Source organism: Cohnella candidum (assembly GCF_003713065.1).
GTDB classification, from domain to species: domain Bacteria; phylum Bacillota; class Bacilli; order Paenibacillales; family Paenibacillaceae; genus Cohnella; species Cohnella candidum.
This window is the reverse complement of sequence record NZ_CP033433.1, coordinates 3,066,371-3,297,056: the sequence shown is the minus strand read 5'-3', so window position 1 is coordinate 3,297,056 and position 230,686 is coordinate 3,066,371. Positions and strand designations below refer to the sequence as shown.

At 58.0% G+C, this 230,686-nt stretch carries 190 protein-coding genes and 5 tRNA genes (1 of these 195 only partly in view); 159 read left to right on the top strand and 36 right to left on the bottom strand.

Translation table 11 applies throughout. The features are described from left to right. Nucleotides 1-23 precede the first annotated feature (23 nt). Nucleotides 24-1,964 (bottom strand): ABC-F family ATP-binding cassette domain-containing protein, encoded by a 1,941-nt coding sequence (locus EAV92_RS15095; RefSeq protein WP_164472791.1) that lies wholly within the window; start codon nucleotides 1,962-1,964, stop codon nucleotides 24-26. Between the two features lie 201 nt (nucleotides 1,965-2,165). Here EAV92_RS15095 and EAV92_RS15090 point away from each other — a divergent pair, with 201 nt between their 5' ends. The 10 genes from EAV92_RS15090 (at nucleotide 2,166) to EAV92_RS15045 (ending at nucleotide 10,563) form a co-directional block, all read left to right on the top strand. After that, entirely contained in the window at nucleotides 2,166-2,798 is a 633-nt protein-coding gene (locus EAV92_RS15090; protein WP_164472790.1) for a 5-formyltetrahydrofolate cyclo-ligase, read from the top strand. Further along, entirely contained in the window at nucleotides 2,795-3,283 is a 489-nt protein-coding gene (gene moaC / locus EAV92_RS15085) for a cyclic pyranopterin monophosphate synthase MoaC (protein ID WP_123041867.1), read from the top strand. Before EAV92_RS15090 ends, moaC begins: the two co-directional genes overlap by 4 nt. A gap of 50 nt (nucleotides 3,284-3,333) precedes the next feature. Continuing rightward, nucleotides 3,334-3,828, top strand: coding sequence for a MogA/MoaB family molybdenum cofactor biosynthesis protein (locus tag EAV92_RS15080; protein WP_123041866.1), 495 nt, complete (start codon nucleotides 3,334-3,336; stop codon nucleotides 3,826-3,828). Continuing rightward, nucleotides 3,825-4,883 (top strand): molybdopterin-binding protein, encoded by a 1,059-nt coding sequence (locus EAV92_RS15075; protein ID WP_123041865.1) that lies wholly within the window; start codon nucleotides 3,825-3,827, stop codon nucleotides 4,881-4,883. Before EAV92_RS15080 ends, EAV92_RS15075 begins: the two co-directional genes overlap by 4 nt. A gap of 49 nt (nucleotides 4,884-4,932) precedes the next feature. Further along, the gene (tatA, locus tag EAV92_RS15070) at nucleotides 4,933-5,175 is read left to right on the top strand and encodes a twin-arginine translocase TatA/TatE family subunit (protein WP_123041864.1); all 243 of its coding nucleotides are present in this window, start codon (nucleotides 4,933-4,935) and stop codon (nucleotides 5,173-5,175) included. Nucleotides 5,176-5,255: 80 nt separating this feature from the next. Continuing rightward, nucleotides 5,256-6,041 (top strand): twin-arginine translocase subunit TatC, encoded by a 786-nt coding sequence (gene tatC, locus EAV92_RS15065; protein ID WP_123041863.1) that lies wholly within the window; start codon nucleotides 5,256-5,258, stop codon nucleotides 6,039-6,041. Between the two features lie 155 nt (nucleotides 6,042-6,196). Further along, nucleotides 6,197-7,462 (top strand): methyl-accepting chemotaxis protein, encoded by a 1,266-nt coding sequence (locus tag EAV92_RS15060; protein WP_123041862.1) that lies wholly within the window; start codon nucleotides 6,197-6,199, stop codon nucleotides 7,460-7,462. 212 nt (nucleotides 7,463-7,674) lie between these two features. Then, nucleotides 7,675-7,959 (top strand): co-chaperone GroES, encoded by a 285-nt coding sequence (gene groES / locus EAV92_RS15055; RefSeq protein ID WP_123041861.1) that lies wholly within the window; start codon nucleotides 7,675-7,677, stop codon nucleotides 7,957-7,959. A gap of 82 nt (nucleotides 7,960-8,041) precedes the next feature. Beyond that, nucleotides 8,042-9,670, top strand: a complete 1,629-nt coding sequence (gene groL / locus EAV92_RS15050; protein WP_123041860.1) for a chaperonin GroEL — start codon at nucleotides 8,042-8,044, stop codon at nucleotides 9,668-9,670. Between the two features lie 158 nt (nucleotides 9,671-9,828). After that, nucleotides 9,829-10,563 (top strand): MBL fold metallo-hydrolase, encoded by a 735-nt coding sequence (locus tag EAV92_RS15045; RefSeq protein ID WP_164472789.1) that lies wholly within the window; start codon nucleotides 9,829-9,831, stop codon nucleotides 10,561-10,563. Between the two features lie 50 nt (nucleotides 10,564-10,613). Here EAV92_RS15045 and EAV92_RS15040 read toward each other — a convergent pair whose 3' ends face one another. Next, a complete protein-coding gene (locus EAV92_RS15040; protein WP_123041858.1) occupies nucleotides 10,614-12,002 on the bottom strand; it encodes an ADP-ribosylglycohydrolase family protein in 1,389 nt (462 codons plus the stop codon). A 132-nt stretch (nucleotides 12,003-12,134) separates the two neighbouring features. Between EAV92_RS15040 and EAV92_RS15035 the strand changes: the two genes are divergently transcribed. From EAV92_RS15035 to EAV92_RS15020, 4 genes are all read left to right on the top strand, one after another. Then, nucleotides 12,135-12,632 (top strand): GNAT family N-acetyltransferase, encoded by a 498-nt coding sequence (locus EAV92_RS15035; protein ID WP_123041857.1) that lies wholly within the window; start codon nucleotides 12,135-12,137, stop codon nucleotides 12,630-12,632. A 113-nt stretch (nucleotides 12,633-12,745) separates the two neighbouring features. Next, nucleotides 12,746-15,796 carry a hybrid sensor histidine kinase/response regulator gene (locus tag EAV92_RS15030; protein ID WP_123041856.1) on the top strand — a complete coding sequence of 1,017 codons (3,051 nt, stop codon included), beginning with the start codon at nucleotides 12,746-12,748 and terminating at the stop codon, nucleotides 15,794-15,796. Continuing rightward, the gene (locus EAV92_RS15025) at nucleotides 15,793-16,920 is read left to right on the top strand and encodes a response regulator (RefSeq protein WP_123041855.1); all 1,128 of its coding nucleotides are present in this window, start codon (nucleotides 15,793-15,795) and stop codon (nucleotides 16,918-16,920) included. The genes EAV92_RS15030 and EAV92_RS15025 overlap by 4 nt, the downstream gene beginning before the upstream one ends. A 123-nt stretch (nucleotides 16,921-17,043) precedes the next feature. Beyond that, a complete protein-coding gene (locus EAV92_RS15020) occupies nucleotides 17,044-17,406 on the top strand; it encodes a response regulator (protein WP_123041854.1) in 363 nt (120 codons plus the stop codon). A gap of 72 nt (nucleotides 17,407-17,478) precedes the next feature. On the opposite strand, the gene EAV92_RS15015 is transcribed toward EAV92_RS15020, so the two are convergent. Both EAV92_RS15015 and EAV92_RS15010 read right to left on the bottom strand, forming a co-directional pair. Continuing rightward, the gene (locus tag EAV92_RS15015) at nucleotides 17,479-19,209 is read right to left on the bottom strand and encodes a methyl-accepting chemotaxis protein (RefSeq protein WP_123041853.1); all 1,731 of its coding nucleotides are present in this window, start codon (nucleotides 19,207-19,209) and stop codon (nucleotides 17,479-17,481) included. A 217-nt stretch (nucleotides 19,210-19,426) separates the two neighbouring features. Further along, nucleotides 19,427-20,626: a M20 family metallopeptidase gene (locus EAV92_RS15010; RefSeq protein WP_123041852.1), complete on the bottom strand. Its 1,200-nt coding sequence runs from the start codon at nucleotides 20,624-20,626 to the stop codon at nucleotides 19,427-19,429. A gap of 225 nt (nucleotides 20,627-20,851) precedes the next feature. Between EAV92_RS15010 and EAV92_RS15005 the strand changes: the two genes are divergently transcribed. The 5 genes from EAV92_RS15005 (at nucleotide 20,852) to EAV92_RS14985 (ending at nucleotide 26,257) form a co-directional block, all read left to right on the top strand. After that, entirely contained in the window at nucleotides 20,852-21,838 is a 987-nt protein-coding gene (locus tag EAV92_RS15005; protein ID WP_123041851.1) for a Gfo/Idh/MocA family protein, read from the top strand. A 40-nt stretch (nucleotides 21,839-21,878) separates the two neighbouring features. After that, on the top strand, nucleotides 21,879-22,913 hold the full coding sequence (locus EAV92_RS15000) for an AraC family transcriptional regulator (protein ID WP_123041850.1): 1,035 nt from the start codon (nucleotides 21,879-21,881) through the stop codon (nucleotides 22,911-22,913). Further along, complete coding sequence (locus tag EAV92_RS14995; RefSeq protein WP_123041849.1) at nucleotides 22,910-24,001, top strand: Gfo/Idh/MocA family protein; 1,092 nt, start codon at nucleotides 22,910-22,912, stop codon at nucleotides 23,999-24,001. Before EAV92_RS15000 ends, EAV92_RS14995 begins: the two co-directional genes overlap by 4 nt. Before the next feature lie 142 nt (nucleotides 24,002-24,143). After that, nucleotides 24,144-25,040: an AraC family transcriptional regulator gene (locus tag EAV92_RS14990; RefSeq protein ID WP_123041848.1), complete on the top strand. Its 897-nt coding sequence runs from the start codon at nucleotides 24,144-24,146 to the stop codon at nucleotides 25,038-25,040. 437 nt (nucleotides 25,041-25,477) lie between these two features. Continuing rightward, nucleotides 25,478-26,257 carry an SDR family oxidoreductase gene (locus tag EAV92_RS14985; RefSeq protein ID WP_123041847.1) on the top strand — a complete coding sequence of 260 codons (780 nt, stop codon included), beginning with the start codon at nucleotides 25,478-25,480 and terminating at the stop codon, nucleotides 26,255-26,257. 15 nt (nucleotides 26,258-26,272) lie between these two features. On the opposite strand, the gene EAV92_RS14980 is transcribed toward EAV92_RS14985, so the two are convergent. Together EAV92_RS14980 and EAV92_RS14975 are read right to left on the bottom strand one after the other, a co-directional pair. Then, entirely contained in the window at nucleotides 26,273-28,123 is a 1,851-nt protein-coding gene (locus EAV92_RS14980; protein WP_123043750.1) for an ABC-F family ATP-binding cassette domain-containing protein, read from the bottom strand. 391 nt (nucleotides 28,124-28,514) lie between these two features. After that, nucleotides 28,515-28,967: an SRPBCC family protein gene (locus EAV92_RS14975; protein WP_123041846.1), complete on the bottom strand. Its 453-nt coding sequence runs from the start codon at nucleotides 28,965-28,967 to the stop codon at nucleotides 28,515-28,517. A gap of 132 nt (nucleotides 28,968-29,099) precedes the next feature. On the opposite strand from EAV92_RS14975, the gene EAV92_RS14970 reads away from it, so the two are divergent. The 6 genes from EAV92_RS14970 to EAV92_RS14945 all read left to right on the top strand — a co-directional run bounded on the left by EAV92_RS14970 (nucleotide 29,100) and on the right by EAV92_RS14945 (nucleotide 35,126). Beyond that, nucleotides 29,100-29,921, top strand: a complete 822-nt coding sequence (locus EAV92_RS14970; protein ID WP_123041845.1) for a helix-turn-helix domain-containing protein — start codon at nucleotides 29,100-29,102, stop codon at nucleotides 29,919-29,921. Between the two features lie 16 nt (nucleotides 29,922-29,937). Further along, nucleotides 29,938-30,654: a response regulator transcription factor gene (locus tag EAV92_RS14965; protein WP_123041844.1), complete on the top strand. Its 717-nt coding sequence runs from the start codon at nucleotides 29,938-29,940 to the stop codon at nucleotides 30,652-30,654. A gap of 14 nt (nucleotides 30,655-30,668) precedes the next feature. After that, the gene (locus EAV92_RS14960; RefSeq protein WP_123041843.1) at nucleotides 30,669-31,778 is read left to right on the top strand and encodes a sensor histidine kinase; all 1,110 of its coding nucleotides are present in this window, start codon (nucleotides 30,669-30,671) and stop codon (nucleotides 31,776-31,778) included. Between the two features lie 124 nt (nucleotides 31,779-31,902). Then, a complete protein-coding gene (locus EAV92_RS14955; protein ID WP_123041842.1) occupies nucleotides 31,903-32,838 on the top strand; it encodes an ABC transporter ATP-binding protein in 936 nt (311 codons plus the stop codon). Nucleotides 32,839-32,851: 13 nt separating this feature from the next. After that, entirely contained in the window at nucleotides 32,852-33,979 is a 1,128-nt protein-coding gene (locus EAV92_RS14950; RefSeq protein WP_123041841.1) for an ABC transporter permease, read from the top strand. 1 nt (nucleotide 33,980) lies between these two features. After that, nucleotides 33,981-35,126 (top strand): ABC transporter permease, encoded by a 1,146-nt coding sequence (locus EAV92_RS14945; protein WP_123041840.1) that lies wholly within the window; start codon nucleotides 33,981-33,983, stop codon nucleotides 35,124-35,126. 70 nt (nucleotides 35,127-35,196) lie between these two features. Here EAV92_RS14945 and EAV92_RS14940 read toward each other — a convergent pair whose 3' ends face one another. The 3 genes from EAV92_RS14940 to EAV92_RS14930 form a co-directional block, all read right to left on the bottom strand. After that, nucleotides 35,197-35,547 carry a hypothetical protein gene (locus EAV92_RS14940; protein WP_123041839.1) on the bottom strand — a complete coding sequence of 117 codons (351 nt, stop codon included), beginning with the start codon at nucleotides 35,545-35,547 and terminating at the stop codon, nucleotides 35,197-35,199. 72 nt (nucleotides 35,548-35,619) lie between these two features. Beyond that, the gene (locus EAV92_RS14935; protein WP_123041838.1) at nucleotides 35,620-36,366 is read right to left on the bottom strand and encodes a polysaccharide deacetylase family protein; all 747 of its coding nucleotides are present in this window, start codon (nucleotides 36,364-36,366) and stop codon (nucleotides 35,620-35,622) included. Between the two features lie 15 nt (nucleotides 36,367-36,381). Beyond that, nucleotides 36,382-36,570 (bottom strand): hypothetical protein, encoded by a 189-nt coding sequence (locus EAV92_RS14930; protein WP_123041837.1) that lies wholly within the window; start codon nucleotides 36,568-36,570, stop codon nucleotides 36,382-36,384. 90 nt (nucleotides 36,571-36,660) lie between these two features. Between EAV92_RS14930 and EAV92_RS24875 the strand changes: the two genes are divergently transcribed. The 9 genes from EAV92_RS24875 to EAV92_RS14885 all read left to right on the top strand — a co-directional run bounded on the left by EAV92_RS24875 (nucleotide 36,661) and on the right by EAV92_RS14885 (nucleotide 46,040). After that, complete coding sequence (locus EAV92_RS24875) at nucleotides 36,661-37,227, top strand: hypothetical protein (protein ID WP_241158283.1); 567 nt, start codon at nucleotides 36,661-36,663, stop codon at nucleotides 37,225-37,227. A 152-nt stretch (nucleotides 37,228-37,379) separates the two neighbouring features. After that, entirely contained in the window at nucleotides 37,380-38,486 is a 1,107-nt protein-coding gene (locus tag EAV92_RS14920; RefSeq protein ID WP_123041836.1) for a LolA family protein, read from the top strand. A gap of 156 nt (nucleotides 38,487-38,642) precedes the next feature. After that, on the top strand, nucleotides 38,643-39,812 hold the full coding sequence (gene alr / locus EAV92_RS14915) for an alanine racemase (protein ID WP_123041835.1): 1,170 nt from the start codon (nucleotides 38,643-38,645) through the stop codon (nucleotides 39,810-39,812). A 145-nt stretch (nucleotides 39,813-39,957) separates the two neighbouring features. After that, complete coding sequence (locus EAV92_RS14910) at nucleotides 39,958-40,239, top strand: CopG family ribbon-helix-helix protein (RefSeq protein ID WP_123041834.1); 282 nt, start codon at nucleotides 39,958-39,960, stop codon at nucleotides 40,237-40,239. A 3-nt stretch (nucleotides 40,240-40,242) separates the two neighbouring features. Then, nucleotides 40,243-40,593, top strand: coding sequence for a type II toxin-antitoxin system PemK/MazF family toxin (locus EAV92_RS14905; protein WP_123041833.1), 351 nt, complete (start codon nucleotides 40,243-40,245; stop codon nucleotides 40,591-40,593). Nucleotides 40,594-40,782: 189 nt separating this feature from the next. After that, entirely contained in the window at nucleotides 40,783-42,201 is a 1,419-nt protein-coding gene (locus tag EAV92_RS14900) for a flavin-containing monooxygenase (RefSeq protein ID WP_123041832.1), read from the top strand. A 147-nt stretch (nucleotides 42,202-42,348) separates the two neighbouring features. Continuing rightward, on the top strand, nucleotides 42,349-44,535 hold the full coding sequence (locus EAV92_RS14895) for a Tex family protein (RefSeq protein ID WP_123041831.1): 2,187 nt from the start codon (nucleotides 42,349-42,351) through the stop codon (nucleotides 44,533-44,535). Nucleotides 44,536-44,713: 178 nt separating this feature from the next. Beyond that, nucleotides 44,714-45,190, top strand: a complete 477-nt coding sequence (locus EAV92_RS14890; protein ID WP_123041830.1) for an Rrf2 family transcriptional regulator — start codon at nucleotides 44,714-44,716, stop codon at nucleotides 45,188-45,190. A 199-nt stretch (nucleotides 45,191-45,389) separates the two neighbouring features. Continuing rightward, complete coding sequence (locus EAV92_RS14885) at nucleotides 45,390-46,040, top strand: nitroreductase family protein (protein ID WP_123041829.1); 651 nt, start codon at nucleotides 45,390-45,392, stop codon at nucleotides 46,038-46,040. Between the two features lie 72 nt (nucleotides 46,041-46,112). Here EAV92_RS14885 and cmpA read toward each other — a convergent pair whose 3' ends face one another. Together cmpA and EAV92_RS14875 are read right to left on the bottom strand one after the other, a co-directional pair. Then, nucleotides 46,113-46,262, bottom strand: a complete 150-nt coding sequence (gene cmpA, locus EAV92_RS14880; protein WP_123041828.1) for a cortex morphogenetic protein CmpA — start codon at nucleotides 46,260-46,262, stop codon at nucleotides 46,113-46,115. A gap of 98 nt (nucleotides 46,263-46,360) precedes the next feature. After that, entirely contained in the window at nucleotides 46,361-46,717 is a 357-nt protein-coding gene (locus EAV92_RS14875; RefSeq protein ID WP_123041827.1) for a hydrolase/acyltransferase, read from the bottom strand. 101 nt (nucleotides 46,718-46,818) lie between these two features. Between EAV92_RS14875 and EAV92_RS14870 the strand changes: the two genes are divergently transcribed. The 3 genes from EAV92_RS14870 (at nucleotide 46,819) to EAV92_RS14860 (ending at nucleotide 47,586) form a co-directional block, all read left to right on the top strand. Further along, on the top strand, nucleotides 46,819-47,313 hold the full coding sequence (locus tag EAV92_RS14870) for a SprT family protein (protein ID WP_123041826.1): 495 nt from the start codon (nucleotides 46,819-46,821) through the stop codon (nucleotides 47,311-47,313). A gap of 105 nt (nucleotides 47,314-47,418) precedes the next feature. Beyond that, nucleotides 47,419-47,494, top strand: a tRNA-Asn gene (locus EAV92_RS14865). A gap of 3 nt (nucleotides 47,495-47,497) precedes the next feature. Beyond that, nucleotides 47,498-47,586: transfer RNA gene (locus EAV92_RS14860), tRNA-Ser, on the top strand. Nucleotides 47,587-47,658: 72 nt separating this feature from the next. Here EAV92_RS14860 and EAV92_RS14855 read toward each other — a convergent pair. Then, nucleotides 47,659-48,963: an NAD(P)/FAD-dependent oxidoreductase gene (locus tag EAV92_RS14855; protein WP_164472788.1), complete on the bottom strand. Its 1,305-nt coding sequence runs from the start codon at nucleotides 48,961-48,963 to the stop codon at nucleotides 47,659-47,661. 232 nt (nucleotides 48,964-49,195) lie between these two features. Between EAV92_RS14855 and EAV92_RS14850 the strand changes: the two genes are divergently transcribed. From EAV92_RS14850 to EAV92_RS14755, 20 genes are all read left to right on the top strand, one after another. Then, nucleotides 49,196-49,270, top strand: a tRNA-Glu gene (locus EAV92_RS14850). Between the two features lie 3 nt (nucleotides 49,271-49,273). After that, a tRNA-Lys gene (locus tag EAV92_RS14845) sits at nucleotides 49,274-49,349 on the top strand. A gap of 45 nt (nucleotides 49,350-49,394) precedes the next feature. After that, nucleotides 49,395-49,480 (top strand) — tRNA-Leu (locus EAV92_RS14840). Nucleotides 49,481-49,644: 164 nt separating this feature from the next. Next, entirely contained in the window at nucleotides 49,645-50,991 is a 1,347-nt protein-coding gene (locus tag EAV92_RS14835; RefSeq protein ID WP_241158282.1) for an ABC transporter substrate-binding protein, read from the top strand. A gap of 35 nt (nucleotides 50,992-51,026) precedes the next feature. Continuing rightward, the gene (locus tag EAV92_RS14830; RefSeq protein WP_241158281.1) at nucleotides 51,027-52,781 is read left to right on the top strand and encodes a cache domain-containing sensor histidine kinase; all 1,755 of its coding nucleotides are present in this window, start codon (nucleotides 51,027-51,029) and stop codon (nucleotides 52,779-52,781) included. A gap of 4 nt (nucleotides 52,782-52,785) precedes the next feature. Beyond that, entirely contained in the window at nucleotides 52,786-54,405 is a 1,620-nt protein-coding gene (locus tag EAV92_RS14825) for a response regulator transcription factor (protein ID WP_123041823.1), read from the top strand. Between the two features lie 166 nt (nucleotides 54,406-54,571). Beyond that, the gene (locus EAV92_RS14820; protein ID WP_123041822.1) at nucleotides 54,572-56,434 is read left to right on the top strand and encodes a GH32 C-terminal domain-containing protein; all 1,863 of its coding nucleotides are present in this window, start codon (nucleotides 54,572-54,574) and stop codon (nucleotides 56,432-56,434) included. A 120-nt stretch (nucleotides 56,435-56,554) separates the two neighbouring features. Further along, the gene (locus tag EAV92_RS14815; RefSeq protein WP_123041821.1) at nucleotides 56,555-59,410 is read left to right on the top strand and encodes an extracellular solute-binding protein; all 2,856 of its coding nucleotides are present in this window, start codon (nucleotides 56,555-56,557) and stop codon (nucleotides 59,408-59,410) included. Further along, nucleotides 59,407-60,306, top strand: coding sequence for a carbohydrate ABC transporter permease (locus EAV92_RS14810; protein WP_123041820.1), 900 nt, complete (start codon nucleotides 59,407-59,409; stop codon nucleotides 60,304-60,306). Before EAV92_RS14815 ends, EAV92_RS14810 begins: the two co-directional genes overlap by 4 nt. A 22-nt stretch (nucleotides 60,307-60,328) precedes the next feature. Continuing rightward, nucleotides 60,329-61,201 (top strand): carbohydrate ABC transporter permease, encoded by an 873-nt coding sequence (locus EAV92_RS14805; protein ID WP_123041819.1) that lies wholly within the window; start codon nucleotides 60,329-60,331, stop codon nucleotides 61,199-61,201. Nucleotides 61,202-61,212: 11 nt separating this feature from the next. After that, the gene (locus EAV92_RS14800; protein WP_123041818.1) at nucleotides 61,213-63,306 is read left to right on the top strand and encodes a YIP1 family protein; all 2,094 of its coding nucleotides are present in this window, start codon (nucleotides 61,213-61,215) and stop codon (nucleotides 63,304-63,306) included. A gap of 32 nt (nucleotides 63,307-63,338) precedes the next feature. Beyond that, on the top strand, nucleotides 63,339-65,594 hold the full coding sequence (locus EAV92_RS14795) for a DUF5696 domain-containing protein (RefSeq protein ID WP_123041817.1): 2,256 nt from the start codon (nucleotides 63,339-63,341) through the stop codon (nucleotides 65,592-65,594). Nucleotides 65,595-65,604: 10 nt separating this feature from the next. Next, complete coding sequence (locus EAV92_RS14790; RefSeq protein ID WP_123041816.1) at nucleotides 65,605-66,504, top strand: carbohydrate ABC transporter permease; 900 nt, start codon at nucleotides 65,605-65,607, stop codon at nucleotides 66,502-66,504. 19 nt (nucleotides 66,505-66,523) lie between these two features. Further along, nucleotides 66,524-67,483, top strand: coding sequence for a carbohydrate ABC transporter permease (locus tag EAV92_RS14785; RefSeq protein WP_123041815.1), 960 nt, complete (start codon nucleotides 66,524-66,526; stop codon nucleotides 67,481-67,483). A gap of 142 nt (nucleotides 67,484-67,625) precedes the next feature. After that, nucleotides 67,626-69,026 (top strand): ABC transporter substrate-binding protein, encoded by a 1,401-nt coding sequence (locus tag EAV92_RS14780; protein ID WP_123041814.1) that lies wholly within the window; start codon nucleotides 67,626-67,628, stop codon nucleotides 69,024-69,026. 64 nt (nucleotides 69,027-69,090) lie between these two features. Next, nucleotides 69,091-70,542, top strand: a complete 1,452-nt coding sequence (locus tag EAV92_RS14775; RefSeq protein WP_123041813.1) for a glycoside hydrolase family 32 protein — start codon at nucleotides 69,091-69,093, stop codon at nucleotides 70,540-70,542. A gap of 5 nt (nucleotides 70,543-70,547) precedes the next feature. Beyond that, nucleotides 70,548-72,032 carry a glycoside hydrolase family 32 protein gene (locus EAV92_RS14770; protein ID WP_241158280.1) on the top strand — a complete coding sequence of 495 codons (1,485 nt, stop codon included), beginning with the start codon at nucleotides 70,548-70,550 and terminating at the stop codon, nucleotides 72,030-72,032. 44 nt (nucleotides 72,033-72,076) lie between these two features. Then, a complete protein-coding gene (locus tag EAV92_RS14765; protein WP_123041811.1) occupies nucleotides 72,077-75,898 on the top strand; it encodes a GH32 C-terminal domain-containing protein in 3,822 nt (1,273 codons plus the stop codon). Between the two features lie 25 nt (nucleotides 75,899-75,923). Then, nucleotides 75,924-77,030 carry a Gfo/Idh/MocA family protein gene (locus tag EAV92_RS14760; protein WP_164472787.1) on the top strand — a complete coding sequence of 369 codons (1,107 nt, stop codon included), beginning with the start codon at nucleotides 75,924-75,926 and terminating at the stop codon, nucleotides 77,028-77,030. A 26-nt stretch (nucleotides 77,031-77,056) separates the two neighbouring features. Beyond that, a complete protein-coding gene (locus tag EAV92_RS14755; RefSeq protein WP_123043747.1) occupies nucleotides 77,057-77,935 on the top strand; it encodes an ROK family protein in 879 nt (292 codons plus the stop codon). A 57-nt stretch (nucleotides 77,936-77,992) separates the two neighbouring features. On the opposite strand, the gene EAV92_RS14750 is transcribed toward EAV92_RS14755, so the two are convergent. Beyond that, a complete protein-coding gene (locus EAV92_RS14750) occupies nucleotides 77,993-80,041 on the bottom strand; it encodes a methyl-accepting chemotaxis protein (protein ID WP_241158279.1) in 2,049 nt (682 codons plus the stop codon). Between the two features lie 200 nt (nucleotides 80,042-80,241). On the opposite strand from EAV92_RS14750, the gene EAV92_RS14745 reads away from it, so the two are divergent. The 9 genes from EAV92_RS14745 to EAV92_RS14705 all read left to right on the top strand — a co-directional run bounded on the left by EAV92_RS14745 (nucleotide 80,242) and on the right by EAV92_RS14705 (nucleotide 102,916). Further along, nucleotides 80,242-81,963 (top strand): sensor histidine kinase, encoded by a 1,722-nt coding sequence (locus tag EAV92_RS14745; RefSeq protein ID WP_123041809.1) that lies wholly within the window; start codon nucleotides 80,242-80,244, stop codon nucleotides 81,961-81,963. A gap of 2 nt (nucleotides 81,964-81,965) precedes the next feature. After that, nucleotides 81,966-83,546, top strand: a complete 1,581-nt coding sequence (locus EAV92_RS14740; protein ID WP_164472786.1) for a response regulator — start codon at nucleotides 81,966-81,968, stop codon at nucleotides 83,544-83,546. A gap of 242 nt (nucleotides 83,547-83,788) precedes the next feature. Then, nucleotides 83,789-85,312: an ABC transporter substrate-binding protein gene (locus tag EAV92_RS14735; protein ID WP_123041807.1), complete on the top strand. Its 1,524-nt coding sequence runs from the start codon at nucleotides 83,789-83,791 to the stop codon at nucleotides 85,310-85,312. Nucleotides 85,313-85,498: 186 nt separating this feature from the next. Next, nucleotides 85,499-86,278, top strand: coding sequence for an ABC transporter permease (locus tag EAV92_RS14730; RefSeq protein WP_338134376.1), 780 nt, complete (start codon nucleotides 85,499-85,501; stop codon nucleotides 86,276-86,278). A 20-nt stretch (nucleotides 86,279-86,298) separates the two neighbouring features. After that, nucleotides 86,299-87,186 (top strand): carbohydrate ABC transporter permease, encoded by an 888-nt coding sequence (locus EAV92_RS14725; RefSeq protein ID WP_241158278.1) that lies wholly within the window; start codon nucleotides 86,299-86,301, stop codon nucleotides 87,184-87,186. 157 nt (nucleotides 87,187-87,343) lie between these two features. After that, nucleotides 87,344-88,759 carry a carbohydrate-binding protein gene (locus tag EAV92_RS14720; protein ID WP_123041806.1) on the top strand — a complete coding sequence of 472 codons (1,416 nt, stop codon included), beginning with the start codon at nucleotides 87,344-87,346 and terminating at the stop codon, nucleotides 88,757-88,759. Between the two features lie 30 nt (nucleotides 88,760-88,789). After that, entirely contained in the window at nucleotides 88,790-96,583 is a 7,794-nt protein-coding gene (locus EAV92_RS14715; protein WP_123041805.1) for a carbohydrate-binding domain-containing protein, read from the top strand. Between the two features lie 17 nt (nucleotides 96,584-96,600). Next, a complete protein-coding gene (gene bglX, locus EAV92_RS14710) occupies nucleotides 96,601-98,760 on the top strand; it encodes a beta-glucosidase BglX (protein ID WP_123041804.1) in 2,160 nt (719 codons plus the stop codon). 196 nt (nucleotides 98,761-98,956) lie between these two features. Next, nucleotides 98,957-102,916, top strand: coding sequence for a glycosyl hydrolase 53 family protein (locus EAV92_RS14705; protein ID WP_123041803.1), 3,960 nt, complete (start codon nucleotides 98,957-98,959; stop codon nucleotides 102,914-102,916). A gap of 67 nt (nucleotides 102,917-102,983) precedes the next feature. On the opposite strand, the gene EAV92_RS14700 is transcribed toward EAV92_RS14705, so the two are convergent. The 3 genes from EAV92_RS14700 to EAV92_RS14690 all read right to left on the bottom strand — a co-directional run bounded on the left by EAV92_RS14700 (nucleotide 102,984) and on the right by EAV92_RS14690 (nucleotide 107,161). Next, nucleotides 102,984-103,322, bottom strand: coding sequence for a YuzC family spore coat inner layer protein (locus EAV92_RS14700; protein WP_123041802.1), 339 nt, complete (start codon nucleotides 103,320-103,322; stop codon nucleotides 102,984-102,986). Nucleotides 103,323-103,436: 114 nt separating this feature from the next. Beyond that, complete coding sequence (locus tag EAV92_RS14695; protein ID WP_241158277.1) at nucleotides 103,437-105,632, bottom strand: family 78 glycoside hydrolase catalytic domain; 2,196 nt, start codon at nucleotides 105,630-105,632, stop codon at nucleotides 103,437-103,439. Between the two features lie 92 nt (nucleotides 105,633-105,724). Then, entirely contained in the window at nucleotides 105,725-107,161 is a 1,437-nt protein-coding gene (locus EAV92_RS14690; RefSeq protein ID WP_123043742.1) for a DHA2 family efflux MFS transporter permease subunit, read from the bottom strand. Between the two features lie 283 nt (nucleotides 107,162-107,444). On the opposite strand from EAV92_RS14690, the gene EAV92_RS14685 reads away from it, so the two are divergent. From EAV92_RS14685 to EAV92_RS14630, 12 genes are all read left to right on the top strand, one after another. Next, nucleotides 107,445-108,044, top strand: coding sequence for a TetR/AcrR family transcriptional regulator (locus EAV92_RS14685; protein WP_123041801.1), 600 nt, complete (start codon nucleotides 107,445-107,447; stop codon nucleotides 108,042-108,044). 315 nt (nucleotides 108,045-108,359) lie between these two features. Then, a complete protein-coding gene (locus tag EAV92_RS14680; protein ID WP_123043741.1) occupies nucleotides 108,360-112,655 on the top strand; it encodes a glycoside hydrolase family 3 C-terminal domain-containing protein in 4,296 nt (1,431 codons plus the stop codon). Nucleotides 112,656-112,716: 61 nt separating this feature from the next. Further along, nucleotides 112,717-114,375: an S-layer homology domain-containing protein gene (locus EAV92_RS14675; protein ID WP_123041800.1), complete on the top strand. Its 1,659-nt coding sequence runs from the start codon at nucleotides 112,717-112,719 to the stop codon at nucleotides 114,373-114,375. A 186-nt stretch (nucleotides 114,376-114,561) separates the two neighbouring features. After that, a complete protein-coding gene (locus EAV92_RS14670) occupies nucleotides 114,562-117,843 on the top strand; it encodes a glycoside hydrolase family 3 protein (protein WP_123041799.1) in 3,282 nt (1,093 codons plus the stop codon). A gap of 253 nt (nucleotides 117,844-118,096) precedes the next feature. Next, nucleotides 118,097-119,869: a cache domain-containing sensor histidine kinase gene (locus tag EAV92_RS14665; RefSeq protein ID WP_123041798.1), complete on the top strand. Its 1,773-nt coding sequence runs from the start codon at nucleotides 118,097-118,099 to the stop codon at nucleotides 119,867-119,869. Between the two features lie 6 nt (nucleotides 119,870-119,875). Next, entirely contained in the window at nucleotides 119,876-121,354 is a 1,479-nt protein-coding gene (locus EAV92_RS14660; RefSeq protein ID WP_123041797.1) for a response regulator transcription factor, read from the top strand. Then, a complete protein-coding gene (locus EAV92_RS14655) occupies nucleotides 121,351-122,670 on the top strand; it encodes an ABC transporter substrate-binding protein (protein ID WP_123041796.1) in 1,320 nt (439 codons plus the stop codon). The genes EAV92_RS14660 and EAV92_RS14655 overlap by 4 nt, the downstream gene beginning before the upstream one ends. A 165-nt stretch (nucleotides 122,671-122,835) precedes the next feature. After that, nucleotides 122,836-124,197 carry an ABC transporter substrate-binding protein gene (locus EAV92_RS14650; RefSeq protein ID WP_123041795.1) on the top strand — a complete coding sequence of 454 codons (1,362 nt, stop codon included), beginning with the start codon at nucleotides 122,836-122,838 and terminating at the stop codon, nucleotides 124,195-124,197. Between the two features lie 67 nt (nucleotides 124,198-124,264). After that, nucleotides 124,265-125,146, top strand: a complete 882-nt coding sequence (locus EAV92_RS14645) for a carbohydrate ABC transporter permease (protein WP_123041794.1) — start codon at nucleotides 124,265-124,267, stop codon at nucleotides 125,144-125,146. Next, nucleotides 125,143-125,979, top strand: a complete 837-nt coding sequence (locus EAV92_RS14640) for a carbohydrate ABC transporter permease (RefSeq protein WP_123041793.1) — start codon at nucleotides 125,143-125,145, stop codon at nucleotides 125,977-125,979. The genes EAV92_RS14645 and EAV92_RS14640 overlap by 4 nt, the downstream gene beginning before the upstream one ends. 70 nt (nucleotides 125,980-126,049) lie before the next feature. Then, complete coding sequence (locus tag EAV92_RS14635) at nucleotides 126,050-127,351, top strand: ABC transporter substrate-binding protein (protein WP_164472785.1); 1,302 nt, start codon at nucleotides 126,050-126,052, stop codon at nucleotides 127,349-127,351. A 121-nt stretch (nucleotides 127,352-127,472) separates the two neighbouring features. Further along, the gene (locus tag EAV92_RS14630; protein ID WP_123041791.1) at nucleotides 127,473-129,014 is read left to right on the top strand and encodes an alpha-L-rhamnosidase-related protein; all 1,542 of its coding nucleotides are present in this window, start codon (nucleotides 127,473-127,475) and stop codon (nucleotides 129,012-129,014) included. 294 nt (nucleotides 129,015-129,308) lie between these two features. Here EAV92_RS14630 and EAV92_RS14625 read toward each other — a convergent pair whose 3' ends face one another. After that, entirely contained in the window at nucleotides 129,309-130,187 is an 879-nt protein-coding gene (locus tag EAV92_RS14625) for a LysR family transcriptional regulator (RefSeq protein ID WP_123041790.1), read from the bottom strand. Nucleotides 130,188-130,309: 122 nt separating this feature from the next. Between EAV92_RS14625 and zwf the strand changes: the two genes are divergently transcribed. The 3 genes from zwf to fsa are packed head-to-tail and all read left to right on the top strand — an operon-like array spanning nucleotide 130,310 to nucleotide 134,492. Beyond that, nucleotides 130,310-131,806: a glucose-6-phosphate dehydrogenase gene (gene zwf, locus EAV92_RS14620; protein ID WP_123043740.1), complete on the top strand. Its 1,497-nt coding sequence runs from the start codon at nucleotides 130,310-130,312 to the stop codon at nucleotides 131,804-131,806. Further along, nucleotides 131,784-133,778: a transketolase gene (gene tkt, locus EAV92_RS14615; RefSeq protein WP_123041789.1), complete on the top strand. Its 1,995-nt coding sequence runs from the start codon at nucleotides 131,784-131,786 to the stop codon at nucleotides 133,776-133,778. The genes zwf and tkt (EAV92_RS14615) overlap by 23 nt, the downstream gene beginning before the upstream one ends. A 48-nt stretch (nucleotides 133,779-133,826) precedes the next feature. Beyond that, nucleotides 133,827-134,492: a fructose-6-phosphate aldolase gene (gene fsa, locus EAV92_RS14610; protein WP_123041788.1), complete on the top strand. Its 666-nt coding sequence runs from the start codon at nucleotides 133,827-133,829 to the stop codon at nucleotides 134,490-134,492. Nucleotides 134,493-134,560: 68 nt separating this feature from the next. Here the strand turns inward: fsa and arfA are convergent, their stop codons facing one another. After that, entirely contained in the window at nucleotides 134,561-136,072 is a 1,512-nt protein-coding gene (gene arfA, locus EAV92_RS14605) for an arabinosylfuranosidase ArfA (protein WP_123041787.1), read from the bottom strand. Between the two features lie 164 nt (nucleotides 136,073-136,236). On the opposite strand from arfA, the gene EAV92_RS14600 reads away from it, so the two are divergent. The 7 genes from EAV92_RS14600 to EAV92_RS14570 all read left to right on the top strand — a co-directional run bounded on the left by EAV92_RS14600 (nucleotide 136,237) and on the right by EAV92_RS14570 (nucleotide 143,439). Continuing rightward, nucleotides 136,237-137,148, top strand: coding sequence for an ArsR/SmtB family transcription factor (locus EAV92_RS14600; protein WP_123041786.1), 912 nt, complete (start codon nucleotides 136,237-136,239; stop codon nucleotides 137,146-137,148). Nucleotides 137,149-137,197: 49 nt separating this feature from the next. After that, nucleotides 137,198-137,854, top strand: a complete 657-nt coding sequence (locus EAV92_RS14595; RefSeq protein WP_123041785.1) for a bifunctional 4-hydroxy-2-oxoglutarate aldolase/2-dehydro-3-deoxy-phosphogluconate aldolase — start codon at nucleotides 137,198-137,200, stop codon at nucleotides 137,852-137,854. Beyond that, a complete protein-coding gene (locus EAV92_RS14590) occupies nucleotides 137,851-138,846 on the top strand; it encodes a sugar kinase (protein WP_123041784.1) in 996 nt (331 codons plus the stop codon). Before EAV92_RS14595 ends, EAV92_RS14590 begins: the two co-directional genes overlap by 4 nt. A 105-nt stretch (nucleotides 138,847-138,951) precedes the next feature. Continuing rightward, nucleotides 138,952-139,590, top strand: coding sequence for an NADPH-dependent F420 reductase (locus EAV92_RS14585; RefSeq protein WP_123041783.1), 639 nt, complete (start codon nucleotides 138,952-138,954; stop codon nucleotides 139,588-139,590). A gap of 13 nt (nucleotides 139,591-139,603) precedes the next feature. After that, nucleotides 139,604-139,915, top strand: a complete 312-nt coding sequence (locus EAV92_RS14580; RefSeq protein ID WP_123041782.1) for an EthD family reductase — start codon at nucleotides 139,604-139,606, stop codon at nucleotides 139,913-139,915. A 165-nt stretch (nucleotides 139,916-140,080) separates the two neighbouring features. Then, nucleotides 140,081-140,284 carry a copper chaperone CopZ gene (gene copZ / locus EAV92_RS25255; protein ID WP_123041781.1) on the top strand — a complete coding sequence of 68 codons (204 nt, stop codon included), beginning with the start codon at nucleotides 140,081-140,083 and terminating at the stop codon, nucleotides 140,282-140,284. 68 nt (nucleotides 140,285-140,352) lie between these two features. Continuing rightward, nucleotides 140,353-143,439: a heavy metal translocating P-type ATPase gene (locus EAV92_RS14570; protein ID WP_123041780.1), complete on the top strand. Its 3,087-nt coding sequence runs from the start codon at nucleotides 140,353-140,355 to the stop codon at nucleotides 143,437-143,439. Between the two features lie 66 nt (nucleotides 143,440-143,505). On the opposite strand, the gene pepT is transcribed toward EAV92_RS14570, so the two are convergent. Beyond that, a complete protein-coding gene (gene pepT, locus EAV92_RS14565; protein WP_123041779.1) occupies nucleotides 143,506-144,738 on the bottom strand; it encodes a peptidase T in 1,233 nt (410 codons plus the stop codon). Nucleotides 144,739-144,927: 189 nt separating this feature from the next. Between pepT and EAV92_RS14560 the strand changes: the two genes are divergently transcribed. From EAV92_RS14560 to EAV92_RS24570, 7 genes are all read left to right on the top strand, one after another. Further along, entirely contained in the window at nucleotides 144,928-146,463 is a 1,536-nt protein-coding gene (locus EAV92_RS14560; RefSeq protein WP_123041778.1) for a sugar ABC transporter ATP-binding protein, read from the top strand. Next, nucleotides 146,435-147,445: an ABC transporter permease gene (locus EAV92_RS14555; RefSeq protein WP_123041777.1), complete on the top strand. Its 1,011-nt coding sequence runs from the start codon at nucleotides 146,435-146,437 to the stop codon at nucleotides 147,443-147,445. The genes EAV92_RS14560 and EAV92_RS14555 overlap by 29 nt, the downstream gene beginning before the upstream one ends. Beyond that, the gene (gene yjfF, locus EAV92_RS14550; RefSeq protein ID WP_241158276.1) at nucleotides 147,442-148,470 is read left to right on the top strand and encodes a galactofuranose ABC transporter, permease protein YjfF; all 1,029 of its coding nucleotides are present in this window, start codon (nucleotides 147,442-147,444) and stop codon (nucleotides 148,468-148,470) included. The genes EAV92_RS14555 and yjfF overlap by 4 nt, the downstream gene beginning before the upstream one ends. A 71-nt stretch (nucleotides 148,471-148,541) precedes the next feature. Next, the gene (locus EAV92_RS14545) at nucleotides 148,542-149,561 is read left to right on the top strand and encodes an ABC transporter substrate-binding protein (RefSeq protein ID WP_123041776.1); all 1,020 of its coding nucleotides are present in this window, start codon (nucleotides 148,542-148,544) and stop codon (nucleotides 149,559-149,561) included. A gap of 120 nt (nucleotides 149,562-149,681) precedes the next feature. Continuing rightward, a complete protein-coding gene (locus EAV92_RS14540; RefSeq protein WP_206424223.1) occupies nucleotides 149,682-151,490 on the top strand; it encodes a cache domain-containing sensor histidine kinase in 1,809 nt (602 codons plus the stop codon). Next, entirely contained in the window at nucleotides 151,465-152,679 is a 1,215-nt protein-coding gene (locus EAV92_RS14535; RefSeq protein WP_123041775.1) for a response regulator transcription factor, read from the top strand. The genes EAV92_RS14540 and EAV92_RS14535 overlap by 26 nt, the downstream gene beginning before the upstream one ends. Beyond that, the gene (locus tag EAV92_RS24570) at nucleotides 152,676-154,547 is read left to right on the top strand and encodes a substrate-binding domain-containing protein (protein ID WP_164472784.1); all 1,872 of its coding nucleotides are present in this window, start codon (nucleotides 152,676-152,678) and stop codon (nucleotides 154,545-154,547) included. Before EAV92_RS14535 ends, EAV92_RS24570 begins: the two co-directional genes overlap by 4 nt. Here EAV92_RS24570 and EAV92_RS14525 read toward each other — a convergent pair. Continuing rightward, nucleotides 154,544-155,059 (bottom strand): shikimate kinase, encoded by a 516-nt coding sequence (locus EAV92_RS14525; RefSeq protein WP_123041774.1) that lies wholly within the window; start codon nucleotides 155,057-155,059, stop codon nucleotides 154,544-154,546. The two genes, EAV92_RS24570 and EAV92_RS14525, sit on opposite strands and share 4 nt — an antisense overlap. A 92-nt stretch (nucleotides 155,060-155,151) precedes the next feature. Next, nucleotides 155,152-155,310, bottom strand: a complete 159-nt coding sequence (locus EAV92_RS24565; RefSeq protein WP_164472783.1) for a hypothetical protein — start codon at nucleotides 155,308-155,310, stop codon at nucleotides 155,152-155,154. Nucleotides 155,311-155,606: 296 nt separating this feature from the next. Between EAV92_RS24565 and EAV92_RS14520 the strand changes: the two genes are divergently transcribed. The 14 genes from EAV92_RS14520 (at nucleotide 155,607) to EAV92_RS14455 (ending at nucleotide 171,222) form a co-directional block, all read left to right on the top strand. Further along, entirely contained in the window at nucleotides 155,607-156,029 is a 423-nt protein-coding gene (locus EAV92_RS14520) for an NfeD family protein (RefSeq protein WP_241158565.1), read from the top strand. A 5-nt stretch (nucleotides 156,030-156,034) separates the two neighbouring features. After that, nucleotides 156,035-156,973, top strand: coding sequence for an SPFH domain-containing protein (locus tag EAV92_RS14515; protein WP_123041772.1), 939 nt, complete (start codon nucleotides 156,035-156,037; stop codon nucleotides 156,971-156,973). A gap of 582 nt (nucleotides 156,974-157,555) precedes the next feature. After that, nucleotides 157,556-160,099 carry a beta-mannosidase gene (locus EAV92_RS14510; protein ID WP_123041771.1) on the top strand — a complete coding sequence of 848 codons (2,544 nt, stop codon included), beginning with the start codon at nucleotides 157,556-157,558 and terminating at the stop codon, nucleotides 160,097-160,099. Between the two features lie 72 nt (nucleotides 160,100-160,171). Beyond that, nucleotides 160,172-160,927: an alpha/beta hydrolase gene (locus EAV92_RS14505; protein WP_123041770.1), complete on the top strand. Its 756-nt coding sequence runs from the start codon at nucleotides 160,172-160,174 to the stop codon at nucleotides 160,925-160,927. Between the two features lie 149 nt (nucleotides 160,928-161,076). Next, a complete protein-coding gene (locus EAV92_RS14500; RefSeq protein WP_123041769.1) occupies nucleotides 161,077-162,192 on the top strand; it encodes a CpaE/TadZ family protein in 1,116 nt (371 codons plus the stop codon). Next, nucleotides 162,164-163,405 carry a TadA family conjugal transfer-associated ATPase gene (locus tag EAV92_RS14495; RefSeq protein WP_241158275.1) on the top strand — a complete coding sequence of 414 codons (1,242 nt, stop codon included), beginning with the start codon at nucleotides 162,164-162,166 and terminating at the stop codon, nucleotides 163,403-163,405. Before EAV92_RS14500 ends, EAV92_RS14495 begins: the two co-directional genes overlap by 29 nt. Continuing rightward, nucleotides 163,402-164,142, top strand: a complete 741-nt coding sequence (locus tag EAV92_RS14490; protein ID WP_123041767.1) for a type II secretion system F family protein — start codon at nucleotides 163,402-163,404, stop codon at nucleotides 164,140-164,142. The genes EAV92_RS14495 and EAV92_RS14490 overlap by 4 nt, the downstream gene beginning before the upstream one ends. 4 nt (nucleotides 164,143-164,146) lie before the next feature. Then, entirely contained in the window at nucleotides 164,147-164,986 is an 840-nt protein-coding gene (locus EAV92_RS14485) for a type II secretion system F family protein (protein WP_123041766.1), read from the top strand. Nucleotides 164,987-165,007: 21 nt separating this feature from the next. Then, complete coding sequence (locus EAV92_RS14480; protein ID WP_123041765.1) at nucleotides 165,008-165,205, top strand: Flp1 family type IVb pilin; 198 nt, start codon at nucleotides 165,008-165,010, stop codon at nucleotides 165,203-165,205. 18 nt (nucleotides 165,206-165,223) lie between these two features. Beyond that, nucleotides 165,224-165,907, top strand: coding sequence for a hypothetical protein (locus EAV92_RS14475; RefSeq protein ID WP_123041764.1), 684 nt, complete (start codon nucleotides 165,224-165,226; stop codon nucleotides 165,905-165,907). An 83-nt stretch (nucleotides 165,908-165,990) separates the two neighbouring features. Further along, nucleotides 165,991-168,162 carry a hypothetical protein gene (locus EAV92_RS14470; RefSeq protein ID WP_164472782.1) on the top strand — a complete coding sequence of 724 codons (2,172 nt, stop codon included), beginning with the start codon at nucleotides 165,991-165,993 and terminating at the stop codon, nucleotides 168,160-168,162. Next, nucleotides 168,125-169,063, top strand: coding sequence for a hypothetical protein (locus tag EAV92_RS14465; RefSeq protein WP_123041762.1), 939 nt, complete (start codon nucleotides 168,125-168,127; stop codon nucleotides 169,061-169,063). Before EAV92_RS14470 ends, EAV92_RS14465 begins: the two co-directional genes overlap by 38 nt. A 13-nt stretch (nucleotides 169,064-169,076) precedes the next feature. Next, nucleotides 169,077-169,577, top strand: coding sequence for an A24 family peptidase (locus EAV92_RS14460; protein ID WP_123041761.1), 501 nt, complete (start codon nucleotides 169,077-169,079; stop codon nucleotides 169,575-169,577). Between the two features lie 13 nt (nucleotides 169,578-169,590). Continuing rightward, complete coding sequence (locus EAV92_RS14455; RefSeq protein ID WP_123041760.1) at nucleotides 169,591-171,222, top strand: DUF6382 domain-containing protein; 1,632 nt, start codon at nucleotides 169,591-169,593, stop codon at nucleotides 171,220-171,222. 8 nt (nucleotides 171,223-171,230) lie between these two features. On the opposite strand, the gene EAV92_RS14450 is transcribed toward EAV92_RS14455, so the two are convergent. The 3 genes from EAV92_RS14450 to EAV92_RS14440 all read right to left on the bottom strand — a co-directional run bounded on the left by EAV92_RS14450 (nucleotide 171,231) and on the right by EAV92_RS14440 (nucleotide 173,062). After that, nucleotides 171,231-172,145, bottom strand: coding sequence for a TIGR01777 family oxidoreductase (locus EAV92_RS14450; protein ID WP_123041759.1), 915 nt, complete (start codon nucleotides 172,143-172,145; stop codon nucleotides 171,231-171,233). A gap of 18 nt (nucleotides 172,146-172,163) precedes the next feature. Then, the gene (locus EAV92_RS14445) at nucleotides 172,164-172,559 is read right to left on the bottom strand and encodes a hypothetical protein (protein WP_123041758.1); all 396 of its coding nucleotides are present in this window, start codon (nucleotides 172,557-172,559) and stop codon (nucleotides 172,164-172,166) included. 68 nt (nucleotides 172,560-172,627) lie between these two features. Beyond that, a complete protein-coding gene (locus EAV92_RS14440) occupies nucleotides 172,628-173,062 on the bottom strand; it encodes a DUF2621 family protein (protein ID WP_123041757.1) in 435 nt (144 codons plus the stop codon). Between the two features lie 133 nt (nucleotides 173,063-173,195). Between EAV92_RS14440 and EAV92_RS14435 the strand changes: the two genes are divergently transcribed. The 4 genes from EAV92_RS14435 to ppnP all read left to right on the top strand — a co-directional run bounded on the left by EAV92_RS14435 (nucleotide 173,196) and on the right by ppnP (nucleotide 177,703). Next, entirely contained in the window at nucleotides 173,196-174,326 is a 1,131-nt protein-coding gene (locus tag EAV92_RS14435) for a deoxyribonuclease IV (protein WP_123041756.1), read from the top strand. A 40-nt stretch (nucleotides 174,327-174,366) separates the two neighbouring features. Further along, nucleotides 174,367-175,266 carry a formyltetrahydrofolate deformylase gene (gene purU, locus EAV92_RS14430; protein WP_123041755.1) on the top strand — a complete coding sequence of 300 codons (900 nt, stop codon included), beginning with the start codon at nucleotides 174,367-174,369 and terminating at the stop codon, nucleotides 175,264-175,266. A gap of 74 nt (nucleotides 175,267-175,340) precedes the next feature. Further along, a complete protein-coding gene (gene tkt, locus EAV92_RS14425) occupies nucleotides 175,341-177,347 on the top strand; it encodes a transketolase (protein WP_123041754.1) in 2,007 nt (668 codons plus the stop codon). Between the two features lie 32 nt (nucleotides 177,348-177,379). After that, nucleotides 177,380-177,703: a pyrimidine/purine nucleoside phosphorylase gene (gene ppnP / locus EAV92_RS14420; RefSeq protein WP_123041753.1), complete on the top strand. Its 324-nt coding sequence runs from the start codon at nucleotides 177,380-177,382 to the stop codon at nucleotides 177,701-177,703. Between the two features lie 67 nt (nucleotides 177,704-177,770). Here the strand turns inward: ppnP and EAV92_RS14415 are convergent, their stop codons facing one another. Beyond that, nucleotides 177,771-179,045 (bottom strand): NAD(P)-binding domain-containing protein, encoded by a 1,275-nt coding sequence (locus EAV92_RS14415; protein WP_123041752.1) that lies wholly within the window; start codon nucleotides 179,043-179,045, stop codon nucleotides 177,771-177,773. Between the two features lie 69 nt (nucleotides 179,046-179,114). Further along, on the bottom strand, nucleotides 179,115-179,666 hold the full coding sequence (locus EAV92_RS14410) for a CGNR zinc finger domain-containing protein (RefSeq protein WP_123041751.1): 552 nt from the start codon (nucleotides 179,664-179,666) through the stop codon (nucleotides 179,115-179,117). A gap of 156 nt (nucleotides 179,667-179,822) precedes the next feature. Here EAV92_RS14410 and EAV92_RS14405 point away from each other — a divergent pair, with 156 nt between their 5' ends. The 3 genes from EAV92_RS14405 (at nucleotide 179,823) to EAV92_RS14395 (ending at nucleotide 182,505) form a co-directional block, all read left to right on the top strand. Next, nucleotides 179,823-180,314 (top strand): DinB family protein, encoded by a 492-nt coding sequence (locus EAV92_RS14405; protein WP_123041750.1) that lies wholly within the window; start codon nucleotides 179,823-179,825, stop codon nucleotides 180,312-180,314. Between the two features lie 138 nt (nucleotides 180,315-180,452). Next, on the top strand, nucleotides 180,453-181,802 hold the full coding sequence (locus EAV92_RS14400) for a glucose-6-phosphate isomerase (RefSeq protein ID WP_123043736.1): 1,350 nt from the start codon (nucleotides 180,453-180,455) through the stop codon (nucleotides 181,800-181,802). Nucleotides 181,803-181,821: 19 nt separating this feature from the next. After that, entirely contained in the window at nucleotides 181,822-182,505 is a 684-nt protein-coding gene (locus tag EAV92_RS14395) for a TerC family protein (RefSeq protein WP_123041749.1), read from the top strand. Here the strand turns inward: EAV92_RS14395 and EAV92_RS14390 are convergent. Next, nucleotides 182,502-182,762: a YkgJ family cysteine cluster protein gene (locus tag EAV92_RS14390; RefSeq protein ID WP_123041748.1), complete on the bottom strand. Its 261-nt coding sequence runs from the start codon at nucleotides 182,760-182,762 to the stop codon at nucleotides 182,502-182,504. The two genes, EAV92_RS14395 and EAV92_RS14390, sit on opposite strands and share 4 nt — an antisense overlap. Nucleotides 182,763-182,868: 106 nt before the next feature. Here EAV92_RS14390 and EAV92_RS14385 point away from each other — a divergent pair, with 106 nt between their 5' ends. The 7 genes from EAV92_RS14385 to EAV92_RS14355 all read left to right on the top strand — a co-directional run bounded on the left by EAV92_RS14385 (nucleotide 182,869) and on the right by EAV92_RS14355 (nucleotide 189,067). Then, on the top strand, nucleotides 182,869-183,504 hold the full coding sequence (locus EAV92_RS14385) for a YigZ family protein (RefSeq protein WP_123043735.1): 636 nt from the start codon (nucleotides 182,869-182,871) through the stop codon (nucleotides 183,502-183,504). 190 nt (nucleotides 183,505-183,694) lie between these two features. Then, a complete protein-coding gene (gene cysT, locus EAV92_RS14380) occupies nucleotides 183,695-184,501 on the top strand; it encodes a sulfate ABC transporter permease subunit CysT (RefSeq protein WP_420888828.1) in 807 nt (268 codons plus the stop codon). Next, the gene (locus EAV92_RS14375; protein ID WP_123041746.1) at nucleotides 184,498-185,295 is read left to right on the top strand and encodes a sulfate ABC transporter permease subunit; all 798 of its coding nucleotides are present in this window, start codon (nucleotides 184,498-184,500) and stop codon (nucleotides 185,293-185,295) included. The genes cysT and EAV92_RS14375 overlap by 4 nt, the downstream gene beginning before the upstream one ends. Before the next feature lie 30 nt (nucleotides 185,296-185,325). Beyond that, the gene (locus tag EAV92_RS14370; RefSeq protein WP_123041745.1) at nucleotides 185,326-186,390 is read left to right on the top strand and encodes a sulfate/molybdate ABC transporter ATP-binding protein; all 1,065 of its coding nucleotides are present in this window, start codon (nucleotides 185,326-185,328) and stop codon (nucleotides 186,388-186,390) included. Next, on the top strand, nucleotides 186,377-187,429 hold the full coding sequence (locus EAV92_RS14365) for a sulfate ABC transporter substrate-binding protein (protein ID WP_206424222.1): 1,053 nt from the start codon (nucleotides 186,377-186,379) through the stop codon (nucleotides 187,427-187,429). The genes EAV92_RS14370 and EAV92_RS14365 overlap by 14 nt, the downstream gene beginning before the upstream one ends. A 117-nt stretch (nucleotides 187,430-187,546) precedes the next feature. After that, nucleotides 187,547-188,527: a GNAT family N-acetyltransferase gene (locus EAV92_RS14360; RefSeq protein WP_123041743.1), complete on the top strand. Its 981-nt coding sequence runs from the start codon at nucleotides 187,547-187,549 to the stop codon at nucleotides 188,525-188,527. Nucleotides 188,528-188,542: 15 nt separating this feature from the next. Next, the gene (locus EAV92_RS14355) at nucleotides 188,543-189,067 is read left to right on the top strand and encodes a YcxB family protein (protein WP_123041742.1); all 525 of its coding nucleotides are present in this window, start codon (nucleotides 188,543-188,545) and stop codon (nucleotides 189,065-189,067) included. A gap of 69 nt (nucleotides 189,068-189,136) precedes the next feature. Here the strand turns inward: EAV92_RS14355 and EAV92_RS14350 are convergent, their stop codons facing one another. Continuing rightward, nucleotides 189,137-189,940, bottom strand: a complete 804-nt coding sequence (locus EAV92_RS14350; RefSeq protein ID WP_123041741.1) for a Cof-type HAD-IIB family hydrolase — start codon at nucleotides 189,938-189,940, stop codon at nucleotides 189,137-189,139. A 122-nt stretch (nucleotides 189,941-190,062) separates the two neighbouring features. On the opposite strand from EAV92_RS14350, the gene EAV92_RS14345 reads away from it, so the two are divergent. The 6 genes from EAV92_RS14345 (at nucleotide 190,063) to EAV92_RS14320 (ending at nucleotide 196,682) form a co-directional block, all read left to right on the top strand. Next, entirely contained in the window at nucleotides 190,063-191,055 is a 993-nt protein-coding gene (locus tag EAV92_RS14345) for a Gfo/Idh/MocA family protein (RefSeq protein ID WP_241158274.1), read from the top strand. A 90-nt stretch (nucleotides 191,056-191,145) separates the two neighbouring features. Then, nucleotides 191,146-191,358, top strand: a complete 213-nt coding sequence (locus EAV92_RS24560) for a hypothetical protein (protein WP_164472781.1) — start codon at nucleotides 191,146-191,148, stop codon at nucleotides 191,356-191,358. 115 nt (nucleotides 191,359-191,473) lie between these two features. Then, nucleotides 191,474-192,820, top strand: a complete 1,347-nt coding sequence (locus EAV92_RS14335) for a GH1 family beta-glucosidase (RefSeq protein ID WP_123043734.1) — start codon at nucleotides 191,474-191,476, stop codon at nucleotides 192,818-192,820. A 109-nt stretch (nucleotides 192,821-192,929) separates the two neighbouring features. Then, nucleotides 192,930-194,720 (top strand): B12-binding domain-containing radical SAM protein, encoded by a 1,791-nt coding sequence (locus tag EAV92_RS14330; RefSeq protein ID WP_123041738.1) that lies wholly within the window; start codon nucleotides 192,930-192,932, stop codon nucleotides 194,718-194,720. Then, nucleotides 194,717-195,709, top strand: coding sequence for an L-glyceraldehyde 3-phosphate reductase (gene mgrA, locus EAV92_RS14325; protein WP_123041737.1), 993 nt, complete (start codon nucleotides 194,717-194,719; stop codon nucleotides 195,707-195,709). The genes EAV92_RS14330 and mgrA overlap by 4 nt, the downstream gene beginning before the upstream one ends. 13 nt (nucleotides 195,710-195,722) lie before the next feature. Next, complete coding sequence (locus tag EAV92_RS14320) at nucleotides 195,723-196,682, top strand: acetylxylan esterase (RefSeq protein ID WP_123041736.1); 960 nt, start codon at nucleotides 195,723-195,725, stop codon at nucleotides 196,680-196,682. Between the two features lie 80 nt (nucleotides 196,683-196,762). Here EAV92_RS14320 and EAV92_RS14315 read toward each other — a convergent pair whose 3' ends face one another. The 6 genes from EAV92_RS14315 to mnmL are packed head-to-tail and all read right to left on the bottom strand — an operon-like array spanning nucleotide 196,763 to nucleotide 200,718. Further along, nucleotides 196,763-197,287 (bottom strand): MogA/MoaB family molybdenum cofactor biosynthesis protein, encoded by a 525-nt coding sequence (locus EAV92_RS14315; protein WP_123041735.1) that lies wholly within the window; start codon nucleotides 197,285-197,287, stop codon nucleotides 196,763-196,765. Next, nucleotides 197,262-197,756 carry a hypothetical protein gene (locus tag EAV92_RS14310; RefSeq protein ID WP_123041734.1) on the bottom strand — a complete coding sequence of 165 codons (495 nt, stop codon included), beginning with the start codon at nucleotides 197,754-197,756 and terminating at the stop codon, nucleotides 197,262-197,264. The genes EAV92_RS14315 and EAV92_RS14310 overlap by 26 nt, the downstream gene beginning before the upstream one ends. A 28-nt stretch (nucleotides 197,757-197,784) precedes the next feature. Then, the gene (locus EAV92_RS14305) at nucleotides 197,785-198,756 is read right to left on the bottom strand and encodes a type I phosphomannose isomerase catalytic subunit (protein ID WP_123041733.1); all 972 of its coding nucleotides are present in this window, start codon (nucleotides 198,754-198,756) and stop codon (nucleotides 197,785-197,787) included. Nucleotide 198,757: 1 nt separating this feature from the next. Then, a complete protein-coding gene (locus EAV92_RS14300) occupies nucleotides 198,758-199,159 on the bottom strand; it encodes a VOC family protein (RefSeq protein WP_123041732.1) in 402 nt (133 codons plus the stop codon). A gap of 16 nt (nucleotides 199,160-199,175) precedes the next feature. Beyond that, a complete protein-coding gene (gene mnmM / locus EAV92_RS14295) occupies nucleotides 199,176-199,757 on the bottom strand; it encodes a tRNA 5-(aminomethyl)-2-thiouridylate-methyltransferase MnmM (protein WP_123041731.1) in 582 nt (193 codons plus the stop codon). Nucleotides 199,758-199,761: 4 nt separating this feature from the next. Further along, nucleotides 199,762-200,718 carry a tRNA modification radical SAM protein MnmL/YtqA gene (gene mnmL, locus EAV92_RS14290; protein ID WP_123043733.1) on the bottom strand — a complete coding sequence of 319 codons (957 nt, stop codon included), beginning with the start codon at nucleotides 200,716-200,718 and terminating at the stop codon, nucleotides 199,762-199,764. A gap of 265 nt (nucleotides 200,719-200,983) precedes the next feature. Between mnmL and EAV92_RS14285 the strand changes: the two genes are divergently transcribed. The 3 genes from EAV92_RS14285 (at nucleotide 200,984) to trmB (ending at nucleotide 203,202) form a co-directional block, all read left to right on the top strand. Beyond that, complete coding sequence (locus tag EAV92_RS14285; RefSeq protein WP_123043732.1) at nucleotides 200,984-201,169, top strand: hypothetical protein; 186 nt, start codon at nucleotides 200,984-200,986, stop codon at nucleotides 201,167-201,169. A gap of 517 nt (nucleotides 201,170-201,686) precedes the next feature. Then, nucleotides 201,687-202,346, top strand: a complete 660-nt coding sequence (locus tag EAV92_RS14280) for a phosphatase PAP2 family protein (RefSeq protein WP_123041730.1) — start codon at nucleotides 201,687-201,689, stop codon at nucleotides 202,344-202,346. Nucleotides 202,347-202,413: 67 nt separating this feature from the next. Continuing rightward, nucleotides 202,414-203,202, top strand: coding sequence for a tRNA (guanosine(46)-N7)-methyltransferase TrmB (gene trmB / locus EAV92_RS14275; protein WP_123041729.1), 789 nt, complete (start codon nucleotides 202,414-202,416; stop codon nucleotides 203,200-203,202). Between the two features lie 313 nt (nucleotides 203,203-203,515). Here trmB and EAV92_RS14270 read toward each other — a convergent pair whose 3' ends face one another. After that, nucleotides 203,516-204,040, bottom strand: coding sequence for a phosphatase PAP2 family protein (locus EAV92_RS14270; RefSeq protein WP_123041728.1), 525 nt, complete (start codon nucleotides 204,038-204,040; stop codon nucleotides 203,516-203,518). A gap of 183 nt (nucleotides 204,041-204,223) precedes the next feature. On the opposite strand from EAV92_RS14270, the gene EAV92_RS14265 reads away from it, so the two are divergent. The 8 genes from EAV92_RS14265 (at nucleotide 204,224) to EAV92_RS14230 (ending at nucleotide 209,973) form a co-directional block, all read left to right on the top strand. Further along, nucleotides 204,224-205,477 carry a glycosyltransferase family 4 protein gene (locus tag EAV92_RS14265; protein ID WP_123041727.1) on the top strand — a complete coding sequence of 418 codons (1,254 nt, stop codon included), beginning with the start codon at nucleotides 204,224-204,226 and terminating at the stop codon, nucleotides 205,475-205,477. Between the two features lie 238 nt (nucleotides 205,478-205,715). Then, nucleotides 205,716-206,957, top strand: coding sequence for a glycosyltransferase family 2 protein (locus EAV92_RS14260; protein ID WP_123041726.1), 1,242 nt, complete (start codon nucleotides 205,716-205,718; stop codon nucleotides 206,955-206,957). 75 nt (nucleotides 206,958-207,032) lie between these two features. Next, entirely contained in the window at nucleotides 207,033-207,515 is a 483-nt protein-coding gene (locus EAV92_RS14255; RefSeq protein ID WP_123041725.1) for a YdeI/OmpD-associated family protein, read from the top strand. Nucleotides 207,516-207,820: 305 nt separating this feature from the next. Next, on the top strand, nucleotides 207,821-208,318 hold the full coding sequence (infC, locus tag EAV92_RS14250) for a translation initiation factor IF-3 (RefSeq protein WP_123043731.1): 498 nt from the start codon (nucleotides 207,821-207,823) through the stop codon (nucleotides 208,316-208,318). 16 nt (nucleotides 208,319-208,334) lie between these two features. Further along, nucleotides 208,335-208,535 (top strand): 50S ribosomal protein L35, encoded by a 201-nt coding sequence (gene rpmI / locus EAV92_RS14245; RefSeq protein WP_123041724.1) that lies wholly within the window; start codon nucleotides 208,335-208,337, stop codon nucleotides 208,533-208,535. A gap of 36 nt (nucleotides 208,536-208,571) precedes the next feature. Then, nucleotides 208,572-208,931, top strand: a complete 360-nt coding sequence (rplT, locus tag EAV92_RS14240; RefSeq protein ID WP_123041723.1) for a 50S ribosomal protein L20 — start codon at nucleotides 208,572-208,574, stop codon at nucleotides 208,929-208,931. 111 nt (nucleotides 208,932-209,042) lie between these two features. Beyond that, nucleotides 209,043-209,321 (top strand): eL33 family ribosomal protein, encoded by a 279-nt coding sequence (locus EAV92_RS14235; RefSeq protein ID WP_123041722.1) that lies wholly within the window; start codon nucleotides 209,043-209,045, stop codon nucleotides 209,319-209,321. 145 nt (nucleotides 209,322-209,466) lie between these two features. Next, the gene (locus EAV92_RS14230) at nucleotides 209,467-209,973 is read left to right on the top strand and encodes a CBO0543 family protein (RefSeq protein ID WP_123041721.1); all 507 of its coding nucleotides are present in this window, start codon (nucleotides 209,467-209,469) and stop codon (nucleotides 209,971-209,973) included. On the opposite strand, the gene EAV92_RS14225 is transcribed toward EAV92_RS14230, so the two are convergent. Next, nucleotides 209,932-210,441, bottom strand: a complete 510-nt coding sequence (locus EAV92_RS14225) for a GNAT family N-acetyltransferase (protein ID WP_123041720.1) — start codon at nucleotides 210,439-210,441, stop codon at nucleotides 209,932-209,934. The two genes, EAV92_RS14230 and EAV92_RS14225, sit on opposite strands and share 42 nt — an antisense overlap. A 541-nt stretch (nucleotides 210,442-210,982) precedes the next feature. Between EAV92_RS14225 and ilvB the strand changes: the two genes are divergently transcribed. The 19 genes from ilvB to EAV92_RS14130 all read left to right on the top strand — a co-directional run. After that, nucleotides 210,983-212,728: a biosynthetic-type acetolactate synthase large subunit gene (gene ilvB, locus EAV92_RS14220; RefSeq protein ID WP_123041719.1), complete on the top strand. Its 1,746-nt coding sequence runs from the start codon at nucleotides 210,983-210,985 to the stop codon at nucleotides 212,726-212,728. Continuing rightward, nucleotides 212,725-213,207 (top strand): acetolactate synthase small subunit, encoded by a 483-nt coding sequence (gene ilvN / locus EAV92_RS14215; protein ID WP_123041718.1) that lies wholly within the window; start codon nucleotides 212,725-212,727, stop codon nucleotides 213,205-213,207. The genes ilvB and ilvN overlap by 4 nt, the downstream gene beginning before the upstream one ends. 183 nt (nucleotides 213,208-213,390) lie before the next feature. Beyond that, entirely contained in the window at nucleotides 213,391-214,383 is a 993-nt protein-coding gene (gene ilvC, locus EAV92_RS14210; protein ID WP_123041717.1) for a ketol-acid reductoisomerase, read from the top strand. Nucleotides 214,384-214,494: 111 nt separating this feature from the next. Beyond that, nucleotides 214,495-216,045, top strand: a complete 1,551-nt coding sequence (locus EAV92_RS14205) for a 2-isopropylmalate synthase (protein ID WP_123041716.1) — start codon at nucleotides 214,495-214,497, stop codon at nucleotides 216,043-216,045. Between the two features lie 19 nt (nucleotides 216,046-216,064). After that, complete coding sequence (locus EAV92_RS14200; protein WP_123041715.1) at nucleotides 216,065-217,261, top strand: aminotransferase-like domain-containing protein; 1,197 nt, start codon at nucleotides 216,065-216,067, stop codon at nucleotides 217,259-217,261. 60 nt (nucleotides 217,262-217,321) lie between these two features. Continuing rightward, nucleotides 217,322-218,200, top strand: a complete 879-nt coding sequence (locus EAV92_RS14195; RefSeq protein ID WP_123041714.1) for a phosphatidylinositol-specific phospholipase C/glycerophosphodiester phosphodiesterase family protein — start codon at nucleotides 217,322-217,324, stop codon at nucleotides 218,198-218,200. Nucleotides 218,201-218,302: 102 nt separating this feature from the next. After that, nucleotides 218,303-219,190, top strand: a complete 888-nt coding sequence (locus EAV92_RS14190) for a phosphatidylinositol-specific phospholipase C/glycerophosphodiester phosphodiesterase family protein (RefSeq protein ID WP_123041713.1) — start codon at nucleotides 218,303-218,305, stop codon at nucleotides 219,188-219,190. Nucleotides 219,191-219,302: 112 nt separating this feature from the next. Beyond that, nucleotides 219,303-220,382, top strand: a complete 1,080-nt coding sequence (gene leuB, locus EAV92_RS14185) for a 3-isopropylmalate dehydrogenase (protein ID WP_123041712.1) — start codon at nucleotides 219,303-219,305, stop codon at nucleotides 220,380-220,382. A gap of 135 nt (nucleotides 220,383-220,517) precedes the next feature. Beyond that, a complete protein-coding gene (locus tag EAV92_RS14180; RefSeq protein WP_123041711.1) occupies nucleotides 220,518-221,066 on the top strand; it encodes a peroxiredoxin in 549 nt (182 codons plus the stop codon). Between the two features lie 211 nt (nucleotides 221,067-221,277). Beyond that, nucleotides 221,278-221,703: a hypothetical protein gene (locus EAV92_RS14175; RefSeq protein WP_123041710.1), complete on the top strand. Its 426-nt coding sequence runs from the start codon at nucleotides 221,278-221,280 to the stop codon at nucleotides 221,701-221,703. 232 nt (nucleotides 221,704-221,935) lie between these two features. Beyond that, nucleotides 221,936-222,742 (top strand): RNA polymerase sigma-I factor, encoded by an 807-nt coding sequence (sigI, locus tag EAV92_RS14170; RefSeq protein WP_123043730.1) that lies wholly within the window; start codon nucleotides 221,936-221,938, stop codon nucleotides 222,740-222,742. After that, nucleotides 222,739-224,100, top strand: a complete 1,362-nt coding sequence (locus EAV92_RS14165; protein ID WP_123041709.1) for an anti-sigma factor domain-containing protein — start codon at nucleotides 222,739-222,741, stop codon at nucleotides 224,098-224,100. Before sigI ends, EAV92_RS14165 begins: the two co-directional genes overlap by 4 nt. 169 nt (nucleotides 224,101-224,269) lie before the next feature. Next, the gene (locus tag EAV92_RS14160; protein ID WP_123041708.1) at nucleotides 224,270-225,655 is read left to right on the top strand and encodes an ATP-binding protein; all 1,386 of its coding nucleotides are present in this window, start codon (nucleotides 224,270-224,272) and stop codon (nucleotides 225,653-225,655) included. Between the two features lie 38 nt (nucleotides 225,656-225,693). Continuing rightward, nucleotides 225,694-227,229, top strand: a complete 1,536-nt coding sequence (locus EAV92_RS14155; protein WP_123041707.1) for a leucyl aminopeptidase — start codon at nucleotides 225,694-225,696, stop codon at nucleotides 227,227-227,229. A gap of 37 nt (nucleotides 227,230-227,266) precedes the next feature. Then, nucleotides 227,267-228,580: an MFS transporter gene (locus tag EAV92_RS14150; RefSeq protein ID WP_123041706.1), complete on the top strand. Its 1,314-nt coding sequence runs from the start codon at nucleotides 227,267-227,269 to the stop codon at nucleotides 228,578-228,580. Continuing rightward, the gene (locus tag EAV92_RS14145; RefSeq protein ID WP_123041705.1) at nucleotides 228,577-229,164 is read left to right on the top strand and encodes a sulfite oxidase-like oxidoreductase; all 588 of its coding nucleotides are present in this window, start codon (nucleotides 228,577-228,579) and stop codon (nucleotides 229,162-229,164) included. The genes EAV92_RS14150 and EAV92_RS14145 overlap by 4 nt, the downstream gene beginning before the upstream one ends. Before the next feature lie 78 nt (nucleotides 229,165-229,242). Further along, nucleotides 229,243-229,587 carry a YojF family protein gene (locus EAV92_RS14140; protein WP_123041704.1) on the top strand — a complete coding sequence of 115 codons (345 nt, stop codon included), beginning with the start codon at nucleotides 229,243-229,245 and terminating at the stop codon, nucleotides 229,585-229,587. Nucleotides 229,588-229,607: 20 nt separating this feature from the next. Next, nucleotides 229,608-230,264, top strand: a complete 657-nt coding sequence (gene bshB2 / locus EAV92_RS14135; RefSeq protein WP_123041703.1) for a bacillithiol biosynthesis deacetylase BshB2 — start codon at nucleotides 229,608-229,610, stop codon at nucleotides 230,262-230,264. A 116-nt stretch (nucleotides 230,265-230,380) separates the two neighbouring features. After that, nucleotides 230,381-230,686 carry the 5' end (the start) of a TolB-like translocation protein gene (locus tag EAV92_RS14130; RefSeq protein WP_123041702.1) on the top strand. Its footprint extends 1,419 nt past the window's final position, so 306 of the gene's 1,725 nt are visible here — the first part of the coding sequence; its start codon is at nucleotides 230,381-230,383; its stop codon lies off the right edge, out of view.

The following is a 230,686-nucleotide window of genomic DNA, read 5'->3' as shown; positions in this document are numbered from 1 at the left end:
GGATACTTAGGTGGATAAGATTTTCACTCTTCCATGAGCGCTTCCCATGCGGCATACGCCGCTTCCAGCTGCGGACGGAGAGCATCGGCCTGGGTTTGCTTTTCGCGGAGAAGCACGTAATCCGTACTGACCTCCGGCGAAGCCATTTGCTCTTCCAACGCGGCGATTTCCGTCTCCAGTCGGGTAATCTCGGCTTCGGCCTGCTCCCGTTTGCGCGCGCGCGCGCGTTCGTCCCGTTTGGCTTGCTTCTCCGCCTCGTAACCGACGGCAGGGATTGACGCGGAATCGGTAGACGACGAGGAAGCCGCTGACGAGGACGCGTTGTCCGCTTTCGCGCTCCATTCCGCCAGGTCGCGTTTTTTCTGGACCATGTCGTCGTAATTGCCCAGGTAGTTTTCGGTGCCGTCCGGCCGTAGCTCTACGATGCGGTCCGCGATCCGATTGAGGAAATAGCGGTCGTGGGAAACGAAGAAAAGCGTCCCGTCGTACTCTTCCAGCGCGGCCTCAAGCACTTCGCGGCTCATCAGGTCCAGGTGGTTGGTAGGCTCGTCGAGCACGAGAACGTTGGCTTGCTTCAGCATCAGCTTCGATAGCGCGACTCGGGCTTTCTCCCCGCCGCTTAAGGAACCGACCGTCTTGCGGACGTCTTCCCCGCTGAACAGGAAGTTGCCGAGGACCGTGCGGATTTCCGCTTCCGGCTTGTGCGGGTATGCGCTCCACACTTCCTCCAGCACGGTGTTGGAAGGATTCAATTCGCGCTGCTCCTGGTCATAGTAACCGAGAGAGACGCCCGCTCCCCATCTGATCGAACCCGTCCGCAGCTCCAGGCTGCCGACCAGAGCGCGGAGCAGCGTCGTTTTGCCGACGCCGTTGGGGCCGAGGAGAGCGAGGCGCTCTCCTCTTTTTACCTCTATGGAGACATCGCGAAACAGAGGTTCCATGTTCTGGGAAGGAGCCGCGGAAGCGTCGTAAACCTGCAGCACTTCCTTGCCGCTGCGGCGTTCCGTGGTGAATGAGAAGCTCGCTTGACGCAGGGCGCCCGGCTTTTCCAGCCGTTCGATCCGTTCCAGCGCGTTGCGCCGGCTCTGGGCTCGCCGCGTCGTGGAAGCCCGGGCGATGTTCCGCTGCACGAACTCTTCCATTTTCGTGATTTCTTTGCGCTGCTGTTCGTATAGCTTGAGCTTTTGCGTGAAATCAGCCGCTTTCAGTTCCATGAACCGGCTGTAGTTGCCGGTATATCGGGTCGCGTTGTGGCGCTCGATCTCCACGATGGCGTTCACCGTGGCATCGAGGAAATAACGGTCGTGGGAAACGATGACCATCGCGCCGGAGTATGTCCGCAGATATTGCTCCAACCATCCCAGCGTGTCGATGTCCAGGTGGTTGGTGGGTTCGTCGAGCAGCAGGAGATCGGGCTGCACGAGCAGCAGCCGGGCGAGGGCGAGACGCGTCCGTTGTCCGCCGCTCAGGCTCGCCACTTCCGTGTTCGGGTCGAAATCTCCGAAGCCCATGCCGTGCAGCACGCTGCGGATGCGGTTGTTCATCTCGTAGCCGCCGGCCTCGCGGAAACGTTCGGACAGGTCCGAATATTGGGCGAGCAGGCTGGCGTAACGGACGGGATCTTCCTGTTCGCGCGGATCGGCGACGCGGTTTTCCAAACCTTGAAGCTCGCGTTCCTGATCGAGCAGCGGCCCGAAAGCCGAAGTCATTTCTTCTATTAAAGTACGGTGCCCCTGAAGACCCCCGTTTTGGGCCAGATAGCCGATCCGAAGCTCTTTGGCTTTGGAGACCGAGCCGTTGTCCGCTTGGAGTTCGCCGGCCAAAATCCGGAGAAAAGTGGACTTCCCCGCTCCGTTCACGCCGACGAGGCCGATACGGTCGCGCTCGTTTACCTGGATGGAGACGCCCGTAAGCACGGGGACCGTCCCGTAATATTTATGAATGCCGGATGCCTGCAAAAGCAAAGTAAACACCCTCCGAATCAAGGAATCGCCGATTGGCATAGGATTGCAAGACCCAGTTTACCTTAAATCGGGGCGACCGTCCAAGCGGGGATGGCAGGAAGCGGAAGGCTGACGCCGAAGCAATCTTGGCGAGGGGCTGGGTTCAATGGTAAACTTGAACTATATTTTCATGCGTTTTCAAAATCGAAGGCGGGAACCGCGGTGGAAGCGACTTGGGAAGGGAAAACCAAGGCCGATTGGCGCAAGACGATGGCGGCTTCGCGCGACGCCGTGCCGGCGGAAGAGCGGATCCGAATGTCGGAGCGGCTGTGCGGGCATGTGGAACGGGAGATCCTGACGCCGATGCGAAGCCGGCTGGGTCGGCCGCTAACGGTGTGCGTGTACGCCGCTTTCCGCTCGGAGGCGGATCCGCGGCCGCTCATTCGGACGTGCTGGGAGCAGGGGGATACCGTGGCTGCTCCGCGTATCGAAGGCAGCGGCCTGGAATGGCGAATCGTGCGCCGCGAGGAAGACTGGCGGGCCGGCAAGTGGGGCATTCCCGAGCCGGATCCGGCCGCGGCCGAGGAACTTGGCGAGGACCGACCGCCCGATGCGGTGCTGGTGCCGGGGCTCGCGTTCGATCGGCAAGGCGGACGGCTCGGTTACGGCGGCGGTTATTACGATCGGATGTATGCGACCGAAACGGCACGGGGAAACTCGGACATCCGGTGGATCGGATTCGCCATGTCGCCGCAGATCGTCAGTGCGCCTCTGCCGAAAGAGCCGCATGATTTGGTTATGGACGCGGTCGCGACGGACGAAGGCATCTATTGGTTAACGGGGGAGGGGAAATGATGAAGGAATCTCCGGACAAGCTGACGCATTTCAACGAACAGGGCCGGGCGGTCATGGTGGACGTGTCGGACAAGCCGGTGACGGCCAGAACGGCAGCGGCGGAAGCGAAGGTGACGATGGCGCCGGAGACGCTGCGCCGCATACGCGAAGGTTCCGTGGCCAAAGGGGACGTGCTGGCGGTCGCCCAGGTGGCGGGAATCCAGGCGGCGAAGAAGACGTCGGACTGGATTCCGATGTGCCATCCGCTGCCGCTCACGGGCGTGAACATCCGGTTCGAGGATAACGGCAGCGACGAGTTGACCATCACCGCCGAAGTGAAAACGACGGGCAAAACCGGCGTCGAGATGGAGGCTTTGACTGCGGTCTCCGCGACGGCGCTGACCGTTTACGATATGTGCAAGGCGATCCAGAAAGATATGACGATCGGTTCGGTCCGGCTGCTGACCAAAACCGGCGGAAAAAGCGGCGATTACAACGCCGAGTGACGGATAACGCGAAAGTCGCAGCTTCTTACATGGGAGCGGGGGGAAGAGACATGCGCTGGAAGGTCGCGCTTTTGTCGGCAAGCGACAAGGGCTCCAGAGGTGAAAGAGAAGACACGAGCGCCCAGGTCATTCGGGAACTGGTTGAGGAAGAGCTCGGCGGGGACATGATCGATTACCGCGTCGTGCCCGACGAACAGGATGAAATCCGCGCCGCTTTGATCGAGATGGCCGATTACTACCAGGCCGACTTGATTCTGACGACGGGAGGCATCGGGCTCGGCTTCCGCGACGTGACGCCGGAAGCGACGCTGATGGTCGCGGAGAGAATCGTGCCCGGCCTGGCCGAAGCGATGCGTGCCGCCGCGATCGCCAAATCCCGCGCGAACGTGCTGTTTCGGGGAGTTTGCGCGATTCGGGGACGCACGTTGATCCTGAACCTGCCCGGGGAGCCCAAAGGCGTGAACGACCATCTGATGCCGATCATGGATTTGCTTCCGGAAGCGCTGGCGCAGGTGTCGGGCCAGAGGAAGGAGGCTCGGACATGACGCAGCGGGAGCAGGAGTCCGGCTTGCCGGAAGGAACGACCGTCATCGGCTCTTCGGTCTTGAGGGAAGTGAAGGTGGAGGACGCGGTCGGCATGGTTCTCGCCCACGACCTGACGCAGATTTTGCCGGGTACGTTTAAGGGCAGGCTGTTCCGCAAGGGTCACCGGGTTGCGGAGGCCGACATTCCGAAGCTGAAGGATATCGGCAAGGAGCACTTGTACGCCATCGAATTGGCCGAAGGGGATCTGCATGAAGACGATGCTGCGCTCCTCATGGCGAAAGCGCTGGCAGGCGAAAATATCGCGTTCGGCGAACCCCACGAAGGCAAAGTGACGTTAAAGTCCGAAATCGGCGGGCTCGCGGCGATCCCGAAAGAGGTCGTCGACGCCATCAATGCCGTCGGAGAAATCGCGCTTGCCACAGTGGTCAACCATCGCGTCGTCCGGCAAGGCGAAGCTTTGGCCGCTACGCGCGTCATTCCGCTGATCGTGCCGGAGGAGAAGGTTCGGCGGGTCGAGGAGATCGCGGAGGCTTACCGGGCTCGGCACGAGGGAAGGTCGCCGTTGTCCGTGCGGCCGCTCAAACGGATGCGCGCAGGTTTGCTCACGACCGGCAGCGAAGTGTTCTCCGGCCGCATCGAGGACAAATTCGGCCCGGCCGTCGCCGCCAAGCTGGAAGCGCTCGGCTCGGAGCTCGCCGAACAGCGGTTCGCGCCTGACGATCGCCATACAATTGTCAAGGAAATCCGCTATTTCCTCGCCCAAGGGTATGATATGATACTCGTATCGGGCGGCATGTCTGTCGACCCCGACGACCGTACGCCCGGCGCGATTGCTGCGGCCGGAGCGGATATCGTCAGTTACGGGACTCCTATGCTTCCGGGTTCTATGCTTCTCTTCGGTTATTTGGAAGGCGTGCCGATTTTCGGTTTGCCGGGCTGCGTCATGCACGATCCGTACACGTCGTTCGACGTGCTGCTTCCGCGGGTTTTGGCGGGAGACGAGATCGGGCGGCAGGATATCGTAAGCATGGGTTATGGCGGATTGCATCGCTGAGCGGTGGATCGCTGCGTATATCAATTCACGAGAATGGGAGAGAATGCGAATGGGCGGTATCGGCGCATCGGGCCTCATTTTGCTCATCCTGATCGCTTTGCTGTTGTTCGGGCCGAACAAGCTGCCTGAGCTGGGCAGGGCTTTCGGACGTACGCTGAGAGAATTCAAGAAAGGCGCGAACGACCTGATGGACGACAATCAGGAGCGTAACGCGCGCCGCGTGGAAGTGTCTCCGCAGGAGAAGGAACAGCCGGCGACGGAGCCGGCCACGGAGCGGCGCATCCCGGAATAAGCCGGAATCGCGCGAGGGGCGGCTGCATGCGCAGCCGCCTTTGTTCATGATAGAAGACATTGAACCTACAGGAGGTCCCCATGGTGCAACGCCCCGTTTCCGCCGAAGAAGACGGCGGAATGTCGATATGGGACCATATCGGCGAGCTCCGGCGGCGAGTGGTCTACTCGCTGATCGTGTTCGCGGCCGGCATGGTCGGCGGCTTGTTCGGCGCGGAGCCGCTGTTCAACTACCTGGTCGCCGCCGCTCCGACCGAGCATTTGGAGTTGAACGCGTTTTCCCCGTGGGACGCGATCAGCTTATATATGAAGTTCGCGGTGCTCATTTCCTTCATCGTCGCGATCCCGTTCACGTTTTACCAGCTGTGGGCGTTCGTGAAGCCGGCACTGGGCAGAAATGAGCAGCGGGCTACACTGCGCTACATACCGGGCGCGCTCGTCATGTTCCTCATCGGGCTGTCATTCGCTTATTACGTCGTTTTTCCCATGGCCTACTATTTTACCGAACGCGTGACGGAAAACATGGGGCTGAAGCAGACGTACGGACTGACCCAGTACTTTTCGTTCCTGTTCAACCTGTTGATCCCGATTTCGCTTCTCTTCGAGCTGCCGCTCGTGATCATGTTCCTGACGAGAATCGGCATCTTGAACCCGCAGCTGCTTCGTAAAATGCGGCGTTTGGCATGGTTTATCATGTCGGTTATCGGGGTGACGATTACGCCTCCCGACGTGATTTCGGATTTGCTCGTCGCCGTGCCGCTGATTATCCTGTACGAGTTCAGCGTGTTGCTGTCGACGATGGCCTACCGTAAAAGACTCGCGGCTCGGGCGGCCAGGGAAGCCGAATTGGACCGCGAAGAAGATTGATCGCCGGCGAATCCGCCGGCGATTTTTTTCGCCAAACTGAATGCATTTTTCCCAATTCCCGTCAAATTTCGATATTCGGCGGAGAGAATTTATGGTATGCTTGGATACGAAAAGGCTTACATAGGCTGGGTCATTATTCCGGGAGGAGACGAAAGATGCGCAATATGTCACTGCGTCAGAAATTTTTGATCGGATTCGGTTTGAATACGGTTTTGCTGGTCGTCGCTTTCATCTTGATGTTTAAGCATTTGAGCGAAGATTCGGCCTTGATGGTGGGAGTTTCCGTGATATTCGCCGTCATGATCGGTTTTTCCGCGTTCGTTTTCCTGGTGGTCGGACGTAACATCACCGATTCCGTCGGCCATGTTACCTCGACCTTGAAGAACATCGCATCCTCCGGCGGGGATTTGACCAGACGGATCCATGTCCGCGCGACGGACGAAGTGGGGGAACTGGCCGCTTCCGCCAATAGTCTGCTGGACGGCCTGCAGAAAATGATGAAGGAGCTGCGCGACAGCACGGCTGAACTCGCCGCGGCTTCCATTCAACTGAAGCAGGGGGCGGACGAGAACGCCCGCGTCAGCGGCGAAGTGGCGAAGGGGATCGAGAAGGTGGCGTCGGGCTCCGAGACGCAAGTCGCCCAATCGCAGGAAATCACCGCCGTCATGTCGGAGACGCTGGACGGGCTCAACCAAGTCGCGGCTACGACGACGGGAGTTTCCGATTCGGCCCAAACGACGCGCGTACGCGCGGAAGAAGGATCGGAGCTGCTGAGAACCAACTCCGAGGAAATCGCGCAAGTCGAAACCGCGTTCCGCTCATTGCAGGAGACGGTACGCGGCTTGAACCACAAGTCCGAGCAAGTCCGCGAAGTCATCGGCTATATTTCCGAAGTGTCCAACCAAACGAACCTGCTCGCGCTGAACGCGGCGATCGAAGCTGCGCGAGCCGGCGAACACGGCCGCGGTTTCGCCGTCGTTGCCGGAGAGATCCGCAAACTCGCCGACCAAACGCAGCAATCCGCGGTGCAGATCGGCGACACGCTCGAAGCGATGTCCGGCGACATCGAGAAGGTCGCCACGATGTTCGAGCAGAGCGCCAGCCAAGTCTTCACGACCGTTGCCGGCATGAGGCACGCGGAAGAAACGTTCCGGGATATCGTCGGCAGCGTCACGCAGCTGAGCGGCAACATCCTGGAAGTGGCCGCATCCGTCGAACAGATGACGGCGGGAAGCTCGTCGGTCGTTCAATCGATCCAGGACATTTCCCGCATCACCGAGGAAACGGCCTCCTTCACGGAACAAGTATCAGCGATGACGCAGCAGCAGCTTTCCTCCACGGAAGAGATGGCCAGAACCGCGGACAATCTCAGCAACATGGCCGCCCGCCTCAAAGGTTTGGTAGGCAATTTCAAAACCTGATTGAAGTCTTTGTCGATGGGGAAAACTGGCAAATATGCCCGCTCGGAGCAAGACCCGCAGCTGTTGCGGGTCTTTTCTTTTTTTTACCGGAAGGGACTTGAAAACGGGATTCAAAATCAGTATCATAAGAAATGGTTATTAGCACTTAATCGAATTGAGTGCTAACAATCCAAAAACAAACCTTTTACCTGATTCAGAAGGAGGCTATTTTCATGATCAGACCTTTGGGAGACCGCGTACTGGTCGAAGCAACCGCCAAAGAAGAGAAAACCGCCAGCGGTATCGTGCTGCCGGATACGGCGAAAGAAAAGCCGCAAGAAGGCAAAGTCGTAGCGGTAGGAAGCGGAACGGTGAACAAAGACGGACAGCGCGTCGCGCTTGAAGTCAAGGAAGGCGACCGCGTCCTGTTCTCGAAATATGCGGGAACGGAAATCAAGTACGAAGGCAAAGAGTACTTGATTATGAAAGAAAGCGACATCCACGCAATCGTCGGCTGATCGAATCCGGCCGAGCACATAAGGAACGCAATGCCGCAGCAGACGCGGCTTAAAGTTCTCGAAATCAAGGAGGGTACTTACGATGGCGAAAGAAATCAAATTCAGCGAAGACGCGCGCCGCGCGATGCTCCGCGGGGTTGACGCCCTGGCGAACGCAGTGAAAGTGACGCTCGGACCGAAAGGCCGCAACGTCGTACTCGAGAAAAAATTCGGTTCTCCGCTGATCACCAACGACGGCGTGACGATCGCCAAAGAAATCGAGCTTGAAGACGCATTCGAAAACATGGGCGCACAGCTCGTGAAAGAAGTCGCGACCAAGACGAACGACGTAGCCGGCGACGGCACGACGACGGCAACGGTCTTGGCTCAAGCGATGATCCGCGAAGGCCTGAAAAACGTAACGGCGGGCGCTAACCCGATGGTCGTGCGCAAAGGGATCGACAAAGCCGTTAAGGCAGCCGTCGAACAGCTGAAAACGATCTCCAAGCAAGTCGAGGGCCGCAACAACATCGCGCAAGTCGCCGCGATCTCCGCTGCGGACGATGAAGTCGGCCAACTGATCGCCGACGCGATGGAGAAAGTCGGCAAAGACGGCGTCATCACCGTCGAAGAATCCAAAGGGTTCCAAACCGAGCTGGAAGTCGTGGAAGGCATGCAGTTCGACCGCGGCTACCTTTCTCCTTACATGATCACGGACACCGACAAAATGGAAGCCGTGCTCGACAACCCGTACATCCTCATCACCGACAAGAAAATCTCCAACATCCAAGAGATTTTGCCGGTGCTCGAGAAAGTCGTCCAAACGGGCAAGCAGCTGCTGATCATCTCCGAAGACATCGAAGGCGAAGCGCTGGCTACGCTGCTCGTCAACCGTCTCCGCGGCACGTTCACCTGCGTCGGCGTTAAGGCTCCGGGCTTCGGCGACCGCCGCAAAGCGATGCTGCAGGATATCGCGGCTCTCACGGGCGGTACGGTCATCACCGAAGAGCTCGGTCTCGACCTCAAATCGACGACTCCGCAGCAACTCGGCTCGGCCCGCCAAATCCGCGTCAACAAAGAAAACACGATCATCGTCGACGGCGCAGGCAACAAAGCCGACATCGATGCCCGCGTAACGCAAATCAAAGCGCAAATCGAAGATACGACTTCCGACTTCGACCGCGAGAAGCTGCAAGAGCGCCTTGCCAAGCTGGCCGGCGGCGTAGCCGTCATCAAAGTCGGCGCCGCTACCGAAACCGAGCTGAAAGAGCGCAAGCTGCGCATCGAAGACGCTCTGAACGCAACCCGCGCCGCGGTTGAAGAAGGCATCGTTTCCGGCGGCGGAACCGCTCTCGTGAACGTATACCATGCCGTTGCGGCCGTTCAAGCCGAAGGCGACGAGAAAACGGGCGTGAACATCATCCTCCGCTCGCTGGAAGAGCCGATCCGTACGATCGCGGCGAATGCCGGCGAAGAAGGTTCCGTCATCGTTGAGCGCCTGAAAAAAGAATCGATCGGTACCGGCTATAACGCTGCGACCGGCGAATGGGTTAACATGTTCGAAGCCGGCATCATCGATCCGGTAAAAGTAACGCGTTACGCGCTGCAAAACGCGGCTTCCGTAGCGGCTATGTTCCTCACGACCGAAGCGGTCATCGCCGACAAGCCGGAGAAGGATAAAGCGTCTCCGGGCGGCATGCCGGGCGGCATGGGCGGCATGGACATGATGTAAGGCCGGGCAGGCGGCGCGTAAAGCGCCTCCCGCTCTCAAGGGCTTTGCCTGGGATACTCCCCGGCAAAGCCCTTTTTGCTTGTCGAATAAAGGAAAAGTTTGACGAACGGCGAATGAATTATAGGAGGATCGGGTTTACGCAGGGGGATGGCTTTTCGATGGACATGATCATGCTGGGAACCGGCGGAGGCTTTTCGAAAAAATACTACAACAACAATGCGCTTATCAACCTGAACGGGTACCGGCTTCTTATCGATTGCGGGAGCACGGCCCACCGTTCCCTCCACGAGCTCGGCTTGTCATGGGAGAAAGACGTGGACGGCGTAATCGTCACGCATATCCATGCCGACCATGTCGGCGGTCTTGAGGAAATCGCGCTTGACGGCAAATTCAAATACGGCAAGAAAATCGATCTGTTCGCCGCGGAGCAGCTGCTGCCCCTATTATGGGAAAACAGCTTGAAGGGCGGCGTCGGAGATGACGATAACGGCCGGCTGGAAGATTTTTTCCGCGTGACTCCGCTGCCGACTGACAGCGTCTTTCGCATCGGCGGCATGGAAATGTCGTTTCATAGAACGCAGCACGTGCCGGGCAAGCTCAGCTACGGGCTGACGATCGGTCCCCTGTTTTACAGTTCCGATTCGCGTTTCGACGAACGGTTGCTCTTGTCCTTGCCGAGCGATATCCGGTATATTTTGCACGATTGCTCGATGACCTCTTCCGATTTTCACGCGTCGCTCGAAGAGCTGCTCAGCCTGCCCGCGGAGGTCCAGCAGAAAATCTGGCTCATGCACTATACGGACAATCTTCAGGAATACGAGGACGCCGGGCGGCTGGGGAAGCTGAACGTTTTGCGCCAGCATCGTCTCTATCAATGGCCCGCGGAACCATAAAAATAGGAAAGCCGCCATTTCCGACATACCGGAAACGGCGGCTGTTTGTTTTACGCCAGGCGGTGCCGATCGAAAACGAGATACGTGCGCTCAGCCAACTCGCGTATAGATATAGGATGGAAAGCCGGAAGCTCGGCGTACAGCCGATCGTTCAGCGGAGCTTTCCAGGTTTCAGGCAGCCGGTCGGCGCCCCAGACCGCACCCAGGATGGAGCCCACGGTCGCCCCGTTGCAGTCGGTGTCCCAGCCGCATAAGACCGAGGTCGTAACGGCCGTTTCGAAGTCCCCCCGGGAGAAAATCAGGGATGCCGCGACGACCGCCGCGTTATTGTTGGTGTGAACCCCATCGTAATGGCTGAACGCCTGCCATAGACAATCCGCCATGGTGCTCGCGTCCTCCGCGTCCCGCGCGATTTCGACCGCCCGGCGGACATCTATAGCCAACTGGCATTCCGCCGGAATTTCCGACAGGCCGATTTCCACGAGCCGCTCGGGATCGGATTCAACGAATGCCGCCGCCACCATAGCCGCGACGAACATTTCGCCGTAGATTCCGTTGCGGACGTGGGAGAAGGACGCGTCCCGCCAGGCGAGCTCGGCGGCCAGCTCCGGCCTTCCCGCCGCCCCGTATCCCCAGGCATCGGCTCGGATTTGCGCTCCGATCCATTCTCGGTAAGGATTAAGGTGAGTTGCCACCCAAGGCTGCCCCTTCGTTTCCCAATCGTCCGGTTTGCCGGCTCCGGTGAGTGGAGCGAATCTCGCGAAATTGAAATACGCCTGGGTTTCGGCCGTGCATACCTGTCCGTAAGTGAGATACTTATGCCAAAGCTTGCCGATGTCCCACGTACTGAAACCGAAGCCCTTCTCTTCGAGCATGATCAATCCGAGCACCGAGTAGCGCAGATCGTCGTCCGTTTCCATGAAGGAGATGTCCTCCCGGACACTGTGCATGCCCCAAGGAGCCAGCACGAGGCCGTGATCGGCTTCGGCTCTCGAGTGTTTCGGCGTATAGTCCGCGATCGGCCAAGCATCCGCTCCTTCGAACCACAGCCGGACGTTTCGCCAGCCCGGGCTCGATTCGGTCCCATACACGAAAGGGGCGATCTCCAGCGGTTTGCCGAGAGCGCAACCGATACATCGTCCCAGCCAAGCTCCGTGGAATCTGTCCTTCCAAGCTTCTTCGGAAAGTTCGACGATGAGCCTCCGGGGACCGCTGGGACGCAGCGAACGGATGCCCTCCAAATCGGACGGCTGACGAGCCTGCAATTCGGTTGGTACCGGAATTTCATGCAGTTCCCGCCACAAAGCGGTTAATGCGGCTTCATCCGCGTCTTCCATACCGGCCAGGCGCTGCTCCCAGCCATCCAAATCGCAGCCTTCCAGCATCTTCTGCTTCCATTCATCCCGCACCAACTGATGCAGCGGAGCCCAACCCGACATTCCGATCGCCGCCTCCACAGGATTTTTCATCCGAATTATTAAAAAGTTTTGAAATTTTACTCTCTTTCATTATATAATTCAAAAGGAAATCTTTCGCAAGTACCAAATTCATGGGGCAGGGGCACAACATTCATGGCATTCGAAACGGCTGTACAGTTCATTCGCTCGACCTTGGATCTGGCGGCGGAGGAGCTCGAAATCCATAATACGAACCGGTTTTTCAACCGGATTTCCAAAGACAAAGAACAGTTCACGCGGGAAGAGATCGAAGAGGAAATCCGGAATGCCGCCGATTTCGGCGCGGAGAGGTTTCTCATCCGAGACGGGGACCTTAGCGTCGGGGTGATCGAATACTTGATGAAAAACCCGAACGACGGACAAACATGGCTCGGGTTGCTGGTGATCCGCCAAGACTTGCATTCGCGGGGTTACGCAAAAGCGGCGCTTCGGAAATTTTACGGCGTCATGAGAGAGGGCGGCGTCACGCAGTTTCGCATCGGCGTACTCGAAAACAACGACCCCGCTCACGCGTTCTGGACGAGGCAAGGCTTCCGCCGGCTGGACGGCATGAAGCAGGTGGACGGGCGGAACGCCGTCGTATACGAGAAAAGCGTCCCGGAGGCGCACTAAAGGGAATGGCCGCGCGGTTTAACGCCGGCCATTCTCTTCGTGAAGGCAGGAAAGCCCATTCCGCATGTAGAAGAAATTAGAAAGATGTCGAAAAAGGAAAGCGGATTCGGGTTATGCCATTCACGTCAAGAAAATGGAAACTGCTTGCCGTTGTCGCGTGCTTCGCCGTTTTGGCCGGTTTGCGTCTCGGCTGGGGCGGCATCGTGCACCACGGCGACCCCGTCGCGAGGAACGGGGTTCTCGATTTGCGGAGCTGGAGCCCCGGATGGAACGCTTCGCTGCCGCTGAACGGGGAGTGGACGTTTTATCCGGGACGATACGTCCAGCCGGGAGAGACTTCACCGAATGCCGATGCCCGTGCAATCCGTGTCCCGGGACCGTGGGATGGCGTTTTCGGCTCGCCTTACGGATACGGGACCTATAGACTGGAGATCCGACTGCCGGACAATCCGGAGCATGGGGAACGGAAGTATGCCATCCGGGTGTCGATCGTCCGGACCTCGAGCGTTTTGTTCGTCAACGGACAGCGGGTGGGCGGAAGCGGCGTTCCCGGTCTGACGCGCGAGGAGACGACTCCTTTCGTGCGGCCTTACGTCGCGGACTTTGTCATCAACGGAGACCGCGCCGAAGTGCTCATTCAGGCGGCGAATTTCCACTATGGCAGCAAAGGCGGCATTTTCGACAAGATTTCCTTCGGTACCTATGAGGCCATTGAGAGAAAGAATATGCTCCAGATCGGACAGAACGCTTTGCTCATGGGCCTGTTCCTGATCAGCGGCATCTTTTTTCTCATGCTGTTCCTTTTCCGCAGGCATAAACGCGAGCTGCTGTACTTCAGCCTGTTTTTTTGGATGTCGCTGCTCTTCTTTTTGACGCACAACGAAAGGCTGCTGTTCTGGGCGTTCCCGAACATGAATTACCAACTGCAAATCAAGCTGCAGGTCATGCCGACAGCTGTGCTATTCCCGATTCTGTACGCGTTCGTCCGATGGATGTACCCGCAGCACGCCCGTCCCTGGATGACGAAATTCGCGATCGCCGGCATGTTCGTGCTGCTCGCCGTCGATGCGTTCACTCCGGCATCCGTGTCCGCCCGTTCGGAAGGAATCCTGGCCGTTTTCGACATCGTGCTGATCGGCGTGATCGTCTATCTGTTGATGAGAGAATTCGTGAGAAACACGCCGGACTCCGTGTATTCGCTCATTGCGGTGTTCTGTATTCTCATCGAGGGCGTCTTCCAGGGACTTTTCTATTTGGGGGTTGATGCCGTACAGGGATTACCTCCGATCGAGAAAATCGTGTTCGTGCTGGATATGGCGTTCGTAATCGCCAAACGTTTCTTCGCCGAGGTGGGCGAGGTCGAGACGTTGTCCAAACGCCTGCTTGTCGCCGACCGGTTGAAAAACGACTTTCTGGCCAGCACTTCGCATGAAATCCGCTTGCCCCTTCACGGGATGATCAATATCGCGCAGGTCATGATGAACGAGGAAAATTTGGGAGAGAGGGATACGGAACGGTTGTCCTTGCTTCTCGCCACCGGACGCCGTTTGTCGCACTTGCTGAACGACATGCTCGATCTTTCGAAGCTGAACGAAGGCGTTCTGGCACTGGAGTCCCGGCCGATCGACCTCCGCGTGCTGGTCAGCGGGGTGGCGGACGTCATGCGGTATTTGAACGCGGGACGGTCAGTCCGCTTCATCAACCGGGTGGATCCCTCGGTGCTGCCCGCAACGGCGGACGAGCACCGGCTCATGCAGGTGATGTTCCATCTGTTCCATTATGCCGTCAAATGGGGAGCCCGGGGCGACGTCGTCGTTACGGCCGCCATGGCCGGCGAGTCGCGGTTCGTGGAAGTGACGGTCAGCGCTCAAGGCGGCAAAGCGGAGGCGGGCGATGCCGAAGCGACGGCGGCGGATTCCGCGGCGGACTTCAGCCTGGAAATGAGCCGCAAGCTGCTCGGCCTGCACGGAAGCGAGCTCGCGGTCATGGAAATGGGAACGGAGGCGGGCGCCGATCCGGTACTCGCCATGGTGTTCCGCCTTCCCGCCGGCCGGGAAGAGCCGGCGGAGGTTGCGACAGCCGCACTGCCGCAATGGGAGGAGGCGGTCTCCGGGGAGCGGGATCCCGCGGAGGGCGTGTGGCGGCATGCCGTTCCGGACGCGCCTCGCGTGCTGCTGGTCGACGACGATCCCGTCAGCCTGCGCTTCATGTTCGATACGCTCGTGCAGGAGAAACTCGACGTCACGGCCATGACCGACGGCCAGGAGGCGCTGCGTCTTATCGAGACCGAAGGCGGCTGGGATCTGATCGTCCTCGAGGCGATGCTGCCTTACCTGTCCGGTTACGATCTGTGCCGCAAGATTCGGGAACGCCACACGTTTTACGATCTTCCCGTCTTGTTCGTTACCGCCAGCATGCAGCCGGCCTACCTGCTCGTCGGTTTCGACGCGGGAGCGAACGACTATGTCACGAAGCCGTTCAAAGCGCCGGAGTTTCTGGCGAGAACGCGGATTCTGCTGCGCATGAAGCAATCGATCCGGGAGCGGCTGGACATCGAGATGGCGCTCATCCAGGCGCAGATCAAGCCCCATTTCCTATACAACACGCTGAACACGATCGCCAGCCTGAGCGAAATCGATCCGGATCGCACCCGCGACCTGCTCGCGGATTTCGGCAGTTATTTGCAAAGCTCGTTCGATCTAAGGAACCTGGACCGCAAAGTGCCGTTCGATCAGGAGTGGAAACTCGTCCAATCTTATTTGAACATCGAGAAGGCCAGGTTCGGCTCCCGCATTCAGTTGACCGTTTCCTTGCCGGATTCCGTTTCGCTTTCTTTGCCTCCGCTTACGATTCAGCCGATCGTGGAGAACGCGTTGCGGCACGGAGTGCTGAAAAGGGTCGAAGGAGGCAGGGTTCACATCGAGATCAAGGAGGCCGCAGGGTACGTCCGGATTTCCGTCCGGGATAACGGCGTCGGCATCCCGCCGACGAAGAAGGCATCCATTCTCGAGGGAACCTATCGTTCCGGCATCGGGCTGGTGAACGTGGACAGGCGGCTCAAAAACGCATACGGACACGGGCTCTCGATCGAGAGTTTGGAAGGGGAAGGGACGGAAGTAAGCTTCCGGATTCCCTTACCGCAAGGCAGGGAGGAAACCGCATGAGGGTAATCGTCATCGATGACGAACCGTTGGCGCTGGAAAGCATGGTCCGCATGCTGAAGCGCTTGGACGTCGAAGTTGCTGCAGCTTTCCAAAACCCGCTCGAAGCGCTGAAACCGGACCTATGGAGGGACGTGGAAGCGGCCTTCGTCGATATCGACATGCCGGGCATGAACGGCCTGGAGCTGGCATCCCGCCTGCAAACTTACGATTCCGCGTTGGAAGTCGTGTTCGTGACGGCGTACGACCAGTATGCGGTCAAAGCTTTCGATATCGCGGCCGCGGACTATTTGATCAAACCGGTTCGGTCGGTCCGCCTGGAGAAAACGCTGGAGAGGCTCCGCCAAAGCCGCCGCTTGCCCCCGCCGCCGGACATCCAAGAGCGCCTGCCGGTGTTAGGCTTGATGCACGATCTGGGCATCACGGATCCGAAGGGAAAGACCGCCGAAATTCCGTGGAGAACGTCGAAAGCCAAAGAGTTGTTCGCCTATCTGATCCACGAACGGGACAGGGCCGTCTCCAAAGAACAGCTTCAGGATCTGTTGTGGCCGGATTTGGATACGGATAAAGCGATGGCGAACCTGCACACGACCGTTTACCAGATCCGGCAAACGCTGAAAGCGGTCGATATGCCCATCCAAATCGTGTATACCGGCGGCCGCTACCGGATTGAGCCGGCAGGCGTCCGAATCGATATCGACCTCTGGGAGACGGCGCTCGATCAGGCAATGGCCGGTATGGACGAAGGAGGAGTGTACAGGCTGCTGCTCGACGGCTACCGGGGGGATTACCTCCAGGCTGAAGGCTATCTTTGGGCGGAAAACGAACGCGAGCGCTTGAGGATCAAATGGCTTCAGCTCGCTTCGGATCAAGCCGGCCGATTGGAACAGGCCGGTTTGCCGGGAGACGTGATCCGGCTGTACCAGAAGATTCAAGAGAGATTTCCCGTATGGGAAGCCTGCTATCTGGGCCTGATGAGATCCTTCGACAAGCTAGGCAACGCGGCCGAGGTCAAAAATCAGTATGCGAAGCTGCAACGGACGTTGGACGAAGAGCTCGGCATGCAGCCCGAACGCGAGATCGCCGATTGGTACGACCGTTGGACGGCCATGCGGTCTTCCGTGTAAGCCTGCTCGCTCTAGCTATCGTTTTATTCTGTTCAGGAATTGTTCAGTCGGGACGATTACAATGAGGGTGTCCCGGTTCGGCGAACCGAGTGGAAGGGCGTGCGCGCAGGAGGCTTCAGGACGATGGGAAAAATCATGATCGTGGACGATGCGGCGTTTCTGAGGGCGATGTTGAAGGAAATTCTGGTGCAGGGCGGCCATGAAATCATAACCGAGGCCTCGAACGGCGAAGAAGCCGTCGAAAGATATAAAACCTATCGGCCGGACCTGGTCACGATGGACATCACGATGCCGGTCATGGAAGGCGTCGAAGCGCTAAAGCTCATTCGTCAATTCGATCCCGCGGCCAAGGTCGTCATGTGCTCGGCGGTCGGACAGCGCCATCTCATTCTGGACGCCATCCAGTCGGGAGCGAAGGATTTCATCGTCAAGCCGTTCCAGAGCACGCGGGTGCTGGAAGCGATAAATAAAGTGATTATCGACTGATCGATGGTTACCGCCAAGATAAACAAACCGCCTTCCCCACGGGAAGGCGGTTCTTTTCGTATAGACTGTAAATCAAACCTTGAAGGATTTCATGGAGGAATTGAGCTGCACGACGATGCTGCCGAGTCGCTCCGAGGCTTTGGCGATGTTCTCGACGAGCGCGAGCTGCTCCTCGGTCGCCGCCGCGACGTTCTGCGCCTTGCCGGAGATTTCCCGCGCGGCCGACGAGGCTTGCTCCATGCTGGCCAGCACTTCCTCGGAGCTCGCGGACATTTCCTCGGTCACCGACGAGTTGTCCTGGATTTGGGCGGCCACCTGCCGGATCGAGAGCAGGATGGACTGGAAGCCCTTCGCTGCCTCTTCCATGATGGAGGAGCCTTGCTCGGCCTGTTCGATCGTCGTTTTCATATAGGCGGCGGACTTGCCGATTTCTTCTCTCGTTTCGTCGATCAGAGCGGTAATGACGCCCGCCGATTCCAGCGAGCCCGCGGCCAGCTTGCGGATTTCGGCGGCCACGACGGCGAAGCCTTTGCCTTGTTCGCCCGCCCGCGCGGCTTCGATACCGGCGTTGAGCGCCAAAATGTTCGTTTGGTTCGCGATGCCGGTGATCTTCTCTGTGATGCTGCCGATCTTCTCGGATTTGTCGGTCAGGACGGAAATGGTGCGGTCGAGGTTCTCGATGGACGCCGTGATTTGCTCCATCTGGGACATCAGCTTCGTCAACTGCCCGTTGCCGGCTTCCGCCTGCAGCGTCGTCTCGACCGAATGGTCCGAGATCGTCGAAGTGCTTTCGGCGATCCGCTGGACGCCGACCGTCATCTCCGTGATCGCTTTGCTCGATTCTTCCGTGATTTGGGATTGGACCTCGACCTGCTCGGTCACTTCCTGGATGTTGCGGGCCACGTGTTCGCTGGAAGCGGCCGATTCGCGGGCGCCTTGCGCCAGTTCCTCGGAAGCCGACGAGACCGATAAGGCATGCCCTTTGATATCGCCGACGAGCGCCCTGATGTTGCCGGTCATGACGTCGACGGATTGCAGGATGCTGCCCAGCTCGTCTTTCGCGTAGCGGTCCTGCGGCGGCGTGCGCAAATCTCCTTCGGATACGCGCTTCGTGCGGAGCAGAACTTCCCTGACGGTTTTCGTGATCTGCCGGATGATGAGGTAGCCGAGAAGAACCAGCACGATCCATGCGGCGATTAAGATGGAGTAGGTGGAAACGATCGTATTGTCTTTTTCCTTCTTGATTCCGGCGATTTCGCCCGTCGTATATTTATCGATGATGTCGCTGAATTGGTTGATCCCTTCACGGGCCTTCAAGAACTTGGCGTTGAATTCCGCTTCCTTGTCTGAGGGGAATGTGTTTTTCTCGATGTTTTCTTTGGTAGCGAACGCCCACTGGTTGAAATTGAGCACCACTTGCGTGAGCGTTTCCTTGTAAGGGCGGCCGTCCGCCGTTTTGAGCACGTCCTGAAGCTTGTATTCGTTGATGAGGGCGACGGTCTGCTTCAGCCTATCATTCACCTGAGCGACATTTTCTTGATAGTCCTTGAGCAGGGCGTCCTTGTCGCTTCCATTGCCGCCCAGTTCGAGGGCTTGATAGGCTGTAAGCGCCTGATACATGTCCCTGTCGGCGTTCAATACCAGGTCGGAGCTTTTATAAGTCGTGTCGTAGAGAAGTTTCGTCATGCGGTTGATGTTGGAGGAGTTCATTTGGAGCAGGTAAACGGCAGTTGCGGCAAACAAAACGAGAGGAATCAGGAGCATGAGGAACAGCTTCATTCGGACGGACAGACGACTCAGCATGGAAGTTCTCTCCTCGCATGATCACTAGGTATCTATCGGACATTTTACGATAAACGGAATGTAAATGTAAGGAAATCGTTTACAATTTCGCCGATTTTGGTTATTTGCCTAATCGGCGTTGTCATTTTCATCGCTTTTACAATCGAATACGACAAAAAACGGCAAAAATCCCGGCTCCGCCTCGCGGCGGAAACCGGGATTTTCTCGTTTCTTCGGCCTATTCCCTGACGCCGGGCACCGTGCGGTCGAATTCCTCGCGGATGCGAAGAGCGAGATCCGGGTCGGTCAAGACGTCGGCGGCCGTGTAGGCGAGCATCGTGGCGCCGAAGACCATGGCGTCATAGGCACGGCCGGTCTGGGCCGCGTCCCGGAATTCCACGGTGTGGAGGTTATAGGGCTGATCCACGACCTGGATGAACGGATGGATGGCCGGGCAGCGCAGCGAGACGTTCCCCAGATCCAGCGAGCCGTGATCGTTGCCCGTCCGGATCGCTTCCGGCGGGATGCCCGCTTCCTTCAAATTCGCCGTGAATGCCGCGGACAAGGTCTCGTTCGTTCGCAGCTCGTCGTAGGAGTACTCGTAATTGCTGACCGTCAGCTTGCAGCCGGTGGCGAGAGCGGCCGCTTCCGCGCATGCGGTGACTTTGCGGGAGAGCTCGTCCGTGTAAGCGCGGTTCGCCGAACGCGTGTAAAACTGCGCGGCGGCATATTCCGGGATGATGTTCGGCGCTTGCCCGCCGTGCGAGATGATGCCGTGTATGCGGGCATGGTCCGGCGTTTGCTGCCTCAGCGCGTTCACCGAATTGAACAATTGGATGACCGCGTCGAGGGCGTTGATCCCGAGCTCGGGATTCGCGGCGGCATGCGCCGGCTTGCCATGGAACTCGAATTGCAGGGCATCCATGGCCAGCGACGTGCCCGACCGCTCGAAAATATGGTAGGGATGCGCCATCAGCGCGACGTCGCAGCGGTCGAAGAGGCCGGCGGCGGCCATGTCGACTTTGGCGCCTTTCGTTTCCTCGGCTGGCGTGCCGTAGACGCGCAAGGTGCCGCCGGTTTCGTCCAGGACGGCCCGCAGCCCGGCCGCCGCGCCGAGCGCCATCGTGCAGATGAGATGGTGGCCGCAGGCATGGCCGATTTCCGGCAGGGCGTCGTATTCCGCGAGCAGAGCGATGACGGGGCCGGGTTTGGAAGACCGGTATTCGGCGATGAACGCGGTGGACAAACCGAGCGTTCCCCTCTCCACGGAGTAGCCAAGCTTTTCCAGCTCCTCCGTGAGCCGGGTGGAAGCCAGCTTCTCCTCGTGTCCCAGTTCGGGATGGGCGCCGATATAAGCGGCGATTTCTTTCAGGTTAGCGGCTTGGGCCTCGATGGCCTCGCGTATCCGATTTTTTATCGGGTTAGGATTCGGGTTCATGAGCAGGGCTCCTCGTAAAGGGTTGATTTCATCGTATCGCCGGGACGCGGCGGAATCAAGGGGAGTACCCGGCCGATCCTTGTTCGGATCGTAAATGCCGTAAGGTTGAACATAACGGAATGTCGTAATTTTGTAGTCGGCATGTCACCAAATCGCATTATTCACCTTATATATTATATGCTATCTTCATTCCATGTCGTATATTTAAAGTAAAGGGTGAGGAATTTGATCCGGGTAGGCATGATCAGTTATTGGCACGTACACGCGGAAGAGTACACGGAACAGGTGCTGAAGCACGGGGAAACGGAAATCGCCGCCGTATGGGACGAAGAGCCCGCTCGCGGACGCGAGAAAGCCGCGAAATACGGCGTTCCTTTCTATGAATCGCTGGATGACATGCTGAGCCAAGGAAACATCGATGCGGTCGTCGTGGACGCGCCGACGAATATCCATCGCGACGTCATGGTGAAAGCCGCGCAGGCGGGCAAACACATTTTCACCGAGAAGGTCATCGCCGCCACGGACCGCGAGCTGCGCGAAATCCTCGAGGCGATCCGCGAAGCGAACGTCAAGCTGACGGTCTCGCTGCCGCGCCTGAACGCCGGGTATACGCAAGCCGTCGAAAAGCTGATCGAGGACGGAACGCTCGGCAAGCTGACGATGGCGAGGGTTCGTCTTTCCCACAACGGGGCTACGGCCGACTGGCTGCCGCCGCATTTCTATTCCCTGGAGCAGTGCCGCGGAGGCGCGCTCATCGATTTGGGATGCCATCCGATGTACCTGGTCCGCCGCTTCCTCGGCGTGCCGGAGTCGGTCAGCGCTGTTTACGGCTACGTAACCGGCAAGGAAGTGGAGGACAATGCGGTCGCGGTGCTCCAATATCCCGAAGGGGCGGTCGGTATCGTAGAAGCCGGCTTCGTGAACGCGCACTCCCCGTTCAGCATCGAGGTGCACGGCACGGAAGGCACGCTGCTGTTCGGATTCCCGGACGAGAGCCTGCAGGTCCGCAGCAACCGTCTCGGCGACGGCTGGGTCACGGTGCCGCTGCCGGCGAACCGGCCGACGGCTTTCGACCAGTGGGTGGACCATATCCTGCAAGATACCGAAGCGCAAGACAACGTCGGCGTTGCGGCGGATCTGACGCGGCTCATGGAAGCGGCCAACCGTTCGGTTGCCGAAGGCCGGCCGGTGAAACTCGCCGAACTGGCGTAATCTTATAGGCGAGATAGAATCAACGAGGGAGGTGGAAGGGATGAACAGGGGATCGGAGACGTCGCCGGAGGAGAAGGCACGGGGGGAACGCAGGAGCGGACCGGCCCTCTTTCCGTTTGCCCGCATGCTGGGCAAACCCGACGCGCTGGACCGGCTGGACCTCCGGTTCCGCTGGGGGGGCTACGGCTTCCGCGTACTCAGATGCCATCTGGCGGTATTCCAGCCCGGGCAGATCATTGCCTTCCATAAACACTCGGAATATGAATTCCATTTCATCGCGAAGGGCAAAGGCAAGGTGATCCTGGAGGGCCGGCCATTCGATCTTCGCGAGGGACTTTATTATTTGACGGGGCCGGACGTCGTGCACTACCAGGAGTGCGATCCGGAGGATCCGATGCAGGAGCTGTGCCTGCATTGCGAAATCTTGCCGGCCGGTGGTTCCGCCGGCCCGGATCCGGCATTCGGGGATGACGCCGAATGGGAAGAAGCGGCCGCCTGCGTCGAATTGCTGCGGCGGTTCCCTCTTGAACCGCATTGGGATAACTACAACGCGATGAGCATGTTTTTGGAAGCCTATCGCCTCTGGGAAGATCAGGTGCCGGGCTTCCATACGCTGATGAAGGCGGCGATCATCCAAATCCTGCTTCGGGCGGCGCGCCCGTTTGCCCCTAAAAAGGGCTTGCCCGCCATCCCGGTGCGGGATATGGACGACCACCGCTTCCAGCTCGCGTCGCAGTACATCCAGGATAACGAGGGCCTTCCGCTTTCGCTTGACGATGTCGCGCAGCGCGTGAACGTCAGCCCGCGGCAGCTTCAGAGGATTTTCCGCACGGAGGGGCAGACGACGTTCCGGGAATACGTCGAGCACGTCCGTCTGGCGGCCGTCTGCGCGGACTTGGTCGAATCGGACCAATCCGTGGAGGAAATCGCGCTGAAGCACGGCTACGCCAACCCGAATTATCTGTTTCCGGTTTTCAAAGATAAATTCGGCATGACGCCGACCGCCTACCGGCGGACTTACCGTCCTTCCGGCAGAGCGGAACCCTACCCTATTCGAGAGGAAGTTCGACCATGACCAAAAGGCTCGCGATCGGCATTATCGGTACCGGGGGCATTGCCCGCTTCCATGCGGAAGCTTATTTGAAACTGGACTACGTGGACGTCGTCGCCGTAGCGGACGTCGTGCCGGGCCGCGCCCGCCAGTTCGCGGATTCCCTCGGCTTGATCGGAGCGCAGGCTTTCGACAGCCACGAGGAAATGCTGAAGCTGCCGCTCGACGGCGTCAGCATCTGTACGCCGAACGTTTCCCACCACCGCACGAGCGTCGACGCCCTGCGCGCCGGCAAAAACGTGCTGCTGGAAAAGCCGATGTCCGTCACGCTGCAACAAGCGGTAGAGATGGTAGAGGCTTCCCAAGCATCGGACAAAATGCTCACGATCGGGTTCCAGCCCCGTTATGACCCGAACATGAAAAAGCTGCAGGAAATCGTTCAATCCGGACGTCTCGGCAACGTGTATTACGTGGAGACGGGCGGCGGCAGACGCCGGGGCATGCCGGGCGGCACGTTCATCCGCAAGGACTTGGCCGGCGCCGGCGCGATGGCGGACATCGGCTGCTATTCGCTCGACTTGGCCTTGAACACGCTGGGCCACCCGCGGCCGCTGACGGTATCGGCGTTTACGTCGAACCACTTCGGAACGAATAAACTGTACCACCCGGAAGCCGACAAATTCGAGGTTGAAGATTTCGGGATTGCGCTCGTCCGTTTCGAGAACGACCTCGTGCTGCAGTTCAAAATCTCTTGGGCGATGCATATGGACACGCTCGGACCGACGATTTTCCTGGGCAGCGATGCCGGCCTGAAAATCACCTCGGCCGGGACCGGTCCGTGGTCGGGCGTATGGGACGGCAGCATCGGCTCGATGACCCTGTTCCACGACGATTTCGGCGGCCACACCGAGACTCGCGTCCCGCTGATCGAGCATTCCGTGAACCTGTTCCAAGCGAAGGTGCACGATTTCGCCGAGGCGGTCCGCGACGGACGTTTCGCGCCGATTCCGGGTCAGCAGATCCTGATCCAACAGGCGATCATCGACGGCGTCCTCCGTTCGGCGGACCAGCGCCGCGAGGTTTCCGTCGAACTGCCGGCTTCTTTGATCTAAAACGGTCGGCATAACCGAATCCCGTTTCTCCCCTAGGAGGAGCGGGATTTTTTCGCGTCGAAAGGGTTAGGAGCAAAAAAACGTCAAGAACGGCCGGACGGCCCGTGATAGAGTAAGGTCAGAACGAAGGGGAGGACGCCGCATGGGTTATCATCTTCGCATTCAGAAGACGATCGAGTTTATTGAAGGCCATTTGGACGAACCGCTGAAGCTGGCTGAGCTCGCGGAAATCGCCGGCTTTTCGGAGTTCCATTATCACCGGGTGTTCCTCAGCATGGTGGGCGATCCGGTCATGGAATACGTCCGTAAAAGAAGGCTGGCCAGGGCGGCGCGCGAGCTTGCGGATCCGGACCGCAGAATCGTCGACGTCGCGCTCGACCACGGCTTCCAAACCCATGAGACGTTTACCCGCGCGTTCAAGAAAATGTTCGGCATGACGCCGGGGGAATACCGCAAGAGGGATATCCGCACGCCCCCGTATCCGCATGCCAACGTGCTGCAACGCATGTACAATCCTTATTTGGGAGGAATCCGCATGGATTACCGCATCGTGGACAAACCGGCATTCAAATGGATCGGATATGCCTTGGAGACGACGAGCGAAGAAGGGCAGAATCATCGGGACATTCCGGCATTCTGGCAGCACTACATCAGCAACCGTCTGGGGAGCCGAATTCCGAACGCCGCGAACTCCGCCGAGCTTGGCATCTGCACCGACTTCGACATGGAAACGTGCAAGTTCACGTACTTGATCGGAATGGAGGCGGAGCGCTTCGACAACGTCCCGGAGGATCTTGTATGCCGCGAGTTCCCGGGCGTAACGTACGCCGTGTTCACGACGCCCAAGGCGAAGCCGGAGGACTTCCCGAAGACGATCCAAGCCACGTGGGCCTCGATTTTCGGGGAGTGGTTCCCGCATTCGGGCTACGAGCATGCCGGAGCGGCCGAGTTCGAGCTGTACGACGAGCGTTCGAATCCCGAGGTGGATGGATTCCAGCAGATGGACATCTACATTCCCATCAAACGCAAAGGCGAGTAAGGCGAAGGCCGGCCGGAGAAGCTCCGGATCGGCCTTTTTTGTTGCTGCATGGAAGACCTCCGCGATGAGAATTCCTGCAATTGTGCATCTTCTGTCGGCTCAATCTGCTCATTGGAGATGAATTCGTGCAATTTTGCAGGTATTTTGGGTAGTGGCAGGTTCTGCAGCGCCTTCCATCAAGAAATACCTGCATTTTCGCATCAACCGCATCCCAGCCTCATAACAGCTTCAAAAAGATGCACTTTTGCACCCATTTGGAGGAGAGTTGGTGGAGAGGGAGGTTTGTAGCGGGAGTGTCGCTGGAGAGGTGGTTTGCAGCAGGTGAGTCGGATGAGTAATGGTTCGTTCCAGGCGAGTCGGCGTGGGCCGACTTTGTGCCGGGCCACTCCTCCCGGTAAAATAACGTTAGACGCAACAGGAGAAGGAGAGATACATGCATGACAGAACAACGGAAAGTGGCGCTGATCGTCGGGGGGAGCGCGGGGATCGGATATGCGGCCGCGGTGCGGCTGGCGGAGCAAGGCTGCAGGGTGGCGATTGCGTCGCGGCAAGGGCCGAAACTGGAGCGTGCGCTGGCTGGGCTGCGGGAAAAGCATCCGGATGCCGTGGCGATCGCGGCGGATATGACGGACGCGGCATCCAGGGAGCGGATGTTCCGGGAGTTGGACGAAACGTGCGGCCGGCTGGACATCCTCGTCAACAGCGTGCCGGGCGCAGAGCCGGCGTCGTTCCTGGAGCATGACATCTCGCATATCGAAGAAGGGCTGAGCAAGAAGCTCATCCCGTATTTGGATAACATGAAGCAAGCCTCGGAACGGATGAAAGCCCAGCGGTGGGGAAGGATCGTCAACGTCGTCGGCAACATGTGGAAAGAACCCGACCCCACGAAGTACAACTTCGGCCTCGTCAACGCCGCCATCGTGAACGCGAGCAAAGCGGCTTCCTTCCAGCTCGCGTCGTTCGGCATTACGGTCAACGGCGTCCATCCCGGCAACATCCTGTCGGACCGGCTGCACAGCGTCTGGACAAGCGGAGCGAAGCGGCTGGGCATCTCTTATGAGGAAATGGAGAGCCGCGAATCGTCCGCTATTCCTGCCGGCCGGGCGGGAACGCCGGAAGAAACGGCGGCTCTGATCGCTTTCCTCGTCTCCGAGGAAGCGGGATATATTACGGGGCAGCAGATTTCCGTCGACGGCGGGCTGATGAGAAGCATATAAACGGAAAATCGCGGCTCAGGATTTTTTCTGAGCCGCGATTTTTTCCGCCAATTCATTTAATTCGGTCCAACGGTCGAGCAAGGTTTCCAGCTTCGTTTCGAGCTCCGCCTGCCGGGACATCAACTCCTGCAGCCGCGCGGAATCGCTGCTTGCCGCTTCCATATCCGACGCGACCCGAGCCAATTGCTCTTCGGCTTCCGCGATCCAGCCGTCGATCTGCTCGAAATCCTTCTGGTCCTTGTATGACATGCGGAGTTGTCTCTCTCTGCCCTCGCCTGAAGTTGCCCCGGAGCTTCCCGCCGCCGTTCCCCCGCTTTTCTTCGCGGTTTCCGATGCGGTTCCGGAAGTCCCGATCGCTCCGTTTTCCTGGCGTTCCTTAAACTCCCGGTATTCCGTATAGTTGCCTGTATGCTGAACGATTTGCCCTTCGCCTTCGAACGAGAAAATCCGCTCGCAGGTGCGGTCCAGAAAGTAACGGTCGTGCGATACCGTGAAGACGACGCCGGGGAACGAATCGAGATAATCCTCGAGCACCGTCAGCGTCGAGATATCGAGGTCGTTCGTCGGTTCGTCCAGTAACAGAACGTTCGGAGCATCCATCAGTACTTTCAGCAACTGCAGCCGCCGTTTCTCGCCGCCTGAGAGACGCGAAATCTGCGTCCACTGGGTTTCCGGCGGGAAGAGGAAACGTTCCAGCATCTGCCCGGCGGACAGCAGGCTTCCGTCGGCCGTGCGGACCTGCTCGGCGCCTTCCCGGATGAATTCGATCACGCGCTGCGATTCGTCCATTTCCCGATGCTCCTGCGTGAACCAGCCGAGGCGAACGGTCGGTCCAAGCTCGACGCTGCCCTCGTCCGGCTGCAGCGTCCCGGCGATCAGCTTCAGCAGCGTCGACTTGCCGCTGCCGTTGGGGCCGACGATGCCGACGCGGTCCTCCGGCACGGCGACATAACTCAGATCGCGAATCAGCGTCCGGTCTCCGAACCGTTTGGTCACGGATTCGAGTTCCAATATTTTTTTGCCCAGACGGGACGAAGCAACGGAGACATCGAGCTTGCCGGTTACGTTTTTCGGCGCCTGATCCTTGAGCGCTTCAAAGCGGTCGATCCGCGCTTTCTGCTTGGTCGATCGGGCTTGGGCTCCTCTCCGGATCCAAGCGAGCTCGTTACGGAGCAGGTTTTGCCGTTTGGCCTCCGATGCCGCTTCGCGTTCCTCGCGCTCCAGCTTCAGCTCGAGGAAACGGCTGTAATTCGCTTCGTAGAAATAGGCGCGGCCGCGGTCGAGTTCGAGAATCCGGTTACTGACCCGGTCCAGGAAGTAACGGTCGTGGGTGATCATGATCAAGGCGCCGCGGCGTTTCCGAAGGTAGCCTTCGAGCCAGGCTACCGAATCGTTATCGATATGGTTGGTGGGCTCGTCGAGGATGAGCACGTCGGAAGGCCGCAGCAGCGCGGCAGCCATCGCCACTCTTTTGCGCTGGCCTCCCGAGAGGGTGTCCGTGACGACGCCGTAGTCTTGAATGCCGAGCTTGGAGAGCGCGGTTTTGGCTTCCGTCTCGAGATCCCAAAGCTCTTCCGCGTCCGCGTTCCCGCCCGCCGCCGCAAGTACGTGCTCCAAAGCGGTCTCGCCGAGCTGAAATGACGGGTCCTGGTCCAGCATCGAGATGCGCACGCTGGAGCCCGCCGTCACCGCGCCGGAATCGGCAGGCTCCCGGCCCGCGATGACCTTGAGCAAAGTCGATTTGCCGGTGCCGTTGACGCCGATGATGCCGATTTTATCGCCGTCCCCCACGCCGAAGGTGACGTTCTCGAACAGCGTTTTATCTCCATAGGATTTCGTAAGGTTCTCTACCGATAACAAATGCATGACGCACAACCCGTTTCGTTTTCGTAATGGCGTTTCTTTCTCCGGTATCATAACATATTCCGGCTGTTCACGCCTTGAAATGCGGGCAGGCGCGTTCTGCAGAGTTGGCAGCCTCCGTACTCCCATCCGCAGTTCGATTTTGCACACTTAAATGCAGCCGGTCGACGAGCAGGTGCGCTGTAGTTCGATAATGCACACTTAGAGACGCATTTTTGGAAAAGTCCAATCGAAAACCTCCTGTAAGCAGGCTAAATCGAACTGCAGCTTCTAAAATCAACGGATTCACTCAGCAAGAGTGCAAAATCGAACTACAGCTCATATAACCAGCGAAAAGAAAAAGCGGAACCCCAAGGGGGCCCGCTTCTCCGTCCTGCATCCGCATAAAATCGTGTTACCAGCCGAAGTCCAGCGTTTTGCCGGTTTCCGCCAGCGTTTTGATGTTGCTCAGGATCATCGGCCAGCTGCTCGCCGTCGACTCGTAGGAAGGATGGCCTTCCGGCCACCTGTCGTTCACCAGCGTCACCTTCGTACAGCCTCCGACGGTCTCCAGCGTCATCGTGACTCTCGTTTCCAGCTCCGCGTGGTTTTCCCGGTAGGAAGGACCCGGATGCTCGGTGTAGCTCATGCGCAAATACGGCTCATACTCGAGGATGTTGCCGTACACGTGGACCGTCTCCTCGCCGTCATTGCCGGGCCCGACGTATTCATAGAGAGCGCCGATTTCGAAGGTCGAGCGAAGCACGCTGCCGAAAAATATTTGCTTGGTGCCTTCCGGCTCCACGAGAAGCTTCCAGATCGCCTCCGGCGAAGCGCCGACGTACGTCACGTATTGCAAATCTTTCATCATGATTGCCTCCTTGTCATCTCGTAATCCGATTGTCAAAATTACCCCTAACTGCTAGTCTCAATTATAGTCGAGGCATTTCGGAAAGTATTGTAAAAACGCGACAAGGCGTCGAAGAAGAGAGGGATCGCGATGAAGCCGGCCGCGCAAGGCACGAAAGGAATCTTGAACGCGGAAGCGGGCAAACGCAAATTCCGGCTGGAACGTTACGAGCCTTCGGAAGACCTGACATTCGCGATCGAGCTCATTTGGACGGTCGTTTGGGACCTGCGGGGCGAGGAACCGTACGACCAGACGATCCTCTCGTATCCCAGCGTGAATCTGACGTTCGAAGCGGATGCGGACGGCATTTTCGCGGGCGTGTACGGCGTTCCGGAAAACACCTATACCCGCCATCTGCGGGACGAGGGCTGGACCCTGGGGGTAAAGTTTCGGCCGGGCGGTTTTTATCCGTTTTGGCGCAAGCCTGTTTCCGATCTGACCGGGCAGCGGATGGATCTGAAAAGCATGTTCGGCGACGAAGGCGCGGCATTGGCGGAGCAAGTGCTGGCGGACCGGCCGGACACGGCGAAGCAAATCGAGAGGGTTGAGCAATTCCTACGGGAGCGGCTCACGGAACGTGACGAAGAGGTCGGGCGGATCGGGCGGATGGTCGAGGCCGTCATCGCCGACAGGTCCATCGTCAAAGTGGAGGACATGGCCGAGCGGTTCGGCCTCCAGGTACGCTCGCTGCAGCGGTTGTTCAACCGGTATGTGGGCGTCAGCCCCAAGTGGGTCATCCAGCGATACCGGCTTCAAGAGGCGGCGGACTTGATGGAACGCGGGGAAACGCCGGACTGGCCGGCGCTGGCGCAGGAATTGGGCTATTATGACCAGGCCCATTTTATCAAGGATTTCAAATCGGTCATCGGAAAGGCTCCGGAATCTTACATCAAGAATTTGCAGCCGGAGTGAGAGGGAGGCAGTTCCATTGAAAATCAAGGTGCTCATCGCCGACGACAATTCGTTCATCCGGGAAGGCATGAAAATCATCCTGTCCAGCTTCGAGGAATTCGAGGTGGCGGGCACGGCGGAGGACGGGGCGGAGGCGGTGGCCTTCTGCGAGAACCACGAGGTGGACGTCGCCTTGCTGGACGTGCGCATGCCGAACATGAACGGCGTGGAGGCGGCGCGGCTGCTGACCGAACGGACGCGGGTGAAACCGCTGATCCTCACGACTTTCGACGACGATGAGTTTATCCTGGACGCCATCCGTTCCGGCGTCAAAGGATACCTTCTCAAAAATAACGATCCCGAGCGGATCCGGGACGCCATCCGAAGCGTGTACCATGACCATCCCGTGCTGCAGGACGTCGTCCTGGAGAAGCTCAAGTCGAACCTGACCGGCGGGAGCATCCAGCCTGCGGCGGAAGTTTCCCAAACGCCCCTGATTTCAGCATCGACCTCCGCCGAACCGCCGCGCGCCGCGGATAAAATCGACCGCAGCCTGTTCACCGAACGCGAGCTCGACGTGATGGCGCAAATCGCGCGCGGCCTGTCGAACAAGGAAATCTCGAAAAAGCTGTTCCTCTCCGAAGGCACGACGGCGAACTATATCACGTCGATCCTGAACAAAACGGGACTGGAACATCGGACGCAAATCGCCATCTACTATTTGACGGGCGAAGTGCCGACGTCGGACGAATAGGAGACAAACGGGACATGGACGGATGGACGATCGGGAACAAAGCGTCATGGCTCTTCTATGTCATCTCCGCCTCCTTCTATGCGGCTGCGGTACACGATTCCTGGCTGATCCTCGTTTATTTGGTCTATTTAATCCTGAACGTTGCGATTCTCGTGTTCCGCGGGAAGAAAGTCCGTACATCCCTGGAGTGCGTATCCGCTGCTTTCGTCATCGTGTGCGCTTATCGTCTGGATCCGGCCTTCTTCCTGCTCTTGCCGGCCAACGCCGTCATGGCGGCTTCCACTCTCGGGACAGGGAGAATATGGCCGCCGTTCGCCGCGCTGCTGCCGGTTTTCCTCGTTCCCCGTCCGCTGCTTCCGCTTTATTTAGTGAGCGGAGGGCTCAGCTGTCTGATGAATGCGATCGGGCGCTACTATACGGACAAGCTTCGCCGGTTGGAGGAAGACCGTGAGAAAATGCGGGAAGACGTGTTCCGGCTGAATCGTTCGCTTAACGAAAACAAGGAATACATAAGGCAGTCCGAATACACGATCAAGCTCGAAGAACGCAACCGGCTCTCCCAGCAGATCCACGACGATATCGGCCATTCAATGGCGGGGGCGCTGATCCAGATGGAAGCTGCCCGAACGCTGCTTAAGACCGACGGGGACAAAGCCTCCGAGCTGATCGGCAACGCGATCGCGATTTCGAAGGAAGGGCTGGAGAGGATCCGGCTGACGTTGAAGGACATGAAACCGAAGGCGCAGGAAATGGGCATCAACCGGATGCGCCTGTTCGCGGATGAACTGTCGGCCAAGCGGAATCTGCAGGCGACGCTCTCCCACGACGGGGATATCGACGCGGTGACGCCGATTCAGTGGAAGATCATTCAGGAAAACGCGACGGAAGCGGTCACCAATTCCCTGAAATACGGGGACGTGACTGCCATTCATATCGAAATCCAGGTGCTCAACAAATTCGTCAAGTCGGTGGTCTCGGACGACGGGCGCGGGGCGGAGAAAGTGGTAAAAGGGCTCGGCATCGTCGGCATGGAAGAACGGGCGGCTTCGGCCGGCGGCATGGTCATCGTCGACGGTACGAAAGGCTTCAGCGTGACGACGCTGCTCCCCCGCGGCGGAAGATGAGAATCCTCATCCGTACGGAAAGTGAAATTTCTCATATGCGAAGGATGAACTTATGCACTGACATGAGGTCATCCTTTTTTCTTATGATGTAGACATCAACCATTCGCTCATGGGAGTGATCGAGATGAACATATTGGAAATCCGCGGCCTGACCAAGAAATTCGGCGATTTCGCCGCCGTCGATAACATGTCGCTCAGTATCCGGGAAGGAGAAATCTTCGGCTTCCTCGGCGCCAACGGAGCCGGCAAAAGCACGACGATCAACATGATCGCCTCGCTGCTGCGCAGCACGAAGGGCGAGATCGAATTGCTGGGGCGCAGCATCGCGAAGAACCGCAAATTCGCCAAAGCGAACATCGGCATCGTGCCGCAGGACATTGCCATTTATGAAGACATGACCGCGTATGAGAACGTCAGCTTTTTCGCCGGACTGTATGGCCTTCGCGGGGACACGCTGAAGGAGCGCGCCATCGAGGCGCTCGAATTCGTCGGGTTGGGCGACAAGCTGAAGAGCTTCCCGAAAAATTTCTCGGGCGGCATGAAGCGCCGGCTCAACATCGCGTGCGCTATCGCCCACCGGCCGAAGCTCATCATCATGGACGAACCGACGGTCGGGATCGATCCGCAATCGCGCAACTACATTTTGAACTCGGTGAAGAAGCTGAACGAAATGGGCTGCACGATCATTTACACGAGCCACTACATGGAAGAGGTCGAGGAAATCTGCACGCGCGTCGCCATCGTCGACCACGGCAAGGTCATCGCCGACGGGACGAAGGAACAGCTCACGTCCATCATCACCGATACGAAGGATGTCTGGATCGGCGTCAAATCGGGAGAGACCGTGAAGACCGAAGCATTGAAGGAAATTCCGGGCGTCCTGTCCGTCCGGCTGGAGGAGCAGACGCTCAAAATCAATTCCAAATCCGAAACCGGGAGCCTGAACCGGATCATCCAGCAGCTGATCAAGGACCAAGTCGAAATCCGCTCGGTGGAGGAGCAGGCTCCGAACCTGGAGACCGTCTTCCTGACGCTGACCGGCCGAAACCTGAGGGACTAAGGAGGGACACTCGGTGAACATCCTCAATATCGCGATCAAGGAGATTCGATCGAGCTTCCGCGATTTTCGCACCTTCGTGTTCATGCTCGCCTTCCCGATCGTGCTCATTCTCATCCTGGGCACCGCGCTTACCAACGCCTTCGCGGGCAGCGTGCAGGTCGGCGATATCCGGCTGCTGTACGCCAATCAGGCTGCCGATGCCGCGCTGACCGAATATTGGAACGGATTCGCCAAAGCCGTCGAAAGCCAAGGCGTAGAGCTGATTCCGGCCGAAGCGGGAACGGACGGACGCGAAGCCGTGCGGGATGATCAATATACCGCGTATGCCGAAGTCGGCGACAATGGGATCGCGTTCTACGGCAGCAGCAAAAACACGATCGAAAGCAACATCCTGCAGGGCATGCTGACGGTTTTCGCGGACCGGTACAATCTGGCCGCCGCCGCATTGAAGCAGGACCCGGCCGCCGCGCAGGCCATCATCGCCGGTGCCCAAGCGGACGGCGATTTCGTGAAGGAGACATCGGTCGATCCGGACCGGAAACCGGGTTCCATCGATTATTACGCGATGGTCATGACGACGATGTTCGCGCTGTACGCGGCCATTCCGGGCAGCATGCTGTTCCGCGGCGAGGAAGCCCGCAAAACCTGGATCCGCCTGAGTGCGTCTCCGGTCAGCAAGGGAGAGATTTTCGCCGGGAAAATCATCGGCGCCACGTTCATGAACTCGCTATGCATCATCGCCGTTCTGCTGTTCAGTAAGCTGGCGTTCCATGCGGATTGGGGCACTCACTACGGCGTGCTTGTGCTCGTGCTGGTGACGGAGGTACTGCTTGCGGTTTCGATCGGCATGGGCCTGGGATTCCTGTTCAAAGGAGACGCCGGGCGCTCGGTCGTCACGATTTTCATCCAGATCGCGTCCTTCGCGGGCGGAGCTTATTTTCCGATCGGGGATGCGGACGGCAACTTCGTCGACGTTCTGCTGAACCTCAACCCGCTGCGATGGGCGAACACCGCGCTGACGCAGATCATTTACTCGGACGATATGCGCGCCGCTTTGCCGGCCATCGGTTTAAACGTAGGCGTCGCGGCGGCGTTCCTGATCCTGGCGGTTATCCTCATGCGCAGAAGGGAGGCGGCATAACATGCAAGATTTCCTGTGGTTGATGAAGAAGACGTTCCAAACCCTGATTCGGAGGAAAAGCGCGTTGATCGTCATGGCGCTGCCGATCGCCGGGGTACTGCTGTCGATGCTGATTTACGGCAATTCGGGGGGCAGTGATCTTCGCGTCGGCATCGTCAACTTGGACGGCGGCGAAGCGGTGACGGAAGACGCGGCGAAATTCGTGGCTGCTCTGAATAAGGTGAAAGTGACGCAGACCGATGAAGCTTCCCTGCGCAAAGACCTGGCGGCCGGCAAACTCGATGCGGGGATCGTTTTCGGCAAAGGCTTCGCCGACGGAGCCCGTGAAGGTAGTCCGGCAGCGGTCGAAATCGTCTCGGTGAAAGGCGCCCAAGTGACGGCATACATGAAGGCGATGCTGCAAAGCTACGTCAGCAACGTCGCTTCGATCGGCCAAGGGACGAAAGGCGACCCGGAAGCTTTCGACCGAATTTACGCAGAATACGCGAAACATGCGTATACGATGAAAGCGGAGACGCTCGAGGACACGTCCCACCGTAAAGACATTACGTATCAATCGCTGGGCTACCTGATCGCGTTCATGATGTTTTCCGCGGTGAGCATGTCGGAGATGATCCTGAAAGAGAAGGAAAACCGGACGTTCCTTCGCTTGTTGTCCTCGCCGGTGTCGGCCAAAACATATGTGCTGGCCAACGTGGCGGTCAACTTTCTCGTCTTGACCGTGCAAATCATTTTGACGCTGATCTTCATGAAAACCGTGCTTCGGGTCGATTCCGGCATCCCGTTCGGCGAGATGCTCCTGCCGCTGCTGTTGTTCGCGCTGACCGCGATCGGCCTTTCTCTGCTCATCGTTGCGTTCGCCAAGAGCAGCGCGGCGGCAGGTGCCCTGCAGAATCTCATCATTACGCCGACTTGCCTGGTCGCGGGATGTTACATTCCGGCGACGCTCATGCCGGAGTCGCTGCTGAAGGTGTCCCACTTCCTGCCGCAGCACTGGCTGCTGAATGCGGTCGACCGGCTCCAGCACGGCCAAACCTTCGGCAGCCTGTACATGAACTTCTTCATTCTGCTCGCTTTCACGGCGGCGTTTACCGTGATCGCGATTTACCGGTTCGGCCGCAACAACGATACGAGGCTGTTCGTGTAGGAGCATTTTGGCTTCACAAATCAAAGGACGGAAACCGGTTCGGTTTCCGTCCTTCGGCTTGCTGATCCGTTTATTGGATTAAGCCGTCTTCCGTCGTCAGCGTCTGAGCGCTGGCGCCGTTCGCTTGATTCGCCGATTGTCCGCCTTGAATGCTGTTCACCGTATTTTGTACTTGTTGGATCTGCTGTTCGGCGTTTCTGAGCTGCTGCGTGCTTGTTTCTTGTACCTGCTGGGCTTGTTGGCTCAGCGTCTGGGCGGTCTGCGCGGACTCTTGCGCCTGCTGGGCCATCTGCGTGGCTTGGGCGGCCTGCTGGGTGAACTGGGCGGTGACTTGTTGGACCTCTTGGATGACTTGCTGGGCTTGCTGCTGCACGTCCTGCGCTTTCTGTACGTTTTGCTGGGCGTTTTCGTTCGTCGTCATGAGATGGCCTCCGTTCGTGGTGTTGTGGAATTCAACCCGCTTATGTTGAGGTAATCGACGGTCGTTTATGCGTTAAGGGAGCAACGCGCGAAATTGTTCAAGCGTCATATCGCTTGTGATGACATTCCGGGGGAGTGTCAAGCGGCCTCGGCCGATCTCCGCATAGCCGTTTTCCCCGGTTACCGCGTAACGGTATCCGGCAGAACGCACGGCTTCGACGGTCGCTTGATCGTATTTGCCATAGGGATAAGCGAAAGCGATCGAAGGATGGCCGAGCCGGCGCAGAATCGTATCACGGGATTTGATCAACTCATCCGCTTTTTCTTTGGCGCCTAACTTCGTGAGATCCGGATGGGTCACGGTATGAGACTCGGTATCGACGGCTCCGGAAGCTTCCATGATCCGTAACTGTCTCCAGGTTAAATAATTGGGCTTGCCCACGTTCCCGGTAATGGCGAATATGGTGGCCTTCATTCCTGTCCGTTTCAGTATAGGGAAGGCTTTCGTGTAGTTATCTTCATAGCCGTCATCCAGCGTAATGATCACCGGCTTGGAAGGAAGCGCATTGTTTCCGGAGCCATCCGGAAGATCGGTGAAAAACAGCGGATGATAGCCGCGCTCGCGCAAGTACCGCATTTCCTGTTCGAATCGGGCCGGGGAAATCTTGAGCGGATCGTCCTCCGCTTCTTCGGTCACGGAATGATACAGCAAAATGGGAATGGGCGTGTTGAAGGCATTTTGCGGCGTAACGGTCGGAGTGTTTGATGTTATGGCGGATACGAGCAAGAAGACTTGCAGGATCCAGATCGCGGCGTTCATTGCGCTGGAGCCCGATCAGATGTCTTCCGGATACAGGCGGTCGGAGTCTTGAGGCAGGGCATTGGCCGTGCCGGAAGTATCCGCCGGCCGGAAGGCTGCGGGATCGGATTTCAGGTGCAGATCGTTCGCGTTGTTTTCCATGGCCGAGGTGGCCGGCGTATCTTCCGTTTCCGAAGTGATGCGTTGCGCTTCGCTGTCGTTCATGTCCAACCTCCGTCGTGAAGAGATACTGGGATCCGTGCATATTTTGCCTGATCGGTCTTCAAATTAATCAGGAGAACGGGGGGCCAGCGCATGGATCAGACAACTTACGAAATTCAATATAATGAAGGCTATACGGTACGGATGATCTCCGGGAACGAGTCCATGGAACCTTTGGATTTCGATAAGGCGGCATTCCAGGCGGTGCTGGCGGACATCGTCCTCCGGGCGAAAGAGGAGCCGGCCAGCGTCCAGGCGACCGAAGACTTGTGGCAGTGGGCCTGCACGGAGCTGGGATTGGCTCTGCAGAGAACGATCATGGCCGAAGACGGCGTCAGCGACCCGCTCGACACGTTAATCCATACCGCTTTCCGTGTGAAGAGCATGAAGGCTGCCGAAGACGCGGAACAAGAGGAACGGGAGGAACGGGAGGAACCGATCTCGCCGGTGTATCTGCTCGAGCATCTCCTGTCCTATATCCATCAGGACGATCAAATCGAATCGGTCATGTACGTGGCCCGGATGAACGACGGTACGATCACCTCGGGATGGACCGATTTGGCGTATACGGAAGCGATCGGCCTGCTGGAAATCGGAAAATTGCAAGTGGTCAAGGAAATGTGGAGCGAGTGGGAACCCGGCAATAAGGAAAACGAATGAGAATGGCGGTGCCGGGGTAACCCCCGTGGCACCGCCATTTTGATTATTTTCCCCGTCTGCTTGTCAGGCTCGTCATGCTAGTCTGCATAATTGGTCAAGTCCCCTCATAGACATGAACCATGGATTAACCAATGTGATGAGGGGTGGAGCGAATGCGTCGACGGATCCCGTGGATCGTTGTCGCCGTCATGGTGTTGACCGCTATCCTTTCCGGATGCGGGAGCAAAGACGCGACTTCGATCGTCAAGGACCTGGACAAAGTCATGGGCAAAATGGAAAGTTACCAAGCCAGCGGAACGATGACCCTGCACACCGGACAGCAGCCGTTGAACTACAAAGTGGAGGTATGGTATCAGAAGCCGAAGTTTTACCGGATCGCCCTCACGAACGAGAAACGCGACATTACCCAGATTGTCCTGCGCAACGACGACGGCGTGTTCGTGCTCACGCCGAGCTTGAACAAGAGCTATCGCTTCCAAAGCGACTGGCCGGATAACCAAGGCCAAGTTTACCTATACCAGACGCTCGTGCAAAGCATCCAGATGGACAACTCGAGGCAGTTCGCCACGGATAAGGACGCTTATGTCTTCGACGTCATGGCCGGCAACTACCAGAACGGCTCGTTCGCCCGCCAGAAAATCTGGCTGTCCAAAGACGACTATGCACCCAAGCAGGTCCAAGTCACGGACACGAACAACAACCTGATGGTCGAGGTGAATTTCGACAGCTTCGATTTCGGGAAGAAGTTTGACGCGAACGCCTTCGACATGGCCCGGAACATGGGGAAAACTGCAGACGAAAGCGGGCAAGCGAGCGGACAAACGGACGTTCAGCCCTCCGCTTCGCCTTCCGACGAAGGAGCGATGGCTCCGGCAGCGGACGACGCGAAAAATCCGGACGGCCAAGCCGCCGAGGAAACGCTGTCCGTCGTCGAGCCGGATCCGGATGCGCTGCCGCAAGGCGTCAGTCTGAAGGATACGAAAGACGTTCAGCTGGGCGAGGAATCGGGCTTCATGCTCCGCTATACCGGCACGTACGATTTCACGATCACGGAACGAGTTCCGAAAGCGGAAACGGTCATGGGGCAAGAAGGAATGGTGCTGGATCTCGGATTCACGGTGGGCTTGCTGACGGGCGATACGACGAAGACGCTCACGTGGACCTACGGCGGGGTCGAGTATCGGCTCACGACGAACGATCTTCCGCAAGAAGACATGGTGAGGGCGGCCCAATCGATGGTCGACGCCTCGGGTAAATAAAGCCAATGCCGGAGCCGGAGCGGAAACGCCCGGCTCTTCCTGTGTCCGCCTGCCCCGGCAGGAAAACGTTGCATGCCCCGAATCAATTGACACTGCCCCCCTCACCCGGTAACATTACGGTATTGTAGATTGCACCGGAGAGAGGGTGAGCGGAACGTGGACTCCTATTACAGGCCGACCGTAGCCGAGATTTCTTTGGATGCCTTGGGACGAAACATCGCCTCTTTCCGCCGCCGGCTGCCGGCCGGATCGAGGCTGCTGGCATCGGTGAAAGCGAACGCTTACGGGCACGGAGCCGTGGAGACCGCCCGAGAAGCGGCCGCGGCGGGGGCGGACTATTTGGGAGTCGCGTTTCTGGACGAGGCGCTGCAGCTGAGAAGAGCCGGCATTGAGACGCCAATCCTCGTGCTTGGCTTCACGCCGGCCAGCGGCCTCGCGATCGCGCGCGATCAGGGAATTACCGTGAATCTGTATCGCGAAGACATTTTGGAGGCGGCCGCGGCGCTGCCTCCCTCGGACAGGAAATTGAAGGCGCACGTGAAAATCGATTCCGGAATGGGGCGGCTCGGCCTGCTGCCGGGACCGGCGGCGGAATCGTTTCTCGAACGCGCTTTTCGCGTGCCGCAGCTGGAAATAGAGGGCCTCTTCACCCATTTCGCGCGCGCGGACGAATCGGACAAATCCTACACGCAAATGCAGGCGGAAAGATTCGGTCGCGTAGTCGAGTACGTCCGTCGACACGGGCTTCCGATTTCGATCATCCATTCCGGCAATAGCGCGGCGGGCATTGATCTGCCGGGACACGTCGGCCAGATGCTTCGGCTCGGCATCAGCATGTACGGCCTGTATCCGAGCGACGAAGTGGACCGCGGCTCCGTAGAACTGGAACCGGTCATGACGCTGAAGACGGAACTCGTTCACGTCAAAAGGCTGGCCGCCGGGGAAGGCATCAGTTACGGAACCCGTTACTTCACGAGCCGGGAGGAAACCGTCGGCACGCTGCCTTTGGGCTACGCGGACGGCTTCAGCCGGATGCTCGGCGACCAGGCGGAAGTGCTGGTCCGCGGACGCCGGATGCCGGTGGTCGGGCGGATCTGCATGGACCAATGCATGGTGCGGCTGGACGGGGATGCGGAGACGGCGCTGCCGGGCGAGGAAGTCGTGCTCATGGGGCGCCAAGGTGACGCCGTTATCTCGGCCGAGGAAATCGCCGCCAAGCTGGGGACGATTCCTTATGAATGGATTTGCATGGTCGCGAACCGCGTGCCGAGGGTGTACCTCAAGAGCGGTGAAGTCGTGTCGGTGGTTAACCCGCTGCTGGGGTAGTTTGGCAGTGCCTTTTTTTCGCGTTTGGGCAGGAAATCGACCGCTCGTCGCGAATGCTTACGGGAAAGGCCGTATAGAATGAATCTGTGACATGCATACTGGAAAATAGGTTCGGGGCTGGAAAATCTTTGGGGGTGCTCGTTCGGTGGCCAATTACCAACATACGAAACGCATTATGATCAGTTTGCCGGATCATCTGCTGCGCGAAGTCGACTTCGTCGTGGAGAAGGAAAATACCAATCGCAGCGAAGTGATCCGCCAAGCGATGAAACAATACTTGGTGGAGCGCAAGAAACGGATGATTCGCGACGCGATGCAGCGCGGGTATTTGGAAATGGCGAAAATCAACCTGAACATGGCATCCGAAGCTTTCCACGCCGAAGAAGATGCCGAAAGCACGCTCGGGCGCCTCGTTAGCGGGGTGTAGCCCTTGATCGTCAAGCGCGGGGATGTTTTTTACGCCGATTTGTCGCCGGTCGTCGGCTCGGAACAGGGCGGAGTGCGCCCCGTGCTGGTGATCCAGAACGATATCGGCAACCGCTTCAGCCCTACGGTCATCGTGGCGGCCATCACGGCGCAAATCCAGAAAGCGAAGCTTCCGACGCACGTCGAGATCGAAGCGAAGACGCACGGGATGGAGAAGGATTCCGTCATCCTGCTGGAGCAGATCCGCACGATCGACAAGCAGAGGCTGACGGACAAAATCACGCACCTCGAGGACGACACGATGCGCAAAGTGGATGAAGCTTTGCAGATCAGCGTCGGTTTGATCGATTTTTGAATACTTAAATGCGAAGACCGTTCCGGATCGTCCGGAACGGTCTTTTTGGCGTGACCGCTCGTAACGGTGAATAAATTTCGGCCGAAATTTTAGACGCCGTCACAAACTTAGGCCGGCGGCCTTTCCGCGGGCGGGACCGGGAGATAAGATGGAACAAAACGTGAAGCCCCGGGGAAGGCAGGTCATTCCATGAGCATTGAAGCATTGAACGAACGGGTGAAAACCGACCTTGCCTATCTCGCGTTCGGCGGGGCGGACTGGGTGCCGCTCAAGGCTCGCGAGGACGGCCATGTATACGACTGCGTCATCGTCGGCGGAGGGCAATGCGGCCTCGGAGCCGCTTTCGGCTTGCTGCGGGAACGGGTTTCTAATTTGCTTGTGATCGACGAAAACCCGGAAGGCTATGAGGGTCCTTGGGACACCTATGCCCGCATGGTAACGCTGCGGACACCCAAGCATCTTACCTCGGTCGACCTGGGCATTCCCTCGCTGACGTTCCGTTCCTGGTGGGAAGCTCAGTTCGGTCCGGAAGGCTGGGAAGCGGTGACGAAAATCCCCCGAAAGGACTGGATGGACTACTTGCGGTGGTATCGCAAGGTTCTCCGCTTGCCGGTCGTCAACGAGACGAAGCTGAGGCTGATCGAACCTATGGAAGACGGCATCTACCGTTTGCATATCGAAGGGAAGGGCGCGCCGGCGGACCGGCTGCTCACCCGCAAGGTGATTCTGGCTACCGGCATTCAAGGGGGAGGCGAATGGCACGTGCCCGCCATGATTGCCGATCGGCTGCCGCGCAGCCTCTACGCGCATACTTCGGAGGAGATCGATTTCGGGAAACTGAAGGGGAAAAAGGTGGCGGTGCTGGGCGGAGGCGCCTCGGCGTTCGACAACGCCAATTACGCGCTGTCAGAGGGCGTGGCCGAAGCGCACGTTTTCGTCCGCCGGAAGGAGCTGCCGCGCGTCAATCCGATCCGTCAGATGGAATCCTCCGGCATGATCGAGCGGTTCCACAACTTGTCCGACTCCGATAAATACGCCGTCATCTCGCATTTTTTCAAATATAACCAACCGCCGACGAACGATACGTTCGAACGGGCGGCCTCGTGGCCCGGATTCCGCCTTCACTTAGGCTCTCCATGGCTGAGCGTCGATTCGGCGGGCGAACTTGCGGAGGTGACGACGCCTCAAGGGAAGTTCGAATTCGATTTTCTCATCGTCAGCACGGGCCTGCTCACCGAACCTGCCTTGCGGCCGGAACTTCGGCTCGTGGAAGCGGACATCGCCCGCTGGGGCGACCGTTATCAGGCACCGGAAGGGGCGGCGAATCCGGTGCTCGACGCGCATCCCTATTTGTCGCCCGGATTCGCGTTTACCGGGCGCGGAAGTGACGGGTCATCCAACGTGCGGGGGCTGTTCGCGTTTAATTACTCGGCTTTGCTCAGCTGCGGTCTTTCGGCTTCCGCGCTGTCGGGCATGAAGTTCGCGATTCCCAAGCTGGCGGCGGCCGTAGCCGATCAGTTGTTCCTGGACGAGCGAGATCGGATTTTAGGCGGCTTCTTCGCTTACGACGAACCCGAGTTCATCGGCGAATGGCCGAAGAAGGCGTAAGAGCCTGTCTTGATTTCGGGTTACCCGACTTGCATAATAGGGGAAGAAAATTTCCCTGACTTCGGCGAACGCCTCGTGCGTCCGCCGATCAAGGGCTCTCCCGCGGGAGTGCCCTTTTGGCGCGGGTTAAAGGAGAAGAAAATTCACATGACCGAAGCCATAGACGCGGCCGCCGCCAAGGAAGCCGCCGAGCGCACGGTCCGGCAAATCGCCGGGGAACTCGGCTTGTCCGCCGGGCAGGTGCGCACGGTAGCGGCGCTGCTCGACGAAGGAAACACGATCCCGTTCATCGCGCGCTACCGCAAAGAGATGACGGGAGAGCTCGACGAGAACCAGCTCCGCGCCATCGAGGAACGGAGAAATTATTTGAAAGGGCTGGAGGACCGCAAGAACGAGGTCATCCGGCTGATCGGCGAGCAGGACAAGCTTACGCCGGAGCTGGAAACCGCCATCCGCAAAGCCGTCAAGCTGCAAGAGGTCGAAGACCTCTACCGCCCGTACCGTCAGAAGCGCAAGACGCGCGCGAGCGTGGCCAAGGAGCGCGGGCTGGAACCGCTGGCGGAATGGCTGCTGTCCCAGCCGCGGCAAGGCGACCTGCACGCGGAGGCGGCCAAATACGTGGACGAGGGCAAAGGCGTGAACGCTCCTGAGGATGCGATTCAAGGCGCCATGGATATCTTGGCCGAATCGTGGGCCGACGATGCGGACATCCGCCGCTGGGTCCGCAAGTTTACGTGGGATCAAGGCATCTTGCACAGTAAAGCCAAGGATTCGGAAGCCGAATCGGTGTACGAGATGTACTATCAATACAACGAGCCGGTCAAACGGCTGCCCCCGCACCGGGTGCTGGCCATCAACCGCGGCGAGCGGGAGGATGTGCTTGGGGTCTCCATCGACGTCCCCGTAGAACGCGTCGTAGAGGAGCTGCACCGCCGCATCCTTCGCGGCCCGTCCGTGGCGCGTGAAACGCTGGCTGCAGCCGCCGAGGATGCTTATAAGCGGCTCATCGCCCCCTCGATCGAGCGCGAGCTTCGCGGCGAACTGACGGAGAAAGCCGAGGAGCATGCGATCGGCATCTTCTCCGAGAACCTCCGTAACCTGCTGCTGCAGCCTCCGGTCAAAGGCCGGGTCGTGCTGGGCGTAGACCCGGCCTACCGGACCGGCTGTAAGCTCGCAGTCGTCGACGAGACCGGCAAGCTGCTCGAGGTCGCCGTGACGTATCCGACACCCCCGCACAATAAGAAAGCGGAGGCCGAAGCCGTCTTCAAGCGCATCATCAGCCAATACGGCGTGCAACTGATCGTTGTCGGCAACGGGACCGCATCCCGCGAGACGGAACAGTTCGTCGTCGGCGTCATCAAGTCGATACCGGAGCGCAACCTGCAGTACCTTATCGTGAATGAAGCCGGCGCCAGCGTCTACTCCGCGTCCAAGCTGGCTCAGGAAGAATTCCCGGACCTGGACGTCGCCGAACGGAGCGCCGTGTCGATTGCCCGCCGGCTTCAGGATCCGCTGGCCGAGCTGGTGAAAATCGAACCGAAAGCGATCGGGGTCGGCCAGTACCAGCATGACGTCACGCAAAAACGGCTGGACGAAAGCCTCTCCGGCGTCGTCGAGTCGGCGGTCAACCATGTCGGGGTCGACGTGAATACGGCATCTGCTTCATTGCTCTCCTACGTCTCCGGGATCAACGGGACGCTGGCCAAAAACATCGTGAAAGCGCGGGAAGAGCTCGGCAAATTCTCGGACCGCAAACAGCTGCAGAAGGTGCCGCGCCTCGGCGCCAAAACGTTCGAGCAGTGCGTCGGTTTCTTGCGGATTACGGACGGCGCCAACCCGCTGGACCGCACGCCGATCCATCCCGAAACTTACGACGTGGTTAAAAAGCTGCTGCGCGAGCTGGGACTGGACTTGAGCGCGATCGGGACGGAGCCGCTCAAGGAGAAGCTGCGCGGGCTCAAGGCGGAAGAGATGGCGGAACGGCTCGCGGTAGGCGTCCCGACGCTCCGCGACATCGTGGACAGCCTCATGCGTCCCGGACGGGATCCGCGCGATGAGCTGCCTCCGCCGATTTTCCACACCGACGTGCTCGATATCGAGGATCTGAAGCCGGGCATGGAGCTCCAAGGCACCGTGCGCAATGTGGTCGATTTCGGAGCCTTCGTCGATATCGGCATCAAGAACGACGGGCTGGTCCACATCTCCCAGCTCAGCGACAAATTCGTGAAGCACCCGACCGAGGCGGTGGCCGTCGGCGATACGGTAACCGTCTGGGTGCTCAGCACGGACCTTAAAAAAGGCCGCGTCAGCCTGACCATGAAGAAACCGCGGTAACAAGCGCCTGCGAACACCCGAAACCTTCTTGCCAACCTGCCGGCGGCGGTCGATCAGCCGGCTTCGGCTTAGGCTTGGCGGGTTTCGGGTTTCGTGGTACAATGCAGGAAAATCGGTAGGAAACCGGCATCATCAACGTGACCCTGCGAAGGGAACGAAAACATAGAGGAGAAGCGACATGAATCCGGAAAAATGTACCGGGAACCACCATCCGAAGTGGTTCGGCTTGGCGCTGCAGGCACTGGTCATTTTGTCGAAGGAACAAATCCAGACTTGCCCGAGCGGAGAGCTGGCGGAGCACCTTCAGTCCGAAGCGACCCTGCTGAGGCGGATATTAGCCGTCCTCGCTCGCGAGGGAATCCTGGAGACCCGCGAAGGCAGAGACGGCGGATACCGCTTGAAGAGGAATCCGCGCTCGGTGACGCTGGCCGAAGTTTATACCGCCCTGCAAGTCGGCGATCCGCTCTGCTACGGCATCAAGGAGACGACGGGCAGCCATCCTTTCGGGCTCGAGATGAAGGCGGCGTTCCAAGAGCTGACCCAAGAAATGAACCAAAGCCTCAAGGAAGTGCTGAGCCGCTACACGGTGGCGGATTTGGCGGAACGAACCGAAGGCGGAAACGCCACGGTGCCGGCGATTGACATCTTGAATTAACGGCCGTATACTGTAATCAAACAAATTACAGTACGGCCTTTTTTATTGCGTTTAACTGTGTGATTTCTTACTCAGTAAGTTTATGCCGCCTTTAACTGTGCTCTGATTATAACAGTTTGGCGCGGCATGCCCTTAACTGTGCCGGGGAATACTCAGTATATGCGGCAATATCGCCGGGCCGTGCCAGAGGAGGATTCCCATGTCCACAACCGCGACGCCGTCGCAGCAATCGTCCTTTATCGACGTGATCCAAAGCCGTCATTCCGTTCGCCAGTACGACCCGAATTTCGTCCTCTCGAGAGAGGAAATCAAGGAACTGCTGACGCTCGCTTCCCAAGCGCCTTCTTCTTCCAACATGCAGCATTGGCGTTATCTCGTGATCGATTCGCCGGAGCAGAAAGAACGCCTCCTGCCCATTGCCAACAATCAGCATCAGGTCGTGGAGGCGTCCGCCACCATCGCGATTCTGGCGGATACGGAAGGATACCGGAACGCGGAGCGGATCTACGGTCAAGCGGCTGAAGCCGGCTATATGGCGCCAGACCTCGCGAAGTCCTTCGCGGAGCGGACTTATTCGATGTACTCCTCGCTGCCGTACGAAAGGGCGCGCGAGATCGCGGTGGTCGACGCCAGCCTTGCCGCTATGCAATTGATGCTCGTGGCCCGCGCCAAGGGTTACGACACGGTTCCGATGGGAGGTTTCGACCGCGAGAAGTTCATCGAGGCGTTCGGCCTGGGCAAGCGGTATGTCCCGGTCATGCTGATTCCCGTCGGGAAGGCAGCCAAGGCGGGGCATCCTACCGCTCGTCTTCCGATCGAGGAAGTCGTTTTCTGGAACGAAGTGAAGTAAACGAAATAAAGGCCCTGGATCGCCGGAGGAGGCGATCTGGGGCCTTATTTACGATCGGATCTCCATCATCGATCAGGGAATCAGGCTTGCGCCGCCAGCGGAGTCTTTCGATTTCTCCGGCTTGGCGCGGTAATAAAACCAGCAATCGTTGAGTAGACGGATTTGCCGGCGGTCTTTTTTCTGGAACGCTCTCATCAGCTGATTGCTGAGCCACTGCGGCATCGAAATCGTCCTCCTCCCGTCGTTTCCTGTAGTCTTAACATATGGGAGGAAGCGCGCCGTCGTGCAGGTCCGACAAGCGGATTAGACGGCAGCCTTCGTCAGAGCAATCCTTCTTCTTCGTACCATTGTTCCAGTTGGGCTTGGAGCGCCCGGATTTCCGTGAGCAGCGATACGAGCGGATACGCTTGTTCGCGGATGGACGCGAAGGATCGCTCCAGCTCGTTGATATAGGTCAAGCCGCCGATCGGCACGATGGACTCGTCAAGCACTTCCAAGCCCCGGCATTCCGCCACGGCTTTCGGAAGAACGGGCACGTTGTCGGCGGTCAGCTTGGACAATTCCTTATGCAGCCGCAGGTTCAAAGCGCTCAATTGGTAAGCGTGGGAGGCGGGCATTTCCACGAACTGAAGTCCCCCGTCCTCTTGCTGGAACAACACGTAAGACATGTCGGGCATAGCGGCGATTTCTCCTCGTATTTCTTCATTTTGCTACTTGACAGTTTAGCCCAATGAAAGCCTACAATTCAAGTAGTTTCGGGAAGGGGGAGGGAACGGGAATGGAAGACGCCGAGCTGCAAAAATGGGTGGAGAGGGTGTCGATCGCCTTCTTCGGACTCCCCTTCCGCCACCGGGCGACGTTTAACGCCAGGCTGAGAACGACGGGCGGGCGGTATTTCACCAAAAGCCACAACATCGAAATCAGCCCGCATCAGCTGGCGGTTCATGGGGAACAGGAAACGGAAGCGATCATCAAGCACGAGCTGTGCCATTATCATTTGCATCTGCAAGGCAGAGGGTATCAGCATCGGGACGCCGATTTTAAGGAACTGCTCGTCCGCGTCGGCGCCACGCGGCATTGCCGGCCTTTGCCCGGAGCGTCCCGTACTCTCCCCGTCAAGTATCTGCTGGTTTGCCGGGAATGCGGACAGGCTTATCCCCGCAAGCGCAAGACGGATCCTCGCAAGTACGCCTGCGGACGGTGCAGAGGGCGTTTGAAGCTGCTGGCCGCCGAGCCCGGCACGCTGCCGGGGAAGCTCGGGAGCGGGCGTTGATGGGAGCAATTTCGGGAGAATAATTTTGGCAATAAAAAACCTGTCCCGATTGCTTGACTTCACTTTGGGATCATGTTAAATTAATCAATGTCACTTTTGAAATGTTCCCTGATAGCTCAGTTGGTAGAGCACACGACTGTTAATCGTGTTGTCACTGGTTCGAGTCCAGTTCGGGGAGCCATATGGAGAGGTACCCAAGAGGCCGAAGGGGGCGCTTTGCTAAAGCGTTAGGGTGTAACAGCCGCGAGGGTTCGAATCCCTCTCTCTCCGCCAGTTATTTCTTAAACAGTGACGATGAACGAAGAGCCTGTTCGGCCAAGTGCCGACAGGCTCTTTTTGGTTTATTCAAGCAAACATGGACGTAGACGGCTGGGTAGACGAAGACGGCCAGTAAGGCGAGATCGAAGAGCTGCCCGACTGCTGGTTTCGGGACGGGGAGAGCAGGGGCGTCAAGGGATTGTCCCGGCCCAGGATCCGATCCCGGAGCATGGATGCGGCGATCATGCTATATACCGTGCCGTTGCCGCCCACGCCGAGTGCGTGGAAGATGCCCGGCTGCTCGGCATGCTCGCCGATCATGGGCAAATCGTCGGCCGATTCGCCGAACATTCCGCACCAAGCGTGCTCCGCCGTCCAGTCTTGCCGGGGGAAGAGCTCGCGCAGCTGGGCGAGAAGGCCCTCCGTCCGGTCTTGCAGGATTTTGGCGTCGCATCCGGTATCCGGCATCGCCTCGTCCGAGCCGCCCGCGAGGATCCGTCCGTCAGGCGTCGTCCGGAAGTAAAGGTAGGGGCGAGCCGTTTCCCACATCATATAATGTTCCGGCCATTCTTCGGGGATTTGTCCCGGCGGCGTGACCAAAGCATAGGTGCGTTTCAGAATCGGCGCGGAAGAAGCGGCCTGCGTGACGATGCCGGGCAAGTAACCGGTCGCCTTCACCACATGCTCGGCAACGATTTCCCCTTCCGCGCAAAGGACGGTGAATTTGCCGTTCAGGCGTCCGACCTCAAGGACGCCCGTGTTCTCGAACACCTGTACTCCGCGTTTGGCCGCGTACGAGACCAAGGCGTGGGCCATCCGGACCGGATTCATTTCCGCGTCTCCATGGGTGACCAAGCCGCCGGCTTTGACCTTGGCGAATTCACCGCCGACTTTGCTCGGAATTCCCCAGGTGACGGGAAAATCGTGCTTGCGCAGCATGGAGTATTCGCGAATCAGCTTGGCGACGTCATCCTCGCAGGAAGCGCAATACAGGCTGCTGCGGGTATAATAGCCGATGTCTTCCCCGGTGTCCGCGGATAACTGGGCCAACGCCACGACCGCTTTGCGGCATGCCTGGTAGAAGCGTACGGCATCGTTCTCGCCGATCCGGTCGATGAGATCGCTGAGCATGACATCGTTCGCGAATTGCACGAGACCGGTGTTGGCCGCCGTGCTGCCCGAAGCGATATGCTGACCTTCGATTAGAACGGCGGGGACTCCGTGGCGTGCCAAGACGGCCGCGCAGATGGCGCCCGTGATGCCGCCGCCGACGATCGCGACCTCCGTGGAAATCCGTTGCTTTAAAACGGGGTAGGAAGGAGCGGTGGACATCGTTTTCGGCCAATATAAAGTACCGTCGTGCAGATGGCGTGGTTGGCGAGCGTGTGTCATGGCGTTATCCTCCCCCATTTTCGTCTGATAATTACGCTTAACCGCAATGTTTCAGGGCTGAAACGCGGCTGGCAAGAATAGGAAAACAGAGCGTGGGAGCCGTGATTTTGCTGACAGTTATTGGACATAAAAAAAGTATGCCAAAATGCTTGCCTTCGCCTTGGGATTCAGATATAATCAGTCATGTCGTCTGAAACGGGGCACGATGAAAGCCGGAGTCGAAAGCCCGTATGGCCCGTTGGTCAAGGGGTTAAGACACCTCCCTTTCACGGAGGTAACAGGGGTTCGAATCCCCTACGGGTCACCATGCGAGCCATTAGCTCAGTTGGTAGAGCACCTGACTTTTAATCAGGGTGTCGAAGGTTCGAGTCCTTCATGGCTCACCAGTTTTTACTCCGATTTCACTCTGGATCGGACGACAAACCAAATATGCGGTCGTGGCGGAATGGCAGACGCACCAGCTTGAGGGGCTGGCGGGAGCAATCTCGTGGAGGTTCGAGTCCTCTCGACCGCACCATACTTAATATGAAGAAACCCTTGCGCGAAGCAAGGGTTTTTTGTTTGTGCTTCGCTGTTTTCCAATCATTTTTAAACATCGAATGTGAGCAAAGTAGAAGTCCGATCTTCCTGAAGATGATATAATACCTTCACCAATTACAGCGTTGCGAAGGGGCAGGTCATTTGTTCAAGCCAAACGGGTTGAAACTATGCGTTCTGGCGATCGTTTTTCTTTTATCCGCCTGCTACGGAAACGGAACGGACAAGACGGATTCAACAAACCGACCTTCCGACCGCTCGACAATCACTAGCAATGCCAAGATTACGCTAACGTTCTGGAGGAATTCAGGTAACGAATCGGAGAATAAAGCCTACGAAAAATTGGTATCCGCTTACCTGGAAAAACATCCGGAAATCACGATCGACATGACTTTGATTCCTTACGCCGACTACGACACGAAGCTGCGCACGTCGATCGCTTCCGGCAATTTTCCGGACATCATGGCGCTTGACGCCTCCAACGTCGCGTCTTTCGCCCATGCGGGAGCGCTGCTCCCGCTGACTTCCTATATGCGAAAAGACGGCCGGATGGACGATATACCGGCGTCGACGCTGGCTACCTATACGTATAAGAACGAAGTATACATGGCGCCGCTGAACGAATCATCCATCGCTTTGTTCTATAATCGGAAGATGTTCGAAGAGAAAGGAATCCCATTCCCGTCCGCGGACCCGGAGATGCCCTGGACATGGGATCAGGTGCTGGAAGCGGCGCGGAAGCTGACGGATCCGTCGAAAGGCGTGTATGGCATCGATCCGGCTCAAGGCTTCCAGAACGCGGGAGCCACGGCCTATTTCAAGTACCCGATCATTTGGCAATTCGGCGGAGAGGTCATGAGCCCGGACGGCTCCACGGCAAGAGGGTACCTGGATTCCCCGCAAACGAAAAAAGCGCTGCGCTTTTACTCCGACTTGTATAACAAATACAAGGTTTCCGCTCTCGAGTATCCGGCGGATCCCTTTCCCAACGGGTATCTCGGCATGACGATCGAAGGTTCGTGGTCGCTCTCCTATTTTGCGGAGAAATTCCCGGATTTCAAATTGGGAAGGGATTACGACATCGCTCCGCTGCCGAAGGAAACGAGACAGGCGGTCGCGAACGGAAGTTGGGCGCTTGGAATTTCATCCCGAAGCAAGTACGCCGAGGAAGCCTGGAATTTCGTGAATTGGGTGACCGGGCCCGAAGGCCAAGTGATGTATTGTTCCATCACGAACGATATTCCCGCCCGGTATTCCGCAGCTCTGCAATTCCCGGAGTTAAACAAATATCCGAAAAACATTTTCGTCGTCCAGAACCAGAAGTTCGGACGCCCGCGTCCCGTCACGCCGATCTTTCCGCAAATGTCGGAAGCGATCAACAAGGTGTTCGAAGACGTTACGATCGGCAAGAAAGATTTGGACGAGACCGTTGAAACGGCGATCCGGAAAATCGACCGGGACTATGCGCAAATGCTGTCCCAGTCCCAATAGGTGACCTTATGTTCTACTCCTTGCGAAGCCGATTGATGCTGATATTTTCCGTCTTACTCATTGTGCCGTTTACCGCGGGCATCTTTATTCTGAGCAATGAATCGGGCAAGCTGCTTCAACGACAGATCGAGACGTCGACCACCCAGACGATCGACCAGTTCGCATCCCACGTCGCTACGCTGCTGAAGCAGGTGGAAGATATCGGTACCCAGGTCATGAGCAATCGAACGACGCAAGAATGGACCGCCATGCAGTTGAACGCGGATACGACCCAAGCCGATCGCGTGCTGGCCAAGCAAAGAATGCGGGAGTTCTTCTCGTCCTATGCGGTTAACAATTCGAACGGAATCACGATCAGCGCGTTCACGGAAAGAACCGGCGGCTTGTGGACGCAGGACAACAGCTATTTGCTAAGCGAATGGTATTCCCAATACAAACAGAAAAACATCCGTTGGACGAATGCCCACAAAGATCCCGATCAGGCAGACCTGATCATGACCGCCCGGGAAGTAAACAGTTTCCTGCTGCCCCTCGTGAACCTGCAGTCTCTGAGAGAGGTCGGTTTCGTCAAAATCAATTATCCGACGGACGTGCTGAAGGACGCGATCGAGAAAATCCGGTTCGGGGAGACGGGCAGAGTGTTCCTGCTCAGCCTCGAAGGGAAGAGCGTGCTCGGCCAAGATTTCGGAGGAAACCGGGAGATCGTGCAAAGCGGCTTGGCCAGCATTCAAACCCAGTACTCGGAACAGACGAGCGGCATCATCCCGATACAGCGGGAGGGCGTACGGTATTTGGTGTTCTTCCGGAAGCTGCCCGACCAGGACTGGATGATCGTCGGCGAGGTGCCGAAGGTTGAATTGTACCGGCAGATCGGCAACATCCGGCAGACGCTGCTGCTTGTAAGCGCCGCCCTGCTGCTGGTCGTCGTCATCGTCGCTTTCTGGATTTCCTCCGGCATCACGAAACCGCTCAGCGCGATGGCGAGGGCGATGAAGCACGTTGAACGAGGGGAATTCGGCGCGGCCGTCAAAATGATGCCGCGAGTCCGCCGCGGCCATAGCGAAGTCGGCTTCGTCACGCGGGTATTCGAGAGGATGACCGACCGGCTGAGGTATCTCATCGAGACGGAGTTCGAAACGAACATGCGGCGCAAAAACGCCGAGTACAAAGCGCTGCTTCTGCAAATCAACCCGCATTTCTACAATAATACGCTGGAGATCATCAGCGGGCTTGCGGCCATGAAACGGGAGGACCTCGTCATGGACGCGACGGAAGCGCTCGGCAAAATGATGCGGTATTCGCTGAATCTGAACAACGACCTCGTCCGCGTGAAAGAAGAAACGGACTACTTGCGCGACTACCTGTTTATCCTTAAGCTTCGATACGGAGATAAACTGACCGTCACGATGGAAGAGGACCCCGCGGCCGACCGTCTTCGGATCCCGAAATTCATCCTGCAGCCGCTCATCGAGAACGCCGTTAAATACAGTTTGGAAAAGGACGGCGCTGCCGTGGTCTCCGTGACGACCGCCTTGGAAGACGACCGGCTCCGGTTGACGGTTCGCGACAACGGGATCGGAATGTCGGCCGAGTTGGTTCGCGACCTTATGGCGGAGGTCCGCGCAAGCGAATCTGCGAGCATACTGAACAGCGAAGGTTACAGCATAGGGCTGCGAAACGTTCTGTCCCGCTGTAGGCTTTCGTACGGGGATTCCTTGCGGTTCCAATTGGATTCGAAACCGGGCGAGGGAACGGCGATGACGTTGGATCTGCCTATCGTACGGGGGTGACGAAGTGTACAAAGTAATGCTCGTCGATGACGAAGTGGGCGTACGCAACAGCATCAAAGCGAAAATAAATTGGGCGGAAGCGGGGTATCAGATCGTTCTCGAGGCGGCGAACGGGGAAGAGGCGCTTCGTCTGCTGGGCGATTATCCGCTCCCGGATCTCGTCATTTCCGATATCCGGATGCCTCAGATGGACGGCATCTCCTTCATGAAAGCCTGCCATGAGCGTTACCCAAGGCTGAGAACCGTCGTATTGTCCGGGTACTCCGACTTCGAATACTTGAAGTCCGCCATCCAATACGGAGCGAAGGACTACCTGCTGAAGCCGGTCGTCCGCAGCGAGCTGTCGGAGCTGCTGTCCCGGATCGCCAAAGAATTGGACGGCGACCGGCACAGAAGACAGGAAGAGCAAAGGGACCGGATCAGGCGCGACGAGTGGCTTCAAGCAGAGCGGGAACAACTCCTTCTCCAATTGGTGAAGAACGAGTGGCTCAGCATTACCGTGGTGAAAGAACGGCTGGAACAGCTGCAGCTGACCTCTTTGGCGATGGACGGGCTTCATGCTCAGTTCGTGACCGCCGAGATGCGGGTACCGGACGGACGGTTGGAGGGATGGGACGACCGGATGGATTTGCTGGCGCTCTCTTTTCAGATGCTGGGTCGGGAGCTGGCCAATCGTTGGGGGGACATTTACTGTTTCCAGGACGTTAGCCGGCCATCCATGTTATTCTTCCTGCTGCTTCATTCCGAGCGCATAGATAGCAAGGGGCGGGCGGCGCGATTCGTTCACGAGTTTAAAAACGGCGTGAAGCAATATTTGAGGTTGGACTGCGTCCTTGGGATCGGAGAATCCATTCACAGCCTGAAGGAGTTCAAAAACGGTTATGCCTCCAGCATACTGGACTGGAGCCAGAGGACCGTGCGAGGACCGGCCGGAGGCCAGGGGCAACCGGAGTTGACGAACGCTTTTCAACCGGAAGTCGAACGAAAACTGGTGAACGCGATCGAAAGCCTGGATATGAGGGCGTTCTCCAGGCATTTGAAAGATGTATTCGGCGAGGATCGGGATACGCCGATGTTTTCGTTTACTTTTCTGACGCTGCGCATCATTCTGATCCTCCACTCCGTCGCCAAGAAATTCGAAGCGGGAGATTCCTCGCTGCAGCAGTATTTATGGAATTGCCAGATGTCGGTAAATGATTTCGTATCCAGGGAACAGGTGCTGGAGCAGCTCCACCTTATGGCGGAGAAGGTCATGGGCGAGGTGCGGAAAACGAGGTTTTCCGGGGGCCAGAAGCTGGCCGAAGCGATCCGCTTATACGTGGACGAGAACTATTCTTATGAGTTGACCCTCTCGTCCTTGGCGGAGATGTTCCATTTGAACGAAACCTATTTGTCGAGCTTGTTCAAACAGAATGCGGGCTTGACGTTCAGCGACTACGTCACGAATCTGAGATTGACGAAAGCAGAGCAGCTTCTTCGGGAGAACGAGCTCAAGCTGACGGATATCGCCACTTTGGTCGGTTATTCCAGTTCCAGTTATTTCAGCACCTCGTTCAAGAAGCATTACGGCGTCAGTCCCAAAGAATACAGGGACCAGCACGCGACGGGCGAAAGCAAAGCGTAAACGAATAGGGACGTTGCTTACGAAGCCTCCGGGGATCCGGAGGCTTTTTTGTTTTATGCGTGATGCGACCAAATTGGAAGACGATATCCGAACAAAGTGAAATCTTTATCCGCTCCGCTTCCGGTAAACTCGCCGCATGACGACATTTCGACGCGGGGGTTGCGATATGGGAAGCAGACACAAACGAATGAAGATCGGAGCGGTGGCGGCGTCGGCCGTGCTGCTTGCAGCCGCGGGGGCGATTTACTACGGCACCCGCGTCCAAGAGAGCGCAAACGAACCGGCATTGCCGACGGGGTTCGCTTATCGTCCCGATCCGGCCTATTTCACGGAGAAGTTCCGCCCCCAATACCACCTTTCCCCCGAGACGGGCAACATGAGCGATCCGAACGGCATGGTGTATTTCGAAGGGGAGTATCACCAGTTCTATCAGCACAGCGGGCAGTGGGGGCACGCGGTAAGCAAGGATTTGCTGCACTGGGAGCAGCTTCCTCTCGCAATCGCGAAGGACGACCTGGGCGACATCTGGTCCGGCAGCGCCGTCGTCGACCGGAACGATACGACGGGCTTCTTCGGCGGCAAACCGGGTTTGGTCGCGATTTTCACCCATTTCAAAAACGGCGTGCAATCCCAAAGCATCGCCTACAGCGCCGACAAAGGGCGGACATGGACGAAATACGCGGGCAATCCGGTGATCCCGAACCCGAACGTCAAAGATTTCCGCGATCCGAAAGTGTTCTGGCATGAGGCGACGAAATCGTGGGTCATGGTCGTATCCGTGGACCAGAAGGTGTGGTTCTACCGTTCCCCCGATCTGAAAAATTGGACGCGAAGCGGAGAATTCGGGCTGGGACACGGATCCCATGCGGCCGTTTGGGAGTGTCCGGATCTTTTCGAGCTCCCGGTTGAGGGCAGCGGGGAGAAAAAATGGGTGCTTACCGTGAGCATCGGGAACAATTCCGCGACCAAAGGGTCGAAAGCCCAATATTTCATCGGATCGTTCGACGGATCGACCTTCAAGGACGATAACGGGCCAGCCAACGTGTCGTGGACCGACTATGGCAAAGACTTCTACGCGGCGGTCTCGTATTCGGACATTCCGAAGGAAGACGGACGCCGAATATGGCTCGGATGGATGTCGAACTGGCGGTATCCGTTCGCGATGCCGACAGGCGTCTGGAAAGGCAACATGTCGATTCCCCGGGTCCTGAAACTCCGGAAGATCCCGGACCAGGGAATCCGGCTCGTTCAGGAGCCGATCGAAGAGCTGAAAACGTTGCGCGGCAACCCGCGGAAGGTGAAGAAAATGACGCTGTCGCCCGGTCGGAATCCACTGGAAGGGGTCAAGGGAACGAACTACGAGCTGGAGGCGGAGTTCGATGCGGGCAGCGGGCATTCTTTCGGCGCGAAGGTAAGGGCGGGTGAAGGCGGCCAGGAAACGGTCATCCGGTACGATCCGAAGATGAACGTTCTCTTGCTCGACCGCTCCCATTCGGGCGTGACCGATTTCGAAGGGGGGTTCGCCGAAGCGATGGCGGCGCCGCTCGTTCCTAAGGACGGCAAAATCAAGCTGCGGATTTTCGTGGACGAGACGACGGTCGAGGTGTTCGCGAACGACGGGGAGGCCGTGTTGTCCGCGATCGTCTTTCCCGATCCGACCAGCGATGATATCGGGTTGTTCGCGGATGGGGACGTCACGTTAAACCATGCGTCCTATTACCCGATGCGCACCGTCTGGCGAGACGAAGACCCTGACGCCAAGAAACCGCTGCGCATCCTGCTCAGCCGCAGCATTTTACATCTGAAAGCCGGAGAAGAGCAGCCGATCGAGACCGCCGTCGTCCCCTTCCCGGCCGACCAGCGGGTGAACTGGAGCTCCAGCGATCCTTCGGTTGCGGCGGTTGGCGGAAGCGGCGAAACCGGCGAAACCGGCGTTCGGGTCAAAGGGATGAAACCGGGCAAAGCGGAAATGACCGCGACGAGCGAGGACGGGAAGGTTCGCGCTTCGCTCAACGTGTTCGTCGAATGACGATGAATGAAAGCCAAATCAAATTGCAAGCCGAAGCCCAAGCAAAGTGAAATCAGTTCCTCTCCGGAATTGATATAACCGGAAGCGTAGGTTGTTTACGTCGCAATACGGGGGTTGCCAGTGAAGAAGAAATGGATATGGATTTGGACATCGGCAAGCCTGCTCGCCGCGCTTCTCATCCTCTGCGCAACGGTCGCGTTCTCTTTCCGCGAAAAGCCGGCTGCGGCGGCTGCCGAATACGCGGCGGAAAATGCGGCGATGCCGAAGGACGGAATCGTGGCCGGCGCCGCGGAGATTTCCTCCGTCGACAACGCTGCCCCTGTCCTGCTGCCGGAAGGGGAAGGCCGCCGGGGCGTACTGGAATGGAAAGAAGGACAAACGGTCCAGTGGAACGTCGACGTGCCGGAAGATTCCGAGTATGAGCTCTCTTTCGGATACTTCCCGCTCGAAGGCACGGGGCAGGATCTTGAATTCGGCCTCGCCGTCGACGGAAAGGAACTCTCGGAGCGGCAGGTGCCGTTCCGCCTGAATCGCGCGTGGAAAGACGAGCCGGGACCGCTTCGGCGCAACAACGGCAACGATCTGAGACCTAAGCAATCGGAAGCCGGCGTTTGGCTGGAATCGAAAGTGCGAAGCGCGGAGGATTTAAGCGATTCCGATCTCCGGATGAAACTGTCGAAAGGACGACACGTCATACGGCTCACCGGTATTCGGGAATCCGCGCTGCTGGATTACTTGCTGCTGAAGAAACCGGTCGACCCGGCGCCGTATGCGGAATATAAGGCCGCCTTGAAACCGGCGGTGCAAACCGTCCGGGCGAAGGAGACCGTGGCGAGCATCGAAGCCGAACATGCGTACCTGAAATCGGATTCGGGGCTCTTCCCGACCGTCGACCGTACGAGTCCTCTCACCACGCCTTACCATCCGACTAAAATCCGCATAAACACGATCGGCGCGGCGAACTGGGATATCGCCGGGCAATGGATATCATGGAAATTCGAAATCCCGGAGGACGGCGCGTACAAGATCGGCGTGCGCTACCGCCAGAACAAGCTGAAAGGCGCGTTCTCGACCCGAAAAGTGTATGTCGACGGAGAGGTCCCGTTTAAAGAACTGAGCGAAGTCCGCTTTCCGAACCGTTCGGGTTGGAACATCAAGGAGCTGGGTGACGACACCGGGGAGCCGTTTCTCGTTTACCTGACCAAGGGGACCCACGAGCTGAAGATGGAAGTGACGCTCGGAGAGATGGCGCCGTTTCTGCAGGCGGTACAGGACATCGTTTACAAGCTGAACGACCAGTACCGGAAAATCATCATGATCACGGGCGTGAAGCCCGATCCCTACCGGGACTACGACCTCCAGAAAAGCATCCCGGGTCTGTTGCCGGCACTCGAATCGCTGAGGGACGAAATGAAAACCCGATCCGATCAGCTCACGGAAATGAACGGCCAGATGAACCAAGGCTCCCGCGCGCTGTTGCAGCTGTCTCGCCAGCTGGACGGGTTCATCGACCGGCCGGATTCGATCCCGAAGAAGCTGGAGACCTACATCAACGACGTTGCCGGCCTGTCGGACTGGATCATCAACGCCCGCTACCAGCCTCTTGAGGTGGACCGTATTTACGTGGCCGGCGCGAAGGCCGAGCGGCCGAGGGCGGAAGCGAACTTCACGGATAAGCTCGTGCACGAAATCCGTTCCTTCGCGGGGTCCTTTTTCGAAAATTACGACAGTCTCGGGACGGAAGAGAAAGCCGGCGGCAAAACGATCGAGGTGTGGGTGGGAGCCGGACGCGACCAAGCGTACGTAGTGAAACGGTTGATCGACGAAGCCTTCACGCCCGCCACCGGCATTCAGGTGAAAGTCAATCTGGTCCGCAACGCGTTGGTCGTCGGGGTGATGGCCGGCAAAGGGCCTGACGTCAACCTGTTCACCCGCCGGGGTGAAGCGATGGATTTGGCGATCCGTGGAGCGTTAAGCCCGCTCGATACGCTGACGGGTTTCGAGGACATGAAGAAACAATACATGCCCTCGGCGTTCGAGCCTTACCGATTCGAGGGCCATACTTACGCGGTGCCGGACGAGCAGGAATTTTTCATGATGTTTTATCGTGAAGACATTTTGAAGGATCTCGGATTGGAGCCGCCGCGAACTTGGGACGACGTGATGAAAATCGCTCCGGTGCTGCAGAACAACAATCTCCAGATCGGGCTGCCTTATGAGAATCTCGACGCGGGCCAGTTGAAAGACCGGGGCATCGGCACGTTGAACTTGTTCCCGTCGCTGCTCATGCAGAACGGAATCAACCTATACAGCGACGCCCATGATCGGACCCGGCTCGACGAACCGAAGGCAGCCGAAGCGTTCAAGACTTGGACGGATTTCTACAAGCTTTATGATTATCCGCTGTATAAGAGCGACTATTACCGTTTCCGGACCGGTCAGATGCCTGTCGTCATCGCCTCCTACAAGCTGTACAACCAGCTGTCCGTTGCCGCTCCGGAAATCGCGGGCAATTGGAAAATGGTGCCGATTCCGGGCATCAAACAGCCGGACGGTTCCGTCAACCGAACGTCGGCGGCGACAGGAACATCGGCGATCATTCTGAAAAGCGCGAAGGACCAGGCGTCGGCCTGGACGTTCATGCAGTGGTGGAACTCGGCGGACATCCAGAGCCGGTACGCGAAGGAGCTGGAGAACGAAACGGGGCGGATCGGCCGCAAGCTGCCCGCCAACCTGGAGGCGTTCCGGCGGAGCAAATGGGGGACGGAAGAACAGAGGACGCTTCTGGAACAGTGGAAGGAAGTTCGGGAAGTGCCTGAGCTGCCGGGCAGCTACTATACGACCCGCAGCCTCGACAACGCATTCCGCGGCGTCGTGTTCGAATGGAAGAATCCCCGCGAGAGCTTGAACTACTGGAATAAGCAAATCAACGAAGAGATCGAGCGCAAGCGGATCGAGTTTGGGGTGAAACGATGATCAGAGCCATGAAACTGGCCGTCAAGAAGCACAAGGAAAGTTACTTGCTGATGACTCCGTATATGCTGTTTTTCCTTGCATTCACGATTTTGCCGGTCATCATCTGCATCGTTCTCGGCTTCACCTACTTCAGCATGGTAGATGCGCCGCGGTTCATCGGATGGCACAACTACGTCCGTATGTTCCTCGATGACGACGTGTTCATCATCGCCGTTAAAAACACGCTGCTGTTCGCCTTCGTTACCGGACCGATCGGGTACCTGATCAGCTTCCTGGTCGCGTGGATGATCAACGACATGCCGCGGACGCTGAGATCGATCGCCACCACGATCTTCTACATCCCGGCGATCGCGGCGCCGTCCGTATATCCCATGTGGTTCCAGGTGTTCAGCCCGGACGAATACGGGTACGTCAATTCGTTCCTCATCCGCCTCGGCGTCATTGACCATCCGATCGCCTGGCTGCTCGACCCCAAATACATGATGGGAGTCCTGATCCTCATCCAACTTTGGCTCAGCCTCGGCATCAGCTTCCTGGCGTTCATCGCGGGTTTGCAAACGATCGACAAAAGCTTGTACGAAGCCGGCGTCATGGACGGGATCAAAAACCGGTTCCAGGAGCTGTGGTACATTACGCTGCCGTCCATGGTCCCGCAGTTGGTGTTCGGAGCCGTCATGCAGATCGTCGCTTCCTTCAGCGTGGCGGACGTATCCATCGAGCTGGCCGGTTTCCCAAGCACGGATTACGCCGCCGAGACGATCGTCACCCACTTGCGGGACTATCTGAATATCCGTTATGAGCTCGGCTACACCTCCGCGATTTCGGTCGTGCTGTTCCTCATGATGGTGTTCTCCAGCCGGCTTACGACAAAGCTGCTGCACAAAGTCGGATCGTAACGCACAGAAGGAGGCAAGCGGCATGCTGGCTGCTTTACGCAAAAAAACCGGATCCAAGGCGCGCCGTTCCTACACCGGCAACGCGATCGTCTTTTCCTTCATCGGAGTGTTGGCGCTGCTGTCGGCGCTGCCGTTGATTTACACGTTCATCAACTCGATCAAGCCGATCGACGAGCTCTTCCAGTTCCCGCCTAAGTTTACCGTGTCCCGGCCGACGTTCGACAGTTACCGGGAGCTGTATCAACTGGCCTCGACGATGTGGGTGCCCTTGTCGCGGTACTTGTTCAACACGCTGTTCGTGGCGACGGCGGGAACGCTGTTCCACGCGCTGTTCTCTTCGATGGCCGCCTATCCGCTGGCGAAACATCAATTTCCGGGCAAAAACGCCGTTTTCTCCGTCATCGTGATGGGGCTCATGTTCGTGCCGGCCGTCACCTTCATGCCGCTGTTCGTCATCATGAGCGAGACGAAGCTGCTCAACACGTACGCGGCGATGATCTTTCCCGGCATCGGCCTGTCTCTTGGGCTGTTCCTGATGAAGCAATTCATCGAGCAGCTGCCGGACGCCATTCTCGAAGCGGCCAGAATCGACGGCGCCAGCGAGTTCCGGACCTTTTTCGCCATCGTTCTGCCGAATGCCGCGCCTGCGATCATGACGGTCATCCTGTTCCAGTTCACGCAGATGTGGAACTTCACGCAGACCGACCTCATTTTCAGCGAATCCCTCAAAACGCTGCGGGCGGCGCTCGACCAGATCGTTCCGAAGGGCGATCCGATTTTGAGGGCGGGGCCCGGATCGGCAGCTTCCGTCATCCTGATGCTGCCGCCGATCGCGTTGTTCATCCTCATCCAGCGCAAAGTCGTGGAAACGATGACTTTTGCCGGTATCAAGTGACAGGAGGAGCCATGAAAAACAAACTCGCTTTCCTCGCCATGGCTCTCGCCTTCGCGATTCCGGCAGCCGTACCGGCTCCCGTAAGTGCGGAAGCGCCATATCAAGCCTATGCGTACGACGAATGGAACCATTCGAAAGCATCGCCGAACGGCTATTTGCCTGAACGGATCTATAGCGGCCTCGATGCCGGCAGCGGGCCCTTCTCAGAGCCGCAGGATCTTTTCGTCGACGGAACGGACCGGATTTACGTCGCCGATTCCGGCAACGGCCGCATCGTGGTCCTCGACGATCGGTTCCGCGAGGTCGACAGCATCTCGGAGGTGAGGTGGCAGGGTAAAAAACTGCCGCTGAAGCATCCGACCGGCATCTTTGCCGCGGAAGACGGCAGGCTTTACGTGGCCGACCAAGACCGCGTTCTGCGCTTGAATGCGAATAAAGAGGCAGAACTCGTCATCGAAAAACCGAGACATCCGCTCATCCCCGCAGACTTCAAGTTCAAACCGCTTAAGGTTGCCGCGGACGCGGCCGGCAGAATTTACGTGCTGTCGGAGGGCCAGTTTTTCGGTTTGATGCAGTTTGACCCGAAGGGCGAATTCATGGGCTACTTCGGCAGCAACAAGGTCGAAGTCACTCCTTACGTCGTTCTCGAGACGTTCTGGAAAAGCATTCTGACGAAAGCGCAGCGGGAAGGGATGGCCAAGCTGCTCCCGATCGAATACTCCAACCTGGATGTCGGGAAGGACGGATTCGTGTATACGACAACCATCGTCTCCCAGAACTCGCGCGAAGAAATCAAAAAGCTGAACCCCCTGGGCAATAACGTGCTGACCGGGGAGAACGGCATCGGCGATTTCGGCGACAAAGAGACCGCCATGAAGAAAGGGGTCAAGCAGGACACCTCTTTCGTGGATTTGGCGGTTCACCCCGACGGTTTCATCGCGGGGTTGGACCGGACGCGGGGCCGCGTGTTCGAATACGACGGGGACGGGAACGCGGTTGCCGTGTTCGGAGGACTCGGTAACCAGCAAGGTACTTTCCAGCAGCCCGCCGCTGTCGCCTATCTGGGAGATGACTTGCTCGTACTGGATTCGGGCAAGCGCAGCATTACCCAGTTCGCGCCGACCGAATACGGCCGCACGGTGCACGAAGCCGTGAAGCTGTACAACCAAGGCTTGTACAAGGAGGCTGCCGCGGTTTGGCGAGATGCGTCCAAGCGCGACCTGAACAATCGTCAGGCTTACGTCGGCATCGCCAAAGCGCTGGAGAACGAGGAGAAATACGCCGAGGCGCTTCCGTTCTTCAAGCTTGGAGCCGATCGAGGTGCTTACTCCGACGATTACGGCCAAATCCGGATCCGCAGCGTCCGCAGCCATATGCCGCTGATCATGACACTGCTGGGCGTGCTGCTATTCGGTTATTACGGCGCCAAATGGTACCGGTTCATCGCCGGGCCTAACCGCCGGACGCGTCTAGCGAAACGTCCCGTGCTTTTCCGTAAAAAGATGAACCCGTTCCGGGCGCTGCTCCATCCGTTCGACGCCTTCTACGCCGTGAAAGCGGAAGGGAAAGGCTCCCTCCTCTTTGCCGGAGCGATCGTCGCGGTGTTCTTCCTCGCCAGCGTGTTCCATCGGCAGAATACGGGTTTCATATTCAACCCGCATGATTTGAACGACTTGAACGTGCTCCTCATCGCGGCCAAAACCGTCGTGCTGTACGCCCTGTGGGTTGCCTGCAACTGGGCGGTCGCCACTTGGATGGAAGGGGAGGGCAAAGCATCGGAAATCGCGATCGTCAGCGCTTACTCCATCATTCCATACGTTGCCGGACTTATCCTGACAACGCTGCTCAGCAATGTATTGGTCAAGGAGGAGGGCGTGTTCTTGCCCTACGTTACGGCGGTTTCCCTCCTGTGGAGCGGCGTGCTCATGCTCGTCGGCCTGTTGACGATTCACGATTACGGCTTCGTGCGGACGCTCCGTTCCGTCGCGCTGACGTTCGCGGCGATGGGCATCGCCGTCTTCCTGGCTACGCTTTTCTACACGCTGTTCCAGCAAGCCTACGTCTTCGCGTCCACGATCTACAACGAATTGTTGTTCCGAATCTAAGATCCATCGCAACCAGAAAGGAGGGACGCGCGATGAACATGAAATGGACCGTCGCGGCCATCGCTGCCGGAGGGATCGCGATCGCCGCCATCTTCGGGTTACGGGCCTTCGGCGGCACCGACCGGGAAGAACCCGTCAAATCCGCGGCAGCGGCAGCCGTAAAGCCGGCTCCCGTTCACGGCCAAGCAGGGCAAGTCGTACGGGCGGCTCGAACGTCGCGGCTGGCGCTTGATTTCCGCACCGACACGGCGGAAATCAAGGTCACCGACCTCGCGTCGGGCGCCGTGTGGACCAGCAATCCGGTCGACCGGGACGCGGATTCCATCGCCAAGGGCGTCAAGAAGCAGGATTTGAACGCGCAGTTGCTGCTGGATTACGTGGATCCGCAGAACAAACCGTTCCAACTGAACAATTTCACGGGAAGCGTCAAAAGCGGCACGTTCACCTGGAAGCCGATCGCAAGCGGAATCGAAGTCGACTTCGAGTTCCCGCAGGCCGGCTTCGTCATCCCGGTCCAATACAGCCTGAAGGACGACGGTTTCGTTGCGACGGTTGCAGCCGACCGCATCGAACAGCAGGGCAAATACCGCTTGGTGAACGTGAACCTGCTGCCGTTCTTCGGGGCCGGCGGATTAAAGGATGAAGGGTATCTGTTCGTTCCGGACGGCAGCGGAGCGTTGATCCGTTTCAACAACGGAAAAAGCTTGTATAAAAGCTACGACGACCGGGTGTACGGCGGCGACCTTGCGGTTGACCGACCGGAAGCGCACGAGACGAAGGAAGACATCCGGATTCCGGTTTTCGGCCTGAAACGAGGCGCCAGCGCCTACGTCGCCGTCATCCATAAAGGTTCGTACCAAGCGGGCATCACCGCATCGGTCAGCCGCAAAAACAACCAATATAATGCCGTTTCGAGTTATCTCAACCTGTTGGAATTCGAGACGAACGTGCTGATGGAAGGAACCGCGAACGAGAAAACGGTCGTCCGTGCTTCTGCGTCGACCGCGGGCGGTCAACCTTTCGAAGTCCGCTACTACTTTCTGAACGGCGATAAAGCCGACTACGCGGGCATGGCGGAAAGGTACCGCCAATATTTGACGGAAGAGCAGGGCGTGAAGCCGTTCGATTGGCCGAAGGCCGGACAGCTGCCGCTCATGCTTGAGATTATCGGCGGCGTAAAGAAACGGGATACGTTCCTCGGTATTCCTTACACGACCGTCGAAGCGCTCACTTCGTTCGACGATCTGCGCCGCATGACGGACCGGTTAATCGGCAAAGGGATCCGAACGATCGGCATCCGTTACGAAGGCTGGACTTCCGGAGGGATGAAGGACGAAGTCCCGACGTCGCCGGATGCGGAAACAGCGCTCGGCGGCAACAAATCCTTCCGCAAGCTCGCGTCGGATCTGAAACAGAAGGGAGTCGCCTTCTACCCCGCGGTCGATCCCGTCCAGCTGTACGAAAACGGAAACGGCTTTAACAAATTCATGGATGCCGCCAAAAACATCAGCCGCGCGCCGGCTCTCATTCGTTCTTACCTGCTCAGCACGGGTGCCAAGGACCGGAATGTAAGGCCGTGGTACCTGCTGAAGCCGGAATCCGTCCGGGAAGCGGTAGGCCGGTATTCCGAATCCGCGCGGAAGAAAGGCATCGGAAGAACCGCTTACCAATCGATCGGCTCCATGGTCTATTCCGATTTCCGGAAGCGGATGCTCTCCAAGAACGAAACCGGGCGCATTTGGGAAGAGAGCCTGAAAACCGCCGCTTCGCGCAGCGAAGGCCTCTCGTTCGACCATGCGAACGCGTATGCGTTCTCCAGCGCGGAGAACGTGACGGACGTTCCGCTCTATTCCAGCCGCTACGACGTAGAGGACGATTCGGTCCCTTTCTATAGCATCGCGCTGAGCGGATTGATACCGGCATACAGCGAGCCGATCAATCTGGCGGGGAATACCCGGGCGTACTTGCTCAAGCTGATAGAGACAGGCACTTTTCCAGCGTACCGGTTCGTCGCGGGGGACGGCAGCCGCCTCATCGGAACGGAATTCGACGGCCTGTACAGCGGCGGTTTCGAACCGTGGTTCGATGATGTTGCCGCGGAATACCGGGAACTTGACGAAGCTCTTCGGCCGATCCTGGGCCAGCCTATCGTCGACCATGACCAAATCGCCGAAGGGGTTTACCGGACCGTCTTCGCGAACGGGAAAACCGCAGCGGTCAATTATACGGATAAGACCGCCACGGTGGACGGCGAGCCTGTCGAGCCGAACGGTTATCGGATCCGCTAGGGGGAAGCTCATGTTCAGACTGCAGACAATGCCCTATCCGAAAAAAAAGCAGCTATACGGACTGCTGTTCATCCTGCCGTGGGCGATCGGATTCGTGCTCTTCTTCGCCGGGCCGCTCGTGACGTCGTTGAAATACGCGTTCCACAACATGGAGATGACTCCGGCAGGGCTGAAGGGCAAGTTTATCGGTTGGGAGAACTTCCGGTACGCCATTTTCAAAGACCCCGAGTTCATTCGGGAAGCGGCGAATTCGTTCGTCAACATCCTGTACGCGGTACCCCTCATTCTCGTTTACGCCTTGTTCGTCGCCGTCCTGTTGAAAAACAATTTCCGCGGCAGGGGATTCATGCGTGCCGTCGCGTTCTTGCCGGTGATCATCGCGTCGGGCGTCCTGATGGACATTTTGAAGGAGGACGTCTTCTCGCAAGGCATGCGCGGCGGCGTCGATAGCGTCTACCTGTTCGGCGGGGGCGGGATCGAGGGAGTGCTGACGGAGCTCGGCTTCGGCCCGAAGCTGATCGAGGTGTTCAATAACGTGATCGCGAGGATCTTCGACCTGACCTGGCGTTCCGGCGTGCAGGTGCTGCTCTTCCTGGCCGGCTTGCATGCGATTTCCGGGGATCTGTACGAGGCTTCTTCGGTGGAAGGGGCGAGGCCGTGGGAGCAGTTCTGGAAAATCACGCTGCCGATGCTCACGCCGATCATGCTGCTCAACATCGTGTATACGATCATCGACACGTTCACGGATTATGGCAACGGCGTCATCCTCATGATTTACGATACGGCCTTCTCCCAGGTCCGGTTCGGGTACAGCAGCGCGCTGTCTTGGCTGTATTGCCTGGCGATCGGACTGTTCCTCGGCATCGTCTATCTGCTGCTGAGAAAGCGGATCGTCCACTCCCAGGATTAAACGAAAGCGGTGAACCGATTTGAATGCACGCTTACAGGGAATTTGGAACAAACGCCTTCGGACCCCCATCGTTTCCGCCATCCGCTACGCGGTTCTGGCCGTTCTGGCTTATCAACTGCTGTATCCGCTTCTGTACATGCTCAGCATGGCGCTCCGGCGGCCGGAGGAGGTAACGGATCCCAGCGTCATCTGGATTCCGAAAACATTCTCGCTGCAAAATTTCACCGACACGCTTCGCGTCATGGACTTCTGGGACGCATTCGCGAACAGCATGTACGTCGGGGTCGGCTGCGGGCTGTTGGACGTCGTCTCCTGCGCCTTCGTCGCGTACGGATTCGCGCGCTTCCGGTTTCCGTTCTCGAACGTATTGTTCGCCCTCGTCATCCTGACGCTGGTCGTACCCGTGCAGACGATCATTCTTCCGCTGTACGCGGACATGAAGTATTTCGACGCGTTCGGTTTGATGAAGCTGTGGTCCGCCGTCACGGGAGGGCCTGGCTCTATCAGTCTGATCGGCAAATACGCGTCCTTCTACCTGCCGTCGCTGTTCGCGATGGGACTGCGGTCGGGGCTGTACATTTTCATCTTCCGGCAGTTTTTCGCCGGCATGCCCAAAGAATTGGAAGACGCGGCTTACGTGGACGGATACGGCCCGTTCAAGACGTTCTTCCGCATCATGCTGCCGAATGCCAAAAACGCGGTCATTACCGTCTTCCTGTTCTCTTTCGTCTGGCATTGGAACGAATATTACCTCTCCAACCTTTGGCTGGGCAATCTCAAGAAAAATTTCGCCATCGCTTTGTCGTCGCTGAGGGTCGACCTGCAATCGGTCGTCAACGTGCAGACGATCAGCGATCCGCTCGTCGTGCTGACGCGAATCCAAGCCGGCGCGCTGCTCTCGATTCTGCCGCTCCTCGTGCTATACCTCGTTACGCAGCGATATTTCACGGACAGCGTGGAGCATGTAGGGATCAAGTGAGCGGGAGGAATCCCAATCCCACCACCATCACGGAAAGGAGGCGATGCCTTCCACGTTCGCGCAAATACCGTCTCGTTAAGTTTTAAGGGAGTCATGCTTTAGATCATCGAAACGGCCAGAACCCTGAGGAGGATCATTGTCCATGAAAAACCGTAAATCTATCGGCATCGCCTTGGCTTCGGTACTGTCTCTTACGCTGCTCATATCCGGCTGCGGCGGCAGCAAATCGGATAGCTCGCCTTCCGCCGACGCAAGCGCGCCTGCCGGCAGCGCCTCGGCGGATAGCTCGCCTTCCGCCGACGCAAGCGCGCCTGCCGGCAGCGCCTCGGCGTCGGCATCACCTTCCGCCTCTGAGGAAGCGCCGAAAGTCGACGGCAACATTACGATCTTGTACCACACCTCGAAAGAACAGTACGCCGAAAACAAAGCGGCGAATCCGAACGCTTACGACGCCGTTTGGGAAACGATCCCCGAGTTCGAAAAAGCGACGGGAGGCAAAGTCAACGTCGTTGCCGTACCGTGGGGCGACCAGAAGTCGACGTTGATCTCCATGGTCAACGCGGGAGACCAGGTGGATATCGCGCAGGCGAACGACCAGAACTTCCCGGTTTACCCGCTCAAGAAAATCGTGCAGCCGATCGATCAATACATCGACCTCGGCGACCCGCTGTGGAACACGGCCGTCACGAAAACGTTCTCGTTCGGCGGCAAGCCGTACGCGGTCGGTTCCACCGCGGCTCCTATCGTGATTTATTACAACAAAACGATGTTCACGAACAACGGAGTGAAAACGCCTTCCGAATATTACAAAGAAGGCAAGTGGAATTGGGATACATTCCGTGAGGTGGCCAAGCAATTGACGGCCGATACCGACGGCGACGGCAAAACCGATCAATTCGGCTTCGGCTGGTGGGATGCCGGTTACGCGCTGTACGTCGGCTCCAACGGCAAAACGCTGCTGTCCTCCAACGATGACGGTTCCATCACGACGAACTACGATTCGGAGAACGTCAAAGAAGCGATGCAGTTCGCCCAGGATGCGCTGCTGAAGGACAAATTCATCGACAAGGACAAAGAAGGCGACTACTTTATCGGCGAGTTCAAAAACGGCAAGCTGGCCATGACCGCCGAATACGGCTTCGCGGGCTTCACCGTGTTCAAGAGCGACTACGAGCTGGACTTCGTGCCGGTACCGACCGGACCGAAAGGCACGCAGGACGTCGGTCCGGGCGGCTTGTCCGGCTGGGCGATCCCGACGGCTTCCAAAAATCCGCAAGGCGCGGCGGCGTTCATCAAAATGATGGCGGCCAACGAAGCCAAAGTCGCGGCGGAAGCGAACGCCAAGAATTACGGCCAGGAGAAAGTGGATCTGATCAACAAGCTGTCGAGCAACATCCTGTTCGCTCCGATCGGCGTCGAGAAGTATTGGGACGCCAACGGCGTCGTCATGAAGGGCATCAAAGACGGCACGCCGGTCGGCACGTTCGCGCAGAACGCGAAGAACATGCTGGAGGAAGGCATTAAGATCACGCTGACCCAATAAAAGGACACGAAGGCCCGGACCGGTATTTCCATCGATCCGGGCCTTTCCCGAAAGGAGGAGCCCGATGCATCAGGAGACGTACGCGGAGCCATACCGCTTGCAATATCACCTGTCGCCCCCCGAGGGACCCATGAGCGATCCGAACGGAATGGTTTACTTCGAGGGAGAGTACCACCAGTTCTATCAGTTTACCGGCCGGTGGGGTCACGCCGTCAGCCGGGATTTGGTTTATTGGGAGCATTTGCCGCTCGCGATCGACAGGGATGAGCTGGGAGACGCATGGTCCGGCAGCGCCGTCGTGGACGCGAAGGACACGAGCGGATTGTTCGGCGGCAAACCGGGGTTGGTCGCGATCTTCACCCATTGCAAGAACGGCGTCCAGTCTCAGAGCATCGCCTACAGTAGCGACAGGGGACGTTCATGGCGCAAATACAACGGTAACCCCGTATTGCCGAATTCGGGATTGAAGGATTTCCGCGACCCCAAGGTCATTTGGCATCCCGAAACCGGCAAGTGGGTCATGGTGGTGTCGGCAGACAAACGTGTGCAATTCTACAGTTCTCCGAATTTGATCGATTGGGCGTTCGAAAGCGAGTTCGGCGAAGGGCAGGGATCGCACGCCGCCGTGTGGGAGTGCCCGGACCTGTTCCCGCTGGATGTGGACGGGGACCCGGCTCGCCGAAAGTGGGTGTTGCACGTCAGCATCGGCGACAACGACGAAACGGACGGCTCTACCGCGCAATATTTTATTGGTCGCTTCGACGGCAAGCGCTTCGTGAACGATTTGCCCCCTGAGGAAGTTCGTTGGACGGATTTCGGGCAGGATTTTTACGCGGCGGTTTCCTATTCGGATATTCCCGATCAGGACGGGCGGCGGATCTGGCTGGGCTGGATGTCCAACTGGAAGTATCCGTTCCATGTTCCGACATCGCCTTGGAAGGGAGCGATGTCCGTTCCGAGAGTGCTGCGCCTGCGGACGGAAGGCGATACCGTGCGCTTGGTTCAGGAACCGATCGATGAGCTGAAGAAGCTGAGGGAGGTCCCATGGACGGCAAACGGGCTTGAAGTGTCGGACGGCACGCGGAAGCTGGCGTTCGAAGGCGCTTGTTATGAGTTCGAAATGACCGTCGAGTGGGAAAAGGTCGAGGAATTCGGCGTACGGATGCGCGTTTCGGGGTCCGAAGCGACGGAAGCCGGATATTACGTGAGCGGCAACCGGCTTTTCGTGGACCGGACGCGGTCCGGGTTTTCGGATATCATCGGCCGATCCGGTAAACCGGTCCAATTCGACAAGTGTTTTGAAACGGAGAGAATTCGCGAAGGAAACGAGCTGAAGATGCGAGGATTCGTCGACGCATCGAGCGTCGAGATTTTTTTCGATGACGGGCTGCAGACGTTTACCTCGTTAATTTACCCGAATGGCGGCAGCACCGGACTAGAGCTGTTCGCCATCGGCGGCGCCGCCGTATTTCGGAATTTGCGCGTATATCCTATTAAATCGATATGGAGAAGATGATCGACATGACGCAATTCTCGCATCAAGAGCGAATCGAAATGGCGAATCGGGCTTTGTCGGACCCCTCATTGGGCGTGAAAAATGACCGTTTCCGTTTGCACTATCATTTCATGCCTCCTGCCGGCTGGATGAACGACCCCAACGGATTGATCCAATACCGTGGCGAATACCACGTCTTTTACCAGCATGATCCGTACGGGCCGCAGCAGGGTCCGATGCATTGGGGCCACGCCAAAAGCCGGGATTTGATCCGATGGGAGCACTTGCCCGTCGCGTTGGCGCCCTCTGAAACCTACGACTGGGTCACGGAAGGCATTGGCGGAGGCTGCTGGTCCGGCAGCGCAGTGGACGACGACGGCCTATTTACGCTGGTCTATACCGGCCATGTGGACGGCAGAAGGCCGGAGGAAGTTCAATGCCTGGCGACGAGCACGGACGGCATCCGTTTCGAGAAAGCGGCCTTTAATCCCGTGATCGAAGGCCCGCCGGAGCCGGACGGCTTCGGTTTTCGGGATCCGAAAGTATGGAAGCGCGGCGATTGTTGGTGCATGGTCGTCGGATTCGGCAAAGGCGGCTTCGGGAAAGCCTTGTTCTACCGTTCTTTCAATCTGAGGGAATGGGAATACGTCGGCCCGGCGGCCGAAAGCGACGGCACGATGGGCGACATGTGGGAGTGCCCGGACTTGTTCCCGCTAGGGGAGGGGGACCGCCATGTGCTGGTCATTTCTCCGATGAACATGGGTGAGACGAAGACGATGTACCTCTCCGGAGATTTCGATTATGAAACGGGGCGATTATCCGTCGAACACGCCGAAAGGCTGGATTACGGCTTCGATTTCTACGCGCCTCAGACGTTCCTCGACGACCGCGGAAGACGCCTCTTGTTCGGATGGATGAACATTTGGGGCAGCGCGATGCCGGAGAGAGGAGACGGGTGGATGGGAGCGCTTACGATCCCTCGCGAAATCCAACCGGCGGAAGGCGGGAAGATCCGAATGGTTCCCGTGCCGGAGCTTCGGGAATTAAGGGGGGGCCATCACGCGGTTAAAGCGCAGCAGATCCCGGAAGGCGCCGAGGTGCCGTTGGCGGGCATCCGTTCTGAGGCCTTGGAACTGATTGCGGTGTTCGACGCTTCCGCGTCGAAGGATGCCGAGTTCGGCATTTTGCTGAGATGCTCGGAGGACGATTCCGAACGGACCGAAGTCCGCTATTGCCCTGCCAGCGGCATTTTGTCGATGGACAGGAACCGCTCGGGGATCGGCGACAAAGGCATCAGCGAGACTTCGATCGCCCCCATGGACGACGGACGAATCAAACTGCACCTGTTCCTCGACCGGTCATCCGTGGAGCTGTTCGCCAACGACGGGGAACGGACGATCACGAACCGGATTTACCCGGACCCTTCCAGCCTGGGAATCAAGCTGTTTGCCCGATCGGGCAATGCTTCTCTCGTTTCGCTGGACATATGGGAGTTGAAGTCGATCCGGTGAGCGGAATGACGCCGTTTTTCGAATAAGAAGGAGGTTCGTATGAGATGAATCATATCGGCTTTCTCTCTGTCAAAAAGGTGTTCATCGTGGTTCTTTCTAGCTTCATCGTATCATTGTCCGGCTTCGGAATGGAAACCGCCAGGGCAGCCGGCTGGAACAGCAACATGCCGGGGTACGTGCCGGTATCGGGAACCTGGTCCGAAATTCCCGGAGACGGATTGAAAGGCGTCAGCGGGTCAGGGGCGAATGCTTTTAACCTGTCGACGACGAAGGTCGGCACGAATTTCACGTACGAGGCGGACGTGAAGGTGGACGCTTCAACGCCTTTTGGCGTCGGGTCCCTCGTTTTCCGGGCGGCCGAGGACGGCTCCAAGGGGTACGTGGTACAAATCGACCCGAATATGGACCGTATCCGGTTATTCGATTTCGGCACGGGAACCGACCTGGGAACGCCTTACGCCGCTTCCCTCGACCCGGGAACGTATTACCATCTCAAGGTGGCTGCGGACGGGACGGGGATCAAAGTATATTTGGGCGCGGCATTGGCCGTTTCCGCAACCGATTTCCGTTATGCGCAAGGCTGCGTCGGCTTCAATGTTTTCAATGGCACCGCGTATTTCCAAAACGTATACGTCTACGAGACCCAAACGAATCTGACCGGATGGAATTCCGCAGGGGGAGCGTGGTCGACGACTTCGCAAGGGTGGAAAGCGACGGCGCCCGGGGGCCAGAACGCATACGCCATGTCCGCGACCAGCGCAGATGATTTCACTTATGAAGCTGACATCCTCGTTCATGATCCCTACGCGGTCGGAACGCTGCTGTTCCGTTCCGATGCAAGCGGTTCGCAGGCTTATGCGCTGCAGGTCGATCCGAACCTCGACAGGCTTCGGCTGTACAGAACGAACGGAGACGTTACTTTAGCCACCTATTCCACCGCCATTGATGCGGGCAAGGTTTATCACGTTCGCGTGAAAGCCGATGGCACGACGATCAAAGCGTATTGGCAATCCAGCTTCTCGCCGGCAAACGGATACGATCCGGTCATGACCGTAACGGATGCTTCGCGCGCCAGCGGGTTTGCAGGGCTTAATGCATTCAACGGCAGCGTATCGTTCCAGAACATCACGATCAGCGATTTGAAGACGAACTTGAACGGTTGGACGACTTCCGGGGGAACTTGGACTCCGCATTTGTCCGGCGTGAAGGCAGTCAGCCAGGGAGCCGTCGACACCTTCCGAATGGCCGCAACCGAGGCAGCCGATTTCGTACTCGAAGGCGATTTGAAAGTGGATGCCGGCACGCCTTCCGGCACGGCCGCGCTCGTTTTTCGTTCCAATCCGGCGGGATCGGCGGGGTACGTTGTGAACATCGATCCGAATCTCGACCGGGTCCGCCTGTTCGATGCGAACGGAGGAGTGACCCTCGCTTCCGCGAACTATACGATCGAAACCGGCAAAACGTATCATCTTGAAATTCAAGCTCAAGGACCCACTATCAAAGTTTACGTGGACGGGAGCGCGGCGCCGGTCCTAAGCGTCACGAATACCGCCTATGCCGGAGGCAAACTTGGCTTGAATGCGTTCAACGGAACGGCCTATTTTCAAAATGTTTACGTTTATCCCTTGAACGAATATTACAGCGAGCTTTACCGGCCTCAGTACCATTACACGATGGCATTGAATTGGATCAGCGACCCGAACGGACTCGTTTACTTTGAAGGCGAATACCATCTGTTCACGCAGGACGGCGGCACGTGGACGCATGCGGTCAGCACGGATCTCGTTCATTGGAAACGTCTCCCCATCGCGCTCCCTTGGAACGATTCAGGCCATATTTGGTCCGGCTCGGCCGTCGCGGACGTAAACAACGTCTCAGGACTGTTTAACGGAGGTTCCGGTCTCGTCGCGTTCTATACGATGTTCCATCCCGACAAGCCGGGCGGCAATCAGAAGATCGGCGTCGCGTTCAGCCGGGATAAAGGACGAACCTGGGAGTATTACGGCGGCAACCCTATCGTCCAAAATCCCGGTGGTCCGGACGGCGGATGGGACTTCCGCGATCCTAAAGTCGTATGGGATAACGATCGTTCCCGTTGGGTGATGGTCGTATCGGGAGGAGATCACGTCCGTTTCTTTACGTCGACGAATTTGTTGACCTGGACCTATGCGAGTTCCTTCGGTTACGGGGCCTATCTCCACGGGGGAACTTGGGAATGCCCGGACTTGTTTCAACTCGCCGTGGATGGCAATCCCGCGAATAAAAAATGGGTGCTTGCCATCAGCACCGGACCGTCGACGCAAACGGACGGCTCCGCTTCGGAATATTTCGTCGGCTCGTTCGACGGCACGACGTTCGTCAGCGACAACCCGGCCGGTACCGTGCTTCGCAGTGAACGGGGAAAAGACATGTATGCCGCGATGACCTTCTCCGACATTCCTTCGGCGGACGGCCGGCGCATCGGCCTCGGGTGGATGAGCAATTGGGATTACGGGTTCAGCTTCCCGACATCGCCCTGGAGGCATCAAATGTCCATCCCCCGCGAGCTGACTTTGAAATCGTTCGCGGGAGAAGGCGTCCGTCTCGTGCAAACTCCAATCGCGGAGTTGAACTCGCTCCGAGGAACGGCGAACAACTGGAGCAACGTTACCGTAACGCCGTCCAGCTCCAATCCGTTGGCGAACGTGTCAGGCAGCGCCTTCGAGATAGAAGCGGAGCTGGAGCTGCCGACCTCGGGCAAAGCGAACGAATTCGGGTTCCGGGTTCGCGAGTTGGGCGGGCAGGCGACGGTGGTCGGTTATCGAACGGATACTTCCACCATGTTCGTGAACCGAGCGGATTCCGGTCGGGACGATTTCACCGAGAAATTCACGGGACGGCACGAGGCGGTACTGCCGCCGGTCAACGGACGCGTCAAAATGCGTATTTACGTGGACGAATCATCCGTGGAGACGTTCGGCAATGACGGCAAAGCCGTCATCTCAGACATGATATTTCCGGATTCGGCCCGTGACGGGATGTCCTTTTATGCCGTCGGCGGCAACGTCAAAATCGTTTCTCTGCATGTGTATCCCCTGTCGAATACGTGGCGTTACGAGCCGGTCGGCGGAACCGTTCCCGAGAAAGTCGTGATGGATCGCGGCAAGCTCGAGCTTGGCCTCGGATCGACACGCAGGATTTATACGAGGGTTCTGCCGCGTACGGCTTCGAACCAGAACTTGACGTGGAGTTCGAGTAATCCCTCGATTGCGACCGTTACCTCCGTCGATGCCCGCAGCGCGAACGTGACGGCTGCCGGCAGGGGCCGCGCGGTGATAACGGCGACAACGGCATCCGGTTCGATCGTCGGAATGACCATCGTCACCGTCGGGGCATTCAATACCAATTTGACAGGTTGGACCTCCGCGCCGGAGGCGGAGTGGGTGGCCACGGATGACGGAATCGCCGGGTTTTTCGACCAGGACGCCAATTATATGTCAAACGTAAGCGGCAGTAACTTCACGTACGAGGCAGACCTTAAGCTGGACGAAGCCGGGGGCGCAGGTTCCATGATCTTCCGGGCCGATGCCACGGGCGGCAATGGATACTACTTTAACGTCAATCCGGGCTTGAAATCGCTTCGGTTATTCTATAAGACGAACGGCAGCTTCAGCAATGCCCAGGTGCTGGCAGCCGTCCCGGCACTCGTCCAGCCCGGCAAAACGTACCACGCGAAAATCGTGGCGAACGGGACGAACATCAAAGTGTATTTCGACGGAAGCTCGACTCCGGTCATTGACGTGAACGATACAAGATACGGAACGGGCTATTTCGGATTAAACGTGTTCGGCGGAAGAGCTTACTATCAAAATGTCATCCGCTCTTGAGCGGGAAGATGAGGGGGATATCGGAATGAATTTAGGATTTATCGGCTGCGGAATCATTTCGGAGGCCCATTTGCGCGGTCTCGCCGAGTTGAAGGATGCGGGCGGGCCCGCCTTCGCGGTGCCGGCGGTCTGCGACTTGAGACACGAAATGGCCGCAGCGTTCGCAAGACGGGTAAAGGAGACGTTGGGCCAGGAGCCGAACGTCTATACCGACTACCGCGAAATGCTGGAGAAGGAACGGCTGGAGGCCGTATCCGTGCTCGTGACCCACGACTTGCACCATTCCGTCGCGGAAGACTGCTTTGCGGCGGGCGCGCACGTGCAAATGCAGAAACCGCTGGCGATCAGTCCTTCTTTCGGACGTAAGATGATCGAGGACGCGAAGCGTTACGGCAAAGTGCTGACGCTGTCCGAGCCGAGCGTGTTGGGAGCGGCAAACGTCGCTGTTTCCAGAGCCGTGCGCGGCGGATTGATCGGGAACGTTTACTTGGTATTGGATTATGCCGCAAGTGCGGTCGGCAGCGGATTTTTTGCCGGAACGCCTTGGCGCCATATGAAGGGAAGGGCGGGTGCGGGATGGATCAACGACCACGGCGTGCATCGGACGCATTCCTTCCTCGACGTGGTCGGTCCGGTGGAAGAGGTGTTCGCTTACGCCGCCATTTTCGAGAAAGTCCGAAGCCACGGCGGAGTCACGATTCGGCCGACCGGAGAAGACGCAGCCGTCACGGCGTTCCGGTTCGCGAACGGCGCGCTCGGCCATTGGATGTGCGCGACGGCGATTCACGGGGAAGAAACATGGGGAGTCCGGTTTTACGGAAGCCAAGGTTGCCTGGTTCCGGGCAAACATGCGGCGCTGGGCGATGGAACCGTCGTCACCATGGCGGAGATCGTCGAGCAGTACGCTTCAGGCGTGATTGCAGATCCGTTTGCCCACTCCTATTTGGAGCTATACGAAGCCGTAAAATCCGGGAAACCTCCGATTTCCAGCGCGGAAAGCGGCTTGGAAGCGCTCGGAATCGTATTTGCCGCGCTGGAGTCGGCGACGACCGGCGAGCCTGTCCGCGTGCAAGACGTGATCACCGGCGCGAAGCATGCTTATGAGGATACCGTAATCGAGGAAATGGCATAGAAATGAACGTTCAGGAGGAAAAGAACATGCGGTTCGGCGCAATCGAAGCCGGCGGTACGAAATTCGTATGCAGCGTGGGAAATTCGGATGGCATCCTTGAGGATCGAGTTCAATTTCCTACGGAACGGCCGGAGGTTACGCTCGCGAAGGTTACCGAATATTTTGCGGACAAGGAAATCCAAGCGATCGGAATCGGTTCATTCGGCCCCCTTGAGTTGGATGCGTCCAGCCCGGAATACGGACACCTGACGACGACTCCTAAGCCGGGATGGTCCGGTTATCCATTGCTTCCTCATCTGAAACGCGCGTTTCACGTGCCTTTCGGATTGGATACGGACGTGAACGCGGCCGCGTATGGGGAAGCCAAGTGGGGGGCAGCCCAAAGGCTGGACAGCTGCATCTACATCACGATCGGAACGGGCGTCGGTATAGGGATTTATGCAGAAGGCCGCCTCGTTCACGGGCTTGTGCATCCGGAAGGCGGGCATCTTTTCGTCAGGCGACATCCGGAAGACGGTTTTCCGGGGACATGTCCATTTCACGGCGATTGCCTTGAGGGGATGGCATCGGGTCCCGCCCTCGAAAAAAGATGGGGATTACCGGGCGGCGCGCTTCCGGAGGACCACCCTGCGTGGCGGATGCAGGCCTATTATATTGGGCAAGCGGTTGCCGATGCGATACTTCTGCTGTCGCCGAAAAAGGTGATTCTGGGCGGAGGCGTCATGAAGCAGGCTCAGTTGCTGCCGATGGTACGCCAAGAAGTTCAGCGCCGTCTGAACGGCTACGTGAACGCGAAGGCCATTCTCGAAGACATTGATGAATATGTCACGGCTCCGGGGTTGGGGGACGATGCGGGGCTTCTCGGAGCCCTGGCGCTCGGAATCGATGCATGGAAGGATCGTTAGCGGCAAAAAGCGAATAGAAAGTCGTACGGGCAGCCATCGGCTGCCCGTTTTCTCTGCTTAGCGAATAATAAATTGCGATATGCCGGCTTTTAGCTCACGCGATACGGTATCCAGCTTCTCGGACAAACGGACCATGCCGTCGCTGATGCTCAACTGTTCGTTACTGAGAGAGGCAACTTCTTCGGACGTGGCAGACGATTCCTGGGCGACGGCACTCACGTTCATCATCGCATTTGACAATACCGACTGCGTCAGGTCCAACTGGCTGATCGAACCCGTCACAAGTTCAAGTTTCTCGGTGAATTCCTCCATTTTTCCTTGCACCGTCAGGAATATCCCGTTTGCATCCCTGACCGATCCGATTTGCTCCTGGAACAGCGGGTAAGCATCGGATAGAATACGTACCGTTTCATCGATTTCCCTGCTGTTTTTTTCGATGATTTGGCCCGCGACATCAATCGATTCGCGCGACTGGTCCGCGAGCTTGCGGATTTCGTCCGCGACGACCATGAAGCTTTTGCCAGCCGTTCCCGCTCGAGCCGCTTCGATCGTTGCGTTCAACGACAAAATATTCGTTTGTTTGGACAGAGTCATGAGCATTTCAAGTATTTTCACGATGGAACCCGTGCTTTCTTTAAGTGCGTCTACCTTCTCGACCATGGCACGGGTCTTTTCTTCGGTCATTCCGGTCTTCTGCATCAGTACGCCCATATGAGCCGTCCCTTGCATACCCGCTTCCCTTACCTCTCTCGACGAAACCACCATTTCTTGATTGGCGTCGATCACCTTTTTCATTTGAATCCCCATGTCGTACGTAAGCTCGCTGCCTCTTTCGGCTTCCGTTGCCAAGTTAGCCGCACCGCCCGCAATCTCTTCCGTTGCGGTCGCGATCTCTTTGGCTGATAAAGATGTCTTGCCGGATGCTTCCGTGAGTTCGGCCGCAGTCAGGAGTACATCCTCCGCGGAACGCGTCGTCTGTTCGGCCAACGTTCGGATTTGACCCATCATCCGGTCGAAGCTCTCCATCAGCTCTCCGATTTCATCCTTGCGTTTCTTGCCGCCGGAACGGACGGTAAGATTGCCGCCGGCCCCTTCGTTCATGAGATTTCGAAGTTTGACGATCGGACGTCCGATGTACTTGAGTACGAGAACGCCGATGGCAATAGCGATGAGAGCCGCGATACTTGCGGTCAGCCACATCAGCGTTTGGATTTCCTTCGCATCCCGTACTAGGTCTTTGATAGGAACGGTACCCAGAAGCCTCCAGTTCATCCTGTCGAATGACGCATAAGCCGCCAGCACGTTCGTGCCGCCGGTGGATGTTGCTTTTAGCGATCCTTTTTGGGGCGCATCACCTTCCGCAGGCAAGCTCACTTTTGCCGGCTTTCCGATCCATTCTTCTTGCGGCGCGGCGACATAATGGCCTTTGGAATCAAGGATGGCCATTTCGCTTCCTTCTCCCAAGCTGACATCTTCGTAACTCTTGCTGATCGATGCAAGGTGAATCTCCATTACGAGCACGTATGTAGGCTGATTGCTCATATTATCTTTGATGAGTCGACTCATGCCGATAGACGGGGGAGCCGGAACTGCGGCCAATCCATCTTGCTGCGGCGGAATCCAAACCGGTTTCCCGTCTTTTTCGATCACCTGCTTAAACCATTCGGTCTTTTTTAAAACCTCGGACCTGTCGGCTTGGGCGCTTCCAATATTTACGGCGGTCAGATTCGGATCTACCGGTATCAACAAGACTCCGCTGATCGAGACGTTACCCGTCACATATTTCCGCAAATGATCCTTCAGCATTCCGGTATATTCGGATTTACCGTGCTCGGGATCGTTTTGCAATTCTTGCCGAACCAACTCGTGAAAATCGTTATCCACCATGATTTGCATGGATAAATCCTCATAGGATCTAAAAATAATATCCAGTTTGCTTGCGACTTGATTGATCGTCTGAAGGCTGGAATCCGACACCTTGTTTTCGATGATATTCTTCGCTTTCGTATACGCCATAAGTCCAACGGTCATTACGCACGCGAGAATGCTGCAAAAGATGATGACGAAAAGCTTCGTTCCGACGGATTTGAACACTTGCGTTGTCATTGGACAAGACTCCCCTTGAAACCCATATCTATTATTTCTAAATTACGTTAAATCAAGGGGATTTTCTTTTAGATTTATTCGACTGTTTCTTTCATTTTGTTCTCGTTTTCGTTTCGGATGCCGGGGAGTTTGAGGGGCTGGCGGTGCGCGGATTAGGTGCTATAATCAGACTCAATACAACAGAGACGGTCGGTGAGATCTTGATTCGGAAATTGAACCTCTCTTCGAAAAAGCAAGTCGTATTGATCATGATGATTTTCATCATCCCGCTTGTTCTGCTGTTAACCATTTATAATTTTTACGTGGTCAACGTCCTAAACGACAAGATCGAACAAACGAATCGGAACACGATCATGCTGTATCAAAACGCGTTCGAAAAAAATCTGAAAAACGCCGATACGTACATGTCGAATTTAGTGTCTAACGATTACAGTTTCATGAAAATGAGATTTAAGCAGGATCCGATCGATCTGCAATTTTATGCGCAAGACCTCATGAATAAATATCAGGGTTACTTCCAAACGAACGAAGTCATCGGGGGCATGTTCGTCTATTCGAAAGCGAATGGTCTCTTTTATAAAACCTATAGCCAGGACTACTCCCATGACATTCGGCAAGGTGCCGAAAGTTATTTGAAATCCGTTATCGAGTCGAACGAAAACTCCCGGTCGCGCGGGTGGTTCCCGCATGAGATCGACGGCAAATACTATCTGTTTCGCATATTGGGAAACCGGGACACCTATACCGTTTGCATGATCGATTTCGGTAAAGTAATCGTGCCCCAAAGCTTCAGTCAAACCCAAGGCGACGGTTTTTTCGCGTTCGCCAATCAGGAAGGCATCCCCCTGACTTCCATCGATGAGATCAAGCAAAAGGGAATTAACATCCAGAACCATAACGGATCCCACTATATTTCCGGCAGTCCCCAAAAGTACTTCGTGGTGCAAAACGATTCGGCTTCAACCCGGTTAACCTATATATACATAATCCCGTACCGAGGGCTTCTATTCTATTTGGACACGGTTCAGATCGCCTTCTTGGTCGGTTCGGTGTTCATCTTATTGCTGATGTTCGTCTCGTTCCTGTTGCTGGAGCGTTCTTACTTTAAGCCGCTTAAGCGAATGATGGCCACGATGAAGAAGATCAAAAACGGACATCTGAACGCAACGATGAATACGAGCTCGGGAGTCAACGAATTCAGGCAAATGAGCAACACCTTTAATGAAATGATGACTGAAATCAAGGATTTGAAAATCGAGAGCTACGAGAAAGAGATGAAGAAGCAGCAGGCCGAGCTTCAATTTTTGCAAAATCAGATCAAACCGCATTTTTACTTGAATGTCCTCAAAAACCTGTTCGGGATGGCAGAACAGAAAAAATACGGTCAAATTCAGGAAATGATCCTCCTCTTGTCGCGCCATTTACGCTATATGTTCCAAGAGAACGACTCCTTGATCCCTCTCGAAGATGAAATAGCCAACGTTCAGAATTATATTGAACTGCAGCAAATGAGTTCGTCCTACGAGCTGATTTGTAGAGTGAATGTGGACGAGCGTTTAAAGGATTTCCGGATTCCGCCGGTTTCTCTCTTAACGTTCGTGGAGAATTCCATCAAACATGTCGTTTCGATCCATAAGCAACTGATCATTTCGATCAAAGCGAGCCTGCTTGATAACGGTGACGAGAAATTCGCGAATCTCACGATTATGGATAATGGGAGCGGTTTCCCGGACGAAATGCTGGCTTTGTTGAATGACCCGAATTCCTATGCGTCGAAGGAAAATGTCGGGATTTTAAACGTCATCCGAAGATGCAGCGTGATTTTCCAAAATAAGAGCACTTTTTTGTTCAGCACGTCAAACGGCGCATGCATCGATATTTTCATTCCGTACCGCACAAATGAAACGACGAGGAGAGCATGAGCGTGAACGTACTCATCGTAGATGATCAGACGCAAGTGGTGAACGGATTGTTCTTCGGCATCGATTGGGCGAAAATCGGAGTGAAGGAAGTGCTGAAAGCCTATAACGCTTTCGAAGCACGGGAGATTTTAAGCAGCCGCCACATCGATATCATGTTATGCGATATCGAAATGCCGGCCGAAAGCGGACTGAATTTATACCAGTATACGATCGAGCAGAAGATCGATATCGAATGCATCTTCTTGACTGCGCATGCCGATTTCAACTATGCCAAAACGGCGATGCAGTTAGGCGGATTCGATTATATTCTCCAACCCGCGAGATACGAAACGATTGAAAATACGATTCTAAAAGCGATCCAGAAAATCAACCACAAGAACGAAACGAAAAAATACTATTCTTTCGGTAAAATGTTTCAGCAAAACAAAGAGATTTTGCTGGATAACATCGTCAAGGACTGGATTTTTCGCAGATATCAAGATTGCGCGCGTTTCCTCAAGGATCTCGGACAAATTCAAGTCTCGCTGAATCCGCAAGATCCCGTTTATCTCGTGACGCTCGACGTCTTTCATTTGAAAGAGACGATGGATTCCTGGCGTAACGGCATGTTGAAATTTTCGATCGGCAATATCGTGACGGAGCTGTTCGCGCGGTACGGCCAGCAAGTGTTGGTCGTTCAAATCGAAGAAGAAAAATTTTTGCTCCTCGTATATTCCCCGGATCGGAAGCTGATCGATCAAGAGGGCGTCTTGCGGCAGCTGAATAAATTGATCGAGGTATACCGTTCCTATTACGGCTGCGACATCGCCTGTTATACCGGATCTAAAGTCGCCGTTTCGGATACGCCCCAGCAGGCCGCGCTGTTGTTCGAGATGATGCAAGACAATGTTTCTTTCGCAAGCAAAGTATTCCATTTGGAGGATCGAGCTGAACAACCGGCCGTATCTTACCCGATTCCGAACATGCGAATTTGGAGCAAGCTGCTCGAGCAAGGCGATACGGAAGTCGTTCGCGACCAAGCCTGCGAGTTGTTGAATCGTTTGGCGACGGAAGGAAAAATCGACGCCGAATTTTTAAAGCGGTTTTATCAGCAATTCATGCAGATGCTGTACACGGCCGCGGCTGCGATGGACATTCCGCTGGATCGGATTTTTCAAGACGGGCACAGCTTGGAGAAAGGGTTAAGTTCGTACACGAATGTGGACGACATGAAAGAATTGATCGCGTATACGACGAAGTTTTTCAAGCCGTTTCCCGGCTCCGAAGAAGAAATGAAAAACCAGGTCGACGTGATCCTCCAATACATTCGCGACCATATCGATCAAGACATTCGGCGCACGGATATCGCACGGGAAGTTTATTTGAATCCGAACTACTTATCCAGATTGTTCAAATCCGAAACGGGAATGTCTCTCAAAGAGTTCATCGTGCTGGAGAAAATGAAGCTTGCGCAAGCGATGTTAAAATCGACCAAGCTGCCGATCAGCATCATCGCCATGAAAGTCGGATTCTCGAACTTTTCCCACTTTTCGCAAGTGTATAAGAAGACCTGGAACGTCACGCCCGCCGAGGACCGCGGCTAACGGGAAAGTGGAATGCCCTCCGTATGCCTGCGAGGCTGCGAGAGGGTATTCGTTTTGAATCGAACAAGTTACAAATCCAATAACGGAAAGTAACATTTTCAACAATCGCGATCGCGATCCGGCGCAGGTCCGGATTAAAAGTGATAATACCCGTAACAAGTTCGGTAGAGCGGTATACCCGCATGCCGCTAAGATGAAGATGAGCTCAAAAGAATGAAACGATCGAAGGGAGTCTACTGGAAATGAAACAGAAAAGGAAGTTGGCTTTACTCTCGGTACTGGCTTTGTCGACCGCATTGTTTACCGCTTGCGGGAATGACAAGTCGGCCGAAAGCGCATCACCGGCTCAAAGCGCGAGCGCGAAGCCTTCCCAAAGCGCGGCCGCGGAGAAACCGTATACCGTCGATCTCATGATGGTTGGCGACGGCAAAGAGGAAGACATCAAAGCGGTAGAGGAAGCCATCAACAAGATTTCGGAACCGCTGATCAACGTGGATGTCAACATCACGAGAGTCGGCTTCGGTTCGTTCCAACAACAGGCGAATCTGGCGCTGTCGTCCGGCGAAAAGATGGATCTGTTCGTCACCTTCGCCCTGGATATCAACACGCTCGCGAACAGCGGCCAGATTTTGCCGATGACGAAACTGTTGGAAGCACATGGCCAAGACATTTTGAAAAACCTGAGCGAAGGGGACCGTCGCGCGGTTTCGATCAACAATGAAATCTATGCGATCCCGACCGCAAAGGAAAAAGCGACGAATTACGGCTTCATCATGCTGAAGGAAATCGCCGACGAAATCGGCTTTAAGCCGGAAGACGTGACGAATCTCGACCAGCTTGAAGCGATCATGAAGAAAGCGAAAGAACTGCATCCGGACATGTACCCGATCGGGCTGGATTTCACGAACGTCTACCGTCCGAACACGGAAGACAACTTAGGTACCGGCGCAGGGATCATCGACGCCATGGGAGATAGCACGAAAGTCGTCAACATGGTCGAAACGGACAGCTACAAAGACTTCGTGAACCATATGTACAAGTGGGCGAAGAGCGGCTTGGTCCAGCCTGACGCCGCCAACAATTCCGAAAGCAGAATCAGCCTGCTCAAAGCCGGAAAAGTAATGGGCGGCTTCAGCGGATTGAATCCGGGCAACGTCGATGACATCGCGAAACAAGTGGGCAAACCATTCACCGTCATCCAACTGACGAAGCCTTTCTCCATTACGGGCCACGTTTCCGGCATGGGATGGTCGCTCGCGAGCGGCAGCGAAAATCCGGAAAAAGCGATCGAGTTTTTGAACCTGGCTCATACGAATGCCGATATTTCGAACTTGCTCGTTTACGGCGTCAAGGATCGGAACTACGTGATGGTGGACGAAGCGAAAGGCATTATCGACTATCCGGCAGGCGTAGATGCAAGCAATACGGGCTGGATGTCGCTTCCTTGGGCAACGCCTAACGCTTCGATCGCTTATATTTGGAAAGGCGAACCCGAAGATAAGTGGGAGTTCCTGGACAACTATAACAAATCGGCGCACCAATCTCCGGCGAAAGGCTTCCGTTTCGATGCCGAAAGCGTAGCGAATGAAATCACGATGGTCAGCAACGTTGACGCGAAGTATAGTCTGGCTCTGGAAACGGGCACCTTGGATCCTGCCAAGACGCTGCCTAAGTATTTGGAAGAATTGAAGGCGGCCGGCGTCGACAAGATTATCGCGGAAAAGCAAAAGCAGCTTGATGCTTGGCTGGCGGCAAATAAAAAATAAGCGTTGTAAATGGGATAGAAGATAAGCGGAGGTAACCATGTTACTGCTCAAAAAAAAAAGCTAGATAGATTCACCAGGTATATTCCGCTCTATTTGATGCTCATCCCGGGATGTATTTATATCATTATCAATAACTACATCCCGATGAGCGGTCTTATAATCGCTTTCAAAAAGATTAACTATCGGTTGGGGATTTGGAACAGCCCTTGGGTCGGCCTCAAAAACTTCGAATTTCTGTTTAAGACGAACGTGGCTTGGACGATCACCCGAAATACGATTTTGTACAACTTGACCTTTATCGTCTTGGGAACCGTCATGGCGGTCGGCGTTGCCATGTTACTCAACCAAATTCGTCAAAATACGGCGAGAAAGTCCTATCAGACGGTCATTTTGCTTCCGCATCTGATTTCGATCGTAGTCGTGAGCTACCTCGTTTTCGGTTTTCTGAGCTCGGAATCGGGTTTCGTAAACAAAAGCATTTTGCAGCCGCTGGGAGTAAGTCCGATTTCTTGGTATTCGTCTGCAAAATACTGGCCTTTTATCCTCGTGATCGTAAGCCTTTGGAAATCCTTCGGTTACAGCTGCATCATTTATTATGCGACGCTCGTAGGCATCGACAGGTCTTATTACGAAGCCGCGGTCATCGACGGGGCGAACCGGTGGAAGCAGATGAAACATATTACGCTTCCGGGACTCAAATCCATCATCGTCATCTTGACGCTGATGGGCATCAGTAAAATCTTTTATTCCGATTTCGGGTTATTCTACCAGGTTCCGATGAATAGCGGCGCTTTGATAGATGCCACGAACACCATCGACACATACGTATATCGGGGACTGACGAAACTGAACAACGTAGGGATGGCGTCGGCAGCCGGTTTTTATCAATCCATTGTCGGATTCTTCCTCGTACTCCTAGCGAATTATACGGTCAAAAAAATAGATGAAGACAGCGCCTTGTTTTAGCGGAACGGAGTGATTCGGGCTTGGTCGACAACAATAAAGGCTTTCAGTTATTCGCGCATCTCATGATGATGCTGCTGGCGCTATCTTGCTTGCTTCCTTTCGCGCTTCTCTTCATCTCGTCCATTACGGCTGAAAAGGCGCTGATCCATAACGGGTATTCTTTTATTCCTTCGTCCATCGACATTACGGCGTATAAGTTCCTGTTAAGAGATTCCAGTTCGATCGTCAAAGCCTATGGGGTCACCCTGCTCGTAACGGTAATCGGCACGGTGGCGAATATCGTTTTAACGACCTTGATGGCGTATCCGTTATCGAGGAAAGATTTGCCGGGAAGGAACGTTTTCTCGTTTTTCATTTTCTTCACGATGTTATTCAGCGGCGGGTTGGTGCCCTCGTATATCATGTGGACGCAGTATTTCGACATTAAAAACACGATATGGGCATTGATCGTTCCAGGGATGCTGCTGACGGCGTTCAACATCATCATGATGCGTACCTACATCACGACGAACGTTCCCGACGCCGTCGTAGAAGCCGCGAAAATAGACGGGGGAAGCGAGTCCCAAATCCTATGGCATGTCGTACTTCCGATGTCCATGCCGATCATGGCGACCCTGGGACTGCTCGTGGGCTTGTCCTATTGGAACGATTGGTTAAACGGCCTTTATTATGTTACGGACGAGAATTTGTTCAGCATTCAGGTCCTCTTGAACAAAATGCTGCTGGACGTGCAGTTCTTAATGAGCAGCGCTTCCTCCGGCTTGGGCAGCGGTTTGTCCGCGAGGCTTCCTTCCACGGCGATCAAGATGGCCGTTGCGGTGCTGGGCATTTTGCCGATCATGGCCATCTATCCTTTCTTTCAGAAATTTTTCGTTAAAGGCATTACGGTCGGCGCGGTTAAAGGGTAAGCAGGGAAGGCTTGAAATCATCATTCGATAGAATGACTTCTGAGGGGCGGCGGAATAGAGGAGCCGCCCCTCTATTTAGTACGGGCATCGTTCGGGCTGCACGGCACCATGAAAGCGCATTTATTTTTCATATCCAATTTTGGAGAGGGTGTATGGAATGAACAAGAATCGGATGGTAAAGCTTCTCGCCTTTGCTTTGGTTCTGTCTTTCGTCTTCAGTGCAAGCCCGGTACCTGCAGCCTATGCGGTCAGCAGCATGACGCCCTACAGCTCCTATGTCGCGCCTGGCACGTGGATTCAAGGCGCCGAATATGAGCTTAACCCCGGCCAAGACACGGCGGCTAGAATCGCGCACGATCTGCCGATCATGAAGAGCGAGTACAACATCAATACGCTGAACCTGTACGGACTAGAGAACATCAGCCAAAGCGACCGGGACTTGTTGTTCAGTACGCTTAGCCAGCTTGGCATGCAGGCTGTTGTGCGCCTGGAGTGGTATGACGGCAGCACCTTCGCGTTCAACGATTCGGATGCGGATTCGGTGATCAACCACTATAACTCACTCATCACGGATGTGGCCGGCGCAAGCAAGAGAGGAGCGGTCGCTTACTTCGCGCTGAACATGCCGGTAGACGACCCTGCCGTTCAAGGAAGATTCAGCGGCGGCATCAGCTCATCGGAATCCAAGACGCGTCAGGTGAGCTACGCTTCGGCCATCGTATCGAAGATGAGAACGAAGCTGGCCGGGCTCGGCTTCTCTACCGGCAAGCTGTATTTGAGCGTTTTCTACGGTTGGGATTTCACCTACGATATTCCTTCCTACACGGGCTCGAACGCTGACGGTTACTTTTTCAACAATTACAGCTACCCCGCTTCGTCTCCGCCGGATGAAACGGCTTCGGATTCGGTGCTGATCAACCAGACGAGACTTGCGCAAGGCATGACGAAATTCCAATCGCAATACAGCGGCAAGCCGGCGATTATCGAATACGGCTTCCATACGTCCGAATTCAATGGCGGCGTCAATCCGAACCAGACGGCGGGCCTCGTCAAGACGAAGGCGGCGAAGGCAAAGGCGCTCAAGGCGACGACTAACTTCTATAAGAGCAATTATACGAATGTCAAAGGCAGCTTGTACTTCGGGTATAACCTGCTGAAGGAAGAAGGAAATCCGACCGCGCTGATGGACTGGGCGCTGGACTATCCGATCAGCGGCAAGGTTGAAGGGGAGAATGCCAGCAAATACGGGCATGCCGTTACGTATGCCGATGCTCCGGCTTCCGGCGGGGCGGGCGTGAAGGGGCTCGACGCAACGGGAGACGCGGTGGCGTTCTTCAACAGCAAGAAAGGCACGTCGCTGCAAATCCGCTATGCCTGCGTGGGCAACAACCAGCTCAGCTTGTACGTGAACGGCGCGCATGTTCAGGACATTGCATTTACTTCGACGGGGGCTTGGACCGGTACCTATTCGACGAAAACGGTCTCCGTAAGCATTCCGTGGGGAGCAACGATCCGTCTGCAGCGCGATGCAGGGGACAGTGCGGTCAACATCGACTATGTCGTTCTTCCTTGATCTTCATCCCTTTTACTTGGAGGCGTGATTATGCATAGAAAAGTATCCGGCTTTTTACTGGCTTTCTTCCTGCTGAGCTCGAGCCTCGCCGGCGTGATAGGGACGGCAACCGGCGTATCCGCAGCAGTACCGGTCATCACGGGAGAGGTAACGCCTTATGACGACTCGTTCGTCGATCTATACGCGAACCCGGATGGCGCGATCAGCGGCAGCACTTATATTTTTTATCCCGATGTCAACTTCAGGGAAAGAATCGCGTTCGACTTCAAGAGAATGAAGGAAGTTTCGCACGTGAATGCGATCGGCTTCTATAATATCGTCCATATGTCGGTTGCCGACCGCAATGCGCTGTTCGAAGAGCTCGAACGCAACCGTCAGAAGGCGATTATCCGGATCGAGACGTATGATGCGAACACGTTCGATTGGGATTACAACGATGACAACCATACCGATGCGAAACAGGTCATCGCGCATTACAACACGGACGATTCCGTTCACGGCTATACGGCTTTGCTGGATTATTTGGTAACCCATGATCGTTTGAAGGACGTCGCCTATTTCGCAGTGAATATGCCGGTAGACGACGGCGCGGTCGCAGACCATTTCAAGAACGGGACGTACGCGGACGGACGCGCGAATCCGGACTGGTCGACCAGCCAGGTGAATTACGCGGACGATCTCATTCACCGCTTGCGGGACATTCTCGGCGGGCCTGAGCAGGCGAAATTGTATTTGAGCGTCTTCTACGGGTGGGATTTCGCGTATAACACGCCTTCCTACGCCAACATCGAGCATAAGGCGGACGGCTACTTCTTCAACAACTACAGCTATCCGGTCGGTAACCCGCCCGATGAGACGGCTCCGGCTTCGGTGCTCATCAATGCGCCGCGGCTGCAGCAAGGAATGGACCGGTTCATGACGCAATATCCGACCGAGCCGAAAATCATCGAATACGGCTTCCACACGATGGCGTTCAACGAGGGCAAGCCGAACAACCAGACGGCCGGTCTCGTCCGTACGGTGCAAGCCAAGCAGATGGCGCTCAAGGCGACGACGGCTTTCTATCGCGACGGCAAAACCGGCGGCCAATCCTTCAACGTGAGAGGTACGCTCTATTTCGCGCAAAACCTGTATAAGGAAGAGGGGACTCCGCTGTCCGTCAGCGACTGGACGCTCGATTACCCGAATACGGGTACGGTGGAAGCGGAGGATCCGCAGCAGACGCTCCAACTGCAGAACGGCGAGCAGATCGATTCCGCCTATTCGGAGGATAGTGCCGCGTCCGGCGGACGGATGGTAGAGCTGGCGCAGGAAGGCATGGCGGTAGAGTTCTTTAACGTCAATGCAGGGAATGCGTTGAATGTCCGTTATCAGGCGGACAGCGCGACGACGCTCAGCCTCTACGTGAACGGGTTACTCCGCAAGAAGGTCGCCTTTCCGGCGGCAGCGGATTGGACGGAGCTTTATATTCCGGTGAATACTCCGCTTCTCGGCTCCGTAAAGCTTCTCCGGGATGCCGGAGACGGAGCCGTAAAGGTCGACAGCATGTTCGTACATACGAACTACGAAGCGGAAGTCGGGACGGATACGAACGGTGTTTCGTATACAGATACCGCAGCTTCCAATGGCCAAGGCGTCACATTGCCGGCGGATCAAGGCAGCTATGTGGCGTTTCCGGCAGGCGGCGTGAAGGCAGGAACGCAGCTGCATATCCGCTATGCTTCCGCGAGCGATGCGCAGCTCGGACTGTATGTGAACGGCAAGCTTGTAAGGAACGTCAGCTTCGAATCGACAAACGCGATGACGGGCGAAGGAAGCTATGTTACGGCAGTCGTTCCGGTTTCAATGCCGGCAGGTGCTGAGCTGCGTCTGCAGCGGGATGTGGCTGCAGCGGGCGACCTGAATATCGACTATGTTCAAGTGAGCGGCCAATATGAGGCGGAGTATGCGTCCGGTTTATATAACGGTGCCCAAGGGCAGACGAACGTTCAAGCTTCCGGCAACGGCGTCGCAACGAATTTCGATACTGTCGGCGCATCGGCCGTATTCAGCGGCGTGCAAAGCGGCAAGCAGCTGCGGATCCGCTACTCCGGCACGCAGGACGCAAGCATGACCGTCTATATGGGAGGCAAAGCCTTCGATGCGGTATTCCCTTCGACGGGCAGCTCGGACACGTTCAAGGATATTTATATCAACGAGGCGATTCCGAATGACGCGACGATCGTCATTCAGCGCAACGGCAACAACAACGCGGCTGGCTTGCAGCTCGATGCGGTCTCCAGCATCGACTGGTATGAAGCGGAGTCCGGCGTCATGTCCGGCGGCGCTGCCGTCCAGAACGGGGCGGATGCTTCGGGCGGCGCGGAGGCCGTTGTGGGCAGCCAGGGAGCGGCGCTTGAAATCGGCAACGCAGCGGCAGGAAGCCAGCTGCAAGTCCGCTATACGGCAGCAAGCGATGCTCAGCTGAGCCTGTATGTGAACGATCGGAAGCTGACCCGCATCTCCTTCCCGGCTACGGCTTCGGGAGCTTACGGAATCTCGACGGTGAACGTCGACATTCCGGCGGGCGCGAAGCTAAAGCTCCAATACGATTCCGGAGACAGCGCGGTTACGCTCGATTCTTTCACCGTCATCGAGAAGAATGAGGCGGAGACGGCGAATCTGATCGGAGGAACCGTCACTTACGCGGACGCTGCGGCATCTGGCGGCATGGGCGCCGACGTGGGTCAAACGGGAGACGGCGTGGAGTTCGCGAACGTGAAGGCAGGCAATAAGCTGCTGATCCGTTACGCGGCGGACGGAGCCGGCAAGCTGGCTCTCTATGTGAACGGAGCGGAGAAGACGGACGTCGTCTTCCCGTCGATCGGCAAATGGAAGGGCCAATACAATACCCGTGTCGTGGATGCGGATATTCCGTCCGGCGCAACCGTTAAGCTCGCTTACGAGAACGGCGGAAGCCGCGTCCGTATCGACAATATGGACGTGACCGGCATTCAAGAAGCGGAGAACTTTTTTGCGAAATCCGACGACGTAAGCTTGGTAAATGACACCGGCGCTTCAGGAGGCGTCGGAATGGGCGGCTTCGGAAATGATGGCGGTTTTATCTCCTTCTTGAACAAGAACGGCGCCAGCTCTCTTGTCGTGCGGTATAAATCCGATGCGGCCGCGGAGCTGACGGTGTACGCGAAATACAGAGACGACGTAGACGACGCATCCGTATATCGGACCGATGAGCTGGGCGTGCTGAAGCTGCCGGCTACCGGAGGCGTATACCGGACGGCGGCGCTTAACGCTTATATCCGCGACGGCATGCAAATCATCGTGAGGAAGGAAGCCGCGAACGCGGCGGACGCTTCGCTCGTCATCGATTACGCAAGCTTCTCCGATAAGCTGGAGGCAGAGGCTGCCGTGCTCGGCGGAAGCGCGGAGGCGCACGACGAAGGCGCGAACTCTACCGCTTCGAACGGCCGGCAAGTGATCGCGACGGGTGAAACCGGCGCATCCGTAGAATTCGACCATGTGAAAGCAGCGAACCGTCTCGCGATCGGCTATACGGCGGAAAACGCCGGACAATACAGCCTTTATATCGCGAAGCCCGGAGAACCTTACGCGTTTTCGCAGAAAGTCACGTTCGATCCGACCGGAAGCTGGAGCGGGCCGTTCGCTGAGCGCATCGTGGATGTCGACATTCCGTTCGGCTCGAAAATCAAGCTGCAGAACGACGGTGCGGGCGACACGCCGGTTCACTTCGACTATATCAAGCTGACCGGCGTTTATGAAGCGGAGAACGGCAATTTCTTCGGGAATTCGAGAACATGGTACCATGCCGTGGAAGAGCCGAACGGCCAGTCGGGCAACTACTGGGCGTGGGCTTTCGCCGACATCGGCGACGGCGTCGAAATCCCGTCCGTCCGGGGCGGAAATCAGGTGTTCGTTCGATATTCCGAGGGCGAGAATCCGAACACGAACGGCCAGCTCGGCTTGATCCTGAACGGCAACTACGTGCAGGACATCGTCATGCCGTATACCGGTTCGTGGGGCAACTACAAGATCGCGGGCGCAGAGCTCCCGGTTGCCGACGGCTCGGTATTGAAGCTGCAAAACACGAAGCAAACCGACCATACGGCTCCGATCGACTATATCGAGGTCCGCGACAAGCAGCGCGAAGCGGAGAACGCGAATCGGTACGGTTCCGCGGCGATTGCTGCGGATGCCGGCGCCGGTTATGGCCTGGCTGTCGGCGGGCTTGAGACGGATGGCTCCGCGGTCGAGTTCCCGGGCATGAACGCGGGCGGCAGCTTGGCTATTCGCTACAAGAGCGACAGCGAAGGCACGCTGAGCTTGTACGTGAACGAAATGAAGAAGCAGACGGTTGCTTTCCCTGCGGCGGCAGACGGGCAGTATGGCGTCGTCACGGTGAACGCGGAGATTCCGAAGGGCGCAACGGTGAAGCTGAAGCGCGACAGCGGCGATACTTGGAACGGTACCGCGTTCCTAGACTCTATCCAAGCCTTGGGTACTTATGCTGCCGACCAAACCTATGAGGCTGAGAACGGTATTCTTGACGGCGCGGATGTCGCCGCGGACGAGAACTTATCCGGCGGGTGGAAGGTTGGCCCGATCGGCGACGGAGGATCGGTGGAGTTCAAGGACCTGTCCGTCGGCCGTGCCGTGCTGATCCGATATGCCACGACTGACGCGTCTGCCAAGCAATTGAAGCTGTACGTGAACGGACAGCCGAATCAGACGGTTTCGCTCCCGGCAACGGAAGGCGGGGCGTTCGCTACGGTTGAAGCGAAGGTGCATATTCCGAAAGGCGCGAGCGTGACGCTGAAGAATGAAGGCTTCGCGGAGGGCGCAGAGTTGGATTACATTCGGGTATCGGGCAAGTATGAAGCGGAATACGCGGGAATGAACGGCCAATCGGATGACGGCCATAAGCCGATGGCCATCCAGGATGCCGCGGCTTCCAACGGCCAAGCGGCCGCGCATCTTTGGGCACCGGATAATGGAACGGGCTCCTTCGTATTTCCCGGCGTTGAGGCAGGTACATCGCTGAAGATCGCCTATGCAAGCGGAGATGCCAATACGCGTAAGCTGTCGCTTTACATCAACGGAACGAAGCAGCGGAGCGTCGAATTCCCGGCGTACGAAAACGGCGGATGGGACGGCCATTATAACGTCATTACGGTTCCGGTTACGATCCCTGAAGGTGCGGAAGTAAAGCTTCAGAAGGACCAAGGAGACAGCGAAGTCAACATCGACTATATCGAGGTTCAAGGGCTTTACGAGGCGGAAGACGCAAGCTTGCTGGGAAGCGCGTATGTGTCCGCGGATGCGGGCGGCAATCGCGGCTTGGCCGTAGGCGGCATTAATACTCCGGCTTCCGGCGTTGATTTTCGGAATGTCATCGCGGGCAATACGGTGACGATCCGCTATGCGAGTCAAGATGCCGGTACGCTGTATTTGTATGCCGGCGGAGCGAAGAAGAAAATATCGTTCCCCAGCACAGGCGGATTTACGGGCCAGTATGCAACGGTTTCCGTGCCTGTTCAGATTGGTAATGGCGAGGCCTTGAAGCTCGTCTTCGAAGCGAACCCGGGCGAAAATCCGGTCAGCTTGGATAACGTCAGCATCTACACGGACAACGGCCAGACGGTCGAGAACGGAATGGAGATCACGAGCACGGCGGCGGGCCAAGCGCTGCTCGTAAAGTACACGAGCACGACGGATGGGCTCATGAGCTTGTATGTAGACGGCCAATTCAAGCAAAAGGTTACCTTCCCGAATACGAACGGCAATTCCGGCGCGAAGGAATTCAAGCTGAGCATTCCGTCAGGCGTAAGCGTGAAGCTGCAGGACGACGGCGATCCGGATGTTGCCGTGAACCTTGTAGACATGCTTGTCTCCGATAAGTATGAAGCGGAATATTCGAATCTGTTCGGCGTGGATGCGGATGGGCATTATACCTCCGCGTTCAACGACGGACCGGCTTCGAACGGCGAAGCCGTCCATTTCATCTGGGGTGAAGGCAGCTACCTCGAATTCCCGAATACCGCGGCAGGCAACCGCGTCGTGGTCGGGTATTCCAGCGGAGAAGCGGGACGTCACTTAAGCTTGTATGTGAATGGCAATAAGAAGGCCGATATTCCATTCGGCAATACGGGCGGCTGGACGGGGAATTACCAAGAGGTAACGGTTCCCGTAGACATTCCGGCGGGAGCGACGGTGAAGATCCAGCGCGATCCGGGCGATTCCGACGTGATTATCGACTACTTGAAAATTAAGACGGAAGGCACTGACCCTGGACCGGATCCGGAGCCGGATACGGAGGCGCCAACCGCGCCGTTCGTCAGCTCCTCCGATGTAACGGCGTCTTCCGTTGTCCTGACTTGGACGGCATCGACGGATAACGCGGGCGTGTCCGGTTATGACGTCTACCAAGGCGCGACGAAAATCGCTGCGGTAACCGGAACGCAATACACGGTCACGGGACTCCGCGCCGGCACCGCGTACACATTCAAGGTGTCCGCGAAGGATGCGGCGGGTAACGTCTCGGCGGCCAGCAACACCGTGGAAGTGACGACAGGAGCCGGTAGCGGGCAAAATCAGACGCCGAACACTACGCCGACGCAGCCTGAAAAACCCGTGCCGATAGAAGGCAAGGTGGCGTTGAAACCGGTCTTGAAGGATGGTACGGCGACGGCAGCGATTGATGCCGCGACGGTAGAAAAGGCGATCTCGCAAGCTGCCGCAGATGCTTCCGGCGTAAAGACGATTCAGTTGGCCGTGGAAGCTTCCCAGGAGGCGAAGGAATACCGCATGGAGCTCCCGACGGGCATTTTCGAATCCGGGAAGACGGACCTTCGCCTGGAAGTCGTCACGCCGGCAGGAACGGTTTTCATGACGACCGAAATGTTCGGCACGCTTGACCTTCACGGTCACGAGCATGTGGGACTGACGATGGCGCCTGCGGACATTTCAAGATTGGATCCGATCACGAAGTCGCGGATCGGGAACAGACCGGTCATCGACTTGCAGGCAACGGTTGACGGTAATCCGGTCGCTTGGAGCAATCCGAACGCGCCTGTCATGGTTCGGCTCGCTTACACGCCAACCGCGCAAGAGCTTGCGAATCCCGATCAAATTACGGTCTGGTATATCGATGGCCAAGGTGCGCTTCATGCCGTACCCAGCGGAAAATTCGATGCGGCAACCGGCGAAGTGACGTTCCGGACGACGCATTTCAGCCAATACGCGGTTGCCTACCAAGCCGTATCGTTTACGGATATCGCGAAGTTCGCGTGGGCACAGCAAGCGATTCGGCTTGTGTCAGCTAAAGGTATTATGGAAGGCTCTTCAAGCGGTAAGTTCAACCCTGCTGCCAACATTACGAGAGCGGAGTTCGTCGATGCATTGATCAAGACCCTTAATCTGGCGGCAGACACAAGTTCGGATGTGAGCTTCGCAGATGTCGAACGGAATGCCCCTTATTCCGCTTCGATCGCGGTCGCCAAGAAGCTTGGCATTGCCTATGGAGACGGGAATGGCCGGTTCAAGCCGAATGCATCGATCACGAGAGAGGAAATGGCTGCTCTTACCGTACGAGCGTTGATCGTTGCGAATGGATTCCCGACTCAAGGAACGCTCAAGGATCTGGCTTCGTTCAAGGATGCGGCTGCGGTCTCCGGATATGCGGTGGAAAGCATGGCGTCGCTGGCAAAGGCCGGCATCTTAAAGGGCAGCGGGGGCAAGATCGATCCGAAAGGCCATCTAACGAGAGCGCAAGCAGCCGTCGTGATGTACAACTTGTATTCGAAGTAAAGTAAGGACGTGTGCAGATGACGAAACCGTTTATCGCGGAATTGGTGAAAAGAATGTCCTTGCGGGAAAAAGCCGCGCAAATGACCCAATTGACGCCGCTCTTTTTCGGTCTTGAAGAAGACATGGATTTAACGGGACCTTTAGGAGAAAAACAGCTGAAACCGGATGACATGAAGCACGTGGGAAGCGTGCTTGGCGTTTACGACGCTTCCAAGTTCATTCGGCTTCAGCGCAAGCATTTGGAGGAAAACCCCTATGGGATCCCCCTGATGAACCTGTGCGACGTTACGCATGGTTTGCGTACGGTTTTTCCGATTCCGCTTGCTATGGGATGCAGCTTCGATATGGAAGCCGTCAAACAAAGCGCGGCCGTCGCGGCAAGAGAAAGCGCCTATATGGGCATTCACGTTACGTATGCTCCGATGGGCGATTTGGTTCGAGACCCCAGGTGGGGAAGAGTGATGGAATCCCCGGGCGAGGACACCTATCTCAATGCCCGATTCGTCGAATCGATGGTCGCAGGCTTTCAAGGGGACGATCCGCGTTCGCCGGAGAAGGTGGGGGCGTGCTTTAAACATTTCGCAGGTTACGGTGCGGCCGAAGGAGGTCGGGATTATAACACCGTCGATCTGTCCAGAGGCGTATTGCGGGAATATCATCTTCCTGCCTATCTGGCAGCGGTGCGCGCCGGCGCGCTGATGGCCATGACCTCCTTCAATACGGTTGAGCGCATACCGGCAACGGTGAACAAGTGGCTTTTGCGGGACGTGTTAAGGAAAGAATGGCAGTTTGCCGGTGCCGTCGTATCCGACTTTAACTCCATAGACGAAGTGATTTGTCACGGCGTTGCGGCCGACGGCAAAGAAGCCGCGTACAAAAGCGTAACGGCCGGGCTGGATATCGAGATGATGTCCACGCATTATTTGAACGAGTTGGAACAGCTGGTCGCCGCAGGCGAAGTGAACGAAGCGCTGATCGACCAATCGGTAATTCGCGTTCTCGAATTGAAGGACCGGCTCGGTTTGTTCGAAAATCCGTATAAAGATTGCGATCCGGCCAAATCGGAAGAAGTCAATTTAAGTCCCGAGCATCGGCGGATCGCCAGGGACGTGGCTCGGAAATCCATCGTGCTGTTAAAAAACGAAGACGTACTTCCTTTAGCCAAACGGGGGAAGATCGGCTTAGCCGGTCCATTTGCGGAGTCCCGAAAGGTACTCGGGGGATGGTGGGCGCTGGGGAAAGCGGAAGAATGCGTGTCGCTTAAGGAAGGCTTGATACAAGCGGCTCCCGGGGTCGAGATCGTAACGGCGATGACCGGGGAATTGGAGAGAATCAGAAACGGCGGAGACGTAAAGGACGAAGTCGCGGACGCCGTCGATACGCTCCGGGATTGCGAAACGGTCATCGTCGCTGTCGGCGAGCATATGGAGGACACGGGCGAAGCTTGCAGCAAAACCGAATTGCGCCTTTCTCCGAATCAACGCAAGTTGATCGAAGCGCTCTCCGAGGCCGGCAAGAAATTGATCATGATCGTTTTCAGCGGCAGACCTTTGGTATTGGAAGAAGCGGAAGCTCGTTCCGCCGCTTTGGTGCAAGCCTGGTTTCTTGGCAACGAATCCGGAAACGCGCTGGCGGACGTCCTGTTCGGAGACTATAATCCTTCCGGGCGATTATCGATGAGCTTCCCGCGTTCCATCGGCCAAATTCCCGTGTACTATAACCGATTGAATACGGGGCGGCCTCAGAAGTCGGAATCGGATAAGGATTTCGTCTCTTCCTACCTGGATTCGTCCAATTCGCCGCTTTTCCCGTTCGGGTACGGTTTAAGCTATTCGCGATTCGAATATTCCGGCTTGAGCCTCTCGGAGGATGCGCTCACGGCATCCGTTCAAGTGGAAAACGTATCTTCCGTCGGCGGCACGGAAACGGTTCAATGGTACATACGCGACATCGCGGCGAGCGTCAGCCGTCCGGTGAAAGAATTGAAGCATTTCGAAAAGGTAAGCTTGCAAGCCGGAGAAAAAAGGACGCTGCATTTGAAGATCACGAAAGAGATGCTCTCCTTTTACGCGGATTCGTCCTCCGATCCGGTGTTCGAGCCGGGCGAGTTTCAAATCATGGCAGGCCGTCACAGTGAGGATATCAGTGGAATTACGGTCCGTATTGAAGAAATTTAGTTTGTAAAACCCTTGCCAAGGCAAGGGTTTTTTTGTTGCCGAATCTCTCGGTACGTCGGAATTTAATCGGACGGAGGTGATTTTGTATGCGTTTTCGTAGATTCCCTCCATGTTGTCCGGCTCTGTATTTTTTTAGAATGAAAACCAGGGGTCGGGAAGCTGAAACCGCAGTTCAAGAGGGGGAGGAGAAACGTTCATGAAGCGAGTTGGATTGTTTCGATCGATGGCCGTTCGAGTGCTGCCCGTATTGTTGTTAGCGTCTATATATCCCGCAGGTGTGAATATGCCCCGGGTATCGGCAGCCGCGTCCGAGACGGTTGCCGTCGCGCCGGTGGCCGAGCTGCAGAACGGCCAGCGTTCCGACTTCGTCATGGGAGCCGACGTGTCGGAGCTGGATGCGATCCAGAAGTCGGGCAAGAAATTCTACGATACGGACGGTACCGAGATGAATGCCATCCAGGTACTGAAAAAGCACGGTGTGAATTACATCCGCCTGCGTAATTGGGTGGATCCGACGGATGCGTTCGGAGCGCCGATCGGAGGCGGCAATACCGATCTGGCCAACAATATCGCCATCGCCAAGCAGGCTAAGGCGAACGGCGTCAAGGTGCTGCTGGACTTCCATTACAGCGACTTCTGGGCCGATCCGGGCAAACAGAACAAGCCGAAGGCTTGGGCGAACGATACCGGAGACAAGCTTCTCGACGATGTCTCCGCTTATACGACCCAGGTTCTGAACGCGATGAAGGCCGAAGGCGTCTTGCCGGACATGGTGCAGATCGGCAACGAAATCAACGGCGGCCTGCTCTGGCCGGACGGGAATAACGCGGACAAGGCGGCTCCGTTGCTGCAGCGGGCTTCGCAAGCCGTCAGAGCCGTCTCCCCCGCGATTCAAATCATAATACACCTCGCGGGCAATTCCAGCGGCTCGCTCGGTACGTTCACGTACGATTTCGATAAGTGGACAACGGGAGCGACGACCGTCGATTTCGATATCATCGGCATCTCCGATTATCCTTACTGGCACGGCACGATGCAGCAGAACGCCGCTATCCTGAGCGGATTGGCGAGCCGATATAACAAGCCCGTAATCGTAGCGGAGACTGCCTATGCCTGGACTTTGCAGCCCGGCGACGAAACGATCAACAACTTCGATCAGGACAGCGCATATACCGCGGGCTACGCGCCGACGCCGCAAGGGCAGGCGGCCATGCTCCGGGACATGATCCAGAATATCGCGAGCGTGCCCGGCGGCAAGGGAATGGGGCTGTTCTACTGGGGGGCCGACTGGCTGCCGGGGAACGATACGGGATGGATAGCCGGGCAGGGCAGCGGATGGGAGAATCAGGCGCTGTTCGATTATACGGGGCGAGCGCTTCCGTCGATCGACGTGTTTAACCTGGTGCGCGGGAATCAGAATCCCCCGGCCGCTCAGTTCGTGAAGGCGGATCCCGCGCTCGTGACGGTGCAGGCCGGAAATTCCTTAAACCTGCCTTCCACGGTGAAAGGGCAATTTTCGGACGGACGCTATGGCGATGTTCCGGTGACGGCATGGGATTCTTCGTCCGTGAATCTGACGGAGCCGGGCGTCTATACGGCGGTCGGCACGATCAACGGCGATCCGGCAGCGGCGAAGGCCGTCGTGACGGTAACGCCGGCGCAGCCGCCGAACCTGATCGCGAACCCCGGCTTGGAAAACGGCGCGACCGGTTGGACGGTGTCCAACTGGAGCGTGGCCGGTCCGAAGGCCGGCGGCTCCAATCCGCACAGCGGCAGCAGCGCCATCCACTACTGGTACGGTTCCGATTATGCCGATGCGAAAGTGGAGCAAACGTTAAACGGCGTGGCGGACGGCGACTATGTATTCTCCGCTTGGGTGATGGGGGACGCTCTCGGCGGGAACCCCGTGCCTTACCTGTATGCATCGGGCTTTGACGCGAACGATCCGACCGTCACCCAGACCGTGTACGCGAAGCCGGCAGGATGGGCGAATTGGCTGCATTATGAAATGCCGGTTTCGGTGACCTCCGGACATGTCACTCTCGGCGTCAACGTGAACGGAATCGCCGGCGCGTGGGGCGACGTCGACGATCTGTATTTCGGCCTTCCCCCCGCATCCAGCGCCAGCACCCAAACTCAGCCGGTCACCGCGGCGTCCGGCGGACAGAAGCTGTCGGACCCGGCCGTCCTGCCGGCCGGATCTCCGGTGACGCTGACGGCGCCGACCGGCAACTCGACGATCTATTACACGCTGGACGGCAGCGACCCCGGCTATTCTCCTTCGGCCAGCCGAACGCTCGTTTATACCGGTCCCATCCGGGTTTCCGCCAACACCGTCTTGAAGGCGTCGGCGTCGGCGCCGGGATATCGGAACAGCGAAGTCCGTACTTTGAATATCCGGGTCGATAACGCGACGGTGCCGTACCTCGTGCCGGACGGCGGATTCGAGCAGCCCAACCAGTTGGGAGCTTGGACGTTGAAAGACGTATCCGTCACGGATAACGCGTATGCCTTCCAACCGGTGCAGAATGCCGGGGGAGGTACCGTGTACACCGGAAGCGGCTTCTTCAGCTATTGGTCGCAGAACGGCTACGCCTTCACTTTGACGCAGAAAGTCACGGGATTGGCGAACGGCATTTACACGTTGTCCGCGCGGTCGGCGGGTCAGACGAACTATTCGCTGAACGCTTCGGGCAGGGCGGTATCGGATCCGGCCGCCGCGACGCTGACGCTTTCGGCCTCCACTCCCTCTTCCGCGTTGTCCGCGAACGTGCTGAACCAAGGGCAGACGGCGGAATTCTTTCACGATATTTGGGGAGAAACCCGCATTCCGAACATCAAGGTGACGGACGGGACGGCTGCCCTCTCGTTTACCGTTCAAGGCAGCGCGGGATACTGGGGCTTCCTGGACCAGGTCCAACTGGAGAAAACGGCCGATTTGCCGCAAGAAAGCAACGGAGGCTCGAGTCCTCCGCCCGTTTCTTCCGAACCGCCGGCCGAAGTAACCAAGGGAACCGTCACCCTGAAGCCTTCCGTCGGTTCGGTCGGATCCGTCTCGGTAACGGTCAAATCGGCAGATCTGAAATCCGCGATCGAGCAAAGCTCCGGAGGGATCGTCAACATTGCGGTGATTCCTTCGGGCGATGCCAAAAAAGTGCAAGCGGTTCTTCCGGCGGGACCGATCTTGTCCGGGAGCGGGGCGGGCGTGCAGGCGATTCGCGTCGATACCGGGCTTGCCGCGGTAACGATCGATACGAAGCTGCTTACCGGCCATGAGGCGGGTTCCGACTCCGTTCTCGCGTTGTCAGTGGCGTCCGTAGATCCCGCGGCGTTACCCGAGGATACGCGGAAACGGGTACAAGGGGCCGTCGTCTACGATTTCAATCTGACGCTGGACGATGAGAAGATTTCCGATTTCCGGGGCCATGAAGTCACGGTATCGGTGCCCTATGCGCTCAAGCCCGGCGAGAAACCCGGATCCGTCGTCGTTTACTACGTGGATGATCAAGGAAAGCTCGAAACCGTGAAAAACGGCAAGTACGATCCGTCGACGGGCCGCGTTACGTTCAAGGCGAAGCATTTCAGCACGTACGCGGCAGCCGGCGCCCAGGCCGCGTTCAAGGACTTGGAGGGATACGGCTGGGCGGCGGACGCGATCGAAGCGATGGCGGCGAGAGGCGCCGCTTCCGGAGACGGTAACGGACACTTTCGTCCGGGGAGCTCCGTGACGCGCGCCGAGTTCATTGCCCTGCTGGCGAATCTGTTCGATTTAAACGCGTCGGGAGAAGTTCCGGCCTTCAAGGATGTGCCGAAGGGAGCATGGTACGGGAAGGCATTGGCATCGGCTCGGAGCCTCGGAATCGTGCAAGGGCGGCCAGACGGCAGCTTCGGAGCCAATGACCCGATCAGCCGTCAAGATATGGCGGTGATGGCTTATCAAGCCTCGATCAAGCTAGGAATCCGACTGGATCCAACGCAGGTTTCCGCGGCATTCGGGGATGCGAATGATATCGCGCCATATGCGAAAGACGCGGTCACCGCGTTGCACGACAGCGGTATCGTTGCCGGAACGGGCTCCGGCGCGTTCGCGCCGCGTGCAGGTACGAACCGGGCGCAGGCTGCGGTGATCGTGTACCGTTTGTTTTTAGAAAGCTAGAAGTGCTAAAAATGAAGAAAGAGGGGGACAACGTTCCCCTCTTTCTTCATTTCAGAACCGGCGGACTTTACCGTCCCCATCTCAGGTACATCGTTAACGTACAGCAGGAGAGGTCTGCGGGTTGAGCGTGAAGAGTCAGGGATAGGCCGGTTGGCGTGTACTGCGTTTCGATCGGCGTTCGCGTGCCGATCGTTCGGATTATGCGGTCGACTTCCTTGCGGTTTCCGGCTTGCGCCGCGGACATAAGGAGCCTGGCGAACTGCGGCTCGGCAAGTTTATTCAAAATCGTACCGGCTTCACGGAGGGTTTGTTGATAGGCGGTTACCGATTGCTGGAACATGGAGATATCGACGGTCGGGTAGGGTCTATCGATCGGATATAGGTAGTACGGATACGGTTGATACATCGGTTCACCCCCTTCATTATCTGTATGTAACGGCATCCATGATGTCACTTGCCCATGCCGGCAAATATGAAGAAAAACCCTTGCCGCAGGCAAGGGTTTTTTGACGCCATAGACTTATTGAACATGAATCACGGGAATGCCTTCCGGAGTTTGCAGTAAGAGCTTGCCTTGCGTGTACTCCACTTGGATCGTACCGTTCGGCGTCTGAAACCGAAGGCGGAAATCCTTCATGCCTTCCGGGATGTCAGGAGCGAATCGGATCTCGCTCCAGCCCGGTTGAATCGGCTTCAGCCCGATGACTTCCTCGATCAACAGCGGGATAGGGGCACTCGCCCAGCCGTGGCACAGGCTGGTGTTCCACTTCTGTTCCTTCCCCCACGCCTCGAAGCACGAGGTCGCCCCCTCCCGAACCATGTTCGCCCAGGAGCGTTCATCTTCGCAAGTGATGAGTTCATAAACCAGCCGGGTTCGGCCGTGGGCGGCGAGAGCCTTTAGCAGAAAATAGGACATGTACACGCCGCAGCTCAATCTTTTCCGCTCGATCAGCGAAACGATGGCGTCCACCGACTCGGCAGGCGCAATGCCGAACAGCAGCGGAAAAATGTTGGCGTGCAGCGATGCGTGGTCCGACTCCGTCGAATCCGCGAACGATTTGGCGATCGGCCGGTAGAAGGCCGCAAGGAAAGACTCCTTGAGGGCCGGCAATACATCGACATAAGCGATCCCGAGAATGTCGCGAATGGCTTGAACCGTTTGGATGCAGCCCAAATATAGGGCATTGATGACGTTGTGACAGCCGTCGCCCACAGGGCGGGTTAAAGGGAAATCATAGCCGTCCCGCAAATTTTCGGGCCAGTCGACCAAGTTCCATTTTTCCCGGACATTCTCAAGAAGTCCGTCTTCCCTCGCATATTTGCGGAAATAAGATAAGACGCCTTCAGCGACCGGATGCATTTCCCGGAGGAACTCGATATCGCCGCTGTACTGATAATAGTTCAGCAGCTGCATCGGCCATTGCAGCGAGAAATCGGCGATTTCCTGCATGTAGTTCCCCGGCGCAACGGCGAGCAGTCCTTGGCATACCTGCGCGGACAGCGCAAAGTCGCGGATCGCTTTCTTGAAAAGCCGTGAATCTCCCCTGATATATAGATGCGTGTGGCCGATCACCGTGTTATCGCCCAAGTACTGCCCTTTCTCGCGAGAAGGGCAGTCCACGTAATTTTCCTGCGCGCACAGCTGAACGCCAAGCTTGCTGATGTCCCAGATTCGCTGCAGCAGCGTGTCCTCGGATTCGAATACGCAAGCTTCCTCATCCAGCGGATAATGGCGGACGATCGCCGCAAAGCTGTCAGGCCGGATCGCGCTTGCCGGTCCGATCACCTCAACGTACCGGAACGCTTTGTATTCGAACGGCTCCAGCGTATCGTCTCCGCCCGATAACGTCCAGGTTTCCGCATACCGGCAGTTGCACCGCATCTCGTACTTCACGCGTTGGCCGTCAGACTCCAGCTCCTCGCCGTAAAACAACTCGACTTGCTGTCCGGGCTCGCCGCGGGCTTTCATTTCGAATTGTCCCGTCACTTCCTCGCCGAAATCGATCCGATAATGCCCATCCGCCACTTGGTGCACGCTTGCCGGAGCTTTGCGGTATACGCTTAGAGCGGGCGTACTCTGAGGGACGAGCACGTAATCCGCATCCCGTTTAACGGCGGCGAACCCCCATGTTTCATCGGCGAAGGACGGAGCCTGCCAATTCGGCAGGCAAAGCCTTTGATCGATATTCTCCAAAAACTGCGTGTCGTAGCCGACGGTTCCCGAGGACTTGAACTGCTCGGCCCGGCGGAATTTCCAAGTGGGGTCGGAGACCAGAAGAAGCCCTTGCTCCGTGCGCAGCTCGGCGATCATCCCCATGCGCAAATCGCCGCTATTGTACGCCCGATTGACGAGCCCTTGGTAATACGCATGAACGGCAATCGCATTGCGCCCACCGATGAGGAATCCCGTCAAATCCCATTCGTTAAAAGGATAATGAAACGGATAGCCTTGCGCAGGTCCTTGTCCGACGAAGCGGCCGTTCACGTACAGCTTATAGTAATCGTCGGCCGATATTCGAAGCATGGCCCGTTTCGGCAGCGTCTCCAGATCGAACGTTTTCCGAAAATACGCGTGCCGGTTGCGCAAATGCTCCGGATGGGAAAACGCACCCTCCGGCGGCGGATCATTCTCCTTATGCAGCATGGGAATCGGCTGCAGCTCCGCGAACTCGGGATCGGTGATCCAATCGGCTTGCCAAGGTTCCAAGACAGACACCTCCAAAACCTTCCGTTTCTACCACTCTACCACGAAATGACGCAAAAAAGCCGGCAACGGTTATCAAACCGCTGCCAGCTCGCACCCTTTTATCACGCTTCTTTGACTTGCAGCTTCTCCAACGGTTTCGGCGCCGCTTCTTCGGAGGCTTGAGCCACCTTCCTAATGAAGAAGGAAAGCGCCAGACCGAGGATGCCGATCCCGATAATGACGACGTAAGCGTCGTTGATCCCTTGAATGGAGGCTTCCGTGATCAAGTGTTCCTTCGTGGCGCCTTTCGCCGCTCCGGATGCAGCCATGTCCGTCAGGTGAGTTGCGGTTCTATTCGTCATGACCGTTACGAGCAGCGAAGTTCCGACGGCGCCGGCCACTTGCCGGATCGTGTTGGAGATCGCCGTGCCGTGCGCGTTCAGCCTGGCGGGCAATTGATTCAAGCCGGCCGTTTGCAAAGGCATCAACAGCAACGCCATCCCGATCCGCCGTCCCGTCGACATGAGCACCAGATAGGTGTAGCTCGTCGAATCGGTCAAGTCGATGAAGCCGAGAGTGGTGACGATCGTAATGACCAATCCGATGACGGACAGCCATTTGGCTCCGAACCGGTCGAACAGCCTTCCGGTGACCGGCATCAGGAAGCCCATCACCAGCGCGCCGGGGAGCAATAGCAGACCGGACTCCAGGGCGGTATACCCGCGCGCCGTCTGCAAATACAGCGGAAGCAGCATCATATCCGCGTACATGACCATCGTGACCGCGATGTTAATGACGGTCGTTAACGAGAACATGTTGTACTTGAAAGCCCTCAGATCGAGCAGCGGATTCCGGGAAACCAGCTGGCGCCAGGTAAACAGGGCCAGCGCGACGATGCCGCCGGCAATGGACAAGTCGACCTCCGCACTTGACCAGCCTTCGCTGCCCGCCCGGCTGAAGCCGTACAGCAGAGCACCGAACCCAACGGTGGAGAGGATGACGCTGAGCATATCGATTTTGGTTGCGACGCGTTCCGATACGTTTCTTAAATAGATGAAGCCGAACAGAATGACGATGAGCGCCAGCGGAATCATGCCGTAGAACATCGTTTCCCATTTGTAGTTTTCCAAAATGTAACCGGCGAGCGTCGGCCCGATCGCGGGGGCGAAAATGATCGCCAAACCGACCATGCCCATCGCGGCTCCCCGTTTCTCGGGAGGGAACAGCGTCAAAATCACGTTCGTCAGCAGCGGCATGATGATGCCGGCGCCGGCAGCCTGGATCATGCGGCCCGTCAGCAGAACGGGGAAGTTCGTCGCGGCAGCCGACACGATCGTACCGACGAGGAAAATCAACATGGAAGTTTGGAACAGCTGGCGCGTGGAGAACCGCTGCATGAAAAAGGCCGTAATCGGTATCAGAACCCCGTTCACCAGCATGTAACCCGTCGTCAGCCACTGGGCCGTCGCCGCCGTGATGCTGAAATCGTGCATCAATTCGGGTACGGCCACGCTCATGACCGTTTGGTTCAGCGTCGCGAGAAAAGCGCCCAAAATCATGATGAACAAAATAGGCCCTTTCCTGATCGACTGCTCTTTCAGTTCCTTGCTCACAAGCCTTCATCCTTTCGGTCCTGCTCATGGACTAAATTTACAACGTGTTGTATAGTTGACATTGTATAAATTAGATTATAAGCGGAATCGGCCGGTTTACAATCGACGGAATCACCCGAAAGTGTAGGTTAATCAACACTTGGAATCAAAGGTGTCGCTGAACCCGCTCATATACGACGCCGATCGGAGAAATTGTAGTCTATACGAGAGACGAAAGGATAAGGTCACCATGGAGCCCAAGAAGCAGACGACGGATCCCCGCATCCTCCGCACGAGACAATTGATTCGCGACGCCTTCGTGGAACTGCTGCAGGAAATGGATATCGAGAAGCTGTCGGTCAACAAGATCGCCGAGAAGGCGACCATTAACCGCGTGACCTTCTATCTGCATTACCGGGACATTCCCGACATGCTGGAGAAGATGGCGGACGAGATGATCGCGCATATCGAACGGATCGTCGGCGAAGCGCCGGAGGATCCGAATGCCGATTCGGAAGCGAGATGGCAGGCCATGGTGAGCCTGCTCGAACATATCGCCGAACAATCGAAATTTTACAAAGTCGTTCTCGCTTCGAAACGGACGCCGATCTTCACCGACCGTTTGCTGCAGCTGTTGACGAAAATGATGGAGACGAGAGTGGAGGCGATGAAAAACGACTCTTATCTCATCAAGGCCGGCGTGCGTGAAGATATCGCGACTTGGTATTTTTCGGCCGCGTTGATCGGTACGATCGTGGCATGGCTTCGGAAGGACATGCCGTACACGCCGCAATTCCTGGCCAAGCAGTTCTCTTTGCTGCTGCCGCAGTATTCGGACAAGGAGACATAAATCGAGGATACGTAACATTTTGTAACGTATTTGTCCGGCTTTTGACGGGACATGACAAGATCATCCGTTTGCGATGAATATAGTCGTAAAATGGTTGATTATATCGAACGAAGAGACCGCTGCTGCGGTCTTTTTTTCATATCCTGTCGTTTCCAAAAAATCAGGACAAAACCTAAATTTTCAGGCACTTACCGCGATTTCGGGAAACCGCTTACACTAACGATGATCCATATCGTATCGAAAATGGAAGTGAGGGGATGCGCGCAAGGTCGGGGTTTTAGGCAAGACGCAAAATTCAAAATGGACGGTGAACCGATGAACAAGACTTACGCGCGAATAGGAAAACGGGCATTAACGACTGTGCTTGCCGCGGTATTAGCGGCTGGCGTGGCGATCCAGGCGAATCCCGGCAAGGTTTCCGCAAGCGAAGGGATCGTATTTAAAACGCAGACGGGAGGCATCTTCGACGGCATGCCGTTGTTCGACGGCAACCCGGCTCATTTGGACGCTTTCGTGGATGCTTACTACGATTACATCGGACTCGAAGGCGCCGCTCTGTACGCAACGGGCATTCGTGACAACTATACTTTCGTGATGGACGACAATCCGAACAAAGGAAAGACGGTACCCGGCGGCCTCGCCGCGGCGGACAACGTTTACGGCGTGTCCACGGATTTCCCGGCTCTCATCGGTCTCGGACAATCCTGGAACAAAGATCTGGTCACCCAGGTGGGCCAAGTCATGGGCAGCGAGAAAATCAGCCAGCTCAACGTGAAGCAAGGCACGGCCAACATCCATAACGGACCGGCGGCGAACCAGTCGAAGCCGATCGCTTTCACGGTGCTGCAGGACATGCGGATCAATCCGCTGAACGGCCGGTTCCCGGAAGGCTACGGGGAAGATCCCGTTCTCTCCGGGACGCTGATCGACGGGATGGCCGCCGGGCTGGCCGGCACGAACCAAAACGTGAGCGACAACGGATTCTGGCAGCGAGCGGTCGTCGGGACCAAGCATTTCTCGGTCTACTCTGCCGAGTGGTTCCGCCAATCCGCCAGCTACAACGCCAGCGCTCGCGCCATTTACGAATACCAGACTCCGTCCGCATTTAAGGGGCTGGCTTCGGGATCGGTGTCCGGCGTGATGACCTCTTTCGGACGCACGAACGGCGTGCCGAACATCATTTCCCCGTACATGATCCTGGGCAACCATATCGCCCGGTTCGGGATGTATTCCTCTCCGGACTTCAACGGGGAGAACCATCTCTTCAACACCAGCTTCAGCAACGGGTACGACGCGCAATACACGCTGGATCGCAAGCACGCGCTGGCTCTGATGGTGCTGGCCCATTCGGAATCCGTCCGGGCTTCCGGCACCGATAAGACCGACGTCGTGACTTTGGCCAACGCGGTCAAGGAAGGCTTGTACGGCATCACGCTGAAGGACGTTCAGGATGCGGGCCGGCCATTGGTCAACCAACTGGTGCGGATCGGCATCTTCAACGAAGTCGACGCGAACGGCGTGCCTTTGAACTACCCGTTCGCCAACCAAGCCAAGGACGTTTCCACCAGCCTGACCAGTTTCAACACGCCGGCGCATCAAGAAGTCGCGCTGCAAGCGGCCCGGGAATCCGTCGTCCTGCTCAAGAACAACGACGGCGCGCTGCCGCTTGCCAAAAACAAAAAAGCGGCCGTTCTCGGCGTCTACGCCGACATGAGGATGAAAGCCCAATACTCGGCGGGAACGACGAACCTTCCGACCGCGAACAAAACGCCTCTCTATTCCATCCTCAACACGATCGGCGCCGGCAATGTGCAATACGCAACCGGCAACGAGGTCGTGGCGCTGAAATCCCAGTTGAACGGCAACTATTTGACCGCAGGCTCAGGCACGGGCAGCCAACTTGCCGCCAATTACGCGGCAGGCGATAACCCGTTGACCGACGCCCAGCAATTCGAGATCGCCGACTGGGGCCTGAACGCCGTCAGCTTGCAGGCCAAAGCCAACGGCTTGTGGGTGACTTCTCCGAACGCCAACGGAGCGAGCATCGGCAATACACAATCCGCAGCCTTGATGCTGACCGGCCCCGACTGGTCGACGCTGACTTCCCTGGGCACGAACAGCACCATTCCGCCCAAGCTCCGCGTCGAGAAGAACGGCGACGATACGATTTCCCTCGTCGCGAACGGACTCGGTTTCCAAACCGGCGCTTTCAGCGGACGGTTCGTCACGACGGGCCAGGACGGCAATGTCGCCGCCGCGGCGTCCACGATCGGAAATCTGTCCAACTTCAACGACCGCTCCGATGCCGTGAAGTTCAAGGAAACGGTCGTGAAAGAAGCGGGCGCGGATGCCGCCGCCATGGCTGATACGCAGGACTACGCGCTCGTGTTCGTTGGCGCGCATCCGAGCAACAGCGCGGCAGAGGGCAACGATCGCCCCAGCCTTTACCTCGGCGAGAACGATTACGCGCTCGTCCATAAAACGGCCGCCGCCTTCGCCGCCAAAAACAAAAAGACGATCGTCGTCGTACTCTCCAGCTCGCCGGTCATTTTGAAAGAGATCCAGAACGATCCGAACGTCTCCGCGATCGTGACGCAGCCGTATGCCGGAGAGTTCGACGCTCAAGGGCTGACGGACGTCCTGTTCGGCGATTACGCGCCGACCGGCAGACTGACGGCCACTTGGTACGCGGATATGTCGGCCCTGCCGTCGATCGATTCCTATTCGATCCCGGAAGGCAGCACGGCGATCACGTCGCTGAGCCAATTGGATCCGCGCTACACGAAGGATATGTTCAATGCAGACCCGGCGGAAGCCAAGCTGACCTATATGTACACGAACGCTCCGGTCACTTATCCGTTCGGCTACGGACTCGGCTATGCCGATTTCACGTACAAGGATTTCGTCGCACCGGCAACGGCCAGCCAAAACGGGAAGTTCAACGTGTCGGTGGAGGTCACGAACGAGGGCGACCTCACGACGGCTGAAGTCGTCCAGCTTTATGCCAAGAAGAACGGCTCCTCCTATGACGGCTCCATGCCCTCGAAAAAACTGGTCGCTTACGAGAAAGTGCAGTTGACCGCCGGTGAGCACAAGCTGGTGAACCTCACGGTGGATCCCCAAGACCTGGCGATCTGGGACGTCAACCGCGGCGATTATATCGTGGAAAACGGTTCTTACACGCTCATGGTCGGACATTCTTCGGAGGATATCCGCTTCGCCCGCACGATCAACATTGCGGGCGGCCAGTTAGCTTCGGTGAAAGCATCCGATGGATTCAACGTGTTCGACCATTCGTTCGCTTCCCAATCCGTCGCGTACCGTGAAGTATCCAAAGCCCGTACGGTGGAGAGCCTGCGCGCGGAGAAAGTCGCGGGAGAATATTACGCGGTCACGTCCAAAGGAAACGGCTCTTGGGTCGCCATCCCGAAAGCGGATTTCACGGGCGCTAAAAAATTAACGGCCAGAGTCGGCACGAACGGAAGCGGGGGCAACATCACGCTTCGCGCGGATTCCCCCGGCGGAGCGCCGTTCGCGTCCTTTGCGGTGCCGGTTACCGGCAAAACCACGTATACGATGCCGACGGCAGCCGATCAAACCGTCAATGAGCTCGGTTATATCGACGTGGAAGCGGACGTGAGCCAAACGCCTTCCGGGCTGCATACGGTGTACGTTGTCTTCGACGCCCCGGATTTGCGCATCGACAGCCTCAAAGCTTCGCAGACCGAGAACGTCTTGACGATCGTCAGCCCTTCCTCGGACGCCTTGTTGACCCCAGGTACGGCGGGAAGCGCCTATGAGCAGCAGCTGCAGCTTGCCGCAGCGGGCGGAACCGAGCCGTATGCTTGGAGCGTGACGGGACTTCCGGAAGGTTTGAGTTTCGATTCCGCCTCCAACAAGATCGCCGGAACGCCGGCAGCGGGAACGGATGCCTCCAGTCCTTACACGGTTACGATCACGGTCACCGACGCCGACGGCGCGACTGCCCAAGTGACCGATTCGCTTGCGATTGCACCGTCAGCGTCTCCTGAAGGCGTGAAGGCGCAGCTCTCGGGTGCCGCGAACGTCAGCCCAGGCGCGGCGTTCTCGCTGACCTATGCGCTGAACAGCGTCACCCAAGCGGTGTACGCGCAGGACATTCAAATCCAATATGACCCGAGCCTGTTCGAATTCGCGGGGGCCGACTCCCTGATCGACGGCGTAAGCGTCGTCGGTTTGAAATCCGACACCCCCGGCCTCGTCCGGATCCTTCTGGCCAGCCAAGGCTCTGAGCACGCGGTTGCCGCGGACGGCAACGTGCTGAGGTTGGATTGGAAAGCCAAGCCGCTGACGGAAACGAGAACCGGCGCTTTCCAAATCGTCAGTTCGATTTTGTCCGACGGCGTGACGGAAACGCCGGCCGGAACGGGAACGCCGATTCAGGTTCAAATCACTTACACGATACCTTCCGTGCCGGGCGACCTGAACGGTGACGGCATCGTCAGCCTGAGCGATCTGGCGCTGGCGGCCGCCAACTACGGCAAATCCGACGCGAAATTCGACGTCACCGGCGACGGCGTCGTCGATATTCAAGACCTGGTCTTCATTGCCCGTCTCATTCTCGGAAACTGATTCCGGTAGGAGGAAGAGAGCAACTTCTCTTCCTCCTTACTCCGTTGGAGGTTGAAGCAACATGAGAAAGTGGACCCTGCTCTTCCTCGCGGCCATGCTGGCGGCGATGGGTATTACATACTCTCCGGCTTATGCCGCGAACACGGCCTTTCGGCTCGGTGCCGACCGGGCGGAAGTGACCGCAGGCGATTCGGTTCAACTCACGGTTAGCGGAACCGGGCTCCTCGATGTATACGGTTATGAAGCGGTCGTAACTTATGATTCGGACAAGTGGACGTTCGTGTCGGCGCGGAATGCACTGCCCAAGGGGAACGCGGGCGAATCGGCCGGGTTTGCCATCACTCCCGTGACGGCCTCGAACAAGGTGACCTTCGCGTTCACGAAAGTCGGGAAAATAGCCGGGGTCGGCGGAGACCAGCCTTTGGCCGTGTTCACCTTCCAGGCGCGAAAGGCAGGAATTGCGGCCTTCACGCTGTCCTCGGTTAAAGTGGTGCATGCCGACGTCACGGCCGACAAGTTTTCCCCGGCGCTTCAAGCAAATGTCCTGGTCAAACCGGGAGACGGAAGCGGCAGCCTCTCGATCTATGGCCAGGTCAATGCCGGCGGAGCGCTAGCCGTCGAGCTTGGGCAAGCGGATGTGCTGCAGGCGATTCAGTCCGCGACCAATGGAAAGCTTCGCATTTCGGTGCGGCCGGAAAACGGGCAATCGTTCCGAAACGTCGAGGTCACTCTTCCCGTCGACATCGTGCTGAAGGAAGGGGCACGGATTCGCGAGATCGTCGTCGACACAGGGCTGGCGGTGATGACCATCCCCGTCGATCCGGCGAGAGGCGTGCTGTCCTCCGGTTCTCGGAAGCTGACGTTGACGGCGGGCAAGGTGGACTCGTCGTCATTGACGAGCAGCGTACGGAATCTCATCGGAAATGCGCAAGTGTTCGATTTCAAGCTTTCGGTTGACGGCGTCGCTCTCGGCGCGCTGAATGGCCGGCCGATATCCGTGGAGGTCCCTTATACGCTCAAGACCGGGGAACACCCGGGTCAGGTCGTCGCTTACTTCATCGGCGGCGACGGAAGGCCGGAAGTGGTCAAAAATGCCAGCTATCGACCTTCTTCCGGAACCGTCACCTTCAAGCCGGAGCATTTCAGCCAATACGCGGCGATGTACGCCGGCATTTCCTTCGAGGACTTGACCGGCTTTGCATGGGCGCAAGAGAGCGTCGAGGCGCTTGCCGCGCGGGAAATCATCGCCGGCACCGGAAGCGGCGCTTTCCAGCCGAACCGTTCCGTCACCCGCGCCGAATTTATCCGGATGCTCATGGGCGCCGCCGATTTAATCGACGATCAAGCGAAAAGCACGTTCGCCGACGTGAAAGCGGGCGCTTGGTACGCAAGCGCGATCGCTTCGGCGCAGCAGCTCGGTATCGTCAAGGGCAAGTCGGACGGCACCTTCGGCATCAACGACCCGATCACGAGACAGGACATGGCCGTCATGATCTACAAGGCTGCCGAAGTGCTGAAAGCCGACCTCGGGACGGGAACGTCCGCGGCGGCATTCTCCGATCAGGCCGCGGTTTCCGGTTACGCCGCCGAAGCGGTTCGCGCCATGCAGCGGAGCGGACTGATCCAAGGCATGGGCAACGGCAAGTTCGAGCCCAAAGCGCAGGCGAACCGGGCGCAGGCCGCGGTCATCCTGTATAAGCTGCTCACGTTGTTGAAATAGGTGTTGCCAGCCAGTAAGAAAGAGGACTCCCTAGCGGGGTCCTTTTTGCGTCATTCAGAAAGGATCAACCAAAAAATGAGGTGCAAATCAAAAAAATGGGTGTCTTAAAAACACACGAGGAAGCGCTTACCATTGGAGGTGGCGAACCGACCAAGTTCAGTCATGTCAAGGAGGTAGTTACGAATCATGTCAGTGGGATTGAGGAAATCGACGACTTTCGGAAAACGCGTCATGACAGCGGCGCTTGCCGCGCTGATCGGCGTGTCCGCGCTCCCAGCCTTCGCCGGGACGGGGAAGGTTTCGGCGGAAGGAATCGTTCCCGTCTTCAGCGGGAATCCGAAGGATTTAAGGCCGTTCGTGAACGACGTTTTGGATCACATGAATTTGGACGACCTCGCCTACTATGCGGCACAGAAAACGGCGGCGGAGTCGCGGGTGACGTTGTACGGAACCGGATACCTGCTGCCTCCGGGCGCTGTCGGCGGTTCCGATAACGTGCATGGGGTGTCCACCGACATGCCGGTGACGAACCAACTGGGCCAAACGTGGGACCAGGACCTGATCAAGCAGGTCGGCTCCGTGCTCGGCGACGAGAAAAGAAGCGAAGTCGGATTGGATAACGCGAATCCTCTCATGTTTTCCGCCATTGCGGACGTGCGGATCAATCCGCTGAGCGGCCGTTACGAAGAGGGCTTCGCCGAGGATCCATACCTGACGGGCGTACTGGCGGACAGCATGGCCCGCGGAATCGTGGGGGACGACCCGTTCTACCTGAAGGTACAGCTCGGCACGAAGCATTTCATGACCTATAACTCGGAGTGGAACCGGAACACGGGCAATTATTACACGGGCGTCCGCGGGCTGAACGAGTATCAGCTCCCCGGCTTCCTGAAGGCGATTTCGAACGGTTCCGTGCAGGGCGTCATGAGCTCCTATGCCACGTTGAACGGCGTGCCTGGAGCCGTTTCGCCCGAACTGATCAAGGCGGAGCTGAAATCCCCGTTTTCGCTCTTCAACGTTTCCGACTTCAACGGAGACGGATTGGCGGTGACGCAATACGGCAACGGATACGACAAATCCTACGTGCCGGATAACGACCATCTCGCGGCGCTGCTCATCCTCGCCGGCTCGCACATGAACAACTCCAGCGCCACGGGAGCGCCGGGAAGCCCGACCGCGGACAACTACAAAAACGCGGTTCTTCATAAAATTCACGGCGTCAACATCCTGAACCTGCGGGAGTTGGTCCGTCCTCAGGTCGAGCTGTGGGTCCGGGTCGGTTACTTCAACAAGAAAGACGACAAGGGCCAGCCCACCGGCTATCCATATGCAAACTTAACCGTTGAAGGCCAAAAGACGGACGCCACGACGGCCAGCCATCAAGATGTCGCCCTGGAGGCGGCGCGCGAAGGGCTCGTCCTCTTGAAGAACGAAGGCGGCGTGCTGCCTCTCTCGAAATCCTCCAACGTGGCGGTCCTGGGTACGCTGGCGGACGCCCGACTGAAGGACATTTACGGTTCGGCCACGCCGAAGCTCGACGGCGCGGGCCTGTCTCCCCTGGCTGCCATCCGGCAGCTCATCGGCTCCGATAAAGTCGCTTACGATGCCGGAGCGAAAACGATCGCGCTCCAATCGGACAAGACGGGCAAGTACGTATCCGCCGCATCCGGAAACGGCAGCCAACTGACGGCAGATGCCGACAAAGTCGGCCCGAACGAGACGTTCCAAGTGCTCGATTGGGGCAACCGCGCGTACAGCTTCAAGTCGCTGGCCAACGGCAAATGGATCGCGGGAAGCGGAAGCGCGGATGCTTCCGGCGATAAAGCCAAAGTTTCGAACACGGCAATCGATCGGCTTTCCGAATCCTGGGGCGGAGGTTTCGAACTGAACATGTTCGCGACCAACTTCCCGCCGTATTTCAGCTACGAAACGACCGCGGACGGACGGAAACGGATCCGGACGGGCGCGCTTCCCGCATGGAGCTTCTCCAGCCCCGTTCCGTTCCAGAAGTCGATGTTGACCCAAGGGTATTACTTCTCGGTCAATGACGGCAATGCCCTGGTGGCAAGCACGACGCCGGCACAGCTCAAGCAATCCGCGGATCCGAAGGCTTCCTCGTTCTCGGAAGTCGTGCTGCAAGAGCCCGGAGCGAAAGCTTCCGAGCTGGCAAAATCCAACGATTACGCGATCGTCGTCGTCGGGGCGGGTCCGAAAATCGTGGCCGGGGAAGGCGTGGACCGCTCGGATCTATCTCTCGCAGCCGACCAGGCGAAGTTGGTGCACAATACCGCGGCGCAATTCCCGGGCAAAACGATCGTCGTCATCAACTCCGACTATCCGCTCGCCGTGCAGGACATTCAAGACGATAAGAACGTCGCGTCCATTATGTACAGTTCTTACGGCGGACAGTACGGCAACAAAGCGCTGGCCGAAGCCTTGTTCGGCGATTACGCGCCGGCCGGACGGCTGACGGGCACTTGGCTGAAAGACATGAGCTCGCTTCCGAAGCTGTCGGCATCGGAGCAAGCCGAAGTCGACCCGGGCTACACGGTGGATATGTCCATCGCGGACCCGATCCAAACCGGATTGACGTACCTGTACTCGGACGTGAAGCCGACTTATGCTTTCGGTTACGGCCTGACTTACGCGAACTTCGAATACGGCAATTTGAACGTACCGAAGTCGATCCCGTCCAACAAGCCGTTCGACGTGAAGTTCACCGTCACGAACACGGGCAAGACGACGAGCGACGAAGTCGCGCAGCTTTACGTTCATGCCCGGAATTCGGCCTACGGCGAATATGCTCCGAAACAAAAGCTGGTCGCGTTCAAACGGATCAAAAACGTGAAACCGGGCCAGACGGTAAACGTCACATTGACGGTTCAGCCTTCCGATTTCGCGGTTTGGGACGTCAACAAGCAGAAAAACGCGGTGGAATCCGGCGCTTATGATCTCCTGGTGGGCCGCTCTTCCGATAACGTCCTGCTGAAGTCGGTCATGGACGTGAAGGGCGACACCATCGGCACGCTCGGCAAAAATACCGAAGCGAACGTGTGGGAGCATACCTTCGCCAGCAATGGCGTCATCGGCACGGAAGTGTCCAAAGCGAGAACCGCCATCTACAAAGGGCAATACTACGCCGTTACTTCGACCGGGGAAGGCGATTTCGTCGGCATCCCGAAAGTCGACCTGAACGGAGTGAAACAAATCGCGCTCCGCGTCGCCACCCCGAACGCTGCGGGCTCCGTCGAAGTCCATGCCGGTTCTCCTTCCGGCACGCTCCTCGGCACCGCCGCATTCGGCCAAACCTCGCCCGTTTCCTATGGCATCGGCGGCGGACAGACCGCGAATGAATTGGGCTATACGGAAGTGACGGCCGACCTGGCCGCGAAACCGAAAGGCGTGCAGAACCTGTTCCTCGTCTTCCGCGAAGGCAACGTTCGCGTGGACAGCATTAAACTGAAATAAGATGTCATCCGGTCAAGGGACCTTCGGGTCCCTTGATTTTTTATCCTCATGCCGACACCTGAAAAATGCGGCAGTTTTCCGAAAAATGCGGAACTGACGTTGGCGGCATACAACCCTCATAATAAGATCATGATAGTCCATGCGGAGATATCGACGATTCCCTGATCTGCCAAATGAAGGCTCTGGCGGCTTGGGGATTTTTGTTTTATCCTCTCGGGAAGGTTGAAAATCCATCCGTCAAAGGAAGTACGTCATGGGAAAATGGCTGCGCGATTTCGTCATTTACGTTCGTAAACCCAGGATCCGGAGCCGTTTTTTGCTGGCGATGATCTTGGTATCGCTTCCGCCTCTATTCGTCCTGGGATATATCTCATTCAATATTGCCAAGGAAACGCTGGTACAGAACCATATCGAAACGAACCAGACACATCTGAAGACGTCGAGCGAAGTCGCGGATCTGCTGCTGCGGAACATCATCAACATGAACCGGATCATCCTGTCGAGCGACGAATTGAGACAGGAGCTGTACCAGAGCGGCGCAGCGGATAGCGGCAATGAAGCCGTGCTGGACGTTAGAACCGCGAACCGGCTTCAGAACATCGTCGTGTCCAATCTGTTCGATACGCAAGATATCGATTCCATCTGCCTGTTCGACCGCCATTTCCGTTCCGTCTGCTATGGACGGTCGGAGCAAGCAGGCAAATACGGGACGGATGAAACCCGCGCGAAGATCGCCGGCACGGACTGGTACGCCAAAACGCTGGCCGCGAAAGGGAAAGAGGTTTTTTTCGGCTACAACGTGCTGGAGGAATCGACGGCCGGGAGTTCTTTTTCGAGCGTGAAGCTGCTGAGGGACCCTAACCGGCTGAGCGGCGACATGATCGGCTTGCTCGTGATCAATATTCGAAAATCGATCTTCCAGCAAGTCATCAACGAGACCGAGCAGAGCGGTTTCCTCGTGCTGGATCCGGGCGGCGGGCAGCCGATCGTCGTGTACGATTACCGGCCCGATCTCACCGAAAGCGTCGGTATCGGCACGAGTTTGGACGCGACGCTGGCGCACTTCAGCAAAGCCGGGTACATTTACAGCTTGTACCGAAACTCGACGAGCGGGTGGATGTTCGTCCACTTCGTCGATACGAAAGCGCTGCTCAAGCAATCGGACCGGATCGGAACGATCACGATGCTGATCGCGGCGTTCATCGCGGGCATCGCTTTGCTGGTGTCCTATTTCGTATCCGGGACGATCACGCGTCCGCTGCTGCAGTTGAAAAAGATGATCGTGGATTGGGCGAAGGGCAATCCGTCGGGAGAGACGAACGAGGCGTTCGCCGCCGACGAGGTCGGCGTCATCGCCCAAACGTTCCAGAAGATGACGCTGGAAAACCAGCAATTGAGCGAGCGGCTCCTGCAATCCGAGCTGAAGGAGAAGGAAGCGGAGCTGCGGTCGCTCCAGGCGCAGATCAAGCCGCACTTCCTGTACAACACGCTCGATTCGATTTATTGGATGTCTCTCCTGGAGGACAAAGCGGACATCGCCCAGATGGCGCTGTCCTTGTCGGAAAGCTTCAAGCTCAGTTTGAACAAAGGCAAAGAAACGATCCCGGTGTTCAAGGAATTGAAGCATATCGAGCACTATATGATCATCCAGAACCTGAGGTACGACAACCGCTTCCAGTATGTCGAGGAAGTCGATCCGGACATCATGGGATACGAGATCATGAAGCTGCTTTTGCAGCCCCTCGTGGAGAACGCGATCTATCATGGGTTAGAGCCGAAGGTCGGGGAAGGCACGGTCCGGTTAACCGGACGCAGGGATGGGGAGTTCCTCGTTTTCACCGTGACCGACGACGGCATGGGCATGGAGGATATCGGGAAGACGGAGCAGGGCTACGGCATGAGGAACGTTCGGGAAAGGTTGGCGCTCTATTACGGTCCCGCAAGTTCGTTCACGATCCGCAGCCGGCCGAATGAAGGGACTTCGATCGAGCTTCGTTTTCCCTACTCGGAGAAGAAGGAGGAGTGAGCCGCCATGCTGAAAGCGGTCGTATTCGACGATGAATTCATTGTTCTCAAGGGATTGACGAAGCTGATCGATTGGTCGGAATACGGAGTGGAGCTGGCCGGTACGGCGGCGGACGGCTTATCGGCACTGGAGACGTTCCGCAAGCTGCGTCCCGATATCGTCATGACGGATATCCGAATGCCCGGCATGGACGGCCTCCAGTTAATCGAAGCGATCCGGTCGGAAGCCCCGGACACGATGTGCATCGTGTTCAGCGGCTATAACGAATACGATTACGTGAAGCGGGCGATCAAGCTCGGGGTCGTGGACTATCTCGAGAAGCCGATCACGATCGTGAAGATCCGGGAAGGCATTCAGAAAGCGGTGGATCGGATCCACGAAATGAACGAAATGAGCTCGCTGAAACAAAAGTGGCAGCAGGGATTGCTGGAGAAGCGGACACTGGATCTGCTGCTGAAGGGCGAGGAGGCGACCGGGGAGTGGGCGGCGGTTTTCGGTGGGGATGCGGACCGGGTGGCCGGCGTCACCGTGCTGGCTTATTCGGACGAAGACTTCCGTTTGGACGGCCGGGCGGAATATCGTACGGTTTACGCAAGCAACGGTTCCGAATCACTGGCTGTGCTGTTCCATTTGGATTCGGTGACGGACGTCTGGGAAACCGAGCTGTCGTCGTGGCAGTCGTCAGCGGTCGGTTCGGGCCGAACCTATTCCTCTGTTGGTGATATCCCGAAAAGCTACCGTGAGGCGCTCCGCGCGCTGCGATACGGCCGGTACTTGGAAGGGAAGGGCTGGATCCGTTTCGAGGATCTCGGGGACAGCCATTCGGTGAATCCCCAATTGTCGGAAAGAGAAGAAGCCGTCCTGTTCGACATGCGCGTAGGGGATAAAGACGGCCTGATGCGGAAGTTGGACGAGTATTTAGAGGAGTTCCGAAACGAAAAGCTGGATCCGGAGATCGCGGAAGTCGAGCTGCTGAAAACGGTGTTCCACGGCTTCGAGGTGGCGAAAGAGACCGGTGGAAACACGGCGGAGATCATGGGGCCCGGCTATCTGCCGCAGATGGAACTGCGAAGCATGCAGACGCTGGATGAGATGGCGGGCTGGCTTCGCCGGGAGATGGAGAAGATCATGGATTGGATCCTCAGCGTCAGGCAGAGGTCCAAGCATTCCGCGGTGGAGAAGGCGATCGCCTACATCGGCGACAACTTCGGCCGCGATTTGACGCAGCAGGAAGTCGCCGACCACGTGGAAATGAACGCCACCTATTTCAGCCTGCTGTTCAAAGAGCAAATGGGCATTTCCTATATCAAGTATTTGACGAAGGTCCGGATGGAGAAAGCGAAAGAGCTTTTGAAAGAGGAAATGCCGATCCACGAAATCAGCGAGAAGGTCGGGTATTACCACGCCCGCCATTTTTCCGAGGTGTTCAAAAAGCAGACCGGCATGACGCCGGGACAATTCCGTTCGAGAGGGAGAGGAACATGAGCGCGGCCAAAGCCAAACGAAGATCCAGCCGGGCGCTGGCCGCCGTTCTCCTGATTTTGCTCACTTCCTGCGGCTCCGCGCCGATCGCGAAACCGGCCGAACCCGAGAACGAAACCGTCATTTTATATCTTTCTTCCAACAAGGAGAACGAGGGCAGCTCCAAAATCATCGGTGAGCTGTCCGCGGAATACCAAGCGTCCCATCCGAACGTCCAGTACAAATTCGAAAACGTCGCCGAAAGCGATTTGAACCAACGCGTGCAGCTGCTCGCCGCCAGCAACGACCTGCCGGTCCTGTTCAGCTATCAATCGGGAAAGCCGCTGCTGGACCTCATCAACAGCGATTCGGCGCTTGATCTGGAGCAGACTTTCTCGGCGCTCGGCATTCGGGACCGGTTGAATCCGGCCGCGGTCGAGCTGTTGAAAGCCTACGTCGACGGCAGAGGATTGTATGCGCTTCCCCTGGAGTTGAACATCGAGGGCTTTTGGTACAACAAGGACATTTTCGCGAAATACGGCCTGAAGGAACCCGAGACTTGGGAAGACATGCTGAATATCGCCGAAACGCTGAAGCGGGAGGGCATTCAGCCCTTCTCGGTGGCCGGCAAGGAAAAATGGCCGATCACGCGGCTGATCAATGCTTACGCCATTCGGGAATTCGGGGCCGACGCGATGGAGCGGGTCGACAAGGGCACGCTGAAGCTGACCGATCCCGGATTCGCGAAGGCGGCCGCTACCGTGCAGGATATGGGGCTGAGAGGATACTTCGGTTCGCGGGTGAACACGATCGATATGGGGACCTCCGTGGACATGTTCCTGCAGGGTAAAGCCGCGATGTTCTACATGGGAAGCTGGCAACTGCGCGCTTTTAACGACCCTTCCCAAAATAAGATCGGGACGGATAAAATCGGATTTTTCAGCATTCCGCTCGTGCCCGGGGGCAAGGGGACCCGGGATGAGTACCCGGTCAATGCCGGACTCACCACGACGTTCTCGCAGTCGGCTTACGGTCCGGAAGTGGGGCAGTGGATGCAATATGTTTTCGAGCGTTACGGAGACCGCGCGATGAGCGAGCTCGGCATGGTAACGGGCTTCAACGTGCGGACGATGCCCGCGGACGTGCCGCCGCTCACGCAGATGGTGCAGGACAAGATCAACCACGTGAAGAAAGGCGCTTTATGGTTTGAAGCGAGGTTCAACACGCGGGCCCAGCTTACGGCTTGGAACAATGCGCAGCTGCTCGTGACCAATGCCGCCTACACACCCGAGCAATACATGAAGGAACTGCAGCGGGAACTGGATGAGGAACGGCAGTGACTTCCAGGATAGAGACCATGCGGAAAAGGACCCCCGGGTCCTTTTTTTTGCCCTGAAAAATGCGGAGGCGATACAAAAAATGATGCGCTTATCCGGCGAGGGACAGGGACTTACAATGAAACATGTAAACGCTGCACACAGCGACAACTTATAGGGGGAGTAAGAATGAAGTCCTGGAAATCCAAGATCGCCGGCATCGCGTTGGCCTCGCTGTTCACGGTCGCCTTGAGCGCATGCGGCAGTTCCAATTCGAATTCGGACGCATCCGGCAGCCCTTCCGCCGCGAGCCCATCGGCAAGCGCGTCGGCGAGCTCCGCATCCGACAAGCCCGTCACCCTGACGATGCTCGTATCCGGCGCGAAAGCCGCGAACGGCGCCGACTTCGAACTCGAAACGCTGCCTAAGCTGGTCAAAGAAAAGTTCCCGAACGTCACCCTGGAAGTCCAAAAGCTTCCCGACGAGCAATATTACACTTCCGTAAAGGCCAAGCTGGCCGCCGGCGAAGGTCCGGATATCTTCCTGGTGTTCCCGAACATGGCCAACATGGGCGCGATCGAAGTCGCCAAAGCAGGCTACGCCGCCGACCTGTCCGATATGAGCTTCTGGAACAACGTCAGCGCGTCCGCCAAAAACGACATGAGCTACGAAGGAAAGCCTTACGCGGTCGCGAAGGGCATGGATATCCTCGGAACGTACTACAACAAGGCGCTCTTCGCCAAAGCCGGCATCACCGAAGTGCCGAAAGATTGGCCGAGCTTCCTGGCCGCGGCCGAGAAGCTGAAAGCAGCCGGCATTACGCCGATCACCATGGGCGATAAAGATCCGTGGGTCGTCCAATTCGGCATGTATCAACTCGCGGCGAACTCCGTATACCCGGCGGACAAGGACTTCGACAAGAAGCTTCAGACCGGCGAAACGGCGCTCACCGACGCGAAATGGGTCAAGACGGTCAACCAGTACAAAGAGCTTTACGACAAAGGTTACGTGGCGAAAGGCTCCCTCGGCATGGCCAGCGCGCAAGCCGTCCAGCAGTTCGTTGACGGCAAAGCGGCCATGATCTTCACGGGCACTTGGGATCTGCCGGGCGTTACGGCCAAAGGCGCTTCCGAATTCGATCGCGGATTCTTCTCCTTGCCGGGCAACGACGCCGGCCAGCCGGTATACGCTTCCGCGGCAACCGCAGCCGGATACGCGATCAACGCGAAATCCGAGCATCTCGACATCGCCAAGCAGATCTTCGAGTACATGTACGACGGCAAGTCTCCTCTGTTCCAAGCATGGGTCGATTCCAACCCTTCCATCAGCGTGTTCAACGGCGTACCGTTGAAGAACGAGATTTTCAAAGACGTGCTGAGCGACATCCAAAGCACGGGACATGCGTTCTACTTCTGCAACCAAATGTGGCCGGCAGGCGTGAGCGACGTCATGCAATCGAAGTTCGCGGAAATCATCGGCGGCAAGAAAACGACGGCCGAAGAAGTCACGAAAGCGATGCAGGACAAATATACGGAATTGAATAAAGGCTGATCGTGAAGGGATCAAGGGGGATGTCCGTCCCCCTTGATCCGATTTTTACCGGAAAGGAAGAAGCACCATGAACAGCGCCGTCATGAAAAAAACGATGTATTTCTTTGTACTGCCGGCCCTTCTCTTCTACATCCTGTTCTGGATCGTTCCGATCCTGAAGCTTTTCCAATACAGCGTGACCGACTATAACGGCTACGTTCAGAAGTTCCATTACGTCGGCTTCGACAACTTCAAAACGTTGTTCCATGAAGAAATCCTGGGTCTCTCCATCCGCAACACGCTCGTCTATACCTTGATCACCGTCGTGCTCGGCAACATCATTGCCCTTGCGCTTGCTTTTCTCCTGAACGCGAATATTCGAGCGAAAGGCCTTTACCGTTCGGCTTTCTATCTTCCGACTCTGTTCAGCGCGATCGTAGTCGGATTCATTTGGAGTTACGTTTACATGCCGGACGAAGGACTCATCGCCTCTTTCTTCCATAAGATCGGCATTCATGGGATCGACACCAATTTTCTCGGCAGTTATTCGAAAGCCCTCTTTTCGATCATGGCGGTGGATATTTGGAAAAACATCGGCACCAGCACGATCATTTTCCTGGCCGGCCTTCAGACCGTGCCCCAAGATTTGATCGAAGCCGGCAAAATCGACGGCGCGGGACGCTGGAAGCTGGTCCGGTTCATTAAAATTCCGATGCTCGCCACCTCGATCACGATCAATGTCACGCTCAGCGTCATCAACGGCCTGAAAGCCTTCGACTATCCGTTCATCATGACCAACGGAGGTCCGGGTACGTCGACGAACACGCTGATCTACGCCATTTACAAAATGGCCTTCACCGACCAGCTGTTCGGAAAAGCCTCGGCACTCGGCATCATTTCGTTCGCGATCATTATCGTCATTACCGCCGTGTTCGTGTTTACCTTGAATAGACGGGAGGTATCGGCATGAATTCCGGTTCCGTCGCGAAGAGATCGTTTACTCACCTGGCGATTATCGCCCTCGTGTTCTTGAACCTGGTGCCGCTGCTGATCGTGCTGTCCAGCTCGTTCCGTTCGCCGCAGAACATGACCGATCCGCTGAACTGGTTTAACGAGTTCACGCTGGAAAGTTTCCGCTCGGCATATACCCGCATGCACTTTCCGACCGCGCTGTGGAACAGCTTCGTGCTGACCGCCGTATCCGTCTTCTTCGTCGTGCTGCTCGCGGCGATGGCCGCTTACCCGATGGCCCGCATCCGCAGCCGGCTCAGCCGGTTCTTGTATATTTTCTTCCTGTCGGGGCTGGTCGTTCCCGGCCAAATGGTGCTCATTCCGATCATCCAGATGATCAAAGGAATGGGAATCCCGATGAACCAGTACACGCCGATTCTGATGTTCATTACGTGCAGCTTGCCTTTCTCGACGTTCCTGTACACCGGTTTCATCCGGAGCAGCGTGCCCGAGGAAATCGAGGAAGCCGCCCACATCGACGGTGCCGGGCTGTTCCGGCGGTTCTGGCAAATCGTGTTCCCGCTCATCCTGCCGGTTACGGTATCCGTCGTCATCACGCAAGGCGTATGGATTTGGAATGACTACTTCTTCAACATGGTATTCATCACCAAGGCGCTTGCCGCGCCGCTGCCGGTAGCGATGCTGGGCTTCCTCGGAGACCAGCAAAACCCGGCGCAATGGAACGTTCTGTTCGCGGCCTGCATTCTGTGCGCGCTGCCTTTGCTCATCGCATTCCTTGCCCTACAGAAGTATTTCGTCGGCGGTTTGACGGTCGGCGGCGTGAAAGGCTGATCCGCGGGAACCCGTCCAGATGATGGACGGGTTTTGCGGTTATAATGGAACCATGAGGAATAACGCCATCATGAGAGGTTTACGGGGATGGATTGCCGTCTGCGCGATCGGAATGCTCCTTGCATCGTGCACGGACGTCAACAACGAGGCGAACGCGCCGAACCCCCTGCCGAAGACGACGATTGTCTACTTGTCGGCCAGCAGCGAGGACCAGGGCAGCTCCAGAATCATCGGCGAGCTTGCCAAGGAATATGGGCGGGATCACCCGGAAATCGAATACCGGTTCGAAGGCGTGCAGGATGTCGACATTACCGGTAAAATCCAGCTTTTGGCGGCGAGCAACGATTTGCCGGCCATGTTCAACTACCAGTCGGGCAAGCCCCTGTTGGACATGATTCGGAGCGGAGCCGTCTTGAATCTGGAGGACACGTTCAAGCAATTAGGCTTGTACGCCAAATTGAATCCCGTTTCCGTGCGCATGTTGAAAGCCTACGTCAATGATGAAGGGCTTTACGCGCTGCCGCTCGAGATGAATATCGAGGGGTTCTGGTACAACAAGAAAATATTCTCCCGGTTCGGTTTGAAAGAGCCGAAAACCTGGGGCGAAATGCTGGATGCCGCTGAAACGCTGCAGAAAGCCGGCATTCAGCCGTTTGCCGTTTCCGGCAAAGCCAAGTGGCCGATCACTCGGCTCATCAACGCGTACGTCATCCGCAAGCTGGGGCCGGATGCCATGGAACGGGTGGACCGAGGCGAGCTGGATTTGACGAGTCCGGGATTCATCGAAGCGGCCGATACCGTGCAGAAAATGGGGTTGAAAGGCTATTTCGGGCCGAACGTCAATGGAGTGGGTATCGGGACATCGTTTAGCCAGTTCGTGCAGGGCAAGGCGGCGATGTTCTATTCCGGGAGCTGGTCGGTCCGCGATTTCAACAACCCGGCCGTGAATGCGATCGGGGCGGAGAACACGGGCTTTTTCAGCATTCCGCTCGTAGACGGCGGGGTGGGGACCTTGGACGAGTATCCCGTGAACGCCGGCTTGACCACTTCTTTCTCCAAGGAAGCGTATAATGCCGATGTAGCCGCTTGGATGAAATACGTCTTCGAACGTTATGGGGACCGAGCGATGACGGAAATGGGCATGGTCACCGGATTCCGGGTGGAACGGATGCCCGCGGAGGTTCCGCCGATCACCCGGATGGTCCAAGACCGGCTGGATCACCTCAAAAGGGGAGCTTTGTGGTTCGAGGCCCGTTTCGACGCCCGGACGCAATCGTTGGCCTGGGATAACGCCCAATTGCTGGTAATGCGCGCCTCGTTTACTCCCGAGGAATACATGAGGCAGTTGAAAGCATCGTTGGGGAAGGAGTGATCCCCTCCGATTTGCCTTAGCGAATCAGAAAAAAACGGACTTCACCCAAAAAATCAGCAGTTGGTTCGTCCGGGTGCGCTGGGCTACGATGAATAGAAACGACATCTCAGGAGTTGTAGCCATGATAAACCCTCATTTTGTTCTAACGGCGGAAAGCCTGCTGCCCAAGCTGGCCGAACATACGGTAACCCCGGTTCGGTTGGTGGAAGTCGTCGCGGATCCGGATGCGTTCCAAGGCTGGGCGGTGAAGGACGCCGGCTCCGCAGATAATCTGAAGGAGCGGGGATTCAGCAAAGGAGACAGCTTTATTCTCGATTTCGGGGACCATCAGGTCGGCTATTTGACCCTATCGCTCGATTCCATCGAAGCCCGCGCGGATTCGCCCGTCCGCCTTAAGCTGACGTTCGGGGAAATGCCCTGCGAGATGGCCGAGGACTTCGACGGATATGACGGATGGCTCGACCGCTCGTGGCTGCAGGACGAAATCATGAACTTCGATATTTTGCCGGGTAGTTACACGCTTCCCCGCAGGTATACGTTCCGTTACCTTAAGGTGGAATTCATTACTCCGGCTCGGAAATACAAAGTCGTGTTTCCCGACATCCATGTGACGACTGTGACCTCCGCGGACGTTTCCAAGGTCGCTCCGCTGGCGGATTCGGTGCCGCAGGACTTGCGGGACATGGACCGGGTGGCCGTCAAGACGCTGCAGGATTGCATGCAGACCGTGTTCGAGGACGGACCGAAGCGTGACCGGCGGCTGTGGATCGGCGATTTGCGTCTTCAAGCGCTGGCCAACTACGAAACGTTCAACAACTTCGATCTGGTCAAGCGCTGCCTTTATTTGTTCGCGGGACTTCGGCTGGAATGCGGGCAAGTCGGCGCATGCGTCTACGAGAAACCGGAGCCTGCGGGAGACGATATATACTTATATGATTATTCCCTGTTCTTCGTAGCCACTCTGTATGACTATGTAGAGGCTTCGGGAGATCTCGAGACGCTTCGTGAGCTTTGGCCGATTGCTTTGGAGCAGATCCGGATTTCGCTTGAACGGCTGGACGACCGAGGCATCGTGAAAGACGATCCATCTTGGTGGTGCTTTACGGATTGGCATGAGCAGCTGAACAAGCAAGCGCCCGCTCAAGCCGTGCTGATCTATTGCATGAAGCGGGGCTTGCCGCTCGCCGAACGGCTGGGGGATACGGAAGCGGCTGACAGCATCCGGAGTTCGCTCGATCAGGTGACTTCCGCGACGCTGGAGCGCCTGTGGGATGCCGAGCAAGGATTTTTCGTCAGCGGCGAAGGCCGTCAGGTTTCGTGGGCGTCGCAAGTCTGGATGGCGTTGGCGGAAGTGCTGGAGAAGGATGCGAACGCAGAGTTGCTCGATCGCCTGTTCGCGGTCAATCCGGACATCCGCCCGATGACCCCTTACATGTACCATCACCTCATCGACGCGCTGATTTTGACCGGAAGGAACGACAAGGCGCTGGAGCAAATGAGGGCTTACTGGGGAGAAATGGTGCGGGACGGCGCGGATACGTTCTGGGAAGTGTACAATCCCGAGGACAAGAAAAACTCCCCGTACGGTAGCAACCTGATCAACAGCTACTGCCATGCGTGGAGCTGCACGCCGACCTATTTCATTCGCAAGTACTTCGTTTAATATCGGAACGGACGAAATCCCGCTCGTTTGAGCGGGATTTATTGTTGTTGCCGGGCGACTTGCCTTTAAGCACCCAGCCATTAAAGTGTTCGGAACACCTTATTGGCGCCGATGCGCACCCTTTCTCGAAAATAGGGTGGTGCCAACCCGTTAATTTGTCGAAACCGCCGTCGAAGCACGGAAATGGCGAGCAATAGCGTTACTGCAGCGTCTTATCGCACACACCACCGGGCTTCACCGAGTAAATAGCGCTTTGCCATAACGTTATTTTCTTTCTGCAGGTGGCGTCCCCGCTCACTTCACCGATTCCATAAACCGGCTCGCCGCCCTCGTAAGCGGCATGTTCCGCATCGTCATGATGCCTACGCGCGACGGCGGCAAAGGCACGTCCAGCGCGATTTCGAACAGCGACCCCTCCTCCAGCTCCTTGGACACGAACTCCCTCGTCACGTAAGAAATCCCGAGCCCCCTTTTGGCGAACTCGATTAATAAGTCGACGCTGCCGACTTCGATTTCCGGTTTGATCTGATGGCCGTAGCTTTGGAACAACTCGGTAATGGCCATTCGGGCCCGGCTGTTCCGGGAGAACAGAATGATCGGGTGCTCAAGCAATCTTTCCAACGACAGCGTTTCGCTTTTCAGATGGGCATACTTGGCGCCGGCCACGAAGCAATCCTGCAGCTGGAAGCTTTCCCGCACCTGCAGCTGCGGGTCGACGATCGGCAGCCGGACGACGCCGAGATCGATTTTGCCTTCCTTGAGGAAGGAGATGATCTCGGGCGTCGTGCCGTGGTTCAAGAACAGCTTTACGCCGGGATATTTGTCGTGGAACTGCTCCAGATGCGGCAGCAAATAGTGCTTGAACAGCGAATCGCTGCCGCCGATCCGTAGCTCGCCGCTGTGGAGGTGTTTCAGCGCGGCCATGTTTTCTTCCGCCAACGCGATCAGCACTTGTGCTTGCTCGATGTAGGAATACAGGACGGCGCCCTCCTGCGTCAGCGAGACGCCTTTCGCATTGCGGTAAAACAGCGTGATGCCGAAACTGTCCTCCAGCTGCTTGATGGCGTGGCTGACGCTCGGCTGCGTCAAGAACAACGCCTTGGCTGCCTGCGTCAAACTGCCCGTTTTGGCCGCCCAATAGAAGACCTTGTACAGTTCGTAGTTATTGTTCATAGATGCGGTCTATGGCTCCTGATAAATATATTAATTACTTATATGGCTGTCATTCGTATTATAGTGAAATTAAGCAACGGAAACCAGAACACGCAAGAAAGTCTCGAAAGGAGGAGAGTATCATCGAATCCGCAACGATCGTTTTGTTCGGGGCGACGGGGGATTTGGCCAAAAGAAAAATCTACCCCGCCCTTTATAACTTGTTCATCGAGGGGAAGCTTCCTTCGCCATTCTCCATTATCGGACTTGGAAGAAGGGAATGGTCCCACGACACCTTCCAGTCGAACGTCCGTCAGTCCCTTGACCGGTTTTCGAGGCGGAAACCCGCCGACCCGGAAGCCGTCCAAAAGTTTGCGGCCGCTTTCCGGTACAGCGTACTCGACATCGACCGCCAAGAGGACTACCGCAAGCTGCGGGAGCTGATCGAAAGCCGGGAAGCCGAGCTCGGCGTCGCGCCGAACCGGCTGTTCTACCTGTCCGTAGGTCCGGAGTACTTCACGACCATCGCGAACCATATTCAAGAAGGCGGGCTGGGTTCCGAAGAAGGCTGGAAACGCCTTGTGATCGAAAAGCCTTTCGGACGCGACCTGCAGTCGGCCCGGGAACTGAACCGGGAGCTGAGCCGGTCGTTCGCCGAAGAAGAAATATACCGGATCGACCATTACCTCGGCAAACCGATGGTACAGAAGCTGGAGTCGCTGCAACAGGCGAATCCGGCCATTCACGCCCTCTGGAACCGGCAGCACATCTCCAACGTCCAGATCACGGCGAACGAATCGGTCGGCGTGGAGGAGCGGGCGGGCTATTATGACCGCGCCGGAGCGGTAAGGGATATGTTCCAAAACCATCTGCTTCAACTGCTGATGATGGCCGCTATCCAATTGCCGCACGCGAGCTCCCCCGACAAAGTCCGCTTCAAGAAGAAGCTGGTGTTGGAGGCGCTCGAGCCGTTGTCCAAGGAGAACGTCGCCGCCGACGTAGTGCGGGGGCAATACGAAGGCTACGCTGCCGAACCGGGAATCGCGCCCGGCTCCATGACGGACACGTTGATCGCCGCCCGGCTCCGCATCGACAACAGCGTTTGGCGCGGGGTTCCGTTCTATTTGCGCACGGGCAAGAAAATGAAGGACAAATCCACGCGGATCGTTTTCGAGTTCAAAGAACCGTTAAAGACGCCATGGGCGAAAGATGCCGAACGCGCGGCGCCGAACCTTCTCGTCGTGGAGATCGGGCCGAAAGAAGGCATCACCCTTCACCTTAACGAGAAAGACTCCGAAGGCGATGGGACGTTCAAGCCGCTGCAGGTCACGCTTCAAGCCGGCCAAGAGGACGCGCCCGAAGCTTACGAGAACCTGATTTACGACGCATGGAACGGGGACCCGACGTTCTTCGCGCATTGGGACGAAATCGAATTGTCCTGGAAATGGGTGCAGCCGATCCTCGACGCGTTCGAGGAAAACCTGGTCCCTCTTCATCCCTACGCTGCCGGTTCTTACGGACCGCAGGAGTCCGACGCGCTCCCCGAGCAAGACGGATTCCGCTGGCTGTTCGACGACAAACCGGAAATTCCAACCGAAATACGCAAAGGAGATCTGTATGCCTACCACGCAAACGATTGACCAACTCGCCGTCGATACGATCCGCACGCTCTCGATCGACGCGATCAACGCGGCCAATTCCGGCCATCCGGGCCTTCCGATGGGAGCCGCGCCGATGGCGTACACCCTGTGGTCCGCGCACCTGAACCATCATCCGGGCAATGCCAAATGGTTTAACCGCGACCGGTTCGTCCTGTCCGCCGGCCACGGCTCCGCGCTTCTGTACAGCCTGCTTCATCTTTCCGGCTACAACGTCACCCTCGACGATTTGAAGCAGTTCCGCAAGCTGAACAGCCGCACGCCGGGTCATCCGGAATACGGTCATACCGACGGCGTGGACGCAACGACCGGTCCGCTGGGCCAAGGAATCGCGATGGCGGTCGGAATGGCGATGGCCGAAGCCCATCTCGCGGCCAAATACAACGAGAACGGTTTTCCGGTCGTTGACCATCACACGTACGCGCTCGTCGGCGACGGCTGCTTGATGGAGGGGATCTCCTACGAAGCGATGTCGATGGCCGGGCACATGAAGCTGGGCAAATTGATCGTGCTGTACGATTCCAACGACATCTCGCTGGACGGCGATCTGAACATGAGCTTCGGAGAAGATGTGCGCAAACGGGCGGAGTCGGCGAATTGGCACTATTTGCGGGTGGAGGACGGCAACGACCTTACGAGCATCTCCGCCGCGATCGCGGAGGCCAAGTCGCACGACTCGCAGCCGACGCTGATCGAGGTCCGCACGATCATCGGCTACGGCAGCAAAGCCGCAGGAACGCACAAAGTGCACGGGAATCCGCTCGGCAAAGAAGAGGCTATCGCCACCAAGGCCGTATATGGCTGGCAGCATGAAGAAGAGTTCACCGTACCGGAGCCGGTCAAAGCCCATTTCGAGCAGTTGAAACGGCAAGGCGCGGTTAAAGAAGAGGAATGGAACCGGCTGCTCGCCTCGTACGCCACTCAATATCCCGCGAAAGCCAAAGAGCTTGAGCAAGCGATTGACGGCACTTACTCGGTCGAAACCGCCGATATTCTGACGTTCGATACCGCCAAATCGGTCTCCACCCGCGTCGCGAGCGGGGAAGCGATCAACCACTATCTGAAAACCGTACCGGCCATTTTCGGAGGAAGCGCGGACTTGTCGCACTCCACGATGACGGACATCAAAGGGGAGCAGAAGTTCGCCATCGAATCGTTCGCGGGCCGCAACGTGTACTTCGGCGTCCGCGAGCACGCGATGGGCGCGGCCGGCAACGGCATGGCGCTGCATGGCGGCGTCATCCCGTTCGTCAGCACCTTCTTCGTCTTCAGCGATTACTTGCGCCCGTCTATCCGTCTTGCAGCCCTGCAAAAGCTTCCTGTCGTCTACGTGTTCACGCACGACTCGATCGCGGTCGGCGAAGACGGCCCGACGCACGAGCCCGTGGAGCATCTGGCCGCGTTGCGCACCATTCCGGGTCTCACCGTGATCCGTCCGACCGACGCGAACGAAACTTCCAGCGCTTGGGCGTACGCGATCCAGAATAAAGAAGGTCCCGTCGCCCTGATCCTGAGCCGTCAGAACCTGCCGATCTACGAAGAAACCAAAGCCAACGTCGCGAACGTCGCCAAAGGCGGTTACGTCCTGACGGAGACGAACGGGCAGCCGGACGTCATTCTCATCGGCACCGGTTCGGAGGTCTCCCTGGCCGCGGGCGCCAAAGCGGAGCTCGAAAAAGACGGCGTCTCCGTACGCGTCGTCGCGATGCCGAGCCGGGAGCTGTTCGACCGCCAACCGGAGGATTACCGGAACAGCGTGCTTCCGGAGTCCGTATCCCGCCGGATCGCGATCGAAGCCGGCATCTCGCTCGGCTGGGACCGCTATGCCGGACGGGAAGGCAAAGTGTTGTCGATCGACACGTTCGGCGCGTCCGGACCGGGTAATGAAGTCATGGCGCACTTCGGCTTCTCCGTGCAGAACGTCGTCCGTTTAGCCAAAGAGTTACTCAAGTAAGGTTACGAACTCATTCCATTCCAATCCCTGAATCGGAGGCGTTAATACATGAAAATTTTCATCGATACCGCGAACCTGGCAGACATCAAGAAAGCCTATGAGATCGGCGTTTTGTCCGGCGTCACGACGAACCCTTCGCTGGTGGCGAAGGAAGGCGTCAAATTCGAGGACCGCATCGCGGAAATCCTGCGTGAAGTGCCCGAGGTTGAATCCGTATCCGCCGAAGTCACGCCCGACGCGGTGACGGCGGAGCAAATGATCGCCCAAGCGGAAGAACTGATCAAGATCAACAACTATGACAAAAACATCACGATCAAGCTGCCGATGACGCTGGCCGGTTTGGCCGCATGCCGTTACCTGAGCAAGAAAGGCGTCAAAACGAACGTCACGCTGATCTTCACCGTGAACCAAGCGCTGCTGGCTGCCCGCGCCGGCGCCACGTACGTTTCTCCGTTCCTCGGCCGTTTGGACGACATCTCGGAAGACGGCGTGCAGCTGATCATCAAAGTCGCCGAGCTGTTCCGGATCCACAACCTGGACGCGCAAATCATCGCGGCTTCCGTCCGCCATCCTGACCACGTCACCCGCGTGGCCATGGCCGGCGCGCATATCGCGACGATTCCGTTCTCCGTCATCGAGCAAATCTCCAAACACCCGCTGACCGAACAAGGGATGGAGAAGTTCGCCGCCGACTGGAAGAAAGCCGTTCAATAATCGCTCTCAACAAGCAAAGAAACCCTTGCGAGCTTTTCTCGCAAGGGTTTCTTTATTTTTCAATACGCTCACACCGGAGTGCGCAAACGGATGACGTTCCACGACGTTTTGGCGAGCCGGGCGGTGACGCGCGAGCCGTCCGATTTCGCGTTCCCCTGCGCGTGAGGAGCGACGCGGCCGGGCGTGGCCGCCGTGTTGACGGCCTTCAGGTCGACGTTCTCCAGCACGAGGTGCTCAACCACCGTGCAAGCCGGGAAGCTTCGCAGGTCGGCCTCGAACGACAGTTCCTCGTCCAGGCTGCGGTTCACCGCGAAAATCGTGATATCGCCGGTTTCTTCGTTGTACACGGCGACGGATTCGAGGTAGGGAACGTCGGTAATCTCCGTCGTGTCGTACTTCGGAGATTGAACGAGCGGTACGAGCGCATTCCCGCGGCCGTACAGCGAGGCGTGCATGAACGGATAGTAAATCGTCTGCGCCCAGGCTGCCCCGCCGTTCTCCGTCATGATCGGCGCGATGACGTTGACGAGCTGAGCCAGGCAGGCGATTTTCACGCGGTCCGCGTTTTTCAGCAGGCTGATCAGCATGCATCCGACGACGAGCGCGTCTTCCATCGTATAGATGTCCTCCAGCTGCGGAGGTGCGATTTGCCAAGGTTCGATTTTCTTGTCGGACTCGTGCGTGTGGAACCAAACGTTCCATTCGTCGAAAGACAGGTACATCCGTTTTTTGCTGCGTTTTTTCGCTTTGACGTAATCGCAGATGGCGGCCACGCTTCGAATGAAATCGTCCATCTGAAGGGAACGCGCCAGGAAGGTTGGCGTATCGTTCGTCGGATTGCCGTAGTAGGTGTGCAGCGATAAGTATTCCACGTGGTCATAGGTATGGTCGAGCACCGTCGCTTCCCATTCGGCGAACGTGGACATGCCGAGGGCCGAGCTTCCGCAGGCGACGAGCTCGATGGACGGATCCACCCATTTCATGACCTTCGCGGACTCCAGTGCTGCGCGTCCGTATTCGACGGCCGTTTTGTGCCCGATCTGCCAAGGGCCGTCCATTTCGTTGCCCAGGCACCAGGTTTTGATGTTATGGGGTTCGCGGTAGCCGTGGCTGGCCCGGAGGTCGCTCCAATAGCTGCCGGCCGGATGGTTGGCGTACTCCACGATTTGGCGGGCGTCTTCCGGCCCTTGCGTGCCGAGGTTGATCGCCCACATCACGTCGGAGCCGGCGGCTTTCGACCATTCCGCGAATTCGTTCAAGCCGAAACGGTTCGGCTCGACCGTCCGCCAGGCCAGCTCCAACCGGCTTGGCCGGCTGTCCACGGGGCCGATTCCGTCCTTCCAATCGTACCCCGATACGAAATTGCCGCCCGGATACCGGACGATCGGGACGCGGAGATCGCGCACCAGTTTGAGCACGTCCTTGCGAAATCCCCGTTCATCGGCGGCCGGATGTCCGGGCTCGTAAATGCCCCCGTAAACCGCCCTCCCCAAATGCTCGATGAAAGAGCCGTACAGCCGGTCGTCTACCTTGCCGATGACGAAATCCTTGTCCACGATCATTTTCGCGGAATGAGCCATGGTCCCACGCACCTCTTCATTTTGAATGATAAGGATGAATTTCGAAGTTTTCTAAGAAGATTAAACAATAAACGCTTTTGCATTTGCAATGAGATAAATTCAAATTCCCTTTGAATTTTATTGAATTCGTAGATATATTAATTTATAGAGGTGAAAGGAAGAAAATGACGATCAAGGCGAACGGAGACGGCAAGTTCATGGCGCTTTATGAAGCGCTGGCCAGCGAGGTTCGGTGGAGGATCATGGAACTTGTCGCCGGCCGAGAGAGGAACATGAAGGACATTGCCGCCGAGCTGGGGCTCAGTCCGGCCATCGTCACCATGCACATCCGCAAGCTGGAGGAGGCCAAGCTGATCGGGACGCGAAGAGCGCGCATCAACGGCGGCACGCACAAAATGTGTTTCCTCCAAGAGAGCGCGATCGAAATCGAACTCCCGGCCGCCGGCCAACAAAGGGCGTACCGCGAGCAATCGATTCCCGTCGGCCATTACACGGCGTTCGAGGTATTTCCGACTTGCGGCCTTGCGACGAAAGAGAAAAACATCGGGCAATACGACGATCCCCGCTATTTTCTCGATCCGGAACGGGTGAACGCCGCTATTTTATGGTTTGGCAAAGGGTACGTGGAGTACAAAACGCCCAATTACTTGCTGCCGGGCCAGAAGGCCGAAACGCTGGAGATTTCCATGGAGATCGCCTCCGAGGCACCGGGCGTGAGCGACTATTGGCCTTCGGACATCCGGTTCTTCGTGAACGGAGTCTCGCTCGGCACGTGGACGAGTCCCGCCGATTTCGGCAGGGCGGCACGCGGTAAATACACACCGGATTGGTGGAACCGTAACGTGAACCAATATGGACTGTGGAAAACGATTCAGGTGGGCGAAAAGGGTACGTTTATCGACGGACAGCGGATTTCGGACGTGACCGTTCGGGAGCTGAAGCTGGAAGAGCCGTTCTGGACGCTTCGGTTCGCGGTCGAGGACGACGCGGAGCACGTGGGAGGATTAACGCTGTACGGCTCCGGATTCGGCAATCACGATAAAGACATTCAGCTGCGGGTGTATTATGGTGAATAAAGGGTAAGCCGATATTATTCCATATTCCATTCATAAAGGACGGATTCGTATGTTATCTCGTAAACCGACGGAGCTGCTTCAGGCTTTATCCGAACGTAAAATCGTCGCGATCATCCGGGGGATTTCCGCCGACAAGGGAGACGCGGCCGCCCAGGCGCTGGCCGACGGGGGCATCGTGTTCCTCGAGGTGACGCTGAACACGGACGGCGCGCTCGGCATGATTTCCCGTTTCCGCGAGCGTTACGAAGGACGTTTGAGAATCGGAGCGGGCACCGTGCTCGACCTGGACGACGCCCGGGAGGCGGCTGCAGCGGGGGCGGAGTATCTCATTTCTCCCAACTTCGACGAAGAAGTGCTCCAATTCGGCCTGGAGCGGGGACTGGACGTGTGGCCGGGCACGATGACGCCGACGGAAATCGTCCGCGCTTATAAAGCCGGGGCCTCGGCGGTCAAATTGTTTCCGATGGCCACGCTGGGCGTCGGCTATCTCAAGGAGATCCGCGCGCCGCTTGACCGGATCCCGATGGTGGCGACCGGCGGCGTGAACCTGCAAAACATCCGCACGGTGCTGGACGCGGGAGCGGCGGCCGTCGGGCTGGGCAGCAATCTCGTGGACAAGAAGCTTATTGCGGAAGGCAAATTCGAAGAGCTTCGGGCCCTCGCGCAATCCTTCACGGATGAAGTCGAAGGAGTTCGCCGGGCATGACGCAGAAGCCGCAGAGCGTACAAGCCGACGTCGTCACGATCGGGGAAAGCATGGTTTCCATGCAGCCGATGGCCGAGGGACCGCTCGCCTATGCGCCGCTGTTCACCAAGTCCATCGCGGGCGCGGAGTCCAACGTGGCCATCGGGCTGTCGCGGCTTGGACTTAGAGCCCGGTGGATCGGCCGTCTCGGCGTGGATCCGTTCGGCGACCTGATCCAATCCACGCTGGCGGGAGAAGGCGTCGACACGTCCCTGGCGGAGCGGGACCCGCAGCATCCGACCGCTATCTATTTCAAGGAGTTCAAAGGTTACGGCGACCCCAACGTCTATTACTATCGCAAGGGCTCCGCAGCCAGTCGGCTCTCCCCCGAACACGTGAAGCCGGAATGGTTCCATGGCGCCCGCCATCTGCACGTGACGGGAATTACGCCGGCGCTTGGGGAACGAACGGCCGACGCGGTCGCCGTCGCGATGAAGATGGCCCGCAGCCAAGGGCTGACCGTCTCTTTCGACCCGAACCTGAGGCGGAAGCTGTGGACGGAAGAAGCGGCGAGAAGAACGCTGCTCGCTCTCATTCCGCTGTGCGACTTGTTCCTCCCGGGGCTGGAGGAGGCCGAGTTCCTGCTCGGCGAATTGCCGGAGGAGGAGCAGTACGGGCAGCGCTTCCGGGACATGGGCCCGAGCGCCGTCGCGCTGAAGCTGGGAGAACGGGGAGCGATCGGCTTTGAAGAAGGCCGCGCACCGCTGCGCGTGTCGCCTTACCCGGTAGCCCGCGTCGTCGACACGGTCGGGGCCGGGGATGCATTCGCGGCAGGTTTGCTGTCGGTTTATTTGAATCAGGCGCTAACCGCGGACATCCGGTTCGAACGCGCGCTGCAGGCGGCTTGCGCGATGGGGGCGATCGCGACGCAGTACCGCGGGGACTGGGAAGGCTTGCCGAAGCGCGCGGAGCTGGATCGCCTGCTGGCCGGCGGCCGGGACGTGACCCGCTGACTCTGGCGGAAACGTTTGGTTTCACCCCCGAAACGAACGGGAAATTCTCAAGCTCTCCTTTCAGGCTTAAGATTAAGCCATAGACAGAAGGAGAGGATGAGGAACATGAAGGTAAGCGTCATCGGAACCGGAAGGATGGGACGGGGGCTGGCGAAAACGTTGGCGCCGGTCGTACCGGAGTTGTATTGGGGTTCGCGTTCGGAGGACCGGGTACGGCAGTTAATCGTGGAAAAAGAATTGAAGGGCGTGCACGGGGTGGATTTGAACGAAGCCTTGCGTGCCGACGTCATTTTCCACTCCCTGTGGTTCAGGGATTTGATCCCGTTCGTACAGGAGCACCGGCAGAAGCTGGCGGGCAAAATCCTCGTCGATATCGTGAATCCGTTCACCGAGGATTTCAACGATTTCACCTTGGAATGGGGAACGTCAGCCGCCGAAGAGCTGCAGAAAGCTTTGCCGGAAACGACGGTCGTGGGTGCGTTTAAAAACACGTTTTTCAAAGTGTTCGACGCGCCGGAGCACCGAGGAGAGGTCAGCGACGTCTACGTCACCTCGCAGGATGAAGCGGCTAAACGGAAGGTGATGGAGCTGCTGCACGGCATTCCTTTCCGGGTGCTCGACGCCGGATCGCTCCGAAACAACCGCACGATCGAACGGATGACCCTGTTCGAACGGGAGCTGGCGATCCGGTACGGCCATTATCCTTACGTCTCATTCCGCCTCTTTGGGCAGGACCCGGCATAAAGGGGGGGCGGGTATGGTGAAAGTAACCGTTCTGCTGCCGATGCCGCAGGATTTGGAAGGCTTCGCCCGATATTACGACGAGGTACACCTCCCCCTGGTCAGGGAGCTGCCGAACGTGAAGCGCGTGTCGGTCCAGAGGGTACTCGATAGGCAGTCGGCCTCCGCACCGTACTGGATCGCGGAGTTCGGCTTCGATAGCGGAGACCTGATGCGCCAAGCGTTAGAGGGCCCGGAAGGCCAACGTCTGTATGCCGACGTTCCGAATCTCGTCCGTTTTTTGGGGAGCGAACCACAGGTACTGTTCAGTGAGGAATGGCATAGATGAGCTTGAGGGCTGTCCCGAACTCTGGGGGACAGCCCTTTCGGCATCGCCGGGAATCTGAATTTATTTACTTCCGTTTCTTGACATAGGGTAGGGGGGTACTGTACTATGAAGTCAGAAGCGATAAACGCGGTCATGCGGACCGCCAAACATAGGGAGGAACCAACCATGCAAAACGTAAACCTGAAAGTCCAAGGAATGAGCTGCGGCCATTGCGTCAACTCTGTCGAAGGAGCGGTCAAGAAACTCGGAGCAGCCGCGAAAGTGGACCTGGGTTCCGGCACGGTGGCCGTGGACTTCGACGAAACGAAAGTCACGCTCGACGCGATCAAAGAATCGATCGAAGATCAAGGCTACGACGTGGTATCCTGAGGAAGCCAAGCGATATCGGGGGCTGACAAGGCCCCCACCCCTATATCAACAACCAGAAGGTGATTTCAATGAGCCAGTCTCCGGAAACGGCCAAGCAAGCCGCGGATTTCGATATCATGGGCATGACGTGCGCCGCTTGCGCGACCCGCATCGAGAAAGGCCTCAACAAGATGGAGGGCGTGACGGCGACGGTCAACCTCGCGCTCGAAACGGCCCACGTCGAGTATAACCCTTCGCAGGTCAGCGCGGCCGACATGATCAAGAAAGTCGAACAGCTCGGCTACAAAGCGAAGCCGAAATCGGAAGACGACGGCACCGCCAATCACCGGAAGAAGGAAATCCGCCGCCAGCAAGCGATGCTGATTCTCTCCGCCCTGCTCACGATCCCGCTGCTTTGGGCGATGGTGGGGCATTTCTCCTTCACGTCGTGGATCTACGTACCGGAACGGCTCATGGACCCGTGGTTCCAATTTTACCTGTCCACGCCGGTTCAATTTATCATTGGAGCCCGGTTTTACGTGGGCGCCTTCAAGGCGCTTCGCAACCGCAGCGCCAACATGGACGTCCTCGTGGCGCTGGGGACTTCGGCCGCTTATTTTTACAGCTTATACGCCACGATATGGGAAGTCCCTTCGGCGCTGTATTACGAAACCAGCTCGGTGCTGATCACGCTGATTCTGCTTGGCAAGCTGTTCGAGGCGCTGGCCAAAGGCCGTTCCTCGGAAGCGATCAAATCGCTGATGGGCTTGCAAGCCAAGACGGCCACCGTCATCCGCGACGGACAGGAACTGAGCGTACCCGTCGAGCAAGTCGTCGCGGGTGACGTTTTCCTCGTCAAACCCGGCGAGAAAATCCCCGTCGACGGCGAGGTCATCGATGGCGTCTCGGCGGTGGATGAGTCCATGCTGACCGGGGAAAGCATCCCGGTGGAGAAGCGCGCGGGAGAAACCGTCATTGGGGCCACGCTCAACAAAAACGGCATGCTGAAAGTGAAAGCGACCAAAGTCGGCAAAGAAACCGCGCTGTCGCAAATCATCAAAGTGGTCGAGGAAGCCCAAGGCTCCAAAGCTCCGATCCAGCGCGTGACGGACGTCATTTCGGGCATTTTCGTTCCGATCGTCGTGGGCATCGCGGCGCTCACCTTCGCGATCTGGTACTTCTTCGCGGAGCCGGGCAGCCTGGCTTCCGCGCTCGAGAAAGCGATCGCCGTGCTCGTCATCGCCTGTCCTTGCGCGCTGGGCCTCGCGACCCCGACCTCCATCATGGCGGGATCCGGGCGTGCGGCGGAACTCGGCATTCTGTTCAAAGGCGGAGAGCACCTCGAGAACACCCATCGCGTCAACACGGTCGTTTTGGATAAAACGGGGACCGTCACCAAAGGCAAGCCGGAGCTGACCGACGTGCGGGTGGAAGAGGGTTTCCATGAAGCGCAGCTGCTAACGTGGGTCGGCGCGGCCGAGAAAAATTCGGAGCATCCGCTCGCGGAGGCGATCGTCGCCGGCATCCGGGCACGGGGGATTTCGCTTCCCGAGCCCGACACGTTCCAAGCGGTCCCCGGTTACGGGATCATGGCTGTCGTCGAAGGCAAAGGCATCATGGTCGGCACTCGCAAGCTGATGGCGGAATATAGCGTCAAAGCCGATCCTGCGTTCGAGGAAATGGGCCGGCTCGAGACGGAAGGCAAAACCGCGATGCTGGTCGCCGTAGACGGCAAGTATGCCGGAATGGTCGCCGTCGCGGATACGGTCAAGGAAACGTCCGGCCCGGCGGTGGCTCGTTTGAAGGAACTCGGTCTCGAAGTCGTCATGATGACCGGGGACAACCGGCGGACCGCCGAAGCGATTGCCGGCCAGGTCGGCATCGGGAAGGTGCTGGCGGAAGTGCTTCCGGACGGTAAAGCCAGCGAAGTGAAAAAGCTGCAGGAAGCGGGCCGTACGGTCGCCATGGTCGGCGACGGCATTAACGATGCGCCGGCCCTAGCCACAGCCGATATCGGGATGGCGATCGGAACCGGCACGGACGTGGCCATGGAAGCGGCGGACGTGACGCTGATGCGGGGTGACCTCGGCAGCATCCCCGACGCGATCTCGATGAGCAAGAAGACGATGGCGAACATCAAACAGAACCTGTTCTGGGCGCTGGCGTACAACGTGATCGGCATTCCGGTAGCCGCGTTCGGCTACCTGGAGCCGTGGCTCGCCGGAGCGGCCATGGCGCTCAGTTCGGTATCGGTCGTGCTGAACGCGCTCAGATTGCAGAACGTAGACAGGAAACCTGGGGAGAGATACAACGGAATGAACGGCAGGATGCAATTCGTATTGGTGCTCGTACTGGCGGCCATGGCCTTCTTCGCGGGCTATGGGTTCGGGCGGCAAGCCCAAACCCCGGAGACGGATTCGAAACCGGGCATGGAAATGTCGGAATCGTCGTCGGGGCACGGCCATGGAGCAGAGGAAGAGACCGCTCAAGAAATCGCGACGCGCGCGGTTTGGACGGTCGGGAATGCGACGGCGGGCAAAGACGTTTCGATCCGCATCCAAATCCAAGACGTCGACGGCAAACCGATCGACAAGCTCGACGTCAACCACGAGAAGCTGCTTCATCTGATCGTGGTCAGCAAAGACTTGTCGTACTTCGACCACATCCATCCGGATTACAAAGGCGGCGGAGTATTCGAGATCGCCCATGCCTTCCCGGCCGGCGGCGAGTATAAGCTGATCGCGGATTATAAACCGACCGGCGGAGAATCGACGACGAAAACGGAATGGATCCACGTGGATGGAACGCAATCGCAGCCGGTCGCCCTCGTGCCGGATCAAAAGCATTCGAAAGTCGTGGACGGCGTCGAAGTGACGCTGGAGAACGACCATCCGAAAGCGGGAGAAGATTTCGATTTGAACTTCAAGCTGACCGATGCGCAAACCGGCGAACCGATCACCGATTTGCAGCCGTACCTGGGCGCCGTCGGACACGTGGTCATCATCAGCGAAGACACCGAAAAGTACCTGCACGTGCATCCAGTGGACGAGAAAGCGAAAGGGCCGGACGCGCAATTCATGACGAACTTCCCGTCCAAAGGCATCTATAAAATCTGGGGCCAATTCCAGAGAAACGGTAAAACGTTCGTGAGCGCCTTTACGGTGAACGTGGAATAAACGAATACCCTCTACGCAGACACGGTTGAGAAAACCGACATGTCTGCATGGAGGGTATTTTGCGCTTTACGCTTTTTGCTCGAACAGCCGGGCGATTTCCACGATGACGTTCACGGCTTGGATCATCGTTTCGACCGAGACGAACTCGTAGCGGCCGTGCCAATTGACGCCCCCGGCGAACAGGTTCGGCGTCGGCAAGCCCATATAGGAGAGTTGGGATCCGTCCGTCCCGCCGCGGATGGGTTTCACGATCGGTTGAATACCCAGGCGGCCGAACGCCTCCAATGCGGCGTCCACCACTTCCGGTGTGGCCTCGATTTTCTCCCGCATGTTGTAATACTGGTCTTTCAGGACCAGCGTAATCCGTTCCTCGCCGTATTTCCCCTTCAGTTCCTCGACGATTTCGGACATCCGTACCTTCCGGGCAGCAAACCGTTCCTTGTCGTGGTCGCGGATAATATAGTTCAACCGCGCCGTGTCTACGCTGCCGTGGAACGTATTCAAGTGATAGAACCCCTCGTAGCCTTCCGTCCGCTCCGGCGCTTCCTCCTGGGGCAGCAGGCTCTGCAGCTCCATCCCGATCTTGATGGCGTTGACCATCTTGCCTTTGGCGTAGCCCGGATGCACGACTTTCCCGCGGATCTCGATTTTCGCTTCGGCCGCGTTGAAGCTTTCGTACTCCAGTTCGCCGAGTTTTCCGCCGTCCATCGTGTAGGCGTACTTCGCGCCGAAGGCGGCGACGTCGAACCGGTGCGGCCCCCGGCCGATTTCCTCGTCCGGCGTGAAAGCGACCCGGATTTTGCCGTGCTTGATGTCCGGGTTCCGGATCAAATACGCCATCGCCGTCATGATTTCCGCGATGCCGGCTTTGTCGTCCGCCCCGAGCAGGGTGGTGCCGTCGGTCGTCACGAGCGTGTGCCCCTTGTACTCCTCAAGCTCTGGGAATTGGGTGGGGGATAGGGAGAGCCCCAGCTCCCGGTTCAGCAGGATGTCTCCGCCTTCGTATGGGTCCACGATTTGCGGGTTGACGTTCGCCCCGCTGATCTCGGTGGCCGTATCCAGATGCGCCAGAAAGCCGATGACCGGAACCGGCTTGTCCGTATTGGACGGAAGGGTCGCCATCACGTACCCGTTTTCGTCCATCGTCACTTCCTGCATGCCGATCGCTTGAAGCTCCTCCGCGAGCATCCGGCCAAGCGTGAGTTGTCCCGGGGTAGAGGGACAGGTAACGTTATCGTCGTTGGATTGGGTGTCGACGCGTACATACGCCGTGAATCTTTCCAGGATTTCCTTCTTCATAGGTATCATCTCCCGCCAACATTGTATCGCATAATCGCCGAGGATCAAACATCGGGTCGCGGGTTATCGGAATTCTCGACAAGCCGGTTTGAAATGTCCGAAATGCTTAAAAAATGACTCATTTTTCTAAATACAGCCGGCTCGCCGCTTCCCTACAATGAACGCATACAGGGGAGAGAGGGTGGAAGTATGGGCTCGGCATTCATCCTGCAAGCCCGCGGAATCAGCAAATCGTTTCCCGGCGTGAAGGCGCTGGCGAACGTCGATTTCGGCTTGCGGAGAGGAGAAATCCATGCGCTGATGGGGGAGAACGGCGCCGGCAAGTCGACGCTGATCAAGGCGCTGACCGGCGTTCATAAGAAAGATTCGGGAACCGTTCTGCTGAACGGAAGGGAAATCGATCCGAAATCGCCCCAGGACGCGCAGCGCCTCGGCATCAGCACGGTATACCAAGAGGTCAACCTGTGCGCGAACCTGACCGTGGCGGAAAACATCTATATCGGCCGGTATCCCCGGAAGCGGGGCGTCATCGATTGGGAAGCGGTCAACCGGGGCAGCGAGGAGCTGCTCGGGCGGCTGGATATCCATATCGACGTGAAGCTGCCGCTTTCCTACTATTCGGTCGCGGTCCAGCAGATGGTCGCGATCGCCAGGGCCGTGGACATTTCCAGCGGCATCCTGATCCTGGACGAGCCGACGTCCAGCCTCGACAACAACGAAGTGAAGCAGCTGTTCTCGGTCATGCGGAAGCTGAAGAGCGAAGGAATGGGCATCGTGTTCGTCACCCACTTCCTCGATCAGGTTTACGAGGTCACGGACCGCATTACGGTGCTTCGCAACGGCGCCCTGATCGGCGAATTCCCGACGGCTGAGCTTCCGAGAACGTCCTTGGTTTCCCATATGATCGGTCGGGAATGGCGGCCGGAAGAGGAGCAGGGCTCGCGGCAAAAAGAGATTTCGGCGAACGAGGCGTTTCTGACGGCACGGGGGCTCGGTCGCAAAGGCAGCGTTAATCCGATCGACCTGGAAATCCGCAAGGGAGAAGTGGTCGGCCTTGCCGGACTGCTCGGTTCCGGCCGGACGGAGGTGGCGAAGCTGCTTTTCGGCATCGACAAATCGGATGAAGGTCATCTGGTCATCGACAGTGAAACGTTCTCCGATATGTATCCGCAGAAGGCGGTGCAAAAAGGAATCGGCTTCACGCCGGAGGACCGCAAAGTGGCGGGCATCGTCGGCGAGCTGTCCATCCGGGAAAACATCGTGCTCGCGCTGCAGGCGCGCCGGGGAATGTTCTCCTTCATTCCGGTACGGAAACAGAAAGAGATCGCCCAGAAATACATCGATTTGCTCCGCATCAAGACGCCGGGCACGGAGCAGCGCATCGACAACCTGAGCGGAGGCAACCAGCAGAAGGTCATTCTCGCCCGATGGCTGTCCACGGAGCCGCGGCTGCTGATCCTCGACGAACCGACCCGCGGGATCGACGTCGGCTCGAAGCAGGAAATCCGGAAGCTCATTCTGGACCTGGCCGCTTCCGGCATCTCCATTCTGTTCATCTCGGCGGAGCTTGAGGAGATGGTCGCCTGCTGCGACCGCATCGTCGTGCTTCGCGACCGCGTGCATATCGGCGAAGTCGAGGGCGCGGACAAGAAAGAGAATCGGATCATGCAAATGATCGCGGAAGGAGTGGACGTCTATGGGAAGCCTGACGGCGTCGGCGCGTAAGCTCGCCCGGCATAAGATCGTATGGCCCGTCGTCGCGCTGCTCGCTCTGATGCTGCTGAACCTGATCGTCATGCCGGAATTTTTCTCGGTCGAGGTCCGGGACGGCCGCCTGTACGGCAATTTGATCGACATCCTGAAAAACGCGACCCCGCTCACGATCATCGCGATCGGCATGACGCTGGTCATCGCCGTCGAAGGCATCGACATTTCCGTCGGCTCCGTGCTGGCGATCTCAGGCGCGATGGCATTGTTTATGCTCAAGGATTACCCGCTGTGGATCGTGCTGCTCGCTGCGCTCGGAACGGGGCTGCTCTGCGGATTGTGGAACGGCATGCTGGTGTCCGTCATCGGCATCCAGCCGATGGTCGCCACCTTGATCCTGCTGACCGTCGGGCGGGGCATCGCCCAACTGATCACGAACGGACAAGTCTTGAACACGAGCGACAAAGCGTACTCATTCATCGGCAAAGGACAATTCCTCGGCCTGCCGTTCCAGATTTTCATCGCTGCCGCCGTGTTCCTGCTCGTCTGGCTGCTGAAGTCGAAAACCGCCTTCGGCCTGTTCCTGGAGGCGGCGGGCGGCAACAAAACCGCGAGCGCTTATGCCGGCGTCCGGCCGCGCTTCATCTTGATGACCGCTTACACGATTACCGGCGTCTGCGCGGCGATTGCCGGCATCGTCTACAGCTCCAACTACGCCAGCGCGGATGCCAACAACGCCGGGCTGTGGCTCGAGCTTGACGCCATCCTGGCGGTCGTCATCGGGGGCACGTCGATGCGCGGAGGAAGGTTTTACCTGGGCGGCACCGTAGTCGGCGCCCTGTTCATCCAAAGCCTGACGACCACGATTTACGCCATGGGCATCGCGCCGGAAAGCATCCTGCTCGTCAAGGCGATCGTCGTCATTCTCGTCTGCCTCATCCAGTCGGACATCTTCAGAGGCATGTTGCTTCCGCAGCGCAGAAAGACGGTGAACCCATGAAAGCCTTATCCATGAAAATCAGCCAAAACAACATCATCATCCTGGCGACGGTCCTGTTATTGCTTCTTCTGTACGGTACGGGCGCTTATCTCTATAACGGCTTCTTCTCGCTGCAGGTATTCCTGAACCTTTTCATCGACAATGCCTATCTGATCATCGTCGCGACGGGGATGGCGTTCGTGATCATCTCCGGGGGCATCGACCTGTCGGTGGCATCCGTCGTCGCCTTGATCAGCATGGTCTCGGCCGTCATGTTCCAGCACGGGGCGAACGCTTACGCCGTCATGGCGGCATCGATCGCCCTCGGCGTCGCGTTCGGCTTCTGCCAAGGCTATCTGATCCAGCGGTTCCAGCTGCATCCTTGGATCGTCACGCTGTCCGGCATGTTCCTGGCCCGAGGCATCAGCTACCTGATCAGCACCGAAAGCATCGTGATTTCGGACGATACGTACACGGCAATCTCCCAATACAAAATCCGGATCGGGGGAGACGGCTTCATCTCGATCAGCGTCGTCATCGCGCTTCTCGTCGTCGTTCTCGCGATCGGCGTGGCGCGTTACACCTCGTTCGGACGTTCGGTGTACGCGCTCGGCGGGAGCGAAAAATCGTCGCTGCTGATGGGCCTGCCGGTGGCCCGGACGACCGTTCTCGTGTATACCGTCAGCGGGCTGTTCTCGGCGCTCGGCGGCATCGTGTTCACGTTCTATATGCTGTCCGGGTACTCGCTGCACCTCATGGGCATGGAAATGGACGCGATCGCTTCCTGCGTCATCGGGGGCATCCTGCTCACCGGAGGCTTCGGCTATCTCATCGGTCCCACGCTCGGCGTGCTGGCGACCGGCATCATCCAGACGATCATCATGTTCCAAGGCACGCTCAGCTCCTGGTGGACGAAAATCGTGATCGGTTTCCTGCTGTTCCTGTTCATGGCCTTCCAGAGGATGATCGTCATGCGGAAGGAGAAAACGGCTGCCGCCCCGGCGAATATTCAGCGGAAAATCGCAAAGAAAGTCGTGAATTTGTAAATACAAGATTTTTGCAAATTTGTATATTTGTGATGTGAAAACTAATCACTTCCTATTGGGAGGAACGAAGAATGAAGAACAAATGGGTATGGGGTCTCATCGCCGTCATGCTGGTCACCGTACTGGCTGCCTGCGGCAAAAGCGAATCGAAAAGCGAGCCGGCGAGCGCCTCGCCGAGCGCTTCCGCCAGCACGGCTAATTCGGGTTCGGGGAACAAGAAGCTCGTGATCGGTTTCGCGCAAATCGGCGCGGAGAGCGGCTGGCGCGACGCCGAAACGAAATCCATCAAGGACACGTTCGGCAACGATCCGGCATTCGAACTGAAGTTCTCCGACGCGCAGCAGAAGCAAGAGAACCAAATCAAGGCGATCCGTTCCTTCATCACGCAGAAAGTCGACGCCATCGGACTCGCGCCGGTCGTCGAAACGGGCTGGGAATCCGTCCTGAAAGAAGCGAAAGACGCCGGCATTCCGGTGTTCCTGCTGGACCGCGGCATTTCCAAAGGCAATGAAGACCTGTACGTCTCCTTCATCGGCTCCGACTTCATCAAGGAAGGCCAGAACGCCGCCCAGTGGATGATCGACAACCTCGGCGACGCTCCGACCAACATCGTCCAACTGGAAGGCACGGTCGGCGCCAGCGCGGCGAATGACCGCAAGAAGGGCTTCGAAGACGCGATCAAGGACAAAGCGAACTTCAAAATCGTGTACTCCCAGACGGGCGACTTCACCCGCGCCAAAGGCAAGGAAGTCATGGAAGCTTACCTGAAGAAAGACAAGAACATTCAAGTCGTATATGCCCACAACGACGACATGGCGATGGGCGCGATCCAAGCCATCGAAGAAGCCGGCCTCAAGCCGGGCACGGACATTAAGATCATCAGCATCGACGGCATCAAAGACGCGTTCCAGGCGATCAAAGACGGCAAGTCCAACGTGACGGTGGAATGCAACCCGCTCCTCGGACCGCAGCTGAAGCAAGCGATTCTGGACTACAAAGCCGGCAAAACGCTGGACAAATGGATCAAGTCGAACGAGGACGTGTTCTTCGGCCAGAAAGCGATCGACGCCCTGCCGAACCGTTCCTACTAAGTTTTCCAAGCTCCAAATAGCAAGCTTATACGCGGAGTCGCAAAAGAGATCCTCTCTTTTGCGATTTCGCGTTTGGGTTTATACTTGGTACAAAATTACAACCGGAACGGAATGGATGCCTTGCGGAACGGTTCGTTCAGAAACCGGAGCATTAGATATAAGCTGCTGTTCTATTTCGTTTTCATTCTCGCGTTCTCCCTTCTGTCGATGAGCCTGCTCGGGAGCCGGCTGTACAAGAATTCGATCGAGGAAGAGACCAACGCGCATACGATCCAAATGATCCGGCAGGTCAAAGACCATATCCAGGTCTATTTGCGGGAATCGGACAACGTCATCCATTATCTGTCGAAGGACGAGTCGGTTCAGGGTTTTCTGCGTTCGCCGGGTACGGATCCCGCGGAACTGCGGACTTTGCAAACGGCCATCGAGCGCATTGAAGGCGTTTACATGGAAAGGCACGCGGAAATTTCCGGTATCGTCGTCGCCGGCGCGAACGAACGCTTCGCGATGAAGGGCCTCGAGAGGATTACCCGGGATCCGCTGACGGCCGAAAGCTGGTACCGTGACGCCGTCGGCCGCCCGGACGAACTGCAGCTGATCAGCCATCCGATCGGGAGGAACATCCGCGCGGAGCAGAACGTGAGCGCGGATCAGATCCTGTCTTTCGCGCGGGCGGTCAAGGATCCGGTAACGTCGGAGACGCTCGGCGTCATCCTCGTCGACATGAAGCTGGACGTGGTGCAGAGCGTCGTCAAGTCGGCGTCCCTCGGCAAAAGCGGGTTCATTTTCATCATGGACCATCAGGGCGGCATCGTGTATTCGCCGGTCAATCCGATCGTATACCGCATTTCCGGGGAGTGGCTTAAGGAACAGGACGACAACGCCATCGCGACCATCGACAACGTACGGTACAAGATCATCCACGATGCTTTTCCGGACAGCGGTTGGATGATCGCCGGCGTCTTTCCGCTGCATGAAGCGCTCGCCGTCGTGACCGAGGTGCAGACGTACACGATCATCATCGCGCTGGCGACTTTGGCCGTCGCGCTGCTGGCGTCTCTCTACTTTACCAACTCCATCGTCCGCCCGATCAGCAAACTGCGCAGCCTGATGAAGAAGGTGGAAGAGGGGGAGCTGCTGCTCCGTTACCAAGGGAAAACGAACGACGAAATCGGCCAGCTCGGCAACAGCTTCAACAACATGGTCGAAGAAATCGATAACTTGATCCGGCTTGTCTACCGGGAGCAGAAAGAGAAACGGGAAGCGGAGCTCAAAACGCTGCAAGCCCAGATCAAGCCGCATTTTCTGTACAATACGCTCGATACGATCCAATGGATGGCGCAGGACCGGCAGGCGGACGACATCGTGGAAATCGTGTACGCGCTGACCCAGCTGTTCCGAATCGGTTTAAGCAAGGGCCAGGAGGTCATCTCCTTGCGGGAAGAGCTCCAACATGTCGAAAGTTATTTGGTCATCCAAATGGCCCGTTACGAGGAAAAGCTCCGTTACCGCATTGACGTTCCGGACGTATGGCGCGGCTACAGCGTACCCAAAATCATCCTGCAGCCGCTGGTCGAAAACGCGATCTATCATGGCATCAAAACGAAGCAGGGGAACGGAACGATCGTCATCGAGGGGCATGCGGAGGATGGGGCGCTCGTGCTCGAAGTCGCGGACGACGGAGTCGGCATTCCGCCGGAAAAACTGGCCGCGATGAACGGATATTTGCGCAATCCCAGCGACAGCGAACATGCACGGGGGTTCGGTCTTTATAACGTGAACGAGAGAATCCGGCTTTCATACGGCCCGGCTTACGGAATCGACATAGAAAGCGTGCCGGGAGAAGGCACGCGCATCCGGGTCAGATTGCCGCTGATCCACAGCAGAGAGGAGGACGGGCGCCATGTGGAAACTGATGATCGCGGATGACGAGCCGAAAATCCGCAGGGGGCTCGCGAACGTGCTGCCCTGGGGCCAAATGGGCATCGAGATCGTCGGCGAGGCGGAGAACGGAGAACAGGCGGTCGAATTGGCGGAGAAGCTTCAGCCCGACCTTCTTTTCGTCGACATCAACATGCCGCTCATGGACGGCTTGACGATGATCGAACGGTTGGGCAAAACGCTTCAGCGCTCCGTCGTCATCGTCATTTCCGGACACGACGAATTCAAATATGCCCAACAAGCCGTCCAACTGAAGGTTTTCGATTACCTGCTCAAACCCGTCTTGAAGAGCAAGCTGGAGGAAGTCGTCGGCCGGGCGCTGGAGAAGTTGGAAGAGACCCGGCGGAGCGAGGAAGAGATGTCCGCGATGTCGAACCAGCTTCGGAAAAACTCCGCGATGCTCCGCGACCAATTCCTATGCAATTGGCTCGATGGCCTGATGAACGGACAGGACCTCGAATGGAACCTGAATTATTTCGGTTTGCAGTGGCCGGGTCCCGTCGCGATGACCGTCATCAAAACCGTCCACCACGCGGACGGCGGCCAAACGATGAGGATTTGGGACAAAAAGCTGCTGGAGTTCGCCGTCCGCAACATCGCCGAGGAAATCGCCAAAGCCGAAACGCGGCGGGTAACGGCCGTGTTCAATGATTCCCGAGGGAGGACGATCGTCTTGGGGGCTTCGGCGCATGATGACCTCTGGGACCGCATGACCGGGCAGATACGGGACAAGGGAGAGGAAATTCTCCGGAAATCGCTGCTGCTGGAAACCGGCGATACGGCTGAGGGCAGCATGGGCGTTCCCGAACTTTATAAGCGGCTGACCCGGGAGATCGGCGCCAAAAGCGGGCTGTCGCCGATCGTCGCGTTGACGATGAAATACATCGAACGCCACTTTCACCTGCCTTCCTTGACGCTGAGCGACGTCGCCGAAGGCGTCCAAGTCAGCTCCACGTATTTGAGCAAGCAGTTGAAACGCGAGCTCGGGTTGTCGTTCATCGACTACTTGACCGAAGTCCGCATCCGCAAAGCGATCCAATTGATGAGCGATCCCCACATCAAGGTGTACGAAATCGCCGGGCGCGTCGGCTACAGCAGCCAGCATTATTTCAGCAGCGCGTTCAAGAAAGTGACGGGGAATTCGCCCATGCTGTATAAGAGAGGCATCCGGCCATGACGGGCAGAAAATGGGGGACCCTGCTGCTGGCTGTCGTCCTGATCGCGCTGATTGCCTTATGGTGGAAGGACAACTCGGTCCGTTCGGCGGTAGCCGGGGAAACGTACCGGTACGTCATCGGCGTGTCGCAGCCGAACCTGAGCGAGCCCTGGCGCGTCGCCATGAACAACGAAATCCGGGAAGAATTGGGGAAACACCCGGACATCCGGGTCATCTTCACCGACGCCGCGCAAAGCAGCGAACGCCAGAAGCGGGACGTCGAAAACCTGATGGGCTACGGGATCGATTTGCTGATCATCTCCCTGGACGATCCCGTGGCGCTGACGCCGACGGTCAGCAAGGTGTATTCGAAAATTCCGGTCATCGTGCTTGGGCGCGGAGTCACGGGTTATGATTATTCGCTTTATGTCGGAACCGACGACGAGATGATCGGCCGCAAAGCGGGGGATTTCGCCAAGTCCATTTTGGGCAACTCCGGCAACGTCGTCGAATTGCAAGGCGTGAAAGGCTCTCCCACCGCGGAGGAAAGGTCGCGCGGCTTCCAGGAACCTCTGTCCGGGACCGGGATCCGTATCGTCCAGTCGATTAACGCCGATTGGCAGCGCGACAAGGCGGAGGATTTGTTGAGTGATTGGTTCTCGAAGAACAACCGGCCGGATCTGATTTTCGCGCATAACGAGGCGATGGCGCTCGGGGCGCAGAAGGCGATCCGCTCGTCCGGACTGAGCGGCGTGAAGATCATCGGGATCGACGGCGTGCATTCCGACGACGGGAGCCTGCAGGCGGCCGCGTCGGGCGGCATCGCCGGGATGTTCACGAGCCCGACCGGCGGCAAAGAGGCGATCCGGTACGCCATCGACATCCTGAATAAGGAGAAGGGGATCCCCAAGAAGGTCATTTTGCGCAGCCAGAAAATCACGACGGGATCGACGGGCGAGCCGTTGGCCGCATTGCCCGCGACCGTGCGCCCGAAAGCCGGGAAGGACCGTCCGATCACGGTCGGCTTTGCGCAAGTCGGCATGGAAAGCGGGTGGCGCGCCGCCCATAACCAGTCGGTCATCGACGCGGCGAAGGACATGGGCATCCAGCTCGTCTACGAGAACGCCGAGCAGTCCCAGGAGAAACAGATCGCGATTTTACGGAAATTCATCCGGCAGAAGGTGGACGTCATCGCTTTCTCGCCGAAAACGGCGAACGGCTGGGACGAGGTGCTGAGAGAGGCGAAAAACGCGGGCATTCCGGTGATCTTGTCCGACCGCAAGGTGGACGTGGAAGACGATACGCTGTGGACCGCCTATATCGGTTCGGACTTCCGGGAGGAGGGCCGCCGTGCGGGCCGCTGGCTGACGGAAACGGCGCAGCCGGGCCGGAACTACGGCATTGCCGAAATTCAAGGAACGGCCAACTCGGCTCCGGCGACCGGGCGGAAAACGGGCTTCGAGGAAGGCATCGCCGGCGACAACCGGTTCCGCATCGTCCGGTCCGTCGTCGGGGATTTCACGAAGGAAAGCGGCAAGGTGCTCATGCGGCAGCTGCTGCGCGAAACCGGCGGCAAAGGGATCGACGTCGTCTATTGCCATAACGACGACATGGCGCTCGGGGCGGTGGAGGCGATCGAGGAATTCGGCTTGAAGCCGGGGAAGGACATCATGCTGATTTCGGTAGACGCGACGAAGTCCGCCCTGCAGGCGCTGATCGTAGGAAAGCTGAATTTCGTGGTGGAGTGCAACCCGCTGCTCGGTCCCCAACTGATGAAGGCGGTGAAGGACTTGTCGGAGGGCAAGGAACTTCCGGTGGAAATCATCACCTCGGAGGGCGTGTTCACGCAAGCCGAAGCGAAGAAGAACATCTCGATCCGGGAATATTAGGCGTCGTTCGCCATCCGGATGATCTGTTCGGCAATCTCTTCCGGGCTCGTGTCATCGGTGCGGATGGTATGATGGCTGAGGGCATAGACGGGATGCCGGGACTCGAACAAACGGCGGGTTTCGTCGATGGACCGGCTTTGCAGAATCGGGCGGGTTTCCATCAGCAGGTGATGGCGGGTGACCCAAGACTCCCAGCCGAGATCGAGGAAGAACACGTCGGAAGACGCCAGGCAGGCATTCCGGATTTCCTCCTGCATGAAGGCGCCTCCGCCAAGGGAGATGATTTTGCCGCGGGAATGTCGGCACAAGTCGAGGATCAAATCCTTTTCCATTTGCCGGAAGGCGGGTTCGCCTTGGGTTTTGAAAATTTCGGTGACGGGCATTCCCTGCCGCCGTTCGATCTCTAGATCGGCGTCGAGAAATTCCCGGTTCAAACGTTTCGCGAGCAGCTGGCCGACGGTCGTTTTGCCGCAGCCCATGAAGCCGGTCAGGACGATGTTTTTCGCTTCCATGGCAGGTCGATCCACTCTTTTCCGAATAGTACCCCTATTATAGGAGGAAACGGAATGCCGTTCAATCGGCATTCCGTTTTCCTGTTTCCGGGCTATAAGGAACTTCGACGGCTTCTCGACAGCAGCACGAGACCGACAATCAAGATGATGATGCCGATGACTCCCAGGGATGCGACGAAGCTGACGGCCACTTTCGCGACCCAAAGCACGATCGCCACCAGAATCGCTAGAATGCCTAGTACGAGTACCATAGGATGTCCCTCCCATCGTCAGGATAACTTTCATTACCCCGTCCGCGGGAAATCTAACAACCCGGCAAAATCGGTTTCTACAGGTTGAGGGCATTCTGGGCCATTTTCTGGTCGTTCGCGAGCAGCAGGTCCAGCTGGTAGGCGGGGTAAAGTCCGCGTTCATACCCAGCTCCAGCGTTTCGTGCCAAGCGACGTTGTCCGCGCCCGCCTAAGGAAAGTCGTCATGTCCGGGCTCGCCGGCTCGTATACTTGGATAACGCAGACGGTTGACGGGCAAGGGGGACGGATAGGTGGAAATGGGAGCGGTATGGCTTCTGATCGGCGCGGGATTAATTGCGGCGGAAATGCTGACGCTGACGTTTTACCTGCTGTGGCTCGGAGTCGGGGCGCTGGCGGCTTCGATCGTGGCTTTCACGGTGCCGGACAGCCTGTACGCCCAACTGCTGACGGCGGCGGCCACGGCATTCCTGCTCACCTTGCTCACCAAACCGTTAAGCCGCAGGCTTCGCCAAAGCCGGGGATACCGGGACGCCATTGACGACTTGGTCGGCAAGGAAGGGCTAATCGTCGAGGCGGTCGAACCGGGCAAAGCGGGCATCGTGAAAGTCGGCGGGGAAACGTGGAGCGCGGTATCGGAGGAGCGGCTGGCCGCCGGCGAATCCGTGGAGATCGTGAGGCGGGGAACCGCCGTGTTGAGCGTAAGGAAAAAGGGAGGCTGAACCGGATGGCGGGCTTGGTTATCGCGATTGTCGTTTTGCTGCTTGCGGTGGTGTTCATCGCGCTTTCCCTCAAAATCGTACCCCAGCAGCAAGTAGGGGTGGTGGAGAGGCTCGGCAAGTTTAACCGTCTTCTGACGCCGGGGATCAACCTGCTGATCCCGGTCATCGATTACGTGCGGGTTTACCACGATTTGCGCATCCAGCAGGCGAACGTCCCTCCGCAGACGGTCATCACGAAGGACAACGTGCAGGTTCAGATCGACACGATCATTTTCCATCAGGTGGTCGCTCCCGATCAGGCGACCTATGGCATTTCCGACTACGTGAACGGGGTCCGCAACATCACGACGGCGACGCTTCGGCAGATCATCGGCAAAATGGAGCTCGATGAAACGCTCTCCGGACGCGAGAAAATTTCGACCGACATCCGGCTGGCCTTGGACGAAGCGACGGAGAAATGGGGCGTCCGCATCGAGCGGGTCGAGGTTCTCGACATTCGTCCTCCCGTGGACATCCAGGAAGCGATGGATAAGCAGATGAAAGCCGAGCGCAACAAGCGCGCGATGGTGCTGGCGGCGGAAGCGGCGAAGCAGGATATGATCCTGCGCGCGGAAGGCGACAAGCAAAGCAAAATCCTCAAGGCCGAAGGCGACAAGGAAGCGAGAATTCGCGAGGCGGAAGGCTTGAGGCAGGCGCAAGAGCTCGAAGCGCTCGGCAAGGCGAAGGCGATCCAGGCGGTGGCCGAGGCGGAGAAAACCCGCGTGGAGCTGCTCCGTGCGGCTGGACTCGACGAAAACGTGCTGGCATACCGTTCCTTCGAGGCGCTGAGCGAAATCGCCAAAGGGCCGGCGAACAAAGTATTCCTGCCGGTCAAGGCCGTGGAAACGATGGGCAGCGTCGGCGCGATCGGCGAGCTGTTCAAGCCCGGCAAAGCGGAAGGCTGAGCATATTGGGAAAAACGCCCTGCGAGGGGCGTTTTTTTCGTTTGCGGGGGCGGTTGGAGGGTTGGGGTGCGGACGAATGGCGGGTGCCGGCGGATTTTACTAAAGTGCACTGATGGCGGGGGGCTTCCCCCAACAATTCCGAATAGTGTCCCACGTCCACTAATTAGCTGACTTCCTCGTGAATGCGCCGAAATAGTGTCCCACGTCAACTAATTAGCTGACTTCCTCGTGAATGCGCCGAAATAGAGTCCCACGTCCACTAATTAGCTGACTTCCTCGTCAATGCGCCGAAATAGAGTCCCACATCCACTGATTAGCTGACTTCCTCGTGAATGGGCCGAAATAGTGTCCCACGTCCACTAATTAACTGACTGCCCCGCTGAACGCCGAAATAACGCGCCACGCGCGCTAAATCGGGCACATTCCTCACCCCAATGCGCCGAGACCCAGTAACTAACCCGGCCCCCTGTGTTATGCCGAAAATTAGCTCCCAACAAATTAGTTTCTTTATATTCTTGTTTTGTTAGTTATATGTTATAGTTTTCTCATAACAAATAACATCATAATGGAGCTGGGACATCGATGGTCGATCGCAAACTGGTGTTGAATAACTGGCGCTTCCGGGCGGCCGACGAAACAAGCTGGCAACCGGCTCAGGTGCCCGGCTGCGTGCATACGGATTTGCTGCGCAACGGCAAGATCGAGGATCCTTTTTACGGAACGAACGAAAAGGACCTGCAGTGGATCGACAGGAAAGATTGGGTATACGAAACCGAATTCGACGTTCCGGAGAACGTGCTGTCGCAATCGATGCGGGAGCTGGTATTCGAAGGCTTGGACACCTATGCCGAAGTTTATTTGAACGATCAGCACCTGCTTTCGACCGACAACATGTTCCGCACGTACCGCGCGGAAGTCCATCACCTTCTCCGTGCCTCGGGCAACAAGCTGAGCATTACTTTCCGATCCCCGATCCAGGAAGGCCTGGCGAAGCTCGAAGCCTACGGTTACGGACTGCCGGCGACCAACGACGATTCCGTGACCGGAGGACTCGGGGACACCAAGGTGAGCGTGTTCTCGCGTAAAGCGCCTTATCATTTCGGCTGGGATTGGGGCCCTCGCTTCGTCACCAGCGGGATTTGGAGAGATGCCGCACTGTGCGGCTGGTCCGGATACCGGATCCGCGACCTGTTCATCCGACAAGAAGAAGTCTCGGAAGCCTCGGCTCGGTTCACCGCGGTGCTTGAGATTGAAGCGGAAGCCGCCGGAACGGTACGGTTGAACGTATTCGCGGAAGGCTTCGAACAAGCAAAAGAAGTAAAGCTGGCAGCCGGCGTTCAAACGGTGGAAATGGCGGGCGAGATCCGCGATCCGAAACTGTGGTGGTGCAGAGGGTACGGCGAACCGAGCCTGTACGATTTCAAAGCGGCCCTCACCGTGAACGGCCAAACGATCGACGAAAGAGCCGTCCGTACGGGCCTTCGCTCCATCCGTCTCGTCCGCAATCCGGATACGCACGGAACTTCGTTTTATTTCGAAGTGAACGGCGTTCCGGTATTCGCCAAAGGCGCGAACCATATCCCGAACGACAGCTTCGTGACCGAAGTGACCTATGAGCGCTACCGCCATGAAGTCGCGAGCGCCGCGGAGTCCAATTACAATATGTTGCGCGTATGGGGCGGCGGCATCTACGAGCATGACATGTTCTATGAGCTGTGCGACGAGTACGGCATTCTCGTTTGGCAGGATTTCATGTTCGCGTGCAGCATGTATCCCGGCGACGAAGCATTTCTCGCAAACGTGAAACGGGAAGCGGAAGACAATATGCGCCGGCTCCGGAAACATCCGTGCATCGCGCTGTGGTGCGGAAACAACGAGATCGACGGCGCATGGTCCCACTACAACGAAGAGGGCGGCTGGGGCTGGAAAAAGCTGTACACGGCCGAGCAGCGCGAGCGCATTTGGGCGGATTACGAAGCCGTGTTCCATGACGTCCTCCCGGAAGTCGTGGAACGAATGGCACCCGGCGCCGACTACTGGCCGTCTTCGCCGATGCAGGCGCTTACGGGGGACATCGACCAGCACGCGACGAAATCGTCCGCGCACGGCGACATCCATTTTTGGGCGGTTTGGCATGAGTCCGAGCCTTTCGAAAATTACAACCATAACATCGGCCGCTTCATGAGCGAGTACGGCTTCCAGTCGTTCCCGGAATACAAGTCGGTCCGCGCGTACGCCCGCGACGAGGACATGGAACTGGAATCCGAAGTGATGCTGCATCATCAAAAACACAAAAGCGGCAACCAGCTGATCCGCGAGTATTCCGGCATGTACCTGAAGGAGCCGAAGGATTTCGTGTCCTTCCTCTACATGAGCCAAGTGCTCCAGGCCGAAGCGATGAAAATGGCCATCGAAAGCCATCGCCGCCGCAAAGGCTTCTGCATGGGCACGCTGTATTGGCAGATCAACGACTGTTGGCCGGTTGCCTCTTGGTCCAGCATGGACTACCTGGGCCGCTGGAAAGCCGTTCAATATTTTGCCCGGAAAAGCTTTAAAGAAGTGCTGCTGTCCATCGCGGAGACGGAAGGGGAGGTAGCGTTCCATGTGGTTTCGGATCTGCTTCGTCCCGTTCAGGGCACCCTCATCGTCCGGCTGCTGGATTTCGAAGGCCGTGTGCTGAAAGAGCAAGCGGTGCCGGTAACCGTCGAGTCCAACGCGGCTGCCGTCGTTTTCTCGTTGCAGAGCGCGGAGTGGCTGGAAGGCCATCCGTCGGACGGGGTCGTGCTGGCGGCCGAATTGGCGGAAGACGCCGGAGATTCACTGGATACGACGGAGCACTATTTCGTTCCTTCCAAGCTGCTCGCGCTCGAAGCGCCGGCCATCACGGCAACGGAAGTCGAAGGCAGCGGAGGAGCGACGTTCGTGCTGACAACGGACCGGCTGGCCAAGCAGGTGTATCTGGAAGCGGACGTCGACGGCATTTTCAGCGACAACTTCTTCGATCTCGTGCCGGGCATTCCGAAAACGGTGACGTTCCGCAGACGCGACGACGGCGCGATTCCTTTCGTACAAGGAACGCCGGGCCGTCTGACGGTGAGGTCGATGGCCGATTTCGCCAAAAGCTGAGGACGAGGCTGGACGCCCGGCTTCGCGGTCGGTTACGATAAACGGGATTCGTGATTCTCGAGGAGGATTCATATGGCGTTTTTCCAATGCGATTTTTATTCGAACGTACTCGGGATGGCGATGACGATGAACGTCATATTGCCGGCCGCGCCCGCGGGAACCCGGTATCCCACGCTTTATTTGCTGCACGGGTTGTCCGACGACCATTCGATTTGGCAGCGCAGAACCTCGATTGAACGGTACGCGGACGAGTATGGAATCGCGGTCGTGATGCCGAACGGCCACCGGAGCTTCTACACCGATATGAAGCAGGGGCACCGGTATTGGAGTTACATCAGCGAGGAAGTGCCCGCTTTGGCGAAATCGTGGTTCCCGTTATCCGAGGAGCGCGACCGTACGTTCGCGGCGGGTTTGTCGATGGGCGGATACGGCGCTTTTAAGCTGGCGCTTCGGCGTCCGGACGTGTTTTCCCACGGAGCCAGCCTGTCGGGCGCTCTGGACATGGCCAACCGCTGGACGGATGACGATTTCTTTCCGGATGCGGAGTATCGGCGCATTTTCGGCGGCCGCGAGGAGCTGCAAGGAAGCGATGACGATCTCTTCACGGTGGCGGAGAAGCTGGCGGCGTCCGGGGATGCGAAACCCCGTTTATTCCAAAGCTGCGGGACCGAGGATTTCCTCTTCGACATGAACGAGAGGTTCCGGGACCATGCAAACGCGCTCGGATTCGATCTGACGTACGAGGAAGCGCCGGGCGGGCACGAGTGGGGTTATTGGGACACGCACATCCAGCGCGTGCTGGAATGGCTGCCGATCGAGAAAAGGTAAAAAGCGTTTCGTTCGCTCGTTGACGTTTTTGGAAGATCATGGTATGATTTCGATACGAATTTGGACAGGAAAAGCGGAAGCACCGCAAATTCCGGCACGAGCCGGGGTTTGCGGTGTTTTTGTTTTGTCCGGCTTGGAGGAGGGGTGGGATGAACCGGAAAATCGTGCTGGCGATCCCGAACCGGGAGTATGCCGCGCGTCTTGCCGAATATTTGCGGGAGACGGAGCCGGGGTGGGATGTCACCGCGTTTACGCACGAGACCGCCCTTCGGCTGCGGCTCCAGGAGCCCGGCGGGATCGATGCGCTGGTCGGCTTTCCTTCATTGTTGAAGCAGGCGGAGTCTTGGCTGGGTGCCGGCGTGCGGAAGGCCGCTCTGGTGGAAGATCCGGGACAATCGAAAAGGGAATGGCCGGAACTGCGGCTGTATCAGCCCCTTCCCGTGGTCGCCGCGGGAATCCGCGGACTGCTGTCGGAACAGTCGCCGGCCGTACAGGGGGGATGCCGCTGGCTGACCGTTTTCTCCGCGTCGGGCGGAGCGGGCAAGACGACGGCCGCATTGAACGTGGTCCGGCAAGCCGGGGAGAGAGGGCTTCGCACCCTTTATCTGAATTTGGAGACGGTCAACGTCACGTCCCGGCTCTTCGGCAACGTGGAACCCGATAGCCTTTCGCGGCTTTTGTACGTCCTGCAGTCGGATTCCGGGCGGTTTGCCGAGCAGTTGGAACGCTCCGTACGCCACCATTCCATCCTGAGGGCGGACATTATCGACGCGCCCGATCATCCCGGAGAGAGGCTCGCGATGACGCCCGAACTGGTGGCATCTCTCGCCGAGCGCTTGCGGGAATCGGGAAGATACGACCTCGTGGTGGCGGACCCGGACTGCGGCGCGACTCCGTGGCATGCCGCGCTGCTCGGTTTGAGCGATCGGGTGGCTTGGCTGGTGACGGACGATTGGCAGTGCCTGGGCAAAGCGGAGAAGCTGCTGGAATTCTGGCGCCGAGAGGCCGAGACAGGCTGGTCCGCCAACGTTTCGTTCGTGCGAAGCAAAACGCAGGGAAGATGGATGAATCCCTGGCGTTTGCCTTCCCCGCCGGCCGCCGAGCTGCCCTACGTTCCCCAATGGAAGGGGACCGACGACCCGGGCAGGATTTTCGGGTCGGCGGCATACAGCGGCGGGGTCGATGCGCTTCTGGACGGTTGGGGATGGGAGCGGGGAAGGAAGGGGGCCTTGTCCGGTGGAAGTCTGGAGCCTGCCGCCCGATGAGCTGAACGTCGTCCGGGACGCGGTGCGCTCCCGGCTGGCGTGGGACGCCGCCGTAACGGACGGCGAATTGAAGAAGTTGATCGAGACGGAGTTGTTCCGCAGAGAGACGGCCCGGAGGTGGACCGCGGCGCAGCGCAAAGCCGCGGTGGAACGGCTGTTCCACTCTTTCCGCGGCTTGGACGCCTTGCAGCCGCTGCTTGACGATCCTGCCGTAACGGAGATCATGATCAACCGGCATGACGAGATTTACGTCGAGCGCGGGGGCGAACTGAGCTACTCCGGAATTTCCTTCGAGTCGCCCGATCGGCTGGAGGATTTGATCCAAAGCGTCGTCGGCCGCGTGAACCGCATGGTGAACGAAGCCTCGCCCATCGTGGACGCCCGGCTGCCGGACGGTTCCCGGGTGCACGTCGTGCTCCCTCCGGTGGCGCTCAAAGGTCCTTGCGTCACCATCCGGAGATTTCCGGACCGGCCGCTCGGCATGCGGGATCTTCTTGCCGCCGGCGCATTGACCGAAGAGGCGGCTGCCATGCTTCAGACTTTGGTGGCGGCCAAGTACAACTTGTTCGTCAGCGGCGGCACGGGTTCGGGGAAGACGACCTTCCTGAACGCGTTATCGGAAGCGATTCCCGCCGGCGAGCGGATCATCACGATCGAGGATGCCGCGGAGCTGCGGCTGAAAGGCGCATCGCATTTGGTGTCGCTCGAGACGCGCAACGCGAACAGCGAAGGAAAAGGAAGGATCACGACGGCCGAGTTGATCCGGGCGTCGTTAAGGATGCGGCCAAACCGGATTATCGTCGGCGAAGTAAGGGGAGCGGAAGCGTTGGATATGCTGCAGGCCATGAACACGGGCCATGACGGGAGCTTGAGCACCGGCCATGCGAACAGTCCGAAGGACATGATTTCCCGTTTGGAGACGATGGTGTTGAGCGGCGCCGATCTGCCGATCCAGGCGGTGAGAAAGCAAATCGCTTCCGCTTTGGACGTGATCGTGCATCTGAGCCGGTTCCGTGACGGCAGCCGGAGGGTGACGGACATTTGCGAGGTGGAGTCGTCCCTGACGGAGGGAGACGTGGCGCTGCGGCCTCTGTTCCGATTCGAGGAAGAAGGAGAACGAAGCGGCCGGGTCATCGGAAGGCTGAAGAAGGCCGGGGAGCTGGCGGATACCCGCAAGCTCGTATTCGCGGGGATCCGGGAGGCGGCGGAATGATCGATTACGCCCGTTATGAGCTCAGTAAAGGGCAGCGTGCGGGAGCCGCGGTTGCGGGCTGCCTCTTCTGCTTCGCAGCGGCATGGATGCTATGCCGGCAACCCGTCGTGTCGGTTCTGGCTGCTCCTGTCGGCCTGGGCTATCCGCGATTGTTGCGCAAACGGCTGCAAGCCGGGCGCAAGCTCAAGCTGCGCCTTCAGTTCAAGGAGATGCTTCAAGCGCTCTCTTCGCTGCTCGCGGCCGGCCGGTCGGTCGAGAACGCTTTTCTCGGCCTGGAGAACGATCTGTCGATCCTGATCGCCGATGCCCGTTCCGACTTGCTCCGCGAGCTTCGCGCCATTTCGGTCCGGCTTCATAACGGAGAGCCTCTGGAGCCGATGCTTCGGGATTTCGCCGGGAGGTCCGATTCGGAGGAAATCCGCCATTTTTCCGAAGCGTTCACGGTTTCCAAACGGGCGGGCGGCGACTTGATCGAAATCGTCCGCGGCACTTCGCAGCTCATCGCCGAGAAATTGGACGTGGAGTTGGAAATATCGGTGCTGATGTCCCAGAAGAGATTCGAGTCCCGGATCATGATGACCATGCCGTTCGCTTTCATCGGATTCCTCGGTTTTTTCGCGCCGGAGTACATGGAGCCGCTTCGCCACGGCGTCGGGTGGCTGTTGCTGTCCGTCTGTCTGGGATTGTTGGGACTTTGCTGCTGGTGGATGGTCAGGATCATGAGCATCGAGGTGTAGCGGGATGTGGAGCGGGATCGTATTCGGGCTGCTCTCCGCGCTCTACGGCGGTCTTATCCTTTGGTCCTCCGGTTGGCGGGTGCCGCGCCGCCTGCCGACCGGGCAAGAATGGGCCGTGCCGTTTCGAGAGGCGTTGAGGCGAAGCGGGTCGTTCGAACGCTTGCAGCCGATGCTGCAGAACCACCGCTTGCGAATCGCCGCGCTGGAAGGCGGATGTACGGCGGAGCGGCTTCTCCGGTGGGTTGCGGAAAGCGCCGCGATCGCCTATGCCGCTTGCTCGGCCGCTTGGGCATTGGCGTCGGTCGCCGGCAATCCGGCGCTCGGCGGGGTCGGGTCTCTGGTCGGAGTTTGCATTCCGATGCTTCGGGCGCGCGACTTGAACCGTCAGACGGAAAATCGCAAACGCGGCATGCTGATGGAACTCCCGGTGCTGCTTAGCCGGCTTCTCGTACTTGTGCACGCGGGGGAGCCCGTAAGGCAGGCGCTGGCGCGGTGTTTGGAGCGCCGGCCGTCCGGCGGTCATCCGCTGTACGGCGAGCTTCAAGCCGCGGTCGCGGCGATGGATCGAGGGGAAAGCATGGGCCTGGCGTTGGAGGAGTTCGGCAGGCGCTGCGCCATTCCGGAGGCAAAGCTTTTCGCCGCGGTGCTGCTGATGAACGCCAAACGGGGAGGAGAATCGCTCGTGCCCGCGCTTCGCGACCTTACCCGGCAAACGTGGGAGAAACGCAAAGCGGCGGCCCGCACGCTGGGTGAGCAGGCGTCGACCAGGCTGGCGTTTCCTTTGGCGGTGATCTTTCTGTTGATCATCGTTTTGGTCGGCGCGCCCGCGATTTTCGTGATGTAAACATGAGGGAGGGATCGGATCATGGCTTGGTTGTTACGCGCTTGTGGGCACCACGTTCGAAGGTTTAGGCGGGAAGAAGCCGGGATCGGGACGCTTGAGATCGTGCTGATCGCCGCCGTGTTGATTTTAGTCGCCATTTTGTTCAAGGATTGGATCCTGCAATTTATCCGGGATTTGATGGGGTCGGCGGAGGACAAGGCCGGCACGATATTCGATTAAGCGGGGAGGTTCGAGGGGATGGTTGCCGGCATTCGCGCTTTACGCCGTTTCGGGAGCGGCGAGCAAGGCTCCATGACGCTGGAGGGAGCATTGGTGTTTCCATGGGTCCTGCTCACGACGCTTCTTCTGATTCTGTTTTCCGTCGGGATGCTGGAGAAAGCCCTTCTCTATTATTCCGCTTCCGCCGAAAGCGGCCGCGCGGCATTCGCCTGGTCCCATTCCTCCGCTTCCGGGAAAACGGGCGGATATCCGTCCGGAGGATACGACGGTTTATATTGGAGGCTTGGCGACGACGCTTTGTTGGCGGGAGAGCTCGGTATGTCTGCTGATGGGAACGGCTCCCGCGTGGATATCGGAAACGGTGGCGGGGAGGACGGATCGCCGGCGGAGAAGAAGCTTCGCAAATCGGCGGAAGCCTTTCCCTCCTTCGTGGGCGGGGAGCTAAAGTACCGCAATCAGGGCTGGCTCCGAACCGTGTCCGTCGATGCGTCGGGCGGTTTGATACCGACGCCGGTGCTGCGTTTTCGGAATTCGGCGGAGACTCGGCATTCGGCTTCGGTGTCTTCCACCGTGACGGAACCCGCGGAATGGATCCGCACGTTTCAGTCGGTCCGTTATTTCCGGGAGAAAATGCGCAAGAAAGGACAGAGCGCGGAGACTTACCGGCAGAAGGCGGCGAGTGTGCTGGCCGGAAAACGATGAGCGGGGAGAAGCGTGGCCGGCGTTCGGGGACAAATTCGGCCGGGAGCGTATCCGTTTATTTTATTTCGGTAACGGCGGCTTTCATGCTGTTAACTTCCTTGCTCATCGACTTCTCTCGCATCGCCGCTTTTCGCCACATGGCCGAACTCGCGGTTCAGTCGGGCGCCCGTTCCGTACTCTCTTCTTTCGACCCTGTCCTCTATGAAAATTACGGTCTGTTCGTAAGAGGGGGAGAAGACGCGAACGAGCTGTTCCGAACGGCGGCCGAAGGGTATTCGGCGGGAGGAGATAGCGGCGGTGCGCTGCCTTTCCTCGCTTCGGAATGGACAGAGACGGACGTGACGGAAAGCCGTCCGCTTGCGGATCATGACGTCTTTCGCCGGCAAGTGCTGGAGGAAATGAAATACAAGGCGCCCGTCGACCTGGCGCTGGAGTTCGCCTCCCGGTTCCGGGGCGTGGCTCCGGCGATGAAAGAAGCCGCGGCCACCGTCGGTTTGCTGGAGCGGATGCGCAAGGCATACGACCACCGGGAAGCGGCGTTGAATGAAGCGTTGAAGTCGCAGTCAAGCGGTGGAGAGCAGACGGTCTCCATTCTCCGCAGTCTGGCTCCGTATCCTTCGCCGGATTTGAACGGCAGTCTGCCGGCGGGCGAAGTCGGGAACGCGGCGGATGCGGCTCTCCGTTACGCGGACTATGTCGCCATGCGGCAGGAGGATGAAGCGGCGGCTCGCGAGGAAGCGGAAAAGCCCGGATCCGTTGCGGAGCCGAAGCCGAAGCCGAATCCTGGAAAGCATACGGCAGCAATCGCCGCGTATGAGTCCGGCACGGCTTCGCTCGCGGCGGAGCTCGCGGGAGCGGCTGCACGTGCGCGCGCAGCGGCGGAGTCCTCCTATCACGAAGCGGTGGAAGCCTGGAGGCGCGCATCTGCCGCCAACGAAGAGATGCGAAAAATGGCTGCCGAAGCGGCGGTTTCCGATACGGCGGACGGACCGGCGAGTGCCGTAACGGACGAAAGCCAACAGGAATCCGTCGATTCCGGGAAAGTGGAATCCGTGGCGGAAATCCGGAGGACGGCGCAATCGCTCGTGTTGGAGGAAGCCTTTTTCGACCGTTACGAAGCGGAATTGTCAAACCAACGGGATCGGGGATTGCAATTGGTCGGTGCAGCGGAAACCGTATCGGCACTTCTTCACAACGTGCCATCCTCAAAGGGAATGGAAGCAACGCTTCGCCAAGAAGTTGGCCGCTTGCTGTCCGCTTTGAACGGTTACGCCGCTGATTATGGCGCAAACGGCCTCGTTCTGCGGGAACGGGAAGCTTCCTTCAATCTCCATCGGACAGGTGACGCGGAACGCAAGGCTTTCGAGAAGCAAGCGAAGGCCGAATGGTCCGGCTGGAACGGACTTATCGGCGGGTTCCGCAAGCTGCAAGGCACGCCGGAAGAACGGGAAGCGTTCGGCAAGCTTGATCGCTTGTTCCGGGAAAACTCCGATCGGAACCGTAACGCCGAAGAGGCCGCTACCCGTGCCGGCGATGCTGAGGACCCTTCTGAAGCAAGGGATGAAGCACTGGAGAAAGCCGGCGGCTTGTTGGAAGGCTTGGAAGGTTCGTTGACCGGGGTTCGCGACTCGCTCTTTTTCTCGGAATATGCGCAAGCCCGTATGACGCGCTTTGAGCCGGCTCAAGCCAAGCGGCTGCTGGAGGGCGGCTCCGCGGGATTATCTCCGGATCGCCAAGAGGAGGAGTACATCCTGTACGGATTCGCGACTCCTTCAGGCAATCTGGCGGCGGCGTACGGGGAAATTTTCGCTCTCCGCCTGGCCGTGCGAACGATGGAAGGGCTGATCGAGAACCGCGGCTTGGGACATCCTTTGCTGATTTTGGCCGCGGCACTCGCGTACGGGGTCCGCAACGCGATCGCGGACGTGCGCATGCTGCTGGACCGGAACGCGGTTCCGTTGTCCAAGTATTTGAAAGCCGAGACCACTTACGAGGATTACCTGCGGCTTTTCTTGATCACGCAAGGCGGCGGATCAGCGATCGCATTATCTCGAGTCATCGCGGCGATCGAGTACCGAACCGGACTGAATTTCGCGGAGGCCTATACTTACGCGAGCGCGGAAGGAACGGCTTCGCTAAAACTGTGGTTTTTTCCCGGATTGCTGAAGGTGCTCGGCCGGACCGGGCAGCTTGGAGGAACGGTGAAGGGGAACCGTTATGAGGCGACTTACGCGGCGGATCACTCTTATCAATAACCGCGGCGCGGCAAGGGAAGAGGGAAGCGTCGCGCTGGAAACGGCATTGGTGATGCCCGTCTTCCTGATGCTCGTTTTCTTGCTTCTTTTTCTCGTTCAAACGGCGATCGTCGCGATCGCGATGCAGGGGGCTTTGACCCAGACGGTCCGTTTGGCCGCGTCGTCCTGGTATCCGATCACGCTCTCGCAGCAAGAAAAAGTAGAGACGGCTCCCAGCGAGAAAGGTGAAGCGGGAAACGCCCAGGGAGACATCCGGGAAACGGTCGGCGAGCTAGCGGAATGGCTGCCTTCGCCGCTGGGCGATTGGGCGGAAGCTTTAGCGGACGGCAGACGGTTCCTGAATGAGGAGGCGGCTAAAGCCGTCTTGGAACCTTTGGCCCTAAAACTGTCGGATGCAAGGGTGTTGGCCCCGGAACGGTTCCGGGTAACTTCCGTCGATCTTCCCGAGGAAGACGGCGTTTCCGCCGCATTCCTTACGGTGCAAGCGGAATACCGGCTGCCTTTCCGCGTGCCGTTCAGCGGAATGCCCTTGACGATCCGGGCCTCCGCCCGTGAACGAGTCTGGTCCGGCGGTTCGCCTTCCCGGGCAAGGGCACAGGATACGGAAACTTCGGAACTGGACATTGCGTTCGTCTCCTTGGAGCCGAACCCCGTCCGCCCCGGGAGGAAAGCGACGTTGGTGTTGCGTACGCAGCCCGGTACCTCTTTGGATTTGTCCGTTCTCTACAAAAGCGGAAACAGCCAGGCCAAGCACTTGGGGCAAGCCGTCGCAGACGGATCCGGCAGGATTTCGTGGACATGGCACGTCTCGGGCAACACGACGTCCGGCGAATGGAACTGGACGGTCCGAGGAGAAGGCGGAGCGAGTTTCTCGATGCCTTTCCGGGTCGAACGCAAGTAAGGGGGAGAGAAAGTTGGATGTTCGGATTACCGTCGCCCTTATGGTCCTGACCGCGGCAGCCAGTTGGACGGATCTTCGCCGCATGCGAATCCCGAATGTGCTGACCTCGGGCTTTGCGGCCGGCGGGTTCTTGTATCATGCCGTATCCGATGGATGGGCGGGGGCCTTGCACGCAGCGGGCGGCGGAGCCGCCGGGTTCCTTCCGCTGCTGCTGCTCCATAGGTTCGGCGGGATGGGCGCGGGAGACGTGAAATGGTTCGGCGCTTACGGAATTTGGGCGGGCGCGGCGGCGACGGTTCAACTGGTGGTCACTTCCATCCTGCTTGCGGGCGGCATCTCGGTTTTTTTGCTGCTGCTCCGTCTGCGGATGATTCGCCGCTGGGGAAGACGGCTTCCGTGGCCTTGGGGACGGCACCCCGCCGAATCCGGGAAAGGCGCCGCGTTTCCGTTCATGCTGGCGGTGGCGCCTTCCGTAATTGCGCTGTTATCCGGCGCAGGCGTAATCGCGTTTTAGAGGAGGCAGGGACGTGGACAGATTGAAGGTTCGCTTTGAACAGAGAAGGGGACATTATTTGGTCATGGAAGGCGAGCCGCCCTTCTCCCGGGGAGATTGCGACGAATTTCAATTGCGGATGCTGCTCTCCTGCGAGGTTCCGGGATTGCTTAGGCTGGAAACCGAAGAAATCGACGGCAGCCTTTCCTTTCGTTATGCCTTGTCCGGCACGCGGATGCTCTCCCAAGCGATGCGGACGGAGAAATGGACGATGAGCGACTTCATGGGTGCGTTGTGCCGGGTGGCGGAGGTGCTGGAGGATTGCCGGCTTTACGTGTTGGACGCGGACAAGGTTCTCCTGGAGGATGATCGTATCTTCGCGGGAGAAGATTGGAGGGATCTGCGGTTTGTCTATCTCCCCCTGGCGGATAGCCGGCAGCGTCCGGGAAGCGCCTTGGAAGCGCTCATCGTCCGCTGGATGATGCATGTCGCCGACCTGGACGGAATCGCGCTGCAACGGTTGCTGCGCCTGGCCTCCTCGCCGGATTTCAAACCGGCGCTTTTGCGCGGTTTCGCCAGGCAGTATCTGGCGGGAAACGGCGGGACTCCGACGGAAGAAAGCCGCCGGAAGGAGCCGTTCGTTCCGAGCGGGACGGTCGCAGCCGAGCAGCCTGTCGCCCGCATTTCAGCGTCCTCGAGCAGCGGACGCCCCTATCCGATTCCCCCGCCTGCCGTTAAGCACGATGCTGAAGTTCCTGCTTCGGCCGGCACGCTCTCATCCGGCACGCCTTCCCCGTCATGGCGGTGGTTCGAACCGAAACGCGAAGAGGCTCACGCCCACTCTCTGTCCGGTCTTCTCGGACACGATTCGGGGCCGTTCCCGAGCGAGCGGGAGCCGATTGCCGAGGAGGACAATCTGCGCGACTCCGCCGGACGCAGACAGGTATGGCTTGTCTGTGCCGCCATCGGCATTGCCGCGGCCGCGTGGCGTTGGGGCTATGCCGCTCATCCCGAAACGGCCGGGTTGTCGATATCCGCAGGTATCACTTTGGCGGTCGCGCTGGGATATCTCTGGCTGCGGTTCGGCTTCGCCCGAAAGGCAGCGGAGAGGCCATGGAAACCCGTTGAAGCGGAGCAGGAAAGAAAGGTACCTCGGCAGGATGCGTCCGCGTCGCAACGGGCATGGGATATCGCGGATGAGGAGCCGCATCGGCCGACGCCATTGCCGCAGCCGCCTTCACCGCGAATACCGCAATGGCACGGCGATATAGGTCCTCCGGAGTCGACCGGCGGCTTTGCGCGGGAAGCGGAACGCACGCAGCGGCTGGATCCGGAGATGCATTCGGCGGCGCCCGTTTATTACCTGGAATGGGAGACTGCGTCGGGCACCGCCCCGCCCATTCCGTTAATCGCGCCGTCTTTCGTCATCGGCCGTTCCCGGGAAGCTTCGACCCATGTGGACGAAACGCCGGGCGTTTCCCGGGCCCACTTGGAGCTGCAATTCGCCGAAGGCCGGTGGACGGCCAAAGATCTCGGTTCCCGCAACGGCACTTCGTTAAACGGAGTCCAGATGGCAGCTTACGAGGCTTACCCTCTTTCTCCGGATGACGTGCTCGGCCTCGCGGGTTCCCGCTACCGGTTCAAACACGGTGTTCTTCACCATTAGAAAACGCCCTATCGGGTTATATCCCGAAGGGCGTCTTCCAAATTCGGATACGCGAAGCGGTAGCCGTGCTCCATCGCTTTGCGGGGCAGCGCGTACTGGCCGGTCAGTACCAAGGTGCTCATCTCGCCGAGCACGAGTTTCAGCATCGCGCCCGGGACGGGAAACCAATGGGGCCGTCCCGTGACTTTGCCCAGCAGGCGCCCGAACTCGTCGTTCGTGACCGGCTGGGGCGCGACGGCGTTCAGCGGCCCGCGAACGTCCGGATTGTCCAGGCTTAGCAGGATAAGGCCGACCATGTCGCGGACATGGATCCACGGCATTCCTTGCCTGCCGTGACCCATGCGTCCGCCGGCGAACAGCCTGTAGGGCAGGCGAAGCAGCGGAAACGCGCCTCCCTCGCGGGCGATTACCAAGCCGATTCTGAGCTTGACGAGACGCTCGGCCGGAATGCCGTCCGCCGCCGCTTCCCATTGCACCACCGTATCGCCGAGGAAATCGGCGGGACGGGCGGGCGAAGACTCGTCGAAAGGAGCTTGCGAGGCTGTCCCGCCGTCGGAATGCCCGTACAGGGAAATGCCGGACGCATTCACGACGACGGGCGGCGGCGCCTGCATCCGGCGGAAGAGGTCCGCCAATCGCTCGGCAGCTTGTACGCGGGAGCCGACGATGCGCTGCTTCGCCGATGCCGTCCAGCGCTGGTTGATGCTTTCGCCGGCCAAGTTGACCACGGCGTCGAAGCCGTCGAAGCGGCCCGGTTCGGAAGACCACTCGTCCCAGGTGACGTATCGCGGTGACCGTTTATTCCCTCCCGATTCGGAAGGTTTCTTCCGGGTCACGATCCAAACCTCGTCTCCCCTGGCAAGCAAATCCTCCGCCAAGGCCGTTCCGATAAAGCCCGTTCCTCCGCAAAGCAGCAGGCGCATCGGCGCCCCTCCTCACGTTTACTCTTTATCGATCACCGTGATCGTGTTTTCCTTGTATTGAAACTTCACGCTCGTGCCTTCTTCCCACGTGGACACCTTGTCCGCGGTGTCGGCGTCGACTTGGTAGGCGACGGCACCGGCGCCGGTCTCGATCTCGATGGTGTGCCCGTCGATCATGCCGTTGAATTTGCCGGACATGACCTGCGCTTCATCGGAAGAAGGAGAAGGAGAAGCGCTCTCGGTCTCGGTTGCCATAGCGGGACTTGCGCTAGGGCTCGCAGCGCTCGCAGCCGAGGAGCTCGGCGACGCAGCCGCGTCGTTGTCGTTATTGCCGCCTCCGCATGCCGATAGCGACAACGCCATCGTCAATACGGCCGCGCTTAAGGCCAGAGTTTTCATCTTGTTAGCTTTCATGGTAGGACACCTCCAAAAGGTTAAACGAAGATAGGCGGCAAAGGTTTCGGTTTTCCTTGCTTTTCTTCTTATCCGATCAAATGCCGGTAGTCGGAATAATCGATCTCATTCTTGTCCAGGAAATCCTTCAAGCTTCGATGGTCGCGCTTGGGCGTCGCCAATATGTAGCCCTCGATGCAGTGCTTGTCCGTCACCTGGGAGGCGCCGCTTTCCACGGCGACCTGTCCGATTTTCGCCGCGATCGTGTGGCGGGCGATGTCGCGGAAAGCCGAAGGAACGGGAGAAACCAGCTTTTCCAGAAACTCCTTCGATTCTTCCGTCCACAGCGGGCGGCTTCGTTCCACCCAGTAATTTTGCCAATCGAGTTTGGACTTGCCGTCCCGTTGGGGGAGCACCTTCAAAAACTTCCGGAACATGAAATATCCGCCGATCGTCATGAAGAGAACCATCACGATCGTCCAGAACCCGATGGACCACATGAACCAATCCGGGGCGTTTTTCATTCGTTATCACCTCATTTTGAAATTATAGCGGATTTCTAGATTTATTTCGACGTACGCGATACAATAGGGGGTGATTGTTTGGAGTCGTCCCGGCGCGTCCGGGGCGGAGCGGAGAGGCGAAAGGAGTTCGTTTATGCTGAAGATCGGATCCCACGTATCGTTTTCCGACAAAGGCCTGCTTACGGCGACCGGCGAAGCGGTAAGCTACGGTTCCAGCACGTTCATGATTTATACGGGAGCCCCTCAGAATACCCGGCGCAAGCCGATTGACAGCCTGTATATCCCGGAAGGCCGGCAAGCGATGGCGGAGGCCGGAATCGGCGAAATCGTCGTGCACGCCCCCTACATCATCAATCTCGGATCCTACAAGGAAGACACTTACCGTTTGGCGGTAGACTTCCTGCAGGAGGAAATCCGCAGAACGCACGCGATCGGCGTCAAGAACATCGTTCTTCATCCGGGCGCGTACACGGAGAAAGATCCCGAATACGGCATCGCCCGAATCGCAGAAGGGCTGAATGAAGTTCTCGACGGCACGAAGGAATGCGACGTCAACATCGCGCTTGAGACGATGGCCGGCAAAGGCACGGAGATCGGACGAACGTTCGAAGAGCTGGCTTCGATCATCGAGAAAGTTTCGGCGAATGACCGGCTGACGATTTGCATGGACACCTGCCACATCCACGACGCGGGTTATGACGTCGTTAACGATTTCGACGGGGTGCTGCGCAAGTTCGACGACTTGATCGGGTTGAACCGCCTCGCGGTCATTCACGTCAACGACAGCAAAAACCCGCAAGGCGCTGCCAAGGACCGCCACTCGCCGATCGGCTCGGGCTGGATCGGGTTCGAAGCGATCGCGAACGTAGTCCGCAACGACGCGCTGAAGGACAAGCCGTTCGTGCTCGAAACCCCTTGGATCGGCAAAACGGAGGCGACGTCGCGTCCGATGTACGAAGCGGAAATCGCGCTTTTGCGCGGCGACGCGGAGGAGCGGTTCGGCGGCGAGTTCCTGACGGACGTGGAGCGGCTGCACCACTTCTTTACGAAGGAAGACATTCAGCCCCGCAGCTACGTGCTGAACACATGGGAGCTGCTGAAGTCGGACGCCAAAGCGAAAAAAGCGGACCCGCGCGAACCGATCGAGCGTTTGTACGATCTGGTCATCGAGAAGCGGGTGCTGTCCGGCGACTACAGCGAAGAAGCGGTCAACAAGCGCCTGACGGCGTGGTTTGCCGGCGAGAAGTGGCTGGCCAAGCTGTAAAGCTTGCCGCGTGAGGATGACAGGAGGAAACGGAAAGCCCATGAAAGACCAACCCTACCAACCCCAGGCGGGAATCCGCCCGGAGAATGCGGACCGCGCGCGGATGCTCATTTCCTGCCCCGACAAGCCGGGCATCGTCGCGGCCGTCTCTCAGTTCCTGTACGAGCAGGGAGCGAACATCATCCAGTCCGACCAATATACGATGGATCCGGAAGGCGGCATGTTCTTCATCCGGATCGAGTTCGACCTTCAGGATTTGGAGCGTCGGCTGCCGACCTTGCAGGAGGATTTCACGCGGGTATCGGACCGCTTCTCGATGCGTTGGAGCATTTTCCGGGCGAGCCGCCGCAAGCGGATCGCCTTGTTCGTGTCCAAAGAGGACCACTGTCTGCTGGAGCTTCTCTGGCAATGGCAGGCGGGCGACCTGGACGCCGAAATCAGCATGGTGGTGAGCAACCATGACGACATGCGCCAATTGGTCGAGTCGTTCGGCATCCCTTACCATCACGTTCCGGTCACCCCGGATACGAAAGCGGAAGCGGAACGGCAGCAGCTGGAGCTGACGGCCGGCAAAGTCGATCTCGTCGTGCTGGCCCGCTACATGCAGATCATTTCGCCGAAGTTCATCGAACGGTTCCCGAACCGGATCATCAACATCCACCATTCGTTCCTCCCGGCGTTCGTCGGCGGCAAGCCTTATCAGCAGGCTTATAACCGCGGAGTCAAACTGATCGGGGCGACCGCGCATTACGTGACCGAGGAATTGGACGGAGGCCCGATCATCGAGCAGGACGTCCAGCGCGTCTCCCATCGGGAAAACGTCAACGACTTGAAGCGCATCGGCCGCCATATCGAACGTACGGTATTGGCCCGCGCGATCAAATGGCACGTAGAAGACCGTTTGCTCGTGTATCAGAACAAGACGGTCGCTTTCGTATAACCTTCGATGGAAAGACATCGGGCGAGTATACTAGGGCACAATAGTAAAACCGACATAAGGAGGTCTTTCTTCAAATGAGCACCAACATTGACCAATTGTCCGTGACGACGATCCGGACGCTCGCCATCGACGCGATCGAGAAGGCGAAGTCCGGCCACCCCGGCATGCCGATGGGCTCCGCCCCGATGGGCTACCAACTGTTCGCGAAAACGATGAAGCACAATCCGTCGAACCCGCTGTGGATCGATCGCGACCGCTTCGTTCTGTCCGCGGGACACGGCTCCATGCTGCTGTACTCCCTGCTCCATCTGAGCGGTTACGACCTGCCGATGGAAGAGATCCAAAACTTCCGCCAGTGGGGCTCCAAAACCCCGGGCCATCCGGAGTTCGGCCACACGGCGGGCGTCGACGCGACGACCGGACCGCTGGGCCAAGGCATCGCGATGGCGGTCGGCATGGCGATGGCGGAAGCTCAGCTTGCTTCCACGTATAATCAGGACGGCTTCAACCTGATCAACCATTATACTTATTCCATCTGCGGCGACGGCGACCTGATGGAAGGCATCTCCTCCGAAGCGGCTTCGATGGCCGGCCACCTGAAACTCGGCAAGCTCATCGTGCTGTACGATTCGAACGACATTTCGCTCGACGGCGAATTGAACCTCAGCTTCTCCGAGAACGTGGCGAAACGTTTCGAGGGCTATAACTGGCAAGTGCTGCGCGTAGAGGACGGCAACGACCTCGGCTCCCTTGCGAAGGCGATCGCCGAAGCGCAAGCCGAGACGGGTAAGCCGACCCTGATCGAAGTGAAGACGATCATCGGCTACGGCTCTCCGAACAAAGCCGGCAAAGGCGGCCATGCCGGACCGCACGGCTCTCCGCTCGGAACCGAAGAAGCGAAGCTGACGAAAGGCGTATACGACTGGGCTTGGCCGGAGTTCCACGTGCCGGACGAAGTCCGCGCCCATTTCGCCGAAGTGAAGCAGCGCGGCGAAGCCGCGAACGCCGAATGGGAAGCCCTGTTCGCCAAATACAAAGGCGCTCATCCGGAGCTGGCACAGCAATTCGAGCAAGCACTGGCCCGCGAACTGCCGCAAGGCTGGGATGCCGACCTGCCGAAATATACGACCGAAGACAAGCCGCTCTCGACCCGCGTCGCTTCGGGCAACGCGATCAACGGCCTGGCGAAAAACGTGCCTTACCTCGTGGGCGGCTCCGCCGACCTGGAAAGCTCTACGATGACGCACATGAAAGGCCTGCCGGTCTATAAGCCGGGCAGCTACGAAGGCCGCAACATCTACTTCGGCGTGCGCGAGTTCGGCATGGCCGCAGCCATGAACGGCATTTCTCTGCACGGCGGTCTCCGCGTGTACGGCGGCACGTTCTTCGTGTTCACCGACTACCTGCGTCCGGCGGTTCGCCTCGCTTCGATCATGCATCAGCCGGTCGTCTACGTGCTGACGCACGACTCGATCGCGGTCGGCGAAGACGGCCCGACGCACGAGCCGATCGAACAGCTGGCCTCGATCCGCGTCATCCCGGGCCTGACGGTCATCCGTCCGGCCGACGGCAACGAGACGTCCGCAGCTTGGGCGTACGCGCTGCAAAACACGGGCAACCCGGTCGCTCTCGTGCTGACCCGCCAAAACCTGCCGATCCTCGAAGGAACGGCAGAGAAAGCGCGCGACGGCATCTCCAAAGGCGCATACGTCGTGTCCGAAGCCGCGAACGGAGCGCCGCAAGGCATCCTGATCGCAACCGGCTCCGAGGTGCAGCTGGCCGTCGCTTCGCAGAAAGCTTTGGCGGAGCAGGGCGTGCATGTCCGCGTCGTCAGCATGCCGAGCTGGGATCTGTTCGAGAAACAATCCAAGGAATACAAAGAAAGCGTCCTGCCGAAATCGGTTAAAGCGCGCCTCGCGATCGAGATGGCTTCGCCGTTCGGCTGGGAACGTTACGTCGGAGACGAAGGCGCCGTTCTCGGCATTTCCACCTTCGGAGCGTCGGCTCCGGGCGACCGCGTGATCAAGGAGTACGGATTCACGCCGGAGAACGTCGTGGCGGAATTCCGGAAACTCATCTAAATAAATATTGGCAAGGCGGAGGAGAAATCAGGATGTCTCAAGCTCAATTCGACAACGTATCGGTCGTCGCGAAAGCGAATGTGTATTTCGACGGCAAGGTCACCAGCCGCACCGTGCTGTTCCAGGACGGCACGCGCAAAACGCTCGGCATCATGATGCCGGGAGAGTATGAATTCGGAACCGCCCAGAAGGAAGTCATGGAGATTCTGGCCGGCGAACTGACGGTATTGCTGCCGGGCAGCGACCAGTGGATTTCGATTTCCGGAACCGGCGAGTTCACGGTGCCGGCGAACGCCAGCTTCAAGCTGAAAGTCGCCGAAGTGACCGATTACGTCTGCTCCTACCTGGACGCGTAATTTACTTGCAACAATTAAAAATGCAGGACCCCGGCGAAGGGGTCCTGCATTTTTAATTTCACGCTGATTAAACTTCGGTATTCTTCGCAATGTACTCTTTGAGTTGGATCTTCTGGTATAAAGGAAGAGCGGACAGCAGGCAGCCGTAGTGGAACAAGCCTTGTTTCTTCACGATGCGGATGATCCGGCCCGTCATCGGCGGCAATCCGGCTTCCGGCGGCAGATGGATGACGACGAACATGTCGTGCTCAAGCGGGAACGAGGAGGCGATCTGAAGCCCGTCCTCGGAAACGTCGTTCAAAATTCCTTCCACGGACTGGCCGGAGAAGGAGCCTTCCTGCAGCCATTGATAGACGGAAACCATGACCGGGATTTCCAACGGAACCCGGGTCTTCTTGCGGCGGTTTTGCTCCTGCGTCAAAGCCGCTTCCGAAGCGGCGGCGACCGGAGGCTTCAGGTCGGCGATCTGAGCGCCGATCCATTCCTCGTACACTTGCGCCAGCGCGGCAAGATCCGATTCTCCGTGGCCGGCGGACTGGCCGATCTGGAACAGGCTTTTGGCGGTTTCCAGCATCGGGGTGGAGACGCCCATGCCGTCCGTCAGCACGGAAGACAGCTTGAGATCCTTCAGCATCAAAGCCAGCGAGAATTGCACGCTGAAGTCGTGGTCGATGATTTTACGGCCCTTGAGGTCCGCTTGCTTGCTGGCGGCGCCTCCGGACTGGACGATGCGCAGGAAAGCGGAAGCGTCGATGCCTCCTTTGGCCGCGATCGCCATGCCTTCGATCAAACCCGCGGCGTTAATGCCGACGATCGTGTTATGGGCGAGTTTGGCCGTCGTTCCGCTGCCGCTCGGTCCCGTATAGATGATTTCCTTGCCCATAGCGAGAATGATTTCGCGGTTCTCCTCCACGATTTTCGGATCGCCGCCGACCATGAACAGAAGCGTGCCGTCGATCGCGGCCGGTTTGCTGCCGGTGACGGGGGCGTCCAGGAAGTACGAGAACTTGGCATGGATGTCCGCAGCCAGTCTCCTCGAGAGGGATGGAGACACGGTGCTGCTGTCGATGACGGTCGTGCCCGGCTGCAAGCCGCCCAAAATGCCTTGTTCTCCGTAATAAACCTCTTCGACCGCTTGGTCGTTGCTGATCATCGTGATGACGACATCGGACGAACGTGCCGTTTCCAGCGGGGAAGCGGCGGTTTCCGCGCCGAGATGGACGAGCTCTTCGGCTTTTCCGGGGGTTCTGTTGTACACGGTAACCGAATATCCTTTGCGAAGCAGGTTGGCCGCCATCGGCGTCCCCATGACGCCGAGGCCGATAAATCCGATCGTTTTCATGCCAGATTCTCCTTGTCCGAGTGGAATCGTCATAATTCATTTGTATCATAGATCGGGGAGAAACCGAAATCACTTTGTGTCGGATGTTTTCTTCCGGGCCCGAAAACGGCGGACTTTCATCAGGTTGCCGCACATTTTGTCGTCGCAGTACCGTTTGGAACGGTTCCGGGTTTCGTCGTAATAGACCCACCGGCAATCCGGATTGTCGCAGATGCGAAGCCGATCGGATTCTCCCTCCGCCAGAAGGCGTCCGAAGGAAGCCGCGATTTCGGCCGCGATGCCGGTCCAATCCTGCAGAAGGGGCACGGCTTCCAGCGAATAGCCGGATTCCTGCGCCGCGACCCTGCGCACGATCGGCCCGGCTTCCAGGAAACGATTTAACGTCTCCAAGTCGGCTGGCTCTGCCGATTCCCCGGCCGCGAACGCTTCAACGATTCGCAGCATCGATTCTCTCAGCCGTTTCAGGGCTTGCAATTGTTCGCCGGACAAGGGACCGGGGTCAGTCAGCCCATAGCCGGCGAGCTGCTGCGCCAGCCATCCGGGCTTGTCCAGCCGGTCCTCGGACCGGCCTCCGCCCCTCCAGTCGTGATAGTCGCTGTTCAGAAAGTCATCCCATAACACGGCCGCGCCGCCTCGCTTCCTACTCTATTGCGTAATTGTAACACCCGTAAATTAATTTCACTAGTTACTTGTCGCGGCCGGCGGACCGTGGTACATTACATTTTGTAACGGGTAATTATTTATTAGATGGTTACATATAACGAGGAGGCAGGATCGATGAACAGAGTGGAATTGCTGCTGAAGGGTTGGGATTTCAGCTATGGCGAGGAGGATTGGTATCCGCCGCTGAAGCATGCCCTGAACGGGTTGACGGCCGCGCAGGCCGATTGGCGCCCCGAAGGGTTCCAAGTGAACTCGATCTGGCAGAACGTCAACCACCTGATCTTTTACAAAGAACGGCTGCTGAAGAGATGGACCGGGGAAGAGACGGAGTACCCTTCCGGCGTGACGAACGATGATACGTTCGCGGTCCCGTCGACCGAGGAGTCCGATTGGCAAGAAACGGTCGCCAGGCTGGAACGCGTGCAGCAAGGCATCCGGGGCAAACTCGCCGCGCTGTCCGAGACGGAGCTGGAAACCGCGATTCCGAGCCGCAAGCTGGAGGATTGGGCGCACAGCCTCATCCGGCATGACGCCTACCATACCGGTGAAATCATCCAACTCCGTAAAATGCAAGGATCGTGGCCGGCCAGACGTTCCTTCGAGTAAGCCGCGAAACCCCGGATTGCCCGGTCTCAATAAACCCCGTTCTCCATCCGGAGAACGGGGTTTTGCTTGTGCGGAAGGAAAAATTTGAGTATGCTAAAAGATAAATTTGACCGAAGGAACCGAAAGGGGATTTTCGCGGTGAGCAAAAGCATTCGTTTCGACTATTCCAAGGCTCTGCAGTTCGTGGGCCAGAACGAGGTCGACAATCTAGCGCCGGCGGTGAAGCTGGCGCATGAGCAGCTTCATAATGGAACAGGGGCAGGCTCCGACTATCTAGGCTGGATCAACCTGCCGACCGATTACGACAAGGAAGAGTTCGCCCGCATCAAGAAGTCGGCGGACAAGATCCGTTCCGACTCCGACGCGCTGGTCGTCATCGGCATCGGCGGCTCTTACCTCGGCGCCCGCGCGGCGATCGAAATGCTGCAGCATTCCTTCTACAACACGTTGTCCAAGGAGCAGCGCAAATCGCCGCAAATTTTCTTCGCCGGCAACAACATCAGTTCCACGTACGTGACGCATCTTCTTCAGGCGCTTGAAGGCAAAGACTGGTCGATCAACGTCATCTCCAAATCCGGCACGACGACCGAGCCCGCGATCGCCTTCCGCATTTTCCGCGAAGCTCTGGAGAAGAAATACGGCCGCGAGGAAGCCCGCAAACGGATCTACGCAACGACGGACAAGGCCCGCGGCGCCCTGAAGAAATTGGCGACGGCCGAAGGCTACGAGTCGTTCGTCATTCCGGACGACGTAGGCGGCCGCTATTCCGTGCTTACGGCCGTCGGCTTGCTGCCGATCGCCTCGGCAGGGATCGACATCGAAGCGATGATGCAAGGCGCGCGCGACGCTTCGGCGCAATTCAACAACCCGAACCTGAGCGAAAACCAGGCTTACCAATATGCTGCCGTCCGCAACGCCCTGTACCGGAAAGGTAAAACGGTCGAAATCCTCGTCAACTACGAGCCGGGCCTGCATTTCGTATCCGAATGGTGGAAGCAGCTGTACGGCGAAAGCGAAGGCAAGGATTACAAAGGCATCTACCCGGCATCGGTGGACTTCTCCACGGATCTGCACTCGATGGGACAGTTCATCCAAGAAGGCAACCGCATCATTTTCGAAACGGTGCTGCAGGTCGGCGAAGTCGCGGAGCAAATCACGATCCAGCGCGACCCGGACGATTTGGACGGTTTGAACTTCCTGGCCGGCAAAACGCTCGATTTCGTCAACAAAAAAGCGTTCGAAGGAACGCTTCTCGCGCATACCGACGGCAACGTGCCGAACCTGATCGTCCACTTGCCGGATATCTCCGCCTACTCGTTCGGCTATCTGGTGTATTTCTTCGAAATCGCCTGCGGAGTCAGCGGATATCTGCTCGGAGTCAACCCGTTCGATCAGCCGGGCGTCGAAGCGTACAAGAAGAATATGTTCGCGCTGCTCGGCAAGCCGGGCTTCGAAGAAGAGAAGAAAGCGCTGGAAGCGCGGCTGTAAGCCGGGTTGAGAGGAACCCATGAATACCGAATGGCTGCTTGCCTTGCTGCAACTCATGCTGATCAACATCGTTCTGAGCGGGGATAACGCGGTGGTCATCGCGATGGCGTGCCGCACTCTCGAGCCCGCCCAGCAGAAGCAGGCGATTTTCTGGGGAACGTTCGGTGCGGTCGCCCTCCGGTTGGTGCTGACCCTCGTAGCCGTATGGCTGTTGAGGATTCCGATGGTGGAGGCGGCCGGCGGGCTGCTTCTCCTCTACATCGCGGTGAACTTGCTTAAAGGGGAAGAGGAAGAGGAGCATGCGAAGAGGCGGCTGACGATGGGACAAGCCATCCGCACAATCGTCGTCGCCGACGTCGTCATGAGCCTGGACAACGTCGTGGCCGTGGCGGGGGCCGCGCAGGGCGACTGGCTGCTGATCGGCATCGGCCTTGCCGTCAGCATCCCGCTCATCATTTGGTGCAGCAGACTGCTGACCTCGATCATGAAACGTTTCCCGATCCTCGTATGGCTTGGGGCGGGCTTGCTCGGCTACACGGCCGGCGAAATGCTCGTCAAGGACGAATGGGTGCACGGATGGCTGGAGCCGCTGCTTGCCGACAACATGTTCATCGTTTCTGTGCTGACGACGATCTTCGTCATCGTCCTCGGCTTCGCGGCTTCCCGCAGGTCTCCCAAACATGCGCACGGGGAAGGTTCCTAATCCCCGGGCGAGGTCGCTCGCTCGAGTTCGGCCAGAATCCGGAACGCGTCTTCATCGCGTTCGCCGCACATTTCCACAGACGCCTGCAAGCTGCTGCAGACGGCCGGCCTTTCGGGCCGCCCGAACAGCTTGCAGGCGTTGTTTTCGTTCAATTGGACGCAGCGGGTGCCCGCCGGTTTGCCTTCGGGCATGCCGGGAATGGGAGAAGAAATGGAAACGGCGATGCAGCAAGCTGCGCAACCGACGCGGCATTCCATGTGCCGGTCACCTCCGGAGAATCAGTATTCTCACCATGGTAGTACAGTCGAGTCCGAATGGAAAGAGCGCTATAATGGAAGCAGTATGGAAAGCGGGGGAATCTTCATGCTGGATCGTTATGCCACGGTACGGGAATACGGCAGCCGGGAAATCGTCATCAAGAAATCCCGGTTTATCGGGCATGCCCGTCCCGTCGAAAGCGAAGAGGAGGCCGTCGCTTTCATCGAGCAGTTGAAGAAGAAATATTGGGACGCGACCCACAATTGTTCCGCTTACCTGATCGGCGAGCGCGACGAATGGCAGAAGGCGCTGGACGACGGGGAACCGAGCGGCACGGCGGGCAAACCGATTCTCGAAGTCATCAAAAACCGGGGACTGAAAAATACGGCCGTCGTCGTCACGCGTTATTTCGGAGGCATCATGCTGGGAGCCGGCGGACTGGTCCGCGCTTATACGGACGGGGCGGTCGCGGGAATCGACGCCGCGGGGCCGATCGTCAAGGTGCTCCACCGGGAAGTGGCCGTCGACATCGACTATACGTGGTACGGGAAGCTTGAGAACGTCCTGAGAGACCGCGGGATCCGGGTCGGCGACGTCGCCTTTACCGACCGCGTGCGCGTTCTATGTTTGCCGGAAGCAGGGGAAGCCGACCGCTTCCAGGCTTGGATGACCGACTTCACGCAAGGCCAGGCCTTGATCGAGGCGGGACAAGCCCGCTATTTCGTCGAAAATGAGGGATAGACGTACACCGCCCATAAGAAAAAGGAATACGATACATAAGTTTGGTTAATAAAAATCGACTTTTCGCCGATCATTATGGTTGACGGACAAAGTCCAACTTTGATAAAGTATGAATACCGAGTAAATTAATAGGAATTATGAAGAATTTTATCGGCCAAAAGTTTGGGAGGTACACGACAACGTGAGTTCCATGCTGCAGAGCCGCTGGTGGGGCTGGGGTTTCCGCAGCGCCGTCATGCTTTATTTCGTCGTTTTGATCGTGTTTCCCATCCTCGGCATTTACGGCCATTCGTTATCCTCCGGCTGGACGGCGTTCGCCCAGAACATCACCGAGCCGCTGGCTTGGAAAGCCGTCATGCTGACGTTGAAATTGGCGGTCATCGCGACGCTCGTCAACGTCCTGATCGGAACGATGGCGGGATGGGTACTGATTCGATATCGGTTTCCGGGACGCAGTCTTCTGAACAGTCTCGTCGATCTTCCTTTCGCCTTGCCGACGGCCGTGGCGGGGTTGATGATCTTGCTGCTGCTGGGTCCCCGAAGCGGGGTCGGGCAGTTGGCCGAACGGTTGGGTTTCACCATTCTGTTCCATGAACCCGCGATCGTGATCGCCATGGTGTTCGTGACGTTCCCCTTCGTCATCCGCGCCGTCCAGCCGCTGCTGGAGGAAATGGACCCGTCGGAGGAAGAGGCGGCTTACACGATGGGGGCCACGAAATCGAAGACGTTTTTCCGCGTCATTCTGCCGAACATGCTGCCGGGCATTCTCGGAGGCGCCATGCTGGCCTTCTCGAGAGGGATTGCCGAATTCGGGGCGGTCGTGCTGGTGGCGGGCAATATCCCGGGTAAAACGATGATCGCCTCCGTGTACATTTTCGGGGAGATCGAAAGCGACAACGTCGTCGGAGCCACCGCGGTGAGCGTCATTTTGCTTACCCTCTCGTTCCTGATCCTCTGGCTCGTGAACCATTTGCAAGCACGGAGGAAGGGCTTATGAGACGTTTATGGATAGGCTTGACGTTCGTCGTGTTCGCGCTTCTGCTCGGAGCGCCGGTCGTCCGGATCGCGATGGGCGCGTGGGATCAGGGCTGGTCCGGTTTCGCAAACGGATTGACCCGTCCCGAGGCCCTGCATGCGATGTGGATGACGACGCTGATAGTGATTTTAGTGACTTTGATCAATACGCTTTTCGGCGTCATGCTGTCCTTATATCTGGTCCGAGCCGCATGGCTGGGACCCCGGCTGAAGAATCTGCTGAACAGCGTCGTCGATTTGCCTTTCGCCGTTTCCCCGGTCATCGGGGGTCTCATGATCGTGCTGATGCTCGGTCCGGAGACGGCCATCGGCGGTTTGCTGGGCTCCGCGGGCATCAAGATCGTTTATGCGCTGCCCGGCATGCTGCTTGCGACGCTTTTCGTGACGTTCCCCCTGATTATCCGGGAGGTCATGCCGGTGCTTCAGGAAATCGGCGCCCAGCAGGAGGAAGCGGCATCGACGCTGGGGGCGTACGGCTGGACGACGTTTTGGCGCGTGACCTGGCCTTCGATCCGTTGGAGCGTCGTGTACGGCGTCGTGCTGACGGTCGCCCGCGCGCTCGGGGAATTCGGCGCCGTGCTCGTCGTGTCGGGCAACATTTTGTTTAAAACGCAAACGGCGACGACTTTGGTTTACCAAGACGTGGAAAACTTCAGTTTGACGTCCGCGAATTCGGTCGCGCTCGTTCTCGCGGCAGGCTCGGTCGCCCTTCTGCTCCTCATGGAATGGGCGAAATCCAGGCAAGGACATAAATGATCGCTTTCGGGAGAAAGGGAGTGCGTGGGCATGCACGTAGAAGTACGGGGTTTGAATAAACGATTCGGCGAGTTCCAAGCGGTGAAAGACGTGGATTTCTCGATTGCCAAAGGCCAGTTGATCGGCCTGCTGGGCCCGAGCGGCGGCGGCAAAACCTCGATTCTCCGCATGCTCGCGGGGCTCGAAACCCCCGACGGCGGAGACATCGTGTTCCATGGCCGGCGGGTCAACGACCTGCCGCCGCAGGAGCGGGGCATCGGCTTCGTGTTCCAGAACTACGCGTTGTTCAAGCATATGACCGTGGAAGGCAACATCGCATTCGGCCTCGAGGTGAAGAAGTGGTCGAAAGCCCGCATCAAGGAGCGGGTGGCGGAGTTGGTCGAACTGACGGGACTGTCCGGGTTCGAAAAGCGTTATCCGCACCAGCTGTCGGGCGGACAGCGGCAGCGCGTCGCCTTCGCCCGCGCGCTTGCGCCGGAGCCGCAGCTGCTGCTTCTCGACGAGCCGTTTGCCGCGATCGACGCGAAAATCCGCCAGGAGCTGCGTTCCTGGCTGCGCGAAATGATCGACCGTCTCGGCATTACGTCGATCTTCGTGACGCACGACCAGGACGAAGCGATTGAAGTGGCCGACGAAATCATGATCATTAATAAGGGTAACCTGGAACAGAAGGGCACCCCTTGGGAAATTTACAAAAACCCGCAGACGCCGTTCGTGGCCAGCTTCATCGGGGAATCCACGATCGTCGAGGAGGTTGCGTCGATCCGCGGCTTCGAGGCTGCGGCGGCATGGCCCGACACGAAAGCGCTCATCCGTCCCGAGTACGTGGAAATCGGCAACGTCGGGGAGTTTCAAATGCTGTCGGCGACGGAAACGGGCCGGGTGCGGCATTTGCACTTCCGCGGCAGCGAGTGGCTCGTTGAGGTCGAGGTCGGCTCGACCCGCCTCGTGACCTACCGTTCGCTTGAGAAAGAAGTGCTCCATCCGGGCGACGAAATTCGCGTGCTCGTGCACCGCGCCTATTTGTTCAACGACAACGACAGCTGGATTATGGAGAACAAGCTGAAGGAAGATTCGATGTATGTCCATATTTAAACGACTGGGCGCCGCGGCGCTTCTCGTTTCGCTGGTCCTGGCCGCGGCTGCCTGCGGCAAAAGCGAAAGCGGTACGGCGGCGGCGCCCGCCTCTTCGAAAGCCGATATCACGCTGGTCATCGGAGCCTATTCCGTCGCCAAGGACGCGATGGCCGACATCATACCCGCCTTCAAAGCGGAGTGGAAGGCGAAAACGGGCCAAACCGTCGCGTTCCAGGAATCCTATGAAGCCTCCGGAACGCAAGCCCGCGCGATCGTGGGCGGTTTCGAGGCCGATGTCGCGCTGTTCGCGATGGAAGGCGACATGGATAAACTCGTCCAAGCGGGGCTGACGGACCCGGCGTGGAAGAAGGGCGCGGACGGCGGCATGGTGACGCGGTCCATCGTCGTGCTCGGCACCCGTTCCGGCAACCCGCTCGGCATCGGCGGATTCGAGGATTTGACCCGGCCGGACGTAAAGGTGCTTTATCCGAATCCGAAAACGTCCGGCGGCGCGCAATGGGACATCAACGCGATTTACGGCGCCGGATTGAAACGCTCCGAAGCCGAGACGGGCCATAAAGACGCAGCCGCGGCGAAACGATTTCTGGCCGCCGTGCACAAGAACATCGAATCCATGGATAAGAGCGGCCGAGCTTCCATGGCCGCTTTCGAATACGGAGTCGGAGACGTGATCGTGACCTACGAGAACGAGCTCTTGGCCCGGATTGCGCAAGGCGTGAAGTACGACATCGTCGTGCCGGAAAGCACGATCCTGATCGAAAATCCCGCCGCCGTCGTGCAGCGCAACGCCGACCGGCACGGTGTGCGCGAAGCGGCCGACGCTTTCGTCGCTTTCCTGCACGGCGAGAAGGCGCAGGAATTGTTCGCCGAACACGGGTTCCGCCCGGTGTCGGCAACGGTCGCCGCGAAGTGGAAGGAGAAGTTCCAGGAGCCGAAGGACCTGTTCAATATCGGGTACCTCGGCGGATGGGACGAAGTGCGGAAAACGTTGTATTCCAAACGCGGCATCTGGTATCAGGTGCTGTCGGGTACGTAACGCGAAAGGCGCGGCGAGGCCGCGCTTTTTGTTTTTCCGGCTCAAAATACATACAATGGAGGAAATGCGTCCGCTCGGGACGAAATTTAACGGTAAAAGAATGAGGAGGAACGGAATTTGACCAAACCGCGCAGCATCCAAATCGCCATTTGGCTGCTATATATCCGTTTATTCATGTCCGCGGCCGCCGTGGCCCTGAATCTGAGGCTTCTGGTGAATCCGAGCGCCGAAGAAAACGCCAAATACAAAATCGATCAGCTGACGGGCGGGCAGATCTTGATGGTGTTCGTGAATTTGCTGCTGCCCGCAGCTGCCGTCCTGGTGACGCTTTGGTTCGTCCGGCGCAAAAAAAGGATGCCCGCGATTTTATCGTCCGTCGTCGTGTTATGGTTCTCGGCTTCGTTGCTTCCGCAACTCGAAATGGTGCTGGGCGTGCTGATTTTGTTCTTCTTGTTCAGCCGAACGGCCAAAGCCTATTTCCTGGACCAGCCGATCCCGCAGCCGGGACAAGCCCGCGCGGCAGCGAAGGAGGTCGGAGAAACGGCGGACGGCGCGGATGCCGAAGCTGCCGATCCGATCGATGAGGCGGATACGCTGCCGGCTCCCCGCGTGAGAGTCGATCCCGAGGTGGAAATCCGGGCGGCGACGCCGGAAGACGCCGAGACCGTGCATTCGCTCATGATGGCGGCCTTCGAAGAGTTCCGTGCCGCCGTGCCGCCGTCCAGCGCGCTCGACGAGACCGTGGAATCCGTACGGGAAGCGTTGCGGGGCGGAGAAGGCGCGTTCATTTTGCATGAAGACGGGAATCCGGCCGCCATGGTGCGTTACGGCATTAACGAAGACGTCATCACGTTCTTCCGCTTGTCCGTGCTTCCGTCGCGCCGGCGCAGGGGTTACGCCAAACGGCTGGTCAAATGGATCGAGCAATTCGGGATCGGCAGGGGCCTCAATGTTTGCCGGTGCAAGGTGAGACAGACCGCGCAAAAGAACGTCAATATGTACCAGGACATGGGATACGAAATCGTGGACCAGGAGCTGGTCGTTCGCGAGACGGGCACGGTGAAAGCCCTGACGATGGAAAAAAAGCTCGGCGTATAAGGAAGGGGAAAGGAAATGTCGGAGTCCGTAACGCGCGATCCCTCCGTTCGCGTCAATCTTACCGCGGAGGATTACGCAGGGTTTAATCTTTACCACGGCCGGTGGCAGCTGGCCGGATTGTTTCTGTTCTATTGGTGCCTGTTCGTCATTTTCGCGCAATTGAGCGGGGTACTTGGGGATTCCGGCAACTTGGCCATCGTCATACCGGCGGCGTTCTTCATCAGCGGCATTTTGCTCATTTTCCAATTGTGGAGAATCAAAGTCCGCACGACCCGGATTTTCGAGAGCGACAAGGTGTCCAAGCTCGAGCAGCATATCGTCCTGACGGAAAAGGGAATTCTGCATACGACCGGGGACACGACGGTCCAGGTCCCTTGGGACGACGTGTTCAAGGCGAGGGAAATCGGCAAGGCCGTCATCCTTTATTTGTCCCGAAACAAAGTCGTGATGATACCCAAACGGGACATCGCGGACATCGGAGAAATCCGCGCTGCGCTGAGAAAGCATTTGCCGGCCGGGAAGCTGAAATTGAACGGCTGACACATCTTGAAAGAAGGCACCTTGGAGAATCGCTCTCCAAGGTGCCTTTTCATTTGCAGCCTATCCTCGTTATGCCAGCACGAATTTCTCGAGCACGTGACGAACGCCGTCTTCGTTGTTGCTCAGCGTTACGAAATCCGCCAGCTCCTTCAGCGCGGGAACGGCGTTGGCCATCGCGACGCCGAGACCGGCGGCTTCGATCATTTCCCGGTCGTTCCAGGCATCGCCGACGGCGATCGTCTCTTCCAACGGAATATCGTAATGGGCGGCCAGGAACCGGAGCGCATGTCCTTTGGTTCCCTCGCGGTGGAGAAACTCGAGGTAATGGCTTTTGGATTTGGTCAGGTGGACTTCCGGCCCCATCAGTTCGGCCAGCTCGGGTTTGATGGCGTCCAACCGTTCGGGCTCGTCGATGATGATCATCTTCGTCTGTTTAGGGGAGCCGGCGAGCAATGCGGCGAAATCCGGCACGATCGTATACGGGATGTTCGATTGCTTGGCGTATGCTTTCAGCCGGTCGTTTTCTTCCGGCGCGTAAAGCTTGTCGTCGATGTAGGTTTGCAGGTGAAGCCCGTGCTGCTTGCAGTATTCGTACAGCCTTGCGGCGGCATCGGCGGGAACGGAGCGTTCGTACAGGACTTGCTCGTCCAGCAAGTTTTTGATCAGGGAGCCCTGGTACGTGATGATCGGGACGTTCAGGCCGACCTGCTTCGCGATTTGCTGGGCGGAGTCGAACATTCTCCCGGTCGCGATCGTCAGGTGAAATCCCTCGGCGATCGCCCGTTTCATCGCTTTTTTGGTGCTTTCGGTCACGGTCAAGTCGTCGGTCAGCAGCGTGTCGTCCAGATCGACGGCCATCAAGCGGTAAGGCATCGGTTTCATCCTTTCTGTCGGCGGCGCATATTCGCTTCATTGTAGCGCAAAAAGGGCCGGGGTGGAAGTTCGGACGCTGTGATATAATGGTGCCGAATTCCATATCGAAAGGATGTTGGGCTGTGGAACGTTTGCGTTGGGGAATGCTGGGAGCGGCCGGGATCGGCGACAGGGACGTGATTCCCGCGCTGCTGGCGTCGGAGACCGCGGAGCTGATCGGAATCGCCAGCCGGGACCTGGAGAAGGCGAAACGGAAATCCGAACAGTATGGGCTTCCGAAAGCGTACGGCAGTTACGAGGACATGCTTGCCGACCCGGAGATCGAAGCGGTATACATCCCGCTTCCCAATCATCTTCACAAGCCGTGGACGATCGCCGCGGCCCGCGCGGGCAAACACGTGCTCTGCGAAAAGCCGATCGCTTTGAACGCAGCGGAAGCGCAGGAAATGGCCGACGTTTGCCGGGAGGCCGGCGTGCACCTGGCGGAAGCGTTCATGTACCGCCACCATCCCCGCATCGCCAGGGCGAAGGAGATTTTGCGCAGCGGGGAAATCGGACAACTCCGGGCCATCCACGGGGTCTTTACCTATAACGGCGCGGGCAATACCGGCGATATCCGCCACAATGCCGAGTGGGGCGGAGGAGGGGTGTTCGATGTCGGTTGTTATCCGCTCAGCGCCGCGCGATATTTTACGGGCGAGGAACCGGAAGCGGTGACGGTGCAAGCGAAATTCTCGCCCGAGCACGGCGGCGTCGACATGATGGCTTCGGGTCTTGTGGAGTTCCCGGGCGGCGTCTCGCTCACGTTCGATTGCGGCATGTGGGCCGCGTTCCGAAATACGCTGGAGATCGTCGGTTCGGAAGGCCGCATCCTGCTGGATCCGTCGTTCCTGCCGGGCGCGGATAACGATTCGATCACCGTCGTGACCACGGATGGCGAACGTCGGGAAGGTCCGTACGGCGTGAACGCCTACATCCTCCAAGCCGATCAATTCGCCCGCACGGTGCGCGGATTGGAGCCGGCCGCTTTCCCTGCGGAAGACGCGGTCGCAGGTATGAGGCTGCTTGAGGCATGCCTGAATTCAGCACGTCACAAAACAAGAGCGGTTTTGTAAAATTCAGGTAAAATTTCTCCCGGAAGCAACATTTATTCGTTCTCATTCGTCTTATTGGCATAGAATGATTCCGGGGGGTCATGAGTAACGATGCGATCGATCAGCCGTTTTGGGATATTCGCGGCGCTTGCCGCCATCGTATTCGCGCTTAGCGCCTGCGGACAGCGACCGGGAATCGCCGACGCTCCGAAGACGCCGACAGCCGTTCGGGGAACGCCGCCGGCAAAGCTGCCGCAGGGCTCCGTGAATCCATCGGAACGGGAGAATGAAAGGCTGGTAGATTCCTTCATCTTGCCGGCATAAGCGCGGGCCAGCTTCATTTTCAGCAGATGATTTCATCTTCGCGCAGCAGGAATAAAACGTTTTCCATCGAATAGTAGGAGGAGAAACCAAACCTAACCTGTTGGAGGAGATGGCATTGGCTCGTTTGGATTTTCCGAAAGATTTCGTCTGGGGAACCGCCACGGCGTCGTATCAAATCGAAGGCGCAGCGAAGGAAGGCGGACGCGGTCCGTCCATTTGGGATACGTTCTCGCACACGCCGGGCAAGGTGGTCGGCGGAGATACCGGTGACGTCGCATGCGACAGCTACCACCGCTACGAAGAAGACATCGCGCTGCTGAAGAAGCTGGGCGTCAAAGCATACCGGTTTTCGATCGCATGGCCCCGCATTTATCCGCAAGGAACCGGGGAACTCAATCAAGAAGGCCTGGATTATTACTCCCGCGTCGTAGACGCGCTGATTGCTGCGGGCATCGAGCCTTGCGCGACGCTGTACCATTGGGATTTGCCGCAGGCGCTGCAGGATCAAGGGGGATGGGCGAACCGTTCCACGATCGACGCTTTCGTGCGTTACGCAGAAACCGTTTTCCAAGCTTTCGACGGCAAGATCAAGCAATGGATCACGTTTAACGAAACGTGGTGCGTCTCGTTCCTGTCCAACACGCTCGGCATCCACGCCCCGGGTCTTAAGGACCTTCAGCTCGGCGTGACGGTCGCCCACCACTGCCTCGTCGCGCACGGCTTGACCGTTCAGAAGTTCCGCGCGCTCGGGATCAAGGGAGAGATCGGCACGACCCACAACCTCGGCTGGTGCGAGCCTTACACGAACTCCCCCGAAGACGTCGAAGCGGCCCGCCGTTCCCGCGCTTGGGGCAACGAGTGGTTCATGGATCCGACCTTCAAAGGCACGTATCCGCAATTTCTCGTCGAATGGTTCAAAACCAAAGGCGCCGAAGTCCCGATCCAACCCGGCGACATGGAGACGATCGCGCAGAAGATCGACTTCATCGGCATCAACTTCTACACCGGCAACTACGGCCGCTATAAGAAGAACGAGGGACTCTTCGATTGCGAGGACGTGCAGGTCGGCTTCGACCGGACCTTCATGGACTGGAACGTCTATCCCGAGGCCCTGTACAAAACGCTCAAATGGGTGCATGAAGAGTACGGGGACACGCCCATCTACATCACGGAGAACGGCGCTTGCTACGACGACACGCTGACCGAGGACAATCGCATCCATGACGAGCTGCGGACGGCGTATTTCCGCAAACACTTTATCCAGTGCCATCGGTTGATCGAGTCGGGCGTGCCGCTCAAGGGCTATTTTGCCTGGTCGCTGCTCGACAACTTCGAATGGGCCGAAGGCTACCGCAAACGGTTCGGCATCGTGTACACGGACTACGAAACGCTGGCCCGCCATCCGAAGGACAGCTATTATTTCATCCAAAAAGTGATCGCGGAAAGCGGATTGGACGCATAAGAAAAAGGACGGACTGCGGGGACGTTGCTCCCCGCGGTTTTTTCATGCGCCGATATCCGTTACAATAGACGTTGAGAGTAACAGCCCGACTTGAAAAGAGGAACGCACCATGAACGTCGTACTCGCGACGCTGAACGCCAAATATATTCATACCTCGCTAGCCATTCGATACTTGAAAGCTTTCTGCGCGGAGGAGTTCGACGTGCAGCTGGCCGAATATACGATCAAGGATCCCGCCATGAGCATCGCGGCCGACCTGTTCTCGAAGAAGCCCGACGTCATCGGGTTCTCCTGCTACATCTGGAACATCGAAGAGACGATCACCGTCGTGGACATGCTGCGGAAAGTACTGCCGGACGTGAAAATCGTGCTGGGAGGACCGGAGGTTTCTTACGATACGGCCGAGTGGATGAACCGGCTGCCCGCCGTGGATTTCATCGTCATGGGGGAAGGCGAAGAAACGTTCCGGGACCTGCTGCGCCAAATCGCGGGAGACCGGAAATACCATTTTGTCTTCGGCCTTGCTTATCGCAAAGAGGGACAAGCCGAAGCCATCATCACGCCGGGGCGGCCCAAGCTGGATTTGAACGACATCCCGTCCCCGCAGCGGTTTGCGGAGGATATTCCCACCCTGCGAAACCGCGTCGTCTATTTCGAGACGAGCCGCGGATGTCCGTTCAGCTGCCAGTTTTGCCTGTCGAGCATTGAGGTCGGCGTCCGTTATTTCGATATGGAACGGGTCAAATCGGACCTGTCGTACTTGATCGATAGCGGGGCGAAGCTGATCAAATTCGTGGACCGGACGTTTAACATCAAGCGAGATTACGCGATGGAAATTTTTCAATTCCTGATCGACAACCACCGCGGCTGCGTGTTCCAGTTCGAGATCACCGCGGACATCATGCGTCCCGAGGTGCTCGATTTCCTGGCGGAGCATGCCCCTCCGGGCGTGTTCCGGTTCGAGATCGGCGTCCAGTCGACGAACGATCCGACGAACCTCGCGGTGCAGCGCCGGCAAAACTTCGCGAAGCTTTCCCGGACCGTGAACAAAATCAAGGAAAGCCGTAATATCGACCAGCACCTCGATCTGATTGCCGGGCTCCCGCACGAGGACTACGATACGTTCCGCAAGACGTTCAACGACGTGTTCGCGCTGCGTCCCGAGGAGCTGCAGTTGGGTTTCCTGAAAATGCTGCGGGGAACGGGCCTGCGGCTGGACGCGGCGAAATACGGTTACGTGTATATGGAGCGGGCGCCATACGAGATGCTGGGCAGCGACGTCATGCCGTTCTCCGACATCGTGCGGATCAAACGGGTGGAAGACGTGCTGGAGAAATACTGGAACGCCCACCGGATGGATCGGACGATGGAATACCTGGTCACGACCGTGTACCCGTCCCCGTTCGATTTCTTCCAGCGCTTCGGCGACTACTGGGAATCCCGAGGCTGGAGCCGGATCGGCCATCAGCTCGAGGACCTGTTCATTCGGCTGTGGTCGTTCCTCGAGGCGGACCGGCCGGAAGGACTGGATACGGACGTCGCGATGGCGCTTCTCAAAATCGACTACTACCTGCAGCATAAATACAAGCCCCGCAAGACGTGGTGGGAGGACCGGCTGGAGAAGAAGGACTGGATGCAAGGCCTGAGATGGGCGGCGGAAAAGCTGGGCATGGAGGAGCGGGAACTGCAAAAGAAAGCGGCACTCGACCGCATTCCGTTCGACTACGGCGCATGGGTCCAGGAAGGCCGAACCGACAAAACGGCGGGAACGGCGCTCGTGATCCTGTACTCGGGCGAAGACGAGCCGCCGCGGCTTGTCGCGCTGCCGCTGCCGGACGGGCAAGCGGCGGCTGCAGATCAGCAATCATTATCGGAATCCGGGAAGGGGCAGGAGTCATGACGTACTTGGCAAAATCCGACCGATACGCGGGCATGCAGTACAACCGCGTCGGCCGCTCGGGGCTGAAGCTGCCGGCGGTATCGCTGGGGCTGTGGCACAACTTCGGGGGCATCGATACTTTCGAGAACGGGAGGGCGCTCGTGCGCCGCGCGTTCGACCTCGGCATCACCCATTTCGACCTGGCCAACAATTACGGACCCCCTCCGGGCTCCGCGGAAGATATGTTCGGCCGCCTGCTCGCGACCGACTTGAAGCCGTATCGCGACGAGCTCATCATCTCGACCAAAGCCGGCTACTACATGTGGGAAGGCCCGTACGGAGACTGGGGCTCTCGCAAGTACCTGATTTCCAGCCTGGACCAAAGCCTGAAACGGATGGGGCTCGATTACGTCGACATCTTCTATCATCACCGTCCGGATCCGGAAACCCCTCTCGAAGAAACGATGGGTGCACTTGACCAGATCGTGCGTTCCGGCAAAGCGCTGTACGTCGGAATATCGAATTACCGGGCTCCGCAAGCGCGCGAAGCGATCGCGATCCTGAAGCGGCTCGGCACCCCGCTGCTCATTCATCAGCCGCGTTACAGCATGTTCGACCGTTGGATCGAGGATGAGCTCCTGGACGTGCTCGAAGAGAACGGCGTCGGCTCCATCGCCTTCTCGCCGCTCGAGCAAGGTTTGCTGACGAACAAGTACTTAAGCGGGATTCCGGCGGATTCCCGTGCGGCCGGCGCATCGGTGTTCCTGAACGAAAACAATATCACCCCCGAGCGCGTCGAAAAGGTTCGCAAATTGAACGACATCGCGCAAGCGCGCGGCCAATCGCTGGCCCAAATGGCCTTGTCGTGGGTACTGCGCGGCAACCGCGTGACGAGCGTGCTGATCGGCGCGAGCAAGGCAAGCCAGCTCGACGACAACGCGGCGATCGTGAACAACCTGGCGTTCGGCGAGGATGAGCTCGCCGCGATCGAGTCGATTCTGAAAGCGTAAGGAGTTGCTTGGAATGAGCCATGCCGTTTCCCGCAGGATCGCGGATTTGGAGCAATACGAGCCTCCGCTGACGGCGCGTCCGGATTTGGAGACCTATTGGGAAGAAACGCTGAAACAATTCGAAGGCAAGCCGCTTCATGCCGCCATGCGGAAGACGGAAACGCCGATGCCGCACGTGGAAGCCTATCAAGTCGAATACGAGGGCTTCGACGACACGCGGATCCACGGCTGGTATCTGCGGCCCGGGTTCGTCCCGGCAGGGACGAAGCTGCCGTGCGTCGTACATTTTCATGGGTATACCGGAAGCCGAGGGTACCCGGAAGATTTCGGTTCCTATTTGTTGGCCGGCATGGCCGTGTTCAGCGTCGACGTGCGGGGACAAGGCGGAGAGACGGGCAACCGGCTCGGCCAGGAAGGCGGCATGACGAAAGGCTGGATCACGCAGGGCATTCTCGACCGCGATACGTGTTACTACAAAGCGATCACGATCGACGCTTTGAAGGCGGTAGAATGGGCGGCGCAGCAAGAAGACGTGGACGCCGCGCGCATCTGCGTCGCCGGCGGCAGCCAAGGCGGCGGACTCTCGCTGATGGCGGCCGCGCTGTCTTCCCGGGTCGCGCTGGCGGTGGCGCACATCCCGAACATGTGCCACATGGACTTCGGCATCCTGAACTCCACCGGCTCGCTGACGGAAGCCGCGGAATACGTCGCGCGCTTCCCCGAGCGGCTGGAGCGGGTGCTCGAAACGCTCAGCTACTTCGACCTGTTGAACCTTGCGCCGCGGATTCGCGTCCCCGTGCTCGTATCCGTCGGGCTGAAAGACACGGTGACGATGCCGGAAACGATTTACGCCGCCTACAACCGGATTACCGCTCCGAAGGAGATGCATCCGTATCCGTTTTCCGGCCACCATGTCGGCGGCGACCAGAACCGGAAAGCGCTCGTCTTCCTCTCTTCCCAATTCGGGTTGTGATGAAGTAACGAAAGAAAGGCCTCTCGCTCGATCTGCAGTTCTTTCTGCAGTCGGGCGGAAGGCCTTTTTTGGTTCTGCGATTAAGATCGGATGTCTTTGTAAATCTCCCTCATCACGTGGCCGAGCTCAGGCAGGATGAGCCTCGTCATCGCCAGCTTCACCGCGCCGGTGGAGCCCGGCATCGCGAAGACGATCTTGCGGCCCAGCGTGCCGGCCACCGCGCGGGAGAGCAGGGCGGCGGAGCCGATATCCTCCGCGAAGCTCAGATAGCGGAACAGCTCGCCGAAGCCGGGCAACTCCTTGTGGAGCATCGAACGGACGGCTTCCACCGTGACGTCCCGGGCCGCGATGCCCGTTCCGCCGTTGAGAAGGACCGCTTCCACGCCGGGGCTGTCGGCGGCTTCCCTCAAGATCGCGGTGATCCGATCGTATTCGTCCGGCACGATGTGATGCCCCGCGACGGGGTGTCCGTGCTCTTCCAAGAGACGGCGGATCAGCTGGCCGCTCTTATCCGTCTCGGCGGTTCGGGTATCGGATACGGTCACGATCAGGCAGGAGACGCGGGAAGGCGCCTCGCTCTTATGTTGTTCGGTCGGCGTCCGCATCGCGGATTCCCTCCTCGGCCGGATGCGTTTGCGCATCCGTTTCCGGCGAATCTGCAGCCGTTATAGCGGGCTTCTCCCGGATCAAACGGTCGACCGCGGCCGGCACGATCAGCATCAGCGCGTAACCCAGCGTCATCCAGATCGCGAAAGCATGGTGCTGCCCTTCGCTGAACGCCGGAAACACGGTATCGCGCCGCCAGACGGAGAACGTATCCAGCAGCAGGCCGATCGCGGCGGCCGTATAGCCGAACCGGGTAGCGGATCCGCGTTCCGGAAACCACTTCAGCCGCACGGCGACCGCCAGGCCGATCAAGATCAGCAGCGTCAGCAGTTCCAACAGAAACAGCGACGATCCGAAATGGGCTTCGCCCGGCGCGACCAACACCCAGCTTCCGATCAAACGGAAGAACAGCGTGGCCACACCCCAAACGGCAATCCCTAGCCCCGTTAACAGCAATCCTTGGCGCACGACATGCGCCTCCTCTCCCGGCGGATGGTCACGGTACTTGGCTGCGCAGCACCGTCATGTTCCCGTCCAGCGTATATTCGCCGAGCGGCGCCGGAAGCAGGAAGCAATCTCCCGATTTGGCTTGCAGGGATCCGTCCGCCCAGCCGATCGTTCCTTCGCCTTCGCACACGATGAGGATCACGAAGCTGTCCGGCGTCGTGGCAAGCTTCCAAGCGCCGTCGACGACGCCTTTTTCGGTTCGGAAATAAGGAGACGAGGCGAGCGTGTGCCATTCTCCCGGCTTGGCGCCGTCCGTCTTCATGCGGGTCGCGTCGGAGCCCTCGAAGGCGGTGACGTTCAGCGAATCCTCGATATGCAGTTCCCGCGGCTTGCCGTCCAATCCCGGGCGGTCGTAATCGTACAGCCGGTAAGTCGTATCGGAGTTTTGCTGGATTTCGGCGACGACGACGCCCGCGCACAACGCGTGGACCGTGCCGGCCGGTATGTAGAACGTATCGCCGGCTTCGACCGGCACCACTTGCAGCGTGTCCATGATGCGGCCTTCTTCGATCGCTTGGGCCATCGATTCCCGGGTGACGCCGGGCTGCAAGCCGTAGATGATTTTAGCGTCCGGCTTGGCGCTGAGGACGTACCACATCTCGGTTTTGCCCAGCTCGCCTTTCGGCAAACCCGCATAATGGTCGTTCGGGTGCACCTGGACGGAGAGGTCGTCGTTGCAATCCAGCAGCTTGATCAGCAAGGGGAACCGCCCGTTGCCCGAATGGCTGCCTTTCGCGCCGAACCAAGTTTCGCCGTAAGCTTCGCGGACGGCATCGAGGCCCTGGCCAGAGAGCGGTCCGTTCGTGACGTGGGACACCCCGTTCGGGTGGTCGGCGATCATCCAGCCTTCGCCGATCGCACCGGCCGGCACATCGAAGCCGAAGCGCTCCAGGGCGCGGCCTCCCCAAACCCTTTCTTTGAACTCAGGACGAAAATGCAACGGGTACGGTTTGACGTTCATGTTAACGTTGCCCTCCTCTGGTGGATTGGAACAGCTCGACGGATTCCCCGTCCGGTCCTTGGAAGAAGAAGTAACGGCTGCCGTTCGGCAGCGTGGTGATTTCGGGATCCAGGCCGGCGACGTTCAGGGGCCGGATACGCTCGTATTCGGCTTCGATATCGTCGACGGTGAACGCGACGTGATGGACGCGGCCCTCGGGCGCCAATTGGCCCGTGTATCCTTCGATCAGCTCGATTTCGGTTTCCGGATGATCGGGAAACGATAGAAACGCGAGACGGATGACGCCGTTCGTGTGGCCCATCGTCTCCGAATGCTTCAGCCCCAAGACGTTCTCATAGAAGGGAATGGATTTTTCGATGGAACTGACCATGATGCCTACGTGTTCGATTTTGCGTACGGACATAGACGAAAACAGCCTCCTAACGTTTTTCCACAGCGACCAGATAAGGCGCGCTCGGTTTTTGGGGGAAACGGTAATGTACCGTTTGGGCGCGGGCGGGAGAGAGGCCGGCGGCCCAACGTTCGACGGACTGGGCTTCCTCGACTCCCCCCGGGTGGCCGGGATAGAGAACCGCCGTCAGCACGCCGCCCGGCGAGAGCAGCTCAAGGGCGGCTTCCAGAGCGGGCAGCGTCGTATCGGGTTTCGTAATTAAGCCTTCGTCGGCCCCCGGCAGGTAGCCGAGATTGAACATAACGGCTCGGATCTTGCCATGGTACGGGGCAGGGATGAGCTCCGACATGCGCTCATGCCCGGCGTGCAGAAGCACGACGTTCGCGAGCGGCGGCTCGGTCCGGGAAGCGGCGTCCAATCGCTCCCTTGTCCGGAGGAGTGCCGTTTCCTGCACGTCGAACGCGAAAACGGTGCCTTTCGCGCCGGCGGCCCGGGCCAGGAACAGCGTGTCGACTCCGTTTCCGGCGGTGGCGTCGACCACGGCGTCTCCGGGCGAAGTCCTCTCGGCTACCCAGCGCTGGGCTTGGCTCAGGACAGAGAGGAACCCCATGCCGTCAGCTTCCTCCCCACGATTTACCCTGCCAGCTGTTTCGGCGAACCAACTCAGCATCGATCGAGTTGAGCACTTCCCATTTTCGGAGACTCCACATCGGTCCGATCAGCAGGTCGCGGGGCGCGTCGCCGGTCAAACGGTGGACGATCATTTCCGGGGGCAGCATTTCGAGCGTATCGACGACGAGATCGATGTACTCGTCCTTCTCCAGGAAACGGAGCAGCCCTTCTCTCCACTGCCGTACCATCGGCGTTTTGCGCATCAGATGGAGCAAGTGGATTTTGATGCCCTGCACGTCCATCGCGGCCGTCTGCCGTCCGGTTTCCAACATCATTTCGCGCGTCTCGCCGGGCAATCCGTAAATGATATGGGCGCATACCCGGATACCCCGAGCCCGCAAACGGGCCACCGCGTCGCGGAAACACTCGGTATCGTGCGCGCGGTTGATCAACCGAGACGTGGATTCGTGCACCGTCTGCAGGCCCATTTCCAGCCACAGATAAGTGCGTTGGTTCAGCTCGGCCAAATAGTCGACGACATCGTCGGGCAGGCAATCCGGACGCGTCGCGATCGAAAGTCCGACCACGCCGGGTTGGCGAAGGATTTCCTCGTAGTATTCCTTTAGCGTTTCGAGCGGGGCATACGTGTTGGTGTACGCCTGAAAGTAGCCGATGTATTTGGCGTCGGGCCATTTGAGATGCTGCCGGTCCCGCACGTCGTTGAACTGGGTCACGAGATCGTCGCGCCGGCTGCCGGCGAAGTCTCCCGAGCCTCGCGCGCTGCAAAACGTGCAGCCGCCCGCCGCGATGGTGCCGTCGCGGTTCGGACAGGTGAAGCCAGCGTCGAGCATGACTTTGAACACTTTCGTCCCGAAAACGTTCCTCATCTCATGGTTCCAGGTGTGAAATCTTTTGTCTCCCCACGACATCGGGGGTTGAGCCTGCGTTTCAGGGCTCATGAGCATGCTGCATCCGTCCTTTTTTACTGCGGTCGGTATTTATTGTAACGAAAGCGGAGTGAAATTGCGAGGAACGGGAATCGTAAATTTAAGCGGATTCAGGCATGAGCCCGCTTGCGTAACCTAACATGGTGTGTTATATTAAAAGTGCGTCAAATCAATGAACAAACCTTACATGAACGCCGAAATTTTGTTGCGAGCCGTCCGTCACCGGGTATGCTGCATAGCCGAATTTTATGCCAATATTTTCGGAGAGGTGAGTTTCATGGATTCCGTCGTACGCATTCCCCAAGGGGACGACACGGTGAAAGTCGAATTGACGGTGAAGGAAATCATGGCGCTGGCGGGAATCAAATTCCACGGTAACCATAAAATCGAGGTCTCCGCGAAGAAGAAGCTGAATCACATTTTGGAAGACCAATATGTCGATGACCATCGGCATTTGAACTGAAGAGTGGCGAACACCGGGAACCCTGAGGGGAACCCGGTTTTTTATTTCCCGGCCCGCTGGCGCGTCTAGATGACAGCAACGGCGCAATTCGGATTCGCACAACTAAATCGTCATCATGCATACTCGTTGCATGCGCAATTCGTATTTGCCCGCTTGCACGGCGAAAATCGCCAGCGGAGTCTGGAAAAGGGGTTCCGAGTGTGCAAAATCGAATTGCTGAGTCCATCCGTCCGTTGATCGCCCTGCAGTTGTGCAAATTCGACTTAAGCGTCGTGCTCGTTTACTTCCCCCCCGAACAAATACGCAGATAAGTAATGCTCGTTTACTTAACTTCTAAGCACCATCGCTGCAACACGCGTTCCCGAAGTTCCATTCCCCCGCCGACCGCGCCTTTTCCCGCTCCGTAAACAGCCCTTCGGACTCGCCGCGCACAATCCGGATGTTTTCCGTCCCGCATTCGTGGTACACTTCCAATTGTTGCTTTGTGACATTGTTGGAAGAGGGGAAGATTCGGGTCATGAAATTGCTCGGGCGATTGCTTAGCGCATTCGGCTTGGCTCTGATCGCCGCGGTTTTATTCGGAATCGTGGCATGGTTGATCGGGGACGATCGGATCTCCGGATTCGATTCCGATATCATTTCGGCCGTGCAGGGTGCTGAAGCGCCGGGACTGACGTCTTTGGCGGAAGGGCTCACCTGGTTCGGGAGAACGCTGCCCGTAACGGTATTCTCCATCGCGATCATGATCGCGTTGTACTTCTTTTTGCGGCACCGGTGGGAACTGCTGCTGTTCGCCGTCGTCATGCTCGGGTCCACAACGCTCAATAAAGTGCTGAAGGCGGTCTTCCACCGGGAAAGGCCCAACATCCACCGGCTGGCGGAAGAAGCGGGATTCTCGTTTCCGAGCGGCCATGCGATGGCGGCCTTTGCTTTATACGGCATTTTGGCATACTTGTTGTGGCGGCATGTGAACAGCGTCGTCGGCCGCGTCTTGCTTGTTCTCGTCTGTGCCGCCATGTTCCTCGGCATCGGTTGGAGCCGGATCTATCTGGGCGTCCACTATCCGAGTGATGTGCTCGGAGGCTATTTAGCGAGCGGCGTGTGGCTGCTCTTATCCATCGCTGTCTACCAGCGCTGGACGAAGAGACGGAGAGCGGCGGGTAGGACGACGTCTTGACGCTTTACATGGCAGCCCGCATTGGGCAGAATAATAGGTTGAAAACCGGACATCGGGAGGACCGTTCATGAGGTTAAGAGGTAGAAAGAACATCCGGGAGAGCTTGGAGAGCCAGCCGGAATTGGTGATACTGGAGCCGCAGCAATGGCGGGGCCGCTGGCACGAGTTTTTCGGAAACGATCGGCCGATCCACGTCGAGCTCGGCATGGGCAAAGGCCAGTTCATCAGCCGGATGAGCGGCAACAATCCCGGCATTAACTATATTGGAATGGATATTTTCGACGAGCTGATCCGGCGCGGAAGCGAGAAAGCCAGGGCCGTGTGGCGGGAAAAAGGCGAGGACAAAGTGCCGAACCTGGCGCTGGTCCGGGGCAACGTGGAGTACTTGGAGCTTATGTTCGAGCCTGGGGAGCTCAACCGGGTCTACCTGAACTTCAGCGATCCGTGGCCGAAAAGCAAACACGCCCGCAGAAGGCTGACGCACCCCCGTTTTCTGGAGAAGTACAAGCAGGTCTTGGACGAGGAAGGCGAAATCCACTTCAAAACCGACTCGCTCACCCTTTTCGAGTTTTCGCTGAACAGCTTCTCGGATACCGGGCTGCAAATGAAGAATATATCCCTTGACCTCCATCGCAACGGTCTTCGCGAAGATCTGGTCATGACCGAATATGAGACCAAGTTCCACAAGCAAGGCATGCCGATCTACCGGCTGGAGGCGGCGATCGGGGAGAAAGCCATCGAGCGCAATCGGCAGCGGATCGCGCAGGAACTGGAGGAACAAGCCCGACGCGGAGGCGCGAAGGAGCCGGCCCCGGGCAGCGAAGAAAATCGTCCGGCGGAGTCGGACCCCGCCTAAAACAAACGAAAACCATCCGTTACGCTATTGCTCGGGCGTAAACCGGATGGTTTTTTGATATAAGAGTTAGGATGGGTGGTTGACACAATAGTGGGAAAAGATGCCACTAATTTCTGCGTTTCAACGCTTTTTAGAAGATTAGTTGGAAAAGTTCCCACTAATACCGTGCGTGAATGACAAGAAAGGCGTCAAGGGCGTTTTTAGTGGGATATTTTCCCACTATTTGATCGAGGTGCTCCTATAGTGAACGATTAGTGGGAGAAAATCCTATTAATGCCCATGTACATCATGCTTTCCGCACTAAGCCAGGTCCTCAGATCCAAAGCGACATGAGCAGCGCGGTCGAACTGCCGAGCAAAGCTCCCGCGACCGTGTCGCTGGGGAAGTGAAGGCCGAAATAAATCCGCGAAAGCGCGACGCCGACGGCCACGGGCAGCAGGATCGGAATCAACTGCGGCTGTGCCAGCATCCAGGGCGTCAGCATGGCGAAAGCGGCCGTCGTATGGCCGGAAGGGAAAGAAGGATCCTCCAGCGGCTTCTTGCCGGTATGAGCTTGCGGGAAGACCTGGTAGGGCCGCAGGCGAGGTGCGCTTCGCTTGGCAATGGCGACGGGAATGTGGCTGAGCGCGACGGCCGCCAGCGCCTGCCAGCCCGCCGTGCTCCAAGGCTCCGGCGCGAACAGGCCGGCGGCCAGGGAAACGCAGAGTGTGAACGTCGCTCCGCCGAGAAGCGACAGGACGGTAAATAACCAGTTTAAATACGTGCGATTCCATCGGACATTAACGTGCAGGAACAGCGGACGCTCGACTTCAAGCAGCATTCGGTAAATTCGGCTCATAGGCATCCTCCTCTTCCCGCCGGCCCGGGAGACCGGAACGGTATCTGTTTTTCACGATATCACCTCTTTGTCACCCGTGCGTTAACGCATAGCGGTCAATCCGTTAAATCGCGAAGTTTACGCGGCCATGACACGCCCTTGACCTCCGTTTGCCATGCTGGAAGAAAAACGGGAGGCTATGCGATGACCGAAGTTCGTTTGGCTTTGTTCACCGATACTTACGCGCCCGAAGTGAACGGCGTGGCGAAAACGCTGGAACGTTGGACGGCTTATTTGCGGGGACGGGGAATCGCTTGCCAGGTGTTCGCTCCTTCCCGTCCGCGCGGGGAGTATCCCGGCCTGGAAAACGCCGAAAGGCTCGCCAGCCTGCCTTTCATCCTGTATCCGCAAACGCGGTTCGCGTTGCCGAACTTGCCGGAAGCGGAACGCCGTCTGCTCGCCTTCCGGCCGACCGCGATCCACGTGGCGACGCCGTTCGGCATAGGCCTCACCGGGAGGCAGCTGGCTTTGCGCCACGGCATCCCTCTCGTTGCCTCCCATCACACCCATTTCGTGAGATACTTGCCGTTTTACAATCTAAGGTGGTTGGGTAAACTTTTATGGAGATATTTGCACTGGTTTCATCGCCCGTGCCTGCGCGTATTCGTGCCCTCCGAATCGGTGTTGGAGGAGTGCGTCAGGGACGGGTGGAAGGGGCTGGCCGTTTGGAGCCGCGGCGTCGATGCTTCCCTCTTCTATCCCGAAGTCGACCGGGAATCCCTGAAGGCGGAACTCGGCATGGAACGTTCGCGCTTCAACGTGCTGTATGCCGGCAGAATGGCCCCCGAGAAGCAGACGGAAATCGCGTTGGAAGCGGTAAGATTGCTTCGGTCGGAACGCGGTATCGATGCGGCGCTCGCGATGGCCGGAGACGGACCTTCCGCCGGCCATCTCCGCGCGATCGCATCGAAGCATCAACTGCCCGTGCGCATGCTGGGCATGCTGACGCAGCCGGAACTGCGCCGCTTTATGGCCGCGAGCGATGCTTTGCTGTTCCCGTCGCCGACCGAAACGTTCGGCAACGTCGTGTTGGAAGCGATGGCGTGCGGGCTGCCCGTCGCCGCCGCCGCCGGAGGAGCCGTGCCGGATACGGTCCGCCACGGAGAGGACGGATGGCTCTGCCCGCCAGGCGACGCCACGGGATTCGCGGAGGCGCTGGCGAAGCTGCACGCCGACCGGAGCCTTCGCGAGAGGCTGGCGGAAGCCGGTTTGCGCAAGGCGTCCGCGCGCTCTTGGGAAAGCGTATTCGAAGGCTTGCTGGAGGAAATCCGGCAAGTTTGCGCGCAGGATCCTGCAACTTCCCAGATGATAAAATCTAATAATCGCTGTGGGGATGAGCTTCCGGCAAGCGTCCGGGAGCGCGCATTTTTTAGCGAATTAGCAAGGAAAACGCTTTAAATCGGCCTATCGGCGAGGAATCCGGGTTATCCCGGGGCTCAGTTCTCCATAGTTCCCGTCACCCCGTTTCAACATCGGAGAACGAGCGTAAACCCTTTTGACAAATCGCCGCAAAACGAACAGAATCATGGATATGCCTTTGGCTGAAAAAGGGAAGAAATAGAAACCTCGCCAAATGGGCCGAAACAAAACAGAGAGATAAAAACGGAAAAATTGGGGTCTAGGGGGACAACCGAATATGTTGAACAACATTCTTTTTGTCGTGCAGATTTTGGTAGGCGCCATCGGGGTGTACCAGTTCGTGCTCTCGATCTGGGGCTGGGCCGGCAAGAAAGCCGCCGTGAATCACGATCCGAAAAAGTCGTTCGCCGTCTTGATCGCCGCGCACAACGAAGAGCGAGTCGTGGGCGCGCTCATCGAAAACCTGCTGAAGCTGAACTATCCTCGCGAGCTGTTCGACGTCTTCGTCATTTGCGACAATTGCACGGACGCCACCGCCTCCGTCGTTCGGAAGTATCCCGGCGTCTACGCCTGCGAGCGGTTTAACAAGCATCAGCGCGGCAAAGGCTTCGCCATCGAATGGATGCTCAAGGAGCTGTGGGGCCGCCAGCGCCAATATGACGGCATCGTCATGCTGGACGCCGACAACCTGGTCGATCCGGATTTCCTCAGCCATATGAACAACAGCTTGTGCGACGGTCACAAAGTCGTGCAAGGATATCTCGATACCAAAAACCCGGAAGACTCCTGGGTTACCGCCGCATACGGAATCACCTACTGGTTCTGCAACCGCCTGTGGCAGCTGCCCCGCACCCGTCTGAAAATGGCTAACTTCCTCGGCGGCACGGGCATGTGCTTCGACACGGAGCTGCTGAAGGAAATGGGATGGGGCGCGACCAGCCTCGTCGAAGACCTGGAATTCACGGTCCGCTGCGTGCAGCGCGGAATCTACCCGACCATGAACTACGACGCGAAGGTGTACGATGAGAAGCCGCTCTCCTTCCGCGCATCGGCCCGCCAGCGCCTCAGATGGATGCAGGGCCACTTCAGCGTAGCGCGCCGTTACTTCTTCCCGCTGCTCTGGAAGAGCATCAAGGAACGGAATTTGGCGAAATTCGATACCGCACTTTATACCGTCACGGTATATAACGTGCTGATCGGCTCCATTTTGACGCTGGTCCTGTGGTTCGACCAAGCCGCGCCGGGCGCTCCGACGTTTACGTCGATCTATTACTACCTGCCGGGCTGGGTCACCGTCGTTTCCTTGTTCGTCAGTTGCGCCCAGTTCCCTTTTGCCATGATGCTGGAGAAAGTGAAGTCCTGGAAAGTGTATGCTTACCTGCTGCTGTTCCCGGTATTCCTGCTCTCCTGGTGGCCGATCACGTTGTACGCGTTCTTCACGCAGAACAACAAGACCTGGAGCCATACGCAGCATACCCGGGTCCTCCGGCTCGAAGAAGTGCAGGGCAAACAGATGTAACGTACGGCCCCGGGCGCGTCCCGGGGTTTTTTGTTACAATGCAACCATATTGAAAAATCTCGGGGGTAGCCGGATATGTCCGACGCAAGCGCGATGAAAACGTTCAAAGGCGAGCTGTTCCGGCCGGACGGCATAGGGACGTGGGTGTACGTGACCGTTCCTTTCCCGGCGGAAGAAGCATTCGGCAAACGGGGCCAGATCCGGGTGCGCGGAACCGTGAACGGCGCCGCTTTCCGCAGCTCTCTCATGCCTTTCGGCAACGGGGCGCATTACCTTGTCGTTGGCGCGGAGCTGCGCGAAGCCGCGGGGGCCGGCGTGGGAGATACGGTCGAAGTGCGGTTGGAGCCGGATCCGGAGGAACGCGTGATGGACGCTCCGGAAGACATGCACGAAGCGATCTCGGCAAATGAGGAAGCGGCTGCGTACTGGGCCGGTCTCGCTTACAGCTACCGCAAAGAATACGTGACGTGGGTGGAATCGGCCAAACGCGAGGAAACCCGCCGTTCCCGGATCGGGAAAGCCGTAATGATGCTGGCCGAGCGAAAAAAGCTGAAGTGACGTCGGCACGCAACTTTTCGCGTTGACAATCGAAATTCCGCATGATATATTACTCGAGTGACTGATTTTCGAAAGTATTCAGTACGCTAAAGCAGAAGCACCCGCTTCTCACCTGCTCGGCTTGCGCTGACGGGTTCGCGTAGCCGACGGAAGACGGCGGATGACGGGAAACCATTCCCGCAGGCGCCTGACCGACGAGTGAGCAGGTTGCGGGTCAATGCGACCCGCTTTTTTTGTTTTTCAACCGCACATACGGGTACGCCAATCCATTTCGGAGGTGGAACACTATTAGCAAGGATCATCAAATCAACGAGGAAATCCGTGCGAAGGAAGTCAGACTCGTAGGCGCCGAAGGCGAGCAACTCGGAATCAAGCCGTTCCGTGAAGCTATGCAGATGGCCATCGACGCGAACATGGACCTGGTCAACGTGGCTCCGCAGGCGAAACCGCCGGTGTGCCGCATCATGGACTACGGCAAGTTCCGTTACGAGCAGCAGAAGAAGGAAAAAGAAGCCCGCAAGAACCAAAAGATCGTCGACCTCAAGGAAGTCTGGTTCCGCTCGAATATTGAGGAACACGACTACCAGACGAAATTTCGCAACGTCGTGAAGTTTCTGGGCGAAGGCGATAAAGTCAAATGTTCCGTACGGTTCCGCGGCCGCGAAATCGCGCATGCCAATATCGGCCAGAAAATTCTGGAGCGCGTAGCGAAGGAAGTCGCCGACATTTGCGTCGTCGAACGCGTGCCGAAATTGGAAGGCCGCGCCATGATTATGATTCTGGCTCCGAAGCAGAGCCACTGACAGGAGGAAACATCCAATGCCTAAAATGAAAACCCACAGCAGCATCAAGGGCCGTTTCAAAGTAACCGGCACCGGTAAAGTCCTGCGCTACAAAGCGCACAAGAACCATCTTTTGTCCCACAAATCCGGCCGCCAGAAGCGCGTTCTTTCCGGCAACCCGGTCATGGCAGCAGGCGACGTCCGCCGCATGCAGCAACAACTCGCGAATCTCAAATAATTTTATCGTTTAACATTCTCCGGGAGGTAATGAATCATGGCAAGAGTTAAAGGCGGGTTCGTAACGCGCCGCCGTCGCAATAGAATGTTGAAGCTGGCGAAAGGTTACTGGGGCGCGAAACACCGCCTGTTCAAGAAAGCCAAAGAACAGGTGATGAAATCCCTCTGGTACGCATACCGCGACCGTCGCCAGACGAAGCGGAACTTCCGCAGACTGTGGATCGTGCGCATCAACGCGGCAGCCCGTCAAAACGGCCTGTCCTACAGCAAGCTGATGAACGGCCTGAAGCTGGCCGGCATCAACGTCAACCGCAAAATGCTGGCCGACCTGGCCGTGAACGATATCCATGCGTTCAATTCGCTGGCGAACGCCGCGAAAGCGAAACTCAACGCATAAAGCGTAAAAGCCCCGGGCAACCGGGGCTTTTTCATTGTCGTGGCATTCATACAAGCAATCCCTCCTCCGCGGCCATATGCTGAAGGACAACTGGAGAAGGAGGGGTAAAGCATGTCTCATGTCTCTCGCTCGCAAGCGAAGGAACTCGTCGGGAAGGAAATCTATGCGCTTCAACGCGACGGCTCCGTCGTCAAAGGAAAACTGGTGCGCGTCCAAGGAAACGAGCTGATTCTGGCGCCAACCGACGGGAAAGCGCGTACGAAGGCGATTCTTCCGCTTGCTTTGTTCGATATTCTGGCGATCAGCACGCTGCCTTTTGCCGGCTTCGGCTTCGGCGGCTTTGGCGGCGGCTTTGGCGGCGGCTTTGGCTTCCCTGGATTCTGGTGGTAATCATCGGCGAATACGCCAATGGAAAAAGCCGGCCATGCCGGCTTTTTCGTCTGGATTACACGGTAGAACGAAGCGCCTGAGAATATTTTACAGCCAGCGGGGGGACTTATAGTATCGGTTGAAGACGGGCGGGGGGCAGTCATCCGTGATTCTCGGCACGAATATCCTTCTTATGCTGGCCGCCGCGATGACGCGGGCTTACGGCAAATGGCGCGAATACTACGGGACGATCGTTTTCGTATCGTTCTGCAATCTCCTCTACAACTTTTTCTGCGACCGCTACTTGCTGTGGGCTCTGAATCCCGAATTCCTGCTGAACCACAAAACGGCGGATCTGCTCAACACGGTCGTGTTTTTGCCGGCCACCGTCCTTTTGTACCTGAAATATTTTCCCGCCCGCAGCCGCTGGAAGTACCTGTATTACGTACTCTGGGTTCTGGGTTACTCCGCGCTCGAATATACCTGGTACGCATTCGGGCGAATCACGTACCACCACGGATGGAATTTGTTGTGGTCGATCTGCTTCTACTTGCTGATGTTCATGACCATTCGCCTGCACGAAACCCGGCGGGCTGCGGCGCTTTGGATTTTGGTGCTCATGACCGCGTTTCTACTCGCCTACTTTAAAGTTCCATTCTTCAAAGAAGGATAGGTCGTTGCCGAACGGCGGCCGCCATGCCGCGAGCGGCTTGCCCAGTTCGTAGCAATAAGCGCTCGGAATGTGGCGGACCGTATAATACCCCCGTTTTCCGTAGAACCGAAGTCCGCGTGCATTCGTATCGTCCACGAACAGGCGGACTTCCTTGCAGCCCATCGAGATTCCGTACAGTTCGCCCTTCTCCATGAGCTGTGAGCCCCAGCGGCGGTTTTGCTCGCTTGCTTTGACCGCGAGAAGGTCGACGAACAACGTTTCGTTCCGTACTTCCATGTGGAGGAAGGCGATCGGCTCTCCCCGGTTCGAACCGGCCGCCACCAACGTAACGCCCCGGCGCATCCGCTCGGCGATTTCCTCCCGAATCCGGCTGCCCTTCATGCCCGGCCTTCTCGACAGAGGCACAAGTTCCGTCCGCACCAGTTCCACGATCGCCGCCTCGTCTCCCGAGCGTCTCCATCGAATCAAATGTCCTCGCCTCCAAGCGATCTCTCTATCCGGACGTGGTCGTTACCATCGTATGTCGAAGGAGGCCGGCCCGGTCCCCCAAAAAACGGAAGAACCGCGCGCCCGCGTTGTTTAAGCAAATTTCATGTCCGATGCATATTGACGTACGGCTTCGCGAAGCATATAATGAGACCTAATCGTTGAACAAGACAACAGCCGTGATGAGGATAAAGCGAAGGGCTCTTTTGCTCAGAGAGCGTCGGGATTGCTGAGACCGATGCCAAAACCCCTAACCGCGAAGTCTCCTCGGAGCTATTCGCCTGAACGCCGCTGTCGGCCAGTAGGGAGAATCGGAGTGGCGCACGTTATCCGCGCCGAAGGTGCGATCGAACCGCGAAACCGGGAAGACGCTCCTTCAGAGGCCGCCATCGCAAGGTGACGCGGCAAACTCGGGTGGTACCGCGGAAGCAACAGCCTTTCGTCCCAGAACGTCTTTAACGGCGTTCGGGACGGAAGGCTTTTTATTTTTCCATTCAACCAATCTTCGAAAGGAGGATGACGGATGAGCGCGCAAAGTGCCACGCTGAAATCCAAAGAAGAACTGATCGCAAAATGGAGCAAACCGGAGGTCATCTCGGGTTCGGAAATGCTGCTTCGCAGTCTATTGTTGGAGGGCGTCGATTGCGTCTTCGGTTATCCGGGGGGCGCGGTGCTGTACATCTATGACGCCATGTACGGCTTTTCCGATTTCAACCACTTGCTGACCCGTCACGAACAAGGCGCCATTCACGCGGCGGACGGATATGCCCGTTCCACCGGCAAAGTGGGAGTGTGCATCGCCACTTCCGGCCCGGGAGCGACGAACGTCGTCACCGGCATCGCCACGGCTTACATGGACTCGGTCCCGCTCGTCGTCATCACCGGCAACGTCGCGACCCACCTCATCGGAACCGACGCGTTCCAAGAGGCGGACATCGTCGGCATCACGATGCCGATCACGAAGCACAGCTATCTGGTCCGGGATGCCGCGGATCTTCCGCGCATCATCCACGAAGCCTTCCATATCGCGAACAGCGGACGTAAAGGGCCGGTGCTGATCGACATCCCCAAAGACGTTTCCGCGCAAAAAACGTTGTTCCAGCCGGTCAGCGAGGTGAACCTGCGCGGCTACAACCCGACGGTCCAACCGAACAAAGGCCAAGTGGACAAAATGCTTCGCGCCATCGAGGAGGCGGAGCGTCCGCTTCTCTTGGTCGGCGGCGGCGCGATCTACTCCGGGGCGCACGAGGAACTGTACGAGTTCGTCACGAAAACGGAAATCCCGATTACGACGACGTTGCTCGGACTCGGGGCATTCCCGAGCGGGCACGATCTTCACCTCGGCATGCCGGGCATGCACGGGACTTATACGGCGAACAACGCGATCCAGAACGCGGACCTGCTGATCAACATCGGCGCCCGCTTCGACGACCGCGTGACCGGCAAGTTGTCCGGCTTCGCTCCGAAAGCGAAGATCGTCCACATCGATATCGATCCCGCGGAAATCGGCAAAAACGTGCCGACCGACGTACCGATCGTCGGCGACGTGAAAGCCGTTCTGCAAATCGCGAACGCTGCGGCCAAACGCGCGGACAAAGCCGACGAATGGCGCTCCCTGCTTCGCGATTGGAAAGCGTCCAAACCGTTCAAGTATATCGATTCCGACAAGGAATTGAAGCCGCAGTGGGTCGTTTCCATGATCCACGACACCACGCAAGGCGACGCCATCGTCACGACGGACGTCGGCCAGCACCAAATGTGGGCGGCCCAATATTATCCGTTCAAAAAGCCGCGCTCTTGGGTCACCTCGGGCGGACTCGGAACGATGGGCTTCGGCTTCCCATCCGCGATCGGCGCCCAAATGGGCAACCCGGAACGCACGGTCGTCTCGATCAACGGAGACGGCGGCATGCAGATGTGCGCCCAGGAGCTGGCGATTTGCGCGATCAACAACATTCCGGTCAAAGTCGCGATCTTGAATAACCAGGTGCTCGGCATGGTGCGGCAATGGCAGGAGCTGATCCACGAGAACCGCTTCAGCCACATCGACCTGGCCGGCAGCCCGGACTTCGTCAAGCTGGCGGAAGCATACGGCGTGAAAGCATTCCGCGCCACGAACAAAGAAGAAGCCCGCCGGGTATGGGAAGAAGCCCTTCAGCACCCCGGACCGGCCGTCGTGGAATTCGTCGTCCGCCGGGATGAGAACGTGTATCCGATGGTCACCCAGGGAAGCACGATCGACCAAATGATCATGGGGGATTCCGAATGAGCAAACATACGATCTCCATTCTCGTCAACGACCAGCCCGGGGTCATGCAGCGGGTATCCGGCCTGTTCGGCCGGCGCGGTTTCAACATCGACAGCATCACCGTCGGCTCCTCCGAGGAGCCGGGCCTTTCCCGGATGGTCATCGTCACGACCGGCGACGACCGTACGCTGGAGCAGGTTCAGAAGCAGCTGTACAAACTCATCGACGTCATCAAGGTCGTGGATGTCAGTTCCAACCCGATGGTGGCGCGCGAGCTCGGCCTGATCAAGGTCGGCGCCGAGCCGGCCGCCCGTCCCGAAATTCTCGGTATCGTGGAGACGTTCCGCGCAGCCGTGGTCGACATCGGTCCTGCTTCCCTGATCGTGCAAGTGGTCGGGGACACGGAGAAGATCGACGCGATGGTCGAATTGCTCAAGCCGTACGGGATTCGCGAATTGTCCCGGACCGGCGTTACCGCGATGACCCGCGGCAACCGTTAATTGTCGCACCGCAACGCTTTAACGCACTAACCTTTTCCCGCTTCAAGCAACTGTCGGAGCGGGGGTTCGAGGAGCAGACGCATCCGTGAAGGGCCAAGGCTCGTCCGGTAGGTTCCGCTTCTGGAACGCCCGCTTCGAGGGTCGCCATATTAGAGCATTCAAACTCAAGGAGGTACTCATTTCATGGCAGTCAACCTGTTTCACGAGAAAGACGCCGATCTCGGCGTACTGAAAGGCAAAACGATCGCGGTCATCGGCTACGGCAGCCAAGGCCATGCCCAAGCCCAAAACCTTCGCGACAGCGGCGTTTCCGTCATCATCGGTCTCCGTAACGGCAAATCCGCGGACAAAGCCCGCAACGACGGCTTCGAAGTGCTGTCCGTCGCCGACGCGACCCGCAAAGCGGACATCGTGCAAATCCTGATGCCGGACGAAACGCAAGCTGCCGTCTACAAAAACGAAATCGAGCCGAACCTCAAAAAAGGCGCGGCCCTGATGTTCTCCCACGGCTTTAACGTTCATTTCGGCCAGATCGTCGCTCCGGCGGACGCCGACGTTCTGCTCGTCGCTCCGAAATCGCCGGGCCACATGGTCCGCCGCACGTACGTCGAAGGCTTCGGCGTTCCCGGCCTGATCGCCATCCACCAGAACGGCACGGGCAAAGCGTTCGAAATCGGCATGGCTTATGCCAAAGGCATCGGCTGTACCCGCGCGGGCGTCATCGAAACGACGTTTAAAGAAGAAACCGAAACCGACCTGTTCGGCGAGCAAGCCGTCCTCTGCGGCGGCGCGAGCGCGCTGGTCAAAGCGGGCTTCGAAACGCTGGTCGAAGCCGGCTACGCTCCGGAAATGGCTTACTTCGAGTGCTTGCACGAGCTGAAGCTGATCGTTGACCTCATGTACGAGGGCGGCCTCGCCACGATGCGCGACTCCATCTCCAACACGGCGGAATACGGCGACTACGTCACCGGCCCGCGCATCGTAACGGACGAAACGAAGAAAGCGATGAAAGCGGTCCTGAGCGACATCCAGCAAGGCAAGTTCGCCCGCGACTTCATCCTCGAAAACCAATCCGGCCGCGCGTTCCTGACCGCGACCCGCCGCAACGAAGCCGAGCACCCGATCGAGCAAGTCGGCGCGCAGCTCCGCGGCTTGATGCACTGGATCAAGAAATAAATTCGATAGACCTGGGGCCCCGGCAGTACGCCGGGGCTTTGTGATATAATCCTAAAAAGGCCATTATGAGCGGTCTAACGTGCTTTTCAGGAGGTGCGGGAATTCCCTGCCATGCGTAAAATCTATATTTTCGACACGACGCTCCGCGACGGCGAACAGTCCCCGGGCGTGAACCTGAATACCCAAGAGAAAGTGGAGATCGCGCTGCAGCTCGAGAAGCTCGGCGTCGACCGGATCGAAGCCGGCTTTCCGGCGGCGTCGCCGGGCGACTTGGCCGCGGTCAACGCCGTGGCTCGGGCCGTCAAGAACGCGACCGTCATCGGTCTGGCGCGTTCCCGCGAGCCGGACATCGACGCGGTTCGGGAAGCGCTTAAAGGCGCCCAGGACCCGGGCATTCACGTGTTTCTGGCGACTTCGCCGATCCACCGGAAGCATAAGCTGAAGATGGAGAAGGAGCAAGTGCTGGAAACGGCGGAGAAGGCGATCCGTTACGCCAAGCAATACTTCGATAAAATCGAGTTCTCCCCCGAGGATGCCGGCCGCACGGAGCTGGATTTCCTCTGCGAAGTAACCGAAATGGCCATCCGCGCGGGAGCGACCGTCGTCAACATTCCGGACACCGTCGGCTACATGACGCCGTATGAGTTCGGCAACATTTTCAAAACGCTGAAAGAAAAGGTGCCGGGGATCGAGCGGATCCAGCTGTCGGCCCATTGCCATGACGACCTCGGGATGGCGACGGCCAACGCCTTGGCGGCCGTACTGAACGGCGCCGACCAGATCGAAGGAACGATTAACGGCATCGGCGAACGCGCCGGCAACACCGCGCTTGAGGAAGTCGCGCTGGCCCTCGAGACTCGAGCCGCTTATTTCGACGCGAAAACGTCGCTCAACCTGAAAGAAATCGCCAAGACGAGCCGTCTCGTCAGCAAGCTGACGGGCATGGTCGTACCCGGCAACAAGGCGATCGTCGGCGCCAACGCGTTCGCGCATGAATCGGGTATCCACCAAGACGGCATGCTGAAAGAAAAGACCACCTACGAAATCATTTCCCCGGAGACGATCGGCCTGAAGGAAAGCAAGCTCGTCATGGGCAAGCATTCCGGGCGCCACGCCTTCCGCGAGAAGCTGATCGATCTCGGCTACGAAGATCTGACCGAAGAGCAAGTGAACGCGGCCTTCGGCAAATTCAAAGACCTTGCGGACCGGAAGAAGACGGTCAGCGACGAAGATATCCGCGCCTTGCTGGAAGAGAAGCTGGCTTTGACGCCGGAGGTTTTCGGGCTGGAGCAGTTGGTCGTGTCCTTCGACAGCCATGCCGTTCCGACCGCCAAAGTCCGTCTCAAGACGGCCCAAGGCATCCTGGAACGCACGTCGGAAGGCAACGGCTCCGTCGACGCAATCTACCAGGCGATCGATTCCCTGACCGGGGAGCTTGTGGAGCTGGACGACTACGCGATTAAATCCGTTACGGACGGAACCGACGCGCTCGGCGAAGTCCATGTGCATCTGAAACAAGGCGAGCTGTCCGCGCACGGGCGCGGCGTCAGCACCGACATTTTGGAAGCGAGCGCCCGCGCTTACGTGGACGCGCTGAACCGGCTACTAGACAAGCGCCAGGCGCCTGCCCGCAGCCGCCGTGACAACGTCACGTTGATCTAATAGGAAACGGGGAGTCCCAATGAACTATCGATACTCAGACCGGCTGGGGAAATTCTCCTCTTCCGCGGTCCGTGAAATCCTGAAGCTGACCCAGCGGCAATCGGTCATTTCTTTCGCCGGCGGATTGCCGGCGGAAGAGCATTTCCCGGTCGCCGCCGTGGGCGAAGCCTTCGACCGGGTGTTGGCGCAAGGGAACAAGGCGCTTCAATACGGCTTGACCGAAGGTTACCTGCCGCTTCGCGAAAGCATCAGCCGCCGCATGGCGAAGAAAGGAATCCAAGTCACTCCGGACGACATGCTGCTGACGACGGGTTCCCAGCAGGCGATCGATCTCCTGACCCGCATCTACATCGACCCGGGTGACGTCATCCTGGTCGAGCGGCCCACTTACCTGTCGGCGATCCAGGTGTTCAACTCCTACGGCGCCCGACTCGTGTCCGTCGCCGGGGACAGCGACGGCATGGACTTGGCCGATCTCGCCGCCAAATTGGAGCAGCACCGCCCCAAAATGGTTTACGTGATCCCCACGTTCTCGAACCCGACGGGCCAGGCTTGGAGCCTGGAGCGCCGCAAGGGCGTGCTGGAGCTGTGCCGCAAATACGACGCGCTGATCCTGGAGGACGATCCGTACGGGGAATTGAAATTCGGCGACGAATCCGTGCATTACCCTTCGATCTTCTCGCTGGACCAACATCCGGCGGGCTCCTGCGTCGTTTACACGAGCACCTTCTCGAAGACGGTCGCGCCGGCGCTGCGCACCGGATGGGTCATGGGCGATCCCGACCTGATCCGTAACATGGCGCGGGCCAAGCAAGCGGCCGATCTGCATTCGAGTTCTCTCGACCAGCAGACGCTGTATCAGCTCTTCGAGCACTTCGATCTGGACGGCCACATCTCGTTCGTCCGCAAGGAATACGAAGCCCGCATGCGCCAGATGGCCGAGTTGCTGCGGGAGAAGAATTGGCCCGGCGTCACCTGGAATGAGCCCAAAGGGGGCATGTTCTTCTGGCTGGAGCTGCCGGAAGCGGTCGATACGGCGGAATTGCTCAAGACCGCCGTTCAGCTGGGCGTCGCCTTCGTGCCGGGAGCCACGTTCTTCGCAGAAAATCCGAAAGCGAACGCGATGCGCATGAATTTCACGCATAACGACACCGAGAACACCATTACGGGAATGAACAGGCTGTCTCAGGCCATGGAGAGCGTGCTGGTTCGCTAACCCGCTTTCTGTTTACATTTCCTGTAGTTTGCATCACACTACGGAAACCAGGAGAAGAGCATGCTTCATTCCATCCTACTGCTCCTCAGCCTTCTGTCGCAGCCTCAGGGCGTTCCGCCGGCGGATGCGGCCAGTTGGCTGGCCCATCCGTTGATCGCCCATGCGCTCGGGGGAATCGACGGGCATGATTTGACGAATTCGCGGGAGGCGTTCGAAACCAACTACGCCAAGGGCATCCGCGTGTTCGAGACGGACCTGATGCCAACGAGGAACTTGAAGGATCTCGTCGCCAAGCATGACTGGACGAAGGAGCAATACCAAAAATTCGAACAGGACGAGTACGTGCCGGTCGACGGCGAATGGTATCCCCTGTCGCTGGAGGAATTCCTGAAGGTACCGATCAACCATCGCTATACGCCGCTGGCTTGGACGGATCTGTTGGATCTCCTGGCGACGCATCCGGACGCTTTCCTCGTGCTCGACACCAAATTCACGGATCAGGCGACCGTCCTGAAGCAGTACGGGATTCTGGTGAAAGAAGCGGAGGACAAGGATCCCGCCTTGCTGAACCGCGTCATTCCCCAGCTGTATCACCAAGACATGCTGGCTTGGATCGAGTCCGTGCACGTGTTTCCTTCTTACATTTACACGTTGTACCAGACCAAGGATACGAATCAGCAAGTCATCGATTTCGTCCGGTCGCATTTGCGCGTGCAGGCGATCACCATGGCCGAAAGCCGTGCGGTCAAATCGTTCGTACAGTCCTTGAACCAGGCGGGAGCCCGGGTTTTCGTGCACACCGTCAACAGCAAGGCTTCCTTCGACAAGTACCGTAAAATCGGAGTTTTCGGTGTTTATACCGATTTTCTGCACTATTCCGATATTGCCAAGGGGATCAAAGGCAGCTGGACCGCTCAGCCGCCCCTCCCTGCGGAATAAGCCGGACTTCGCGTCCTCCTTCATGGGAGGGCGCGTTTTATTTTGGAAAGCAACCGAATCGGGTAAATAACAGCATCACCTTACGGTTAGGGGGATGCGGTTATGCCCGTGCTGCTGTTGCTGCTTTCGCTGGTTTCGCCGTTCATGGGTTCCCAAACGGACCCTGCCGGGTGGACGCGGTACCCGGTCATCGCCCATGGAATGGGAGAGATCGGCGGGACGGCGGTCTCCAATTCCTATGACGCCTTCGTCTCGAACTACGCGAAGGGCTTTCGGGTATTCGAAACGGACCTTCAGCTCACCTCGGACGGCTATTTGGTGGCCCGGCACGATTGGGGCGCCTATCTCTACGGCTTGCTCGGCCAAGACAAGCCCGACGGCGTCGGGGAGAAGGAGCCGATTCCGCTCGAAACGTTCAAATCCTTGCGGATCGACGGAAAGTACCGTCCTCTTGAATTCGCGGATATCGTAAAGCTGCTCGAAGCGTACCCGGACGCCTATCTCGTGACGGATACGAAAGAGTGGGATCCGGATGCCGTGCGCCGCAAGTTCGGCATCATCGCGGAAACGGCTGCCGACATCGCGCCGGAAGTGCTAAAGCGCATCGTTCCCCAAATTTACGACCAGGACATGTACGAAACCCTGGAAGACGTCTATCCGTTTTATTCCTATATCTACACGCTCTACGAGTCTGATGACTCGAATGAAGAAGTGGTGGAATTCGTAAAGGAGACGCCCAAAATCAAAGCGGTGGCGATGCCTCAGGATCGGGTCACGCAGCCGTTCGCGTCCGAGTTGAAGCGGGCGGGCGTGAAAACGTACGTGCATACGGTCAACGATTATTTCGTATATGAAAGCTTGCGAGGTTTGGGTATCGACGGCATTTATACCGACCGATTGGCGGAAAAAGAGATCCGGATGGCCGAGCTTCGCTACCCCGGTCAGGCGGCAACGCTGGCGGGGATCGATGCGGCTGATCGTATAAAATAGGCTGTTCCTATTAAATTCATAGCTTTTATCTATTTTGCCACTGAGCGGGAAATGTGCTAAAACTGACATAGCGGTCCAAACGGACAAACGCATAGAGGAGTGTATGGAGCTCATGGCAGAAACGAAAAAAATCGCCGTTATCGCCGGCGACGGCATCGGCCCCGAAGTCGTGGCGGAAGCGGAAAAAGTATTGAAGCGCACGGAAGAACTTTTCGGATACAAATTCGAGTTGTCGCACGGCCTGTTCGGAGGCATCGCGATCGATCAGAAAGGCACCCCGCTGCCGCAGGATACGCTGGACCTGTGCAAAAACGCGGACGCGGTCCTGCTCGGTGCGGTCGGCGGCCCCAAATGGGACAACAATCCGAAAGAGCTTCGCCCGGAAACCGGCTTGCTCGGCATCCGCAAAGCGCTCGGCCTGTTCTCCAACATCCGTCCGGCCGTCGTTTTCGATTGCCTGAAGGATGCTTCCACGCTGAAACCGGAAGTATTGGAAGGAACGGATCTTATCGTCGTGCGCGAGCTGACGGGCGGCATCTACTTCGGAGAGAAGTTCCGCCGGGAATCGCCGAACGGCCAGGAAGCGGTAGACACTTGCGTATACAACGTGAACGAAGTGGAGCGGATCGTTCGCCAGGCATTCGAAGTCGCGCGTACGCGCCGCAAGAAGCTGGCTTCGGTGGACAAGGCCAACGTGCTGGAAACGTCCCGGCTGTGGCGGGAAACGGTGAACCGCATCGCGCCCGAGTATCCGGACGTCGAACTGGAGCACGTGCTCGTCGATAACTGCGCCATGCAGCTGCTCCGCCGCCCTTCCAGCTTCGACGTCATCGTGACCGAGAACATGTTCGGGGACATTCTGAGCGATGAAGCGGCCATGCTGACCGGTTCTATCGGCATGCTGTCCTCCGCTTCCCTTGGAGAAGGAAGCTTCGGCTTGTACGAACCGGTACACGGTTCGGCGCCGGATATCGCCGGCCAAGGCATCGCCAACCCGATCGCCACGATCCTGTCGGTCGCGCTCATGTTCCGCCTGACGTTCGGATTCGCGGAAGCCGCCGACTCCATCGAGCGCGCGGTCAAAAACGTGCTCGACGCCGGCCACCGCACCGGGGACATCGCAGTCGACCGCAGCAAAGCGATCGGCACGACCGCCATGGGCGATCTCATCGTCGCGGCCATGACCCGTTAATCTCCAAGCAGTTAAGAATTATTCTAAAAAAAGAATCGGTATCATCTTGACGTTGTCCAACGGGAATGGTACGATTTCTTTCGTGAACAAAGACACCGGCACAGATGCCGGGAAAACATTGGAGGTAATGGAGAGATGGCAGAACGTTTGGTAGGTCGCAAGGCTCCGAACTTCAATATGGAGACGGCCCTCGGCGACGGCACGGGCTTCGGCAACGCCCAACTGTCCGATTACAAAGGCAAATGGCTCGTATTCTTCTTCTATCCGCTGGACTTCACGTTCGTGTGCCCGACGGAAATCACCGCTTTGTCCGATGCTGCGGAAGAGTTCAAGAAGCTGAACACCGAGATCCTCGGCGTCAGCGTGGACAGCAAGCACAGCCACAAAGCGTGGATCAACACGCCGAAGAACGACAACGGCCTTGGCAAGCTGAACTTCCCGCTCGCTTCCGACATCACCAAAGAAGTCGCGCGCGATTACGGCGTCCTGATCGAAGAGGAAGGCGTTGCCTTGCGCGGCTTGTTCATCGTCGATCCGGAAGGCGAACTGAAATACCAAGTCGTTAACCATAACGACGTAGGCCGCAGCGTCGAAGAAACGCTCCGCGTGCTGCAGGCGCTCCAATCCGGCGGGCTGTGCCCGATGAACTGGAAACCGGGCGACAAAAACCTGGTCGTAAAATAAGAACGCATCGTGCCCCGCGCACGGCAACTCCCCGGAAGACGCTTCCGGGGAGTTATTTTTCTACGCAGCCGGCGCGGGCGGAACGCGTTAACTTTTTTCCAGCTGCGGGCGATGGCAGGAATCCGCGATACGGGTAGAGAATATAGTGAATAACATTCGTCTGATATTCGTAAAGTACCATTCCGGCGTTGGAAGCAAGGAGGGGAAGCCGATGAGCTTTTGCTGCGGAGCCAGCATGATCGGAACGAAGGGGACGCTGAAGCATTACCGGACCCGCATCCACAATGTGCCGATTTTGTTCTGTCCCGTCTGCCATAGGGTAGAGGTGCATTACTTGGTGGAAAACGAGTACGACATCCTGGCGGAGTACGCGCACGGCGACGGCGCTTCGGAAGTCGACTTCCACGATTACGTCGACGAGTCGGACAAAGCCCTCCACGAGAACTGCGTGAACAATGAGAACGAGGAACCGTTGCATGTGGTGCAAAATCAAATCGACATGGCGCTCGACCTGCTTTCGTTCGCCAAGCAGCTCGGAGACGCCGAATGGGAGCAGCAACTGAAGCGGCGGCTTGGCGTTCTCAGCCAGCGCCGGCACAAGCTGAAACAGAAACGGACGTCGGGCGGCGCGATTTAATCCGCCGGTACGCCTGTGTAGTGAACTTACTCACTGGACCTTGAACGAAGCCGCCCCTGAAACGGAACAATTCCGGATCGGGGGCGTTTATATATTTATGGGGCAATGGGCACCACCCCCTACAATAACCCCAAAAAGTGACGATTGCCTTCGAAGTTTATTCCGATTACTTTTTGGGGAGCCCCCTGAAACCACTTGGCAGCCACGAATCATATGAATGTGGGGTGAGCAAGTGCTGCTCGTACTTTGGAAAAGATGGTTCTCCCCCGGGCACGCCGCCGCTTCCCATGAAGATGACGGGAGCGCGACTGAAAGCCGGGTGGCGGCCATTCAACAAGGCGATGAAGAGCAAAGAGAGAGGCTCATCGTTCAATATCGGCCGTTTATCGTCAAGACGGCCAGCAAGTTCAGCCGGCGGTTCATCGATCCGGAGCGCGACGACGAGTTCAGCGTCGCCCTGGCGGCATTCGACGAAGCGATCAACCGGTATTCGCCGGAAGCGGGCGGCAGGTTCATCGGCTTCGCCGAAACGGTCATCACGCGGCGGCTCATCGATTTCGTCCGGCAAGAGAAGCGCCATTCCGCAAGCGTACCTTATAGCGCGCTGACGGACGGCTCGGATGAAGACCAGGACGCGCTGAACCGCGTCGAAAGCGCCGCTGCGATGGAAGTTTACGAGCGTGATTTGGCCGCGGAACTGCGCAGATCGGAAATCGCGATGCTCTCGGAGCAGCTCGCTCTGTTTGGCATACGCTTCCAGGACCTTGTGGACGGTTCGCCGCGCCATAAGGATTCGAGAGAGACGCTCGTCCGGATCGGCCGGACGCTCGCCGAAGCGCCTGAGCTATTCCGAGTCATGCTGGACAAGCGCCAGCTGCCGGTGAAAGAGCTTTGTTCGGCAGTGTCCGTTTCCCGCAAGACGGTGGAACGGCACCGCAAGTATTTGATCGCGGTATCTTTGATCGCGGGCGGGGCTTATCCTTGCTTGCGTTCATACATAGCTTTGGAACGCAGCGGAGAAGAGGGGGATCGGCCATGAATCGGGGCACGGTCATGGAGAAGAAAGGCGGTACGGCCGTCTTGTTGACGCCCGACGGACAATTCGTCCGGGTGAAGGCAAGCCGCGATGCGGCCGTCGGCGAAGAGATCCCTTGGACGGAAGCGGACCGCGTGGCGGGTCAATCCGCTTCAACCGGGCGGAGGAGGCGCTGGATTTCCGCGGGCGCTTTCGCCGCGGCGCTGCTGCTGTTCGTCGTGGCGCTCGTTTCTTTCCGTACTCCACCCGTGGTGGCTTACGTATCGATGGACATCAACCCCAGCATCGAGCTGGGCCTGGACGCCAAAGAACGGGTTCGCGAACTTCGCGCCTTGAACGAGGATGCGGCGGTCATCGTGGATGGAGTGAAATACAAGGGCAAGCCGGTGGAAGACGTTACGAAAGCATTGGCAGGCAAACTTGCCGAGTCTCATATTCTGACGCCGGAAACCGGCGGCGATATCGTCATTGCCAGCGTAAGCGTCCGGAAAGTCGGCGAGGGATGGGAAGCCCAAGTCGCCGCGAAGATCAGCAGCGTGCTGCAGGAAGCCGGCACCGGTTCGAAGGTAACCCAGCCGGATTCTTCAGGGACGAAGCCTTCGCTCACGATTGAGACGTTGTACCTTCCGGAAGAGGTTCGGGAAGAAGCGCAGGAAAACGGTTTGTCCGCCGGCAAGATGGCGTTCTGGCTCGCGGCGGAGAACAGCGGACGTGAGATCCCTTTGGAAGAGCTCCAGAAGACGTCGGTCCGAAAGGTGGCTTCCGATTGGGGCGGTGTGGAAAAGGTGCTGAAGGACGGCAAAATCGACAAGGGTGACAAAGAGTCTTGGAAGCAGCTGCTCGCCGAAGCCAAAAGCAAGAACAAGCAGTTGAAGGAAACGGACGAGGATGCGGCGAAGGCGACGAATCAGCCGAAAACCGAAGACGACGTTTCCGCTGACGTTGGCAAAGGCGCAGGCGACGCCGCCGGCCAGGACAAGAATAAGGATAAAGATAAGGATAAGGACAAAGAGAAAGACAAGGACCAAAACAAGGGCAAAGACGAAGACGCTCAGGGCAAAAACAGGGGCAAAGGCAACGATAAGAACGGAGGCAAGTCCGGCGCTTCCGGGAATGCCGCTGTCGATCCGCAGGATTCGAACGGAGATCCGGTCAAATACGGCGGACAAACCCAGGATCGGAATGAAAACCGCGATAAAGGCAAAAGCAGCGAGGATAACCCAGGCAACAAAAATCAGGATGAGGAAAAAGGCCGAGACCCACAACAGGGCAACGGGAAAGGGAACGACGATTCGCAGAGCAAGGGCCGCGGGCAAGACCGCGGCTCAAACGGCGGTAAAAAGCAAGACAAAGAACGATGATTCTACCAAACGCGATCGCCGGGACTCACGGCGGATCGCGTTTTTTTCGCCAAAAGACGACATTCTCTCGACAACATCTCCGGTTGACATGCTGACAAAATATTGAATATGATGAACTTGATTTACAGCATCTCGAGCGCGCCGCTTCGCGGCGGGAGGACCCCGCATCATGGAAGCTTGGAAGACAAGGTATTTTCCTGTACTTGCCGAATTCGTCCGAACGGGCGGAAACGATTTCCGCAAAGAAACGGAAGAACTTCGCAGGGAGCTTAACGGGACGAGCCAAGACGAAGTGCTGAAGCATCACGAAGAAAGCGTTCGTTTCCTATTCTCTTTCGCCGACCCCGAAGACCGGATGACCCTCGTTCATCGGTCTCTTTTGTTTTTGACGGAATTGCTCATTGCCCTCCGGATGCCGGAACATGCGGCGGCCGAAGAAGCCCCCCGCAGCGAGCCGGTTTTCTCCGCCGCGCTGAACGCCGCGCCGATCATGGAGGAAACGCAGCCGAACAAATTTGAAACCGTTCTCCAGCACATGGACAGCGGCGTCGCCTTGTTCGACGAAGCCGGCAACCTCCGTTTTCTGAACGTACAGATGTCCAAATTCCTGCAGGCGCCCCGGCGGTCGCTGATCGGCTGCACGCTGCGCCAGCTCTTGTTCCATCCCCATTTGGACCGTACCACCCGTCGGTTTTTCCTCCAGATGCTGAAGGAAATGAGGCAGTACCGCCGTTTTCACGGCGAGTTCCAGGACACCGCGGGCCGCATTCTTCTCGTGGGGATTTCCCAATCGGAGGAACTCGAAGGGGATTTTCTGGTCAGCGTGAAGGACGTCTCGGAATATAAGCAGATCGAGCAGGCGGCGTTCCAGAACGACAAGCTGGCTATGCTCGGTAAAATCGCCGCGGCGATCGCCCATGAAATCCGGAACCCGCTCACCTCCATCCGCGGCTTCATCCAGCTGCTCACCCCGTTTCTCCGGGATATCGGGAAGCAGGAGTATGCCCGGATCATCCTGTCGGAGATCGACCGGGCGAACGATATCATTTACGAGTTCCTCAATTCCTCCAAGCCTTCCGCGCCCATGAAACAGACGGTGCTGGTCGGTTTGCTGCTCAAGGAAATGATCCTGCTCTCCGAGAGCGAAGCCCATATGAAGGGCTGCGAGCTTAATTGCGAAATTTTCGATCCTTACCTGACGGTGGCGATCGACGTCAAGCAAGTCAAGCAGGTGCTGCTCAACATCATTAAGAACGCGATGGATGCCATCCACGAGGTCGGGGACGGACGCAAGGGAAGGATCGACGTTTCGGCAAGGCGCGAAGGCAAATTCGCGCTCATCTCCGTCCGGGATAATGGGAAGGGAATGGACCGGAACACGCTCGGCCGTCTGTTCGACCCGTTCTTCACGACCAAGGAAGAAGGGACGGGGCTCGGCCTCTCCGTCAGCTACCGGATCATCAATAACCACGGCGGCACGATCCATGTCGACAGCCAGCTGAACGAAGGAACCGAATTCATGATTTATTTGCCTTCGACCGACGGAAAAGAGTAGAATCGGGGTAAATCGTCGGTACGGGTGGGATACGGAACATGGTGTGGACAGGATGGCAGTTGCAGTGGACGGCAGACGGATCGGAAATCGCCGCCCGGGACGCTTCGGGACGCGCGGCGGAAGCCGTCGTCGTCCTGGTGGATGCGGCAGCGTTGAAAGGCGAATCCGCTCTTTATCAAAACGAGTTCGATCAATCGCTCCGCGACTTTTTCCGTCGCGGGGCTTTTGCCGCTTTGCCGGGCGAAACGCAGGTCATTCCGACGCTCGGACGGAGCGCGGAGCGTTATGTGGTATTCGCGGGCTGTCCACTGGACGCTCCAACCGCCAAAGAAGTTCGGATCGCGGCGGCAGCCGTCGGAAAAACGCTTGCCGGTCTTCGGATGGGCGCGGTGAAGTGGAAAGTGCCGTCCCGGCTGACGGATCGCTTAGGATTACGGGCCGCCGCTTCCGCCTGCGCGGAAGGTTTGCTGCTCGGCTCCTATAAGAAAGACACTGCCGCTGCGGAGGGCCGAATGCTGCCGCAGTGGGATTTGCGGTTCGATCTAGAACGGGCGGAAGAAGCCGAGGCCTGGGACCAAGGGTTTCTGGAAGGCGTGCGGACGGCGGACGCCGTCTGTTACGCCAGGGAGCTTACCAATCTGCCGAGCAATATTCTTACCCCTGCCCGGTTCGCCCAAGAGGCGGTGGAGCTCGCTAACCGTTCCAGCCTGCTGGCCTGCCGGGTATACGATGAGAACGAGGCTGCGGCCGAAGGCATGGGCGGGCTGCTCGCCGTCGGCATGGGAAGCGTGAATCCTCCGAGGATGATCGTGCTCCGTTATGCCGGAGACCCTGACTCTGACGAGTGGACCGGCTTGATCGGGAAAGGCGTGACTTTCGACACCGGCGGCATCAACCTGAAACCCGGAGCGGGGATGGAAGAGTTCATCTCCGACATGGGCGGCGCGGCAGCCGTGTTCGGGGTCATGAGAGGATTGGCCGAGCACCGGCTGCGCGCCAACGTCGTGGCGGTCGTTCCCGCGGCAGAGAATATGCCTTCAGGCAGCGCCTTCAAGCCGGGAGACGTTATCACCACCTACAGCGGCAAGACGGTGGAGATCTTGAACACGGACGCGGAAGGCCGCGTCGTGCTGGCCGACGGCCTGACGACCGCGATCCGCGAAGGCGCGGGCAAGCTGATCGACGTGGCGACCTTGACGGGCGCCGTCATGCACGCGCTCGGCGACGTGACGACCGGCGCGGTCACCAACGATAAGCCGCTGCTGCAGGCGATCGAGAGGGCGTCGGAGCGGGCCGGCGAGTATGTCTGGCCGCTGCCGTCGCATCCCGAGTATCGGAAAATGCTCCGCAGCAGCGTCGCGGATTTGAAAAACCACGGCGGCGCCTGGGGCGGCGCGATCGCCGGAGGACTCTTCATCGGCTCGTTCGCCGAGGAGCTTCCTTGGGTGCATCTCGATATCGGCGGGACGGCCTGGATGTGGGAAGACCGAGACCATGAGCCTAAAGGCGGAACCGGCGTCATGGTCAGGACGCTGCTCGAGTATTTCCGGGGAGATTCCGGCTCAAACGGGTAATGAAGCACCATGAATATGCGGTTTGGGGGAATCCCGTATGAAACGATGGTTCGTGAACGTTCGCCGCGTCATGGAGCCCAGAGCGTTCGAATCGGAGCATCGAAGAGGCTTGCGGATTATGCTGCTCGAAGGAATTCCGGCCAACATCGTGGGCAGTTTGCTGGGCGGGCCGCTGCAGACGGCTTTTCTGCTGTATTTGGGTTTCACGTCGGCGCAGATCGGCGTCGTGCTGGCGATTCCCTCGTTTACGTTGCTCGTTCAGCTAGTCGTGGCATTCGCCATGCAAAAATGGCGGAACCGCCGGTTTTTCGTCGTGCTGTTCGCCGTCAGCCACCGAACGCTGTGGGTGGCGACGGGACTTATCCCGCTGCTGTTCCCGCACGCCGCCTGGGTGCCGCTATATATCGTTCTTTTCCTGTTGTCGTTCACGTCGGCCCAGATTTGCGGAATCATCTGGACCTCGCTCATGGCCGATGCCGTGCCGCCTGCAGTGCGCGGCAAATATTTCGGTATCCGGAACACGGTCCATTTCGCGGTCGTTTGCACGACTTTGTTGGCGGGCGGACAGATCATGGAATGGCTGCCGGGAGGCGCGGGCTTCACCGTCCTGTTCGTGATCAGCGCGGCCAGCGTCGTCTGGAACGGCTGGGAGCTTTCCCGTTACCCGAACCCCGCCTTCCAGCCCTCCGAGAATGGGTCGTCGTTCTCCATGCTGTTCCGGCCCTTCGCGGACGGGACCTTCATGTCGGCAACGGCGTTCATATCCGTTTTTCTGTTGGCGCAAAATATCGCGGTACCGCTTTTTTCCTACGCCATGCTGAACGTCCTCAAGCTGAATTACAGCGAAGTGACGCTGATCACGATGCTGCAGAACGTCGTCATGATGGTCAGCTATTATTATTGGGGAGTCTTGAACGGGCGTTATGCGGCGAGGAAGCTGCTGTTCTGGACGTTTCCGCTGATTGCTGGATCTTGCTTCGTATGGTTGGGGATGGCGGCGCTGCCCGCGCTGCTCGTGCTCGTCGCCGTCCATATTCTGCTCGGCGTCGGTCTGGGCGGCTATAACCTGTTGGTGTTCAACTTTCTGATCGGGGATTCTCCCAAATCGGAGCGGCCTATGTACGTCGCGGTGTTTTCGGCTTTGACCGGCTTTGCCGGTTTCGTAGGGCCTCTCGTCGGCGGCTGGCTGTACAAAGCGGCGGCCGACGGCCCGCGTTGGATCCAGGAATACGGGCTGACGGCCGTGTCCGGTGCCGCCATGCTCGCGTTGGCGCTCGGAGTCGGGCCTTTCGTTTTCCGCGCGCGCAAACCGAAGAAAACGACGATCGATCGAGGAGTGACGGCAAGATGAATACGAAACATAGTCTGGAAAACCGCGTACCGCCGGGACAGCATTTGACGAGCGCCTTCCCGGTGCTGCATTACGGGGAGGTTCCCTATTACCGTGATGTGAGCAGCCAGTGGAATTTGCGGTTGTTCGGACTGGTGGAAGAAGAAGCGGTTATTTCCCATGACGAATTCATGAAGCTGCCGCGCCGAACGTACGGCAACGACATCCATTGCGTCACCACGTGGTCCAAGCTGGACAACGAATGGGAAGGCGTGGCCGTCGCGACGGTGCTGGAACGGGTGAAAATAAAGCCCGAAGCCAAATACGTCATGCTGCACGCGGAGCATGGCTGGACGACGAATTTGCCCCTGGAGGATTTCCTGCGCGACACTTCGTTCCTCGCGATCAAGCACAACGGGGAGGCTCTGTCGCCGGAGCACGGCTACCCCGTCCGCATGGTCGTGCCGCACCTCTATTTCTGGAAAAGCGCCAAGTGGCTCCGGAGCATCGAATTCCGGGAAACCGACCGGCCCGGCTTCTGGGAGCGGAACGGCTACCATATGTACGGGGACCCCTGGGAAGAGCAAAGGTACGATTTCGATTGAACGGCGTGCAGTAGTTCCTGCCTTCAGATTCATGTATGATGGTAGGAAGACAGGAATCCTCGTTTTGGAGGTTTGCAGATGCAGTTGATCAATCCCGTAACCGTGCAGCTTCGGTTGAACGAGCTGCGCGACCAAGATTTGTTTATCCATCTCGAAATGACCACGGGGGCCTATGCCGCCCATCACGACAGCTCGAAACATCCCGCGGCGACTTTCATTTCGAACGCCGTGATCCGATACTCGAACGGGTCGATCGAAGGTCCCGGTCCCTACCGGGTCGGCTTGAAAACCGATAACGGATGGGTGTACTCCGAGGGGTTGACCCACTGGGACGAAGAGGAACGGGAGCGGCTCATCCTGGCCGGCCATGACACACAAGGCAAGCTAGTCGTCGCGCTTCAGCTTGGCCGTACGCCGTTCTGAGCAGAAGGGGGAACCTTGAAATGACGCAAAATATTTTGGTGATCTTGCCGCATCCCGACGACGAAGCGTTCGGCCTGTCCGGAACGCTGGCCAAATACATCAGCGAAGGAGCGCGCGTGACTTACGCCTGCTTGACGCTCGGCGAAATGGGCCGCAACATGGGCATCCCGCCGTTCGCGAATCGGGTGACGCTTCCCGCCATCCGCGCGCTGGAGCTGGAGGAATCCTGCAAAGCCATCGGCATTCAGGACGTCCGGAAGCTCGGCTATCATGACAAAACGATCGAGTTCGAAGACAAAGACGCCTTGGACGCCGATATTCTGTCCCTGATTCGCGAGGTGCGTCCCGAAATCGTGTTCACCTTTTATCCCGGGCACAGCGTCCATCCGGACCACGACGCCACCGGAGCCGCCGTCGTGCGTACGATCTCCCGGCTGCCGAAGGAAGAGCGGCCGATCGTCCGATGCATCGCCTTCTCCAAAAACAAGGACGAAGCGATCGGCAAACCCGACGTGCACGTGGACATCCGCGGGTTCCTGAAGCAGAAGCTCGCTTCGATCCAGGCGCACCGTTCGCAGTTCCAGGCGGCCGAATTGCTCGGCAAAGGAAAGAATGCCAAGAAAGAGATGGAAAGCCGTTTCGGCAACGAAAGCTTTTATACGTATCGTTTCGATTGATCCGTTCGCGGAAGCCATCCGTGGCCCTCAGGCCCGGATGGCTTTTTTCGAGCCTGCAACCAACCGTTTCCAGGCTGCGTCTAATCATGCAGTGAGCTCGAAATGGGGTGTTGGCGATGCGTCATGCCTATGCATGGATTGCGGGAGTGCTGGCCGCAGCGGCGATTGGGTTCATGTTCTCGGCCTTGCTGTCGCGGCAGGAATCGGGCGAAGGGGCTTTGGCGCCGATTTCGGGTTTTCCCAAGCTGGCGCCTGTTCGGGAGATTGCCGTTCACCGCGACGGGGAAGATACGGCTGCAACCCGCCTGATCGGAGATCCTGAACGTATCCGTAAGATCTTGGACGGGTTGGCCGCGGCTCCCCGTTCCCATTTCGACGATCCCGAATTCATGGGCACGATGTACGTGATTGAAATAAAAAGA

Bases quoted from the DNA above. Each gene is read 5' to 3' on its own strand.
- moaC (WP_123041867.1), top strand. From the start codon at position 2,795: ATGATGAAGGAATCTCCGGACAAGCTGACGCATTTCAACGAACAGGGC.
- EAV92_RS15080 (WP_123041866.1), top strand. From the start codon at position 3,334: ATGCGCTGGAAGGTCGCGCTTTTGTCGGCAAGCGACAAGGGCTCCAGA.
- EAV92_RS15075 (WP_123041865.1), top strand. From the start codon at position 3,825: ATGACGCAGCGGGAGCAGGAGTCCGGCTTGCCGGAAGGAACGACCGTC.
- tatA (WP_123041864.1), top strand. From the start codon at position 4,933: ATGGGCGGTATCGGCGCATCGGGCCTCATTTTGCTCATCCTGATCGCT.
- tatC (WP_123041863.1), top strand. From the start codon at position 5,256: ATGGTGCAACGCCCCGTTTCCGCCGAAGAAGACGGCGGAATGTCGATA.
- EAV92_RS15060 (WP_123041862.1), top strand. From the start codon at position 6,197: ATGCGCAATATGTCACTGCGTCAGAAATTTTTGATCGGATTCGGTTTG.
- groES (WP_123041861.1), top strand. From the start codon at position 7,675: ATGATCAGACCTTTGGGAGACCGCGTACTGGTCGAAGCAACCGCCAAA.
- groL (WP_123041860.1), top strand. From the start codon at position 8,042: ATGGCGAAAGAAATCAAATTCAGCGAAGACGCGCGCCGCGCGATGCTC.
- EAV92_RS15045 (WP_164472789.1), top strand. From the start codon at position 9,829: ATGGACATGATCATGCTGGGAACCGGCGGAGGCTTTTCGAAAAAATAC.
- EAV92_RS15040 (WP_123041858.1), bottom strand. From the start codon at position 12,002: ATGTCGGGTTGGGCTCCGCTGCATCAGTTGGTGCGGGATGAATGGAAG.
- EAV92_RS15035 (WP_123041857.1), top strand. From the start codon at position 12,135: ATGGCATTCGAAACGGCTGTACAGTTCATTCGCTCGACCTTGGATCTG.
- EAV92_RS15030 (WP_123041856.1), top strand. From the start codon at position 12,746: ATGCCATTCACGTCAAGAAAATGGAAACTGCTTGCCGTTGTCGCGTGC.
- EAV92_RS15025 (WP_123041855.1), top strand. From the start codon at position 15,793: ATGAGGGTAATCGTCATCGATGACGAACCGTTGGCGCTGGAAAGCATG.
- EAV92_RS15020 (WP_123041854.1), top strand. From the start codon at position 17,044: ATGGGAAAAATCATGATCGTGGACGATGCGGCGTTTCTGAGGGCGATG.
- EAV92_RS15015 (WP_123041853.1), bottom strand. From the start codon at position 19,209: ATGCTGAGTCGTCTGTCCGTCCGAATGAAGCTGTTCCTCATGCTCCTG.
- EAV92_RS15010 (WP_123041852.1), bottom strand. From the start codon at position 20,626: ATGAACCCGAATCCTAACCCGATAAAAAATCGGATACGCGAGGCCATC.
- EAV92_RS15000 (WP_123041850.1), top strand. From the start codon at position 21,879: ATGAACAGGGGATCGGAGACGTCGCCGGAGGAGAAGGCACGGGGGGAA.
- EAV92_RS14995 (WP_123041849.1), top strand. From the start codon at position 22,910: ATGACCAAAAGGCTCGCGATCGGCATTATCGGTACCGGGGGCATTGCC.
- EAV92_RS14990 (WP_123041848.1), top strand. From the start codon at position 24,144: ATGGGTTATCATCTTCGCATTCAGAAGACGATCGAGTTTATTGAAGGC.
- EAV92_RS14985 (WP_123041847.1), top strand. From the start codon at position 25,478: ATGACAGAACAACGGAAAGTGGCGCTGATCGTCGGGGGGAGCGCGGGG.
- EAV92_RS14980 (WP_123043750.1), bottom strand. From the start codon at position 28,123: ATGCATTTGTTATCGGTAGAGAACCTTACGAAATCCTATGGAGATAAA.
- EAV92_RS14975 (WP_123041846.1), bottom strand. From the start codon at position 28,967: ATGAAAGATTTGCAATACGTGACGTACGTCGGCGCTTCGCCGGAGGCG.
- EAV92_RS14970 (WP_123041845.1), top strand. From the start codon at position 29,100: ATGAAGCCGGCCGCGCAAGGCACGAAAGGAATCTTGAACGCGGAAGCG.
- EAV92_RS14960 (WP_123041843.1), top strand. From the start codon at position 30,669: ATGGACGGATGGACGATCGGGAACAAAGCGTCATGGCTCTTCTATGTC.
- EAV92_RS14955 (WP_123041842.1), top strand. From the start codon at position 31,903: ATGAACATATTGGAAATCCGCGGCCTGACCAAGAAATTCGGCGATTTC.
- EAV92_RS14945 (WP_123041840.1), top strand. From the start codon at position 33,981: ATGCAAGATTTCCTGTGGTTGATGAAGAAGACGTTCCAAACCCTGATT.
- EAV92_RS14940 (WP_123041839.1), bottom strand. From the start codon at position 35,547: ATGACGACGAACGAAAACGCCCAGCAAAACGTACAGAAAGCGCAGGAC.
- EAV92_RS14935 (WP_123041838.1), bottom strand. From the start codon at position 36,366: ATGAACGCCGCGATCTGGATCCTGCAAGTCTTCTTGCTCGTATCCGCC.
- EAV92_RS14930 (WP_123041837.1), bottom strand. From the start codon at position 36,570: ATGAACGACAGCGAAGCGCAACGCATCACTTCGGAAACGGAAGATACG.
- EAV92_RS24875 (WP_241158283.1), top strand. From the start codon at position 36,661: ATGGATCAGACAACTTACGAAATTCAATATAATGAAGGCTATACGGTA.
- EAV92_RS14920 (WP_123041836.1), top strand. From the start codon at position 37,380: ATGCGTCGACGGATCCCGTGGATCGTTGTCGCCGTCATGGTGTTGACC.
- EAV92_RS14900 (WP_123041832.1), top strand. From the start codon at position 40,783: ATGAGCATTGAAGCATTGAACGAACGGGTGAAAACCGACCTTGCCTAT.
- EAV92_RS14895 (WP_123041831.1), top strand. From the start codon at position 42,349: ATGACCGAAGCCATAGACGCGGCCGCCGCCAAGGAAGCCGCCGAGCGC.
- EAV92_RS14890 (WP_123041830.1), top strand. From the start codon at position 44,714: ATGAATCCGGAAAAATGTACCGGGAACCACCATCCGAAGTGGTTCGGC.
- EAV92_RS14885 (WP_123041829.1), top strand. From the start codon at position 45,390: ATGTCCACAACCGCGACGCCGTCGCAGCAATCGTCCTTTATCGACGTG.
- cmpA (WP_123041828.1), bottom strand. From the start codon at position 46,262: ATGCCGCAGTGGCTCAGCAATCAGCTGATGAGAGCGTTCCAGAAAAAA.
- EAV92_RS14875 (WP_123041827.1), bottom strand. From the start codon at position 46,717: ATGCCCGACATGTCTTACGTGTTGTTCCAGCAAGAGGACGGGGGACTT.
- EAV92_RS14870 (WP_123041826.1), top strand. From the start codon at position 46,819: ATGGAAGACGCCGAGCTGCAAAAATGGGTGGAGAGGGTGTCGATCGCC.
- EAV92_RS14855 (WP_164472788.1), bottom strand. From the start codon at position 48,963: ATGACACACGCTCGCCAACCACGCCATCTGCACGACGGTACTTTATAT.
- EAV92_RS14830 (WP_241158281.1), top strand. From the start codon at position 51,027: ATGCTGATATTTTCCGTCTTACTCATTGTGCCGTTTACCGCGGGCATC.
- EAV92_RS14820 (WP_123041822.1), top strand. From the start codon at position 54,572: ATGGGAAGCAGACACAAACGAATGAAGATCGGAGCGGTGGCGGCGTCG.
- EAV92_RS14810 (WP_123041820.1), top strand. From the start codon at position 59,407: ATGATCAGAGCCATGAAACTGGCCGTCAAGAAGCACAAGGAAAGTTAC.
- EAV92_RS14805 (WP_123041819.1), top strand. From the start codon at position 60,329: ATGCTGGCTGCTTTACGCAAAAAAACCGGATCCAAGGCGCGCCGTTCC.
- EAV92_RS14800 (WP_123041818.1), top strand. From the start codon at position 61,213: ATGAAAAACAAACTCGCTTTCCTCGCCATGGCTCTCGCCTTCGCGATT.
- EAV92_RS14795 (WP_123041817.1), top strand. From the start codon at position 63,339: ATGAACATGAAATGGACCGTCGCGGCCATCGCTGCCGGAGGGATCGCG.
- EAV92_RS14790 (WP_123041816.1), top strand. From the start codon at position 65,605: ATGTTCAGACTGCAGACAATGCCCTATCCGAAAAAAAAGCAGCTATAC.
- EAV92_RS14780 (WP_123041814.1), top strand. From the start codon at position 67,626: ATGAAAAACCGTAAATCTATCGGCATCGCCTTGGCTTCGGTACTGTCT.
- EAV92_RS14775 (WP_123041813.1), top strand. From the start codon at position 69,091: ATGCATCAGGAGACGTACGCGGAGCCATACCGCTTGCAATATCACCTG.
- EAV92_RS14770 (WP_241158280.1), top strand. From the start codon at position 70,548: ATGACGCAATTCTCGCATCAAGAGCGAATCGAAATGGCGAATCGGGCT.
- EAV92_RS14765 (WP_123041811.1), top strand. From the start codon at position 72,077: ATGAATCATATCGGCTTTCTCTCTGTCAAAAAGGTGTTCATCGTGGTT.
- EAV92_RS14760 (WP_164472787.1), top strand. From the start codon at position 75,924: ATGAATTTAGGATTTATCGGCTGCGGAATCATTTCGGAGGCCCATTTG.
- EAV92_RS14755 (WP_123043747.1), top strand. From the start codon at position 77,057: ATGCGGTTCGGCGCAATCGAAGCCGGCGGTACGAAATTCGTATGCAGC.
- EAV92_RS14750 (WP_241158279.1), bottom strand. From the start codon at position 80,041: ATGACAACGCAAGTGTTCAAATCCGTCGGAACGAAGCTTTTCGTCATC.
- EAV92_RS14735 (WP_123041807.1), top strand. From the start codon at position 83,789: ATGAAACAGAAAAGGAAGTTGGCTTTACTCTCGGTACTGGCTTTGTCG.
- EAV92_RS14720 (WP_123041806.1), top strand. From the start codon at position 87,344: ATGAACAAGAATCGGATGGTAAAGCTTCTCGCCTTTGCTTTGGTTCTG.
- EAV92_RS14715 (WP_123041805.1), top strand. From the start codon at position 88,790: ATGCATAGAAAAGTATCCGGCTTTTTACTGGCTTTCTTCCTGCTGAGC.
- bglX (WP_123041804.1), top strand. From the start codon at position 96,601: ATGACGAAACCGTTTATCGCGGAATTGGTGAAAAGAATGTCCTTGCGG.
- EAV92_RS14705 (WP_123041803.1), top strand. From the start codon at position 98,957: ATGAAGCGAGTTGGATTGTTTCGATCGATGGCCGTTCGAGTGCTGCCC.
- EAV92_RS14700 (WP_123041802.1), bottom strand. From the start codon at position 103,322: ATGTATCAACCGTATCCGTACTACCTATATCCGATCGATAGACCCTAC.
- EAV92_RS14690 (WP_123043742.1), bottom strand. From the start codon at position 107,161: ATGATTTTGGGCGCTTTTCTCGCGACGCTGAACCAAACGGTCATGAGC.
- EAV92_RS14685 (WP_123041801.1), top strand. From the start codon at position 107,445: ATGGAGCCCAAGAAGCAGACGACGGATCCCCGCATCCTCCGCACGAGA.
- EAV92_RS14680 (WP_123043741.1), top strand. From the start codon at position 108,360: ATGAACAAGACTTACGCGCGAATAGGAAAACGGGCATTAACGACTGTG.
- EAV92_RS14675 (WP_123041800.1), top strand. From the start codon at position 112,717: ATGAGAAAGTGGACCCTGCTCTTCCTCGCGGCCATGCTGGCGGCGATG.
- EAV92_RS14670 (WP_123041799.1), top strand. From the start codon at position 114,562: ATGTCAGTGGGATTGAGGAAATCGACGACTTTCGGAAAACGCGTCATG.
- EAV92_RS14665 (WP_123041798.1), top strand. From the start codon at position 118,097: ATGGGAAAATGGCTGCGCGATTTCGTCATTTACGTTCGTAAACCCAGG.
- EAV92_RS14660 (WP_123041797.1), top strand. From the start codon at position 119,876: ATGCTGAAAGCGGTCGTATTCGACGATGAATTCATTGTTCTCAAGGGA.
- EAV92_RS14655 (WP_123041796.1), top strand. From the start codon at position 121,351: ATGAGCGCGGCCAAAGCCAAACGAAGATCCAGCCGGGCGCTGGCCGCC.
- EAV92_RS14650 (WP_123041795.1), top strand. From the start codon at position 122,836: ATGAAGTCCTGGAAATCCAAGATCGCCGGCATCGCGTTGGCCTCGCTG.
- EAV92_RS14645 (WP_123041794.1), top strand. From the start codon at position 124,265: ATGAACAGCGCCGTCATGAAAAAAACGATGTATTTCTTTGTACTGCCG.
- EAV92_RS14640 (WP_123041793.1), top strand. From the start codon at position 125,143: ATGAATTCCGGTTCCGTCGCGAAGAGATCGTTTACTCACCTGGCGATT.
- EAV92_RS14635 (WP_164472785.1), top strand. From the start codon at position 126,050: ATGAGAGGTTTACGGGGATGGATTGCCGTCTGCGCGATCGGAATGCTC.
- EAV92_RS14630 (WP_123041791.1), top strand. From the start codon at position 127,473: ATGATAAACCCTCATTTTGTTCTAACGGCGGAAAGCCTGCTGCCCAAG.
- EAV92_RS14625 (WP_123041790.1), bottom strand. From the start codon at position 130,187: ATGAACAATAACTACGAACTGTACAAGGTCTTCTATTGGGCGGCCAAA.
- tkt (WP_123041789.1), top strand. From the start codon at position 131,784: ATGCCTACCACGCAAACGATTGACCAACTCGCCGTCGATACGATCCGC.
- fsa (WP_123041788.1), top strand. From the start codon at position 133,827: ATGAAAATTTTCATCGATACCGCGAACCTGGCAGACATCAAGAAAGCC.
- arfA (WP_123041787.1), bottom strand. From the start codon at position 136,072: ATGGCTCATTCCGCGAAAATGATCGTGGACAAGGATTTCGTCATCGGC.
- EAV92_RS14600 (WP_123041786.1), top strand. From the start codon at position 136,237: ATGACGATCAAGGCGAACGGAGACGGCAAGTTCATGGCGCTTTATGAA.
- EAV92_RS14595 (WP_123041785.1), top strand. From the start codon at position 137,198: ATGTTATCTCGTAAACCGACGGAGCTGCTTCAGGCTTTATCCGAACGT.
- EAV92_RS14590 (WP_123041784.1), top strand. From the start codon at position 137,851: ATGACGCAGAAGCCGCAGAGCGTACAAGCCGACGTCGTCACGATCGGG.
- EAV92_RS14585 (WP_123041783.1), top strand. From the start codon at position 138,952: ATGAAGGTAAGCGTCATCGGAACCGGAAGGATGGGACGGGGGCTGGCG.
- EAV92_RS14580 (WP_123041782.1), top strand. From the start codon at position 139,604: ATGGTGAAAGTAACCGTTCTGCTGCCGATGCCGCAGGATTTGGAAGGC.
- copZ (WP_123041781.1), top strand. From the start codon at position 140,081: ATGCAAAACGTAAACCTGAAAGTCCAAGGAATGAGCTGCGGCCATTGC.
- EAV92_RS14570 (WP_123041780.1), top strand. From the start codon at position 140,353: ATGAGCCAGTCTCCGGAAACGGCCAAGCAAGCCGCGGATTTCGATATC.
- pepT (WP_123041779.1), bottom strand. From the start codon at position 144,738: ATGAAGAAGGAAATCCTGGAAAGATTCACGGCGTATGTACGCGTCGAC.
- EAV92_RS14560 (WP_123041778.1), top strand. From the start codon at position 144,928: ATGGGCTCGGCATTCATCCTGCAAGCCCGCGGAATCAGCAAATCGTTT.
- EAV92_RS14555 (WP_123041777.1), top strand. From the start codon at position 146,435: ATGGGAAGCCTGACGGCGTCGGCGCGTAAGCTCGCCCGGCATAAGATC.
- yjfF (WP_241158276.1), top strand. From the start codon at position 147,442: ATGAAAGCCTTATCCATGAAAATCAGCCAAAACAACATCATCATCCTG.
- EAV92_RS14545 (WP_123041776.1), top strand. From the start codon at position 148,542: ATGAAGAACAAATGGGTATGGGGTCTCATCGCCGTCATGCTGGTCACC.
- EAV92_RS14535 (WP_123041775.1), top strand. From the start codon at position 151,465: ATGTGGAAACTGATGATCGCGGATGACGAGCCGAAAATCCGCAGGGGG.
- EAV92_RS24570 (WP_164472784.1), top strand. From the start codon at position 152,676: ATGACGGGCAGAAAATGGGGGACCCTGCTGCTGGCTGTCGTCCTGATC.
- EAV92_RS14525 (WP_123041774.1), bottom strand. From the start codon at position 155,059: ATGGAAGCGAAAAACATCGTCCTGACCGGCTTCATGGGCTGCGGCAAA.
- EAV92_RS24565 (WP_164472783.1), bottom strand. From the start codon at position 155,310: ATGGTACTCGTACTAGGCATTCTAGCGATTCTGGTGGCGATCGTGCTT.
- EAV92_RS14520 (WP_241158565.1), top strand. From the start codon at position 155,607: ATGGGAGCGGTATGGCTTCTGATCGGCGCGGGATTAATTGCGGCGGAA.
- EAV92_RS14515 (WP_123041772.1), top strand. From the start codon at position 156,035: ATGGCGGGCTTGGTTATCGCGATTGTCGTTTTGCTGCTTGCGGTGGTG.
- EAV92_RS14510 (WP_123041771.1), top strand. From the start codon at position 157,556: ATGGTCGATCGCAAACTGGTGTTGAATAACTGGCGCTTCCGGGCGGCC.
- EAV92_RS14505 (WP_123041770.1), top strand. From the start codon at position 160,172: ATGGCGTTTTTCCAATGCGATTTTTATTCGAACGTACTCGGGATGGCG.
- EAV92_RS14500 (WP_123041769.1), top strand. From the start codon at position 161,077: ATGAACCGGAAAATCGTGCTGGCGATCCCGAACCGGGAGTATGCCGCG.
- EAV92_RS14490 (WP_123041767.1), top strand. From the start codon at position 163,402: ATGATCGATTACGCCCGTTATGAGCTCAGTAAAGGGCAGCGTGCGGGA.
- EAV92_RS14485 (WP_123041766.1), top strand. From the start codon at position 164,147: ATGTGGAGCGGGATCGTATTCGGGCTGCTCTCCGCGCTCTACGGCGGT.
- EAV92_RS14480 (WP_123041765.1), top strand. From the start codon at position 165,008: ATGGCTTGGTTGTTACGCGCTTGTGGGCACCACGTTCGAAGGTTTAGG.
- EAV92_RS14475 (WP_123041764.1), top strand. From the start codon at position 165,224: ATGGTTGCCGGCATTCGCGCTTTACGCCGTTTCGGGAGCGGCGAGCAA.
- EAV92_RS14470 (WP_164472782.1), top strand. From the start codon at position 165,991: ATGCTGTTAACTTCCTTGCTCATCGACTTCTCTCGCATCGCCGCTTTT.
- EAV92_RS14465 (WP_123041762.1), top strand. From the start codon at position 168,125: ATGAGGCGACTTACGCGGCGGATCACTCTTATCAATAACCGCGGCGCG.
- EAV92_RS14450 (WP_123041759.1), bottom strand. From the start codon at position 172,145: ATGCGCCTGCTGCTTTGCGGAGGAACGGGCTTTATCGGAACGGCCTTG.
- EAV92_RS14445 (WP_123041758.1), bottom strand. From the start codon at position 172,559: ATGAAAGCTAACAAGATGAAAACTCTGGCCTTAAGCGCGGCCGTATTG.
- EAV92_RS14440 (WP_123041757.1), bottom strand. From the start codon at position 173,062: ATGAAAAACGCCCCGGATTGGTTCATGTGGTCCATCGGGTTCTGGACG.
- EAV92_RS14435 (WP_123041756.1), top strand. From the start codon at position 173,196: ATGCTGAAGATCGGATCCCACGTATCGTTTTCCGACAAAGGCCTGCTT.
- purU (WP_123041755.1), top strand. From the start codon at position 174,367: ATGAAAGACCAACCCTACCAACCCCAGGCGGGAATCCGCCCGGAGAAT.
- tkt (WP_123041754.1), top strand. From the start codon at position 175,341: ATGAGCACCAACATTGACCAATTGTCCGTGACGACGATCCGGACGCTC.
- ppnP (WP_123041753.1), top strand. From the start codon at position 177,380: ATGTCTCAAGCTCAATTCGACAACGTATCGGTCGTCGCGAAAGCGAAT.
- EAV92_RS14415 (WP_123041752.1), bottom strand. From the start codon at position 179,045: ATGAAAACGATCGGATTTATCGGCCTCGGCGTCATGGGGACGCCGATG.
- EAV92_RS14405 (WP_123041750.1), top strand. From the start codon at position 179,823: ATGAACAGAGTGGAATTGCTGCTGAAGGGTTGGGATTTCAGCTATGGC.
- EAV92_RS14395 (WP_123041749.1), top strand. From the start codon at position 181,822: ATGAATACCGAATGGCTGCTTGCCTTGCTGCAACTCATGCTGATCAAC.
- EAV92_RS14390 (WP_123041748.1), bottom strand. From the start codon at position 182,762: ATGGAATGCCGCGTCGGTTGCGCAGCTTGCTGCATCGCCGTTTCCATT.
- EAV92_RS14385 (WP_123043735.1), top strand. From the start codon at position 182,869: ATGCTGGATCGTTATGCCACGGTACGGGAATACGGCAGCCGGGAAATC.
- cysT (WP_420888828.1), top strand. From the start codon at position 183,695: ATGCTGCAGAGCCGCTGGTGGGGCTGGGGTTTCCGCAGCGCCGTCATG.
- EAV92_RS14375 (WP_123041746.1), top strand. From the start codon at position 184,498: ATGAGACGTTTATGGATAGGCTTGACGTTCGTCGTGTTCGCGCTTCTG.
- EAV92_RS14370 (WP_123041745.1), top strand. From the start codon at position 185,326: ATGCACGTAGAAGTACGGGGTTTGAATAAACGATTCGGCGAGTTCCAA.
- EAV92_RS14365 (WP_206424222.1), top strand. From the start codon at position 186,377: ATGTCCATATTTAAACGACTGGGCGCCGCGGCGCTTCTCGTTTCGCTG.
- EAV92_RS14355 (WP_123041742.1), top strand. From the start codon at position 188,543: ATGTCGGAGTCCGTAACGCGCGATCCCTCCGTTCGCGTCAATCTTACC.
- EAV92_RS14350 (WP_123041741.1), bottom strand. From the start codon at position 189,940: ATGCCTTACCGCTTGATGGCCGTCGATCTGGACGACACGCTGCTGACC.
- EAV92_RS24560 (WP_164472781.1), top strand. From the start codon at position 191,146: ATGCGATCGATCAGCCGTTTTGGGATATTCGCGGCGCTTGCCGCCATC.
- EAV92_RS14330 (WP_123041738.1), top strand. From the start codon at position 192,930: ATGAACGTCGTACTCGCGACGCTGAACGCCAAATATATTCATACCTCG.
- mgrA (WP_123041737.1), top strand. From the start codon at position 194,717: ATGACGTACTTGGCAAAATCCGACCGATACGCGGGCATGCAGTACAAC.
- EAV92_RS14320 (WP_123041736.1), top strand. From the start codon at position 195,723: ATGAGCCATGCCGTTTCCCGCAGGATCGCGGATTTGGAGCAATACGAG.
- EAV92_RS14315 (WP_123041735.1), bottom strand. From the start codon at position 197,287: ATGCGGACGCCGACCGAACAACATAAGAGCGAGGCGCCTTCCCGCGTC.
- EAV92_RS14305 (WP_123041733.1), bottom strand. From the start codon at position 198,756: ATGAACGTCAAACCGTACCCGTTGCATTTTCGTCCTGAGTTCAAAGAA.
- EAV92_RS14300 (WP_123041732.1), bottom strand. From the start codon at position 199,159: ATGTCCGTACGCAAAATCGAACACGTAGGCATCATGGTCAGTTCCATC.
- mnmM (WP_123041731.1), bottom strand. From the start codon at position 199,757: ATGGGGTTCCTCTCTGTCCTGAGCCAAGCCCAGCGCTGGGTAGCCGAG.
- mnmL (WP_123043733.1), bottom strand. From the start codon at position 200,718: ATGAGCCCTGAAACGCAGGCTCAACCCCCGATGTCGTGGGGAGACAAA.
- EAV92_RS14285 (WP_123043732.1), top strand. From the start codon at position 200,984: ATGGATTCCGTCGTACGCATTCCCCAAGGGGACGACACGGTGAAAGTC.
- EAV92_RS14280 (WP_123041730.1), top strand. From the start codon at position 201,687: ATGAAATTGCTCGGGCGATTGCTTAGCGCATTCGGCTTGGCTCTGATC.
- trmB (WP_123041729.1), top strand. From the start codon at position 202,414: ATGAGGTTAAGAGGTAGAAAGAACATCCGGGAGAGCTTGGAGAGCCAG.
- EAV92_RS14270 (WP_123041728.1), bottom strand. From the start codon at position 204,040: ATGAGCCGAATTTACCGAATGCTGCTTGAAGTCGAGCGTCCGCTGTTC.
- EAV92_RS14265 (WP_123041727.1), top strand. From the start codon at position 204,224: ATGACCGAAGTTCGTTTGGCTTTGTTCACCGATACTTACGCGCCCGAA.
- EAV92_RS14260 (WP_123041726.1), top strand. From the start codon at position 205,716: ATGTTGAACAACATTCTTTTTGTCGTGCAGATTTTGGTAGGCGCCATC.
- EAV92_RS14255 (WP_123041725.1), top strand. From the start codon at position 207,033: ATGTCCGACGCAAGCGCGATGAAAACGTTCAAAGGCGAGCTGTTCCGG.
- rpmI (WP_123041724.1), top strand. From the start codon at position 208,335: ATGCCTAAAATGAAAACCCACAGCAGCATCAAGGGCCGTTTCAAAGTA.
- rplT (WP_123041723.1), top strand. From the start codon at position 208,572: ATGGCAAGAGTTAAAGGCGGGTTCGTAACGCGCCGCCGTCGCAATAGA.
- EAV92_RS14235 (WP_123041722.1), top strand. From the start codon at position 209,043: ATGTCTCATGTCTCTCGCTCGCAAGCGAAGGAACTCGTCGGGAAGGAA.
- ilvB (WP_123041719.1), top strand. From the start codon at position 210,983: ATGAGCGCGCAAAGTGCCACGCTGAAATCCAAAGAAGAACTGATCGCA.
- ilvN (WP_123041718.1), top strand. From the start codon at position 212,725: ATGAGCAAACATACGATCTCCATTCTCGTCAACGACCAGCCCGGGGTC.
- ilvC (WP_123041717.1), top strand. From the start codon at position 213,391: ATGGCAGTCAACCTGTTTCACGAGAAAGACGCCGATCTCGGCGTACTG.
- EAV92_RS14205 (WP_123041716.1), top strand. From the start codon at position 214,495: ATGCGTAAAATCTATATTTTCGACACGACGCTCCGCGACGGCGAACAG.
- EAV92_RS14200 (WP_123041715.1), top strand. From the start codon at position 216,065: ATGAACTATCGATACTCAGACCGGCTGGGGAAATTCTCCTCTTCCGCG.
- EAV92_RS14195 (WP_123041714.1), top strand. From the start codon at position 217,322: ATGCTTCATTCCATCCTACTGCTCCTCAGCCTTCTGTCGCAGCCTCAG.
- EAV92_RS14190 (WP_123041713.1), top strand. From the start codon at position 218,303: ATGCCCGTGCTGCTGTTGCTGCTTTCGCTGGTTTCGCCGTTCATGGGT.
- leuB (WP_123041712.1), top strand. From the start codon at position 219,303: ATGGCAGAAACGAAAAAAATCGCCGTTATCGCCGGCGACGGCATCGGC.
- EAV92_RS14180 (WP_123041711.1), top strand. From the start codon at position 220,518: ATGGCAGAACGTTTGGTAGGTCGCAAGGCTCCGAACTTCAATATGGAG.
- EAV92_RS14175 (WP_123041710.1), top strand. From the start codon at position 221,278: ATGAGCTTTTGCTGCGGAGCCAGCATGATCGGAACGAAGGGGACGCTG.
- EAV92_RS14165 (WP_123041709.1), top strand. From the start codon at position 222,739: ATGAATCGGGGCACGGTCATGGAGAAGAAAGGCGGTACGGCCGTCTTG.
- EAV92_RS14160 (WP_123041708.1), top strand. From the start codon at position 224,270: ATGGAAGCTTGGAAGACAAGGTATTTTCCTGTACTTGCCGAATTCGTC.
- EAV92_RS14155 (WP_123041707.1), top strand. From the start codon at position 225,694: ATGGTGTGGACAGGATGGCAGTTGCAGTGGACGGCAGACGGATCGGAA.
- EAV92_RS14150 (WP_123041706.1), top strand. From the start codon at position 227,267: ATGAAACGATGGTTCGTGAACGTTCGCCGCGTCATGGAGCCCAGAGCG.
- EAV92_RS14145 (WP_123041705.1), top strand. From the start codon at position 228,577: ATGAATACGAAACATAGTCTGGAAAACCGCGTACCGCCGGGACAGCAT.
- EAV92_RS14140 (WP_123041704.1), top strand. From the start codon at position 229,243: ATGCAGTTGATCAATCCCGTAACCGTGCAGCTTCGGTTGAACGAGCTG.
- bshB2 (WP_123041703.1), top strand. From the start codon at position 229,608: ATGACGCAAAATATTTTGGTGATCTTGCCGCATCCCGACGACGAAGCG.